Origin of the sequence: Laedolimicola ammoniilytica (assembly GCF_025567165.1) — a bacterium.
GTDB lineage: Bacteria > Bacillota > Clostridia > Lachnospirales > Lachnospiraceae > Laedolimicola > Laedolimicola ammoniilytica.
In genome coordinates, this window is record NZ_JAOQKC010000007.1 from 1 (window position 1) to 169,432 (window position 169,432).

The 169,432-nt window shown below is 53.8% G+C and carries 131 protein-coding genes, 3 tRNA genes, 2 pseudogenes and 2 riboswitches; of the genes and pseudogenes, 10 read left to right on the forward strand and 126 right to left on the reverse strand.

What is annotated here, in order from left to right:
• The 10 genes and pseudogenes from OCV63_RS06510 to OCV63_RS06555 form a co-directional block, all read right to left on the reverse strand.
• Window positions 1–134: pseudogene (locus OCV63_RS06510) on the reverse strand (PcfB family protein); the annotation flags it as partial.
• An 86-nt stretch (window positions 135–220) separates the two neighbouring features.
• Entirely contained in the window at window positions 221–640 is a 420-nt protein-coding gene (locus OCV63_RS06515) for a DUF4313 domain-containing protein (protein WP_002576240.1), read from the reverse strand.
• 12 nt (window positions 641–652) lie between these two features.
• Window positions 653–964 carry a DUF5720 family protein gene (locus OCV63_RS06520; RefSeq protein ID WP_025487374.1) on the reverse strand — a complete coding sequence of 104 codons (312 nt, stop codon included), beginning with the start codon at window positions 962–964 and terminating at the stop codon, window positions 653–655.
• 22 nt (window positions 965–986) lie between these two features.
• Window positions 987–1,733: a BRO family protein gene (locus OCV63_RS06525; RefSeq protein ID WP_009004944.1), complete on the reverse strand. Its 747-nt coding sequence runs from the start codon at window positions 1,731–1,733 to the stop codon at window positions 987–989.
• A 34-nt stretch (window positions 1,734–1,767) separates the two neighbouring features.
• Entirely contained in the window at window positions 1,768–2,646 is an 879-nt protein-coding gene (locus OCV63_RS06530; RefSeq protein WP_002576243.1) for a DUF6017 domain-containing protein, read from the reverse strand.
• 60 nt (window positions 2,647–2,706) lie between these two features.
• Complete coding sequence (locus OCV63_RS06535; protein WP_002576244.1) at window positions 2,707–3,210, reverse strand: hypothetical protein; 504 nt, start codon at window positions 3,208–3,210, stop codon at window positions 2,707–2,709.
• Between the two features lies 1 nt (window position 3,211).
• The gene (locus OCV63_RS06540) at window positions 3,212–3,481 is read right to left on the reverse strand and encodes a DUF5720 family protein (protein WP_055200174.1); all 270 of its coding nucleotides are present in this window, start codon (window positions 3,479–3,481) and stop codon (window positions 3,212–3,214) included.
• Between the two features lie 12 nt (window positions 3,482–3,493).
• Window positions 3,494–4,429 (reverse strand): ParB/RepB/Spo0J family partition protein, encoded by a 936-nt coding sequence (locus OCV63_RS06545; protein ID WP_055200172.1) that lies wholly within the window; start codon window positions 4,427–4,429, stop codon window positions 3,494–3,496.
• A complete protein-coding gene (locus tag OCV63_RS06550; RefSeq protein WP_055200170.1) occupies window positions 4,386–5,207 on the reverse strand; it encodes a ParA family protein in 822 nt (273 codons plus the stop codon). The genes OCV63_RS06545 and OCV63_RS06550 overlap by 44 nt, the downstream gene beginning before the upstream one ends.
• Before the next feature lie 119 nt (window positions 5,208–5,326).
• Window positions 5,327–5,683, reverse strand: a pseudogene (locus OCV63_RS06555) (23S rRNA (uracil(1939)-C(5))-methyltransferase RlmD); the annotation flags it as partial.
• Between OCV63_RS06555 and OCV63_RS06560 the strand changes: the two are divergent.
• Entirely contained in the window at window positions 5,648–7,114 is a 1,467-nt protein-coding gene (locus OCV63_RS06560) for an ABC transporter ATP-binding protein (protein ID WP_262670676.1), read from the forward strand. The pseudogene OCV63_RS06555 and the gene OCV63_RS06560 overlap by 36 nt on opposite strands.
• 4 nt (window positions 7,115–7,118) lie before the next feature.
• On the forward strand, window positions 7,119–8,849 hold the full coding sequence (locus OCV63_RS06565; protein ID WP_158362952.1) for an ABC transporter ATP-binding protein: 1,731 nt from the start codon (window positions 7,119–7,121) through the stop codon (window positions 8,847–8,849).
• A gap of 51 nt (window positions 8,850–8,900) precedes the next feature.
• On the opposite strand, the gene OCV63_RS06570 is transcribed toward OCV63_RS06565, so the two are convergent.
• The 16 genes from OCV63_RS06570 to OCV63_RS06645 all read right to left on the reverse strand — a co-directional run bounded on the left by OCV63_RS06570 (window position 8,901) and on the right by OCV63_RS06645 (window position 20,439).
• Entirely contained in the window at window positions 8,901–9,308 is a 408-nt protein-coding gene (locus OCV63_RS06570; RefSeq protein ID WP_158362954.1) for an HI0074 family nucleotidyltransferase substrate-binding subunit, read from the reverse strand.
• Complete coding sequence (locus OCV63_RS06575) at window positions 9,289–9,570, reverse strand: nucleotidyltransferase family protein (RefSeq protein ID WP_158362956.1); 282 nt, start codon at window positions 9,568–9,570, stop codon at window positions 9,289–9,291. The genes OCV63_RS06570 and OCV63_RS06575 overlap by 20 nt, the downstream gene beginning before the upstream one ends.
• A gap of 83 nt (window positions 9,571–9,653) precedes the next feature.
• Window positions 9,654–10,241, reverse strand: a complete 588-nt coding sequence (locus OCV63_RS06580) for an HD domain-containing protein (protein ID WP_158362958.1) — start codon at window positions 10,239–10,241, stop codon at window positions 9,654–9,656.
• A gap of 386 nt (window positions 10,242–10,627) precedes the next feature.
• Window positions 10,628–11,332, reverse strand: a complete 705-nt coding sequence (locus OCV63_RS06585) for a hypothetical protein (protein ID WP_158362960.1) — start codon at window positions 11,330–11,332, stop codon at window positions 10,628–10,630.
• A gap of 150 nt (window positions 11,333–11,482) precedes the next feature.
• Window positions 11,483–11,953 carry a YbaK/EbsC family protein gene (locus tag OCV63_RS06590; RefSeq protein ID WP_158362962.1) on the reverse strand — a complete coding sequence of 157 codons (471 nt, stop codon included), beginning with the start codon at window positions 11,951–11,953 and terminating at the stop codon, window positions 11,483–11,485.
• Between the two features lie 276 nt (window positions 11,954–12,229).
• A complete protein-coding gene (gene cytX, locus OCV63_RS06595) occupies window positions 12,230–13,399 on the reverse strand; it encodes a putative hydroxymethylpyrimidine transporter CytX (RefSeq protein WP_158362964.1) in 1,170 nt (389 codons plus the stop codon).
• Window position 13,400: 1 nt separating this feature from the next.
• Window positions 13,401–14,207 (reverse strand): bifunctional hydroxymethylpyrimidine kinase/phosphomethylpyrimidine kinase, encoded by an 807-nt coding sequence (gene thiD / locus OCV63_RS06600; protein ID WP_158362966.1) that lies wholly within the window; start codon window positions 14,205–14,207, stop codon window positions 13,401–13,403.
• Window positions 14,208–14,293: 86 nt separating this feature from the next.
• On the reverse strand, window positions 14,294–14,938 hold the full coding sequence (thiE, locus tag OCV63_RS06605; protein ID WP_158362968.1) for a thiamine phosphate synthase: 645 nt from the start codon (window positions 14,936–14,938) through the stop codon (window positions 14,294–14,296).
• Between the two features lies 1 nt (window position 14,939).
• Entirely contained in the window at window positions 14,940–15,563 is a 624-nt protein-coding gene (locus tag OCV63_RS06610; RefSeq protein WP_158362970.1) for a thiamine phosphate synthase, read from the reverse strand.
• Window positions 15,556–16,809, reverse strand: coding sequence for a 2-iminoacetate synthase ThiH (thiH, locus tag OCV63_RS06615; RefSeq protein ID WP_158362972.1), 1,254 nt, complete (start codon window positions 16,807–16,809; stop codon window positions 15,556–15,558). Before thiH ends, OCV63_RS06610 begins: the two co-directional genes overlap by 8 nt.
• A 13-nt stretch (window positions 16,810–16,822) precedes the next feature.
• The gene (locus tag OCV63_RS06620) at window positions 16,823–17,593 is read right to left on the reverse strand and encodes a thiazole synthase (RefSeq protein WP_158362974.1); all 771 of its coding nucleotides are present in this window, start codon (window positions 17,591–17,593) and stop codon (window positions 16,823–16,825) included.
• A 42-nt stretch (window positions 17,594–17,635) separates the two neighbouring features.
• Window positions 17,636–18,271, reverse strand: a complete 636-nt coding sequence (gene thiF, locus OCV63_RS06625) for a thiamine biosynthesis protein ThiF (RefSeq protein WP_158362976.1) — start codon at window positions 18,269–18,271, stop codon at window positions 17,636–17,638.
• Window position 18,272: 1 nt separating this feature from the next.
• Entirely contained in the window at window positions 18,273–18,467 is a 195-nt protein-coding gene (gene thiS / locus OCV63_RS06630; protein ID WP_158362978.1) for a sulfur carrier protein ThiS, read from the reverse strand.
• Window positions 18,468–18,545: 78 nt separating this feature from the next.
• A riboswitch (TPP riboswitch) is annotated at window positions 18,546–18,649 on the reverse strand.
• Window positions 18,650–18,733: 84 nt separating this feature from the next.
• Complete coding sequence (locus tag OCV63_RS06635) at window positions 18,734–20,101, reverse strand: MATE family efflux transporter (RefSeq protein WP_262670677.1); 1,368 nt, start codon at window positions 20,099–20,101, stop codon at window positions 18,734–18,736.
• 166 nt (window positions 20,102–20,267) lie between these two features.
• Window positions 20,268–20,350, reverse strand: a tRNA-Leu gene (locus tag OCV63_RS06640).
• Between the two features lie 4 nt (window positions 20,351–20,354).
• Window positions 20,355–20,439, reverse strand: a tRNA-Leu gene (locus OCV63_RS06645).
• Between the two features lie 183 nt (window positions 20,440–20,622).
• Here OCV63_RS06645 and OCV63_RS06650 point away from each other — a divergent pair.
• Window positions 20,623–20,705 (forward strand) — tRNA-Leu (locus OCV63_RS06650).
• A gap of 295 nt (window positions 20,706–21,000) precedes the next feature.
• On the opposite strand, the gene OCV63_RS06655 is transcribed toward OCV63_RS06650, so the two are convergent.
• From OCV63_RS06655 to OCV63_RS06830, 36 genes are all read right to left on the reverse strand, one after another.
• A complete protein-coding gene (locus OCV63_RS06655; protein WP_158362980.1) occupies window positions 21,001–22,050 on the reverse strand; it encodes an L-threonylcarbamoyladenylate synthase in 1,050 nt (349 codons plus the stop codon).
• A gap of 47 nt (window positions 22,051–22,097) precedes the next feature.
• Window positions 22,098–23,276, reverse strand: coding sequence for an iron-containing alcohol dehydrogenase (locus tag OCV63_RS06660; protein ID WP_158362982.1), 1,179 nt, complete (start codon window positions 23,274–23,276; stop codon window positions 22,098–22,100).
• A 57-nt stretch (window positions 23,277–23,333) separates the two neighbouring features.
• Window positions 23,334–23,903, reverse strand: coding sequence for a Yae1 family protein (locus OCV63_RS06665; protein ID WP_262670678.1), 570 nt, complete (start codon window positions 23,901–23,903; stop codon window positions 23,334–23,336).
• Between the two features lie 282 nt (window positions 23,904–24,185).
• Window positions 24,186–25,472, reverse strand: a complete 1,287-nt coding sequence (locus OCV63_RS06670; RefSeq protein ID WP_158362986.1) for an ABC transporter permease — start codon at window positions 25,470–25,472, stop codon at window positions 24,186–24,188.
• Window positions 25,466–26,179, reverse strand: coding sequence for an ABC transporter ATP-binding protein (locus OCV63_RS06675; RefSeq protein WP_158363173.1), 714 nt, complete (start codon window positions 26,177–26,179; stop codon window positions 25,466–25,468). Before OCV63_RS06675 ends, OCV63_RS06670 begins: the two co-directional genes overlap by 7 nt.
• A 10-nt stretch (window positions 26,180–26,189) precedes the next feature.
• Window positions 26,190–28,007 (reverse strand): efflux RND transporter periplasmic adaptor subunit, encoded by a 1,818-nt coding sequence (locus tag OCV63_RS06680; protein WP_262670679.1) that lies wholly within the window; start codon window positions 28,005–28,007, stop codon window positions 26,190–26,192.
• Window positions 28,008–28,213: 206 nt separating this feature from the next.
• Window positions 28,214–29,059 carry an N-acetylmuramoyl-L-alanine amidase gene (locus tag OCV63_RS06685; RefSeq protein ID WP_158362988.1) on the reverse strand — a complete coding sequence of 282 codons (846 nt, stop codon included), beginning with the start codon at window positions 29,057–29,059 and terminating at the stop codon, window positions 28,214–28,216.
• Between the two features lie 105 nt (window positions 29,060–29,164).
• Window positions 29,165–30,256, reverse strand: coding sequence for a hypothetical protein (locus tag OCV63_RS06690; RefSeq protein WP_262670680.1), 1,092 nt, complete (start codon window positions 30,254–30,256; stop codon window positions 29,165–29,167).
• Window positions 30,257–30,275: 19 nt separating this feature from the next.
• On the reverse strand, window positions 30,276–32,123 hold the full coding sequence (locus OCV63_RS06695; RefSeq protein ID WP_158362992.1) for a baseplate J/gp47 family protein: 1,848 nt from the start codon (window positions 32,121–32,123) through the stop codon (window positions 30,276–30,278).
• Window positions 32,117–34,963 carry a baseplate J/gp47 family protein gene (locus OCV63_RS06700; protein ID WP_158362994.1) on the reverse strand — a complete coding sequence of 949 codons (2,847 nt, stop codon included), beginning with the start codon at window positions 34,961–34,963 and terminating at the stop codon, window positions 32,117–32,119. Before OCV63_RS06700 ends, OCV63_RS06695 begins: the two co-directional genes overlap by 7 nt.
• Before the next feature lie 21 nt (window positions 34,964–34,984).
• Window positions 34,985–35,398 carry a GPW/gp25 family protein gene (locus OCV63_RS06705; protein ID WP_158362996.1) on the reverse strand — a complete coding sequence of 138 codons (414 nt, stop codon included), beginning with the start codon at window positions 35,396–35,398 and terminating at the stop codon, window positions 34,985–34,987.
• A gap of 40 nt (window positions 35,399–35,438) precedes the next feature.
• The gene (locus OCV63_RS06710; RefSeq protein WP_158362998.1) at window positions 35,439–36,218 is read right to left on the reverse strand and encodes a phage baseplate assembly protein V; all 780 of its coding nucleotides are present in this window, start codon (window positions 36,216–36,218) and stop codon (window positions 35,439–35,441) included.
• Entirely contained in the window at window positions 36,215–37,306 is a 1,092-nt protein-coding gene (locus OCV63_RS06715; protein ID WP_158363000.1) for a phage late control D family protein, read from the reverse strand. The genes OCV63_RS06710 and OCV63_RS06715 overlap by 4 nt, the downstream gene beginning before the upstream one ends.
• Window positions 37,307–37,328: 22 nt before the next feature.
• On the reverse strand, window positions 37,329–38,051 hold the full coding sequence (locus tag OCV63_RS06720) for a CIS tube protein (RefSeq protein ID WP_158363002.1): 723 nt from the start codon (window positions 38,049–38,051) through the stop codon (window positions 37,329–37,331).
• Window positions 38,052–40,637, reverse strand: a complete 2,586-nt coding sequence (locus OCV63_RS06725; protein ID WP_158363004.1) for a hypothetical protein — start codon at window positions 40,635–40,637, stop codon at window positions 38,052–38,054.
• A gap of 22 nt (window positions 40,638–40,659) precedes the next feature.
• Entirely contained in the window at window positions 40,660–41,118 is a 459-nt protein-coding gene (locus tag OCV63_RS06730; protein WP_158363006.1) for a phage tail protein, read from the reverse strand.
• Window positions 41,119–41,136: 18 nt separating this feature from the next.
• Window positions 41,137–41,271: a DUF6760 family protein gene (locus OCV63_RS06735; RefSeq protein ID WP_262670681.1), complete on the reverse strand. Its 135-nt coding sequence runs from the start codon at window positions 41,269–41,271 to the stop codon at window positions 41,137–41,139.
• Between the two features lie 41 nt (window positions 41,272–41,312).
• Complete coding sequence (locus tag OCV63_RS06740) at window positions 41,313–41,681, reverse strand: phage tail assembly protein (RefSeq protein ID WP_158363010.1); 369 nt, start codon at window positions 41,679–41,681, stop codon at window positions 41,313–41,315.
• 84 nt (window positions 41,682–41,765) lie between these two features.
• On the reverse strand, window positions 41,766–42,206 hold the full coding sequence (locus tag OCV63_RS06745; RefSeq protein ID WP_158363013.1) for a phage tail protein: 441 nt from the start codon (window positions 42,204–42,206) through the stop codon (window positions 41,766–41,768).
• A gap of 37 nt (window positions 42,207–42,243) precedes the next feature.
• Window positions 42,244–43,962, reverse strand: coding sequence for a phage tail sheath subtilisin-like domain-containing protein (locus OCV63_RS06750; RefSeq protein ID WP_158363015.1), 1,719 nt, complete (start codon window positions 43,960–43,962; stop codon window positions 42,244–42,246).
• A 71-nt stretch (window positions 43,963–44,033) separates the two neighbouring features.
• Window positions 44,034–44,426 (reverse strand): DUF4280 domain-containing protein, encoded by a 393-nt coding sequence (locus tag OCV63_RS06755; protein ID WP_158363017.1) that lies wholly within the window; start codon window positions 44,424–44,426, stop codon window positions 44,034–44,036.
• Window positions 44,427–44,458: 32 nt separating this feature from the next.
• Window positions 44,459–45,136, reverse strand: coding sequence for a hypothetical protein (locus OCV63_RS06760; RefSeq protein WP_158363019.1), 678 nt, complete (start codon window positions 45,134–45,136; stop codon window positions 44,459–44,461).
• Between the two features lie 15 nt (window positions 45,137–45,151).
• The gene (locus OCV63_RS06765; RefSeq protein WP_158363021.1) at window positions 45,152–45,718 is read right to left on the reverse strand and encodes a Pvc16 family protein; all 567 of its coding nucleotides are present in this window, start codon (window positions 45,716–45,718) and stop codon (window positions 45,152–45,154) included.
• A 17-nt stretch (window positions 45,719–45,735) separates the two neighbouring features.
• Window positions 45,736–47,439 (reverse strand): MORN repeat-containing protein, encoded by a 1,704-nt coding sequence (locus tag OCV63_RS06770; protein ID WP_158363023.1) that lies wholly within the window; start codon window positions 47,437–47,439, stop codon window positions 45,736–45,738.
• Window positions 47,440–47,478: 39 nt separating this feature from the next.
• Window positions 47,479–50,154 (reverse strand): HAMP domain-containing protein, encoded by a 2,676-nt coding sequence (locus OCV63_RS06775; RefSeq protein WP_158363025.1) that lies wholly within the window; start codon window positions 50,152–50,154, stop codon window positions 47,479–47,481.
• 12 nt (window positions 50,155–50,166) lie between these two features.
• A complete protein-coding gene (locus OCV63_RS06780) occupies window positions 50,167–51,057 on the reverse strand; it encodes a hypothetical protein (protein ID WP_158363027.1) in 891 nt (296 codons plus the stop codon).
• Between the two features lie 16 nt (window positions 51,058–51,073).
• A complete protein-coding gene (locus tag OCV63_RS06785) occupies window positions 51,074–52,861 on the reverse strand; it encodes a hypothetical protein (RefSeq protein ID WP_158363029.1) in 1,788 nt (595 codons plus the stop codon).
• Window positions 52,851–58,535: a chitobiase/beta-hexosaminidase C-terminal domain-containing protein gene (locus tag OCV63_RS06790; protein WP_158363031.1), complete on the reverse strand. Its 5,685-nt coding sequence runs from the start codon at window positions 58,533–58,535 to the stop codon at window positions 52,851–52,853. The genes OCV63_RS06785 and OCV63_RS06790 overlap by 11 nt, the downstream gene beginning before the upstream one ends.
• Window positions 58,536–58,586: 51 nt before the next feature.
• A complete protein-coding gene (locus OCV63_RS06795) occupies window positions 58,587–66,431 on the reverse strand; it encodes an FN3 associated domain-containing protein (RefSeq protein ID WP_262670682.1) in 7,845 nt (2,614 codons plus the stop codon).
• A 24-nt stretch (window positions 66,432–66,455) separates the two neighbouring features.
• On the reverse strand, window positions 66,456–68,282 hold the full coding sequence (locus tag OCV63_RS06800; protein WP_158363034.1) for an ATP-binding protein: 1,827 nt from the start codon (window positions 68,280–68,282) through the stop codon (window positions 66,456–66,458).
• Window positions 68,279–68,818 carry a hypothetical protein gene (locus OCV63_RS06805; protein ID WP_158363036.1) on the reverse strand — a complete coding sequence of 180 codons (540 nt, stop codon included), beginning with the start codon at window positions 68,816–68,818 and terminating at the stop codon, window positions 68,279–68,281. Before OCV63_RS06805 ends, OCV63_RS06800 begins: the two co-directional genes overlap by 4 nt.
• A 10-nt stretch (window positions 68,819–68,828) precedes the next feature.
• Window positions 68,829–70,808 (reverse strand): hypothetical protein, encoded by a 1,980-nt coding sequence (locus tag OCV63_RS06810; protein WP_158363038.1) that lies wholly within the window; start codon window positions 70,806–70,808, stop codon window positions 68,829–68,831.
• 3 nt (window positions 70,809–70,811) lie between these two features.
• On the reverse strand, window positions 70,812–72,989 hold the full coding sequence (locus OCV63_RS06815; protein WP_158363040.1) for an ATP-binding protein: 2,178 nt from the start codon (window positions 72,987–72,989) through the stop codon (window positions 70,812–70,814).
• Window positions 72,986–73,849: a hypothetical protein gene (locus tag OCV63_RS06820; RefSeq protein ID WP_158363042.1), complete on the reverse strand. Its 864-nt coding sequence runs from the start codon at window positions 73,847–73,849 to the stop codon at window positions 72,986–72,988. The genes OCV63_RS06815 and OCV63_RS06820 overlap by 4 nt, the downstream gene beginning before the upstream one ends.
• Window positions 73,850–74,084: 235 nt before the next feature.
• Entirely contained in the window at window positions 74,085–74,279 is a 195-nt protein-coding gene (locus OCV63_RS06825) for a response regulator transcription factor (RefSeq protein WP_317245706.1), read from the reverse strand.
• Window positions 74,257–76,440 carry a tetratricopeptide repeat protein gene (locus OCV63_RS06830; protein ID WP_158363046.1) on the reverse strand — a complete coding sequence of 728 codons (2,184 nt, stop codon included), beginning with the start codon at window positions 76,438–76,440 and terminating at the stop codon, window positions 74,257–74,259. Before OCV63_RS06830 ends, OCV63_RS06825 begins: the two co-directional genes overlap by 23 nt.
• Window positions 76,441–76,602: 162 nt before the next feature.
• Here OCV63_RS06830 and OCV63_RS06835 point away from each other — a divergent pair, with 162 nt between their 5' ends.
• Entirely contained in the window at window positions 76,603–76,974 is a 372-nt protein-coding gene (locus tag OCV63_RS06835) for a CidA/LrgA family protein (RefSeq protein WP_158363048.1), read from the forward strand.
• Window positions 76,967–77,647, forward strand: a complete 681-nt coding sequence (locus OCV63_RS06840) for an LrgB family protein (protein ID WP_158363050.1) — start codon at window positions 76,967–76,969, stop codon at window positions 77,645–77,647. The genes OCV63_RS06835 and OCV63_RS06840 overlap by 8 nt, the downstream gene beginning before the upstream one ends.
• Before the next feature lie 180 nt (window positions 77,648–77,827).
• Here the strand turns inward: OCV63_RS06840 and rseP are convergent, their stop codons facing one another.
• The 9 genes from rseP to xylB all read right to left on the reverse strand — a co-directional run bounded on the left by rseP (window position 77,828) and on the right by xylB (window position 87,297).
• On the reverse strand, window positions 77,828–78,859 hold the full coding sequence (rseP, locus tag OCV63_RS06845; protein WP_158363052.1) for an RIP metalloprotease RseP: 1,032 nt from the start codon (window positions 78,857–78,859) through the stop codon (window positions 77,828–77,830).
• A 1-nt stretch (window position 78,860) separates the two neighbouring features.
• Complete coding sequence (gene dxr / locus OCV63_RS06850; protein WP_158363054.1) at window positions 78,861–80,003, reverse strand: 1-deoxy-D-xylulose-5-phosphate reductoisomerase; 1,143 nt, start codon at window positions 80,001–80,003, stop codon at window positions 78,861–78,863.
• 28 nt (window positions 80,004–80,031) lie between these two features.
• On the reverse strand, window positions 80,032–80,841 hold the full coding sequence (locus tag OCV63_RS06855; RefSeq protein WP_158363056.1) for a phosphatidate cytidylyltransferase: 810 nt from the start codon (window positions 80,839–80,841) through the stop codon (window positions 80,032–80,034).
• A gap of 1 nt (window position 80,842) precedes the next feature.
• Window positions 80,843–81,550 carry an isoprenyl transferase gene (locus OCV63_RS06860; RefSeq protein WP_416862002.1) on the reverse strand — a complete coding sequence of 236 codons (708 nt, stop codon included), beginning with the start codon at window positions 81,548–81,550 and terminating at the stop codon, window positions 80,843–80,845.
• Between the two features lie 127 nt (window positions 81,551–81,677).
• The gene (gene frr, locus OCV63_RS06865; RefSeq protein ID WP_158363060.1) at window positions 81,678–82,232 is read right to left on the reverse strand and encodes a ribosome recycling factor; all 555 of its coding nucleotides are present in this window, start codon (window positions 82,230–82,232) and stop codon (window positions 81,678–81,680) included.
• A gap of 29 nt (window positions 82,233–82,261) precedes the next feature.
• On the reverse strand, window positions 82,262–82,957 hold the full coding sequence (pyrH, locus tag OCV63_RS06870; protein ID WP_158363062.1) for a UMP kinase: 696 nt from the start codon (window positions 82,955–82,957) through the stop codon (window positions 82,262–82,264).
• Window positions 82,958–83,034: 77 nt separating this feature from the next.
• Window positions 83,035–84,081, reverse strand: coding sequence for an N-acetylmuramoyl-L-alanine amidase (locus OCV63_RS06875; RefSeq protein WP_158363064.1), 1,047 nt, complete (start codon window positions 84,079–84,081; stop codon window positions 83,035–83,037).
• A gap of 181 nt (window positions 84,082–84,262) precedes the next feature.
• Window positions 84,263–85,747 (reverse strand): L-fucose/L-arabinose isomerase family protein, encoded by a 1,485-nt coding sequence (locus tag OCV63_RS06880; protein ID WP_158363174.1) that lies wholly within the window; start codon window positions 85,745–85,747, stop codon window positions 84,263–84,265.
• An 80-nt stretch (window positions 85,748–85,827) separates the two neighbouring features.
• Entirely contained in the window at window positions 85,828–87,297 is a 1,470-nt protein-coding gene (xylB, locus tag OCV63_RS06885) for a xylulokinase (protein ID WP_158363066.1), read from the reverse strand.
• Window positions 87,298–87,595: 298 nt separating this feature from the next.
• Here xylB and OCV63_RS06890 point away from each other — a divergent pair, with 298 nt between their 5' ends.
• Entirely contained in the window at window positions 87,596–88,609 is a 1,014-nt protein-coding gene (locus tag OCV63_RS06890; RefSeq protein ID WP_158363068.1) for a LacI family DNA-binding transcriptional regulator, read from the forward strand.
• Window positions 88,610–88,687: 78 nt separating this feature from the next.
• On the opposite strand, the gene OCV63_RS06895 is transcribed toward OCV63_RS06890, so the two are convergent.
• Both OCV63_RS06895 and OCV63_RS06900 read right to left on the reverse strand, forming a co-directional pair.
• Window positions 88,688–90,040 carry an alanine/glycine:cation symporter family protein gene (locus OCV63_RS06895; RefSeq protein ID WP_158363070.1) on the reverse strand — a complete coding sequence of 451 codons (1,353 nt, stop codon included), beginning with the start codon at window positions 90,038–90,040 and terminating at the stop codon, window positions 88,688–88,690.
• A gap of 116 nt (window positions 90,041–90,156) precedes the next feature.
• Window positions 90,157–90,255, reverse strand: a riboswitch (glycine riboswitch).
• Between the two features lie 104 nt (window positions 90,256–90,359).
• Entirely contained in the window at window positions 90,360–92,714 is a 2,355-nt protein-coding gene (locus OCV63_RS06900) for a LuxR C-terminal-related transcriptional regulator (protein WP_158363072.1), read from the reverse strand.
• A gap of 200 nt (window positions 92,715–92,914) precedes the next feature.
• On the opposite strand from OCV63_RS06900, the gene OCV63_RS06905 reads away from it, so the two are divergent.
• A complete protein-coding gene (locus OCV63_RS06905) occupies window positions 92,915–94,576 on the forward strand; it encodes a diphosphate--fructose-6-phosphate 1-phosphotransferase (RefSeq protein ID WP_158363074.1) in 1,662 nt (553 codons plus the stop codon).
• 189 nt (window positions 94,577–94,765) lie between these two features.
• On the opposite strand, the gene OCV63_RS06910 is transcribed toward OCV63_RS06905, so the two are convergent.
• From OCV63_RS06910 to OCV63_RS07020, 23 genes are all read right to left on the reverse strand, one after another.
• Entirely contained in the window at window positions 94,766–95,476 is a 711-nt protein-coding gene (locus OCV63_RS06910; RefSeq protein WP_158363075.1) for an ABC transporter ATP-binding protein, read from the reverse strand.
• A 13-nt stretch (window positions 95,477–95,489) separates the two neighbouring features.
• A complete protein-coding gene (locus OCV63_RS06915) occupies window positions 95,490–96,248 on the reverse strand; it encodes an ABC transporter ATP-binding protein (protein WP_158363077.1) in 759 nt (252 codons plus the stop codon).
• Window position 96,249: 1 nt separating this feature from the next.
• Window positions 96,250–97,314, reverse strand: coding sequence for a branched-chain amino acid ABC transporter permease (locus OCV63_RS06920; protein ID WP_158363175.1), 1,065 nt, complete (start codon window positions 97,312–97,314; stop codon window positions 96,250–96,252).
• A 9-nt stretch (window positions 97,315–97,323) separates the two neighbouring features.
• On the reverse strand, window positions 97,324–98,205 hold the full coding sequence (locus OCV63_RS06925) for a branched-chain amino acid ABC transporter permease (RefSeq protein ID WP_158363176.1): 882 nt from the start codon (window positions 98,203–98,205) through the stop codon (window positions 97,324–97,326).
• A 264-nt stretch (window positions 98,206–98,469) separates the two neighbouring features.
• On the reverse strand, window positions 98,470–99,663 hold the full coding sequence (locus OCV63_RS06930) for an ABC transporter substrate-binding protein (RefSeq protein ID WP_158363079.1): 1,194 nt from the start codon (window positions 99,661–99,663) through the stop codon (window positions 98,470–98,472).
• A gap of 154 nt (window positions 99,664–99,817) precedes the next feature.
• Entirely contained in the window at window positions 99,818–100,798 is a 981-nt protein-coding gene (locus tag OCV63_RS06935) for an NYN domain-containing protein (RefSeq protein WP_158363081.1), read from the reverse strand.
• 26 nt (window positions 100,799–100,824) lie between these two features.
• Window positions 100,825–101,739, reverse strand: a complete 915-nt coding sequence (locus OCV63_RS06940; RefSeq protein ID WP_158363083.1) for a ComEC/Rec2 family competence protein — start codon at window positions 101,737–101,739, stop codon at window positions 100,825–100,827.
• 145 nt (window positions 101,740–101,884) lie between these two features.
• Window positions 101,885–103,729: an ATP-dependent zinc metalloprotease FtsH gene (gene ftsH, locus OCV63_RS06945; protein ID WP_158363085.1), complete on the reverse strand. Its 1,845-nt coding sequence runs from the start codon at window positions 103,727–103,729 to the stop codon at window positions 101,885–101,887.
• Between the two features lie 204 nt (window positions 103,730–103,933).
• A complete protein-coding gene (locus OCV63_RS06950) occupies window positions 103,934–106,594 on the reverse strand; it encodes an ABC transporter permease (protein WP_158363087.1) in 2,661 nt (886 codons plus the stop codon).
• Window positions 106,591–107,274: an ABC transporter ATP-binding protein gene (locus OCV63_RS06955; RefSeq protein ID WP_158363101.1), complete on the reverse strand. Its 684-nt coding sequence runs from the start codon at window positions 107,272–107,274 to the stop codon at window positions 106,591–106,593. The genes OCV63_RS06950 and OCV63_RS06955 overlap by 4 nt, the downstream gene beginning before the upstream one ends.
• 144 nt (window positions 107,275–107,418) lie before the next feature.
• The gene (locus OCV63_RS06960) at window positions 107,419–108,438 is read right to left on the reverse strand and encodes a sensor histidine kinase (protein WP_158363102.1); all 1,020 of its coding nucleotides are present in this window, start codon (window positions 108,436–108,438) and stop codon (window positions 107,419–107,421) included.
• Window positions 108,439–108,503: 65 nt separating this feature from the next.
• A complete protein-coding gene (locus tag OCV63_RS06965; RefSeq protein ID WP_158363104.1) occupies window positions 108,504–109,172 on the reverse strand; it encodes a response regulator transcription factor in 669 nt (222 codons plus the stop codon).
• Between the two features lie 74 nt (window positions 109,173–109,246).
• Complete coding sequence (locus OCV63_RS06970) at window positions 109,247–109,816, reverse strand: peptidylprolyl isomerase (protein WP_158363106.1); 570 nt, start codon at window positions 109,814–109,816, stop codon at window positions 109,247–109,249.
• 12 nt (window positions 109,817–109,828) lie between these two features.
• A complete protein-coding gene (locus OCV63_RS06975; protein ID WP_158363108.1) occupies window positions 109,829–110,908 on the reverse strand; it encodes a M24 family metallopeptidase in 1,080 nt (359 codons plus the stop codon).
• Window positions 110,909–110,932: 24 nt separating this feature from the next.
• Window positions 110,933–111,769 carry an ABC transporter permease gene (locus tag OCV63_RS06980; protein WP_158363110.1) on the reverse strand — a complete coding sequence of 279 codons (837 nt, stop codon included), beginning with the start codon at window positions 111,767–111,769 and terminating at the stop codon, window positions 110,933–110,935.
• The gene (locus OCV63_RS06985; RefSeq protein WP_158363112.1) at window positions 111,766–112,788 is read right to left on the reverse strand and encodes an ABC transporter permease; all 1,023 of its coding nucleotides are present in this window, start codon (window positions 112,786–112,788) and stop codon (window positions 111,766–111,768) included. Before OCV63_RS06985 ends, OCV63_RS06980 begins: the two co-directional genes overlap by 4 nt.
• Before the next feature lie 309 nt (window positions 112,789–113,097).
• Window positions 113,098–114,717 (reverse strand): ABC transporter substrate-binding protein, encoded by a 1,620-nt coding sequence (locus OCV63_RS06990; RefSeq protein ID WP_158363114.1) that lies wholly within the window; start codon window positions 114,715–114,717, stop codon window positions 113,098–113,100.
• Window positions 114,718–114,770: 53 nt separating this feature from the next.
• Complete coding sequence (locus tag OCV63_RS06995) at window positions 114,771–115,748, reverse strand: ABC transporter ATP-binding protein (protein WP_158363116.1); 978 nt, start codon at window positions 115,746–115,748, stop codon at window positions 114,771–114,773.
• A 6-nt stretch (window positions 115,749–115,754) separates the two neighbouring features.
• Window positions 115,755–116,747: an ABC transporter ATP-binding protein gene (locus OCV63_RS07000; RefSeq protein WP_158363117.1), complete on the reverse strand. Its 993-nt coding sequence runs from the start codon at window positions 116,745–116,747 to the stop codon at window positions 115,755–115,757.
• Window positions 116,748–116,997: 250 nt separating this feature from the next.
• Window positions 116,998–124,134 (reverse strand): discoidin domain-containing protein, encoded by a 7,137-nt coding sequence (locus OCV63_RS07005; RefSeq protein WP_158363119.1) that lies wholly within the window; start codon window positions 124,132–124,134, stop codon window positions 116,998–117,000.
• Window positions 124,135–124,157: 23 nt separating this feature from the next.
• Window positions 124,158–124,715: a thioredoxin domain-containing protein gene (locus tag OCV63_RS07010; protein WP_158363121.1), complete on the reverse strand. Its 558-nt coding sequence runs from the start codon at window positions 124,713–124,715 to the stop codon at window positions 124,158–124,160.
• Between the two features lie 318 nt (window positions 124,716–125,033).
• Window positions 125,034–125,942 (reverse strand): radical SAM protein, encoded by a 909-nt coding sequence (locus OCV63_RS07015; protein WP_158363123.1) that lies wholly within the window; start codon window positions 125,940–125,942, stop codon window positions 125,034–125,036.
• A gap of 56 nt (window positions 125,943–125,998) precedes the next feature.
• Window positions 125,999–127,252 carry a hemolysin family protein gene (locus tag OCV63_RS07020; protein ID WP_158363125.1) on the reverse strand — a complete coding sequence of 418 codons (1,254 nt, stop codon included), beginning with the start codon at window positions 127,250–127,252 and terminating at the stop codon, window positions 125,999–126,001.
• A 249-nt stretch (window positions 127,253–127,501) separates the two neighbouring features.
• On the opposite strand from OCV63_RS07020, the gene OCV63_RS07025 reads away from it, so the two are divergent.
• A complete protein-coding gene (locus tag OCV63_RS07025; RefSeq protein ID WP_158363127.1) occupies window positions 127,502–127,774 on the forward strand; it encodes a DUF1294 domain-containing protein in 273 nt (90 codons plus the stop codon).
• 67 nt (window positions 127,775–127,841) lie between these two features.
• Here OCV63_RS07025 and OCV63_RS17435 read toward each other — a convergent pair whose 3' ends face one another.
• From OCV63_RS17435 to OCV63_RS07040, 4 genes are all read right to left on the reverse strand, one after another.
• Window positions 127,842–128,141 (reverse strand): nucleotidyl transferase AbiEii/AbiGii toxin family protein, encoded by a 300-nt coding sequence (locus tag OCV63_RS17435; RefSeq protein WP_317245721.1) that lies wholly within the window; start codon window positions 128,139–128,141, stop codon window positions 127,842–127,844.
• A gap of 37 nt (window positions 128,142–128,178) precedes the next feature.
• Complete coding sequence (locus OCV63_RS17440) at window positions 128,179–128,487, reverse strand: nucleotidyl transferase AbiEii/AbiGii toxin family protein (protein WP_317245723.1); 309 nt, start codon at window positions 128,485–128,487, stop codon at window positions 128,179–128,181.
• Window positions 128,484–129,077 (reverse strand): type IV toxin-antitoxin system AbiEi family antitoxin domain-containing protein, encoded by a 594-nt coding sequence (locus tag OCV63_RS07035; protein ID WP_158363129.1) that lies wholly within the window; start codon window positions 129,075–129,077, stop codon window positions 128,484–128,486. The genes OCV63_RS17440 and OCV63_RS07035 overlap by 4 nt, the downstream gene beginning before the upstream one ends.
• Window positions 129,078–129,364: 287 nt before the next feature.
• A complete protein-coding gene (locus OCV63_RS07040) occupies window positions 129,365–130,015 on the reverse strand; it encodes a Crp/Fnr family transcriptional regulator (protein ID WP_158363131.1) in 651 nt (216 codons plus the stop codon).
• 260 nt (window positions 130,016–130,275) lie between these two features.
• On the opposite strand from OCV63_RS07040, the gene OCV63_RS07045 reads away from it, so the two are divergent.
• Window positions 130,276–132,066, forward strand: coding sequence for a flavin reductase (locus tag OCV63_RS07045; RefSeq protein ID WP_158363133.1), 1,791 nt, complete (start codon window positions 130,276–130,278; stop codon window positions 132,064–132,066).
• 183 nt (window positions 132,067–132,249) lie between these two features.
• On the opposite strand, the gene OCV63_RS07050 is transcribed toward OCV63_RS07045, so the two are convergent.
• From OCV63_RS07050 to OCV63_RS07095, 10 genes are all read right to left on the reverse strand, one after another.
• Window positions 132,250–134,733: an MSCRAMM family protein gene (locus tag OCV63_RS07050; protein ID WP_470365366.1), complete on the reverse strand. Its 2,484-nt coding sequence runs from the start codon at window positions 134,731–134,733 to the stop codon at window positions 132,250–132,252.
• Between the two features lie 9 nt (window positions 134,734–134,742).
• Window positions 134,743–138,639, reverse strand: coding sequence for an MSCRAMM family protein (locus tag OCV63_RS07055; RefSeq protein WP_158363137.1), 3,897 nt, complete (start codon window positions 138,637–138,639; stop codon window positions 134,743–134,745).
• Window positions 138,640–138,850: 211 nt separating this feature from the next.
• A complete protein-coding gene (gene metA, locus OCV63_RS07060; protein ID WP_158363139.1) occupies window positions 138,851–139,768 on the reverse strand; it encodes a homoserine O-acetyltransferase MetA in 918 nt (305 codons plus the stop codon).
• Window positions 139,769–139,822: 54 nt separating this feature from the next.
• Window positions 139,823–144,634 carry a hypothetical protein gene (locus OCV63_RS07065; protein ID WP_158363141.1) on the reverse strand — a complete coding sequence of 1,604 codons (4,812 nt, stop codon included), beginning with the start codon at window positions 144,632–144,634 and terminating at the stop codon, window positions 139,823–139,825.
• On the reverse strand, window positions 144,631–144,903 hold the full coding sequence (locus OCV63_RS07070) for a hypothetical protein (RefSeq protein ID WP_158363142.1): 273 nt from the start codon (window positions 144,901–144,903) through the stop codon (window positions 144,631–144,633). Before OCV63_RS07070 ends, OCV63_RS07065 begins: the two co-directional genes overlap by 4 nt.
• A 1-nt stretch (window position 144,904) precedes the next feature.
• On the reverse strand, window positions 144,905–146,581 hold the full coding sequence (locus OCV63_RS07075) for a serine/threonine protein kinase (RefSeq protein WP_158363143.1): 1,677 nt from the start codon (window positions 146,579–146,581) through the stop codon (window positions 144,905–144,907).
• Window positions 146,575–147,351: a PP2C family protein-serine/threonine phosphatase gene (locus OCV63_RS07080; RefSeq protein ID WP_262670686.1), complete on the reverse strand. Its 777-nt coding sequence runs from the start codon at window positions 147,349–147,351 to the stop codon at window positions 146,575–146,577. The genes OCV63_RS07075 and OCV63_RS07080 overlap by 7 nt, the downstream gene beginning before the upstream one ends.
• A gap of 249 nt (window positions 147,352–147,600) precedes the next feature.
• Window positions 147,601–148,827 carry an ABC transporter permease gene (locus tag OCV63_RS07085; protein ID WP_158363147.1) on the reverse strand — a complete coding sequence of 409 codons (1,227 nt, stop codon included), beginning with the start codon at window positions 148,825–148,827 and terminating at the stop codon, window positions 147,601–147,603.
• Between the two features lie 2 nt (window positions 148,828–148,829).
• Window positions 148,830–150,542 carry an efflux RND transporter periplasmic adaptor subunit gene (locus OCV63_RS07090; RefSeq protein ID WP_158363149.1) on the reverse strand — a complete coding sequence of 571 codons (1,713 nt, stop codon included), beginning with the start codon at window positions 150,540–150,542 and terminating at the stop codon, window positions 148,830–148,832.
• Between the two features lie 23 nt (window positions 150,543–150,565).
• Entirely contained in the window at window positions 150,566–151,264 is a 699-nt protein-coding gene (locus OCV63_RS07095) for an ABC transporter ATP-binding protein (protein WP_158363151.1), read from the reverse strand.
• 273 nt (window positions 151,265–151,537) lie between these two features.
• Here OCV63_RS07095 and OCV63_RS07100 point away from each other — a divergent pair, with 273 nt between their 5' ends.
• A complete protein-coding gene (locus OCV63_RS07100) occupies window positions 151,538–152,233 on the forward strand; it encodes a gamma-glutamyl-gamma-aminobutyrate hydrolase family protein (protein ID WP_158363153.1) in 696 nt (231 codons plus the stop codon).
• Here the strand turns inward: OCV63_RS07100 and OCV63_RS07105 are convergent.
• The 16 genes from OCV63_RS07105 to OCV63_RS07180 all read right to left on the reverse strand — a co-directional run bounded on the left by OCV63_RS07105 (window position 152,212) and on the right by OCV63_RS07180 (window position 169,320).
• Window positions 152,212–153,279 (reverse strand): dipeptidase, encoded by a 1,068-nt coding sequence (locus OCV63_RS07105; RefSeq protein WP_158363155.1) that lies wholly within the window; start codon window positions 153,277–153,279, stop codon window positions 152,212–152,214. The two genes, OCV63_RS07100 and OCV63_RS07105, sit on opposite strands and share 22 nt — an antisense overlap.
• Window positions 153,280–153,347: 68 nt before the next feature.
• Window positions 153,348–155,537 carry a sensor histidine kinase gene (locus OCV63_RS07110; RefSeq protein WP_262670690.1) on the reverse strand — a complete coding sequence of 730 codons (2,190 nt, stop codon included), beginning with the start codon at window positions 155,535–155,537 and terminating at the stop codon, window positions 153,348–153,350.
• Entirely contained in the window at window positions 155,512–156,210 is a 699-nt protein-coding gene (locus tag OCV63_RS07115) for a response regulator transcription factor (RefSeq protein WP_158363157.1), read from the reverse strand. The genes OCV63_RS07110 and OCV63_RS07115 overlap by 26 nt, the downstream gene beginning before the upstream one ends.
• 79 nt (window positions 156,211–156,289) lie before the next feature.
• Window positions 156,290–156,844, reverse strand: coding sequence for a hypothetical protein (locus OCV63_RS07120; protein ID WP_158363159.1), 555 nt, complete (start codon window positions 156,842–156,844; stop codon window positions 156,290–156,292).
• The gene (locus tag OCV63_RS07125) at window positions 156,828–157,838 is read right to left on the reverse strand and encodes a DUF1700 domain-containing protein (protein WP_262670692.1); all 1,011 of its coding nucleotides are present in this window, start codon (window positions 157,836–157,838) and stop codon (window positions 156,828–156,830) included. The genes OCV63_RS07120 and OCV63_RS07125 overlap by 17 nt, the downstream gene beginning before the upstream one ends.
• Window positions 157,835–158,155 (reverse strand): PadR family transcriptional regulator, encoded by a 321-nt coding sequence (locus tag OCV63_RS07130; protein ID WP_158363161.1) that lies wholly within the window; start codon window positions 158,153–158,155, stop codon window positions 157,835–157,837. Before OCV63_RS07130 ends, OCV63_RS07125 begins: the two co-directional genes overlap by 4 nt.
• A gap of 164 nt (window positions 158,156–158,319) precedes the next feature.
• The gene (locus tag OCV63_RS07135; RefSeq protein WP_158363162.1) at window positions 158,320–158,931 is read right to left on the reverse strand and encodes a hypothetical protein; all 612 of its coding nucleotides are present in this window, start codon (window positions 158,929–158,931) and stop codon (window positions 158,320–158,322) included.
• Between the two features lie 303 nt (window positions 158,932–159,234).
• Window positions 159,235–161,010 (reverse strand): aspartate--tRNA ligase, encoded by a 1,776-nt coding sequence (aspS, locus tag OCV63_RS07140; protein ID WP_158363163.1) that lies wholly within the window; start codon window positions 161,008–161,010, stop codon window positions 159,235–159,237.
• 47 nt (window positions 161,011–161,057) lie between these two features.
• A complete protein-coding gene (gene hisS, locus OCV63_RS07145; protein WP_158363164.1) occupies window positions 161,058–162,299 on the reverse strand; it encodes a histidine--tRNA ligase in 1,242 nt (413 codons plus the stop codon).
• Window positions 162,296–162,904 (reverse strand): HD-GYP domain-containing protein, encoded by a 609-nt coding sequence (locus OCV63_RS07150; RefSeq protein ID WP_158363165.1) that lies wholly within the window; start codon window positions 162,902–162,904, stop codon window positions 162,296–162,298. Before OCV63_RS07150 ends, hisS begins: the two co-directional genes overlap by 4 nt.
• A gap of 18 nt (window positions 162,905–162,922) precedes the next feature.
• On the reverse strand, window positions 162,923–164,380 hold the full coding sequence (gene hemZ, locus OCV63_RS07155; protein WP_158363166.1) for a coproporphyrinogen dehydrogenase HemZ: 1,458 nt from the start codon (window positions 164,378–164,380) through the stop codon (window positions 162,923–162,925).
• A 43-nt stretch (window positions 164,381–164,423) separates the two neighbouring features.
• Complete coding sequence (locus tag OCV63_RS07160; RefSeq protein ID WP_158363167.1) at window positions 164,424–165,053, reverse strand: MBL fold metallo-hydrolase; 630 nt, start codon at window positions 165,051–165,053, stop codon at window positions 164,424–164,426.
• A 19-nt stretch (window positions 165,054–165,072) separates the two neighbouring features.
• Entirely contained in the window at window positions 165,073–167,379 is a 2,307-nt protein-coding gene (locus OCV63_RS07165) for a RelA/SpoT family protein (protein ID WP_158363168.1), read from the reverse strand.
• 35 nt (window positions 167,380–167,414) lie between these two features.
• Window positions 167,415–167,843 (reverse strand): large conductance mechanosensitive channel protein MscL, encoded by a 429-nt coding sequence (mscL, locus tag OCV63_RS07170; protein WP_158363169.1) that lies wholly within the window; start codon window positions 167,841–167,843, stop codon window positions 167,415–167,417.
• Between the two features lie 24 nt (window positions 167,844–167,867).
• Window positions 167,868–168,392 carry an adenine phosphoribosyltransferase gene (locus OCV63_RS07175; RefSeq protein WP_158363170.1) on the reverse strand — a complete coding sequence of 175 codons (525 nt, stop codon included), beginning with the start codon at window positions 168,390–168,392 and terminating at the stop codon, window positions 167,868–167,870.
• A 217-nt stretch (window positions 168,393–168,609) separates the two neighbouring features.
• A complete protein-coding gene (locus OCV63_RS07180; protein ID WP_158363171.1) occupies window positions 168,610–169,320 on the reverse strand; it encodes a hypothetical protein in 711 nt (236 codons plus the stop codon).
• Between the last annotated feature and the right edge of the window lie 112 nt (window positions 169,321–169,432).

Sequence of the window (169,432 nt, forward strand, 5' to 3'; positions counted from 1 at the left end):
CTTCTCTGTTTTTCCAGCTTCTTTTCCTTTCGATGTGCCATGTACTTGCTTATGGCAGCCTTAAACATTCTGCCGGTAAACTTTGTTCCACTGACAACCAGCGTCAAAGTTCTGTTTTCCACTTCTTCCTGCATTTTCATCGCCTCCTTTCCACAAAATGTGCAGGGGTGGTGCACTTCTTTCTAAGGCGGGACCACCAGCCGCCGGAGAAAATATTTCTTCATCGCTCCATCCCGCGGTTCTTTTTCTTTACCGGCTTCTTATCCGGCAGATTCCACTCTTCCCGAAACTCTGCCACACCTTTGGGGTCAAATGCCTTCAACTTCTCCAGATCAAAGGCAACGGCAGAATATTTTCCATAACCGGACTGCACCTGATAGGGAAGCACCTTCCCCAACTTGTTCTCTTTGATGAATCGCAGCAGGTCCTTGCTGATGTCACCGGAAATAAACGCCTCTCCGGGGTCCAGGGAATATCCTGGTAGGTTCACCGTCATATCTGCAAACGCCTCTGCTCCATCTTCTGTATGGGTAATCATGCCGATATAAAGCCGCTGATTATTCGCATACATTCCAAGTTGCAGCGATATGGTTTCTTCCCCATATTCCCACTTAAAGGGTACTTTCTTTTCCTCATTCATATCGGATTCCTCCTATCGTATCTGTTCTTTGTGGTCATAAAACAAATCTCCATTTCTGACCTTTGCATGGCTGAGAATCTTGATCTGCCCATTTGCCTGACTGTCCAGAGCTTTTTCATAGCCTATATCTGACAAAAACAGGCGGGTGCGTTCTCCTTTCCAGCCAACCGGGGAGTCATGCGTCAGTACATCAAAAATAATCATGTGCCGGGTGTTCTCCGCAAATCGCTGGAGATCCATGTAGTCATGACCGTGATAGTTCTGCGCCCCGGCTTTCTGGCGCATTTCCTCCATCAGCTGCCCGATTGTTTTGCCTTCCTGCATAAAATCCACTTCCTTTCCGTTCTTATGAGACCAGCAAGATCATCTCCCGCAGCTGAGCAAAGTAGAGCTTTCCCTTTGGCGTAACCAGCGTGTAGGAGCCGGTATGCCCGTGATTGCAGTAGTCTTTCACACAGAACAGCCCCGTATTTTTCACATTGGCATAGGGCAGCACATTGCCGGATGCTGTGCGGTACACAAACCGTCGTTCTATCAGAAACCGAACAAACCGGCGCTCCGGGACATCCAACTCTTTGGCGGTTGTCCTGAGATTGGTGCTGTGCTTTAAGTCGATGAACAGGTCATAGAAAGCGGCTTTTCCCTCCAGCTGTGCATTTTCCTTACGCAGAGAAATATTTGCTTCACGCTCAGCCAACAAGTCTGAGCAGAGCTTCATCAGAGCCTCCGGGGAAGTAGCTACCTCCCAAAGCTTCTCTCTTGTGAGATAGGCCCCGTGCTTGCGAATGGTAGGCAGAACCTCATCGAATACCCACTGTTCAAACTGTTCTGCCGATGGCAATTTGCTGTGAACAATCAGGCGGTACAAATCTCCTTCGGGGATAAAAGTCATACTGATTTTGCGGTCGGGGCTTTGTGGGTGAGGTGCGTCGCGTTTCACGACATACCTACAATGGCGGATAATTGCATCGCGGGAATTGCTGTACCCCAGCGCAGCGGCCACATCCGTTCCGCAGAACAGGTATTTGCCGTTTTCTTCGATGACCCGGATACTGCCAAACTCCGGGTTTTTGAAAATTTCCATCTGGTTCATGTCGTGCCTCCTTTGGCATGATAAAAGGCGGCCTTTACCAGCCGCCTGCGTGCATATCGTGGTTGACCAATGAAGTGAAGTGATTATTCATGGTGGTAGGCGCATTGAACAGCACCGCAAGCAGGTACTGCTTCATGTTGCGTACCTGGGTGGTGTTCTTTTGCAGACAGTCCATGACAAACTCGATGTGGGAGCTGTCCAGTTTCAAAAAACGGGAACGCACGATCTCGTGAGGAAAGTCTGCCCCAGAGATCCGGGTGGTCTTTCGTCTGGCACAGACCGTTTCTACCAACAGCTCTACGATCTCATTCAGGTCATCCAGGTAGAGAGGATAACGCTGCTTCAGACAGTCATACTCGATATTCTCCAAAATCAATTCCCGATAATTTTCTATCTCTGTGACAGACATCGCATCTCTTCCTTTCCGTTCCGGCGGTCTTGCCGCCGCTGTTTCCCGGAAGGGAATGGAATCGGTACTTGATCCATAAGTAATTGATTTTTCTGTATTTGATTTCTCTATATTTAATTCTGCGGGCTTTTCCGTATCCGGTTTTACCATATCCGGGTTTTCCGTATCTGGTGAAACCACATCTGACGGCAGCATATCCAGCTTCTTTGGCTGTGGCTGCTCATAAATGATGTACTCGGTATCAGTAATACGGCCATTCGCACCGCGAAGCTGCCTGCGGACAATATAGCCAGCTGTTTCCAACTCTTTGAGCGCAGAGCCAATGGCGTCCACACCCTCCTTACAGATGGAAGCAAGCCCTCTTGTAGTGTAATTCCACTCCTCTGGGAGCGACAGGATCATGGAGAGCAGACCCTTAGACTTTAAGGTCAGCCCCTTATCCTTCAGATGATAATTTGACATAACGGTGTAATCGCGTGTCCGTTGTACGCGGTAGACTGCCATTCACTTCACTCCTTCCTGTGGTCAGAAAATAACAAAAGCCGCTGTCAGTAAAGACGCGGCTCAAACTTCATAGAAAACTCCTGGTCTCCCATCAAAGGGATAGCGGCTGATGTCCTCAAAGGCGTCGGCAACCTCCTCCGCTGGATAGTCCTGCCAGTCCCGCTCCCTGACGATATGATGGATAGTACGGTAACAGGTAGAAAACCTTTCATACGCCGAACGGTATTTCGTATTCACGCAGGAGACATCCACAAACCGCCCGTCCTCCAAGAGCCATAGTTCCCGGATGCAAGAAGCATCCACCTGCGTAGAATGACTCTGGATAGTTTTTTGGTAAATGCAAAATCCCCGCTGTGGAAACAACTCTGGCCCATAGTAGTTCAAGGAACACTCATGGTTTCCCGCGGTTTGGTAAGCAAGGACACTTTCCCCACGATAGCGGACAGACTGCGCCACAAGTTCCATGTTCAATCTGGAGAGCGCCCTTTTCCGCTCCTTTTTGTCGGGGAAAAGATAAAGATACGCCGTCCTGATGGCATTGCAAATTTCTTTTTCTCTAAACATCTTATTTTCTCCGTTTTTTCTTTACATCCAAGACATGACCCTCAATTACACGGGCGTACCTTTTGATGTTGATCTCCCGGCGCTGCTGGCTTTGCAAGGCGGCCTGATAACCGTCCTCAGTCAAAAACAGCCGCATTTCATCTCCGGGGCTTCCGTAAGCAGTGCTGGGACGCAGGACGGAAAACTCGATCATCCAGCGGGTGTTATCCCAAAACCTCTCTACGGCGAGAATGTTGTGTCCTTTCAGCTCACGGGCTGAAATATCCCTCATAGGCGGCTCCTTTCATCGTTCCTGGTCTCTCTGACGCTTTTTCTGCCATGCCTCCAGCAGCTTGATGATGGTTTCCTGCATCCGCTGGGGCGTATAGCTTTTAGGGAAATACTTCCGCAAAGTGTCAGAGGTAAATGTCACCCGGTCCAGATCACTTTTCTTTTCCTCACCCATGATGACACGCATCATATCGAGGGTCAGATGCCCCTCCTGGCTATATTTCTTGAGCCGCTGGGCTTGAGAAAGAGAAGGGGTAGCCTGTTCGCTGTCCATCGCGTCCAACAGGTCTACCTGTTCCTCCTTTTTGAGAAAGGACAGCTCATAGGCGGGATTTAAGGCAATTTTCTTTTCATCCACCATGTCCAGCAGTTCGGGAATCAGCTCAGTCAGACGGATAAATCTCTGAATTTGATTCTTACTCTGTCCAACCTGTTCAGCTAAAATATCTCTGGATTTTCTACCATCGGACTTGTGCCCAACTTGGGCACAAGTTAAATCCACTCGCTCTCCCTGGTGCTTCATAGCCTCCAACTTCATTTTATAGGCAAAGGCCCTCTCACTTGGAAGCAGGCTTTCTCGTTGCAGGTTGCTGTCAACCATAATAATTGTGGCAGCGTCATCATCCAGATCACGGACAATTACCGGCATGGTCTCTTTTTCTGCCAGTTCACTTGCTCTGTGCCGTCTGTGTCCGGCTACCAGTTCATAACCACCCTCCGGGTCAGGGCGGGCAATCGCAGGAACCAGCACACCATACTGCTTGATACTGTCCGCAGTTTCCAGCATGGCTTCATCATCCTTGACTTTGAACGGATGGTTCTTAAAAGGGTGCAGCTCAGACAAGGGAATTTCCAGCACCCGTTCCCGCTGTGCATCGGCACGGCTTTCCTCGGTGGAAAACAGGTCATCTACCGATGCCAGCTCTATTTTTTTCGCGCTGCTTTTCAAGTTTCAACACCTCCTTCGTCAGATTTCGATACCCCTCTGCCACCTTGCCGCCAGGGTCATGGGCGAAAATACTTTTTCCCTCTGCGCTAATTTCCTTTGCCCGGACAGAATGGGGGATTTCCGTTCCAAAGACTTTGATTTTACTTCCATAGGTGTCCCGCAGCAAAGCAGCAATCTCTTTGGCAAAGTTGGTGCGGTTATCCACCATCGTCAGCAGGATACCGTCAATCTGGAGCTTTGGATTAATCTGCCGTTTCACCTTACTGACCGTAGATAGAAGCTGTTCCAGCCCTTTGGCGGGCAGATACTCTGCCTGAACGGGAATTATGATCCTGTTCGCAGCCGCCAGCGCATTGACCGTAAGCATTCCCAACGAGGGCTGACAGTCAATCAGGATATGGGAATATTGTCCCTTCAGTGTGTCCAGATATTGCCGTAAAATCGTTTCACGGCTCATGGCGTTTACCAAAGAAACCTCCATACCGGAAAGCTGAATATCCGCAGGCATCAGGTCAACGCCTTCTGCATGATGCAGAATACCTTCTCCGGGGCGTATAGGCTGATCCATCAGAATTTTGCCCATTGCATCCGACAGTGTAAATGGCAGCTTGTCTGGTTGCGGATTTCCCAAGCTGATTGTCAGGCTTCCTTGCGGGTCCCCGTCGATCAGAAGCACTTTCTTTCCGGCCTGTGCCAGACCTATTCCCAAGTTCGCACAGGTTGTTGTTTTGCCAACGCCGCCTTTCTGGTTGGCAATGGCGATGATTTGCGTGTTCAAATAAACCTCCTCCTTCTACAAAAAATATCCCTATTCCGACAAATAGGGATGAAAAAAGCCGCTTACTCAAATAAATGAATAAACGGCTATGTAAGAAATATTCGATTGTAAGTAAAGTTTTATATCACTGCAAAATAACGAAGTGCATCTTTGATTGCTTCTACCTTTTCTGGTGTCGGATGTTTCCTCGGCTGTTTCAATTCTTCTACCGCATTAGGAGCATCATACATCGGCAATCCCAAATTTCGCTTTACCTCTGCGATATATGCGGTATGTACCTTGAAGCCGTATTTCGCTTCTATATACTCCTTAATCATTTTGTAGGTCACTTTTTCTTTGGGCTTGTACGCTTCGGCTCTTTTAGCAATACTATCTACCGGAATCTTGCCCTCGCCCTCTCCAAACTCCACATCAATGTGGATATAACTGTCGGCTTTTTTGTGGGACAAAAGAACTACCGTCTCTACGTGCGCCGTTTCGCTAACAACGTAAACCGGCGGATGAAGCATACCCTCTACGGCAGCCTGGTGCAGAAAAGCCGCCGGACCCTGTCTGAAGAGGGGGCCGGAACTATGATGACCAAGGCCATTCTGGACGTGGACGACTGCGCCGAGGGCATGCGGAAGTTCACCACGGAACTCTTTGATACGGGCGTGGCCCTGCTGGCTTACGCTGGCATGCTGCTCTTCTACGACTGGCGGCTGGCTCTGATCAGTATGATTTTCCCGCCGGTCTCCTATGTGATTGCGGAGAAAATGAAGGTCATCGTGCAGCGGACCGGCGCGGCCTATAAGGAGCAGTCCGGGGCTTTAAGCTCCGCCACCCTCGATCGCGCCGCCAACGCTGTCACCTACCGGGTCTTCGGCTGCGAGCCGGAACGTATGGCCGCTTACGAGGAAAATCTTTCCGCCTACGAGCGCTCCGCCGTCCGGGCCAATATCTGGAGCGCCTCCCTGCCGCCTATTTACCGGATTATCTCCATGGCGGCATTGGTCTTCATCCTGTATTTCGGCGGGCGCAATGTGCTGGGCCAGGGCTGGACGGCCTGGGATATCGCGGCCTTCACTACCTTTATCTCCTGCTTTACCAGGCTTGCGGTGAAATCCTCCAGCGCGGCCAAGCTTTTCAACGCGGTCCATAAAGCGCAGGTGTCCTGGAAGCGCATCCGGCCCCTGATGTACGCGCCGGAGACGCCCGACACACCGGAGACAGGCGTGCCTGCAGTCCTTACGGTACAGGGGCTTGGCTTCGCCTATCCGGGAAATGAAACGCTGTTTTCCGATGTCTCATTTGCCGCAAGGCCCGGTCAGATCATCGGCGTCACCGGCCCGGTGGCCTGCGGAAAATCTTCCCTCGGCAAGGTCTTTCTCTGCGAATATCCCTACCGGGGCAGCATCCGCCTGGGAGATAAAGAGCTTGCGGAAATGGACGAACGCACCCGGCTTGGGGAAATCGGGTATCTGGGGCACGACCCGGAGCTTTTTAACGATACCATCGAACATAATATCCTGATGGGAGATGAAGGCGACGCCTGGGAATACCTGCGGATGGTCTGCCTGGATGAGGAAATCCGGGAGATGCCGGATGGCATAGAGACTCTTGTGGGAAATGGCGGCGTAAGACTCTCCGGCGGCCAGGCACAGCGGCTGGCGCTTGCACGGACGCTCTGCCATAAGAAGCCCGTTCTGATTCTGGACGACCCGTTTTCCGCGCTGGATCGGAATACAGAGCGGCAGATTTTCGAAAATCTGAGAGCTTACACGACGGACGCGGTGGTGATTCTGATTTCCCATCGACGGTATCTGTTTTCAGAGTTGGAACAGGTTATCTGGCTGAATGAAGGGCGCGCGGTTGTAGGAACTTACGAAGAACCACCCATAAAAAATAAGCAAGGACAGGAGGTATAACATCATGCGGCATGCAAAAAAACATAACGAAACAACCTCTGTCCGCCAGATCATTCTCTCCACCCTGGCGCAGCACCGGTTCCTTGCCTCCGGCATCCTGCTCTCGGTCTGCGGGGCCATCCTGACTGCTCTGGTGCCGCCGCTGGTGCTGGGACATATCATCGATACGCTGACTCTTAGAACCATGCCCTCCCTGCTTCTGATTCTGCTCTATTTTGCCATGCTGGCCCTGACCGGGATCCTGGAATCCGTCCGCGAGGGTCTGCTGACGGTCTGCGGACAGCAGATTACCCACGCCCTTCGAAGCCGTCTGATGGCCAAATTCGTACGGCTTTCCGCGGAAGAGCTAAACCTTCAGGAGCCGGGCGCTGTGGTGTCCCGCTTCGTGGGCGATGTGGACACGGTGGAAAATCTCTTCACCTCCGGCATCATCAGTATCTTCGCGGACGCCTGCAAGATCTTAAGTATTCTGGCGGTTATCTGGTTCCGGAACAAGGGCCTGGCGCTGATTTTCCTGCTCCTGCTGCCCCTGCTGTTCGCCTTTACCCGCCATGTGCAGAAAAATATGCTGACCGCCCAGATCGAGAACCGCAAGGCCGTCAGCCGCGCCTCCGCCCACGTGCCGGAGACCCTGCACAATATCCGCACTATCCACGTGCTCGGCAAGGAGCGCTACATGGAGCAGCAATATGACCGCTACATCGGCGACAGCTACCGGGCCATGGAGCGGACCAATTTCTACGACGCCATCTACTCTCCGGTCATCCTGATTCTGAACGCCATCGTGGTAGCGCTGGTCATGCTTTTATCCGCTTCGGGCAATCCCCGGGTGCTGACACTCTTTGGTATGTCCGCCGGTACCGCTGTGGCCGTCATGAACTATATTTCCCAGATCTTCTCCCCGGTGGAGAGTCTGGGAATGGAAATTCAGACTATTCAGTCGGCGGTGGCGGGCCTTCACTGGATTCAGGAGTTTTTCGGGCTACCGGAGAAAGAGCCGGTCGAGGCAAATGCTTCCGTTTCTGCAGCTTCTGCGAAGCCTGAAACGACAAATTCCCACGCTGACATACAGGCTTTCCCGGACGCGCCCTTCATCGAATTTCGCGACGTCACCTTCTCCTACGACGGGAACAAGCCCATCCTGAGCCACCTGAATCTGACTGTGGAGACCGGCGACCAGCTGACGCTTCTCGGCCGCACCGGAGCCGGAAAAAGTACCCTGTTCAAGCTGCTTTTGGGACTCTATCAGCCGGATTCCGGGCAGGTCCGGATCCACGGCGTTCCGGCCGCCTCTATCCCGGAGGCCGCCCGCCGAAAGCTTTTTGGCTACGTGGAACAATCTTTCCATATGGTTCCCGGAACGGTTCGGGATCAGATTACCCTGTTTGACCCGGCTATCTCAGACGAAGCCGTTCAGAAGGCCGCATGCCTCACCGGCCTTGCCGACGCCATTTCGCATCTGGCGCAAGGCTACGATACCCCCTGCACACCGGAGCTCTTCTCTCAGGGCCAGTGGCAGCTTCTCTCCATCGCCCGGGCGGCGGTTTCGGATCCGGAGCTTCTGCTCCTGGACGAAATCACCGCCAATCTGGACGCGGAAACTGAGCAGCATGTGCTTCGCGCCCTGCGCCGCGTCTCCGAGAACCGCACCGTGCTTTCCATCTCACACCGGACCTCGGCAGAGTTTGGCAGAACCTTTACCCTTCACGGTAACGCAGTATTTCCTATAAAGTAAAAAAGTCAGCCATTCTCAGGCTGACTTTTTCTATACATTACCTTCTAAATTTTACACTTCATTATAATATTTCTTTACCTGCTGCTTCATTTTTTCAAACAATGGACAGTAAATTTCTATAATATCGCGAAACTTTTCTTCCGCAAAGGTTCCGTCATAATCATAGGCCAGATAGTTCCGGGTCTTCAGCATCTGCAGCCACCGATCATCATCTATCAGGCCATTGGTAAATGCCTGCTGCAAGGTTTCTCTGGGGGAACCGATGGCAAAATCCAGAATCTCCAGCTTCTTGACCAGAATGTCCTTCAGAACCTTCCATGCGATATCAAAGGTCAGGCTGAAATTCAACACCGTACCCTCCAGAACAAAATCTGCGTGGGGATCTGCCGTCTGGCTCTTCTTTAGATTTTCCAGACTTTTACAAAACGTATGATACCGGTTAATATATTTGTTTTCCATATTTTTTTATATCCTCCAGCAAGTAAGGATTTCGAATGCTGTCATAATCAAACACGTCGATTTTCCGAAGAGTTTCTATCTGCTCCAGATCCGCTTCCAACCGGGAAATATCTTTGCAGCCATATACCACGAAATCAATATCGCTGGTCGGCGTCGCCGTCCCCGTCGCAAAGGAACCGAAAAGATCCAGACGCTGCACGTGATTCTTTTTGCAAATGGCTGATACCTGTTGAATTAACGTATGGATGGACATTACATTCATTTTCTATTTCACCTTGTATCGTTTTTACCAGTTTACCACGCCTACCCGGTTTCCGCAAGTTTCACAACATTTTCTTCTATCTTCTATTCTTTCAGATTGCCCTTCCGGATATGCTCTTTCAGAATCTGATCCGTCACCTGATAGAGCTTCTCCGAGCCCTGTCTGGTCTTTTGCTGTCTGCCATAGACCTGCTTTGCCGACACGCCGTGTTCTCTCCAGTCTCCGCCTCCATTGCTGTTGTTCAGCAGCAATGGCTGCAGGTTGTCCATGGCGTGGGCAAACTTAGATTCCGGTGTCTGGAATTCTTCAAATTCGTCAAACAACTGCGTCAATTTCTGCTTCTGATCCTCCGGAAGCAGGGAGAAGATCCGCTCCTTGGCTGCGTCCTCCCTGGCCTTCTGGGTTTTCAGTCCCTCTGTATCGTAGGCATAGGTATCTCCCGCGTCAATTTCTACAATATCATGAATCAGGCACATGAGCATGACCCGGCCGATGTCCACCGGTTCATTGGCATATTCCTGCAGAAGGTATGCCATAATCGCCATATGCCAGGCGTGCTCCGCGTCATTTTCATTTCTTCCGTGTCCGGACAGATGGGTCTGCCGGAAGATATTTTTTTCTTTGTCGATTTCCAGGGCGAAATCGAGCTGTTGTTTTAAGCGCTCATCCATGAGTTTTTCTCCTTTATTTCCATAAATAGCGATATTTATCCATCTGCAGATATAAGATCGATGCTACACGAGCACGAATCTCCTCTTCATATTCTACCGCATTTTCCAGCAATTCCGCTACCTGTTTTTTTGTAAAATGGAATCTGAGATTTTGGCCATAAAGCTTTTTCGATACATCCAGCTGTTCATCAAAATCTGTACTGATTGTTTTTGCTTTATGTACTTTTGTTTTTATGTACTTTTGTTTTTATGTACTTTTGTTTTTATATACTTTTGTTTTTATGTACTTTTGTTTTTATGTACTTTTATGTACTTTATCACATGTAAAGAAAAGTCGCCAAAATGACGACTTTTCTTTGTGTATCATCGACATTTTGACGACTTTTCTATTTTTCATTCACTTTTTCAATCCGGTATGCCAGTCCGATCTGGGCCGGGCAGGTCTCCTGGATGTAACCACTAAACCAGATCTCCACGGTGTCGCCGGGCTGCACTTCATCCATCAGATTGTCTGCGGAAACCACATAGTCGCCTGCGGACATTTTCTGAAAGCCGTCGGCCACAGCGATGTAGGTCACCAGAAGATTCCCCTCGTTTACTTCCTTTACCTCGGCCATGAAATGCAGTACCTCCGCCGGGATCGACGTGTCCGCAGAATCCACATTCCGGAAGATATGGGGTTCGTCGTCCCAGTACACAAGCAGGGTGTCATCCGCGCCGAACTGGTAGCCATACCCTTTTCCGAAATTGGCTTCATCGTCTTTGGCAGGCAGCTGGGTGCTTTCCACTGAAGTGGTAATCTTTCCGTCCATATTACCGCAGCCAACCATGCTGCTTAAGAACCCGGTATCCTGGTAAATGACGCCGTTCACCCGGACACAGGGCGCATAAGCCACCGGGCGGGATTCCGTGAGATCGGGCAGTGTGACCGCGTCACCGGAACCATCTGTGCTCTCCTCCTCAGACGCTGCGTCGGCGGTCTGTACCTGGGGCTCGGCTCCGACGGTGTCCTGAGTCTGCGCACCTCTGGCGCAGGCTGTCAGAAATGTGGCTGCAGCTGCGATCAGTAACAGGCTAATTGTTTTTTTCATAGGATTGTTCCTCCTTCTGCGCTTTTGTAAATGGAATCTGTGTTATTTTTTTACGTTCACCTATATAAACGGATTCTTTTCGCATTTACTACAGAAAAACCGGATTTTATCCCATAAGTTTACAATTCATGATAGTAGGGACAGATATCGTTACTGAAGTTCCTTGCAGACGTCTACCCACCCAACGGCTCCGGCCACCTCTTCCAGTTCCGGAATGGTAAGCTTCACCGCACTGTGCGCATCTCCTGCTGCCGGATACACGGTCTCGAAGCGGCGCAGGCTCTCATCCAGATAGACCTTCACGCCATCGTTGATCCCGAAGGGGCAAACCCCGCCCGGCGCATGGCCGATCCACTGCTCTACCTCTTCAAAGGGAATCATTTTCGCTTTTATATGAAAAGTATCCTTATATTTTCGATTCTCTACTCTGGCCGTTCCTTCCGTCAGTATCAGTATCGGCTGGTCATCCTGCAGAAAGGACATGGTCTTGGCTATCATGCCCGGCTCCACACCCAATGCGTCCGCTGCCTCCGCCACGGTGGCCGTAGATGCCTCCAGACGGATTACGTGATCTAAGAACCCTTTCTGCTCCAAGTAATTTTCTGCTCTTTTCTGCGACATGGTGTTTCTTCCTCCTGTCTTCTCTTTTGCTTCCTTCGCGCATTTTGTTTTATTCTACCACGCTGACGTTTAAATGCAAGCCCGCGCCGAGGCGCGGTTGCTTCAGCAACCATCTACCACTGCGCCGAGTGCGCATCTTTGCAAGCTCTGCTTGCTTTTATGGAATAGGGAATTCTATCGGAATTTCCGATTCCATAAAAAGCGGAATCGAAGCTTTCTTTCTCCGATCCCGTTTTTATCAGGTGTTACCCATCTTTCCATTCTTTTATGTAAGGCCTACTTCTTCTCTCCCGCCAGCTTCTCTACAACCACGTAGAACACAATGGTAACCACCATATCCGGCAGGGTATTGCCTACGACCATATCCACATTCATCAGCCACCGGTAAAGGATAAAGCCCAGAAGCCACACCACCAGTGTCTTCCACTCAAAGGCTCTTTTGCTCTCTGCCTTTTTCAGGATAAAGAAATCCGCAATCTGAATGGCAATCATCGGCGCAAAAACAGATCCGATGAAATACAGGAAGTCCGTGATATCGTCCATGGGGAACAGGATGGCTCCTGCAATACCGATCACAGTCACCACAACCGCTACCCATTTTCCATGGATCTTCTCTCCTAGGGACTCGCTGGAAATGCCTGCAGAGTACGCGTCCAGGAAGGTGGTGGTCACGGTGGAGAATACAATGATCAGAAGGCCTGCGATCCCCAGCCCGGCCTTTACCATAATCTGCGCGATATCCGACTCTCCGGTAAAAATCGCGGCTCCCATACCAATCACATACATCCAGCAGCTTACCAGGCCATAAACGACTGCGCTGACCGCTGTGGCCTGCACCGGTTTTTCCGCCTCTCTGGTATAATCGCTGATCAGGGGCAGCCAGGACAGCGGCATGGCTACGGAAAGCTCTACGGCTGCGCCAAAGGTCATGCCTTCTCCTCCTGTGACGGCCGCGCCGCCGTGTCCGAAGATTACAAAGCTTAACAGAATGGTCAGAATAAAGAGCGCCGCCATGGCCACCGTATTTACCTTGCCCAGGTTCTCAATACCGATGAGAATCCACACGATAATCAGGCCGCCAATCAGCAGACACCAGACCCAGTTGCCCACGCCCAGGATACCGTCCGCCGCCAGGGCTCCGTCATAAATCATAATAGCCGTCCAGCCCACCAGCTGAATCACATTCAGTGCGGAAAAAAGCAGTCCGCCCTTGCTTCCAAAGCTCATCTTTGCCGTTTCCATGGCGCTTCTTCGCACCTTTCCGCCGATGAGACCGGATAAGAACAGCATGGTACAGCCGATGATGTGGCCTACGATAATAGCCAGCAGACCTTTTCCGAAGCCCAGATCCGCAAGATAAGTTCCTGTCAGAATCTCTGCAATCGAGACTCCGGCTCCGAACCAGATAAGACCGTTTTCAAATACAGAAGTACGCTTTTCTGTCATCTTACCGCACCTCCTTCGCAAATTCACCCGTCAGATCAAAGGCATGCTTCATGGGGCCGGATCCCTTGCCAAGATCCAGCATGGCTCCCAGCGCGCCGGAAATATAATCCTTCGCCCGCTTTACCGCTTCCGGAAGTTCATAGCCCTTGGCCAGATTGGAAGCAATCGCGCTGGAAAGGGTACAGCCGGTTCCATGGGTATTGGGATTGTCGATGCGCTTGCCTTCGAACCAGTGGCCTTCCCCGTTTGCATAGAGATAGTCGTTGGCGTCATTGATACTGTGCCCGCCCTTTAATAAAACGGCGCAGCCATAGGTTTTGCTGATTTTCTCTGCTGCCGCCAGCATATCTTCCTTGGTTTTAATAGTCATGCCGGATAGAATCTCCGCCTCCGGGATATTGGGCGTCACCACCTCTGCCAGAGGCAGCAGCTCCTTTTCCAGTGTCTCCACCGCATCTGTCTTCAGAAGCACCGAGCCGCTGGTAGCTACCATGACCGGATCCACCACGATATGCTTTGCCTCGTAATCACGCAGCTTCTTTGCAATGACACGAATCAGTTCGCTTGCGGATACCATTCCGATTTTGACCGCATCCGGAAAAATATCCTCGAATACCGCGTCAATCTGCTGTCCCAAAAATTCCGGGGTTGCCTCCTGGATTGCTCTTACGCCGGTGGTGTTCTGCGCTGTCAGTGCGGTAACCGCTGTCATCGCGTACACCCCATTCATGGTCATGGTCTTCAGATCTGCCTGAATGCCGGCGCCTCCGCAGGAATCGCTGCCTGCGATTGATAATGCTGTTCTCATTTGTGTTTTCCTCTTTTCCTTTGTTTTCGCATTATTTTTCTATCGCGACAGAGAGTGGTGCCCCCGGTCTGCCGCTTTCACGGGCTTTATGCGCCCGTTACTACCTCTTTTACCTTTTTCTTCAGCTCTCCCGCTGCTTTTTGGATATCCGCCGCTCCGAAGATAGCGGAAACCACAGCCGCTCCGGCCATGCCGCCGCCCCGGATCTCTGTGATATTCTCTGCAGTGATACCGCCGATGGCCACCGCCGGAATCTGTACGGAGGTACAGATTTCACAGAGCTGCTCCCTGGTAATCCGAATAGCCGTTGTCTTGGTCGGCGATGGAAATACGGCTCCTACGCCCATATAGTCCGCGCCTGCCTGCTCTGCCTTCTTCGCCTGCTCTACCGTCTTACAGGTGGCCCCGATGATAAAATCCGCCGGAACCCGGGCGCGAATTTCACTGACCGGAGCGTCCTCGATCCCCACGTGGACGCCGTCTGCGCCGCTTTTCAGCGCCACCTCCACATTATCGTTGATAATCAGCGGGACGCCGTGGCGATGACAGATTTCCTTTACCCGGATAGCTTCCTGCAGAAACTCCTCCTCCGGAAGCTTCTTTTCCCGCAGCTGCAGGATCGTCACGCCTCCCGCCAGAGCTTCCTCAATCTGCTCTTCCAGCGTCTGTCCGCCGGTCCAGTGCCGGTCCGTCACCGCGTAGAGCAGCAGCATCTCTTTCTTAAATTTCATTCTATCTTATCCCTTTCTGTGTGTTCGCCGTCTTTTCTGAAAAGGCTGACAGATAGCGTCCCGGCGCTTCACATACCATAGCGCCGCTCATGACGCACACGCCTGCTGCCCCCGCAGCCATCACCTCTTTGTAATTCTCCGGAGCGATTCCACCGATGGCGTACACAGGTGTCTTCACGCTTTCACACACCTGTTTCAAAAACTCCAGTCCCCGCCCGGGCAGTCCTTTTTTACAATCTGTATCAAATACGTGCCCCGCCGTTATATAGGTACAGCCAAGCGCCTCTGCCTCCCGGGCGTCCTCCGCGGAATGACAGGACGCGCCCAGCACGGTAAAATATGCCCGTTCATCCGGGGATAAGTTCCTCAGGATAGGAAACGGCAGGTGGAGCCGCTTTACACCCAGCTCCAGGGCTGCCCCCGGGAAGCTGTGCAGAACACAGGGCGTCTGATATCTGTCACAAATTTCTGCCGTCTGACGCGCCAGTTCCAGATATTCCGCCTCCGGCAAATCCTTTTCCCGCAGAATGATACCCCCGGGTCCCGCCGCAGCCAGCGCTTCTATACGCCCGAAAAAATCCTCTTTGCAAAGCTTACGGTTTGTAATCACTAACACATTAGACATACACATAATCATTCAGCACCGGCTGAAGTCCTTCCTCCGTGATATCCTCATACATGGTCTCAAAGCTCCGCCCGTCATTGATCTCAAACTGCTCGTCGCCGGTCTCTGTTCCGTCGTCCTTGCCGCTGTATTTACTCTCATGATCCCCGATACCGGTGGATACGCCTGCAGACACCTTCGTCGCCGCAATCTTCACGATCCCGTTCCGGAAGGACGCGCTCTCCCGGGAGGATACGGTGATCCCCACGTAGGGCAGAAAGATCCGGTACGCGCAGATAATCTGGCACAGCTGCTTTTCGTGGACGTCCAGCGGATTGATCTTATCGTTGTTGATAATCGGACGCAGTCTCGGACAGGACAGGGACATTTCCGCATGGGGATATTTCCGCTGCAGATAATAGACATGCAGCGCGCTTGCCAGCGCGTCCTTATGAAAATCCGACAGCCCCAGAAGCGCCGAAAATCCCACACCGCGCATGCCACCCATCAGCGCCCGCTCCTGGGCGTTGAACCGGTAGGGCCATACACGCTTGTGCCCCATCAGATGCAGCGTTTCATACTTATCCGTATCATAGGTCTCCTGAAATACCGTCACATAGTCCGCGCCGCATTCATGAAGATACCGGTATTCATCGGAATTGACCGGATAAATCTCCAGCCCCACCATCCGGAAATACTTCTTTGCCAGCTTACAGGCCTCGCCGATATAATCGACGCCGCTCTTACCACGGCTCTCACCGGTCAGAATCAGGATCTCCTCCATACCGCTGTCGGCGATGACCTTCATTTCTTTCTCGATCTGCTCCATATTGAGCTTCATGCGGTTAATGTGGTTATAGCAGTTGAAGCCACAATATACACAGTAATTTTCACAGTAATTGGCGATATAAAGAGGCGTAAACAGATACACCGTATTGCCAAAGTGCTTACTGGTCTCCCATCTGGCCCGCTCTGCCATCTGCTCCAGGAAGGGTTCCGCCGCCGGAGATAACAAAGCCTTAAAATCCTCCACGGAGCAGGTACGGTGCTCCAGGGCTGCCTTTACATCCTTCTCTGTATACGTTTGATAATCATAGGACGCCACCTGGGACATGACCTTCTCACAGATGTCCGAGTCGATCTGCTCCATGCCCGGCATATATTCCATATGGTTGGTTCTGGAGGAGGGATCCGTCTCCAGCTTATGCTTCTTCGCCAGCGCTTTTTCGGAAAGGTATTCCGAGTCTACAAAGAACTGATTTTCCATATGCTCACACCTCTCAATCCCGCAGAAATCCGGTCAGCGGATCGGAGGCTGCCGCACCCCTGGTCAGCACTCTTCCAAGCCCTGCCAGATACGCGTTTCGTCCGGCCTCTATGGCGTCCTTGAAAGCGGAAGCCATAAGCGGCAGATTGCCTGCTGTGGCCAGCGCCGTATTGGCCATAATCGCCGCAGCTCCCATCTCCATGGCCTCGCAGGCCTGAGAGGGCTTTCCGATACCGGCGTCCACGATAATCGGCAAATCGATTTCATCAATCAGGATCTGGATAAATTCTTTTGTAGCCAGGCCCTTATTGGAGCCAATGGGAGACGCCAACGGCATAACGGAAGCTGCTCCTGCGTTCACCAGATCTCTTGCCACATTCAGGTCCGGATACATATAGGGCATGACCACAAAGCCCTCCTTCGCCAGAATCTCGGTGGCTTTAATGGTCTCCTGATTGTCCGGCAGAAGATACTTGGAATCCCGCATAATCTCCACCTTTACGAAATCGCCGCAGCCAAGCTCTCTGGCCAGCCGCGCGATACGGACTGCTTCTTCCGCAGTTCTCGCGCCGCTGGTATTGGGAAGCAGTGTCACATGATCCGGAATATAATCCAGGATATTCTCATGCTCTCTGGTGTTCGCCCTGCGTACCGCCAGTGTGATGATCTCCGCTCCCGCATCCTTTACCGCAGCCTCGATTAAGTTCAGGGAATATTTTCCGGATCCAAGAATAAAACGGGAATGGAATTCATGTCCCCCCAGTGTCCATGTATCGTTGTTCATATGTATACCTTCTTTCTCTTAAATTTCGCTTTTTATACTCTTCTACGGCTCCGGCTCTCCCGCCAGAATCCGTATCACCATATGGGCCTCGTGGGCTGCGCAGGTCATGACCCGACTGGAAACCAGCGTACCACACTCCTTCACATCGCTGACGCCGTCCCCACAGAGATAAAACCGCTTCGTAACCCGCCGGGTCTGTATCCGGTTCACACTGTCCATACCGGCCATACCGGAGCCGGACAACAGATATTTCTCCGGAAATTTCTCCAGCACTGCATTGACCAGCATTGCTTTGCACTCCGGATTGTCAAAGGCCTCGCAGATGATGTCCGCATCCGTAAGAAGCTCTCCTATATTGTCCTCCGTAATACGGAGCGTATGGGTCTCCAGCTCGATATAGGGCGCGATTTCTTTCAGATTTGCCGCCAGCGCCTCCGTCTTCGGAAGCCCCAGCTGGCTTGCCTTGTACTGCTGCCGGTGAAGATTCGAGATATCCACCCGGTCAAAATCAATCAGTATCAGCTTTCCCACGCCGACTCTTGCCAGGCAGATACTGATATTGGAGCCTAAGCCTCCCAGGCCACAGATGGCCACGGTCGTATGCTCGGCCCTTTTCTGGAAGGCTTCCCCATGCCGGGCTGCCAGAGCCCGGTGCCATTCTTCCTTTGTCGGTATCATCTCAGCCGCCTCCCACAAAGCTGACTACTTCCACGCTGTCGCCGTCCGCCAGCACCGCTGTCTCGTACTGTGCCTTTGGCACAATATCGCCGTTTCGCTCCACCGCGATCCGCTTCAGATCGTAATTGGTTCCGGCCAGATATTCCGCCACGGTTTTTCCGGCGATATTAAGTTCTGTTCCGTTTACTTTTACCATGCTTTCTTCTCCTGTCCCATAATTTTTCGCAATAAACGCAATAAAAAAGAAAGCCACCGATTTGGTAGCTTTCCGTTTTTCCTTTTTGCTCAGGTATCCCTACGTTGGCATTATCCAAATCAGGTTCCCGGTCGAAGGTCACACCTTCCTCTCAGCCTGTATACAAGCTCCCGTCTGTTTTATTGTCTTTTTGCATTATAGATCGATTTTCATAAAAGAACAAGGTCTTTTCAAAATTTTCCTGTACAATTTCTACTACATATCACCTATACAAGTTCAGTCTGGCGCTTTTCCATTTTTCGCATATAGAGAAACCAGACCACAAAGATCGCGCCGCCCGTACATACCCAGGAGGCTACATAGACATTCATCAGCATATCATAGGTGGGGAACCATTTAAATACCGTCAGAAGCCAGATCATACGGAATACAACCGTTCCCAGAATTGTGATAATAGAGGGTTCCAGGGATTTTCCCATACCCCGGAGCGCCGCGCTCTCCACCTCATAAGTGGCTGTCAGCCCCTCCAGCGAGCAGACATGATGCATCCGCACCAGGCCATAGACCGCCACACTGCTGCTGATAGTATAGATTCCTACGAAAAATTCGTCCCAGATCATAAAAATAATGCTCAAAATCTCGGTAAAGCCCATTCCAAACAGCATACAAAGCCAGAAGATCCGCTTACAGCGCTTCAGATTCCCCGCGCCAAAATTCTGGCTGGTAAAGGTTACTGCCGCCTGGGCAAAGGCGTTGGCAATATCATATGTAAAATATTCAAAATTCAGCGCCAGGGAGGATCCCGCAATGGCGTCCTCTCCAAAGGAATTGATCCCGCTCTGGATAAATACATTGGACACGGAAAAAATCGCGCCCTGAATGCCCGCCGGAATTCCAATCAGCAGTACCTTTTTTAAATCCGTGCCGTCGATACACAGTCTGTGGAAGTAGAATTGAAATTCATCTGTTCTTGCATGGAGATAAACCATTACCAGCACCGTACTCAGCACATTGGAAATCACCGTTGCAATCGCCACGCCTGCCACGCCGAGACCAAATACGATGACCAGCAGAAGGTTCAGAACCACATTTAAAATGCCGGACAGAATCAGATAATACATGGGCCGTCTCGTGTCGCCATAGCTTCGAAGAATGGCAGAGCCAAAATTATAAAGCACCATGAAGGGCAGTCCGATAAAATAAATGCGGATATATAATAACGCCTCATTGATGACTGTTTCCGGAGTTCCGGAAGCCTCCAGCACCAGCCGTGCCGTCAGCATACCGACAGCCAGCAAAATTATTCCCAGCATTGCCCCGAAGGTCATAATCGTATGCACCATCCGGCTTATGCTGTCCCGCCTTCCCTGGCCGATCAGATTGGCCAGGGCCGCATTGGGGCCCACCGCCAATCCCACAATCAGATTGACAAAAATTCCCACCAGTGCCACACAGCTTCCCACTGCCGCCAGAGCCTGGGAGCCCGCAAACCGGCCTACCACTGCCACATCCGCTGAGTTAAACAGCTGTTGCAGAATACTGCTGAAAGCCAACGGAACCGCAAACAGAATCAGCTTCCCCGCCAGACCGCCGTTCAGCATATCCATTTCTTTTGTTTTCTTTCGCTCTTCCATCTTTATTTCTCTCCGCTTTGTATGAAATCAGACCTATCGTAACGCATTATTTATACCACTTCAAGTATTTTTGTTAAAAAGCAGGAATCTTTGTTATGTAATAGGGGCTCCCATAGGATCTCCTATTACATAACAAAAAGGTCTCAGAATTCATCTGAGACCTTTATGCAGGAGATGGGACTTGAACCCACACAGCCTTGCGACTACAGGCACCTGAAGCCTGCGCGTCTGCCATTCCGCCACTCCTGCTCACTGCGGAAGATGGGACTTGAACCCACACGATTGCAATAATCACAAGATCCTTAGTCTTGCTCGTCTGCCAGTTCCGACACTTCCGCATTTAGTTGTTTGCTCGTTTCGTCAACGCGCTTGATTATAATAACACCGCTTTTAACAAATGTCAACTGTTTTCCCGAATTTTTTTCAAAAATTTTTATCCGATTTTTAAATTTACAAATTTGAAAATAATTTCAAAAAAGTGTTGACAATAAGAACACTTTCTGATAAGATACTATTTGTTCGCAGGAGTGGCGGAATGGCAGACGCGCAGGCTTCAGGTGCCTGTAGTCGCAAGGCTGTGTGGGTTCAAGTCCCATCTCCTGCATCACGAAAGCTTTTCAGAGGAATCTGGAAAGCTTTTTTGTTTTGTAAGAACGGACGAAAAAAGAAGGGGGCGCGGAATTTGCTTCTGAGGTGTTCGGACGTTTCACGAACGGACGAAACCAGGAGCGGCGGAGGATTTTCTTCTGAAGTGTTCGGACGTTTCACGGACAGGCGTCTGTCTGGCTCGGACTCAAGGTCCACTCCAGTCAGACACTAGTGCGCGAAAAGCCGGACACTATCTTAGAAGAAAGTCCTCCACCGCTCCTGGTTTCTGGTTTTTGATATAAACTAGATGGCTATACCCGTACTACTTTGTGTCCCGCTGCCTTCAGCAGCCGGTTCATAATGGCGGCACCAATGGCCGCATCCTCGAAGGATTCGGAAAAAATACATTCCACATCCGTGTCGTCGAATTTACGGAGTACCTCAAAGAGGTGCTGCGCGATCTCTTCTTCGTTACTGCGGGCTCCCAGGCTCATGACGATGCCGTGGGGATAACGGGACTTTGTCTCATCGGTGGCTATAATACCTACTTTTTTACCGCTCTCTTCGGCCTCTGCAGCCATCCGGTTCATGGTCTCGACTACTTTGTCGCTGGGACCTTCTACGATGGTCAGGTCGGCTCTGGGCGCGTAATGGCGGTATTTCATACCGGGAGCCTTGGGCTTAACGCCTGAGTTCGGAGCGATGATCGCCTTATCAATCTCTACCGGACCAATGACTGCTTCCATCATATCTTTCGTGATGGCGCCCGGACGCAGAATGACCGGAGGCTCTACACTCATGTCTACAATGGTAGATTCCAGGCCAATCACTGCCTGGCCGCCGTCCAGAATCATCTCGATCCGTCCGGACAGATCTTCTATCACATGGGCTGCCGTAGTCGTACTGGGCCGTCCCGATACATTGGCGCTGGGAGCTGCTATAAAACCTCCCGCCGCCCGGATAAAGGCCGCCGCAATCCCGTCACTCGGCATCCGTACTGCTACTGTATCCAGGCCGCCTGTGGTCTCGGAAGGTACCCGATCTGTCTTCGGAAAAATCAGAGTCAATGGTCCCGGCCAGAAGGCATCCATCATTTTTTCTGCCTTTTCCGGCACCTTCGCCGCAATTTTATACAGATCCGCCCGTTCTTCTATGTGTACAATCAGGGGATTGTCCGAGGGACGTCCCTTGGCTGCGTATATTTTCTTGGAAGATTCCGGATTCAGCGCATCGCCGCCGAGACCATATACCGTCTCCGTAGGAAATGCCACCAGGCCGCCGGCCCGGATAATATCACCCGCCTCTTTCATAATCTCCGAATCAATGCTGTCATAATCTAGTTTTCTTACCTGTGTATCCAAAGTTTCACCTGCTTATCGTTATTTTTTACATGCTAGAGCCAATATGGCTATTTCGCCATCCGGTAGATTTCCGCCATATCTGATCTGGTCAGCTTCTGAATGCCGCCGATGGTCCGCTTATCCATATGACTGCATTTGTAGGCCAGTTCCAGAATCTGTCCTTCCGTCAGTTCTACGCCAAGCTCCCTGATGCTGGTGGGCATATGGATAGATCGGAAGAAATCCTCCAGTGCTTCAATGCCTTCCAGGACGGTTTTTTCCGGATCCGCGTAGTTGTAAGAAACACCCATTACATTCACCGCGAACTTGGCAAAGCGCGGAACATCATTGAGATATACGTAGCGTGCCCAGCTTCCCCAGACTGCCGCCAGTCCCGCGCCGTGGGTCACATCGAACATGCCGCCCAGCTCGTGCTCCAGCTGATGGCAGGCCCAGTCACCTACTCTGCCGCAGCCGGTCAATCCGTTGTGGGACAGGCTTCCCGCCCAGAAAATTTCAGAACGGGCGTCATAATCCTGCGGATTTTTCAGCAAAATCTTTGCCTGATGCATCACTGTCTTTAAAAGCCCCTCTGCCAGACTGTCCGTCAGCTCCGTATCCATCTCGTGGGAGAAATACCGCTCCATGGTGTGCATCATAATATCCACACAGCCGCTCATGGTCTGATATTCCGGCAGGGTATAGGTCAGCTCCGGATTCATAATTGCGAATTTGGGCCTGCCCAGATCGCTGCTGTAACCCCGCTTCAGCCAGCCCTCCTCATTAGTAATGACAGAGGAATTGCTCATTTCACTTCCGGTAGCTGCCAGAGTCAGCACCACGCCTACCGGGACGGAGTCCTTCGCCACTGCGATTTTTTCATAAAAATCCCACACCTCACCGTCATATTTGACGCCGTAACCGATGGCCTTGGCAGAGTCAATGGCGCTTCCGCCTCCTACTGCCAGAATGAAGTCTACTCCTTCTTTTTTACAAAGCTCGATCCCCTCATGAACCAGGGACAGATGGGGATTCGGCACTGCGCCGCCCAGCTCTACCCAGGGAATTCCTGCCTCGTCCAGAGACTGAAACACCCGATCCAGAAGACCGCTCCGTTTCACGCTTCCCTTTCCGTAATGCACCAACACCTTCGTTCCGCCAAACTCCCGTACCAGCGCTCCGGCCTGATGTTCTGTATCCTTTCCGAATACTACCTTTGTGGGTGTGTAATACTGAAATCCGTTCATGTAACCTCCTCCTTTGTCTCACTTTCTCTTTTGTATGTTCTCTTTCGATATGGCATCCTACTTTTCCAGCAGTTCCAATAATTCTTCCGCCGTCCTGTCCGGATATTTCACTGCCAGTTCGTACAAAGGCCGGAGCTTTTCCTTTTCTTCTTCCAGCTCCTCTGCCATCTGATCCAGAGACTTTCCTTTGGCGTATTTCTTCTGAATCTGAGCCAGTCTACTCAGATTCACGCCTCTTTCTATCCCTTCCGCCAGACCTAACTCCCGGCCTTCTGCCAGGCCTAACTCCCGACCTTCTGCACGACCTTCTGCTCTCTGATATTCCCGTTCTTCCTGTTCGTCATACTCTGTCAGTATCATCCTGCACACCTCCGTTCCATGTTTTGTCAGGATATCTGCCAGTATTCCCCTGTCAATGCACTGCTTGATGCTAATCTCCGTTGCCTCTTCCAGGGACCAGCCTTCATCCATCTTCCAGCGAATCTGCGCGATGAACTCCGCATAATCTGATAATCTACGGCATTTCCGCATCATGTCATTATTCCGGCCTGCATTGATATTCAATACGGTCGCTTTACACTCCAGACAAGGTTCTCCTTCTTCCCGATCCGGTTCTCTCCTTTTCATTATACGTTTTACTTCTCCTTCCTGCAAGGGCATAGAATAGCTTTTTTCTGTTACATTTTTGCATACTTCGCCCTTCGGGCGTACTTTGGGTGTGTTGATTTCGAACTGAAATCCAGACCTTTATCTTTCGTGAACAGCCGCGGAAGACACCGCACTGCATATCGTGTAAAAAATAACAGTGCCGACAGAATATCCGTCATTCCGACTTTACGTATTCTTTATCGACACTGTTATTTTACCAATTTATACTAAATTATACAAGCCCTTTTCTTTTATTTCTTCCTATTCATACCGCAGTGCCTCGATCGGGTCCATCTTCGCCGCCTTGTTGGCCGGATAATAGCCAAAGAATACGCCAATCAGAATCGAGAAGGTCACGGAAAATACGATACCGCCCACGGAGGGCTTCGCCGCGTAGCCCAGGGCATTGGTCGCCACCGCTGCCAGAATGAGTCCCAGCACAATGCCGATAAAACCGCCCAGTAGACAGATGACGATGGATTCTGTAATAAACTGAAGCCGGATCGAACCGTTGGTAGCCCCCAGGGCCTTTCGGGTACCGATTTCCCGGGTTCGCTCGGTGATGGACACCAGCATAATATTCATAACACCGATACCGCCTACCAGCAGGGAAATGCCTGCGATGACGGAGATAGCAATGGACACCGTAGACAGCATACTGGTCATGGAGGAAACCATACTCTCCATGCTGCTGGCGCTGATTTCAAAGCTGTCGTTGTTCCGGTAATAGCTGTTATTAAACCAATTTTCCAGCTCCGTGCAGAGACTGGTGGAATCCACGCCGGAGGCCGTTACGATAGTTAGCTGCGAATAACCACTTGTGGAATGGTTCTGATTCCGTGCCGCCTCCAGAGGCATATAGAGCGTGGTAGAGATATCCTCATCGGATTCAGTTGTAAAACCGCTGTCCTCATATTCATAGACCCCCACGATGGCGTAGCTGTAGTAACGATTGCTCACGTAGACCTGCAGCTCGCTTCCCACTGCCGCATCATAGTCGCCGTCAAACAGTGTATCCGCCAGCTTATCGGACACCAGCACCACCCGTTTTGCCTTGGTCTGATCTGTATCAGTTAAAGTCCGGCCCGCCAGCAGGGTCAGGGCCTCATTTTCCAGATAGGCGGCGTTGACGCCGGTCAGTGTCACATTTGCGGAAAGATTGCCATCCTCGGCGGCGCCGCTGCCTGCGGACTCACTCAGGAGAATTTCACTGATGGAACCGGCAAATTCCTCCTTCATGGCGTCCAGCATTTCATCGGTAATATAGTCCTCGTCATCCATGGTACTGCCCCGGGAAAAGCCCATAAAGACCCGGCCGTCCGCCGTGGCGGTCTCGCTGGTGCTTTTCTGGGACACGCCCAGGGTAATGTTGTTGACGCCCATATCCTCCATGGAGCTGGTCACCGACGTACTGATGGAATTACCCACGCTCATAATGGCGATGACCGATCCGATCCCGATAATGATACCCAGCATGGTCAGGAGGGCGCGCATTTTGTTGGCTAAAAGACCGTTCAGGGCCAGCAGTATGTTTTCACCGATCAACATCTGTACGCACTCCCCTTTCTCTCTCCGATGATGCTGCCGTCTTTTAGTGTGATGATGCGTTCCGTCTCAGCAGCCAGTTCATTGGAATGAGTGATCAGCACGATGGTCTTTCCCTGCTCCTCATGAAGCTTATGGAAGATATCCATGATTTTCCGCCCGGTTACCGAATCCAGGGCTCCGGTGGGCTCGTCGGCCAGAATAATGGAAGGGTCGTTGGTCATGGCCCTGGCGATGGACACCCGCTGCTTCTGACCGCCGGACAGCTCGTCGGGCCTATGGGTCATACGCTCGCTCATGCCCACCATTTCCAGATAATATCTGGCTCGCTCCTGCCGCTCCTTTTTTCCCACCCCCGCATACATCATGGGCAGCTCCACGTTGCGGAGAGCTGTGGTGCGGCTGATCAAGTTGTAGGTCTGGAACACAAAACCAATCTTCCGGTTACGGATACCGGACAGTTCCTTATCCTTTGCGCCTGCCACATCCACGCCGTCCAGCGTATAAGCTCCGTCTGTGGGACGGTCCAGCACGCCGATGATGTTCATCAGCGTGGTTTTGCCGGAACCGGACGCGCCCACAATGGACACAAACTCGCCTTTCTTCACCTGCAAATCAATGCCGTGCAGGATCTCCAGCTCATTGGGCTGCCCCACATAAAACCGTTTCACGATCTGTCTTAAATCAATGATGTTCTGTTCTTCTGCCATGGCCGCCTCCTTAGAATCCACCCGGAGCGCCACCGCCGCCGGGCGTTCCTCCGCCGCCGGGGCCGCCGCCCTTGTTTCCGCCTCCTGCGCCTCCTCCAAGATCAAAGCTAAGGCCATTCTGGCTGTTTTCCGACTCAGATCCGCTCTGTCCTGTGCTCTGCTGCAGCGGGGTGGAGAGATATACGGTCATACCCTCGCTGATTTCATCACTGATCACTTCGGTATAATAATCGGTCTCAATTCCCGTCGTTACCTGAACTTCTTTCTTCTCTCCATTGTCGTCCACATAAATGACACTGTCACCATTTGCATTGGTCTGCACGCAGTCATAGGGCACGGCCAGGGCGTCCTTGCTCTCTTCCAGCGCGATGCTGACGGAGGCCGTCATGCCGGCCCGCAGCTTCTCCTGAGGCTCGTTCAATGTAATCTGAATTTCATAGGAAGCCGTGCCGCTATTAGAGCCCATGGTCTGGCCGGTAGTTCCGGCGGGCGCCACGTAGGTGACCTCGCCCTCCAGCTCCTCGTTGCCCAGAGAATCGGTCTTCACATAGGCGGTCTGACCCTTTTCCAAATTCACCACATCATACTCGTCCACGGTGGCGTCTACGATGAAGTTGTGTACATCCTGAATTTCGTAGATAGTGCCGCCCTCAAATACATTGTCTTCTTCCACGTTCAGAGCTGTGATAGTACCGGACATGGACGCATAAACCGTGCAGTCACTCAGCTGTTCCTCATAATCCTCAATCTTGCTCAGGGCGTCGTCATCCGACACCAGCTGATCCTGCAATTTTGCTTTCTGGTAAGTCTTCTCCGCTTCCTCCAGGGTGCTGTCATATTGCTCCTGTACCTTATCTTTTTCAGACTGGGCCTGCTCGTAGGTATTGTAGGCCTGAGAGGTGTTGTTCTTTGCCTGCTCATAGGCCGCCTCCGCGTCTGAGATGGCCTTCTCTGCCGTCTCGTAAGCCTTCTTCGCCTCGCTGTAAGTCGTGTAGGCGCTCTTACAGCTGTCCGGAATGGTCGTATTGGCGCTCAGATAGCTGTCCAGATCCAGAATCTGATCCGCGCTTCCCTTAGCCGTCAGTTCCGCTTCCAGGGCGGTCTTCAGCGCGCTGGAAGCACTGTCATAGGCGCTTTTCAGAACCGTCATATCATACTGGCCCTTTACCGTATTCAGGTTTTCCAGGGCTTCCTCTTCAGCCTTCTGTGAATTATGATATACATTTTTATAGGCGTCCCGGGTGTCCCTGGCATCCTGCAGGGTATCCTCCGCATTGGAAATAGTATCCTGATACTGGGTCTCATAATTGTCCAGGGCACTGAGCTGCTGGTTGACCGCATAGTTGTTCTTCGCGTCTGCCAGAGATTTCTCGATATCCGAGGAATCAAAGGTACAGATGATGTCGCCCTCCTGCACCTCGTCTCCCACTTCCACGTAGACCTTGGTGACCTTGATATCCTTCAGCGTCGTGCTGGCAGTCTTGCCGTTAGCTGTGGCCAGGGTTCCGGTGACACTGACGGAGTTGGTCAGATCCATTTTTTCTATCTGGGCGGTCTCTATCGTCAGGGGCTGCATCTGTGGCTTTTTGCTCCTGCCCTGCCAGATGACGCCCGCCGCGATGGCCGCTATCAGAATCACCACCAGAAGCACGGTCAGAACCTTATGCTTCTTCACGAAACCTCTGACCTTCCGACCCGCGCGCTTCAGTTTTCCCGGCTCTTTCTTTCCGAACTTTTCCCCATTTTCTATTTCTTTACCCTGTTTAAACTCTTCCGACTGTTCGAAATTTTCATCAAATTCCTTTAATTTTCTCTTCCACAGCTCCACGCTTCATCCTCCTTCATAAATGCCTGGTTCCCACTCCGCCTGATACCCGGCGCTGACTGGTATTTATTGTAAAGGGGGATTGTGTTTGATTTTTGTTGAGGAAGTGAAGAAAAGGTGTTGAAAATATGATTTTTCTGTGTCTAATCGAAATTCAGAAAACGGGCCGGAGCGTTTCACACACACTCCGGCTGACGTTCTATCACCTGTTAATAGGTCGTAATATAAGTATTATACCCCTTCTCCCGCACTTCCCGCTCCATGGCGATGGCGTTGCTGAGACGTGCGTAAGCGCCGATCTGCACTTTATAAAGCCCGTCATGGTAAATGATATAGGCCGGGAAGCCGTCATTTTCCAGGAGGCTTAGGAGGTTCTCAGCGTTCTCGCGCTCCCGGTAAGCTCCGGCCTGGACCCGGTAGAGCTCTTCGGCAGGGGCGGGCGGCTCCTCCGGCTGGCCCGTCATGGACACATCATCGGAGCCCGTGCCGGTGGTCGGCGGGGCGGGTTCTGCCGCCACAGGCGGCTCCTCCAGAGTCTCCATGATGCCGTCGGCGATGGCCTGGGCCATGGCCTGGAAGCGACTGTCGAACAGCTGATTATCCTTGTCGCTGTCGATGAAGCCCGCCTCCACCAGAAGGGCCGGCATCTGGGTGCTGTTTAAGACCACCAGGTTCGGGCGGATATCCACGCCCGCGTTCCGGAAGCCCAATGCCTCCAGGTTGGCATTGATATTCTCGGCCATCTCCTTTTTAAAGCCGGAATCATCGTAAATCAGGGTCTGCACGCCGTTGTACTGGCCCGGATAATCCGAAGCGTTCCGGTGAATGGAGATAAACAAGTCGGCTCCCTCCTCATTGGCGATGGCTGCCTTCTGCCCCACCGACTGAGTGGCGTCCGTTGTTCTCGTATAGATCACATCATATCCATTTTCTTCCAGAATATTTCCCACTGCCACGGCCAGCCGGAGGGCGTCGTCGCTCTCCCGGCGGCCCTGACAGACCGCGCCGGGATTTTTTCCACCGTGGCCCGGATCAAGTACGATTTTTTCAACCATAAGTGCTCCTGTATGCTGTCTTCTTTCTCTATCCTATGCACCGGAACACCTGCCCGTGAAAAAAACAGGGGAACAGCCGCATTGACTGTTCCTCTGTCCTCTTCTTTATCCCAGCATATATCTGTCGTCCAGCACGAAGCCTGCCGCTCCTGCCTGTTCCGGCCTGGACAGACGGCTGTTCCGATCCAGATAGCAGTGGGTGTCCATATGGCTGCTCCAGTTCAGCAGCACCAGATTGCACTCCAGCCCCAGCGGGGTCAGCTCTTTCATCAGGCGTTCCAGTCTGCTCCGATCCGGCTGCTCCTCCCCGGTGGTATCCAGAATCACCGTAAAGGTATCCTCATTCTTCCCGTAGAGCCGCTGGTAGAGCTGAAGCGGTTCCCGGTTCCGGCTCATCCAGTCGTGCCATTTGAAATACTCCACCAGCACCGCGTCCCGGCCGGTGACGAATTTGAGCATACCCAGGAGCACCCGTCCGGTTCCCCGTCCGGTCTCCAGCTCGCCCATCCGGCCCAGCAGAATCCGCAGCTGCTCCGGCGTATACTCCCGTCCTGCGGCCCGGTTGCCGGTCCAGTCGGCAAAAAGCGGCAGATTTTCCGCAGGCGTACTCTCATAATCCAGGTACTCCGGCAGCCGCTCCACCCGTTCCTCCAGCTCCTCATACAGGCTCTGGAAGCCGCAGAGATACCGCTCAAAGAATGAGCCGCGCCCTTCCTCCTGGTAGATCTCCGGCAGGTATTCCACGAAGCTCCGCCAGGGGAATTCCACCCGGAAGCCCTCGATGGTAAAAGAGCTGTCGCTGCCCGCTCCCAGCACGCGGATCAGAATCCACAGATAGCGTCCCTCCAGATCATGCAGCAGCAAATCCGGCGTATTGACCCGGCGCACACTTTTCCAGTCGCCGAAAGCCTCCTCCGGCGAACGGCCTTCCTCCCAGAGCTGCTCCACCGCCGCCGACAGATCCGTATCCGCGGCCGCCGCGAAAATCTCGTATTTGCAGTTCCGGAAAGTGCCCTCCAATACCAGCCGGTGCCAGGTGCCTTTCAGATCCATGGAATCATAGACTGGAGCCAGGTAAAGGAACGCGCCGCTTCCCTGCCCGGTCAGCCGGTAGCTTTCCGTCAGCTCCATCCGGCGGGTTTTCCCTTCCTTCAGGCCCAGCCGGTAAAAATTCAGTTTTTTTCCAGTCTCCATCATAACCGGCATTCCTCCTCTATCAGCAGAATTCGAAGGCAGTCTCCTTTAAGTAGGCCAGAGCATCTTCATGCAGCAGCAGATCGCCCCGGTTATTCTTGTCCGCGGCGGCGCCCGTCCGTTCCAGGTTCAGCTCCCGCACGCCTTCTACGCCCTCCAGATTCTCCAGGGCCGTATACAGCCTGCCATAGGAAATCACCGCTCCAAAGTTCTTCCCTTTTCCGCCGATCTCCTGCTGCAGGCACTCCCATACCGCCCTGCGGACTGTCGGTGTATCCCGTTTCAGGGCGATTCGGCCATATACCTCCACGCCCACGTACCGGGGCGGCACAATCCGCACCTTGGTATTAATCAATCGGAAGGGCTCCAGATAAGCTTCCAACATTTTCTGGTAAATCGGGCTCAGCTCCGGACATTTTTCCTCACTCCAGGGCTTCACCACAACGACCACCTCATTGGCGCCCGCCTCCTGCCGGTGCAGCTCTCCGTAAACTCTGCCCGGAATCACATGCACCTTCTCCAGCATCAGTCCCGGCGTCCTGCCGATGATCTCTTCGTAATCACGCTCGGCCGCCAGCCGTCTCTGGGTGAAAAGTTCCTGCTCCAGCCGCCCCAGCATCTTCCGCAGGCTCTCCCGGGATCTGCCATTCTCGATAGCCAGCGGATTGTGTATCCTATACGGAAAGCTTTCCTCATTTTCAAAGGTCCGAAGCTCTCCCGCCTGGATATTGCCCGCCCCGCACAGGGAGGTCACCAGCCCGGTGACATAGATCTCCTGCTTCTGACGGGGAACTGCTCCGTGAATGCCGTCTCCAAAGCGAATCATCTGCCTGCTTCGGTCATAGGTAAAGACCTGTTCCTCATAACCTGCCTCTTCCAGGTCTTCCCGATAACGATAGACCGCTGTCTCCCCATCCACTCCGCAGATTAGCAGCGAAAACTTCCAGGCATCCGGATAGTCAAACAGAAGCTCCTGCCCTGCGCAGCCGTCGGTGACGCCGATCCGGAGCCCTTCCAGCCGTTCTCCTTCCCGGCAAATGGTTCTCCGCTGTTCCACCGGAAGCGGATTCACAAAGACCCGGCCGAGCCTTGGCGAACAGTCGTAGGTATTTTCCTTCAACACCGCGCGGATATAATAAGCCTCCGGCAGATCCGGCCCCGGGCGCAGCGGCTGCATATCCCCGGCCAAAGCAGGCCGCACAAAACCGCTTCGCAGGAAGCCGCAGGTGTCGTCCTCCACTTCGATATCCGTCCATTCATTTTCTGTAAAAATCTGCCATTTCAATTCTGCCAGGCAGATCGGCTCAGAAAAGAGATTTCGTTTTTCATTTTGCTCCACGCAGAGATACAGGGCGTCTCCCTGCTGCAGGGGCTTCGCGAATCCGAAATACGCCGCCTGGGATCTCCATGTTCCTGCCCGGAACATCTCGGCGTAATCCCCGTCCACGCCTGCGAAAGCCGTCAGATCTGAAAGCTCCCCGTCCTCCTCCCGGAGAAATGCGCAGAACCGGTTCGTCTCCACCCGGTACTCTCCCTTTGTCTCAAAGGGAATGTCCCCGGCCAGCAGCACGGTTCCGCCGGGAATCACCCCGTCCCCGGCTCCTTCCAGCACCACGTAGCCGCTGGCTGGCCGGGCCGTCTTCGGGCGGATTCCCAGAAGCTTCAGGTATTTTTCCACATGGGCGTCCCCTGTGGCATCCATGTAATAGTCCAGCATATCAGTCAGCCATGCATACAGCTCCAGCACCGTAATACCCGGATCATGGCTGTTGAAATCCGTCCACTCCGCTGTCAGGGCCGGAATCCGGCTGACAGCTCTCTGTTTTATCTGCTCATAAGTCACCTGATCCAACTGGGGTACTTTTAACATGCGCTCACCTCGATATATACCATATGTTCACCACTCACGGCCATTGCGAAGGGATCCTTCCGGTTCTCATAGAAGCTTTCGTCCACGGCTACCTCTCTTCCATCCACCAGAGCGGTCATCACCATTCTGGAGATCCCGGAATGTTCGATGCGGGTTCTTAAGAAAGCCGTCAACTGGGCTGGCGTGGGCAGTTCTCCGATCTCCCAGCCCTTTCCGGCCATACCGCCCTCCAGAGGGTTCAGGAAGGTCCGGATGAGTCCCAGCGTCTCTTGCTGCAGCTCATAGGCCTGTTCCATGGATTCCCGCTCCATCCACACCCGGACGTTCATCCGGATAAAATGAGGCTGAATCAGAGTCAGCATCTTGCCGGAAGCTGTCAGGGCGCTGTCCGCCAGCAGCCGTTCCCGGATCTGCCGTTTCACGCCGGAAAATACATGGGCTCCCTTTTCGTACTCCTCCACCAGAACCGCTATGGTTACGCTGTCGTCCTCCCGGTTTCCCTGGGCGTCTGTATGGTTACAGCAGCGCACCTTGCGGACGCCGTAGGCCGCCTGGGAAATCATGTCGAAAAAGCTGCTCTCCGTCACCGCGCGCCCTCTGGTCCGCAGCATGCCAGCCACCAGATCCATGGTCGTCTCCTCGGTATAACCGTCATAGCCGCCGTAGGTGGGAAACGGATTCGTCACTCCCGCCAGATAGCGGATGGCCGTGCCCGGCACCCGGATGCGATCCGCCGGTACATTGGCTTTGCTGCCCCCGTAATTACTGTGGGACACCCGAATCTGCGGCCCGTCCTCCGGAACCGGATACCCGGCAAACGCGTGCTTCCGGAACTGGAGCTCGCCGGAGGCCATGTCCAGCTGACAGATCCGTCCACTGTCGCAGATGGGATTGCCCAGCTTCCATTCCACATAGATCCGCTCCTCCCCGTGGCTCTCCAGCACCTCCACTCTGGCCTTCAGCAGGTTCTGCTGGGAAAGCTGGATGGAGACTGCGTCCTCCAGGTTATCCAGGTAGAATTCCTCCGTCACCGTATTGACATTGACTACCCGGACCATATTCGGATAGATCCCCCGGATCAGCGGAAGCTCATACTCCGGGTTCTCTTTATTTTCATTGATAAATCGGATAAAATAACCCTCGTATCCGTAGAGCTTCCTGCGCACTGCGTCCTGGGGAATCATCAGCAGCAGATTGCCGGATCCGCAGAAGCCCTCGGTGTAATCCTCTGTCCGCACGGGCAGAAAGCCCTGCTCTGTCAGATATTCTGTCCGGAAGCGGACCGGCCGGTCCCCATAATTCTCGATTTCAAAATACAGGCTGAAGGGCAGTCCCGCCATGGAACGGTCAAAGCCCAGATACATGGTCCGCTGCCGGTTCTCTGTCTCGTAGAAAAGAAGGGTGCCGCCCCCCGCCTTCAGGCTCTCCGTGATATCCTGCTCGTCGAAATTGTTGCAGGTCACCACGCCGTCCGGCTCCTTTGGCGCTTCCTCATAGGAATAGGAAAGGGTCGGAACGGATATCATCGGGCACTTGTAGACGGCGGGCATCTTATAGATATTCTCTGCCTGCAGCAGTCTCACGCGGATTCTTCCTTCTCCGTTTTCCTCATAATCCGCCATATCCTCCGGGCAGATGAATTCTAGGGCAACTGCGCCCTCGGTGGATCCGTTGAACATGGATCTCCTGTGTGGCTCCCGAAACAGCGGCTTCCAGCCCACCAGGCTTCTGTATTCCCAGACTGCGTCCTCCGCCAGCACTTCCGCGGCCCGGACGCTTAGGGGCTTCTTCGGCTTTTTCATGATGGCTTTGTATTCCAGATCCAGCTCCGGTACCTCCGGCCGTTCCTCGTGAAGCCGGTAGTCCAGCCGGAAGGAAAGCTTCAGCTTCGCCCCTCTCCTGCTTAGAACCTCCTCGTCCTCAAAGACGGTCTCATTGTAGAGGCCCAGCGGCTTTCCAAAAGGATAGAAGCTTGTGCCAAACTCCGGATTGCCATTCAGGCGAATCTCCCCGGGTGCCTTGCCCTCCCGGCTGAGAGATACGGAAAGTCCCTGCAGATATAGCTTTTTCATCTCCCCGATACAGGTCAGGGCCAGATAGTAGCCCTCCTTCTGACCCAGCCGGGTCTTCTGCGGGATATAGGGCGACAGCTTCAGATGCACGGCGTCGCCGTCCCGCTCTGCCACCGGAAATACGCGTTCTTCCCCATCCGGTTCCAGAATCGACCAGCAGAAATCCGATGAAGTAAACGCAGACAGCAGTTCTTCCCTGGCCTTTTCCCCGGCTGCCTTCACATGGACGCACAAATCCAGCTCCGGAAGTCCGTCAAAGAGCTGTTCAAAGCACAGGTACAGGCGATGGGTGGTACTGTTCGTTCCCTCGATTCCAAAGGCTGTGAAAGGCTCTTCCTGCCGATATTCTTTTTTTACAATTTTACCCAGTTCCCGATCCGTCACCACGATAAGCTCCGGATGTACGTCTGTGGCCGTGATCCCGTGCTCCGCGGAAAATACCAGCTCCTCGCCCTGATCCCCGGATGCCAGCACCCGGGTTCCCTTAGGCACCGGTACCAGTCCCTCATAGCCCTCCACCGGCTGGAACTGCACATAACCTCTGGACGCGCTGACCGGCTCCCGGATCAGTCCGTCGAACAGATTCAGATACTGAATCCGGTGCTTGTCGATGACGCCCTCATACCGCTCCTCGCAGGAGGCCATCATGTCCCCGCAGAGATCCGTCAGCACGGAACCGGCGTCCTTTCCACCCGGCTCATAGGCGAACTCCGGCACATAGGAACGCATCAGCTTCTGAAGTTTTTCATGTTCGGAATGTCTCTCCATGCTTTTTCTCCTCCTCATGCCTTAAAGCTCGCCGATTCCCTCCTCCAAATAGTAGGGGAATACCAGGTTGTTGGGATTATTTGTCGCCCGCACGTCGTAACTGATATTCAGATAAATCGTTCCGCCCGTCAGGTTTCTTCTGTCTACGGTCACATTCACATGCCGGATCCGCGGCTCATAACGGGTCAGCGCGTCCTCGGCCTCCCGGATCAGCCCGGCCTCGAAGGCCGCGTCCGGCAAATCAAAGATATAATCCTGCAGGTTGCAGCCGAAATCCGGAAGCATGGCCCGCTCCTTCAGTCTGGTCATCAGAATGATATAGATGGCCTGCCGGATATCCTCTTCCCCTTCCGTCATCCGGAATTTTCCTGTCACCGGATCCACCTTGGGCGGGAAAGCAAATCCCCTTCCCAGAAAAGCCCTTGAATCTTCCATGCCTGTTTCTTCCTTTCCCGCTGTGTTCTTTGTCTGTATCCTAGTTAATCTGTACCATGGCTCCCTTTACGGCCACCGGGCCGGAGGCCTGCAGATTCATCTTGGCCTGAGCCTTCACATCCACCTGTGCGCCCTCCGCTTTCCAGGCGGAATTGGCCTTCATGCCGATCTCATTGTCCGCTGTCAGAGCGATCTTTTTCGCCTTCAGGCTGATGCTGCCCCCGTTTCCGTCCAGCGACAGCTCCACGCTTCCGGCCTTGATGGAGATGGTTTTCTCCGCCAGAAGCTCCGCCTTGCCGTTCTTATAATCCAGCTGAATGCCGTTCTTGCCCTCCTTGTCTGAGAGCTTACAGCACTGCTTCTCATCGTCGATAACCAGCGTGCTTCCCTTCGGCGTCGTGACGGTAATGCTCTGCTTTCCATCTTCGTCAGATATGGCGATATCCACGCCGCCTTTGGTCTTCACCCGCTTTTTCACATTCTTCTTATCGAAATTCTCCGACACCAGGGACGCGCCGCTGGGATACAGGCTGCCCAGCAGAAAGGGGCGCTTCAGGCTGCCGCCGATAAAGCCCACCAGCACGGTCTCGTCGATCTCCGGCACCCAGTAGGTTCCGTAATCCTTGCCCGTATACGGAGCCAGCAGCCGCACCCACTCGCACATGTTCTTGCCAGACTCCCAGACCGTGAATTCCACCTTGACCATGCCCTTATACTCCGCGTTGTTGTTCTCCACCACAGTTCCCTGGACGAAGCCCGGCGCGTGCTGCCCGTCGTAATATTCATTTTCTCTCTGAAATAAATCCGTAATCGAATTCATAGACTGCTCACTCCCGCTCTCAGATACGTCCGGTATCCGTCCTCATTCAACACATGGCGCACATAGGTAATATAATACTTTCTGTCCGCCTGGGCTGACAGGTGCTTCACCTCCACGAAGCGTCCCGGCACCAGCTCCGGAATTCCCACACACTCGCATTCCAGGGCGCCGAACTCCTGAACCAGCCTGTTCATCCGTGCCTGGGCCCGGGCCTTGGCTTCCGCCGCATCCTTCACCCCTGCCTCATAGTAAACCTGCCTGGAATTGCCCAGAAGCTTGCCCGACTGCTTCCCGAAACTTCCGGACAGAGATGCTTCTCCTTTGATCTGCTTGCCGCTCTCCGGGTCGATGGAGCGGATCTCAATCTTCTTCACCAGCGGCTGCGCCGACATGGAGAACCGGGCGTTCAGGATTCCCTGGGCCGGTCCCATCGTCATCAGCGCTGAAGTGACCTTCTGCCTTTTTCGGAAATAAGCCTTGCCCTGGATGATAAAGAATTCATAGCCCTGCTTCTCCGCCTGCTCTACGATCACCTCGTAGTCGGTCATCATATGGCTCCGGAGCGGAACCTCCTCCTCCTTACAGGAGTCGATCTCCTTTCCGGCCAGATAGCTGCTGACCGGCGTCTCTCCCAGAATCGCCTTCACCACCGCGTCCGCGCTCTTCTGGGTAAAAAATTCCATTCTCCTGGTCTTCATAAGAAGGCCTTTGATGTCCATGCACTCCACCCGGATCCGGTAATCGTCCTCCTCGGTGCCATGCTGGTATTCCACCTGGGAAATATAACCCCGGAACACTTCTTCCCTGGAAATATATCCCAGTTTTATTTTTACACTTTCCCCTATCTGGAGCTTGTCCGCAATCTTTTTGTCAAAGGCCGTATCCTTCACCCGATAGGCTCCGTCCACGTAAAACACGCAGCCGGAGGCTTCGAAGCCGCTGGTCAGTTCCACCTCTATCTCCTGGATATCCGCCTTTTTCTCCGAAAGCTTTTCCGATCCCACCGTAATCTCCACAGACGGGGCGGAAAAGTCCTTATATTTATCTCTCAGAGCACGGAAGCTTGTGCTTCCCTTCATCATATCCATATCCGCACCCTCCGTCTGTCCTCTACAGCGCCGGAACCTTCAATCTTCTAGTATAATCCACTTTTCTGGGATTTAAGATGCCGTTCTCCTCCGCGATGGCCCGCCAGCTGCCCGGATCACCGTACTCTTCCGCCGCCAGCATCCACAGCTCTTCCTTCTGGTTAATCCGGCGGTACTTGGTCCGATCCGGCGACTCATGGGGATTGGCCCCGATCTCATTCAGGATCTTTTTGTCCTCGCCCTCGATCTCCATATCCAGGCGGGCCCGCACCGGCATACCGTTCCGGTTGAACATCTGATAGCTGATTCCAAGGGAGGTCACGTGTCCATAGAAGGCCATGCTGCCCCACTCGAACAGCACCATGCTGGGTTCATGATTCTCCGCTGTCCGCTTCATAATCATGCCCAAATCCCGGCAGATCTCCGTCAGCTCGTCCTTGCTGTCCAGATATTTGGACAGGCCTTTGGGCATCTGATACTCCTGCAGCTCTGTGGAGGTATCCAGAATCAGGCTGACCCTTAAAGTAGCCAGCTCGCTTCCCGAAGCCTGGGTATTCTTCGGATGAGCTTCCTCTCCCTGCCCGTTGTGGCGCTTGTACTTCACGCTGCGGTTGATCGCATATTCGGTAGGGTTAAACTGTACCGGTATGGTATTCTTCTTTCCCTTCTGAGTATTGTAGGAGAGCCGCGCCCTCTGGAGAGCGCCGTCCCCGTATATCAGTTTCTGTCTCGCCTCTGTGCTCATCTATACCAGTCCTCTCCTTTCCCGCTCAGTCCGGAGCTTCTGCTCCAGCTTCCGGTATACCCGGTTGCTCATATTCTGAAGGCTCTCATCCATCCGGCGTTCCACTTCCTTCTGAACCTGCCGTCCCACATAGGCCGGAAGCGCGCCCTCGTCCAACAGTCCCGGCTCCTTCGTGATCACCTCGCGCACGATCTCCCGCTGCTTTTCCACCTGGAGCTGCTTCTCGGTCCGCACGCTCCGGCGGACCTCCTGAAGCTCTTCGGTTACATTGCGGATATGCTCCTGCATCTGCCGGCGGCTTGCCTCCTGCTCTTTTGCTTCCCGGTCCTCGGGATAAATCATGGGCGCAGTCTCCAAAGCCTGTCCGGGAGACGGCTGTCTTGAGACGGCCCGTCTGCCGGCTGCCTGCCTCTGAAAAGCCTGTATCAGGGTTGTCTGACCGTTCCTGGCGGCCTGCCGTGTCTGCGCCGCCTGTGGAATCACTCCCGGGCTTTGCAGCTGCAGCGGATAGGGCAGCCCCGGCGTTCCCAGTGGCTGCATAGCCTCCAGGGTTTCGCCCTGCAGCATTTCCACCGGCTGAAATCCATTCTCAGTCCGGGGTATGCCCCAGCTGTCGCCCGGTATGCCCGGCTGTGCTGCCTTTTGCAGCATCCGGTAGCCTGCCGTATGCTGAACGGTATCCCGGACCCGATTCTCCACGATGGTCTGCAGAGTTCTCTGCTCCGCCGTCTGCGGAACCTTTTTTTCTGTCTCTTTTTCTATCTTTTTTTCTATAATATGCCCGGTTGTCTTCTCTACGGTATTCTGCAGGACGTTCTCCACTGTTTCCCGTACAATCTTCTGTACCGTGTTCTGTACGGTCTCCTGTACTGCCTGCTCTGCAACGCCCGGAAGCTTTCCCGGTTCCGCGGATCTTCCTGTGTTCTCTCCGGCCTCCTCCGGCCCGGTCATCTCACTGGCTGCGTGAACCATCGGTACCTCCGCCAGCTCCGGCCGCGCCTGGTTGCCGCGCTCCGAATCTCCCGGAATTGGCTGTCCGGAAATCCCATAACCCGGCGTCCGGAATTGTCCCGCCTCCACAGGCATCTGCCCGATAGGCCGTCCGGGCGTCCCGGAAGTAATCTGCGTCTGCCCTGGCGCGTTTTTTGCTTCCGCAGGACTCTGCCACCGGCTTCCCGGTATGGACAGCTGTTCTGCGCGCTGCTCTCTCTGCATCGGCTCCATCTGATTCTGCCGCTGTACCAGCTGCATCGGTTCCACCGTGCTCTGCTGCCGGTTCCGCTGCGTCCCGGGTGTCTCTGTCACGTCTCTTCGTCCGGTCTGGTTCTGCACTGACCCATCTGACTTCCACGCTTCGCTTTCGGCAGCTTTCTGCCCCTGTTTCTCCGCCGCTTCCTGCTCTTCCATATCGTAGAGCAGGGACATGGGAAGATACCCTGTCGATACGTCCAGCATCCGCTCTGTGCGGAGCAGAAGCCGCTCGATTTCGGATGGCGCAGACCCGGCATTACTCCGGATGGCGCTTTCGGACGATCCGGCTGCGGCATTTGTCATCACCGCCGCCCCCGCGTTCCCGATTCTTCTTCCCGGTATCCGGAGTTCTGCCCGATAACTGCTGTTATATATATTCTCGATTTTTCGAAGCAGCACCAGCTGCTTCTCTCGGATTTCTTTCTCTCTGACTTCTTTTTCCTGAATTTCTTTCGTTTGAATCTCTTTTTCCAGAACTTCTCTGTCCCGGATCTCCTTCTCCCGGAGTTTCCAAATCTCCTGCGCGCCCCTGTCTCCGGACGGTGCCGTCTCTCCCGGCTTCTTTTCCTGTCCGGGCTCCGCGCCCCGGCCGCTTCCGCGACCCTGTTCTCTGTATCTGTGCTCCGTATCCGCAGGTACGGTACGAAGCTCCTCTCTCATGGATTCTGTGTGTACAGGCACTGTCTGAAGCTCCGCTTCTGTCCGCACCTGCTCTGTATGAATCTGTTCTCTTTCTGTCTGCTCCGTGTGGAATTGTTCTCGCTGAAGTTCCTCCCGGATCCGTTCCGTATGGATCCGCTCTTTCTGAACCTCAGTCCGCAACTCCTCCCGGATGCGCTCCGTATGGGTCTGCTCCCGCTGAAGCTCCTTCTCCAGACGTTCCGTGTGCGTCCGCTCCCGCCGAAGCTCCTTCTCCAGCGTCTCCCGCTCTGTCTTTTCCAGCCGTTCTTTCAGCACTGTCAGCTGTTTGGTACCACCCTCCCGCACCAGCTCGTGGATCTCCTTTGCCATGCGCGCCGCCAGCTTTTCCTCCGCCTCCGGCAGTTCCCGGCTGATGAGCTTTTCCACCTGTTTCTCTACGGTAGGATAGAGATTCCGGAACACCTGCTTCTCATACAGCTGATTCAGCAGCTGAAAATTCTGCTGATACAGATGGTTCTCTTCTGTGATGCGCTGAATCCGGTACAGGTTGGTCACATAGCTGTTCTGCACTGTTTCCCCGGCGTCCTGCTCTGCCGCTTCCGGGAAAATCATGGCAGCGGAATCGAAGGGTCCGCCCCCCTGGGTATGCTGCGCTATAATTTGATTGGCAAAGCCCAGAAACTGATTCCGCATTCCGGTCACTCCTTACTTTTTTCTACAGCTTGCGCCACGCGCCGCTGTCCCTGCTGCCTTCCTCCTCCAGGGTTTCATATCCCAGCTCAATGCTGGCCACCTGAAGACCGCTGTCCCTGGCGGAAAATTCATTCAGGCTGATCCGTCTGATATAAGCGCCCGCCAGATAATATTCCTTCTTTATCTCACCCTTCTGGTCTGCCACATAGATGGCCACCTCTTCCCGGAACCGATAACCGGGCTGATAAAGCCGGAACTCCATTTCCCGTTCCAGGACTCCCCGTTCCAGCGTCAGGCTTCTCTCCTGCCTGCCTCCCCCGGAGACCAGGGCATAGACGGCTCTGTTCCAACCGCCCTCCCGCAGAACTTCGAAATTTTCTTCCTCGGAAAGACCGGACAGACGCTCAAAGCCGATTCGCTTTCCTTCCAGATACACGATAAAATTATAACTTCTACGCCGGTTTTCTCCGTTCTCTGCCACGGCTTTTGTCCCCCCTGTCTACAGTTCAAAAATATTTTTCGGCTTTCCGCTGATCTTCTTATGGATCTCCGATATCTCCGCGCAGAATCTCCGTCTGGTCATATGATCCATCTGCATGACCGTCTCGTAATCCCAGTGAAAATAGTATGCCACAAAGGCCACTTCCCGGTAAAGCTCGTCCTTGGGATAGACGGTTATTCCGCTCTCGTAAAATTTATAGGTTTCTTAAACTTCTCCCCGCAGGCCGGACACACGCAGGTCTCCGTCAGCTCCTCCATGGAATTGATCTGCTGATACATATTCTGCAGATAAGCCAGATCTGCGGAAAACAGCTTCTCAATGGTATTGGGGCGGATATTGGCCAGCGTTCCCAGAGAGGTCACAACCCTGGACAGAAGAATAATGGTCAGATACGCCGGATTGCTGACTACCCGCGGATCACGTAAAGGCAGGATCTCGTCCGCCGCTGTGGCCATCCGCATCACGCCCTTCTTATGCAGCTCCCCATTTTCATCCAGATAGCCTCTCGGCAGTTCAAATTCAAATTCCGTAATCAGTTCCATAGGTTCTCCTTCCCGTCAGATGATATATCAGAGACAGGGGAAGGCCTTCCGGCCCTTTTCCCCTGTCTCTCTCCTCTGTTCTGCTTAGCTCTCTCTTGTCATGGACTCGTATACCAGTTCCACGCTCTCGAACGCAATCTCACTGGAGCTTGCATTGAAATCCGGTGCGGTGTACTTGCTGGGCCATGCATTGGTCAGCGTCCACACTGCCAGCGCGGTGGATCCGTCGTCGTCAAACAGGGTGATGGTCACATTCTTGTTGTGATCCTCGCCCAGGGAGGTTCCCTGGGATACGGAGGTAATCCAGTCATAGAAGCTTAAGGAGCTTGTCATGCCCCATTTCAGGGTTACGTTGCCGAACTTGGTCAGACCGTTCATTTTCCGGGACCAGTTTACGCCCTCGTCGCCGGTACGGTACTCAATCACATCGATACTTGCGTCAAAACCGCTCACCTCTGAAAAGCTTGCCTCTGTAATACCGTCGATTTCGACCTTATAATTATATTTTTTAAATGGATATGCCACCTCTTTATTCCTCCTTTATCTTATTTTTTGCAGGCTCTTATGATTCTTCCATGAACTGTGTAATACGGAAGATTACGAACTCAGCCGGACGGCTGGGCGCTACGCCGATTTCACAGATCAGACGGCCGTTCAGGATATCGCTCTGGGACATGGTATCTCTGCCGATATTTACATAGAAGGCCTGATCCTCCGTATTGCCCACCAGAGCTCCGCTTCTCCACATGTCACGCAGGAACGCGCGGATGGTACGTCCTACTCTTGCCCACAGCATTTCATCGTTGGGCTCAAATACCGCCCAGTTGGTCTGGGACTTGATACTCTCCTCCAGATAGATGAACAGACGACGAACGTTGACATATTTCCACAGGCTGTTGCTGGAGCAGGTTCTTGCGCCCCATACGCGGATGCCCTGTCCCGGAAGCGCGCGAATCAGGTTCACGCCGGCCGGATTCAGGATATCCTGCTCTGCCTTATTGTACAGGCAGGAGAGACCGATGCAGTTGTATACAACTTCGTTGGCCGGAGCCTTATGTACGCCTCTCTCCACATCGCTTCTCGCATAGATACCGCACACAGCTCCTGAAGGCGGAATGTATGCCGGCTTCTTGTTCAGCGCGTCGTAGATCTGAATCCAGGGATGATACATGGCCGCGTAGTCGGAATCAATCTTCTCTCTGTGTGCCAGCACATCCTGGGGCTTGGTCAGATCCTGCGGAACGTCCAGAACCGCGAAGCTTGCTCCGGTGTTGGTGCAGTGCGCTACCAGCGCCAGCTGAACGGCCGGACTTGTCACGCCCGGAATCGCCATGATGCTCACATTGCTCAGTTCTTTAAAGGCTGCCAGACCGGTTCTCTTGCCCGGGCCGCCGTCCCTGCCCATAAATACGTCGTCTGTGATTCCCTTTTTGCCGCCGTCAGAGCCGCCTGCCAAGAATACCACTGCCTTCTCCGCATCAGCTGCTGCGCCGAAGACTGCCAACGGGCTGCCGATCTCCTTGCCTTCCTCTGCGGTCACGTCTACCAGCTCGGACTTGGAGAGAACCTTTGCGATATAGGATGCCGCCCCGATGTTCAGGGATACACCCTCGTAGATCTCCACCTGATCCCGGTACGCGATCTCGATGTTCATCTCGCATGCGGAAAGTACCTTCTTCGGAACCGGATTCTTGTCTACCAGATCCTCTTTCACCGGATTTACAAGGGTGATGGTGTTGCCCTGTACCATAGCTATCTTATTGTATCCGGTTACTTTGCCGTTGTTGCGGATGGCAATCACGTCGCCCTCAGCGAACACAGAACCATTGGCTACGGTGTATACCTTACCGGTAGCGTCATCGCCAGTTACCTCGGTAACTGCTGTCTTTCCCTTGGAAGCCGCTACTGCGGTGACTTTGATCTCATTTCCCCATTTTCCGGGGTTCTTTGCCTGGATACTGATTCCGTTGGCTGTCACGCCTGCTGTAGCCGCATCTGAGGCTACCGTTCTCATCACGTAGCAGCGGGAACCGCCGTTGGCAAAGAACTGCTCTACCGCGTAAGCCAGGTAACGGTACTCACCGTAGGTGGTCTCCGGCAGATAGCCGCCGAATTTCCGGTTGAAATCCGCGAAGCTGGTCACGAATTCCGGCGTTCCGCTTACCTTTCCTTTTTCTGCCATTCCGATGAATCCGGCTGTGCTGGTTCCCACACCTTCCATCGGTCTTAAGCCTGACTCAAATTCCTCTACGTATACTCCTGGAGATAAATATTCTGCCATTTTCTTTTTTCGGCACGAAGCTTCCTGCTTCGCCCTTCCTCCTTTCAAATGATATATCTTGTTTCACAACCCTATGGAACCATAGTTGTTGTGGCCGGACCGGGATTTACCACCTGGATAACCCCGCCCCAATTACACATGCATTTACATGTGTGATTCACTGCTGGTTTCCCACCGACCAGTACGGTCGGGCTGCCCGGCGCCCAGGGTGCTGACGTCACCGGTATGCAGGGCATCGGTGTAAGCACTCCAAGCGCTGCCGCAGTCGCCGCCGCTACCTGCGGGTTCGCCATGGAGGTACACATGCCAAAGGGCATAATGTTTACCATCGGCTGATTGTCTGTGATACAGGCAGGCGCCATGCTGCTGCATTGAACCTTCGCAGCCGGAAGTACATTCAGTACAGACGGCGCCATGCCGAAGCTGCACATAAGCTGCGCTCCTGCTGTCACAATAACCGGCATTTTCGACCCCCTTTCCTTTCAGGCAGTTCCCGCTAAAGCGGTATGACCTTTCCTGCTTCTTTTCCTTCTCCCGGTCCTACCGGGATGGCGTAGGCTCCGTTTTGGTCTGTTACCGTACGGTATATCCGCACCAGCGCCCCGCCCTTTTCCAGTTGCTCCGGAGGTTTCTCCTCCGGTTCCACGCGATATTCATTGATACCGCGTTTTTCCATAATGACAAAGGGAAAAAACTCACCTCTGTTTTCCAGCATACAGGGTTTCCCGGTTAAATCCTCCCGGGTAAAGCCCTGAAACAAAAACCAGTACTCTTCCCCAATCCTGCGCAATTCCCGGAAGGTAAGCCCTGTGGGCTTTTCCCGTAAGAAGCACACCTTTCTGGGGAAGGGGGCGTCCTCCTTCGGAAGCTGTCCCTCCAGATATTCACAGCCGCCCCGGCCCGGCCTCCGGTACATCCGCACCTCGGCCACCGGTTCCTCCGGGCTCAAATGCTTTTTCTCCACCTGTACGGTACAGGGGTGATAATCGGGACCCTCCAGATGAACCCTGGTCACAGCCTCCTGGGGCTCCAGAAAAATATAAAGCCCGTTCTCCTTTTCTACCGGATGCACGATACGCTCCCCAATAGAAAACAGAAAGCTGTTTTTTCGGATATCCTTTCCCGAATAATCGTCCACCAGCCGCAGCGCAAAGGCTATCTTCATCCGAATCATCGCATTCCTCCCTGTCTATCCCCGGTTCGCCACATCGAATTCTGCTGCCACTACGCGGCGGAAGCTCCGTACTCTTCTGGAAGACAGAAGCACCGGTGCCACGCTGAAATAGATGCCCAGCTGATAGGGAACGGACAGCACCGACCAGATTTTGGTCTTTTCCTCGTAGCTCAAGGGTAAGAGTGTCACCGAAGCCGTCGTATCCTCGTCTTCCTCCGCTGTCTCATACAGAATCGCATGATCCATCAGTACCTGCATGGCCCTGCCCAGAATTCTCTGCTCATTTTCCATATTGGACATAAACTGCGACTTTGTGTTGATAAAAAGCGCAAAGAACAGGTTCAGCGGCTTCGGCGGATACTGGGCTTTATTGCCCCGCAGACGTATCAGATCCTGCTGCTGATATTCCCGCAGCTCCTGAATGTCATACAGATACAAGCCCAACTGAAAATCCGCGTTTTTGTCTGTAGGTACAGCCAGCGCGATGGACTCCGGCGACTGAATCAATTCCGGACAGATGTTTTCCCGCAGCACTTTCAGCACTTCATTGCTCACATCTGATATCACCGAAAAATCTGCCATAAATTCGCCCTCTCCTTCTACTTATTTTCTACGGTAAGGAACATCAGCTGTTCCGGATCGTCCATTTCATAACAGAGCCGGTAACGCACGTTGTTCTCTTCACATACTTCTTCATAGATGGCTTCCGCCATATTGACCCCGCTGACCTCAAGATAAGTCTTATTCCTGGTTGTCAGCTCATAGCTTACGGAGCTGAAGGCCGTCGGAATATCCATTCGGATCCGATCGATGGCCACGCACTCCTGCAGTCCCACGCCGCCGTTCTCCGGCGTCTTCAGGGATTTCTCCAGAAAATCCACATTCAGGCTGTCCCCGTAGGCTGTTACTGCCGTAATATTGACGGCGGATCCGTCCAGGTCTGCTGCCGCCTGCCATTTATCGGTACTCAGATAATAGTAGATATGGTAACCGTTCAGTACCGGAAGGCTGGACATCCGCTGCTGCTCTTCCTCTGCGGCCTTCTCCGCCGCTGACTGTTCTATGGTAATGACAGTCCCGTCGGATGCCGTCGTCGTGTTGTCCGTAGTAGCTGTGGTATCCGGGATCTGGCTGGCCTCCGTCTCATCCAGGGTCTCGCCATTGTCGTTGGGCACGTAGTAGCTGTCGCCCTCCGAGGTGGATGTGCTGTCCAGCTGAAGCTCCACCAGGCAGTCCGCTTTCAGAATCACCTGGGCCCGTTCAAACAAGAAGCTGGTGCTGCCCTCGTTGTAGTAGACCAAGGGCTTCTCCCCCATCATTTCCAGCACCTTATCCAGGGTCTGGCCCACGAGAGCTTCATACTGAATCCCGCCTCTGGCAAACTGGCCCTCGAAAAGCTTCCGGCCCGACGCGTCGTAGGAGATTCCCTTTCCCTGGGGCTGTCCCATATAGAACTCGCCTTCATACTTCTTCACGCCGCTCTCATAGTAGCTGACGCCCGTGCCATGATAGGCGCCGTTCTGGAATTCCCCTTCGTATATCATGGTTCCGGACTCGTTATATAGCGTGCCCTCGCCCTGAAAGGCTCCATTTTCAAAATTACCTGCATATTCCATGTTTTTATTTTCAAAATACAGGACTCCGCTTCCGGAAAACTGATTGTCCTTAAATTCTCCGGTGTACCGCACCGCGCCGTTCACGCCGTACAGGGTGCCGGTCCCGCTGAAGCCGTTGTTCTCAAAACCGCCTTCATAAACCAGGGTGCCATCCTGATTCCACAGCTTGCCGTTGCCCTTGCATACGCCTGCGGCAATATCGCCCGTGTAGACCACGCTGCCGTTGGCTGCCCGGATATTGGCCTTTCCAGTATACTCTCCCAACTTCACGTCATCGTAATCGTAGTAGACGGTGGTGGTCACATTCTCCGACGCCGTGGTGTCCGACATGGGGGCCGCTATCCAGTTGAAATAGATAAACACCGCCGCACAGCCGGCCAGTATCAGGAAATAGACCAGCATTTTCGAGATCCAGAATCTTCCGATGGTGAAGTAATCCTCGGGGGATTTTGCCTCGCCATTCAGGACCTTCCGGACCTTGGCATTGATGGGCGTCACCAGCTTGGATGTGATGATATTGGCATTGAAGAGCTGCTGCACCCGGCGTACTACCCTCTGGAAGGGATTCATGACCGCGGTACGAAGCCTTATAAATGCCTTTCCCAACAATGTGAAAGCATAGGAACCCTGTACTCCCTGAGACATACGGGCTATCCCATTTGCTATAAGCTTAAACAGACTTCCCATTCCTTTCTTTCCTCCAACCGGTTCCTCTTATATTCAGCATTACTGCTCTTCTGCCTGCAGGGCCTCGCAGCGGAAGATATAGTACTTCGCCGCCATATCCCCGGGATTCTCCCGAAGTACCCTTGCGTACAGGTTCTTGGCCTCATAATAGAAGCCCTTTTCGTAAAGCTCCATGGCTTTATCAAAGGCGTGCTGACTCTGCTTCATCACGCGCACCTCATCCGCGCCCTTCTCGTCATACATATCCACAAAGCCGATATCCAGTTCCTCCGTCTTCAGACGGCCCACATAACGGCGCGCGTACCGGGCGGCGCTGCCCAGCTTCTCTCCGGCTTCCTCTGTCATCAGGAAGCGGCTTCCCATGCTCCGCAGGAATTCGGTGTGCTCCAGAATCTTCTCGAACTCCGGAGCCAGCACCACCGGAATGTAGCGCTCCTCGTCGCCACAGATGCCGAAGAATACATCGGTCTGATCCACCACGAAGGCCACATCCAGCTGGCCATCCGCCCCGTAGAGACGGTTCTCCGCATCGATCCGGGCCAGGATCGTCAGGGCTGCCGTAGCGGCCGCTTCCGCCCCCTCCTTGCAAATCAGCATGATGCTCTGGAGGTTGGCGTCGTCTATAATCGACACGATCTCACTCTGCTTCGCAAACCGGTTCACGGTACTGAAGAACCGGTTCATCAGGGACTCCTTCTGCTCGATGGAAAGGGATTCCTCCGGGTAAAGCCGCACGTTCATCACGGCGAAATTGCCCTTCACGCTGCTTCCCAGGGTCAGGGACGCCAGGTTATCCTGTCCCAGAAGCCCTATCATACTGGGCGGCACGAAATGATAATAAGTCTCACTCAGCCGCTCCAGGCTTACAATCTGTACATTGATATCATCCGCCATCTTGTTGAAGACCTGGGTGATACCTGTCAGTTCATCCTCTGAGGTACTGCGGATCCGGATGCTCCGGTCGCCGTCCGCAAAGAGCTGCATTTCCCGCTTGATCTCCCCGATGGGAGCAAGAATCCGGTAAAACAGCACCATCAGCATCACCAGTACAATGACCAGGAAGGCTGCGCAGACCACCGCGAAATCCTTTACGTAATTGGCTGTGTAGGCCGAGACATTCGCCGTATAGACGCCGGTCTCCAGAAGGTACACCGTCTCGCCGGACAGTCCGCCCACCGGGGTGATACACACCAGGCGCCGTCCCTGCTGATCCTCGATGACGCCGTTCACCGACTCTCCGGTGAGGGCTGCCCGCTTATAGAGATCCTCCGCCGGAAGATTCATCAGAATCTCGCCGGGATAGAAGCAGGGGCTGTTCTTGTCCACGCCCACATAAATCTGACCGCTCTCATAATAGAGAACCCGGGTATAGAGCTCGCGGGTGGCCAGCTGCTGGCTTAAGTAGCGGTAAGCCTCTGTGGAATAATCGTAGGGATACTCGATTTCCTGGAAGGATTCCTGTCCGAACAGGGCAGCCAGCATATTGCCCTCGTCCATTACCTGTTTTTCAAAGTTCTCGTCGATGGCGCCGCCATAATACTGGAAGGAAATGTATCCGAACAGAATCATGGTCAGAGCCAGAAGCGGAACGGTCGCGCTCAGCAGACGTTCCATAATCGTATGGCCGCCCCGGATGGCGCTGGAAAATACGCTCATCATCAACACTGCCACCAGTGCGATGGCCGCGTAGACCAGCCACTGTTTCAGAATGAACCAGATAAGCGCCACAGCTCCGTAGCGCAAGCTGTTCAGCACTGTGCCGTTGCCGTCCTCGCTTACAAGGAAATGAAAGCCTGTGTCCTGTCCGTTCTTCACCAGGGCTGTAAAAGTATTGAGCCCCGACATGGACATGGACACGATATCCCGCGGCGTATACACACTGGATCCGCCAAAGGGACTGCTGCCTCCAAGCAGCGTCTCCTCGGAGCCGTCCGTCAAATTCAGACGGCTGATGTCCCCGCTCTCGTGCTCGCCCAGATAGATGTACCCGCTCTCCGCGTAGGCGATAAAGGTGGGATACATGAGCGTCTCCAGGGTTCTGGCCGGATAGACCTCATACACGGTCTCCTCATTGGCGAAGTAGACCTTGCCGGAATCGGAGATATACACCAGATTTGTGCTGTTACCCATGGCCTTATAGACGCCCTCGCCGGTCTTCAGGGGATAGGTTCTTGTATTTTTCAGAGACAGCGTGTCATCCAGCACCGCTCCGAATTCGTAGCTGCTGCGGATGGCCTGAGTCTCGTTTTTGTCCGTGGAAATCAGGGTAATCGTATCGCCCGAGGCGTTGATCCAGCCAAAGGTGTGATTTTCCTCCGGAGTCAGGGTAAATACCTTCTTTTCCTTGCGGAAATGATTGTTAAAGTCCAGTACCACCAGCTCCTGGGATAAGAGCTCGCCGGTATAGGCGTCCTTTTTGTCCCGCAGCATATAGGTGTAGGTATCGCCGGCCGCCATGCCCCGGATGTTGTACATCACAGACTTCTTTACAGTCCGGAACCGGTAGGTTCCGCTGATGGCGCCGCTTTTCTCGATCCGCGCGATGACGGTATCCTTGCCCTCGTACCAGCCGGAGATGGTCCTGCCCTCCGCAGCTGTGCAGAAGCCCAGCAAGGAATCCAGAGAAACCGTATTTTTTTGAATGCCCTGCCAGCCTGCATAGATTCCTGCCACTACCCAGATGACCAGCAATAATCTTCTCAATCCTTTGTTCATAGCTGCGCCCCTTTATTCTTCATTTCCCAGATATACATTTCCGATGTATTCGATGCCGTTATAGCTCACGTTGCTCTCGTAGGCCTTTCGCACCGTGTACCTCCGGTAAAACTGTACCGAACCGTACACCAGCGTCACCAGCACCAGTATCGTCAGAAACGCCGTCATGGAATTGCGGAACAGAAAGCCCCGGATTCTCCGGAAACGGCTTTTGAACCACCAGAGCAGGCCCCGCATCTCCACCGGCTTGTCCGGCATACTCCGGATGGTGGAAATCATATGACCCAGCGACTGGAAACCCGTGGTGTTCATCTTCATATAGAACAGCCGCACGTCTCCCGGATAGCTGTCGGGCGATTCGTACTTTCCCTTGTAATTCAGTTCCAGAATCCCGAATACCCGTTCCGCCACCGCTTTCAGGTAGCGGCTTTCCTCCATGCCCGGCTTCAGCTCGGCGAAATCCAGGAAATAATTGAACTGTACCTCGCCCTCCCGGGTGATATTTATGTTGCGCTCATGGAGCAGCAGGCTTCCCAGATCCGGTCCCGCCCCGCACTCGGCGCAGGCTGCGATGAGCCCCAGCGCCGCGCGCTTGCAGTCCGCGAATTCCACCAGATACACGCTTCCCAGCAAAGACAGCAGATTTTCATGATAATACCGGAATACCAGGTTCAGTCTGTTTTCATAGACGAAGGAACCGATGAAATCACGGTTGGAAAAGAAAATCCGTTCCGTATTCAGTTTTTCCGTTACCATCTTCCGGCAGTCCTTATCGTGAATGGATACCATGGTGTAAAATACGCCGGTGTCCTTCAGGGTATCCGTGCAGACATAAATGTCATTGACGGAATTCTTCAGGACTGTCCTCACGATCTCAAGCTCCATATTCAATGCTGGGAACATGCTTTTTCACCTGTCCTTAGTCCGCGGTATTTTTCTGGGATACAATCACAAATGCATGGGTGAAGATCTCCGGATTGCTTACCGCCTCAATTCTGATTTCGTATACGCCCTCCTGGGCCGGCGCGGTATAGACGCCGTTGTTGTCCACCTTGCCGCCCTCCGGGTCAAGAAGCGTATAGCTTAATGCCTCTTCCGGCATATTGATGAATACCGGCTGGATGTGGGCGCTGCCCTTGGGCGCCAGGACAATCGTATCCGGCTGCAGCATAATGCAGCCCTTCTGCTCCTTCCGGTTGTATACGCGCTGCTCCAGATCCTCCGGCTTGAACGCGTACCACCGGATCCGGATGCCGATCTTGCCAAGCTTCGTCTTCGGGCGGATTCCCACGATAAAGGTACCCCGCTCCGGCAGAATCTTGATGGCCTGATCCACTTCAAAGACACGGTCCTCTGTAATGGTGGTGTCCTCCGCGAAGATGCTGCCGTCTCCCAGGATGATCGCCTCCCGATCTCCCTGTGCTACCGTATCCCGGCTGATATATTCGATCCCCAGCTCCACGCACACCGGGCCATTGCCCAGTCCGTGCATGATTTCATCTGAAAAATAAACCTTTCCGGCTTCTCCGCCGCTGCCCAGGGACAGTTCAAATACGCCGCTGGAATTCATGCGCTTTTCGCGAACCGGAAGCTCCGCACCGACGGTGCGCTCCGGCAGTCTCTCCGTATTTACGCCGACGCCCGCTTCCTGCTCCGGTACCAGATACTCCTTCAGCTTCTCCAGGATGTAGAGCTGCTCTGCCGTACACACGTACTGGTCAAAGGGCGGCTTGTCCACCCGCTCGATGATGGAATGGCTCTGGGAACGAATCAGCCGGATCTCCGCGATCCACAGCTTCTCGTCGTAGGTTCGGTCCAGATCGATATCCAGGGCGCCCGCATGTCCGGTCCGACGCAGATAGGAAAGCACCGTGCCCCGCACCGGAAGCACTTCCAGAACCGCATCGGTTCCTTTCTCCTCCCCGCCTGACTTCGTCACCTTTGTATCTGTAAAGGAGAGCTTCACCGGTTCCTTTCCGAAGATGTAGCTCTCCGGATGGAACTCCTGCTCCAGTACGGCCTCTTCGCCGTATTCCAGGCTGATATTCTCGCCGTGAACCACAAAGTTTCCGGGCAGCATACCCTCCGCTGTTACATTTGCGCTAAAGGAGCATACCCCGGGCGCATGGCTGATTTTCCGGATTCTGGTCCGGGTCTTCAGAACTGTACGCTCCGTCACAAAGGTAGGAACCTCTTCTGTGATATACAAATCCTCATCCTCATAGATCCGGCAGCTCTTCAGGTACTGTTCTTCCTTCTTCTCATCCCGGACACAATCCTGACGATCGCAGAGGAACAGGCGGTAGCCTTCCTTCTTCCGGTTATAGCTTTTTCCGTTGCCCCCGGTCTCCATCACCGCATAGACCGGATCGGTGTCCTCCTCCGCATAGGCGATGCCAAGCGCGGCCCGGTCTGTCTTCAGCTCCTCATATCCGTCGATGGTGGAAAGCTTCAGCACCTGGGTTCTGGGAACCACAATCTCCCGTCCCGCCCGATCCAGAGCCATACCGGACTGCAGAATTACAGAAGAATCATCCGCTGCCACCACATCGAGTCCGTAGACGATGCCGCTGCCCTGAAACAGACGGTTGCCCAGTCTCCGTTTGTCATTCATGTAGGACTGCTCGTTCTGGAAATCTCTGGAAGTCAGCATTTTCCCGTAATAATAATTGTTCCGCTCAAAGGAATAATATTTTCTATTCTCCATGCTTTGCTCTGCCCTCTCTCTTTATTTTCTTCGCTCTGTATAAGAGCCATATTCCGATTCCCAGAAGAAGTACTGCGCCGCTGTAGCCGATGAGCAGCCAGGGCGTCTCCTTCTCCGCTTCCGCGAATTCCACCGGAGCTGTAATCGCATATACGCTCAGATGGTTGGTCTTGATATAGGCTACTCCGCCGGATCTCCGGGTCTCATAGAGCTCCACAGATCCGTCTTCTGTCACATAAGCCACCTGAATCAGAGAGTTCTCGTATGCTGCCGGGATAGGCAGTCCAATCTCAATCTCGCCATCAGGCTGCACCGTCTCTCCGTTCACCAGCAGGGTCACATCGTAGCTGTCCACAATACCATAGCTTTCGCTGACCAGCTGCTTCACCATCCGCTCGGCCGCGTCGGAAGCCTGTACCTGCTTCACGTCCAGCTGTACGCTGTCCGGAAGGCTGCCTTCCTTCGAGGCTACCACCACGCCGTAGACTGCGTTCTTCAGCACCACGTCCGTGTAGCTTGGTCCCGACTGGGTATCTGAAAAGCTTCTGCGGCTCTTCAATCTGCCGGTTTCTGTCAGCTCCTGCTCTGTATCCGTCTCATCCGTGTTCTGGATGATCTCCGGCTCCCGCACGGTGTAACCTACGGTCACCACCTTGCTGTCCTGCAGCTCTTCCTTTACGGCCATGATCTTAAAGGTTGTCGCCCGGTTGACCGTCACAGGGCCTGTATAAAGCTCCAGTCCGTCCTTTTCCTTCAGGTTCGGATCCGCGCCGTCTGTCCGGTAATAGATGCTAGCTCCCTCGGTCCCGCAGGTGAATTCCACCTCCGTGCCCATCTCCAGCTCGCCGCTGGCGTAGCTGGTCTTCGGCGCTTCCACCTGATCGGCAAAGCCGTAGGTGAAGCTGCTGACCTCGGACTGCTCGTAATTCTCCGCCACCGCGATGGCTTTGATGGTTACGGCGCCGGTAATCACCACGCCGTCCTTATAGAGGTTGCTGGCTGTGCTTGGCTGGGTCCCGTCCGTCGTATAATAGATACTTCCGGTCTCTGCCGTCAGCTGAATGGCGCTCTTTTTGGTAAACACAGCCCCCGTGGGAACAGAGGACGTGGGCGCCGCCAGCCGGTTCATAATCGTATAAGTGAAGGTCGCCGCCGATACGGCCCGGTCTGTGCCCGAAGCCACGGCAATGGCCTTGATGGTAATGTTCTCGCCCGGTGTACCCTGGATCGTCACCCGGCTGCCCGAAGCGCTGCTTCTGGTGGGAGTGGATCCGTCTGTGGTATAGAAAATATCCGCGCCGGATACGTCGGAATTCAGCTGAATCACATCGCCGTTCTTCACGGTGCTGCCTGTGGGCCGGTCTGCAAAGATACCGCCCTCGTAGCTGCTGATGCTGTAGCTGTAATATCCGGTCTCACTGTCGCTGTAACCGGTCTTTGTGGCATAAGCCTGAACCGTAATCACATCCCCGGCATTGCCGCTGATGATGACGCTGTTACCGATGAGTACCTTCTGGTTATCCGTTTTTTTCGGGTCGCTTCCGTCTGTGGTATAGTGAATGGTCGCTCCACTGTCCCCGGTGAGGGTTACTACCGTTCCGGCCGCCACCACCGAGCCTGACTCGATGGAGGCCTGCGGTGTGGAAAGCTTCTCAGATACCGTGTAGGCGAAGGTTACGACCTCGCTCTCCATCTTATCCTTGACCGCCAGAGCTTTGATCGTAGTATTCTTACTGATCACGAAGGGGTTCGTGCTGTCATATACATTGCTGGCCGTCGTCGGCGTACTGCCGTCTGTGGTGTAGTAAATCGCCGCGCCTTCCGTCGCCGTCTTCAGGGACACCTGGGTGTTCTCAGCCACTGCCCCGGCCGCCGGGGTGGCATAGGGTGCCGACACAGCGCTGGGGTACTGGAAAATCAGTCTGGATATATTACTGCTGGCCAGTCCCTCGCACCAGGCCACCGCCGTAATCGTAATCACGGAGCTGTCCGTAATGGGCGGTACCGTAATGCCCTGGGTGGCGTCGTATTTCAAGGTACTGGATCCGGTGGGCTTCAGCGTCGTCTCATCAAAGGCCGGCTCGCTGCCGTCCAGCGTGTAGAAAATCACAGCCCCTTCTGTGGCGGAGAACAGACGGATCTTGGAACCGATGGTCACCTCTGTCCGCTTGTCTGAGCTGGCAGCCGGAACCGAAGTAACCGGCTCTACCGCCGCCTGGGCTCCTACGCTGTAGGTAAACCGGGCCAGCTCGCTGTCCCGCTTGGTACGGGCCATTCCTGCCGCATACTCTTTGAATCTGCAGGCTACCGCTGTAATCGTGACGCTGCTTCCGTAGGAAGCAAAATCTGTGGAAATCTGAATGGGCGTCGTGATAAATTCCTTCGTCTCTGCTCCCAGCTCCACCTTTCCGTTTACAATGTTTACCACCGGCGCGCTGCCATTGGTCGTATAGAAAATTCGGCTGTTCGTCTCTCCGCAGATCAGATTCACCGTATCTCCTATCTGAACGGTAGCTCCGTTTGCCACGGACGCCACCGGCGTCGCTACCTGTTCCCGCAGGGAAAATCCGTAGCTGAACCGATCGGTGGTTCCGAATACCTTGCCTTCCACCACAGCCTGCGCATTAATCTCCAGATAATTATCCGTATAAATGGTCTCGTCTACAACAATACGCGTCTGCTTATTATAGAGAAGAGTGTCGGCGCCGCATTCATACCACAGGCCATTCAGCTTCAGATACAGCTTTCCGTTCAGAGACGCGGTTCCGTCGCTCAGCCGCTGCTCCAGCTCTGCAATATTGCTGTCGCCTGCAGCCAGCTTCGTAAAGGAAGGCTGTTTTCCGTCCGTAGTATAGAAAATAATTGCCTGGTTTTCCGCGGACTTCAACTCAATCAGCTCAATCTCATCGCCATAGTCCACACCGCCGGTAATTACCTGGCCCTTTACATAAGCCTTGGCTGTAACGCCTGCAGGCTTGTCCGTCAGATATTTCAGCTCATATCTCCTGGGCGGGCTGCTCAGATGAGTACTGTCCTCCGGGGTCTTTGCGCGGACATAGAGATATTTACTTCCTGCCAGCGCTACCGGACTGCCTGTCCAGCTTCCCCACATGACATCCGAAACCGTATCCAGCTTCCGATCCGTCAGGAGGTACTGGTATTCCAGGCCCGCTGCTGACACCGTACTCTTTATCTCCGTCAGTACTTCGTCCGGAGACACCGTATCCGTGCCTGCCGTTTTGCCGCTTTCCAGGGTCACTGTCGGAGCCTTCATGCTCTGAATCGTCCGTTCCTTTACCGCTGTTCCGCTGTAACCGTCAGCCATAGCCAGCGCATGGACCGTCAGTCCCGCTGCCAGTTCAGAGGCCTTCAGTTTCTCGCCGCCCGTACCCTTTACGGTTCCTTTTTCTCCACAGCGATACCACAGTCCGTTGGCCCGGATATAGCAGTGGTTTCCGTATTCGGTATAAGCGGCCGCCCTTCCGGCTGCCTGGGCATCCAGGGCTTTCCGAAGCGTGGTATCGTCCACGCGCTCCACGGAAATTTCACCGGCCAGGCTGTATACGATCACCGTATTGTTGACGGTAGAGGAAAGCTTCAGGGTTCCGGTGCCGTCCTCGTCTGTATCCTTTACTGTGATGTCCGGTTCTATCTCAAGCTTCAGGAACTCTGACTTCATGGGATTGCCGGTGTAGCTCAGGGCATATTCCCGGACCTCGCTCTCCACATAGACGCCGTCAAACTTCGTTCCCGTATTCCCGGAAGGTACCAGCTTCAGGTAAAGATACCCGTCTCCGGTCGGCAGATCCGCCGGAAGGGACGGAAGCTGCGTCCAGGAGGTAATGCTGTCCGTATCCATGATCTGGGTAGCGCTGAAGGCATATTCTACCTTTACCTTTTTTACTTCTGCTTCGTAATCTTCATAATAATCATGGGTGGAAGGATAGGGATTCGTCACCGTCACCGTCACAATCCGATCTCCCGGAATCAGTGCCGTGCTTCCTGCAGCGCTTCCGCTTTCCAGCAGAATGGCAGGAGGATTCAGCTTCTGATAGCGGTGTACCCGGTTGACGTTATCCACTGCGCAGCCGTCCGCCAGCACACAGGTGCGAAGCTCCGCATACTGCCGGTTGGTGCTGTAATCCAGAGCCACTGCCGTTTTGTCATAATAGCTTACATTTGCTCCGCACTCATACCAGAGGCCGTTGACACGCACATAGCTTTTTCCGGAATAGCTGAGGATTCCCTTGCTGTAACTCTCTTTCTCTACTTCTGCTTTCAGACTGGCAATCAGCGTACTTCCCTGCACCTTCGTAAAGACTGCGTCTGCGCCATCCGTTGTATAAAAAATCTGTCCGTCGCTCTGCGCCGTAGTGAAGCTTACGGAATCGTCCGAAAGCGCTGCCTTTGCCGGCGCTGCTGCCTTGTTCAGGTAGCTAATCCGGTACTCGGCCGCGTCGCTTGGAAGCCTGAGATTCGTATAGGTTCCCGATGTATACTGCGGCGTCATCCGCAGGTACAGATACTTCTTCCCTGCCAACGCCACTGCGCGTCCGTCCCAGGTGTTCCAGGAAATCTTGCTTTTGTCGGTGATCTGCTGATCGCTGACACAGTATTCATAGATTCCCGTAAGCCCCGTCTCCCCGGGCTTCATCTCTGTCAGCCGATCGTCTGCGGAGATCCCTGTGGTCTCTGCGGCGCTTAAGGACGTTCCGCTTTCCAGAACCGCCGTAGGATCCGCCGCCTTCAACGCTGTATTGGTCATACTGTAGCTGTGCTTTTTATAAACGGCCACATCATAATCCGCGCGGAAACTCACTCCTGTTTTATCATCGTAAAGATAGAAGTCCGCTTCCGTTACCGTCAGCATATCGATTCGTACAACCCGCTTTCCGTCCACATACAGGGGCAGCTTCACGCCGTCGTTGTACTGCTTATAGTTCTTTTCTGTCATATAGGCTTCGATATAGGCTCCGAAAGCCCGTCCATAGCCTGTATTCCTTCCTCCGTCCTTGTTGGTCATCAGCATCCTGTCGGATACCGTGTAATCCGGGAATTCCGCCCGGAACTTGCCCCGGACCGTATTCTCAAAATCCGAAAAGCTGTCCTTATTCGATGCTGCCTTATCTTCGGTAACCAGATTGTAATAGGTTCTTACTGCCTTCACGTAGAAGGCGTTCCTGGTACTCTCACCTGTTATCTGAGATCCGTCGCTCCTTTCTGCGCTCCAGGTCCATTTCCCGATATCCCAGGTATTCCCTTTAGAATTTCCCAGATTATACTGAACCCGAAAAGAAAGAGAAGCGTCTTCCAGATAATCGGCGCTGATTGTCTGGTTTTCATTTTCATTTTCTACTTTATAAGTCTTTGTAACGCTGTTTGTATACAGAGTTGCCTCTGTATCCTTTACACTTCCGGCGATCGGCTTTTCCATGCCTGTAATGGTCACCTTCGTAAGATCGCCGGACTGCGTCCCGTTTTTCAGTCCCTCAGACCATAACCCATCTTTGGCGCTGTAAGTGATCTCGCCGGCTGCCCTGGCCTCCAGAAGCTGTCCGCCCCACTGGACGTACAGCAGCACCGCTGCCAGAATCAGGCAGAGTGTCCCCGTGATTCCATACCGGAATCTGGCTGTCTTATGCAGTTTTCCAGAATCTAAATGTATCTTCTTCATCAGGCACACTCCTTCTGTCTGTTATGTTAGCACAGCTTTTTCAAAAGCTCATTACTCGTTCGGGTAGTCTTTTCTTTTTTTTCGCGCCAGATAGATGGTTCCCGCCAGCGCAACCACAAGGGCTGTGCCTCCCAGAAGCTGCAGCCAGGGAATCGTAAAGCTCCTTTTTTCCTCCAGCTTCAGCCCTACCAGCGCGTAATTGCTGAAATGCTTTACTTTTGCATAGGCTATCCCGTTTTCCCGCCAGGTGTCTGTCTTTGTAACCTTATTTTCTTCATTGATATATACAATCGTAACCGCAGCGTTCTGATACTTTGCCGGAATCGGAATTCCAATCTCCACTTCTCCCTCCGGCTGTACGATCTCTTCTCCCTGTACAAGCTTCATATCGTAGGACGCCAGAATCGCGTACTCCCGGCCAAAGATCTGCTGTACATTCTTCTGGGCCTCCGGCGCGTATTCCTGCTTTTCTGTCACCAGCTCCACATGCTTGGGGAAATTTTCTTCCGGACCGGATACCAGCGTCTGACAGTTTTTTTCCTTAAGCACCTTCCTGGAACCGGTATTCTCCGTCTCGTCGGTAATCCGGGCCAGGGCTGACGCATCCGTATCGTGCAGGGCTTCCTCTGCCAGACGCTCTTCCTCCGCTTTTTTCTGCTCCACGGCAGGAATGGTGTCCACCACATACTGGAAGGTCCCCACTTTAGACAGCTGCATGCTTTCCTCGTAGGCCACCGCTTTAATGGTTACGGTTCTTCGGACGGTAATTCCCTCGTCTGTATACCGGATCATACTCTCCAGATTATCCCTGGTGGGATCGGTTCCGTCTGTGGAATAATAGATCGCCGCTGACGGACTTGCGCTGGTCAGATAGACCACGGTTCCCGGCTCCAGCGTCGCTCCGGATTCCTCGGAAGCCTCCGGAGTGCCGGCCCTTCCCGCCGCGCCGTAATAAAAGGAGGCTGTCTCACTGACTTCTCCATCAGCCGCCACCGCAATGGCCTTCAGGGTCGTAGTCTTATTGATCAGAATGGGATCGCTGTACAGGTTCGAGCTCTTGGTGGGCGCGCTGCCATCTGTGGTATAGTAAATCTTCTCCGCGGAAGCCCGCAGCTCAACCCGGACTGCCACAGTCAGCTTGCCGCCTGCAGGAGTTGCCGTAGGCGCTGTGGGGCGCTCCTTAATCCGATAGATAAAGGTGCTGACCGTACCGGTCTGTCCGCCAATGGACGCCACCGCCTTTACGGTTACCGTGCTGCCCGCTTCTCCTGTAATCGTTACAACCGTACCTTTGCTTCCATGCTCCGCCGGGGAGGATCCGTCTGTCGTATAATAGATGTCTGCCCCGGTTACGTCTGTCATCAGGTTTACCTTGGATCCACCGGATACCTCTGTGCCGCTGGCCACATCGGCTGTGACCCCTGCGGCGCTCTTACTGATCTGATAGGTAAAGGTCACGGTCTCGCTGGAGGATTTGTTCTCCATCTTTGCATAGGCCCGCACGGTAACCTGGGATCCCGGTGTTCCGTCCAGTATCACCTCTGTGCCGCTGGCCACTGCCGCATTGCCTGCCGCAGCCGGATCGCTGCCGTCGGTCGTATAGTAAATCGCCGCGCCGCTCTCCGCCGACAGGGTAAGCCTGGTTCCTCTGGAAACCATAGCTCCGCTTTCAATGGACGCCGTCGGCGTTCCCAGCTGGCTGTTGGCTGTATAAGTCAGCGTTACAACCTCGCTCTTTACACTGTTTTTCACCGCAATCGCCTTGACGATAACCTTTCCCTTTACCTCGATGGGCTGGGATTCGTCAAAGACTGAGCTGGACACGGTCGGATCCGCAGGCGTACTTCCGTCTGTACTCATGGTGTAGTGAATCACCGCTCCTTCGGTCCGGTTCTTCAGAAGAATCTTCGTTCCAATCTCCACACTGCCCGACGGGATATTTCCGTAAGGACTCTGCACCGTCTCCGGATATGCGTAGACAAAGACCGCCTCTTTACTGTTTTTATATTCCTCTGCCACGGACACGGCGCGAATGGTAAAATATCCCTCTCCGTCCGTCGGCATGGTAATGCCTTTTCCGGCGTCATACCGGAGCGTGCCTGTACCCACCTCCAGGGTGCCGTCCTCTTTCCAGGACACCTCCGGCGACGAGCCGTCCGCGGTATAATAGATCGACGCGCCTTTGGTGCTAGAGGACAATAGAATCTTATCTCCCGGCGCCACTGTCGTAGGACTGCTCTCTGTGGTAGAAGGCGTCGCCGTAGGAGTAAGCGCCTGCTTCTGATCCGCTACCCGGTATATAAAGCAGACGGTTTCACTGCTCTTCATGCCTTCCTTTACCGCCCGGACGCTCACGTAGAACTGGCTTCCATAATCGCCGTCCACCAGAATTCCCTTACTGCTGTCATACGCCAGGGTTCCGGTCGCCTCGTCCACGCCTTCCGACACCTCTCCATTTTTCAGGACATAATAAAGCTTTGCGTCCGACGTCTGGGAACGGAAGGAGATATAGGTTCCCTTTTCCACCACGGCGGTTTCCACATTCTGGCCATTGGGCAGACTCTGGGTTACCAGAGCCGCCTCCGGCGCTGCCACCTGTTCCGCCTGCTTCACCTTATAGCCATATACCGTCACTGTTCCCGGATCCAGATCCTCGCCCAGAACGGCCACGCCGATATACCGCATGACCGTATTGTCTGTGCTGTTGTGGAAGACCGGTCTGTTATCGCCCTGATACTGGGCTACCTCTGCCTTGTCCACGTGATACCAGCGCTCTCCGGCCTGATAATAGCCGTCTACGCCATCTTTATCTTTCAGCGCCGTGGTATCCCCGGTAATCCGTTCCACCGTAAAGGTGGCGTCATCCAGCCGATCCCCGGTCAGGAACAGAATCTTGGAACCGCTCTGTCCTCCCAGCGTGATGGAGGTGCCCGACGGAATCTCCGTAGCGGAAGCATCGTCTGAGGAGGACGCAATCTCCACCGTCCGCGGCGACGCAGTGGGCGCTCCCTTCTGGGAGGCAAAATCATAATTGTACTCTGACACAGCGCCGTAGGAATGGCCGTTCGCTGACTTCATTCTCACATAGATATAGCAGGCTGCCCAGTTTTCCCCGTTTTCCAGCGTGATTCTGCCGCCATCATAATCCTTCCATTCCTCCGCTCCGATAGCCGCTATGGTCCGCGCCTTATCCGAAAGCAGATACTGAACCTTGGTCAGCGTTCCGGTTCCGGTTGCAGCAAAGGTCAGAAGATCTCCCTTCATCACCTTGCCGGAGGTATTCTCTTTTCCTCCTGCTGTTCCGTAATCATAGTAAATCACCGGCTTTGCAGAACTTCCTTTTTCAAGGCTCAGGGTTCCATAGGCGTACACGGTCGTGGGATAGTTTTCCTTTTCTATCCTGATATAGAGATAGTTTGTACCCTCCGTAGCCGGAAGCGGGATCTGGCTTCCACTGGCCAGGGGCTCCCATTCGCCGTTTACCTTATCCGCATCCTTTGTATATCGCAGTCCTCCTGTAGCCGTATCCTTCCAGGACGCGCTTTCTCCCAGCTCCTTATCGGACAGGAGATAGCTGTAGCTGCCGTCTGCGAGAAGATCCTCCAGCAGCAGGCTGCTGCCGGTCAGATGGCTGCTGCCCGGCTTAAAGTTCTCTGTCTGCGGACTGCCGTCCGCCGTATAATAATCGCTGCTCTTTACCGTCGGATAGGGCAGGACTTCCCTGTCCGCGCTGGTGAAAGGTTTTGTCCTCTCTATTTCCTCGTAAATCGTCTCATTCCCGCCGACAAGCGGAATCGCCTTTACCGTCGCCTTCGCGCCATCAAAATCCAGAATTGCTTTCTGTCCTGCCGCGTCGATGACCGCCCTTTTCCAGTCCTCCGCGTTCGGGTTCCCTGTGGTATTATAAATCAGCTTCAGATCCGATAAATCGATTCCGGCTGGGGACTGAAGCTTCAGCACAATGTGATCCACCAGGCTTCCTCCCGCCTCGCGTTCCACAGACCAGGAAGCCTCGCCCTGATAAAAGACCGGCTTTGTATCCGAGGAAAGATACGGATACCGGGTCGTCAGCGCTGTCCCGTCCGCGGCCGTTTCCACATAATGGTAGTAGCCGTCTGTGGCATAGACAGACTGCCTCTGATAATAGCCGCTTTTTCCCAGCTCAATCGCGCCCTCCACGCCTGTGTTCTTTGCATAATAAGTCTCGTACTGGGCGTCTCCCAGGCTCTTTCTGCCCTTATAGACAATCTGCCAGGTAAGCGCGCGGGAGGGATTCTTCTCTGCCATCACGCTTATCTTTTCATTCTTGGGAGTTCCATAGGTGAAACTGTTTTCCGCATAGACCAGCCAGCCCAGATCAAACAGGCTTTCCTGACTGTTTTTCGCCGTATAACGGGTAAAGCTCTTCCAATTTTGCCACATTGTATCCGGTTTCGCGCTCATTCCCAGCTTTACTTCTTTAACATTTACAGTTGTTCCCAGTTCGCTTTTATCGTTTACCGTTGTTACAATCACCCGATCCAGCCTTACGTTTCCTGCCCCGGATACCAGTCCGGAATGCACGGTTCTCGATCCTGTCGCCTCCGGAACCGTCAGCGAGCTGTTCATATAGAGATCCGTAATGCTTCCGCTGACGCTGCCGCCGACTCCGCCCAGCGTCATCTCCGTCTGATTTCCCGCGCTGTCAAGAATTCCCCGCAGATTCAGAGACAGGCGGCTTTCTGTGATACTTCCTGCGCTCTGTCCGGCCAGTGCCCCTGCAGTCAGATTCTGGGCTGTATAGATCGGATTGCTTTCCGTTACATTTTTGATCACGGAGTTGCCGCTTGCCACCACTTCCTTGTCATAGGCGTAGGTTACGATAGACGTCGTGCGGATCTCTGTCGCTCGGATATCCAGCGCTTCCTCATAGGAACTTGTAAGAGTGCTACTCCAAGTTACTGTTTTTTCCAGTTTAACCTTGCCGCCGGCTGCTATGAGATTACTTGTATAACTCTTATTTTTTAAAGAGCCTGCATTGATGGTATAAGCTCCTGTGGCCCAGTTGCTACCTGCGCTTATCGTCCAGTCTTTTTCTGTTAATGTGGCCGGATCGATATACAGAACGTTGCTTCCCGTATTTTCCAGGGTCAGATGGTAGGTGACGCTTCCCTCTTTCTTTATGTAGGAATTATCCGCAGACAGCGTGGCCTTCAAGGCTCCCTTTGTCTGGCTGCCGGGAGCCGCGCTGCCGCTTCCGATAATTTCGGTACGGACGTCGGCCTGAGCGGCGCATTCCATAGAACCGGAAAGCTCACGATAGGCAGTAAAGGATATTTCCAGCGGATCCAAAGAGCTGTAGGGTGCCGCTCTGTAACAGAAGTACGCTGTCGTTCCTGCAGATAGATCATAGGAAGTCCCTGCCGCCGACGCTACTGCCGACGCTGCTGCCTCCGCCGTCATTCCCCAGCCTCCGGCTTCCGATGACGTCAGTCTAAAGGGCATTCCGGTTCCTGGAGTCAGCTCTACTTTATAAACCACCGCAAGGCTTCCGTCTGCCTGTACAGCCTCCAGACCGGGCGCGCTCACTTTTATCCCGAGCTGCCGTTCCGCTATGGTCGTATTTGTCTTACTCTGTTCCTTTTTTACACTCTGAAACAGAGCTGTGGTCTCCGTGGTCGGCTGGCAGACATATTTTTTTTCTCCGTTGCTTCCCACGGTATACACGCTGAAGATGGCCCCATGGGTGGGAGCCGTACTGCCATTCACCGGATAGGACACGGTAATGGTTTTCTCTCCTGTCCCGGAAACCTGCTGCTTGGTATCTGTTCCAAGTCCTTCCACGATGTGGCCGCCCCAGTCGCTGCTTGGGGTCGCTGTCTCCACCCAGGTTGTTCCGTCCGCGGGCGCCTGTATCGTCAGCTTATATGTCAGTTTTGCAGAAGCAGAAGCAGAATCCGTAAGCTTCGGCACCGAGATGGTGAATTTTAGAGTTCCCGCCGAAACTGCCGGGGAGACTGCCTCTGCCGGGGCTTCTTCGGACAGCTGGGACTCTCCGCCCTCCCCCGGTGCGGGAGTTGGCGTCACGGTCGCATCTGCCAGCGTTACCGAGCCCGTCGCTTTTTCTGTCTCAATCGCCTGTCCGGAAGCTGTCGCCGAGGCCGAGAACTCTGCCGTAACCGTTGTTTTTTTATTTCCTGTTTTTTCCAGTGTCAGTGTCCTGCTTTCCCCCTTTGGAAGCGCTGCAAAGGTGACGGTCTGGGATCCTGTCGTTCCTCCATCTGCATTTGTCACAGTCGTCCTATAAGGAAGCTTCAGACTCACATTGGAAAGTGTCTCTGTATGATGATTTGTTATTATTACTGTAAAAACTGCCGTAGTTTCCGACGCTTCCTTCTGCTCTGCGCTAACCGTTAGCTTCAGCGCCCCTTCTGCCACTGCCGGGTTCTCTACCTCAGCTCCTGTCTTACTCGTTCCATCTGCCAGGACGGTCTTTGCCGTAACCTCTGCCGTAACCTTCTGGGACGGCGTTCCCGTATGCACTGCCGCCTGGAAGGTGAGATCTTTCTGTGTCTCTGCGCTGTGTGTTCCATGATAGGTATAGGTCACTGTCTTCGGATTCGTACTGTCTCCTATGCTGCTTATGGTAACCGTCTGCAGACTGTTTCCGTTTGCGCCGCCTCTCCAGTCTCCGGCCTCTCCGGCCGTCAGGGTTGCTTTATCAATCTCTGCGCCCGCTTCTACTGCCTGCAGGGTAACCGTACAGGTTATGGTATAGCTGCCGTCATCACCGTATACAACCTGATCGGGCGCGGACACTGTCATGGAAAGAAGCTCGCCCACCTTCGTATTATACGCCGTATCTGTGGTCGTTTTCTGTACCGGAAGCGTCACAGCAACCTTCGCTTCTTCCAGTTCTGTGGCCTCTGTTTTCTTGGCTTCTCCTACCTTGTAATAATAATAATGCGGTGTGACATTATTTTCTGATATCTGTTCCGCATGGTCCGCGCCTTTCTGACGGACGGTCATTTCCTCGCCGTCCAGAAGGATCTGGTCCAGCCGGCCCTTATCCGTCAGAGTACCGCAAATCACGCCAAAATAATCTGTGGCGGAGGCAGCCGTAGGGGTATAGGTCGTGACGCTGCTATCCAGGGCGTCGCTCTGGTAACGTTTGTATTCATTGGCGCCCGGGGTTTTCTCCGCTACCTCTTGATCCCCAACAAGCCATACGGTCGTATAATTATCAATGCTGCGATAGGCGTCCAGCTCCTCCGTTTCTTCGCTTATTTCGCTGACGATTTTGTCTTTTTCTATCGTAAGTCCCCGATCCGCACTGGTCTGCTGCTTCTGGGGACTTCCTGCTGTCATTCCCGCATAAGAGGTTCTGGTGTAGGAAGCATCCGTATCCTTCACGTCCACAACCAGCTTCTTTACGGTTCCCGATACCGTTCCGAACAGGGCTCCCTGGGATACGGAATCTGAATTTTTTTTCGTATCGTCTTTCCTTTCATCCGCCGTGCCGGTTCCGGTGCTGTCGCTGATCTGCAGCTTCTCCACCGTCACCACATGCCCGTTGCCGTCAAAAGTACCCTCAAAGGTACCTGTAGCCGCCGCTGTGATTTCTACAGCTAGATCTTTTTCCAGGCGGAAGGTCAACCCTTTTGTCCCCTGCGTGGCATTTCCAAGAGCCCGTAATTCTTCTGCTTTCTTTATCAGATAAATTTTTTCGTTATTCTCGTTTTCATACTCGAAGTCCAGCTTCCCTGCCGCTCCCAGATTGAGCTCTTCCGCCCGGGCTCCGACTCCCAGACTCAGGGCCAGCACCAGGGCTGCCCCCGCCAGGCAGACCGCGCCGCCCGCCAGGTAGCCCTTCCTTCCGTTTTTCCCATGTTGTTTCAACCATTCTTTTATTTTCATCTGCATCCGCCTCCGAAAATCGTTCTATCTGAAAGCATCCAGCAGCTCCCTCTGGGAAGCGCTGAAATTTTTGCCCTGCTTTTCGTATTCATTCCTGATGCTGTCCATCAGGTGCCGCATCTGTACCTCCGTGCCTTCCGCAGCCGCCAGAAGTGCTCCGTGAAGCGCCGCGTTCTTGATGGAAGCGCCGGACAGCTCAAAGGCCCGGGCCAGCAGCGCCGGATCCAGATCCTCGCCAAGCGGCGTCTCCTCCGGGAAGATACTCTCCCAGAGCTCCTGCCGCAGCCCTTCGTCCGGCAGTGGAAAATGCACCATATAAGAAATCCTGCGCCGGAACGCGTCGTCGAAGTTCTGCAGCAGGTTGGTGGCCAGAATGCAGACGCCGCCGTACTGCTCGATCCGCTGGAGCAGGTAGGCTGTCTCCGCGTTGGAATAGCGATCCTGGGCGTCCGACACGTCGCTTCTTCTGGTGAAAATAGCGTCCGCCTCGTCGAACAGCAGGATACACTCGCTCCGCTCCGCTTCGTCGAAGATCTGACCGATATTTTTCTGGGTTTCCCCGATATATTTGCTGATCAGCTGAGACAGATCCACCCGGTACAGAGGAAGTCCCAGCTCTGCGGCCAGTACCTGGGCCGCCATGGTTTTGCCGGTTCCCGGCGCGCCGTAAAACAGCACCGAGATCCCATTGCCGTAAGAAAATTTCTGTCCAAAGCCCCACTGCTCCAGAACGCGCCCCCGGGCGCTGATCATTCTGCAGATCTCCCTAAGCTTCCCATACTGGGCAGCCGGAAGCTTCAGCTCCGAAAAGCTCCGGTTGGCCGGAAGGAGCTGAAGCCGTCCGCCCTCCACAGGCGGCAGAAGCTTCCGGGCGTCCGTCGGGCCAAGCAGAAGCTCCGCCCGGAGACTGTAAAGATACTTAAGATACGCGCCGGTGGGCAGCTGCCGTCCGGTCAGTGTTTCCTCCGTCATACCCTCCGGGAGCCGGCCAAGGCAGCCCCCCAGCACCTCCCGGGCCATCTGAAGCTTCCCGCTCCGGTCGGGCTTTTCCAGGAACCGCGTGATCACTCCGGCTCTTCCGTCTTCCCGAAGCGTCCGGCTGCTCTCCCGAATCAGTCCATAAAAGGAAAATTTTTCCTCCGTCCAGGTGAGAAGCCGTCCACGCTCCTCTTTTCCCAGACGGATGCAGAAAAACGCATTGTACAGGCGGGCGCAGAGCACGCAGGCGTTCTGTTCCTCCGCCGTGGCCCGGAAGCAGTCTCCCTCGGCCAGGAGTAAGGTCAGCCCCTGCCGGAGCGCAATCCGCTCCATGGCAAATTCCCGGCCGCTGCCAGACTCGCCCGCCAGACAGAGGCAGAAAGGCTCCTGCAGGTCGGCCAGCCGGAAGATGGCGTCGCTCTCCTGAAGAAGGGCATCCAGCCCGTAAGCGGTCTCCTCCTCCGGGAGCCGCAGGCTCAAGCCCTCGGGAAGCTCCGGGATCTCGCCCTCCAGCCACCCGGTCAGCACCGGCGACAGACGTATCCCCTCCTCCCGCTGCACATACCAGATGGAAAGTCCGTTCTCCATCCCAACCGCAAGCTCCTCCTGGAGCTGCAGAAATTCCTTTTCCGACAGGGTCTCCTTCCGGCTTCCCAGACCCCAGAGCACCGCGATCAGCTGTTCCTCTTCTCCGCTCCAGTTAAGGCGCGCCGCCGCCTCTGCCCAGGGGAAAAAGCTGTCCGTATCCTCCGCTTCCCTGCGTGCCGTCCGGATCGCCTTCGAAAGATCCTCTGCCTTTTCCGCCCCCCGGCTCCTTGCATATTCTCTGCCTGCGTTTTTCAGGCGCTGATTCAGCATCTGTGTATATCTCATCCGTTCTCCCGTCTGCTCTTCATCTCATCGTTGGCTTTTCTCAGGGCTCCAAGGGCTATATCGTAGCCGGTGCCCATCTCCAGAATGGCGTCGGCCACCAGCCCCTCGTCAAAAGGCTCCTCCGGCATGCCGGACACCATGATGCGGTACTGGACGCCCTCGGTCTCCTGGCCGTCCACCGGCCCCAGGAAGAAGCAGCCCAGCCGTACCCTGCGGTTCAGCTCATTGAGCATGCTTAAGATCTCTACCCTGTTAAGCTCCGATACATCCTCCTCTATCTGGCTGTAAAACATCAGATAATGGGACAGGCGCTCTTCCTCCTCGTCCAGCTCCACCAGATAACCCACCGCCAGATGAAGCTCTTCCTCTGTCAGCTCATGATCCTCCGGAAATTCTTCCGCTGTGGGCAGGGATACCAGAAGTACCGTATCGTCAAAGAGCTTTCCCTTGTCGGCTACCTCTGCCGCAATCTCTGCCTGCGCAAGAAATTCCCTGATCCGTTCAAATTCTGTCCTTTTTTTCTCCTGTGTCAGCATACTGCCCCTCCTAATCCGGCTGTCCGAACGCGGACGCGATATTTTGCTTCAGCTCTGTCCGATCCTTGCTTCCAATCAGCTCTGTCATCGTGGCGTCCAGGCCGCTCCGCAGGATTCCATGCAGATGATCCACATTTTTTCCCTGTCTGGCCAGCTGATGGGCCTCCACCTGATCGAGACCTCTGTCGTCCTTGAAGCCTCCGGCTGTGGCGTCCCATACGGCCGAGGTTCCCACCTCATGCATCCGCTCAATCAGGGAGATTGCCATATCCTCCCGGGTGGTCGCCTTGTTGTCCGACGTTCCGGCCATATACCGGATACTTTTATAGATGAGAGAACCGCCGCCCCGGGCCAGCTCATAGCTTCCCTCCGCGATTCCGGTGGCCATGCCCGCCGTATAGAGCCCGGCTCCCGCCATAACTCCTACGCCGGTGGCTGAGGCGATCTCTCCTGCCAGCTTCAGGCCGTTGGCTACCACATTGGTGCCGCCTGTAATAACGCTTTCCACATTGTGGAGCAGCGCCTTTCTCATCTTCTTTTCTGCCTTATCCGCTTCCCGGTACTGCTCCATGGTCTCCATGGCCTCCAGCTCCCGCTTCTGGGTCTTCAGACGGATCCGCTCCTCTGGGGAAATGCTTCCCTGACCGTGGATCTTCTCGTCCAGTGCCTGAATTCTCGCGCCTACGCCATACTGGGCCTCCCGGTAAATGGTATCGTTGCGGGAACGTAAGGAAGCCGCCTTTACGATGCGGATCTTACCGCCCACGCTGTCGTCGCCCTGATTTTCTTTGGCAATTTTTCCCAACAGATTCCGGCGCTGCTTATCGATGGCGCTGGACTTATTTCTTACGGTGTAAGCCTGGGCTGCGGTCGTATCCCCGCTCTTCTCGTATTTCGTTTTCTTATCCACCATGTTCTGGTAAAGCATTTTACAGCGCTTTCGCATATTGTGGTGGAAGATGGAATTGGCCACCACATCGGTCACGTCCGCCAGCACAGCGGCTGAGTTGCTTACGATACCCAGAATGGAATTGTAGAAAGGAATCATTTTCGTGGCGGGACCAAAGACCGTTCCAAAGCCGTTGATGATCTCTACGATGTCATGTAACAGCCCCCGGACCACCTGGAAGCGTTCCTGCTTGTCCAGCGTAATCTCCGTTTTATTATCTTTTTCATTTTTGATCGCGCCTACGATGGTAATTCCCGTTTTTACACACTTGAGTATCGTAGATACGCCGCTGAATACGGCTCCGGTGATCCCGGCTCCTCCGGTATCCGCATCCGTCATGTCCTTCATGACCTTCTCCATCTCCTGGATATCGCTGGAATCACCGCCGACGCCGCTGGAACCGGCTCCCACATCCATCGTTCCCGTCAGCTTGTCGTATACGGTATTCAGACCGGTCTTCCAGTCGGAAAAAGCGTCCTTCACGGCTTCCCAGACTGCCCCCGGCAGATTCTTAAATTTATTTTTCGCAATCTTCCCTCTGGACTCCTTCAGCTTCTCTTCCTGATTCAGATCCGTCCCGGCGGCAGCCGCTTCTCCCTCCGGTTTGAATTTCCGACCGTCGGTCATAGTCTGCTCCTTACGGATCAGGGTCTCCAGAGGCGTCTTCCTCTCCTTGCGAATGGTTTCTTTATGGCCCTCCTGCTTCTCCGCCCTGCTGATCCGCTCGTCCGCCGCCTTCAGGGAAGCGTTCAGGGCGTCCGTCAGAATCTGGGCGTGGGGACTGTTGCCCATGCCCTGCACCAGCTGTTCCCGCATAGCCGCCAAATTCTGATATCCCTTTCGGTCTCCCGCGCCCTGCATCCGCTCCAGCATCTGGATATAATTTCTCGTATATCCCATAGACTGCTGCGCCTGGGCCTCCTGCTGCCGCTTTTTCTCTTCCTCCGCCGCCTGTCTGGCCTGACCTGCCGCCAGCCGGGCCGCTTCCTTTTTCGCCGTCTTTTTCGCTTTCCGTTCCTGATACCAGTCGCCTAATCCCATACTCTATACCTCCTCCATCAGATAATAATAGCCTCCGAAATCACTGGCCAGCAGCGTCTTTCCTGTCTTGGCCATCTCCCTTTTTACGCCGGTCAGCACATGGCGCATTCCCACCGGCACGCCCTCGCCGGCTGCCAGGAAAGCCGCGGCCACCGCCACATTTTTAATCTGGCTGCCGGAAAATTTGAATTCCTCCGCCAGATATCCGTAGTCCAGATCCTCCCGGGGCGTATCCGCCGGAAATACCCGTTCCCAGATTTCCCTTCTTCTCGGTACGTCCGTAAAGGGAAATTCAATAATAAACTTAAATCTCCGCAGGAATGCATTGTCGAAATTCTGCAGGAAGTTCGTGGCCAGAATGATAATGCCCTCGTACTCCTCTATTTTCTGCAGCAGGTAGGCGGTTCCTGCATTGGCGTATTTGTCGTTGGAGTCCTTCTGATCCGTCCGCTTGCCAAACAGTACGTCTGCCTCGTCGAAAAACAGAATGCTCTGGCTCTTTTTTGCCTGCTCGAAAACATTGCCCAGCTTTTTCTCCGATTCACCCACATATTTGGACATGACCCCGGCCATATCCACCTTGTAAAGCTCCATGGCCAGCTCCCCGGCGATGACCTGGGCTCCCATGGTCTTGCCGGTTCCAGGCGGCCCGTAGAAAATCATAGACACGCCTCTTCCATAGGCCAGCTTCTGTTCAAAGCCCCAGCGATGATACACCTGATGATGAAGCCGCACCTGATCGCAGGCGTCCCGAAGCAGCTTTTTCTGGGGATCCGGCAGCACCAGATCCTCCCAGCGGTAATGCACCGGAATCCGCACCGCGTCCTTCCCCAGCTTATGCTCCAGCTGAGCCCGGCAGGCCTCCAGCAGATACCGCTCATCTGGCCCGCTCTGCTCCAGCAGCAGCCGATCCTCGTATTCCTGCACGCTCTGCCGGATATGTCCGGCCGGAAGCCGGTACTTATCCGCCAGATACTCCAGATTGAGACCCTCCGGGAAAAGTTCTTCCCCCAGGAACCGCTTCCAGAGCAGGATCCGCTCCTCCGTGGTATTTTCCGGAATCCGGACCTTTCGAATCAACCGTTCACAGCGAATCTTCCGATCCCACTCGCTTCCTCCGGTCAGGAACAGCACGCCCTGCCAGGTGCGAAGTCCCCAGAGGATCTGTTCCACCCGCTCCCAGGATACCCGCCCGGTCTCCGGATCTCCCTCCAGATCGCAGACGCACAGGGCGCTGCCGCCCTGGAGAATGGCTTCCCGCATAATCCGCCGGAGCATTTTCTGAAGGCTCTCTCCCTCCTCCGGCAGCTTTCCGCTGTCCACATAGAGAATGGGCAAGCCCTTCCGCCTGCAGAGAGCTCCGGCCTGAAGCTTCTTGCCGGAACCATTTTCCCCTTCCAGGTAAAAGCTGCGGGCCCCGCTGTCGTAGAGAGCCTCCAGCCCGTCCGTCAGCTTCTTCTGAATCAGCGGCTCCCGCATGTCCTCCTCCCCGCCGGTTCTTACGATACCGCCCAGGGCCGGATCCTCCTGCTCAAAATTCTGAAGGTAGCTCAGAATCCGGAAATCCAGCTTCAAGCGGAATTCCTGAAAGCCCTCCGGGACAGGAATTCCCCCTCCCAGGCTCGTGTCCTCCATTCCCTCAAAGAGAAGTCCCAGTTTTTCCCAGTCCTGCAGACATTCCTGGTACAGGAACCGCTGCTCCTCCTCCTTCTCCGTATACAGCCGGAGACACAGGCTTAAGCTCGGTACCCGGACGCCGTTCTGCTCGTTCAGGTATCCGATTGCCAGTCCCAGTCCGTGATCCAGCTCGCAGGCCAGGGAGAGGGCCGTCAGAAAGCCTTCGAACTCTGTCAGCTTCAGCGCATGGAACAGATATTCCATCACAATCATGCCGCCGCTGCGCATAGTCTCCCGGCCCCGCTCCCGGATGTCCGCAAGCGCTGCGCGCAAAAGCTCCGGGTCGTAGTTTTCCTCCCCGGCAGACGCCGGAAGCTCTGGCTTCAGCTCCTGCAGGAGCTCTGCCCGGGTAATCAGCACGCCGCCGTTCTTCCGGAGCATTCCGTTCTCTGAAGCTTTCACATGGGTCAGCGCATAGGAAGCCAATAGCTCTCTGGCCCACCCGGTCAGCGCCTGATAGTATTCCTGCTCATTTTGGAATATCCCTGTCCTTATCCCGCTCATTCGTCCTCATCCTCCGGGCGTTCTGCGTCGCCCTCAGTCTCTGCCTGTACTTCGCCAAGCGTCTTTTTCCGCTCCCGGTAATAGCTTTCGATATCCTTTTTCTGGAAATCATACGCGTAATTCATTTTCCGGAGAAAGGTCCGGGCAGACGCATCCTTCTTTATCAGAATGGCCTCCAGAAGATTTTTCTCGTACATACCCCGGGTATCTTCCCTCCGAAGCTCTCTGATCTCCTGTTCCCGTTCCTGAAGTTTTTCCCTGTCTTCCTCTGCCGCCTGACGCCCGGATTCCAGACGAAGCTGCCGTATCTGCTTTTCCAGCTCTTTTTTCCTGCTTTTTCTCTTTTCCAGCGCCTTCTTTTCTTCCTCTTTCACGAAGAAGGGCAGGGTCTTCTGTAAGCTTTCCATATTCTCCCGTCCCAGGTAGGAAGCGACGGAGCGCCTGGTCCAAGGCTTATTCTCGCGCTTTTCGATAAGAACGGAAGCACCCTCCCAGTAACGGGACACGTAGGCCCGGTTTTCATTATTTCCCTTTAAAAGGGTCTTCTGCTGATATTCCTTCAGTTCCTTCTGATAGCGGCTCGCCACCGTATCATAGCGGGATGTCTTCAAATTGGCAAACAGGAATACCCTCTCCCGGTTGGGATTGTAGCCCAGCTGCAGTCTGCCGAAGAGATTCTCCTGCTTCATCAGCCGGTCGCAGCCCAGCATCTGCCCTTGCATCCGGCTCTGATAGTAGCCCTCAATTTTTTTATGCTCACCAAAATACTCCGTCTGCACATGGCTGGCCGCCGTCAGCCGATCCATGGTCTCACGGAAATGCTCCAGCTGCTTTTCCGCCCGTTCCGCCTCTTGCTTCATTCTCTCACCTCCGGACAAACTATGACTACTCTATCATAAATTTTCCCATAAAAAAGCAGGAAGCGCACTGCCCAAACGGGTAGTCCTTCCTGCTTTTCTATTTATGTAATAGGAAATTCCTCTGGAATCCCCTATTACATAAAAAACCTCCGGGGGATCGCACTGCGGCGGAGAGGTAGTATGTCGTTTACGCGACCCGCCGCAGGCGGAGAATCCTGCTTCGCAGGATTCTTTCCTATATCAGATGATACTCCGTAATCAGATTCAGCGCCTGACTCCGGTTTTTTGCCCCCAGCTTCTGATAGATATTTTTCAGGTGATACTTGACTGTATTTTCCGACACGCACAGGGTCCTTGCAATCTCCGCATTCTTCTCGCCCCGGGCCAGAAGCTTCAGCACGTCGTTCTCATAGCTGGTGAAATTTTCCACCTTCAGGCTCTTCTTCTGTCTCAGATAGCCGGGATAAATCAGCATCTGGGCTCGGGCCGCCTTCAAAATCTCCTGGATATACGGATCCTTTCGCTCCTTCTCCCCGTACAGGGCGTTCAGAAGCTCGTAGACCGCCTCCCCTTCGTCCGCGAATACCCGGATGGTAGCTCCGACCGGTCTCCACCGCCTCTGTAAGGCTCTCCTGCCAGCCCTCTCTCTGCTGCCGGAATGCCTGTACCGCTTCCAGAATCCGTACCTGGATTCCCAGATAGGTCATCTGGTAACTGTCCGCAAAATCCCGCAGGGTCAGTAAAATCAACTCTGCCGGAACATACTGCTCCAGCCACAGATACACTCTGGCCTTCATCAGATACTGATAATACTCTACGCTTAGAAAACGTCCCCGTTCGTCCGGCGCTTCCTTTTTCAGCCAGCCCAGAATCCGTTTCTCATCATTTTTCAGCAGATGATACCAGATCCGGTGAGCCAACAGATTGCCATTCCAGTAGCAATCCGTCTCCTCTTCCTCCTCCAGCCGGTGAAGCAGAAAGGCTTCCGCACCGTCGGCTTGATTCCGGACTACCATCAGATCTGCCACCTTCAGGTTGCACAGCTTCTGCATCCGGAGATTTTTTTCCTGCACAGCCATACGGAAGGTCCTGGTAAAACGGTTCAGGGCTTCGTCCAGCTGGTTTCGCTCATAGAAGACCTCCCCCAGAAGAAATTCCGCCATAGACGCGTACTCTTCTCCTGCCAGCCGTCGAATCTCTTCCTCGTAGGGATTCTTCTCCCGCTTCCCAGCCCAGCGGAAAAACGCGCTGTAATCCTTATCACCGTGAAGCAGGGAAATGTTGCCCGGAATCTGCAACATCCGCCAGATCTCTCCGGTAGACGTATCTGCTTCCTCCACATGCTGCCAGATCTCCGAAAGCAGCTCCGGCGTCATGCTGCCTGTTCCTATCATCTTCAGGATCAGAAGCAGTGAGCCGGTATCCTTTTTCTCTCTCCGCTCCAGAAGCTTCCGGTATCTCTCATAGCCCTCCAGATTGCCGCCGATACATTCCAGCATGGCTCCTGCCATAATCAGACGCGGGTATTCCAACATATCCGGCAAAGGCTCGCTCAGACAGTAGTCCTCCAGAGAAAGGAAGGTCTCATAGCTGATGGGCCGGGACAAAATCCGATCCAGGAGCTCCGCCATCTTATCATGAAGCTTCAGAAGATCGGCGAAGCACAGGGCCGCCGTATAATCCTGCTTTTCCTCATAAAAATACATTGCCCTCTGATACAGTCTCTCCAGCTGCTCCGGAGTCGCGTATTTATGCATCATGCGGGCCAGGAACTGACGGAACAGCCTTACAAATCTCCATCGACCTCCTCCTAAGTCCTCCAGAATACTTCCTTTCTTCCGGAACCGCTGTACCAGAGCTCTGGCCTCATTTACCGATATATCCAGAATCGTCCACACCAGCTCCTCTGTCAGTTCTTCAAAGCAGGCCAGGCTTAAAAGGGCGTTCTGTTCCTCCACCTTCAGCGTCCGGAAAAACTTGATATCAATCCACCGGAATACGTCCTCCAGACACTGCTCTCTTTCCTGCCGTCCATAGCCGTGGACGCTGCCCCGCAGCGGTTCCTCCAGCATATAGATACACAGGGGCATATTGTCAAAATCCTTTTCTATATGAAGGTAGTCTTCCCGGTAAAGGCGGAAGCCCTTTTTCTCCAGATAAGCGCTTACCTCCCGGTTCTCCGGCCGGATATCGGGAACTCCGTATATCCGGAGACGTCCGGCCACCCGGAAGGGCATCAGTTCCTCCGGAAGCGGCGCTGTGGAGGTGAAAATCCATCGTTCCTCCCGGCCTCTTTCCCCAACCTTTGTCCAGAGCCGTTCCAGTCCGGGCTGTTCCAGCAGACGTTCCAGTCCCGGAACAATCCGCACTCCGCCCCTCGTGTCCGGTATCTGATCCAGATCAGTCACAATACAGGCGTCAAATTCCGGGTGGTGGGCCGCAAAATCCAGAACCAGCCTGTCCTTTTCCCAGCCTATAGGCGCATGAAAATAAAGAATGCCGTAATTTTTTAAATCCTCGCACATTCTCTGTTCCAGCTCCGGGTGTTCGATATGCAGTTCGTCTATTTCTGTTGTCTGCGTCTTTTTCATAGCTATATTATAACACAGGATTTTCATTTTAGGGTGTGCCGCGCATATTTCACTTTTTTTTATGAAAAAATAACTTGCTTCTTGTAGAATTTTGGGCTTTGGTGTATGATAAGAAGCGATTTTATATCCGACTTTGGTATGAGACAAGAGAGGAGTTCTATTATGAAGATTATCAAACAAGTTGGAATTATTTTCTCCATCTGCGCCCTCAGCGTATTGATCGAGCAATTTCTGCCCTTTGCCCTTCCGGCCAGCGTCATCGGTATGATTTTACTCTTTCTGCTTCTGCTGAGCGGCCTTCTGAAAATTGACCATATCCGGGAGAAATCAGACTTTCTGCTGGCCAATATGGCATTTTTCTTTATTCCGGCAGGCGTGAACGTCATCAATTATCTGGACATTCTGAGAGCCAACTGGCTTCCCCTGCTGCTGATTTGTGTACTGACTACCATCATTACTTTTGCGGCCACAGCCTACAGCGTGCGTTTCACCATGTATCTGCTTTCCCGCAGGAAGGGAGGCTGCCATGCGTGAATTATGGACTTCCCCTTACTTCGGCATTGCCGTAAGCGTCCTGGCCTTCTGGGCCGGGGAAAAGCTGCAGAAGAAGCTGAAATCGCCCTTCTGCAATCCGCTGCTCTTCGCTATCCTGGCTATCGTGCTTGTCCTGCTGGCCTTCGATATTCCTTATGAGAGCTACAACAACGGCGGCGCGGTCATCAATATGTTTCTGGCTCCGGCTACCGCCTGCCTGGCTGTATCCATCTACACCCGGATTCAGATTCTGAAGGAGAACGCCATTCCGATTCTGGTGGGCTGCACCGTAGGCTCCCTGTCCTCCATGGGCAGCGTCTATGTGCTCTGCCGGCTCTTTGGTCTGGACGAGGCCATGACTGCCTCCCTTCTGCCCAAATCCATCACCACGCCCATTGCGGTGGAGGTCTGCCAGAGCCACGGCGGTATCGTACCGGTGACCGTCATCGCTGTCATCTTCACCGGAATCCTGGGCAGCATCCTGGCTCCCTACCTGATCCGCATTTTCCGGGTGAAGAATCCCATTACCGCAGGTCTGGCCATCGGAGCCTGCAGCCATGCCGTCGGTACCTCCAAGGCCCTGGAGCTTGGAGAAACAGAGGGCGCCATGAGCGGACTGGCCATCGGCGTCTGCGGAATCATGACCGTTGTCTTTTCTATGGTGCTGTTATAATGTTGGACTAAAAAAAGAATCCCGCCTGGGATTCTTTTTTTATGGAATAGGAAATTCCGATAGAATTCCCTATTCCATAAAAGCAAGCAAAGCTTGCAAAGATGCACACTCGGCGCAGTAGTAGGTGGTTGCCAGGGCAACCGCGCCTCGGCGCAAGAATGTGCCGAGGGCACATTCTTTTTACAGAATATTCCGGAAATCATTGAACATCACCGCCAGCATCAAAGCCATCAGAAGCATCAGTCCCACAAAATGGACCATGCCCTCCTTCTCCGGATCGATCCGCTTGCCCCGGCGCAGTACTTCCAGCAGGAGAAATACCAGCCGTCCGCCGTCCAGAGCCGGAATCGGCAGCAGATTCATCACACCCAGGTTGGCTGACAGGAGAATCGAAATATTCAGCATATTCAGCCATACGTAAAAGCCGCCGTCCTCCCGGCTGGCCTCATAAGTATTTCCAATGGCATTCACGATACCCACCGGGCCTGAGATATCGTCGGCGCTGACCTGGCCGTGGAACATCATCGCCAGACTCTTCAGCGTGGTACTGATCCAGTATTTCACCTCATAAGCGCTGTAATATACCGTCTGGAAAACATTTCCTTTTGTCCGCACGCCGGAGCCCTGAAAGCCCAGGAGATACGTGCCATACTCGCTCATTTTCGGCTCCAGCGTCACCGCATGGCGCTCGCCATCCCGCTCATAAGTCACCGTAACCGTCTCACCCTGGTGCATCTGCACGTAGAGACTGACCTCCCGGTACACGTGGATATGGGTCTTATTCATCTGCACGATCCGGTCGCCGGGCTGCATACCGGCTTCCGCCGCCGGATAGCCTTCCATGACCTTCACCACGTCCGGCGCGTCGTAGCCGATACTCCCCACGATAAACAGCGCCATAAAAAAGGCCAGTATAAAGTTGAAAATGGGGCCTGCCGCCACCACGGAAATCCGGGTCCAAACGGATTTGCTACCAAAGGAATTCTCCTCGTCGCTCTCCCCGTCCTCTCCCACCATCATGCAGGAGCCTCCAAAGGGCAGGAGCTTCACGGAATAGCGGGTCTCTCCAATCTGCTTACTGAAGAGTCTGGGGCCCATTCCCAGAGAAAATTCCGTCACGCCGATGCCGCCCCGCTTGGCCAGCAGAAAATGGCCGAACTCATGGAACAGCACAATCAGGCTAAATATCAGAAGCGCAAGTATGATTTTCAACTTACCACCTGCTTTCGATAAATTCGTATACCGCCTGCTCCGTGTCCAGAATCTCCTCCACAGACGGATTTTCTTTTACCTTATGATGCTCCATACAGGTCTCGATAATCTCCGGGATCTGCAGGTACGCAATCTTCCGGTCCAGGAATTTGGCTACCGCCCGCTCGTTGGCCGCATTGTATACCGTGGGCATGGAGCCGCCCGCAGCCGCCGCGTCAAAGGCCAGTTTCAGACCCCTGAAGGTCTCCATATCCGGCTTTTCAAAAGTGATTTCCGTAAGCTTCCAGAAATCCAGCCGCTCGCCCGGCAGGAAGCGCCGCTCCGGATAATACAGGGCGTACTGAATCGGCAGCTTCATATCCGGTGTGCCCAGCTGCGCAATCACCGCGCCGTCCACGAATTCCACCATGGAATGAATGATACTCTTGGGCTGCACCACAATCTGGATATTCTCCGGTTCCACGCCGAACAGCCATTTTGCCTCCATCATCTCCAGTCCCTTGTTGACCAGGGTAGAGGAATCGATGGTGATTTTCCGGCCCATGGCCCAGTTCGGATGCTTCAGGGCATCCTCCACCTGGATATTCTTCAGATCCTCCAGCTTCTTTCCGCGGAAGGGTCCGCCGGAAGCAGTCAGCAGAATCTTCTTAAGCTGGCTGCGGTTTTCTCCGTGCAGGCACTGGAAAATAGCGCTGTGCTCGCTGTCCACCGGCAGAATCTGTACGCCGGTCTCCTTCGCCAGGGGGATGATGATGTGGCCTGCGGTCACCAGAGTCTCCTTGTTGGCCAGGGCGATGTCTTTTCCTGCTTTCATGGCCGCAATTGTAGGAACGATTCCTATCATTCCCACGATGGCCGTCACCACGATCTCCGCCTCCGGCAGTGTGCAGATCTCGATGAGTCCATCCATACCGGATACGACCTTCACGTCCAGATCCTTCACTGCATCCCGCAGTTCTTTTGCTTTTTCCTCGGTCCAGACTGCCACCAGACGGGGATGAAATTCCCGGATCTGTTCCTCCAGCTTCTTTACATTGCTTCCGGCTGCTAGAGATACGATCTCCAGATCGCCGTTATTTCTCGCTACTTCCAGGGTCTGGGTTCCTATGGATCCCGTAGAGCCCAAGATTGCTATCTTTTTCATTCTTTTCTCCTCATTGCCTTATGAACCTTTATCGTCTGAACATCAGAAGCGTCAGTACATAGATAATCGGCGCGGTAAAAATCACACTGTCGAACCGATCCAGAATACCGCCGTGTCCCGGAATCAGATGTCCGTAATCCTTGATATTGTGGTTACGCTTGATGGCAGACGCCGCCAGATCACCAATCTGGGACACTGCTCCGCCTGCCGCGCACAGAATCACGCAGCCCTGGATATCCAGGTCAAAAATCATGCCGTAGATGGCGCCCAGAAGCGCAGCGCCCACGATACCGCCGATACCGCCCTCCACGGACTTCTTCGGGCTTAACACCGGAGCCATCTTATGCTTTCCAAACAGAATCCCCACCGCGTAGGCGCAGGTATCGCAGCCCCAGGAGCAGATAAAAATCAGGAAATACACAATCGGCGTATCTCTTCCCTCAATGGAAATCATGCGGGTCTGATACAGGAAAGAAAGCATTACCGCCACATATACCAGCCCGAAAAAGGGCGCGGTAATCTCATCGGTCCTGAATTTGGGAAATGTAAACACATAGATGCCCATCAGCACCATCAGAAAGCCCACCAGAAGCAGCGGCCCCGCCATGTTGAAGGCATCTCCCAGATAGACGGTTCCGTAATAAAGCACCGCGAAAACCAGACCGAATACGCCCGGAAGCTTCTTCTCCAGTCCGAACACCTTCAGGAATTCCCAGTATCCAATCAGGGAAATCAAAAAGGTAAAGCCAAACAGCACCGGACCGCCCACGATACCTGTGGATATGATAATTGCCAGCAGCACAATGCCACTTATCAGTCTCGTCAGAAATGACTTCATCTTATTCCTCCCTCACGCCGCCGTAGCGTCTGTCACGCTTATTATATGCCAGAATCGCTTTTTCAAGCTCCTCTTTGGAAAAATCCGGCCAGTGAATATCTGTAAAATAAAACTCCGAATAAGCAAGCTGCCAGAGAAGATAATTGGACAGGCGCTGCTCGCCGCTGGTGCGGATCAGCAGATCCGGATCCGGAATGCCTGCGGTATCCAGATACTGTGCAAAGGTCTCCTCGCTGATATCCGCCGCGCTTAATTTTCCGGCGTCCCGGTCAGCCGCCATCTTCTTCATGGCCCGCACCATCTCGTCCCGGCTGCCGTAGTTGATGGCGATCTGGAAATTCAGACCGTCATTGTCCTTTGAGGCCTCTTCCAGCTCCGCCACGCTTTTCCGGATATCCTCTGCCAACGCGGTCTTGTCGCCGATGACCCGGACCCGCATATGATTTTTCTCCGCCGTTTTCAGGCAGTTCTTCATATAATTTCGCAGAAGCTTCATCAGAGCGTCCACCTCCTCCTGGGGCCGCTTCCAGTTCTCTGTGGAAAAGGCGTAAACTGTCAGGTATTTAATGCCCATATTCCAGGCCTCCCGGCAGATGGTTTCCACTGTTTTGGCGCCCTGGGCGTGTCCGTAATTCCGGGGCATTCCCTTTGCCTTTGCCCAGCGTCCGTTGCCATCCAGAATGATGGCCACATGCTGTGGGATCTTGATGTCTTTTTCCATATTTTTACTTCCTCCATGGTTCTCTCCAGACACTTACGCTTATCTGTCTGAATCGCACAATGGGACGGGCAGCACAAAGATACCACCCGTCCCCTCGTATTTTTTCCTCCAGACCTTATACGGTCATAATCTCCTTGGACTTCTCGTCCACAGCCTTGTCGATGTCCGCAATGTACTTATCGGTTATCTTCTGGGTCTTGGTTTCCAGATCCTTCATATCGTCCTCGGAAATCTCATTGGCCTTGTTCTGCTTCTTGAAGACCTCGTTGGCGTCACGGCGGATATTGCGGATGGCTACCTTGGCAGCCTCGCCCTTCTTCTTGATATCCTTTACCAGATCCTTTCTGCGCTCCTCGGTCAGCTCCGGGAATACCAGACGGATCACGGTACCGTCGTTGGACGGGGTAATACCCAGATCCGAAGTCAGAATCGCCTTCTCGATGGCCTTAATCAGGCTCTTCTCCCAGGGCTGAATCTGCAGCATTCTGGGCTCCGGTACGGAAATGTTGCCCACCTGCTGAATCGGTGTGGGAGTTCCGTAGTAATCTACCTTCAGCTTGTCCAGCACGTGCGGATTGGCGCGGCCTGCGCGGATCGCTGTAAACTCGCGAATCATCGCGTCATAAGACTTGGTCATTTTTTCCTCATATACTTTCAATCTCTCATCCATATTCAAATCCTCCGATTCATTTATTCCGACTATACGGTAATTCTGGTTCCGTTGAATTTCCCTCTTACGGTATCCACGATGCTGTTCTCGCCCTCCAGGCCAAATACCAGCATGGGCATCTTATTCTCCATGCACATGATGGAAGCGGTCAGATCCATGACAGCCAGACGCTTGTCTACCACCTCGGCAATGGAAATCTCATCGTACTTCTTCGCCTCCGGGTTCACCTTGGGATCGCTGTCATATACGCCGTCGATGGCCTTGGCCAGCAGGATCACGTCCGCCTCAATCTCAATGGCGCGAAGAGTGGTACCCGTATCTGTGGAGAAATAGGGGTGTCCGGTTCCGCCTGCGAAGAACGCCACGCCGCCTTCCTCCAGGAAAGCTACTGCCTCGTCCTTGGTAAACAGCTTTGCGAAGCCGCCGCATACGAAGGGTGTAAATACCTGCGTCTTCATTCCGATGGAACGGAAAATCTCTGAGGTATAGATACAGTTCATAACCGTAGCCAGCATACCGATCTGGTCTGCCTTGGTACGCTCCATATTTTCACTGGTACGGCCTCTCCAGAAGTTGCCGCCGCCGATGACGATACCCACCTGAATGCCGTCGTCCACCAGGGTCTTCACCTGCTTTGCCACGCCCAGAACGGTAGCCTCATCAAAGCCTGTGTGCTTCTCGCCCGCGAGAGCCTCACCGCTTAATTTCAATAATACTCGTTTCATGTTCGGATCTCCTTTTGGTCTGCAGTGCGCCCACTGCTCAATACTAGATTCAGTATAGCACACCTGTCCCCTCTATTTCAATCAAAATATCCATTTACCCCTTCGATCAGTCCGTCTGCCAGCCTGGATAAGGCCTCGTCGCTGTGATCCGAGCAGGCATTGCCAAGCTCCATATCCACGGAGGGAATGGTGCTGTAGGAGGTCTGGGTCAGATCAATGCTCATCTGTCCATTCTTGTAAATGGCTGCGCCCTGATTCTGAAGGCCTGCAATCAGAGCCGCCCCCAGCGCGTCGTGCTGCTGCCAGTGGGACGCCACCGGCTCCATACTTTTCAATGCGTCCGGCACGGAGATATAAAAGCAGCCCTTATCATAACTAAGGCCGTCCCCGTCCCAGTGGAGGGCGATATGGCAGTCAGCCACGTTATTGCAGATGACCGTCCGGGCCACATTGTCCAGCTGCACATCGTCGCCGTCTCGCAGCATCAGCACATCGTACCCCGCCGCCAGCAGCCTGTCCCGGAAAATCTGCGCCATTCTGAGGGTCACGCTCTTCTCCGGCGTGCCGTCCTGAAAGGTCATGCCGCCGGATACTGCTGCCGCCCTGGTGGCTCCCGCCCCTGTGCTGCCTCCCGTGGTCTTGGCTGAGCCGTCCGGATGGCAGAGGGTTTTGACACTGCTGCCTCCCGAGGTTCCATGGCCTGCGTTGACGCCAATGATGATATCCTTCCGGTTCTCTGCCGCCCGGTACAGAACCGCCGCGCCACTGTGAATGGCGGAGTGGTCGGCGTACTGCCAGGTATCGTCCAGGGAAATGAGCTGACCGTCCTCGTAATTTATCACAGAGGCATCGTCAGCTGGTTCACTGTTGTCTGCCGCATCTGTCGCTTCTGTATCTTCTTCCATAGAAGCTGTATCTGCCTTCTGAACGTCTCTTTCATCAGCCCCATCGACAGTCTCTCCTTCGGCCCCTGAATCGTCCGCCACATCCGCCTCCGACTCTTCTTCCTCCGCTACAGTCACACTCTCCTGCTGCGCCGCCTCGTCCGTCTTATCTTTGCCGCAGCCCCACAGGCTTACTGCCAGCAGACCCGCCAGAAGTCCCCGTACTATTTTCCGCTTCATCCCCGTCCTCCTATCGCTATACGCAAAAACACCGTTTATATCTGACGGCTTCTATTCTATCAGATACAAACGATGTTTTCTACTTTTTCAATATTTAAAATCGGAATTCGAAATCCGACCCGCCTTACTTTCCGCGCAGGACAAACGCCCTGCTGCATCCCTTCAACCGTACTTTTATGACTTATGCAAATGGATTTTCCGTCGGATAACGTACTCCTGCCGGCTGGTTATAACCGATTTCTTTTACATCTACGCCAATATATTTAAATACTTCATACAGCGCTTTTCCATAGTGACCGAACACTACCGCTCCGTGATGGGGGAAATTGCCCTCAATCAGTACATGGCGGTAGAAGCGCTTCATCTCCGGAATCGCGAAGATGCCGATTGCGCCAAAGGATCGGGTTGCCACCGGAAGGACCTCGCCGTTGGCCACATAAGCCCGGAGAATGTTGTCTGCGGTACTCTGCAGACGGAAGAAGGTAATATCGCCCGGAGCGATATCTCCCTCCAGGGTTCCCTGGGTAACCTCCTCCGGCAGACTTCTCGCCATAATCAGCTGATATTTCATCTGGCAGAAGGACAGCTTCTTGCTGCTGGTATTGCCGCAGTGGAAACCCATAAATACATCCGTGCTGCTGTAATCGTATTTGTCTTTGATATCTTCGTTATATAAATCATACGGCACTGTATTATTGATATCAAGTAATGTTACGATATCATCGCTTACACAAGTTCCGATGAACTCGCTTAAGCAGCCGTAGATATCCACCTCACAGGATACCGGGATTCCCCGTCCGGTCAGACGGCTGTTGACATAGCACGGAACGAATCCGAACTGGGTCTGGAACGCAGGCCAGCATTTTCCGGCAATGGCCACGTATTTGCGATATCCTCTGTGCTCCTCAATCCAGTCGAGCAGCGTCAGCTCATACTGGGCCAGCTTCGGCAGAATCTCCGGCTTCTTATTGCCGTCGCCCAGCTCCTTCGCCATATCTGCAGCCACTTCCGCGATACGCGGGTCTCCCTCATGCTTCTTAAACGCTTCAAAAAGATCCAGCTCTGAATTTTCTTCAATCTCCACGCCCAGATTATACAGTTGCTTAATCGGCGCGTTGCAGGCCAGAAAGTTCAGGGGGCGGGGTCCGAAGCTGATAATCTTCAAATCCGAAAGTCCGACGATGGCTCTCGCAATCGGAACAAACTCATGGATCATGTCCGCGCATTCCTCCGCAGTTCCCACCGGATATTCCGGAATATAGGCTTTGATATTTCTCAGCGCCAGATTATAGCTTGCGTTCAGCATACCACAGTACGCGTCTCCGCGTCCCTGAATCAGATTATCGCCGCTCTCTTCGGCTGCCGCCACGAACATTTTAGGACCATCAAAATGCTTCGCAAGCAGAGTCTCTGAAATCTCCGGTCCGAAGTTTCCAAGATATACCACCAACGCGTTACAGCCTGCAGCCTTTACATCCTCCAGCGCCTGCACCATGTGAATTTCACTCTCTACGATACAGACCGGACATTCATAGATATCCGCCTCGTCGTATTTTGCCTTATAAGCGTCCACCAGCGCCTTTCTCCGGTTTACGGAAAGAGACTCCGGGAAACAGTCGCGGCTGACCGCCACGATACCGATTTTTACCTTTGGAATGTTGTTCATCATTTACTACCTCCTGATATGTTTTATTTAACAGAAATATTTTTTCCTGTGAGTCCGATGTAAGCTTCTTCCTCCTGCTTTTATCTGATAAGTTCAAACAGCGGCTTGCACGCCGGATAGATCTGACGGAACTGCTGATATTTTGCCTCATACTTTTCCACAAGCTCCGGCTCCGGTTCTACGGTGCCGATTACCTTCACCAGCTTTTCCGCCGCTTCTTCCACATTTTTATATTCGCCGCAGGCCACGGCCGCCAGCATGGCTCCGCCAAGGGCCGGTCCTTCTTCGCTCTCAATCATATCCACCTTCAGGTTCAGGACGTTGGCCATAATTTTTCTCCAGAGCGGGCTCTTTGCTCCGCCGCCGCAAATCTTCGTTCTCTCAATATGGAGTCCCAGGGATCTGGCCACCTCCAGGGAGTCCCTCAGCGCAAACGCCACACCTTCCAGAACCGCCTGAGTCATATCAGTCCTGCTGGTGTCCATGGTCATGCCGATAAAGGTTCCCCTGGCGTTCGGATTATTATGCGGAGAACGCTCCCCCATCAGATAGGGCAGGAAAAACACATGATTCTCGCCAAGCTTTTCTATGTCCTTTTGCTCTGCCGCATAATCCCCGGTTCCGACAATCTCTTCCATCCACCATTTGTTGCAGGAGGCCGCGCTGAGCATGCAGCCCATCAGATGATAATGACCGTCCGCATGGGCGAACGCATGAAGGGCATTGTTGCGATCTACGCCGAATTTTTCAGAAGAAATGAAGATGGTTCCACTGGTTCCCAGGGAAATATTACATCTTCCATCCCCCACCGTCCCGGTTCCTACTGCCGCTGCCGCATTATCGCCTGCGCCCGCCACAATTCTCACTGTCTCCGGAATATCCAGCTCCTTCGCAATCTCCGGAAGCACATTGCCGACTGTCTCATAGGACTCATAGACCTTTGCCATCTGCTCTTCTGTTACCCCACAGATTTCCAACATTTCGGACGACCATTTTCTGTGCTTTACATCAAAAAGCAGCATTCCGGAAGCGTCGGATACATCGGTACAGTGTACTCCGGAAAGTCGGTAGGCAATGTAATCCTTCGGCAGCATGATTTTTCGGATCCGTGCGAAATTCTCCGGTTCTTTGTTTTTCACCCACAAAATTTTCGGAGCAGTAAAGCCGGTAAACGCGATATTCGCTGTATACCCGGAAAGCTTTTCCTTCCCAATTATCTGATTCAGGTAATCGCATTCTTCATAGGTCCGCCCGTCATTCCAGAGCAACGCAGGACGAATTACCTGATCCTGGTCATCCAGAATCACCAGTCCATGCATCTGTCCGCCAAAACTGATACCCGCCACCTGACTCCTGTCACATTCTGAAAGCAACTCCTTTAATCCATTCATCGTCTGCGCGAACCAATCCTCCGGCTTCTGCTCCGACCAGCCCGGGTTCGGAAAATAAATTGGGTATTCTCTGGACACGATTTTTTCAATCCGTCCTTTTCCATCCATCAGAAGCAGTTTTACTGCGGATGTACCGAGATCCACTCCCACATACAGCATCCCATGTCCTCCTTTTCTCTTTGCACGTTGCGTGCCCGTGCACGCTTTTTGTTTTTATATTACAATATCCGGAAGAGTTTTTCAACACTTTGCCGTCATTTTCCTCCCATCCCCTTATTTTTATTAATTTTGTATAGTTTCCAACCTGTATTCACCAATTTCAAGCACTTTTTTTGTGTATTTTTCTCTGATTTACACGTAGCACGCCGCGCAAAAAGTACACGTGCACGCAAATCAGCATTGACAGAAACGCTGCTTTCCTGTATTGTCAGTATAAAGTATTTTTTGGAGGCATTTCATGACTACTATCAAAGAGATTGCCGACTTGGCGGGCGTATCCCGCGGCACCGTCGATCGGGTATTGAATAACAGAGGCGCTGTCAATCCAAAGACAGCAGAGAAAGTTATGAAGATAGCCCAGGCGATGAATTACCGACCAAACCGGGTCGGACTTGCGCTGGCTACCCAGAAAAAGAAATATAAAATCGGCGTAATTCTGTTCAGCGAACATAACCCTTTTTTCGATGAGGTTATGGCCGGGGTGCAAAGCAAAACGGAAGAGCTGCAGGATTTTGGCTTTACCATCCTCACAAGGCGTGTGGAATTCGACCTGCACGCTCAGCTTGCCGCTATCGACAGCCTCATGGAAGCCGGCATCCACGGGCTGATGCTGGCACCCTACAATCACCCGCTCATCCAGCAGAAAATTGATGAACTGGCCGGGCAGCAGATCCCCGTTGTAACGGTCAATACCGATATCGAGGGTTCCCGTCGGATAGCTTATGTCGGCAGTGATTATTTCCGCGGCGGCTGCATAGCAGCCGGCCTCTTTCATCTGATGACAGCCGGAAATATCGAGCTTGGCATCATCACCGGCTCCTCAAACGTACTTTGCCACAGTGAACGAATCCGCGGGCTGTGCCATACGCTGGAGGCATCTTATCCGCGGATTCAGATAACCGATATTGCAGAAATTCATGACGATGAATTCGAAAGCTATGCACTCACAAGGGAGCTGCTTGATACGCATCCCAAAATTGATGCTCTCTTCTTTGCTGCTGCAGGCGTCTATGGCGGCTGCAAAGCAGTCATGGAATCCGGTCGGCATCCGAAAATCATCACCTTTGACGAAGTACCCACCACTCTGGAGATGCTGCACAAAGGCGTCATCTCTGCTACTATCAGCCAACAGCCCCATCGCCAGGGCTCCCGCTCCCTTGATCTGCTCTTTGAGTACATTACTTCCGGCACTCTCCCAGAACAGGAACTACATTATGTGGAGCATTCCATAAGGATTAAAGAAAATTTGTGAACCATTCTTATAATTTCAAAAGGCCACCGCAAAATCAGGAACTCTGACTTGCAGTGGCCTTTTTATTTCCACAGGCTTTTATTTCTTCCCATATTTTTTGCTGATTCCCACGACCACGCCGCTTAAGGCAAGGAGCGCCATGGCGTTCGGGATGACCATCAGTCCGTTGAAGAAATCGGCCAGCTCCCATACCAGGTCTACCTTCAAAGTGGAGCCCACGATAATGAAGGCCACGACGATGATGGAGTAGACCTTCATGGCCTTTTTACCGAACAGATACTGCACATTGATCTGTCCGAAGAAATGCCAGCTTAAGACCGTGGAGAAGGCGAAGAACAGAAGACAGATGGCTACGAAGATGTCGCCGAAGCTTCCGAAGCCTCTCATGAACGCTTCCTGGGTCAGGGCGATGCCGCCCTTGCCGGAATCCATGGCTCCTGTGGTCAGCACGGAGAATACCGTCAGGTTCAGTACGATAAAGGTATCGATGAATACGCTGATCATGGCGGTCAGTCCCTGCTCGTGGGGATTCTTCGCCGCTGCCCGCGCGTGGGCGTGGGGTGTGGAACCCATACCGGCCTCATTGGAGAAAAGTCCCCGGGCTACGCCATAACGGATGGCTTCCCGCACCGTGATACCTGCTGCGCCGCCGACCACTGCGGTCGGATTGAAGGCTCCTACGAAAATCATTTTGAACGCGTCCGGAAGAGCGGTGATGTTCATGCCAATCAGAATCAGGCTTCCCACGATATAGATTCCTGCCATAAACGGCACGATTCTCTCTACCACAGCCGCCAGTCTGGTGGTGCCGCCTACGAAGATGAACGCCGCAATTACAGCCAGAATGATGCCGATGGCTACCGGCGGGATATTGATATTCCGGGATTCAAAGACGCCGGAAAAGGCCGCGCCGATGGAATTGGACTGTACCATATTGCCCATAAAGCCCAGGGCCAGGATGATGAAAATGGCGAAAATCACAGCCAGCACCCGTCCGAAGGTTCCTTTAAATGCCTGGTGGATATAGTAAACCGGACCTCCGGTCACTTCTCCGTCTTTCTTGGTCTTATATTCCTGGGCCAGGGTTGCCTCGCCGTAGATGGTAGCCATTCCGAAGAATGCGCTGACCCACATCCAGAAAATAGCCCCCGGGCCTCCGGCGATCAGCGCCGTGGCCGCGCCGGTCAGGTTGCCGGTACCTACCTGGGCCGCTATGGCCGTAGCCAGAGACTGGAACGGGGTCATCTCGCCCTCCTTCCGCTCTCCGCCGGATGACTTAAAGTGTCCAAATACAAGGCGGCAGCCCTCTCCAAACTTCCGTACCTGAATAAACTTCAGACGGATCGTAAAGAAGATTCCCGTACCGCACAGGATGATGAGCAAAATCAGTCCCCACATCCATTCATTCACTGCTTTCACAAATTCCAACATCGCTTTTTCCCTCTCTTTTTCAACATTTTACCGCGCGCCCGGGCGTTTTCCCGATTTTTGCGCAAAAATAAGAGCTGATTTTTCAATCAGCCCTCCAAAGAGTAGAACAATCTGCTTATGTAAGCCCTGTCCTTTTGCCTGAGAGATAGACAGACGCATCGCATCTGTGTTACACCTTCGGCGCTCATAACCTGAGACTCTCCAGAGTTCATCGATTCGTGTTTTTTCGATTGTATCGACTATAGCACACTTTTGTCCGCCTGGCAAGGACTATTTGCAAATTTTTTCTCTTTTATCGTTTTTCGCCTTATTTTTTTCTTTATACCAGCCACAGCTTTTTAGCGGCAGTCACTGCCTCTGCCCGGCGTCTGACACCCAGTTTTCCCAGAATGTGGCTCACATGGGTTTTCACGGTACTAATCTTGATGTTCATCATTTCCCCGATTTCCGCATTGCTCTTGTCCGCGCAGATCAGGCGCAGAATCTGAAGCTCCGTGGCCGTCAGGGCTGTCGTGAGGGAAAGGGAAGGCTGCAGGAACAGCGGATAAAAGGCAGCCTGGGCCAGGACGTCCCGCAGAAGCTTCTGCCGCCACTCCTCGCCGCCTCCGGTGTAGGACAGCTCCTCCAGAAGCGGCAGCACCGCCGCGCCGTATGCACTGACCGTGCGGACAAAGCTGTATTCCGCCGCCGTGTCGAGGGCCTGTCGTAGTTTCTCCCGCCAGCCTGCGTCCCGCTGCCGATACATAGCCAGTGCCTGCAGGATATGCAGATGAATGCTGTCGATATGCCGCCTGCAGGTCTCACAGTAGGGTTCCATCGGCGCAAGGGTCAGAAGCGCCGCGTCCGGCCGATTCTGGGCCAGCTCCACCATGGCCTGGGTCAGATAACGGTATCGCTTCATCACATTAAAATTCAGCGGAGAGCGGGGCGCGCTGCTCCGATACCATTCGTCCGCCTCCTCCGTCGCGCCCCGGTACAGGGCAATCCGGCAGAGCAGCGCGTTGATATTGGCTCGGAAGCGTGTCTGACCGCTATCCGCAAAACGCCGTTTCAGTTCTTCCACGGTCCGTCTGGCCTCCTCGGCCTGGCCTGCCGTCACCTGGCTGCGGGCCAGAAGCCCGGTCACCGCGAACTCCATATCCGGCGTACCGTTCCGCTGAATCTCCCCCATATGGGAAATCAGGAACAGCAGACGACGGCTGATATCCTCCCCCTTTTCAAATTTGCTCTCGGCAATGGCGCAGTCCGCCAGGCCCACGCCGTCCCGGCCCAGCACCGTTTCCACCGGCAGTCTCATGGTCCGGTACAGCAGATCGTCCTTCCTGCTCCAATCCGAGAAATCCTTTCCGCCGTTCATGACGCTCGGCAGGGTGCTGGTCACAGAAAAAGAAGACAGGGTCAGCTCTTTTTCTGTCAGCAGGCGGAAGACCGCCGGAATGGTCTCCAGCATTCCCTCCACCGGCCGCTGAGGCAGGGAGATATCCAGCCAGGCCAGGCGACTTCGCGCCTGACGGCCTGCGCCGTCCCGGCGGTCGCAATTCTCCGCGAACTGCTGAATCTCCCGGTACCACCGTTCGGATTCTTCATAATCCCCGCTCAGCGCGCAGAGCATGCTCATCCCCTGCATCAGGGAGGGGGAGGATTTCAGCTCCTGCTCCGAAAGACTTTTGTAATATTTTTCCATTTTTCTGTAATGGCCCATGCCAGGATGTAGCTCCGCACCACGGATCAGAAGGTTCGACACCCGGGAATGCTCTCCACTGCGGGTGTAGCACTCCAGCGCGTGGGAATAATCATCCCGCAGTTCATAGTACATGCCGCCGCGGCTATAGATGGAACGGCACTGCTCCGGCGTGTATTCCCGCTCCATCTCCCACAGCAGGAATTTCCGGAACTGCGGCCAGAAATGAAACCGGGCGATGCCGTCATAGCGCAGCATGGTCGTATGACTCTGCAGCCACTCCAGCAGCTCCCCCACGTGAGGATTGCCGCTGACCATGCGGGCCATCTCCATATCGAAACGATCAAAGGGCGCCATTTCCAAAAGGAGGCGGCGGATCGGCAAATCAAAGCGCCGGTACACGGCTGCTTCAAAATAGCGGAAAACCTCCCGGTAGGCCTGCGCCACCAGCCCCGGCGTGAAGGAGCGGCCTCCGGCCATGAGCTGCGCCGTCAGTTCTACGCCCATGGGGTATCCGATGGATTTCTTCAGGATCGCGCTGATCTCCGAATCCGTCACCTCCACCTGCCGGTTCCGGAACAGCGCCCGGATATCCTCCCGGTCAAAGAGCAGCCCGTCCGCGTCCACCACAGTCATCAGGCCGGTATAGCCGAAGGCCAGCAGGCATCCGGGCGGCACGCCCCGGGATAACAGCACAAAACGCCGTTCCGTTTTTTTTCGGATCAGTTCGCACAGCCTCTGCTGCTCTTCCTCCTGCATCAGCTGCAGATCATCCACCAGCAGAATCTTCCAGTCCGGGTCTGTCTCTGCCCGTTCAAAGTCCGGCTTCTCCGCCTGCATCCGGCGGACCTTCCGTCCCCGGAGCAGCTCTTCTGCCACCACCGTCTTTCCGAAGCCGCAGGGCGCGCTCAGGAAAAAGATTCTTCCATGCTTCATGCTGTGCTCAAACTGCTGTGCCACTACCGGCTTTATGATAATCCGGCTTTCTTCCATTCCGGTTTCCTCACTTTCCGCATCTGTTCTGTTACCATCTTACCAAGTTCTCCGGCTTCTGTAAATCATTCCGAAGTATGATTTTTTAGTTCCGGGCGGTTTTCTCCCGAATTTCTCCTATTTTTTGCATCGTACTTGTTTACTTTTTCCGCAAAATATATTAGAATCGGATTAAATATATTGAAAAGGAGATTTTTGTTATGGAAATTTCAGCTTTACAGAAAGCCAGATATGAGTACGCTCCGAAGCTTCCGGGCATGCTCAGAAACGGCATCGCAGATATTTGCGTAAAAGAAGGCGAAGCAACCGCAAGCGTAGCAGATCAGGACAAGATCAAAGCGCTGTTCCCGAACACCTACGGTGAGAAGGAAATCACCTTCGAGAAGGGTCAGAACACCTCTGCTCCCAAGAAGCAGGTGGTAGGCGTTATCCTTTCCGGCGGACAGGCTCCGGGCGGACACAACGTTATCTGCGGTCTCTACGACGCACTGAAGGCTACCAACAAGGAGAACGTTCTTTACGGCTTCAAGGGCGGCCCCAGCGGACTGATCAACGACGATTACGTAGAGTTCGATGACGAGTTCATCAACGCATACCGGAATACCGGCGGCTTTGATATCATCGGTTCCGGCCGTACCAAGCTGGAGACTGAGGAGCAGTTCGCTATCGTTTCCGAGGTTTGCAAAAAGCATGGCGTAACCGCAGTGGTTATCATCGGCGGCGACGACTCCAACACCAACGCTGCTGTACTGGCTGAGTACTTCGCAGCTCACAACACCGGCGTTCAGGTTATCGGCTGCCCGAAGACCATCGACGGTGACCTGAAGAACGAGGACATCGAGTGCTCCTTCGGTTTCGATACCGCTACCAAGACCTACAGCGAGATCATCGGCAACATCGAGCGTGACGCAAACTCCGCTAAGAAGTACTGGCATTTCGTAAAGGTTATGGGAAGAAGCGCTTCTCACGTAGCTCTGGAGTGCGCGCTGCAGACCCAGCCGAACATCTGCCTGATTTCTGAGGAAGTCGCAGAGAAGAAGATGTCCCTGTCCCAGATCGCTGATTACATCGCTGATTCCGTAGCAAATAGAGCTGCTAAGGGCATGAACTTTGGTGTGGCTATTATCCCGGAGGGCGTGGTTGAGTTCGTTCCGGAGTTCTCCGTACTGATTCAGGAGATCAACGAGCTTCTGGCTGGCAGCAAGGCTGACGAGTTCAACGCTCTGGCTACCTGGGCTGACAAGTATGCCTTCATTGAGAAGGGTCTGACCAAGGAGTCCATGGAAGTATTTGCTATCCTTCCGCAGGCTATCCAGCAGCAGCTGTTCATGGAGCGTGACCCGCATGGTAACGTTCAGGTTTCCCTGATCGAGTCTGAGAAGCTGTTCTCCTCTCTGGTAGCTGCAAAGCTTGCTGAGAGAAAGGCTGCAGGCACCTACAACGGCAAGTTCAGCGCCCTGCATCATTTTCTGGGATACGAAGGAAGATGCGCATTCCCGTCCAACTTCGATTCCGACTACTGCTACTCTCTGGGTTACAACGCATTCATGCTGATCCAGTACGGCTACAACGGATACCTGTCCAAGGTTTCCAACCTGTCCAAGCCGGCAAATGAGTGGGTTGCAGGCGGTATGCCCATCACCAAGATGATGAACATCGAGAGAAGACACGGCGAGGATAAGCCGGTTATCAAGAAGGCTCTGGTTGAGCTTGACGGAGCTCCCTTCAAGTTCTTCGAGGCTCATCGCGCACAGTGGGCAGAGGAAACCTGCTTCGTATATCCGGGCGCTATCCAGTACTACGGACCGACCGAGGTTTGCGACGCTACTACCAAGACACTGGCTCTTGAGCATGCAAAATAAATTTAAAATGATGAAGGCCCCGCAAAGAATTGTGGGGTCTTTTTATAACGGACGAAGGCAGGAGAAAAAATTTTCCACGCTCGGGCGCAAATAGGCCCTCCTTAGGAAAGTTTTTTCTCCTGCCTTCTGTTTTTCGAATTTACTATTATGCGGGCTTGCCTGGGGCAAGGCCCGCTTATTTACTTTGTATTACTCGCCCAGGTATGCCTTCTTCACCTGGTCATTGTCCAGGAGCATCTTGGCGTCGCCTTCCAGGACGATGTTGCCGGTTTCGAGGACGTAGCCGCGGTCTGCGATGGACAACGCCTTCTTTGCGTTCTGCTCTACCAGCAGGACGGTGGTGCCACTTTCGCTTACTTCACGGATGATGTCGAAGATTTCGTTTACGAAGATGGGGGAGAGACCCATGGAGGGCTCATCCATCAGGATGATCTTCGGGTGGGACATGAGGGCGCGGCCCATGGCAAGCATCTGCTGCTCGCCGCCGGATAATGTACCGGCCATCTGGTTTTTACGCTCTTCCAGTCTCGGGAAACGCTTGTATACACGAAGCAGGGTTTCCTCGATTTCTTCTTTGTCTTTTCTGGTAAATGCGCCCAGCTTCAGGTTGTCTAAAACGCTTAACTGCGCGAAGACGCGGCGGCCTTCGGGGACGTGGGCCATTCCCATGGATACGATTTTGTGAGCCGGGACTTTGGTGATATCCTGTCCCTCAAAGAGGATCTCGCCGTGTTTCGGGGCGATCAGGCCGGTAATGGTCTGCAGGGTGGTGGTTTTTCCTGCGCCGTTGGCTCCGATCAGGGCAATGACTTCACCCTCGTTTACCTCGAAGGAGATTCCCTTGATGGCCTGTATCATGCCATAATATACCTGTATATCTTTTACTTCCAGCATTGCCATTGTTCGATTCCTCCTATTCTCCCAGGTATGCAGTGATAACCTTCGGGTCTTTGAGTACTTCCGCAGTGGGGCCCTCTGTCAGAACCTGGCCAAAGTTCAGGACGGTCAGCTTCTCGCAGATGCCGGATACCAGCTTCATGTCGTGCTCGATCAGAAGAATCGTCATATGGAATTCATCCCGGACGAAACGGATGGTTTTCATCAGTTCCAATGTCTCGTTGGGGTTCATGCCGGCTGCCGGCTCATCCAGGAGCAGCAGCTTCGGATCGGTGGCCAATGCTCTTGCGATCTCCAGCTTCCGCTGTTTCCCGTAGGGCAGGTTGGACGCCTTATAGTCGGCCTCTTTGTCCAGGTCGAAGACTTTCAGAAGCTCCATGGCGCGCTCGTTCATCTCTTTCTCTACCTTGTAGTACCTGGGCAGACGAAGGATGCCGGTCAGGGTCGAATATTTGTGATGGTTGTGCAGGCCTACTTTTACATTGTCCAGTACCGTCAGATCGTTAAACAGACGGATGTTCTGGAACGTACGGGCGATACCGTGCTTGTTGATTTCGATGGTCTTCTTACCTGTGATGTTCTCACCGTCCAGCATGATGTAGCCGTCGGTGGGCTCATATACGCCAGTCAGCAGATTGAAGACCGTGGTTTTGCCTGCGCCGTTGGGGCCGATGAGGCCGTACAGCTGTCCCTGTTCTATCTCCAGGTGGAAATCATCCACGGCGCGAAGTCCGCCAAAGGAGATTCCAAGATTTTTTACTTCCAGTAATGCCATCTTATTTTCCCTCCTCTGCTTTTTTGCCGCGCTTGAAAAATGCTTTAACGCGCTCCTGAATCTCCTGGCCACCCTGGCTGGATGTGAAGATCATGGTCGCGATCAGGACAACTGCGTAAATCAGCATACGGTAGTCGTTCAGGGAACGGAGGAACTCCGGAAGCAGGGTCAGTACCACGGCCGCGATGATAGAGCCGCGGATATTGCCGATGCCGCCCAGTACCACGAATACCAGGATCATGATAGACATGTTGTAGCCGAAGTTCTTCGGCAGCGCGATCAGCGTAGACAGGTTGTGGGCGTAGAGCACGCCTGCGGTTCCTGCCAGTGCCGCAGATACACTGAAGGCCAGAAGCTTGTATTTCGTAATGTCGATTCCCACAGACTCGGCTGCGATGCGGTTATCACGGATGGCCATGATGGCGCGGCCGGTACGGGAATTGATAAGGTTGATGACGATAAATAAGGTCACCAGGATCAGGATGATTCCGATGAGGAAGGTGGAATCGTTGGGGGTTCCGGTGATTCCCTGGGGTCCCTTGATGAGCACCTGTCCGCCCGGCTCCAGGCCTAAGGACATGCTGTCCTTGGTGGATACGTGGAAGCCTGCGCTGTCGCGACCCAGGAATACGACGTTGACCACATTTTTAATGATCTCGCCGAAGGCCAGGGTTACGATGGCCAGGTAGTCGCCCTTCAGACGAAGTACCGGAATACCGATCAGGAAGCCGAACAGGGCAGCCACTGCAGTTCCCACCAGAAGTGCCAGGAAGAATCGAAGTCCCGCCGGCTGAATTATGTCAGCTGTGATCTTGGAAAACAGCGCTCCGGAAAAGGCTCCGGCGCACATGAAGCCCGCGTGTCCCAGACTCAGCTCTCCCAGGATACCTACGGTCAGGTTCAGGGAGATGGCCAGAATCACGTATACGCACAGGGGAACCAGAAGTCCCTGTAAAAGGCTGGAAATCATTCCTGCCTGCATACAGAGGGTAACGATAATATATGCTGCAACGACGATGCCATATGTAATCAGATTGCTGCGGAGCTGTTTGTTTATTTTCTTCATCTTCTTCACCTACACTTTCTCCTGAATCTGCTTACCCAGAAGTCCGGTAGGCTTCACAAGCAGTACGACAATCAATACCGCGAACACAATGGCGTCTGCCAGCTGGGAAGAAATATAAGCCTTGCTTAAGATCTCGATGACGCCCAACAGAATGCCTCCGATGAAGGCTCCCGGAATGGATCCGATACCGCCGAATACCGCTGCCACGAAGGCCTTGATGCCAGGCATGGAGCCGGTGTACGGGGTCAGGGCCGGATAGGAGGAGCACATCAGTACGCCTGCGATGGCCGCCAGGGCGGAACCGATGGCAAAGGTCAGGGCGATGGTTGCGTTGACATTGACGCCCATGAGCTGGGCTGCGCCGCTGTCCTCAGATACGGCCAGCATGGCGCGGCCGGATTTGGAATATTTCATAAACGTCATCAGTCCGGCCATGATGATCAGGCAGGCCACTACGGTCACGATGGTTTCGCCGGAGATCACCAGCTTGTCGTCCATCAGCTTCAGAGCCGGGATGGTCACGACAGAAGTGAAGGACTTGGTATTTGCTCCGTAAATCAGAAGTGCTACGTTCTGCAGGAAGTAACTGACACCGATGGCGGTAATCAGCACAGCCAGCTTGGAAGCCTTTCTAAGCGGCTTATAGGCAATCCGTTCAATCAGGACGCCCAGGACTGTACATGCCACAACGGAAAGCAGGACGCCCACTACCGGCGGCATTCCCATACCGCTGACTGCAGTAAACGCCACGTAAGCGCCGATCATAATTACATCTCCATGCGCAAAGTTCAACATCTTCGCAATTCCATATACCATAGTGTAGCCCAGCGCGATCAGCGCATATACGCTTCCCAGACTGATTCCATTCACCAGGTAGGATATGAATCCTATCATACATAACACCTCTTCTTTTTGTCTGTTGACGAGTTTTGCGTTCTATTATAGCATAGAAGCTCTGCTCATACAACACTTTATTGTGCTAACACGGCGTATTTCCAAAAACTTTTGCGTGTCGGCTGCCTTTTCTGACCTCAGACAGAAAAAGCGAAAACGAGAGGATCCCTGTGAAGAATCCCCTCGTTGGGTTGTTTTCCTGTTCACTGCGTTCACAGTAAAACGCCCTGCGGAACAGCGTCTGTGAATCTTTGCCTGAGCTTACAGCTCTGTGTACTCTCCGTCTACAACCTTAACTACCAGCGGAGCCTTGTTCGGCTCGCCATCCTCGCCCCAGGTGATATCCTTGCCGGTGATACCGCTGTAGGATACGGAAGTCATAGCCTCTTTCATCGCGTCGCACAGATCGGATACGCTCATATCCGGTGTAGCGCCTGCTGCCTCGATAGCAGCCTTTACTACGTATACGCAGTCATAAGCGTCTGCCGCGAACTGATTCGGAGTCTCGCCGTAATCTGCCTCGTACTTGGATACGAAGTTCTGTACCTGCTCATCCTCAGACTTTGCTACGAACGGAGCCAGGAAGGTCAGACCCTCTGCCAGAGCGGTGTCGAAGTTCTCCACGCCCAGGATTCCGTCCATACCGTCGCAGCCGAAGAAGGTCGGCTCATAACCCTGCTTGTTGCACTCAGCCAGTACCAGGGAAGCCTCTGTGTAGTAGAACGGCATGAAGAGCAGGTCTGCACCGGCGTCCTTGGACTTCTGAACCTGTACGGAGAAGTCTGTCTTCGCGTCAGCTGTGAAAGCCTCTACAGATACGATCTCGAAGGGCTGATTTGCTGCCTCTGCCGCGAACGCCTCGTAGATACCGGTTGAATATACGTCGGAGCTGTCATAGATAACAGCTACCTTCTGTGCCATTCCGTTCTCGCCGATGTACTTTGCAGACTCGGTACCCTGTGTCGGGTCGGAGAAGCACATACGATATGCATTGTCATACTGTACGCACTCTACTGCTGTTCCGGACGGTGTGATCTGGAACATATTGTCTGCATGGGTCTTCTCAACAACTGCGATACAGGGAGCGCTGGTGGTAGTTCCGATGAGAACCTGCATGCCCCAGTCTTTCAGGTTGTTATAAGCGTTGACAGCCTTCTCAGCGTCATGCTCGTCATCCTGGAAGTTGTAGTCGATCTGATATCCGCCTATACCGCCTGCCTCGTTGATCTCGTCAACGGCAATCTGAATACCGTTCTTTACTGCGTTGCCGTAGATAGCAGCGCCGCCGGTAATCGGGCCGGTAGCGCCGATCTTGAATGTGTCGCTTCCTGCTGCGTCAGAAGAAGCGGCTGTACTGTCTGTGGTTGTGCCTGCGGTGTCCTTGGATCCGCCGCATGCCGCGAGGGAAAAAACCATGGAACCAGCCAGAAGTAAGCTTAATGCCTTTTTCATAATAGTATCCTCCTTTTGAAAATCGATATGTCACTCATATCCCCGTAATCATCCGGTACTCCGATAATTACTTGCCATCTATCTTACCCCCGGCAAATTCGTTTTGTCAAGCGCTTTTTCTAATCCTTCCTGTTTCCGGTTATTCACAATTGCACGATCATTTTTTCTCCCGGATTCGGACGGTGTTGCCATTGACAGAAAGAGAACGGATGCTCTTCAGGAAGCTGGACAGGCGGCTGTAGCCGTAATCCTTAATGTCAAAAGTACTGTGCTTCTTGTGGATCTCCTCATAAATCAGGGACAGATTATCCACCTGGCCGCCGCTCTTCCGGATAAATTCACGAATCTCCTGCTCCAGCTTTTCCCTGTCTAGCTGATCATTCAGACCCACAGCCCAGGCGGAATCCAACTGATAAAGGAAGAGCCTCTGACAGGTATCTTTCAGAAATACCATCAGCTTCGTGTAACCGTAATTCCGCACGTCGAAATCGGTGAAGCGATCGTTCAGGCGGCTGCCCAGCTCGCCCAGGTAAGTAATTTTGCCCTTGTTCTCATTGTCGTTGATGATGGAAATGATGGCGTCCTCAATCTGGGAAAGGGGCGTCACAGCGGTTCCGTGCTCCTCCTCGGCCGCGGCTTTTCCACTCTTCTTTTGTCCGCTCTCCACGGACATTGTCTCTGCGTCACCGACCTGCTTATTGATGAGATTCAGATGGATAAATTTATTGCAGGCCTTGGTCAGGGCCATAGGTGTCTTGGACTCGCCCATGCCGATGACGTACATATTCTCCTCCCGAAGCCGCATGGCCAATCTGGTGAAATCACTGTCGCTGGTCACCAGGCAGAAGCCGTCCACCTTCCCCGAATACAGGATGTCCATGGCGTCGATGACCATAGCCATATCGGTGGAGTTTTTGCCTGTAGTATAGGCAAACTGCTGGACCGGCGTGATGGAATTTTCCAAAAGCACCTGCTCCTTCCAGCCGTTGGACTTACCGGACCAGTTGCCATAGATCCGTCGGAAGGACGCGTATCCGTAGTTCTCAATCTCATTAAAAATGCTTGCCGCGTATCTGGCGCTGATGTTGTCCGAATCAATCAACACCGCAAATTGTTTCTTATCTTCTATCTGTTCCATTGCTTTTTCCTCTACTTTCCTTTGGGTTATCCGGGCGTCCAGTTGTCCGACGGGGATGCGTTGAACGCGATCGTTTGTCCGTCTGACACGGCCACTATGGTTCCCTGATCATCGGTCCGGAAGATCTGAATTCCCATTTCCCGAAGCCGGTTCAACACCTCCGCGTGGGGGTGTCCGTAGGTGTTCCCCTCGCCGCAGCTGATGACCACATACTGGGGATCGACGGCCTTCAGAAAGTCCTCCGTGTTGGCGGTACGGCTGCCGTGGTGGGCTGCCTTATAGACGTCGGCTTTCAGGTTCTCTCCGCTGGATACCATATCCTCTTCGGAATGCTCCTCGGCATCCCCGGTAAATAAAAAGCTGTTCTTACCAAACTGTACCCGCACGCCGATGGAGTAATCGTTGGCGTTGCTGCCGTAGCTGTCTTTTACCGGACACACCACCGTGACTTCCGCCTCACCCAGCATATATTCTTCCCCTGCCTTCGGATGGGTGATCTGATAATCCTTCGACTTCGCCGCCTGTATCACATCGTCATAAGTCCGGGTATCCTTGCTGTAATCAGGCATCATAACCTTACTGCAGTCAAATTTGTAGATAATCACGTCCAGGCCGCCGATGTGATCTGCGTCCGGATGGGTGCCGATGACGTAATCCAGATGGTCGATGCCCTGATTCTCCAGATAGGCCTGTACCGTCGTACCCTTGCTGTTGTTGCCTGCGTCAATAAGCATAGCGTGATCGCCCTGCCGTATCAGGGTGCAGTCGCCCTGTCCGATATCCAGATAATGGACCTCCAGGGTAGATCCGTCGGATACGGCTGTGCCGCCCGTCTCTTTTGTAAGCTGTTCCTGCACCGGGTAGACCGCCGCCAGTACCAGCGCAATCACCGCCAGCAGGAAACGCTTTGCCTGATTTTTTCCTCTTCTGCCTCGTGCCATAATGTCCTGTTTTGCTCCCTGTTTTCATACTCTTTTTCATATACTTTTCCATTATAGCATAAAACAGGCGTTCGGACAGTAATTATTTTTCTGTCCGGACGCCTGTTTCGGATTTCTTCCTATTATATAAGTTTCGAATAAAATTTTACTCAGTTTCTGCCGGCGCTGCTTCCTTCCGGTTCAGGATTTCCATGAATTCTTCGCCGGTAATGGTCTCCTTCTCATACAGGAATTTGGCGATCTCATGGAGCTTCGGCATATTCTCACTCAGGAGCTTTTTGGCCTTCTCATGCTCGGCCTTCACGACCTCTACCACCTTTTTATCTATCAATGTCGCAGTCTCCGGTGAGCACGCCAGAGAGGTGTCGCCGCCCAGATATTGATTGCTGACGGTCTCCATGGCCACCATATCAAACTCGTCATTCATACCGAACCGGGTAATCATGGCTCTCGCCAGCTTCGTAGCCTGCTCGATATCGTTGGACGCGCCGGTGGTGATGGAGTGGAATACCAGCTCCTCGGCCACCCGGCCGCCGGTAAAGGTGGCAATCTTATTCTCGATTTCTTCTTTCGTCATCAGGTTATGCTCGCCGGATTCCACCTGCATGGTGTAACCGAGCGCGCCCGAAGTACGGGGGATAATGGTAATCTTGTGAACCGGGGCGGAATGGGTCTGAAGTGCCGCCACCAGGGCGTGTCCCACCTCATGATAGGAGACAATCAGCTTCTCCTTATCGGAGAGTACCTTGTTCTTCTTCTGGTAGCCTGCGATGACCACCTCCACACTCTCCTCCAGATCACTCTGGGTCACAAATTTCCGGTTCTGGCGTACCGCGCGCAGAGCCGCCTCGTTGATGATATTGGCCAATTCCGCGCCGGAAGCGCCTGCTGCCGCCCGGGCAATGGCATTGAAATCCACGCTTTCGCTCATATGAACCTTTTTGGCGTGAACCTTCAGGATATCCTCGCGGCCCTTTAGATCAGGCAGTTCCACCGGAACCCGTCGGTCGAATCGGCCCGGACGAAGCAGGGCCGGATCCAGGGAATCCGGACGGTTCGTCGCCGCCAGAATCATAACGCCTTTCCGGCCATCAAAGCCGTCCATCTCGGTCAGCAGCTGGTTCAGGGTCTGCTCCCGCTCGTCGTTGCCGCCCATACCGCCGCCGTCACGCTTCTTACCGATGGTATCAATCTCGTCGATGAAAACGATACAGGGAGCCTTCTCATTGGCCTGCTGGAACAGATCCCGGACCTTGGCCGCGCCCATACCCACGAACATCTCGACGAATTCTGAACCGGAAATAGAGAAGAAGGGAACGTTAGCCTCGCCTGCTACCGCCTTTGCAAGCAGCGTTTTACCGGTTCCCGGAGGGCCTACAAGCAGCGCGCCCTTCGGCATGGTCGCGCCGATCTCCGTATACTTGGCCGGGTTGTGCAGAAAATCTACAATCTCGGTCAGAATCTCCTTGGCCTCATCCTCGCCCGCCACATCGGAGAATTTAATGCCGGTGGTGGACTCCACATAAATCTTGGCGTTGCTCTTGCCGAAGGTCATGGCGTTGCCGCCCATCATGCCGCCCATTTTCTTGTTCAGATTCTTCATCAGCATCTGACCGATGACAATCATGATGATAAAAGGTACCATGGAGAGCAGGAGGGACATCCAGGGGGAGGCCTCCTCCACGATCTCCGTACCAAATTCTACGCCCGCGTCCTGGAGACGGTTCACCAGATCCGGGTCATTGAAGACGCCGGTCTTATAGTAGTTTACCGGATCCGCATTGTCGGAAAAGATGATCTGATTATCCTCCACCTGAACCTGCTTGATTTCTTTCTTATCCAACATGGTCAGGAAGGTGTCGTAGCCTACTTCTTTCACCGTAGGGCTCAAAACCCTCGGGAAGACAAACATATTTAACAGAATCATGATCACTATCACGATGGTGTAATAAAAAATAAATGGTTTCTTGTTGTTCTTGACTTCTTTCATCGCTATCTCCTGTCATAATAAAATGCGGCGGAAGCATGTCCTTCTTCAGGACCTGCCACCGGCAGCTCCTTACGCATGCTTCGCAGCCGCAGAGCCAAACTCTCTCATTCGGCGTTTCCATGTTAAGAAGAATAGCATTTTACGCCGGAAGAATCAATGAAGATTCCATAAACTTTTCTAAAAAACTTATGATCTGACATTTCCTTACAGGCTTTCCTGCCGGATACTGTCGATGATATTGGCTTTCCGGAGCTTGCTTTTCGCATACAGCATGGTGGAAAATACCACCAGAAATACGCTGGCTATCACAACCACGATACTTGCCGCCGGTACATAGAATTCCGTATCCATACCGGATCCCACCACCCGGTAGATGACCCAGGTCACCAGAATGGACACCGGCAGGCCGTAAAGCAGCGCTTTCAGTCCGTAAAGGACACATTCGTAGCTGAGCATCCGGTTCATTTCCTTTGGCGTCATGCCTACGGAGGACAGCACCGCGAACTCCCTCCGGCGCAGCAGAAAGCCCGTGGAAATGGTGTTGAACACATTGGCCGCCGCAATCAGGGAGATGAGAGCGATGAAGCCATAGGCAAAGATATCGACAGTCATCAGCATGCTCTTCATGCCGCGAAGCTCCTGGGCCGCGTCATTTACATAGAGATACTCTTCCGTATCTACCGTTTCTATCAGTTTATTCAGCTCCTCCGCCACCTTCTGATGGTTCGCAGCCTTCAGATACACACAGCCCCGGGGTAGACAGCTTTCCAGTTTTTCTCCGAGTAGCGATGCAAGCTGGCTTTTTGACACTACCATGCCCAGTCCCATATCACCGGCAAAGAGATTCATGGGGCCGCTTTCTACCAGTTTTGCCGCATAGCCTGTGACAGAAATCTGATAAGGCTCCTGATCCACCTGACCTCCGTCCGCTTCTTCCTGGGCCTCCTGCCATGCGGTATAATCGGTAAGCATAATCGTTATAGGCTCCCCGGCAGATTTCAGGGTTTTCACAGTCTGGTATCGGCCTGTGGCAGAATGGTAGGCCCGGACCTCATTTCCTATCATAAGCGGGATCTGTCCGTCTTTTTCCTCCGGCTCCGGAATCCCCGAGGAAAGCAGCCATTTTTCATATTCTTCATCGGAAAGCACAAGCAGTTTTCCATCCAGGTGAAGATAGCCGTTCTCATCTTTCTCCATCTCCCAGAGCTCTTTCCTGGCGCTTTCATCCATCTGATCCGGCTTCAAGAGAATATCCGGATAACATTCCTGCACATACAGAGCCTGCTCCACGCCGTCCACAGACGCGATTTCCTGCCGAAGCTTTGGATCATGCACGCCGTAGACCGATACGTCATATTCCGGCACCGCCTTCGCATCGAACAGACTCTTTTTCAGATAGGTGGAATAGGAACTGGCCGACACAAAGAGCACGATGCTGATAAACAGGGACAGCACCGTCGCCCGGTACTGCTTCTTCGCCCTGGAAAAATACCGGTTCGCCAGCCCTGCGGGCAGCCCGAACAGCTTCTGACTGAGGCGGCCTGTTTTGCGGGTTCTTTTTTGTTCCCGTCCGGAAATCCGGATATCCCGGGAAAGCCGGATGGCTTCCATGGGCGGAATCTTCGCTGCCCGTCTGGCCGGAATCCAGGCGGAAATCAATACGGTCATAAGGGCCGTCAACGCCGCAGTCAGAAGGGCCGGCCAGGACGCGTAAACCCGCATGGGAATCTCTCCCTCATAAATATATCGAAAGGATCCGGAGGTAAGGGAAAGGGCCACGCCAATTCCCGCAATGCCGGACAGGATGCCGAAAGGAATTCCGATGCTGCTTAAAATCAGCGCTTCCCGGTATACCATGCTCCGCAGCTGCCGGGGCGTCGCGCCGATGGACGCCAGCAGACCAAACTGCTTCGTCCGGTCGCTGACCGAGATGGCGAAGGAATTATACACCAGGGATACGCCTCCCGTCATAATCAGAAGAATCAGGATCACGGACATGCCGTAAAGCAGACGCATAAACGCGCGATTCGCAGAGATTCCCTGTGTCCGAAGAAGCTCGCTGTTATAGGTAACGCTGTAATCGTTCAGATACGTAGCGGTAAACTCATAGATGTCCCCACCCTTTTTCAGCTTAAAAAAGCTGGTATAGAGGCAATCTGATGCCGGAGACGTATCTTTCCTGGTAAAGCACAGGAAACCGGCGCTGTGCCATCCGTAATACGGCTCCTCCATGTAGCCCACTACGGTGTACTCCCTGGGTTCCCGGATCTGAAGCTCTTCTTTTCTCGCGTCCACATCCGGATTTTCCTCATCCCTGTATATAACCGGGTTCTCAGCTCCCAACCGTTCGCCGTTTAACAGACGCTCTCCCAGATCCAGAGACAGGGTATCGCCTACCGCCACCGGTGTTCCATTCTGTTCCAGCGCCCATCTTGCCTGGTCTGACAGAATCAGCTCCCGGTCATTTTCCGGCAGTCGTCCTTCCGTCACCCGGATAGGCATCTGTTTTTCAAAATCCGCGTCGATTCCGACCACATAGTAATAGGGCAACGCCGAACTATTATGATATGACGGCTTTACCCCGTCCAGAGCGTAGCCCAGTTCCTGCCAGGTGACCTGCATGGTGACTTCTTTCATTCCGGCCAGCTCTTCCACCTTTTTCTCCGGAATCTGCATGGCTTCCCCGTGCCAGTCTCCGTTTTCCGCAATCACATTTTCCAGCATATAGTGCTGCAGGCTGGAAATAAAGGTAGTGACAGCCGTCAACATGGCGGTAGCCAGCAGGATTCCGATGATCGTAACCATGGTCCGGGTCCGGTTAGCCTTCAGGGTTTTCGCCGTCAATCTGGTAAATACGTTCTTCATCGACGGATCACCTCGTCTCTGGCAATACGGCCATCCTCGATGGCGATGATGCGATCTGCCTGGAGGGCCAGATTTTCGTCGTGGGTGATCATAACCAGGGTCTGGCTGTATTTTTTGTTGGAGAGCTTTAAGAGCTCCATGATTTCCTGACTGTTCCTGGAATCCAGGTTGCCGGTGGGCTCGTCGGCCAGCACGATGGCCGGGGCGTTCATCAGGGCTCTTCCGATGGACACCCGCTGTTGCTGGCCGCCGGAGAGCTGGTTGGGCAGATGATTCTTCCGATCTTCCAGGCTTAAAAGTTTCAGGAGTTCCTGCAGGCGCTCCTCTCCCACCTTTCGGCCATCCATCTGCACAGGCAGGGTCATATTTTCCACCACGTTCAGGACCGGAATCAGGTTATAGAACTGGTAAATCAGGCCTACCTCCCGCCGCCGGAAAATGGCCAGCTGCTCCTCGTTCTGACCGTAGACGTCAATGCCGTCCAGGTAGACTCTGCCCGAGGTGGGCCGGTCCACGCCGCCCAGGATGTGGAGCAGGGTGGATTTGCCGGATCCGGAAGGGCCGATGATGGCCACGAATTCGCCACGCTGGATATAGAAGGATACGTCGTCCAGAGCCCGCACTTCGTTTTCGCCGGAGCCGTATACTTTGGTGAGATGTTCTGCTTTTAAGACTTCCATGTCTGCCTCCTCTTGAGAAATGGGCGCGGCGGGGTTTTCCGTGGTTCGTGAAGCACTCCCGGACGGCCGGTTTCCCGTTTTATGGGTTCAGTATACAGGGCGCGGATGACGGGAGCGTGACTTTCCGGTGACAGATTTGTCACTTTATACAATACCTTTATAGAAGCGAATCGTAAACCGGGCTCCGCCCTCCGCCCGGTTCTCGCCCCTGATGGAGCCGTTCTGCTGTTTGATGATCATGCGCGACAGGGCCAGTCCGATGCCGATGCCGGAGCCGAAGGAACACTTTCCTTTATAAAACCGCTCAAAGAGATGCGGCAAATCCTCCGGATCGATGCCCGGACCGTTATCCTCAATGACCAGTTCGGTGTAGAGGCTATTTTCCTGAGCGCGCAGCGTCAGGACGCCGCCCTCACCCGCATGCTCCATACAGTTTTTTACAATATTGCTGACCGCCTCACAGCTCCAGGAGAAGTCCCCGGTAAATGCGGTCTCTGCCGGAATGTCCAGCTTCACCTGCTGCTCCCGCAGCTCCATGGGGATGGCGAAGGGCTCCAGCACGCTATCTATGAGTTTCTGTACTTCTACCTGTTCCTGTACAAAGACCGCGGTACCCGCGTCAATCCGGGAGATTTTAAGCAAAGCCTCCACCAGCCAGCTGATGCGGCCCTGGAGCTGTCCGGCCTCGTAGAGGAGCTTGCGACACTCCTGCGGTTCTGTCTCCTGGCCCAGCCGGGCCAGCACCAGGTTCAGGGAGGTCAGGGGCGTCCTCAGCTGATGGGAGATATCGGCCAGGGAATCGCTTAAGTATCCCTTTTCCGCCTGTAAATGATCGGCCTGCTCGCTAAGACGATTCAGAAGCTTCGACAGCTCATTGGCCAGAATCTCAAGCTCTCCCTCCCGATACTGGGTAAAATTCAGATCCCGCTCTCCGTGAAGCATCCGATCCGTGTCTGCCGCCAGCTTTTCCAGACGGCGGTAACGGCGAAGGGTGAAGGCCAGCCACAGGGCAATGACCAGTACACAGCCAAGAACCGCCAGCAGGAATCCGGCCATAGCCGCCTGCTGTCGTATAAGGAAAAAGCCTGCCGCTGCCGTGATGGCAGCGACGCAGGCCGATATAAGTACGCTCATTCTAAATTCTTTGTCTCGTAGATATCGCATGGATTCCTCCCACACTTTCTGCTTTCAATCTCTTTTGCTCTAAGCTCAACAGCCAAATTCGTTTTTTATTCCAGCTTGTACCCGAGGCCCCGCACCGTCCGGATAATCGTCGGATTCTGCGGATCCGTCTCTATCTTTTCCCGCAATCTTTTGATATATACGGTCAGCGTATTGTCATTCACAAACTCCCCGGCGGCGTCCCAGATTTCCTCCAGAAGCTGTCCCCTGGTCAATACCATGCCCTTGTGGTTCAGGAAGAATAACAGCAACCGGTACTCCAGCGCCGACAGGCAGCAGTCCGCGCCGCCCTTCGTCACAGACGCCCGCACCGTATCCACCCGCAGTTCCCCGATTTCCACAATCGACTGGGTTTTCCCGCAGCGGCGCAGCACGCTCCGAATCCGGGAAATCAGCTCTCTTGGCCGGAAGGGCTTCCTGATATAATCCTCCGCTCCCAGGTCAAGCCCGGTCACCACACTGAACTCGTCTCCTGAAGCCGTCAGAAAGATCACCGGCGTATCCAACTCCGCCTTCACCGCCGAGCACACTGCGAATCCATTGCCATTCTGCAGGGACACGTCCAGCAGCAGCAAATCAAAGCTTTCCTTCTGAAGCGCTTCCAGCGCCTCTTTCTGCCCCGCCTCCGCCCGCACCCAAAAGCCCTCCGCTTTCAGCACCGCACTCAAATTCTCGATAATCGCTGAGTCGTCCTCGACCAGAAGTATTTTTGTCAAATCTTGCCTCCCTGATAGATGTCTGTTTCTGTAAATCATGTTTATTCTAACATAGTTTTCTTCTGTATTCTTTTTTATTTCCAGCAGGGTGGCAGCTTCTGCTCCTTCATGCGGACCGGCTCCGGGTAGATCTGACCGTGGAGGTCCAGTTCTACACGGTCGATGATTTCGGGTTCTACGGGCTCGTTGACTTCCACGCCGGGGATGGGAAAGTCTACGGGGACGGTTTTTACCTTTTCCAGGCGGTAGATTTCGTCCATGCCTTCCAGGACGCGGCCAAAGACCGGATAGACGCCCTTATGGTCGGGGCAGTCCCGCAGGGGGAAGAAGAACTCACAGGAGGCCAGGCCGTCCGCGCCGTAACCGCCCATACAGACTACGCCCGGATGGGAATCCAGGGGTGTGATCTCCGGGTGAAGCTCAAATTCATTGGGAATCAGATACTGGGCTTCCTTTTTGCCGAAGGCGGTATAGCTTACGTCGATCCAGCTGCCCGGGACGATGCGCTGGATGGCGTGGTGATCCATGAGACCGCGGGAGGCCACGTAAATAAAGCTGTTCACTGTGTTGGGCGCTGCCTCGGGCAGCAGCTCAATCACAATTTTTTTCCCGTTTTTCATATATAAAGTAGCAATCGGATTCATTTTAATTTCTCCTTAACCGATGATCTCCAGTTCCTTCGGATAATGGTTCAGCACCTCGCAGCCGTCCTCGGTCACCAGCACCAGATCCTCTACCCGGACGCCGGTGTCACCGGTCAGGTAGATCCCCGGCTCGATGGAGAAAATCATGCCCGGAACGGCCTTGTCCGTATTCACGGACGATACATCGCCGAACTCATGCTCACCAAGGCCGATGAAATGACCCAGACGATGGGTGAAATAGGGTCCGTAGCCCGCTTCGGTGATCAGATCCCGGGCTGTTTTGTCCAGCTCGCAGAGCGGAATACCCGGCTTGATTTTCGCGATAGCGGCCTCATTGGCCCGGCGCACCGTATTGTATACAAGCTGATGCTGCTCGCTGGCCTCCTTGTAATAGAAGGTACGGGTCATGTCAGAGCAATAGCCATCCTTGATGCAGCCTACGTCGAAGAGCACGCAGTCTCCCGGCTTCACCACAGTGTCGTCCGGTGCGTGATGGGGATCCGCCGCATTTGCTCCAAAAGCCACCAGGGGCTCAAAGGAAAAGCCGTCGGCTCCCAGATCCTGATAGATTTTCAGGGTCTGCTCAGCCACCTCTTTCTCGGTGACGCCCTCATGAATCAGGGTCTTAAACTTCGCAATGGCTTTATCATTGATATCAGAAGAGACGCGCATCAGCTCCTGCTCCTCGGCATCCTTGACGCCGCGGGTCTTGTCCACCGCCAGAGACGCATTGACAAAACCTGTGGCCGCTTTCCTTTCCATCAAAGGAAGCAGAAAACGAGCGGTCAGATCCTTATCCACGCCCAGTGTCTGTTCGTGATCCAGATACTTCGCCACAATCTCGGCTGCCGGATCCGTATCGTCATACCAGACCTTCTCCACACCCACCTCTTCCGGTACGGTGAACAGCTTGTTCAGGAAATACACATGCTTTCCGTCTGCCCTCAGGTACAGGGCGTAGAAACGCTCGAAGGGCGCGATGTATACGCCGGTCAGATAGTAGATGGACATGGGATCCACGATCAGCATCTGACTTAAGCCCATTTCCTTTAACGCATCCAGCACACGTTTTACTCTGTTCTCTTTTAACATAACTTCCGTCTCCTCTCTTGCCATTTAAAACTGCTTTCTCAGCTTCGGATCCAGCAGATCCCGCAGACCGTCGCCGATGAAGTTCGCGCCCACGGCCATGGTAAAGATCGCCAGTCCCGGGAAGCCTGCCACCCAGAATTTATTGAAGTAGCCCACACCGTCGGACACCATCATGCCCCACTCGGGCGTAGGCGGCGCGGATCCAAGGCCTAAGAAGCTTAAGGTCGAGAACATCAGGATCTGATTTCCGATATCGGTGGTCGCCATAATCAATACGGAGCTGATACTGTTCGGGATAACTTCTTTCAACAGAATCCGGAGCCGGGACGCGCCCAGCGCCTCGGAAGCGGTCACATATTCATTTTCCTTGACGCTTAAGACAACGCTCCGCATGAGTCTGGCGTAGGTGGGCCAGGCCACGATGACCAGAGCGAACATGGTGTTGAACAGGTTGGAACCCATCACAGCGTTGATGATCATGGCCAGAATCAGGGACGGGAAAGACAGAATCATCTCCGAGAGACGCATCATTACATTGTCCACCCAGCCGCCCACGTAGCCTGCGATGGCTCCGTAAAAGGTACCGATGACGCCCGCGATCACCACCGTCAGGCAGCCTGCCAGCAGGGAATACCGGCCGCCGTAAATCACGCGGCTGAAGATATCCCGGCCAAAGTTGTCCGTACCGAAGAGATGCTCCGCCGACGGCGCCTGCAGACGCAGGGTCAGATCCTGGGCAATGGGGTCATGGGGCGCAATAACCGGCGCCAGAATTGCCAGCAGGATCCAGGCCAGACAGATGATAACGCCCAGAGTAAATAAATAGTTGGATTTGAACATTTTTTTGATTGAACGAATCATCCGTTGCACCTCACTCTCGGGTCAATGACGCCATAGAGAATATCCACGACCGTATTGATCACCATGTAATTCAAAGCTATCAGAAGTGCCACTCCGATGATGGACGGATAATCCACGGAAAGCACCGACTCATAGGCAAACTGTCCCACGCCGGGCCAGTTAAAGATGGTCTCCACCAGTACCATGCCGCCTAAGAGATTTCCCAGACCCAGGCCGATGACGGTCAGCACCGGAATCAGCGCATTGCCCAGGGCATGGCGTACAATCAGTCCCACACGGCTTAAGCCCTTGGCTCTGGCCGTACGGATATAATCAGTGGACATGACATCCAGCAGGTTCGACCGGGTCGTTCTGGTAATCAGGCCCATGGTAAAGGCCGCCAGCACCAGTCCCGGCAGAATCAGATGCTGCAGGGCGTCCAGCGCCTTGGCCGGATTGCCCTCGATGAGGCTGTCGATGACATACATACCCGTCACTGTGGCCGGAGCAGAAAAGCTGTTGCTTAAACGGCCCGGTCCCGGGAAAATATGTAATTTATAATAGAAGAAATACAGCACTAACAGGGCGAACCAGAAGCTGGGGATGCTGACGCCGGTCACGGACAGGGCGCGCACCACCTGGTCAAGGATGCTGTTTCTCTTAATAGCGGAAATGACGCCGAACAGGATACCTAAGACCGCCGCCAGAATAATCGCAAATAAAGCCAGCTCAATGGTCGCCGGATAGCATCTGGCCAGTTCATCTAATACCGGCTTATTGGTACGGATGGACGTACCCAGATCCAGATGCAGCAGATTTTTGATGTACAGGATATACTGTACAAAGACCGACTGATCCAGTCCGTATTTGGCCCGATAGGCTGCTACAACCTCGGGATCATTTAAGGCTCTCTGGCTTAAGTTCGCCACGGTCGGGTCGCCCGGTATCATTTTCGTCAGAATAAATACCAGGGTGGCCACACCGAAGAGCATAACGACCAGATAAATCAGTCTCTTTCCTATAAATTTCAGACGTTCCATATTCCACCTCGTTTTTCTTATTTCCGCCGTGCTCCGCTCACGGCCCCGTTTCCATTTCCCACGGAGAACAGGTACTTTCGTCAGCGCTGCCGTTCCACTCTGTCCAGAGTGCGTCAGCCGTTCACGACAATATCTGCTTTCGGGAGCTCCATTTCTAAGAAAGAATCCCCCGGAGGGTCTTTTTGTTCTATAGGAATCATAGCTTTCACACTTTCATGTAACACGGTATTTCCTATAGAGCAAAAGAACGGCTTTCGGACGGAAGAGAAATCCCCTCCGTCCGCAAGAGCTGTCCTGTATTTCTGAAGCTTACTGAATGTTAATCAGTGTCAGATCAAGCGCGTAAGGATCGGAGATACCTACGCCGCTCAGTCTGGTGTTGTAAGCGATATGTGCCGGTGCCTGTGCGATCATAACGAACGGACCGTCCTCGTACATGGCGTCCTGAATCTTCTCCAGAACCGCGATACGTGCGTCGTTGTCGGTGGCCGCCATGGTCTCCTGATACATGTCTGCCAGCTCCTGATTCATATCAGCCGTCCATCCTGCACGAAGTCCTACCACTCCGCCCGGCAGGAACTCCAGCTGTACGTTCGGGTCGTTGTAATCGGTTCCCCAATACATTACAGTAAAGCCCAGGGTTCCGTCACGGTAAGCGTCGCCGTAGCCTGCTGCCCAGGGCTGCGCTACGATATTTACATTGATACCGATCTGTGCCAGATCGTCCTTTACCTTCTGGGCCAGGTCAGACAGGAGTACGCCCTCCATATCCAGATCGCATACGGTCAGGTCTACATCGAAGCCGTCTGCGTAACCAGCCTCAGCCAGCAGAGCCTTTGCCTCTTCCACGTTGGTGTAATCAGCCGCTCTCTCACCCTTGCTTCCCATGAAGCCCACCTGAATGATGTCATAGGGCGTCAGCGTACCCTCGCCGCAGATGGTCTGGATTCCGGTGTAGTCCAGAGCCTTGCGGACTGCCTGCTGTACCTTCGGATTTGCCATGGGACCGCTATAGGTCTCATTCATGTTCATCATCACAAAGCCTGCGGTCTTGGTAGCGCCATTGATGATCTCGATACCGTCAGCGCCCTGCAGCTCTTCCATGGTATCGTCAGTCATGTTCATGGCCACATCGATATCACCGCTGGACAGAGTCATCATCTGGGTGTTGGAATCCGGTTGGATCTTGATGATGTATTTATCTACGTTGGTTGCCTTGCCCCAGTAGTTTGGGTTCTTCTCCAGAACCACTTCCTCGTCCGGAGTATAGCTGGTCATCACATACATACCGGAGCCTGCGCTGGTGGTATCCAGGTAGGACTGTGCGGTATCGGTAGTAGCCGCGTCCTCAGCGTCAGTTCCGCCATTCTCCTTTACAACGGCACTGTCCAGTACAGCCAGAGAGCTGTAGGTCAGCTTGGAAAGGATGGCGCTGTCCTGCTGATTCAGATGGAAAACGATGGTCTTCTCATCGGGAGTCTCGATGCTGTCGATGGTATCCGCGATGAAGGCCGGGTTGCCCTGCAGGTTCTTGCAGCGGTTGATGCTGAAGGCCACATCCGCAGAGGTCATGGGGTTGCCGCTTGCGAAGGTAATGCCGTCCTTCAGGGTCACAGTCAGGGTCAGGCCGTCCTCAGAGAACTCGTAGGTGTCAGCCAGACAGGGCTCGGGAGCGCCGTCGTTGCTGTAGAATTTGAACAGGGTCTCGTAGCATGCGTTTACGATCATGGGCGGATATTTCTCATAGACATAGCCCGGATCCAGGGTAGAAAAACCGGAACCCATGGCTACCACTACGGTACTGGAGCCGGAATCTCCTGACGCCGCGCTGCTTCCGTCAGAAGACGCGTTGTCGCTTCCACCGCCGCAGGCTGCCAGGCCGAGAACCATGGTCAGGCTCAGTGCCAAAGCTAAAAACTTCTTCTTCATAATATTGCCTCCTTTTAAACTCTATTGAGACGCCCGGATGGGCGTTGTCTCCATTATTTTTTCTCCAGACCATCATACAGGTGACAGGCTACATAGTGTCCTGCCTCCACCTCCCGAAGCTCGGGAACCTCTGTCTTACACCGGTCACACGCCTTAGGACACCGGGTATGGAACCGGCAGCCTGTCGGCGGATTGGAAGGACTTGGGACCTCTCCCTCCAGATGGATGCGCTTAACGCTCCCCTCCCCCACCTGGGGAATGGCCGACAGCAGAGCCTCCGTGTAGGGATGATAACGCTTCTCATATAACTGATCGTAATTCGCGATCTCCACCATTTTCCCCAGATACATGACGCCTACCCGGTCGCTGACCTGATAGACCACATTCAGGTTATGGGAAATGAAGAAGTAAGTCAGTCCTAACTTTTCTTTTAATTCCTGTAGCAGATTCAACACCTGAGCCTGTACGGACACATCCAGAGCGGACACCGCCTCGTCGCAGATAATAATATCCGGCTCCAGAGCCAGGGCTCTCGCAATTCCGATTCGCTGTTTCTGGCCTCCGGAAAGCTCATGGGGGTAACGGCTCAGATGATAGGTATCCAGGCCTACCAGATGCATCAGTTCCTCGATGCGGGCATCCACATCCATCTGTCCCTTCAGGCCGTGAATTTCAAAAGGCTCCATGAGTATCTGCTTTACGGTTCTTCGGGGATTCAGGCAGGCCGACGGATCCTGGAAAATGATCTGGGCCTTTTTCCGCATATTTTTAAGCTCTTTTCCCTTTAAGCCCGCGATATCCGTGCCATCCAGGTAAATGTGACCGTCCGTGGGCTTCAAAAGCCGCACCAGGGAACGTCCCAGAGTACTCTTGCCGCAGCCACTCTCGCCTACCACGCCGAAGGTCTCGCCCCGCATGATCTGAAAGCTCACATCGTCCACAGCCTTGACCGTACCTGATTTTTTGTCTTTTCCTTTAAAATATACCTTCACATGGTCGGCTTCCATCAATACGTTATTCTGATTTTCCATCCTGATTTAGGCCTCCTCGTTCTCTTTCGCGTACTGCCAGCAGCGCACCAGGCGTCCATCGGATAGCTCCGCCATGGGCGGCTCCTCTTTCCGGCACTGGTCGGTGGCATAGGGACATCTGGGAGAAAAGCTGCATCCCTCAATACGCTCGGTGGGGTTCGGCACCATGCCCTCGATGGTCTCCAGGGGATTCCGTTCTCTGGTAATCTTCGGGATGGCGTTCAGAAGTCCCTTGGTATACGGATGCTTCGGACTTTCAAAGAGCTCCTTCACCGGCGCCTGCTCTACGATGTGGCCGGTATACATGACAATCACCGTATCGCACAGCTCGCTGACTACGCCCAGGTCATGGGTAATGAAGACGACGGAGGTTCCCATGCTCTCGTTCAGCTCCCGGATCAGGTCGAGAATCTGGGCCTGAATGGTCACATCCAGTGCTGTCGTGGGCTCATCCGCAATCAAAATCTGAGGCTGACAGGCCAGAGCCATGGCAATCATGACACGCTGACGCATACCGCCGGACATCTGATGGGGATATTCATGGACCCGGACCTCTGGGTTCGCAATGCCCACCGCCCGCATCATCCGCACTGCCTCTTCCATGGCCTCTTTTTTCTTCATGCCACGGTGAAGCCGCAGGGATTCCGCGATCTGCTTTCCGCATTTGATAATCGGATTTAAGGAAGTCATAGGTTCCTGGAAAATCATGGAAATCTCATTTCCACGGATCTTCTGCATTTCTTTCTCCGATGCTTTCACCAGATCCTTTCCATGATAAAGAATCTCTCCTCCGGTAATCCGTCCGGGCGGGTTCGGGATCAGCTGCATCATACCGAGAGAGGATACGCTCTTGCCGCTTCCGCTCTCCCCTACGATGCCAAGTTTTTCGCCTTTATGTAAGGTATAATTCAGATGGTCGACCGCATGTACGACACCCTCAACAGTCTGGAATTCCACGCATAAATCTTTGATTTCTAATATCGTCTCTGCCTGACTCATGTTTTCCTCGCTTTTTCGCTTTACACTCTTAAAGTATTGACGCGTCAATACTTACGTATGATAACATATGTTTAATAAGATACCACATTTTCCAAAAATTTTCAAGCTGTGATTTCACAAAGACGGCAACACTGTGGCCTGATGGGAACAACCTGGAATAGGGAAGACCGGCCTACGTGCCAGAGGCACGAAAGCCGGTCTTCCTGAATAAGGTGGAAAAACTTAACTTGTTACTTTAGATTGTTGCTTTTTATTTCATTCTTTTTCTGCGAATCAGCGCCAGTACAGCTGCTGCGGCTGCAATCAGTACCACGTACAGCAGCGGCTGTGCAGTATCACCGGTCTGTGCAGAAGTGGTGCTCGTGGTGTTGGACTTGGAGCTGCCGGAGCTTCCGGAGGAGTTCTGTTTCTTATTGTCCTCATCCTTCTTCTCGGCCACAGTCTTCAGATCTGCTACTGCAGTCTTCAGAGCGTTCAGCGCATCGCTGATTTCCTGAGAAGTAGCGTTCGGGTTCTTCAGAATCTTCTCAGCATTGCTCAGAGCAGTAGAGAATGCCTTCCAGCTGTCTGCTGTGTAGTCCTTCTTCTCTCTGTCCTTATTGCCGTTATATACAGCCTGCAGTTCATCCTTTGCTGCCGGGGACTGACCTGTGGTCAGTGCTGCGGCTGCCTCTTCCAGACCCTTCAGTGCTGCGCTTACCTGATCTGCGGTTGCGTTCTGGTCGTTCAGTACAGCCTGTGCATGTGCAAGAGCTGCGGAGAACTTCGCCCAGCTGTCTGCTGTGTAGTCGCCCTGCTTCTTGTCTGCATTCTTGTCAACTGCTGCCTTCAGTGCATCCTTCACAACCGGCTGATCCGGATTCGGTAATTCTTTCTTCACCAGACCCTTGTATGCGTCGTTCAGTGTCTTTACAGCTGCGTCTACAGTCTCCTGTGTCGCGTTCTCGTCTGCCAGTACATTCTGTGCTGTCTTCAAAGCCTCTGCAAATGCAGCCCAGGTCTCGTCGGTGTAGTTCTCCTGCTTCAGATCCTTGTACTTGTCTACAGCCTCGGTCAGTACTGCCTTGTCAGCCGGCTCTGCTACCTTCTTACCATAGAAGTTGATCTCGGACAGACGTGCATAAGCTACATCCCCGCCGCCGGTCTTTGCTCCGTGGATGATAACCTTTACGTGCGTGATGTTTGCCTGCTCCATACGGATGCCGGATCTCATCTCATTCTCATCAATGGTCTTTCTTCCTACGGATGTGAAGTTCTCGCCATCGGTGCTTACCAGTACCTCATAATCGGTTACCTTACCGTTGCCGGTATTTTTCACGATTTCTACCTTCTCCAGGTCGTATGCGTCGCCCAGAGCCAGGGTAATCTCCTTCGGCAGTCCTGCGTTGCTTCCGTAGTACGGGGACTCCCAGTAGTTGGTCTCATCGCCGTCTACCAGTGCGCTCGGTACGTTCTCCTCGCTGTACGGCGCGTCTGCGGTCATACCGCTCTTGTCGGTGATAGCCTCTGCGGTCAGCTCAGATTCTTCCAGCGCGTCAGCCGCCTTCTTCATGGCCGCGATAGCCTTCTTCACATCGTCCTTGGTGGCCTCTGCGTTATCCTTTACAGCGTTTGCCGCGTTGATGGCGTCAGTCAGTGCCTTGAAGCTCTCCTCGGTGTAGAACTTCGGGTTGGTCTTGCTGTACTCGGTAATCAGCTCAACCAGTTCGGTCTTGTCTGCGCCTGCCAGTACGGTGATTTCGTAGGATGCGGTGATCGGTGCTGCCGGATCCTCGCCCTCTGCCTGTGTAGCGGTATCCTGCATGGACTCACGTGCAGTCAGAGTAATCTTGGCCTTGCCCTCGCCTACTGCGTATGCCTTGTAAATCGGCAGACCGTTCTCGTCAGCCAGGGTGATGATTCTTACCACATTCTCATTGGAGGAGGCTGCTACGAAGTACGGGTTGGTTGCGTTCTCCGGCTCGATGGTTGCGTTGATGTCTGCCATGCTTCCTGCATACAGCTCTTTTACGTTGTCCTCAGCCGGGGTAATCTTGGTTACCGGAACCATATCAACCTTTGCCTTTACCTCAAGCTCGCTTAAGGTCAGCATGTTGGTTCCGCTTGCCTGGTTTGCAGTTACAGATACCTTGGTTACCTTTGCGTCTTTATTCGGATTTGCAAACTCAAACTTAGCTCCCTGATCCTTCAGGTTCACATCGGCGGTTGTGCCATCTTCATAAGTGAAGGTTGCGGTAGCGTCTGTCATGTATCCGTTACCGTAAGACGGTGCGTTGTATACAGAAACTGTGCTTACGGTATCTGCCTTCTTCATATTCATATGAAGAGTTACAGGCATTTCTACATATTTTACTTCTTTGTCTACATAGTTGCTTGGGATATCCCACAGGAACTCGAAGTTACGTCCCTGACCGCCGAACAGACCGGAGAAGCTGCCCTGCTGGATCATCTTCTTCACATTGTCTCCGTCGTCAGATGTGAGAACAGCGTTAGTCATGGTCATATCGAAGTCGCTGCCATAGCTTAACTTGCCATCTGCTGTAGCTACAGTCAGAGTAGACAGGGTCAGCATGTTCTCTACAGACGCGCCCTTTGCGTTTGCTACGGAATTTACAGTTACATCTACCTTGGTTACAGTCTTGTCTGCTTCTGCGTTAAATGTAAACTCAGAGTAATCTGCTGCGGTCGCCCAGTCCAGAGACTTGCTGTCGCTGCTTGTGCTGCCATCGCTGTAAGTAAACTCAGCGGATGCGCTGGTTACATAACCGTTTGCCTTATTGGCATTCTGCAGGGTTACGGAGGTCACCTTCCTGGTGTTGTCAGCCTGAACAGCTACCTCTTCCTCTGCTGTCTGTACTTCTACATCTTCTGCTTCGTCTGCCACATCCTCTGTTGTATCTTCTACAACCTCGTCTGCTGCATCCTGCTTCACATCAATATGGAAGGTAACCGGAACCTTTACGTGCTCCGGCAGACCCTTTACAGTGGTGGTCCAGTCGTTCGGATACCATTTCAGCTCGAACTCACGACCCTGAGAACCGTTGAACAGTCCGTCATAGCTGTTGCTCTCGATGAACTTCTCTACGTTCTTTCCATCATCCTCTTTCAGGATGTTGTTGGTCATGGTCATATCGAAGTCCTCACCGTAGGTGTAGGTCTTCTCGCCGCCTGTTACGATGTCCGGAAGCTCCGGTGTGGAGGAGCTCTCGCAGTTAATCAGATCGAACTCCGGTCCAATCAGCATTACCTGACTCAGATCCATTGCCTTTGCGTCCAGCGTAAAGTCATTCTTCGCCTTCATGGTGATGGTGGCAATGACGCCGGTTCCGCTGTAGGTTGCCTGGTTTCCTCTGTTGGCGAATGCCAGGTTCACATAAGCTGTTCCGTCCTCATATACCTTGTTTACTGTCAGGTTCTCCATCTGGGAGATGTCGAAGTCTGCAGTGGTGTCCACATACTGGAGTACAGCCGGATTGTAATCCAGAACCTCTCCAAATGCGTTCAGGTTCTTTACATTATCTGCGTATACATCTACGGTAAAGGTCTCGCCTGCCTTCACGTCTGTTGCGCTGGGCAGCAGAACGATGTTGCCGGATACCTTACCAGTCTTCTGAGTACCGCCATCCAGGTTGAACATGGTGAATGCGTAATCCCATACATCGTAGTAGCCATTGCCGTTAATATCGCCGAATCTCTCCTCAATCTGCTTCACGAAGGTCTCTCCGTCCTTCTTGGAGAAGCCGAGGTAGTTCTTCATGTTGGTGTAGTCGCCGTCTGCGACGGTTCCCAGGTTATTGGTACTTCCTACCGCAAAGCCGTTGGTGCCGTCCTTCTTATAGATGGCCAGCTCGTCGCCGGAGAAGAAGTTGCCCTTGGACTTTGTGATAACAATCTTTACATAACGAGCCGCGCCTGTCAGCGGGATCTCTTTCATGTTATCTGCAATGCTTGCCTTTGCATCATAGGTCCAATCCGAGTGTTCAGAACCGATCCACTGGGTGGTCCAGTTCACACCATCCAAGCTGGTCTCTACGTTCATCTGCTGTACTGCGCCGTTGCCGTAGTTGTCATGTCTTGCATAATACTCCAGCTTATCCAGCGCGTAGGCCTGACCGTAATCGAAGATCATCGGGATGGCGTCTGTTACAACGTCGCCGGTGGAGTGGAACATGCCTGCTGCATCGCTGATATCATGGTCGGTCAGGTTAGCCAGCTTGCCCCAGGAATCTCCGCCTGTCCAGGTGATTTTTTCCGGCGTCGGTACGTTTCTCCAGGGATCCAGAGAAGTGGTTGCGGTTACTTCCTCAGACCATTCAGAGTAGCCGTCCTTATTTCTGGAACGTACCTGATAAGTATGTGTAGAGTTGTACTTCAGATCGGTGTGCGCGAACTCGGTTGCGTCGCCTGCAGTGTTGATGATGCCGTCTACCAGAAGCTCATAGCTGGTTGCGCCATCTACAGCATCCCAGGTCAGGGTGTTGCTGGTCGGGGTCTTTCTGGTCACGTCATCGGTCAGCTTAGCCGGAGCAGCCAGAGCCGGGTTCAGCTGATTCTTGCTCATGTCGCCGTTGTTCTCAAAGCCTTCCAGAACCAGGGTCTGTGCATTTGCCTGAGAATCGGTGTTGGCGAACTTCACATACAGCTTCGGAGAAGACGTCTGAGCCTCCATCATTGCCGCGAACTCATCCTCTGCCTCTACGCCGTAGTACTCGATAGCCGGGGACTCGTCATAGTAATAAGCGAAGGTGCCTGCTGCCACATCCGCGTTCAGAACCTCATCCTTGCTCTTCATCGCTACCTTAGTCAGCTCTGTGGAACCGTTCTGTGCTGTGATAGCAGTCGGCTCTTTGGAAACATTGACTACGAAGGTAGTGTTCTTATTTTTATCATACCCTGCATAGCTTCCGCTTGCCTTCTCAGCAGTCAGGGTTGCCACGTTGCCTTCTACCTTGGAAGTAAACTTCTGAGATACATGTTCGCCATAGGATACGTCAGCTACAGTTCCGTAACCATCCACCTCGGTGGTCTCGTTCTCTGCGGTGATTCCGTCATCCTCATACATGGTGTACTCGGTGGATCCTGCCGGCCAGAACTCTACGCTGCGGTTTGCCTTGTTGATCTTGGACGGGCTGTTGTTCTCCTCCCACATGGGGATGATGGAACCATTCTTTACAAAGATCGGAAGCTTCCAGATGGGAGCGTCGAAGTTGTTCAGGGTCTGTCCGCCGTAGTACTGCTCGCCGGTGAAGTAGTCGATCCAGATCTGATCTGCGTCCGGAAGGTAGATGCCGTTTCTCACATCATTTCCCTGTGTGTCGCTGGATGTGTTCTGGTAAATCGGAGCTACCAACACGTTGGAACCGAACATGTACTGATACTGCATATCCTTGGTGCTTGCGTAAGCGTCACCCGGATACTCCAGGAACATAGCACGGATCATCGGAAGTCCGGTGTCGCCGTTGCCTGTATCCAGGTTTGCCGCAGCTGCCGCGCTGGTGTAGATGTACGGCATCAGCTGAGCTTTCAGCTTCAGGTACATTCTGTTGATACCGGTGTACGGATCGCCGAAGGTCTGCGGAGTCTTCGCGTAGCTTCCCCAGCCGTCCATGTTCAGCATCAGCGGCGTGAATACCTTCCACTGGGTATCACGGGTGGATACAATCTTGTCTCCGCCGAAGATACCGTCCATATCACTACCGATATTCGGGTTACCGCTTAAGGACTGTCCGATGTAGGTCGGTACGTGGAAGCGGATGTACTCCCAGTTTCCGCCGTACTGGTCGCCGGTCCAGATAGCGCCGAAACGCTGTGTGGAAGCCCAGCCGTCCAGGGTGATAATGTTCGGACGCTTGCTTACGCCTGTGGTTACGATATCGTAAGCAGTCTTGGTACCGTTCAGAGCGAAGTTGTAGCCGTAGCCTACCCATGCAACATCAGTCTTCAGGGTAGTGATTCCGCCAACTTTTACCTCTTTCTCGAAATCACGAAGCAGGTGCCAGGAGGTGTTACTGTTGGAATCCGGGCTCAGATTGCTCTGTGTCCAAAGACCTGTCTGCAGACCCTTGCTCTGTGCATACTTGGTGAACTCTTTCAGATTGTTTACATTGGCGTCTACTGCTGCAGTACGCTCTGCACTGCTGCTGCCGTCCGCGTTCACGCCGCCGGTCTGATAGTAGCCGTTCTGACCATAGCCGCAGCCATATCCGTCGTTGGGAAGGAAGTAGCCGATGGGCATGTCATATTTGTCGTACTGATCGATGACAGCTCTTGCGGAATACTTGGAATCGGTATTCACGGACGGATACTTGTCCAGCGCAGTAGTCGGCTTGGTTCCGTTCAGCGTCTCGGAGCTCATACCGTCCTTCAGCACATAGCCTGTGCTCATACCGGACTCATAATAGGAAGATGCAATCGGCACCTCGTCTGCAGTGGTTGCGGACGCGCTTCCCTTGATCTCCCATTTCTTGCTTCCGCTATTGTCGGACCAGGAGTCACGGTTGTAGCAGTTTAAATGTCCCTCATAGAACGCGTACTCCGGAAGGAGAACCGGAGCACCGGTTACATGGTAGTACTCGCCCAGAAGATCCTGTACTCTCTCAGCTGCGTTTGCGCCGTCGGACAGGAAGATGTATGCGTCGTACTCATTCTCGTTGTGAGCGGTTGCTACGGTATCTGCAGAGTTATTTCCGAAGTCGTAGGAACCAGCCAGAAAGGTATTACGCAGTACGCCGTAACCGTTACTGGAGTAGTAGAACGGGTTCGGAGAAGCGACGCCGCCGTCTACCCAGTTACTCTCATTTGCGATATGGATGGTCTCGCCTGTATGTACGAAACGGCCGTTCTGTGTACCGCCGCCGTAGAAGTTCTCGCCGCTGTTCTTAACCAGGCTCTGTGTGGTCTTGGTTCCGAGAGAAAGCGGTGCGCTCTCCTGCATTACAACATTGTCGTTGTAAGCTACGGTCATTTTTGCGGTATCTTTATCAAATGTAATCTTTGTCTTACCAGCTGCGATTACAATATTTCCATTCTCATCGGATACTTTCGCCTTCGGGTGGCTGTACTTATCGGAAGAATCCGGATACTGTGGAATCTTCGCTGTGTCTGCTGCGTTGTTTACGGTCGCATATTCTGAGAACTTTCCGCTCGGATCTACATTGTAACGGAAGATCCCGTCCTCGAGAAACGTGATTTTTCCCTTTACATCACCATTGTTGAAGCTTACTTCTACCACATTGTCGTTTGCTCTCGCTGACTTTACAGAAGACAACGGGCCGTTAAAGGCTGCTTCTACAGTCGATGCGGGAAACTGGGGCGCGATGCCTGCCACCATTGCTGCTGCAAGTACGATAGATAAGAACTTGCTGCTCATTTTTTTCTTCTTAATCATAATTTCCCTCATAAATTTTTTGTTTACTTTGCTTCGATTTCATTTTCCTGAACCCAATCGTCAAAAGCCGTCTCGCCGACGCCCAGATGATAGGTGTCCAGGTAGCTTCCGTCCTCGCCGTCTACCACATAGAAGACTCCGGGAACCGTATTGAATTCCGGGAACAGCTCCGCAATCCGCGCTCTGTTCTCTTCCTCAGACGTTTCCTCGTAGTCCAGGATAACCTGATACATGGTTACCGCATGGGTTTCGACGTAGTCCACAAGCATGCTGTGGAATTCCTGACAGTATGGGCACTCGATTGTCACAAAGGATACCAGAAAGGTCTCCCCTGCGTTCAGCTTCTCTTCCATTTCTGCCATAGAAATGCTGATAATCTGTCCTGATTGCGTGCTTTCCTCTGTCCCGATCTCTTCCCTTTCGGTACCGTTCTCACTATCCTCCCCTGTTTCCGTCTCAGAAACTGCTGTTTCGGCAGCCGTTTCTTCGCCGGTCTCCTGCTTTGCAGAACCGCAGGATGTCACGCCGCACATGGTCAGTATGACGCTTCCCAGTATCAGCACTTTTTTCATTCCACTCACTCTTTTTTCGCCCTCCCTTCTCGGTTTTATCGTTGTTACCAATGCCGGAAAATCCTTTATCAATAACAATATATACATTCTATAAAAGAAAAAAAAAAAAAACAATTCCTCCGTCGAATTGTACAAAAGATTGAGCGTATAAGCCAACTCGAATCGTCGATTCAAAACATAAAAAGGGGAACGGCCAGCAAAATTTGCAAACCGCTCCCTTTTTGTTACATTTATGTGCCCAAATTAACACTTTTTAGTGAATCTTTGTCACTTTTCGTTTATTTCTTTTGTTAAAAATCACATTCTGCCGGATTCTTTTGTTACATTTTATACGGGCTTCTCCGGCAGGACGCCCTCGCAATCGAAAGCTGGAATGAAGCTTTCCTTCGCAGTTTCCCCCTCCTGGATGAAGGCATTTCCCACGCCCAGGGACAGGGTGTAATCGAGCAGCCGCCCGTATTCCCGCTTCGTCACGCGGCGGTTGATTTCCGGCCATCGCTCCAGACCGGGCAAGGGAGTATACTGGTTCATCAGGCTTAAGTACACTGTATCCCCATAGGCCTCGTAGACATATTGTACTACCCCTTTCGCGTTTTTCAAATGATTCGGCAAAAGAAGGTGACGAACGATGACTCCCTTTTTCATCATGCCAGCTTCGTCGAATACCGGTTCTCCGATCTGGCGCACCATTTCCTGAAGAGCCGCCTTCGCCACCTCCGGGTAATCGGGCGCATGGGAATAGATTGCCGCTGCTTCCCTGTCCATGTATTTGAAGTCGGTCAGATAAATATCCACAATACCGTCCAGCATTTTCAGCGTACTGACTTTTTCGTAACCGCTGCAATTATATACAATTGGAAGCTTCAGGCCATTTTCCCGCGCCCGCTGCACGGAGCGGATGATCTGCGGCGTGTAATGGGTGGGCGTCACCAGATTGATATTGGCCGCGCCCTTGCCCGCAAGCTCCAGGAAAATCTCGGCCAGCCGCTCTTCGGTGATGTCGATTCCCCGCTCAGCCCCGGCAATATCCCGGTTCTGGCAGTAGATGCAGCGCAAAGGGCAGCCGCTGAAGAAGACCGCGCCGGATCCGGTGTCGCCGGAGATACAGGGCTCCTCCCACATATGCAGCGCCGCCCGGGCGCATTTGATGGTTTTTCCGGTCACGCCGCAAAAACCGCGCCGACCGTTTTCACGATCGGCGCGGCAGTCGCGGGGACATATTGTGCAGTTAGACATATTTACTCACTTTGTTCGCAGCGTGGCTGTGAACATTTTCCTTCCCCGTACTTATTTTATTTCTCCTCGGAAGTCTCTTCGTCTTCCACTACTGTCTGTTTCACCCGTATCTCATCCACATGATGGTTTCCGACCTTCGTCACTTCGATTTCCAGGCCCTTATAGGTGAGCTGGTCACCCTGCTCCGGTACCCGGCCAAACTGCTCCATAACCCAGCCGCTGACAGATACCATCTCAGACTCGTCATTCAGCTTAAAATACTCCGCGAATTCCTCAAAATCCATGGAAGCGTCGACCAGATAGGTATCCGGCGCAATCCGGCGCAGCAGCACCTCCGCCTCCTCATGCTCGTCCCAGATCTCGCCTACCAGCTCCTCCAGGATATCCTCCATGGTGACAATGCCACAGGTTCCGCCGTATTCGTCCACGACCACCGCCACATGGGTCTTGGCCTTCTGCTGCTTCTTCAGAATCATCCGGATAGGCTCGCTCTCCAGAACATAGATAGCCGGGGAAATGATATCCTTCACTTCCTTTTCCGTAATTCCACGCCCCACATAGAAATCCTTCCGGTGGATGGTTCCCAGAATATCGTCGATGGTATCCCGGTAAATCAGCAGACGGGAGAACTTGGTCTCGGTGAACATCTCCGCAATTTCGTCCTTGGTGGCTGTGATCGGCAGAGCCGCCAGATCCGTCCGATGAATCAGAATATCCCGGGCTTCCTGATCGGAGAACTCGATGGCGTTCCGAAGAAGACCGCCCTCGTCCTCGTCAATGGTACCGTCCTCCTGAACCTCATTTACCAGGGTCAGAAGCTCCTCCTGGGACATCTTGGAGCTGGACTCCAGATGAAAGATCTTGGTCAGCAGCTTCTGCCAGCCCACAAACAGAATGTTCAGCGGCAGGAAAATCCAGATCAGGAACTGCACGACAGGTGCCGATAACATGGCCAGCTGCTCCGGACAGTTATTGGCGATACTCTTCGGGGATATCTCGCCGAAAATCAGTACTACAATGGTCACCACAATGGTAGAAAGCGTCGCGCCCATATCGCCGAACTTCAGGGTGAACAGCACGGTTCCCACAGAGGCCATGGCAATATTTACGATGTTATTGCCTATCAGGATTGTGGAAATCAATCTGCTATACTGCTCGTCCAGCTTGCAAACCAGCGCCGCGTTTTTATTGCCCTTCTCTGCCAGCGTCTTCAGCTTCGTGGTGTTCATGGCCGAGAAGGCCGTCTCCGTAGCGGAAAAAAAGCTCGACAGTATCAGACAGACTACCATAATGGTAAGGTATGTACCCATAATAAAATATAATTCTCCTTTTTTGTATACACTTCTAAAATACGCACGAGTGCTTAATGATAATATTATATGAAACCCTTTTGTTCTTGTCAACCGGAACCAGCGGAAATGGAGGATTCTTTACAGATTCTTTATAATTGTATCTACTTTCTCTTCCTTCAGGCTGTGTTGTCTTCCGTCCATGACTTGACGAAACTCTGGAAATCCCGTATTCTAAAATCATCAAAATGTACTTTTCAGGAGGCTCTTATGCAATTATCCACACCTGTTATCCTTTACCTGATCCTTGTCAACCTCATCGCCTTCGCCCTGATGGGCGTCGACAAATCACGGGCCCGCCGTCACAAATGGCGCATCCCCGAGAAAACCCTGTTCCTCTCCGCCCTCCTTGGCGGAAGCATCGGCTCCATCGTCGGCATGCAGATGTTCCGGCATAAGACGAAGCACTGGTATTTTGTGGTGGGGATGCCGTGCATCCTGATCGCGGAGGGGCTGCTTGGGTACTTTATTCTGAATCGCTAAGGTGCCTTTTGACATTGATATCAATATGGCGTTTCCTTTTGATATCAATGTCAAAAACTTTCTGTTTTTACATAATATCTGTCACTAATTTTTGCAAAGTATCGCAGGTATCCTCAAAAGAATTTTCTTTTGCATATTCGTATTGCCATCGATATCTTTCCCACTGATTTAAAAGTTGCGGACTTTTTCTTATCTCCTCTAAAATTTCTTTGTACTGTATCAAAATCATCTGACTTCCACGTTTATATGCCGTCCGTTCCAACGCCTGCCGTAAAATATCTTTTTTACATTCTGCTCCCCGTAAAGTATATAAAATATGTATATCGTAATAATCTCGTGGACGAGTATTGGCTACATTTCTTGACAAGACGGTTTCCAGCTTTTCCGCGAGTACTGTCTCCAGATTATAAGCCAGAATACTTAACGTTCGCTGCGCAAATCTCCTCGAATACCGAATAAATTTTTTCATGTGTCAGTGTAAAGCCTTTTATCGTTGTATCCAAGTCCATCGTCGCACGCGTATCAAGCCCTACAATTGCGGAAATCAGAAAACCTCCTTTTAAAATGAAATTATGCTTATAGGATGACAATGATATCCGTTCCAGTAAACGTTCCATCATATAATTTTGCATAACAAGCTGCGCGGAAATATTTTTCTCTGCTGCCTTCTTTTTTATAAATGCCTTCAACTGCATCGGATTCGTCGTTATCATAACAGCACCTCCAGATATCGTAATACCCTGGGTTTTACCCGGAGCTGTTCCGCATATTGTAAAAGGCGATGAATATCTTTGGTTTTTGACGCTGCATAGCGTTTCATTGCCTCGCCTGCTGTCTGAATGTCTATGCCACTTCCGCGCATAATATCGCACAGTGTGCGTTCCAGATTATACACCCGGATCGGATTGCCCGATGGGGATTCGATTTCTGTCACTCCGAAGCCATAATTATCCACCACCACACGCTTTACTGTCAGATTTTCTTCCTTTAAAGATGGTGCGTTATAACCTTTTGGAAATGTCATCGTGTATCTTGCAGGTGTTCGATCTGAATACCCTAACAGGTAAAGTGCCGTCCCATGAGAATAAATTCCACGTCCATACTTTCGCTGAAGCATATAAAAATCATCTTCCCATGCATCGTTTCGCATATACAAGCCCTTACCAAAACGATAGATCTCTCCACTCTCTACCAACGCCTGCAGTACGCTTCGATGCATTCCTGCCTCTGTTACTTGTGCCGCAGTAATAATGCCATTTGTAGACTTTTTCAACAGCTTCTCCATTTTTTCCCTGTCACTCATGTTTCACCTCATTTCCGACAATCACACATTATATTTTATCTATATAATGTGTGATTGTCAATCATTGGCGTGACGTTAACACGTTATATTAATAATAAATAATGTGTTTTTGTCACTCTGTACTACAGTTACACTTCTTCGGAATCTCATCTCGATCTGAGATGCATCTGAACTTTCTCTTTCGTAAGAATATAAAATAGACCTGCACTGCTCAAAAAGCAATGCTGACAGGCACTGTCTCTCTTCGACACCTGTCAGCATTATTTTACCAATTTATGGTTGATGCGTCAACCACTCCTGCCGATTTTCAGGCAGATATTCCGCCCGTCTTTTTTTAATACGCCCTCTTTCTCCAGGCTTTTCAGTTCCCGGGTCATGGCGCTCCGATCCACGCTCAGGTATCCGGCCAGATCCGTGTAGGACAGAGGGAGCCGGACGCTTGGGCTCTGCTGCTCCTCAGCGAGACTTTCCAGATAGGCCAGAAGCTTCTTCCGGGTAGTGGTTCTGGAGAGGACGTAGATCCGCTGCACCTGCTGCCGGGACTGCAGGGCAATCATCTGGAGCAGGTTGCTGACCAGCTGGCTGTGGTGCCAGCAGGCGTTCTCGCAGCGCTTGATCACATGGGCGTAGTCGATGAACATGACCCGCGTCTCTTCCTCAGCCTGCACGTAATAATTCCGGGAATCTGCAGGAAGCAGAAAGGGCTCGCCGAACACCGCGTCCTTTTTCAGTTCGTCAATCATATACTGATTTCCCTCTTCATCGCAGTAATACAGGACGGCTCGGCCGGAAAGAATCAGGCCAATTTTATTCATGGTATTGGAATATGCAAATATGATTTCATGGTTATGGAAGCTTATCTCCCTGGCCTGGAAACAGACGCGCATTCTTTCCTGCTCTTCGGGTAAAATATCTGTAAATAATGTAACTTGTGACATACTGTCCTCTCCTTCTATCTATGCCCTTTGGATACACTTGTTTCACTTTGTATGACATCTGGGAGTGTCTCGTAGCCTTCAGGATTGCCTTGGTCGTTCATCACTCCTACAGATATATTTCTTTCCACACATTATATCATATTTTTTCTTAACAAATTCACTTTATGTGACTTTTGCAACAGATTTATTTTCCAGGCTCTGTTATTATTTTAACAAGCAAAGAACAGAAACACATCTACCGGAAACAGGAGGAACGAACTATGAAAGTGACCGATACCATCAAATATGTAGGCGTAAACGACCACCAGGTGGATCTTTTCGAAGGCCAGTACAAGGTGCCAAACGGCATGTCCTATAATTCTTACGTAATCCTGGACGAGAAAATCGCGGTGATGGACACCGTGGACGCTAATTTCACCCATCAGTGGCTCGACAATATCCAGCAGGTACTGGAGAACCGGAAGCCGGATTATCTGATCGTCCAGCACATGGAGCCGGACCACGCAGCCAATATTGCCAACTTTCTGAAGGTCTATCCCGACACCACCGTGGTGGCTACCGCGAAAGCATTTAACATGATCGACAACTTCTTCGAGCTGAAGTTAGAGGGACAGAAAATCGAGATGGGCAATGGCGGCACCCTTTCCCTGGGCTATCATCAGCTGACCTTCGTGTTCGCGCCCATGGTACACTGGCCGGAGGTTATGGTGACCTATGACAGCACCGAAAAAGTACTCTTCTCCGCTGACGGCTTCGGCAAATTCGGCGCTCTGGACGTGGATGAGCCCTGGGACGATGAGGCCAGAAGATACTTCATCGGCATCGTCGGCAAATACGGCGTACAGGTGCAGAACCTTCTGAAGGTGGCAGCCACCCTGGATATCCAGACCATCTGTCCCTTACATGGCCCGGTTCTGAATGAAAATCTGGGACATTACATCGGCCTCTACGACACCTGGTCCTCCTACACCCCGGAGGAAGACGGCATCGTCATCGCCTACACTTCCGTGTACGGCCATACGAAAGCAGCCGTTTCTCTGCTCGCTGATGAGCTTCGCAGCAAGGGCTGCCCGAAGGTCGTGGTCTACGATCTGGCCAGAGACGACATGTCCCAGGCCCTCAGCGACGCTTTCCGCTACTCCAAGCTGATCCTGGCCACCACCACCTATAACGCCAGCATCTATCCGTTCATGCACGATTATATTACACGCCTGGTGGAGCACAATTTCCAGAACCGTACCGTAGGTCTCATCGAAAATGGTACCTGGGCTCCGCTGGCTGCCAAAATCATGAAGGAAATGCTGGGCAAATGCAAGAAAATCAACTGGCTGAAGAACTCCGTCCATATCTGGTCCGCAGTCAAGGCGGAAAACCGCAGGCAGATTGAGGCCATGACCGACGAGCTCTGCAGGGAATACATTGCCAAGGATAATTCCCTCGCCAATAAGAACGATATGTCCGCCCTCTTCCGCATCGGCTACGGCCTCTATGTGGTCACCTCCAACGACGGCAAGAAGGATAACGGCCTCATCGTCAATACGGTCACCCAGCTGACGGACAATCCCTTCCGCGTGGCTGTCAATATCAACAAAGCCAACTATTCACACCATGTGATTCAGCAGACCGGCGTTCTGAACGTCAACTGCCTGTCCGTGGACGCGCCCTTCTCCGTCTTCCAGCAATTCGGCTTCCAGTCCGGAAGAACCGCAGACAAATTCGCAGGCACCAAGGTCAACCGTTCCGGCAACGGCCTGGTGTTCCTGGATAACTATATCAACGCGTTCATGTCTCTAAAGGTGGAGCAGTATGTGGATCTGGGTACCCACGGCATGTTCATCTGCAGAGTGACCGAAGCTCGCGTCATCAATGACCGGGAGACCATGTCCTACACCTACTACCAGCAGAATGTCAAACCGAAGCCCGAGACCGAGGGCAAAAAAGGCTTCGTCTGCAAGATTTGCGGCTACATCTACGAGGGCGACGAGCTCCCCGAGGATATCATCTGCCCGCTGTGCAAGCATGGTGCTGTAGACTTTGAGCCGATACAGTAAGCAAAAATCAGCAACCCTCTACCGCTGCGCCGAGTGCGCATCTTTGCAAACTCTGCTTGCTTTTATGGAATAGGGAATTCTATCGGAATTTCCTATTCCATAAGAAAACAGGGCTGCCGCTCCATCATCCGGATATCCGGATTGGGCGGCAGCCCTGTTCCAGCTTAAATGCAGGCCATCTGTTTAACGCCTTCTTTTTCTTCTCCGGATCACCTCACATCCGGAAAGTGCCAGCAGGATTCCCCCGATAGCCGGTAATGCTGTCATTCTATCGGAAGTGTCCGCTCCCGTAAGTCCCGTCAGGACTCCGCCCGGGATTCCCGAACCGGAAGAAGCCTGCTGCTCCGGCAGCTTTCGATCCTGAATCTGCAACGCTATTTTGACCGTCTCCACGCTATCGCCCGCATAGGCAAACGCAAAGCTCTGCCGCTCCTCATTTCGCTCATATCCCTCCGGCGCCTGCTCCTCCCGCACGTAATACATTCCAAGGGGTAAATCTGCCTCAAAAACCGCCTGTCCGTTTTCTCCGGTCGTCTCAGTCTCAAGAAGTGTATCGGCCGGTAGCAGCACCTTGCCGCCTTCCTCCCGGATCGCCTCCGCGGTATACAATCCTATCACTGCGCCTGCCAGCGGCTTTCCGGTATCCCGATCCGTCTTCTGCACGGAGATTTCCGCTCTCTGTCGTCTGTTTCTCATCTGCAGTGCCTCCTCACCGGAGACCGGGAGCACCGTTCCATCCCGGTATACCAGACGGAATGCCGTCGGTTCCCCGCTTCGCACATAGCCCTGTGCCGTCTTCGTCTCCACCAGCTCATAGCTGCCGGGATACATGTCCGCAAAAGCCACACTGCCGTCCTCATCAGTCACAGCTGCTGCCGGTTCCGGTATGCCGCGCACATCGGTACAAACCTGTTCCCCTTTCCGAAATACCACGCCGGTCACTCCATCCGGATGCAGAATATCCTCGGCTGCCCGCACTTCAAAGGCCACACCGGCCAGTCCTTTCTCCTGATAATGGAAGCATGTTTTCAGCAATCCCTTCACTTTCTCCACCAGAGTCCGGTTTCCCAGAATTTCGCCGGTCTTATGGATCCGAACCTGACCCACTGCAAAGGGATTTTCCAACAGAATCTCCGTCTCCGCCGGGATCGTATCTCGGTTAAGCAAACCCTCCGCGCCATTCTCCCCGGGTACATCCCGCAGACGGAAGCGCACCTGGGATCCTTCGGTTTTTTCCATGGAGGCATTTTCGGATTTCATGGAAGCCCCCGTAAATTCGCTCCGATAGCCGTCTCTCGGCAGCACTTCCGTGATCTGATAATCCACCTCCGGCTGAAGCCCTTTTATCAGGTATCCTCCCTCCGTCTCCGTGATCCAGGCCTCCACCGGCTGACCCACGGAATCGGTAATCTGTAAGGCTGCCCCGGCCAGCTCCTGTTTCGTCTGATCATCCACCAGCTTCACCCGGACCGACGTAATGGCATTTTCCACATAGTCCTCCAGGGACAGGTCCCGGATGCTGTCATCGTCCTTCTGCGCAGTAAGATCCACATGAATCTCTTTCTTACTGCTGTAGTGTCCGGCAGGCGCCTTGGTCTCCCGCACCACATACGCGCCCAGAGGGAAATCCGTCTGGAACCGCGCCACGCCGTCCGGCCCGGAGAGCGCCGTCTCGATTGCCGTCCCTTCTGTATACACCGTCTGTCCCAGAATATTTTCCACGGTCTCCGCCGCGTAAATCGTAAAAGCCGCTCCGGATACCGGTCTTCGTTCGTCTCCGTCTACACTGTACTTGATGATGCGGACTCCGCCGTTCTCTCCTTTGGTTCCCTGTCTTTCGTTCTCGAAGGTCACGGTCGCGGCCGTATCCTCGATCGCAAAGGATTTCCGACAGGCTGCCGTATCCCGGTAATAACCTGTGGGCGCTTTCACCTCCACCGCCTCGTATGCTCCTGCCGGTAGCCCGGTTACCCGAATCCGCCCCGTCTCATCGGTTCGGAGCACATAGCTTACCGCCGTCCCTTCCCGGACTTCCGCCAGCTCTCCGGCCTCCACTTTCAGGCTGTAATACTTCCATCCGCCGTCCTTCTCATTCTCATATCGTTCCAGTACCTTCTCCCCGGCCTCCGCCAGATTACCTGTGAATCCGTCCGGATAAGGAATGGTCTTTTGGGCAAGCAGTACATATTCTGCGCCGGGAAGCCCGCGCACCTCATAGACCGGGCTCAGGAGCGGGTTGCCATTTTCATCGGTTCCTTTTTTCGTCCCCACCGGCACCTCACCGGTCTTCTCCAGAACCAGCTCCCCATTCAGCGGCCTGTCGAATACACTGACCACCTGAAGCCGTTCCTCTTTCTGTACCGTAAAGCGGACAGTCTCTCCGTCCGGACTGGTCTTCGGAAGCTCCACTGCTCCCTTCTTCTCCGTCACATAATCTTCTTTCAGCGTCAACGCTTTTTCATAGCCCTCCGGTCCCGACAGCTTCTCCACCAGGTAGGTTCTGCCCGGCTCCAATCCCCGGATCACCGGATTCTGATCGTGGATCGTCTCCACTTCCGCCACCCTCTGTCCGGTCTCGTCCGTAATCCGCAGCACTGCTCCCGTAAGCTCCTGTTCCGTATGGTAATCCATCAGATTAATCTGTACCAGGACCGGCTGATTGCGGATGGTTCTGGCTCATTGCACGACCTCCCGCTGATCTGCCCGCCAGGCAGCGTCCACAGAGAGTCTGATTTCGCTTTTCAGATACCCCTTCGGCGCCTGCAGCTCTTCCACATAGTAACTTCCCAACGGTAAATCCATCCCGAACACTGCCTTTTGCACCTGGCCCTCCGAATTCTCTGTCGTTTCAGCCGTTCCAAGCAGGGTGCCCGCCTTCAGAAGTTCCCGGCCTCTCCAGTCGGTGATGGTTTCCGCCGTATACAGTCCGAACACCGCCCCTGCAAGCGCCGTCTCCTTTTCCGCATCCAGCTTCTCCACTTCCACCTGCACCTTCTGCCGCGGTACCTGGTACACGCTGTCCCGGTATACCACCGGCACCTCCTGACCCGCATAGGTAAGTTCAACAGCTCTCGGCTTCTGATTTTCCGCGCTCAGGGCAAATCCGGCTCCGGCTGCCGTCTGCACGATCTCATAGCGCCCCAGGGGCAAACCCTTCGCTACTTCCGTTCCTTCCCAGTCTTCCTGTCCGGTCCAGGCCTGGCCCTTCTCATCCGTCACCAAGGTGGCCGCCACTTCCCCGGAATGAAAAATCAGAGTCCGGTTCTCCCCACCCTCCGGGCTGTAAATATCCTCTGTCGCGCGAATCTCAAACTGCGCGCCCTCCACAGGCTTTTCCTCATATACAAAGCGGTAGTCTTCTGTTCCGACCTGCTTTTTCGCTCCGGTCAGCTTCTCTCCCTCCGCGTAAACCGCGATTTTGCCCACTGCAGGCTCGTTCTGCTGCCGGACCTCCGTCACAAACGCGCCGATTTCCCGGTCGTACCGCGCTTCGTCCGAGGACACCTGAAAACGGGTGCGCCCCTGGGGCGTGTCAGTCCATTTTCCTGTCTCCTCCGTCTCGTAAAAGGTTCCGTTCCCGGAAGCTCCGTCCTTTTTGGCAATCACGCCCTCGTGTCCCTGAAGCACATAGCCCTCCGGCGCTGCCAGCTCCTCCAGCTCATACAAGCCCGCCGGAAGGACGCCGGGCGTCTCGACATAGACCTGATCCGCCGTTCCCATCTGTCTGGTCACATAGGGCTTCTCCTTCGTCCCGGTATACACGCCCTGGCTGTACTGAACCACCAGATCCCCATACTGCTTCCGATAGGCCTTCTTCTGGGCCGTCGTCATTTCTGCCGTATAGTAATCAAACCAGGCCCCCTCCACATCATGAATCACATAGGAGGCCCCTTCCTTCAGAACCGGATTTTTACTCTTCTGATCCATCTTGCGAATCCGAATCAGTGACTGGATCTGCCGATCCATCAGAATCACCAGATCGGACAGGCTTTCTCCCTTCCCGTCCCCGTCCGTCGTTCCGTCCTGCTCATCCCCGGAGACCCGGAATACAAAGGGTCTGGCCGCCGTCTTATCCGCCGGGACTCCGGTCTCCACCACCACATAGCGGCCCCAGGGAAGCTTCGGCGTCGTAACCACGCCCCGGCTGTCGCTGGTCAGCTCCGCCACCGCCGGGATCTCCTTCATCGCCCCGTAATCCAGAGCTGTCGGATCCCGGTAATCATCAATGACCGCCTGCACCACCTGAGCGTCCTCCAGCTCCGCATAGCGGCCCTTTGCCAGTTCCGACACCAGATAAACGGAAAACGTTGCCCCGGTCAGTGGATCCAGTCGATCGTTCCGATCGGTTCCCGTCACCTTATAAAAGGAAAGGGACTGCTTTTTCACCCGCTCCGGCAGCCCCGTTTTGCCTGCTGCCGCGTCTTTGAACTCCACATGGAAAACCGTTTCTGCCCCGGCCCCCTGCTCTGCAGCGCAGGCCTTCACCTCATAGCGCGCCGGATTCAGAAGATAACCCTCGGAAGCGCTGATTTCCTGTACATACCACAAATCGCCCGCCACATAGGGGCCTCCGAAATCAAACTGCCCCTGCTCATCTGTAGTGGCTGTGGCCACCAGCTTGCCGCCATCGTACAGGCCGTAGACCGCTCCGGCCAGCGTCGCGTCGCCCTGGCTGACGCCATCCTTCAAAAGCTCCTGATCTGTTTTCTTCCGTTTTCCGGAAAACTTCCATTTCTTCAGCCTGTTCTGAAACTCTGCCCGGACCGTATTGCCTTTCTGTCCCGCTGTGTCATATGTCACCTTTACGGTCTGCGCCCCGGGAATCACATACTGGAATAGCTCCTGGGTGGCATTCTTTTTGCAGGCTTCCGCCGCCGGGACCTCCGAGGCTTTCACTTCCTGCACCCGGTAGGTTCCCACCGGCACATCTGAAAACACCAGCCTCCCCGCTGTGTCCGTGGCACCGTACCGCAGAACCTTCACGCCCGAATCCGCAGTTCCGCTGAGTCTGTAAGCAAAACCGGAAAGAGCTGTGTTATAATGCCGCTTTTCTTCTGCCTCCGCATTGTAGGCTGCATCCGGCGCTGTCTCGATCTTTTTCTGAATCTCCACATTTCCGGTCTTGTAGATATTGCTTACTGTGCAGCTGGTGGTCTGTCCCGGCTCGATATTGACGGTCTGTCCCGCCGGTACCGCCCACCAGGAAGCCGCCCCCTGTTCTGTCACCGTATAGGTTCCCATGGGGATTCCGGAAAAGGACGCCTGTCCCGAAGCGTCCGTGACCACTGTCTTATCCACCGCGTCGCCGTAGGCCGAGGTTCCCCGCAGGCGAATGGAAAAGCCTGCCGGGGATGTGGCATAACTGCCCCCATTTACCAGACGCTTCGTCACCTGCAGATTGCCGTAATTCTTCGGAAGCTGACCGTCCACGCCCACACTGGACAACTCTATGGTGTAATACTCGCAGCCGTGATAGCTCACATGGAACGGAGCCGACGGATCCGAATGGAAGGCCACGCCCACGCTCATGGAATAGTCCAAGCGGTCGTCATCCACAGTTCCGGTCACATACTGTCCCTTCCACTTCATGGTGGTGTTCTCCGAAGTATAGTAGCCTCTTGCTCCGGTTTTTCCGCAGATTCCCTCGCCCATATCCAAATCATGGGCAAAGAGATAGCCGTTCACCGCCAGCTCCTCGTCCGTCCCGGCCCGGAAGAAATGATATTCCATCTCAATGGTAAAATCCTGGGGCTTGTAGCCGCACCAGGCCGGAGAACCGATGGACACCTGATCCTCGCCGAAGCGGTCCGCCACAAAGGCCTCTCCCTCCGTCAGCCAGTAGTAGACTACCACGTCCACCTGAGTATGTCTTCCGTCCACATAGCAGCTGCCGGATTCCGGATAGCGGATATAGATATCCGGATCCTTCGCGTAATTCTGCGCATACCTGCCATCCAGCCAGCCGGGGCCGTAGATGGCCGTACTTCGTTTTCCCCGATAAATCAGACCCGCGCCGTATTCCGAGGGAATGCTGCCGATATCGCCGGTATTGACCAGGGACACTGGATCCGTCCAGGCCGCGAAAAACTGTCCGGCAGCCTCCAGTTTTCCCATATCCACCTGTTTTTGCTGTTCCTCGCTCAGCTCTTCGTAAAAGTCACATAGGTCCATAAATATCTCATAAGTTTCTGCCAGTTCTGCCGCATCCTGCCACCAGAGCGCAGATTCCTCCGGGAATTCTTCGATCCGTTTTTCCAGCTCTTCCGCTAACAGCTTCTCTGCTTCTCCGCCTGCCACTTCTGTTTTTTCCATATCTTCTGATTTTGCCTCTTCCGCTGTCTTTTCCTTTGCTTCTGTCTTTTCCTTTGCTTCTGTCTTTTCCTTTGCTTCTCCCTTTTCCTCTTCCGTCTTATCCACATCTGTTTCCGGTATCTCCTCCAGCTGCTGCGGCTCCGCTTCCATTTCCATGGCATACGCCTTCTGGCTGATTCCAATATTTTCCATCAAAATAGAAGCCGTCAGCAAACACAGCAGGAGCTTCTTTCCGGGACTCCATCGCCCATTCTTTTTCACAAACTTTCCTCCCTGTTTCTCTATTCACTTTTCTCTCGCTTATCGATGGTAATTTATCAGAATCTGTCAGATCGTATGAAAATCAGAATTTTGGATCCGTTCTTCAGAATTTATCTTTTGTTCCCGGGAAGATTCCATGCCGGCCCAAATGAACCGCGCATGGAACTTTCCCGGATAAACCTGCCCGCAGGCCGGCTTCTCTGCTGGCTTTCTACTCCTCGTCCTCCCACACATAGGGCGTGTTTTGATAGACGTAGTAATTGATCCAGTTCGTATACAGTGTATTGGCGTGGGCTCTCCACATGAGCAGCGGCCTGTTGTCGCTGTTGTCATCCGGGAAATAATTCTTCGGAATCTGGATGTCCAGCCCCTTATTCTTGTCCCTCAGATATTCTTTCTCCAGGGTCACACGGTCGTACTCAGGATGACCGAACACGAAGATCTTGCGGCCTTCTTCTGCCATGGCGATGAATACTCCCGCCTCGTCGGACTCGGCCAATATGGTCAGATCCTTGCAGGCGCGGATTTCCTCCGCGTCCACCGTAGTATGTCTGGAATGGGGCGCGTAAAACTCATCGTCAAAGCCTCTCACCAGCGGCTCCTTGCGGTTCTCCACCTTATGCGGGTAGAGTCCGAAGAGCTTCTGGGGAAGCAGGCGCTTCTTCAGGCCATAAAAATGATACATGGCCGCCTGGGCCCCCCAGCAGATAAAGAAAGTGGATGTAACATGGGCATCGGCCCAGTCCATGATTTCTACCAGCTCGTCCCAGTAATCGACCTCCTCGAAAGCCATCTGTTCCACCGGCGCGCCTGTAATAATCAGGCCGTCAAACCGGCGCTTTTTCACCTCGCAGAAGGGCTCATAGAACTTATTGATATGGCTCTGCGCCGTATTCTTGGACTCATGGCTGCTGACTGTAATAAAGGTAATATCCAGCTGCAGCGGCGTATTGGACAGGGAGCGTAAGATCTGCAGCTCCGTATCTTCCTTCAGCGGCATCAGGTTCAGTATTCCTATCTTCAGCGGGCGGATATTCTGACTCAAGGCCCGGTTTTCATCCATGACAAAAATATTTTCCTGTTCGAGAATTGCCCGAACCGGCAAATCACTCTGTACTTTAATCGGCATCTTTCTTCTCTCCTTTGCATGCGGCCATTGCTATTCGCATAACAGCACTGTCTGTTATTGTAGCATAGTTTCCTCTTCTTTAAAAGTGAGAATCTGCTTCCTGCCCCGAAAAAATTTCCGTAAAAGCAGTCCTGCTGCCAGAAGTCCCGCCAGAGACAGCGACACCGCAGTCATCATAAGCCTCCGGTTCCGGAAAATCTGCATCCAGATGCTGGGCGTCACCAGAAAACGGATGGGCTCTGTCCCGGCCCGGTTGCCGGCCTGATCGACGGCCTCCACCGTGAGCTCCTGCCAGTCCCCCGCGCTCTCCGCATAAAAGGATGCTCTTCCATCCGTCTCCAGAAGCTCCTGACCACTGTAGCTTAAAGTCTGATCCCCCAGATGAACCTGTACCTCCCGAAGACCCAGGTTGTCCTGCACATCCAGCAGAATCTGACGTCGTTTTTCCCGGTAGCTGCCCTGCTCCTCCACGCCGGACAGTACGATACTGGGAGCCGTCTTATCTACGGCGAAATTCAGGCTCTTTCCCCGGCTGTTATTATCAGAGGCATTTTCCGCCCGATCCTCCGAATAAATGGTGACTGCGTAGATCCCTTCCCTCTGAAAATTTTTCCTGCCGATGCGATAGGTATACTGCTTCCAGCCGTCTGGCCGGGTCTGTTCCGTTACCTGAAAATCCTGATTTTCCGTAAGGATCCTGGTGATCCCGTTCTGTTTGCAGGTAATGGAGTGGAAGCTTAAGGTGTCCACATTGGTCTCTGTCACCACCAGCTCCGGTTCCCGGTCCGTAAAATACAGACCGTTCTTTCCCGCCAGTTTCTCCGTGTCCGCATCCATGGTATAGACCGACCCGAAGCGGTTCACCGAAAATGTTATGGACGCCCGGCTCAGATTTCCCGCCAGATCAGCGACCTCCGTCTCCAGCCGGTACAGGTCATCCAGCTCCTGCTCTTCCGGAATATTGTCCATCTGCCACTCCAGGCCCTGCTGCGTCCACAACGTCTGCCCTGTCAGCTCCACCGTTCCATTGTGGCAGCCCTTTAAGGTGATTCTTTCACTTTCCCTGTCCGGATGTGCGTCACTGTATCGGACTCCCGGGCGAACCTCCCCGCGGTTGGCCGACTGATCCCCGACGCCGAACAGCTCCAGCTCCGGCGGCGTCCCATCAATCACGAACTCCGCCTCTTCGTAGGGTTCCATCTCATTTCCGGCCAGATCTGCGCCCGACACGGCTAATGCATACCGTCCGTCCTTTCCGAAGCTTACGAAGGCAGTATGGAGCTCGCCGTTACTCTGCCATACGGAAGGGATCGGCGTCTCGCCCTCCGCTGCCGCAGCTTCAATTCGGACACGTCCCGGATCGAAGTTCAGCTCCCGCACCTGAATCCGCGCCCTGCGCTCCGCCGGGTAGTAGCTGCCGTTCCTGGCCTCCGGCCCCTCCCAGGATACCTGAAGCTCCGGCCGCGTCCGATCGATGGTAAAGGTGTCCGTTCCTTCGGACACCGCCTGATTGCCCGCCAGATCCATAACCGCCATCCGGAAGGTATAGGTTCCGTCCTCCTGAAAAGCCACCTTACAGCTGTGCAGGCTTTCCTCCCCGCTTCCGCTGTGGCTCCAGCCACTGATCTCCGGCAGGCTGCCTTCCGTGTTGGTGATGAAAAATTCCACGTCCCCCGGATCAAAATTCCGCTCCTTTACGGTCACCGTGGCCGTCCGGGGTTCCCGGTACAGGCCGTCCCCCTCCGGCTGATTCCGATCATAGGTCACCCGGATCTCCGGCTTCGTCATATCGATGGAGAGTGTCCTCCGGGCTTCCCCCGTATGCCCCGCGTTATCCGTATAGGACGCTGTCACCTGTATATCGTTACGATTATATTGGGTCGCCTCCAGCCGGAGCGTCTCCGAGGCTTCCCGCACCGGCCCACTTTGTCCGTCTGCCTCCTCCCGGTAATTCCGGGCTTTTTTCCGCTCTCCGTCCGCGGTGATCGCATAGCTTCCAAGCCCCGTATAGCTGTCCTGGAAGTCTGCCCGAATCTCCACATCCCCGTTGTACCAGGGATGGCCGCCCACGACTCTGCCCGGCTCTGTAAGGATGGTGAGCGCCGCCGTTCCCGCTTCCTGGTGCTTCTCCCCGCTCTCGATTCCATAATGCTTCTGTACCTTTGCGTTCCGGCCACTACTGTCAAATACTTCCAGTTCCACCCGGCCTTTAAAATTCGTCTGTTCCATGGGGAGCAGGATACGAAAAGTCCCTGTCACAGCCGGTTCCAGCTCCTGCTCCCGCAGGGTTTCCTTTCCCTCTTCATCCAGAATCCGGAAACGCAGCTTTCGGATTCCGGCTGTCTGATCCCTGGAACTGCCGGTCAGCACAAGGGTCTGCTTCGCAAAGATCCAGCCGAAGGGACCGTAGCCTCCCCGGAGGCCTCCACTCTCCGTCAATGTCGGCGCCTCCGGATCTGTCTTGTCCACGGTCATCTCAAGGCAGCCGTCGGAATTGCTTTCCGACTCCTCCTGCCAGACAGCCGGATTGCCCGCCAGATCTGTAAATATGACGGGAATCCGGTAATTGGCCTCGGTGCTCAGAGGCAGCTCCACCTTTCCGCTTCCCCGCAGGATCCGGTTCCCATTCAGGCCCTCGATGGCCGCTGCCAGCGTAGTCTCCTCCACCGCCTTTCCTTCGCTGTCCACCGCCGTCATACGCCGGAGACTTTCCTTCAGCTCACCCAACCTGAAATTCTCATCCTGAACCGTAAGCCGCAGCACCGTATTTTCTGTAAAATAACGTCTTTCCTGATACACTGCGTCCGGCTCCCGGTCCGTGTCCACACTCAGGAGCGGCGGCGTCCGATCCAATACCAGAAGCGGACTTTCACAGATCCCATCCTCCGTCTGTCCCTCGCACTCCACCAAATTTCCCGCCGCGTCCTCATAGGCGAGCCGCAGCCGATAATCCCCTTCCCGGGTAAATGTGAAGCGCGCTGTATATTGATCCTCGCTGTCCTTCTCCCACCCGGGTTTCTCCTCTGTGCCATTTACCAGGAAGTGAAAATCCAAAAGTCCTGTCAGCTCACCCTCCTGCTCCAATGGCACGGCATTTTGCTCCTTTATCTCCACTTCCACCTGTATCTCTGTCCGGTAATAGGATGTGTACTCCCGCCGGGGTCCTGCGTTCTCCGGCAGATCCGTTCCCTCTGCCGTCACCATGCGAACGGCTTTTGCATAGCGGATCTCCGCCACCGGCGCACAGTGATCCAGGATAAAGCCGTCACTCTCGTATGTTCCGGTTCCATTCAGGGGATTGCCCGCCTGATCCGGACAGGCAAGCTCCACCCGATAGCAGCCCTCCTGCCCCGGCTCGCCGTCAAATTCCAGCTGTCCCGTATGCAGATCGCCCGCATCCTCCCAGCGCAGCTTCGGGTTGTCTCCCTGCAGGCGTTCCACTTCCCGCTCCGTCGCCGCCTCCAGAACCCGTATCACAAGCTGTTCTCTGCGCCAGTATTTTTCCGCGTCCTCCACTGTAAAAATCAGTGTGGTATCCGCGCCCTCCCGATTCCGGTAGACCGGCAGCTTCTCCCCCTGCCGTTCCACCTGATAATCCGTCTCACCCTCCACGGCAAACCGGGTAAGCCGCGGCGGTCTGGCATCCAGAACCAGGGTGTCACTGACAAACCGGCCTTCCGCTGTCACATGGCCCCCGCTTCCGTTCTCTGCCGCTTCCAGGACATGGCCGGAGCCGTCCTGATACGTGGCCTCTATCCGGTACTCCGTCTCCTGATCTTCCTCATAAGGCAGGGAAAGCGTCGCCTCCAGCTGTCCCTGCTGAAAAGCTCCCCATGCGATCTCCACATCTTCCAGGCTTTCTCCATTTTTCCGGACTGTAATCTCCGGCCTCACCGGTTTTCCCTGTTCGTCCGTCTGCCACGCGTACTGTGCTTCCCGGAAGGTCAGAGTCACCTGCTCCTTCTCTCCCGCCGCTCCGGCATAATAGCGGATTCCCGCCTCCCGGGCCTGCTCCCCGGGCAGCTTGATTGCCACGGTCGGCGCGGTGCGGTCAAGAATCAGAATCCTGCTTCCTTCCACTGGCTGCACTGCTTCTATCCCCTCCGCCGCATTCCCGGCCCGGTCGAGGATCTGCTCAATCTTCAGGCTCTCCGCCGCCTCTTTCGTAAGAAGCAGTGGAAGCACCTCGTAAGTCTCGCCCTCGATCACCGCATACCTGCCCGTTTCCGGTTCCACCCTGTACTCTGCTCCGCCAAAACTCACCGTGGCTTCCCTGATTCCGGAGCCCTCGTCCCGCAGATACAACATCGCTTCGATCTGATCGCCCGCAAAGAGCTTTTTCAGTCCAGCCGCCAGCCTGTCCAGAAACCGTTCCGGTTTCTCCGGCTTACCTCCGTCCACCCGATACTGCACCCAGATGGGCTCTGCGTCTGGCGGGAGCTTATCGAGCTCTATATTCAGAAGCGCCGGATACTCCGCCCGGTTCCCGGCGGCATCCTCGGCCATGAGCCGGTACGCAGCCTTCTTCCAGGAATCCGTGTCCACTTCACAGCTGTAGACCGCTTCCTCCCCCGTCTCTTCCAGCCTGCAGCGCTCCTCCGGTTCCTCCACATTTTCCATCCAGACCTCCGCCACCGTTCCCCCGTCTGTCACCCGGGCCAGCACCTGTACCGGTTCCGCCGAAGGACCGTCAGCCGACAGCCGGACTTCCCCGAACTCCGGCGCTTCCTCATCATCTTCTTTCGCTCCTGTCACCTCCTGCTTTGTTTCCCCCTCCTGCTCGGCCTGTACCGTCCGCTCCACGCAGAACCAGCCACAGACTGTCACAAGGCCTATCAGCAGCCATGTCATCCCTTTCTGTCTCACACTTCTCCTCCATTGATCCTCTCTCCCGTATGCACCCGGATGATTTCCCGCCCGATCCGGAACCTGCTTTTCAGCAGCTCCGTCTTTTCCTCCCGGCTCTCCTTTTTAAGCTCCCGCCTCTTTCGGAAGCCGGTCAGAAAGCCTATGGTAAATCCCAGTCTTTCCCGGAAAAAGAAGCCCACTGTCACGGCCAGAAGCGCCGCACCGCCCGCGCCCAGATAACGGGACAGGCTGTGATAGAACGCAGTCCGCATTCCCAGCTGTTCCATCTCATTCCTCCTGTCTGCGGACAGTTTCCAAAGTCCGCTCTGCCTGATCTATTACATTTCCAAGTTCTTCCATTTCATTTTGTAAAAGAAGCCGCCTGGACTCCGGAAGCTCCGCGAAATCCCTCTTCAGATGCTGCCGCAGCTCTGTCAGGCAGGCCCGCAGCTCCTGTTCGGTGACTCCCGCTCTCTGAAATTCTGTTCCCCGGGCCAGAATCTGCCCCGCCAGCTCCTCGTAGAGCACCAGGGCCGTACGGGCATTGTCTTCCTCCACCAGATTGCCCTCTGTCAGCTCCCGCAGATCGCTCCAGTAGTCCCCGTAGTCCACATAGTCGTCCCCCGCCTCATCCGCCACGCCGATCTTGCCGTAATACTCTGCGATAGCCAGAAGCCGCTTTGCCCTCCGCCTCTGCTGCTCCGAAAGGCCGCCCGATTCCGCCGCTGCCTTCAGATAGGCCTTCGCGCTCTTCTTATTCTCTGTCTCCTCGAACTTGTAGAAATAGGCAATTCCGGCTTCATAGGCAAAGAGCCCGTAGCCCTTTTTATTTTCCCGAAATAAGAGCTCCCGGGTACGCCCATCCCTGTCCGTCCCCAGCAGGAAGCTCCGCAGTTCCCTGCTCTCGGCCCCGGTCAGCAGACCGTCGTCCAGATAGCCCTCCTCCAGAAGTCCCAGCCAGGCCTCCGGACGCGCCGGACTTATGGAGACTGCCTTCTGGTAAGACGCGATTTCCTCGGCTTTGGTGCCCGCGTTCCGGGCGTTCCGAAGCCAGGCTTCGTATGTATCGTTCCGTTCCCGTGTTTCCAGCCCGGCGCAGACGCCCGCCAGAACGAAACATAACAGTGTCAGCGCCGCCAATGCCCCGAAGCGTCTCAGCTTTCTTCGCTGTTCCCGTCGAAACTGCTCGTCCTGCTCCCGGTAATGCTCCAATGCGTAGCCAAGCTCTCTGCAGTTCTGATAGCGCTCTTCCTTCCGGACTCCGGTACAGCGGTTTATCACCGCTTCCAATCCGGTCGGTATCTCCGGGCGCAGCTTCCGGACCGGCTGCAGAAGATGGGGGCCTTCCCCGGTCAGCAGTCGGAACATCAATACCCCCATGCTGTAGATATCGGTCCGCGCGTCGCTCTGTCCCCGCTCCTCGTACTGCTCCGGAGCCGCGTAGCCCCTGGTTCCCAGCGCCACCGTATCCGTCTGGTTCCCGGGCTTATACTCCCGGGCCGCGCCCAGATCAATCAGCACAATCGTGCCGTCCGGCTTCAGCATCACATTGGACGGCTTCAGATCCCGGTAAATCACCGGCGGCGACTGGCTGTGGAGGTAAGTCAGCACCTGACAGAGCTGAATGGCCCAGGCCAGCACGGACTCCACCGGCTGCGCGCCTGATTCCTGTAACAAAGCCTCCAGAGAGCGGCCCTCCACGTAATCCATGACAATCAACAGGCTGTCCCCCTGCTCGATGACATCCGCGATTCCCGGCAGATGGGGATTCCGAAGGCGCTTCATCATCTCAATCTCCCGCCGGTCCGCCTCCCGCTCCCAGGCTTCTTTTTTCAGCAGTTCCTTCACCGCCCAGGGCTTATTGGCCGCCTCGTTCAGCGCCAGATACACGACGCTCATGCCGCCCCGGCCGATGACGCTTAAGATCTTGTACTTTCCTCCGATGACCGAACCGATTTTCAGCATAGAGCCGCCCCGTTTCCTGTCCGCACCATCACCACGGAGCAGTTGTCTGTCTCTCCCCGCCTGCGGTTTTCACGGATGATGCTCCGGCAGGCCTCCCGCATCGCGCGCTCCCCGGTCAGCCGCTCCGGGCGGCACCGCTCATATAACTCCTGCTCCCCGGCCTCATGCCAGAAGCCGTCGCTGCACACAAGATACAGGGCTTCCCGCTCCAATTTTCCGCGCAGGTACACCGGACGGACGCTTTCCGCCACACCCACGCACTGGAGCAGCACGCTGCGTCTGGGATCCCGACGGGCCTGCTCTGCCGTCAGGATCCCTTTTTCAGCCGCCTCCGCCGCCCAGGACTGATCCCGGGTCAGCTGCCGGATTCCCGTCCCGGTAATCTCATAGATCCGGCAGTCGCCCACATGGAGGATGTAATAACAGCCATCCGCCAGGAGCATCGCCGACACCGTGGTCCCCAGCTGCAATCCATTTTGAATTCCATAATTTACCAGCTCCTGATTTTTTTCCACAAGAAGCCTGTCCCAGGACTTCAAAATCTCCGCCTCGCCGCCTGCCTGCTCCCTGAGGCGCGGCCATTCTGTCCGAAACCACCCGGCCAGCCCCCGGATGACCTCGGCGCTGGCCAGCTCTCCCTTCTGTAAGCCGCCCAGTCCGTCGCAGACTGCGGCCAGCACACATTCCCATCCCCCTTCAGAGGCCTGCTGCAAAAGGATCCCATCCTGATTGATGCGTCTGGTATGCCCCTTGTCCGTCCAGGCAGCCAAAGCGGTCCGCGTTTGCCTGTTCTTTCCTATCTTCTTGCCCTTCCCCGTCTTTTATCGTTCTTCCTTGGTGAAAACCGGCGATCTGCCGGAATGAATGCTCCGCTTGAATGCGGAGGAATCCGTGCCTTCATACTATAACAAAATCCGGCAGAATGCAAGCAAAAAGCTGCATTTCTGCCGGATAAAATTTCGACATTTTTCGACATTTTGTCACGGATTGTCGATGAAATTCCAGATTTCTCTTCCTGTTTAATTGCGCCGCAGGGCCTCGATGGGACTCAAACGCGCCGCCTTCTTCGCCGGATAGATTCCAAAGAAGATACCCACGGCGGAGGAAAATACGGTGGCCAGCACGATGGTCATGACACTGATGGCCGGCTTGAAACCCAGCACGGGCAGGGAGCAGACGCCGTAGGCTCCTAAGAGACCCAGCACGATGCCGATGAGGCCGCCCATGCAGGTGATAATCGCAGATTCAGCCAGAAATTGCATCATAATCGAGCCGGTGCGGGCTCCCAGAGCTTTGCGGATACCGATTTCCCGGGTGCGCTCAGTGACAGATACCAGCATGATATTCATGACGCCGATGCCGCCGACCAGGAGGGCGATGGCTGCCACCAGGGCGATGAACGCTGTAATCATATCCAGTATACTGGTGATCTGCGCAATCTCGCTGTCGCCGTCCTGGAGCATGAAGGCGTCTTCCCCCTGGGTCTGATGTCGACTTGCCAGCAGATTCAAAGCCTCCTGGCCTGCTTCCCTGGAATACTGGCTTCCCTCTGAAATGATATTCAGGCCGTAAAAGGAATCCAGTTCATAGCCAAAGGCATAATTGGCTGTGTAGGGCATATAAAAATTCACATAACTTTCCTGTCCCATCATCGCCCCCATCATGCCGCCCTCGTCCTCAGATTTCATAACGCCGCAGATCGTGATTTCCTGGGTCACATTGTAAATGGTCGCCTCCACGGTCATGCCGAGCACGTCATCGGTTCCGAACATTTTAATGGCGTCGTTCTGACTGACCACAGCCACCAGATTCATAGCCTCCACATCGGAATCCGTGAAATAATGACCTGCCACCATTTCCGGATTATGGGTATATTCCAGATCTGCCGTACCTGTGGTTGCGTATACATCAAAGGTGCCTTTCGGCGTCAGGATACTGCCATACATACTGTCTGAAGGCGTTACGCCCTTCACATGGGGAATTTTCTCTTTGATGGCTGCCATATCCTCTACCGTAATCTGTTGCTCATCCGATCCGCCGTCTGTATTGGAATAGATGTAAATCTGGCCTCCGGCAATGGCGTTCAGTGCGTCGCTCATCTCCGCCTTCGCGCCTCCGCCGATGGACATAATCATGATGACCGAAGAGATGCCGATGATGATGCCCAGCATAGTCAGGAAGGAACGCCCCTTGTTGGCCCGGATATTATCCAGGGCCATTTTCATATATTCATATAGCTGCGCCATTTTTACTCCTCCACTGCGGTGACATGGATACCTTCTTCGATACCGGTGGTCAGGCCGCCGGAAATGACCTTGTCGCCTGCTGCCAGGCCGGATTTCACTTCCACAGAATCGTCGGAGCTCAGGCCCTTTTCAATCATTTTCTTTTCTACGACGCCATCCGCATTTACCACATAGCAGAAATCGCCGTCCTGACCGGAATTCACACACTCAGCCGGTACCACCAGCACATCCTTCACGGAGCGGCCCTGTACGTTCACCTTCGCTTCCAGTCCCAGATAAATGTTCTCGTCCGGGTTGTCAATCTTCACCTGGGCAGAAACCACCGGGGTACCCTTTTCGTTCTTCTCGGCAATTCGGCTGAGCTTCTGCACGGTGCCCTCGTAGGTATGGCCTGCCAGAGTCACGGTGGCCTTCTGACCCTCTTCCATTTTCTCCAGATCGTACTTGGTGATGCTCATTTCCACCACCACATCCTCGCTGCTGGCCACAGTAAAAAGCTCGCCGCCCTTGGCTGCCGGGCCGCCTGCCACCGCCGCCACCTTCGTCACCACGCCGGAGAAATCAGCCTTTATACCATCCTTACCCTGCTGAATGTCATCCTTTGTCATCTGCGCTTCCAGCGTACTCAGATTATTTTGAGCTGCCAGCTGGCTTTTTGCCGAACCGGACAGCTTTGCCGCGTCGCTGGAATCCTTGATGCCCTCCTCCTTGGACTTGCTGGTCTCCAGCTTACTCTTATTTTCCTGGGCGTCCTTCAGACGTTCCTGATAACTGTCCAGCTTTTTCACGATGTCATTGTAATGCTCCTGCTCCTCCTGGATGCTTTTCTCGATATTCGGAAGGCTGGCCTGGGCGTCGGCTGCCGGCTTCGTGGCCTGGGTCACCGCGTTCCGGGCTACGGTCACCGCGTCCTGCAGCTTTTTGTAATCCTCGCCTGTTTTATCCAGGGTGGAATTGTCCAGGGCAAACTGGGCGTCCTTCAGCTCCCGGTTCGCCGCATCCAGGGCTGCGATGGCCGCTTTGGACGCATCCTGCTGACTTCTCAGATCGGCCAGCTTATTGGAAGAATCTCCCTGATAGCCGGTGTACTCATTGACCCGCTTGTTCAGGTGATCCACATTGTCGTCCTCCTCGTCCAGCTGGCGGTTGATAATATCCAGGGCCTCGGAAGAGCGCTTGTATTCGGACGCGTTTTTATTGTCCTTCTCAATGGAATCCCTGTAGCCATAATTAGCTGCGCTTCCGGTGAGCTCGGCCTGCCTGTAGAGGTCGTCAAGCTCGGCGCCGTCATAGGTAAGCAAAGTATCGCCTGCCTCCACGGTGTCCCCCACCTGCAGGTCAAAATCAGATACTGTCGCCGATACCGGGGAGAAATAGGTCTTGACCTCCTGGGATTCCACGGTGCCGCTGCCGTCCACGGCCTGGGTCACGCTGCCAAGTGTCACCTCCCGGACGCTGACCACCGGATAGCTGGGGCCTGAAAAAGCTCTCGGCAGAATCGTCACTGCCAATACCACAACTACCACGCCTCCGATGATGATGCGCTTCCGGCGCTTTTTCTTCTGCTCCGGGGTCAGCGGGGTTTTCTCTTTCTTCGCTTTCTTTTCCTTCGGGGCGCGCTTTTTGAACAGGCCCTTCTTTGCTTTCTGATCTTCCTGTTCTGCGGTCAGCTCGTCGTCTTCCCATTCTTCCATCAGGCTCTTTTTCTCTTCCATTTTCCGCTCCTCATTCTTTCTCTTTAAAATGTGACATCTTCATTGATGTAATCGTCTACGATGTGCCCGTCCATGATACGGATGACCCGCCTGGCCTGGGCTGCGATGCCGTTGTCATGGGTAATCAGGATGACTGTACGGCCGCCTCGGTACAGCTCCTTCAAAATCTGCAGGATCTCCCTGCTGGAACCGGAATCCAGATTTCCCGTGGGCTCGTCGGCCAATATCACCGGCGGCTTCGCCGCAATAGCCCGGGCGATGGCCACGCGCTGCTGCTGGCCTCCGGACATCTCGTTGGGCTTGTGATCCATACGGTGGGCCAGGCCGACGATTTTCAGGGATTCCTCTGAGAGACGTTCCCGCTCCTTCTTCGGCACACCCCGGTATATCAGGGGCAGCTCCACATTTTCCCGGGCGGTCAGGTTGCTGATCAGGTTGAAGCCCTGGAAAATGAAGCCGATTTCTTTGTTGCGGATATCCGACTGCTCGTCGTCGGTCAGGGTGGACACGTCCTTACCGTTCAGAAAATAAGTTCCCGAAGTGGGCGTGTCCAGGCAGCCCAGCATATTCATCAGGGTGGATTTACCCGAGCCGGACTGACCGATGATGGCCACGAATTCTCCTGTTTCTATGGAAAGACTTACATGATCCAGCGCCCGGACTTCATTTTCGCCTGGGTTGTAGATCTTGCAGATGTCTTTTACCTCCACCAGTGCGCTCATGTTGTTCTCCTTCTTTTGCACAGAAATGGTATTTTGTCCCACATCTGTATTAGTCTTGTAATACAATATCATATATTTTTTGAACTTCAAGGACATTCATAAATTCTTAAAGAAACCTTAAACGCCATCATCACTTATTGACCCTCGGTTGCTTCTTATTTCCCAGATTTTCCCTGTTTTCAGTCGAAACGAGACAGCAGAAATGGGACTTCTTTTCCTCCGCACTGACGCATATATTAGGAGGAATTCTTTTGATACAGGCAGGTTCTTAGGATGATACATAAAAAAATTCTGATTGCGGGGTTTCTGGAGCAGACCCGGAATTACTGCGCGGCTTTTTCGCTGTTGGGTGCGGATACCTCTGTGTTATGCGGAACCGGCCGGGAGCTGTCCCTGCTGCTGGCAGACGGGCGGCTTCCGGATCCGGCGGATTTTGACGGCCTTGTGCTGCCCGGCGGCGGAGATATCAGTCCCTTTTTCTATCACATGGAAAATGCGGGATCGCGGAATATCGACTCGCTTCTGGATTCCGTGCAGTTTTCTCTCTTTCAGGCCTTCATGGCCGCCGGGAAGCCGGTACTCGGCATCTGCAAAGGGCTTCAGCTTATCAATGTGGCCTTTGGCGGCACGCTGATTCAGGAGCTTGGCCCGGAATCCCTGGCTATCCATGCCTGGGAGGATGCGGACAAAATTCACATAACAAAAGCTGCGCACGGCACCTTTCCGGCGCAGCTTTATGGCAGCTTTCCGCGGGTCAACAGCGCCCATCACCAGGCGGTCGGAGTCTTCGGGGAGGGTCTTCAGGCAGCCCAGTACGGGCCGGATTTCGTGGTCGAGGCCCTGTATCACGAGAGGCTTCCGGTTCTCGGGGTGCAGTGGCATCCGGAGCGGATGTGCTTTTCTCATGCACGGGAGGATGTGGAAGACGGAAGTAAGCTTTTAAAATACTACCTGAGAATGCTTCGATAATAGCGCAGGAAATTGCCGCCTGCTATGCCTTTCGCCGCCTCTTCATCCATGCCCCGCTGCAACAAAGCGGCAGTCAGCTTCACCATCTCGCCGTGGTGGGCCAGCACGTCATAGTTCTCTGTCTCAAACTGAATGCGCGGGGTGGTCTCTTCCAGACCCTTACAGAGGTCGAAGCCATAGCCTATGTGAGCAGGGCCTGCGATGCGCGCCAGATGCTCAGCGTGCTCGCAGAGACGGAGCAGGGCTGCATCGGCCTCCTGTTCCGCCGGAGTCGTGGTCTCCGGCATAATGCCCGTGAGATACCCGCAGGCATTCAGTCCGATGACGCCGCCGCGCCCCGCGATTTCACGAATCTGGGCATCCGTCAGGTTCCGGTAATTTTCATGCACAGCCCAAGCGTCCGAGTGGCTGGCGATAAAGGGCTGTTCCGCTGCCTCGCAGACGTCCCGGAAGCCATCGTTGCTTAAGTGGCTCACGTCCAGCCACATGCCCAGCCCTTCCATTTTCCGGATGGCTTCTTTGCCAAGCTCTGTCAGGCCGCCCGGGATCTCCTGGAATTGACCCGCCGTGCAGCAGCCCGTGGCAAAGGCGTTACGGCGGCTCCAGGTGAGGCCCGCGCCTCGCACGCCCAGGTCATAGAAGGTGCGGAGCAGGGACAGGTCATTTCCCAGGGGATCGAGGCCCTCCAGGGACAGCAGGATCGAGATGCGGCCTGCGGCCAGGTTCTCTTCCAGTTCCGCGCGGCTTCCCGTCACGCGGATGCGGTTGTTCACCGACTCCACATCTTCCTTCAGTGCTGTGATCTGCCCCAGGGCCTTTCGAAGCCCCAGCTCCGGCAAATCCCGGTTGTTAATGAAAATGGATGATACGACAATGTTCAGCCCCGCCTCTTCAAAACGCGGCAGATACCGCTGTTCCACCACGCCCTGTTCTCCGGCCAGGCGGCGTTCACAGACCTCCGCCGCCAGATCAAAGTGTGCGTCCACTACAGGGCATTCCCGGTGAATTTTTCTGGCCTGTTCCAAATACTCTTCCTGTATAAACATATTGATCCCTCTGTCTTTTTGTTGCGGTTTCCTAATATACCGGAAACCGCACTCTTTCTTACTTATTCTTACGCTTCTTTCTTGTTATCCGTCACCGCGAAACTCACCGCCGCCGTAAACAGATCCGCGTCCGTCTCCACCCGGAAGCTGCCGCCGCAGGCCTCGGTGAAGCTTTTGGCGATAGACAGCCCCAGTCCGCTGCCGCCGTCCGTCCGGCTCTTATCGCCCCGGACGAATCGCTCAGTGAAATCGATGCCGTCGCCCAGTTCGGTAGCGGATGTATTTTTCATGACCGCCGTTGCATTTCCATCTTTTTCCACAAGCGTCAGGTACACGCGGGAACCGGGCAGGGAATACTTCAATGCGTTCTGCAACAGATTCTGGAATACCCGATACATACGCTGGCCGTCCGCCGTGATCATCACCGGTTCTTCCGGGATAGACACCCGCATGGAGAGACCACTCTGCTCGATGGGTTCTGCCATATCCGCCAGGGTCTGGCGCAAAAGCTTCGCGAAATCCAGCTCCTCCGGCTTCACCTGCAGCTCTCCGGAAGCCGCCTTGCTCACCTCAAAGACGTCCTGAACCATGGCACTCAGGCGCTCGGATTTCTCACCCAGGACACGGATGTAGTCCTTCACATCTTCGGGCAGATTTTCCTCCTGCTTCAGAATGTCCACGTAGCTGACAATGGAAGTCAAGGGTGTCTTGATGTCGTGGGACACATTGGCCACCAGCTCCACCTTCATGCGTTCGCTTTTCGTGCGCTCCCGGATGGCCGCCTCCATGCCCTCCTGGATGCTATTCAGGTCCTCCGCCGCCGCTTTCAGATCACTGTCCTCCGGCAAAGACAGCGCATTTCCCATATCGCCGCCCCGGACGGCTCCGATCTGCTCCGTCAGTGCGCCCAGATCTTCGGCCAGTCTGCGCACACGGTTCATATAAAAGAAGCCCACAAAAGGAATCAGGGAGCGCCGCTGCCATTTCACCAGCTTTTTCTGCACGGGCTGCTTCAGATCCCGGGTTCGAATACTGCGCCGCAGACGGCCGATCACACTCTTCTGCTGTCCTTTATTCCGGCGCAGATCGGTGACGCCCAGATACAGCGGCCAGAAGATTAGGAACCAGTAGGTGAACATCCCGTCCAGATTGGACGCCAGGTAATCCCGCGCTGATGCCGCATAATCCTGGATTCCATAAGAAACGACCCATCCCAGGCTGAAACCGCTCCAGGCTAAAAATTCATCTATGAAGCGCAAAATCAAATAAATCGGAAGGACGAAGAAGAACAGCAGCTTGATTTCCAACCAGATTTTCCCAGTCCATCCGATGATGATTTCCCTACCTGCCCTTCGCGGCTTCCGTAGCGCCCACGCCAGAAGTAACAAAAGGAGAGCCGCCGCCAGACCGGCTTCGCTGCGTACCAGCTGCCGTCTATCTACCGCCAGACTCTCCTTCAGACGGTAGAGGACGCCGCCATATCGGTTGGTTCCGTTTGTGCCGCTGACCACATAGAGCTTTGGCTCCTTCGCCGCTGCCAGATAGACTGCGATTGCTTTCGCCTCATCCCCGGCTGTGAAATTCTGATAACCCGGCACGGCCCAGCGGCTGTTTTCCCGGTAGATCCCGTCGCCGTAGACGTCCACCATCTGGCCGTCCTTTTCCATGGCTACCTTGCCGTCACCGTCTTTATTGTAGATCAGCTGAAAATTATACTCCTCCGCCGGGATCCAAGACGCGAAATCCATGCCGATGCTGGCATTTTCCGCGTCCAGTCCGTCGATGTTCGTATAGGTCAGTTTTCCGTCTTTAAACACCGCGTAACGCAGGTTCTGGTCGGCTTTCATTTCCTCCAGATAGGCATTAAAATCCGCCGTGCTGTATCCGCCTGCTTCTGTGGCTGCCTCTTCATAGCTCATGGATCCTGAGTAACCAGACGTCCACCATTCGGATATGACCGTACCGCTATCCTCTGTGACCGTATCTGCCGCATAAGAATCATACCGATAGCCGGAATCGCTGTAGCTGTACTGATAGCCCATCCAGTCCTTTCCCTTGAGTCCGATGCCGATCAGATCCTCCAGCCGATTCGACATGGTCGTGGCAAATTCCTGCGTTTTCTGATAATCGGACTGCCGCAGATCCGTGTTCGAAATCAGTGTCAGCATGGAAATGAAGTTGTAAATCAACAGCGTCATTCCCAGAAAGAAGGCAAGCATGCCTATCCAGATTTTAGATTTTTTCCATTTTGTATCCAATTCCCCACACCACCTTTAAATATTCCGGTTCTTTCGGATTGAGTTCGATCTTTTCGCGAATGCGGCGGATATGTACCATGACCGTATTCTCCGGCGCGTAGGCTTCCTCCTCCCAGACCCGACGGTAAATCTCCTCCGCCGGGAAGACGCGGCCCCGATTCATCATCAGAAGCTCCACAATCTTCGTCTCGGTGGCGGTCAGCCGCACCGGCTCTCCGTCCGCGTACAGGGTCCGTTCGGACTGGCGATAGGTGAGACGGCCATTTCGGATCTCGTCCCCGGACACGCCTGCGTGGATGTCACCCAGCATGGTATACCTGCGCAGCTGGCTTTTTACCCGGGCTGCCAGCTCCTGGGGATGAAAGGGCTTCGCCACGTAATCGTCGGCGCCCATGGACAGGCCTAAGATTTTGTCGTTCTCCTCGCTTTTGGCGCTGAGGACGATGATCGGGATATTTTTCCGCTCCCGGATTTTCATGACAGCGGACAATCCGTCCAGGCGCGGCATCATCACATCCATGAGGATGAGCTGCACCGGCTTTTCCACCGCCAGTTCCAGGGCCTGTAGGCCGTCGTAGGCCTTCAGCACCTGATAACCCTCTTTTTCCAGAAGCACTGCAATGGCTCTCACAATCTCCCGGTCGTCGTCTACTACCAGTACGCATTCGTTCATATTTGCTCTCTCCTTTTCCGGTGGTTTCAGGATACCCTTTCTTTCTTACGGGACACCGGAGGATTTTCTTACAGCTTTCTTACAATCTCAAATCTTTTTCATTGACCGGATTGTAGAAAATCTGTACCTGCTCGATATGGGGCGCGCCCACCACGGAAATCAATTCGCCACGCTTCAGACCCGCCAGGACTTTGTCCTTGGCCTCCATTAGATTCTGAAAATCACTCTCGTCCGTATTCTCCCAGTAGCAGTGAAGCTCCAAGGCCGGGGTGCGGGTCTGCCGCCAGGTGTCGGCGTCGTTGTCGTAATATTCGTCTTCCTGGACGGTCTCTTCGATCCGCGGCTCCACCATAGCCTGATTGTAGGTAATGCGGAACAGTACGGTATTTTCCGGAATGCTCTCGTCGGCTTCCACCTCGGGAGCTGTATCCCAGTAGCCGTCAATATTCCAGACGCCCTGCTCCGGGGCGATTTCCCTGCTGATCTCTTTGGTAGCCGTATCTATCTTGCCAACCACCTCCGTACCGCCGTAGGACAGGCTTGAAAATTCTCCGAAGGCCACGCCCGCGCCGATGCCGGACAGCAGGATGCCGCCGCAAAAGATGGCAATGGTTATTTTATGAAATCTGGTCATGTTCATCCTCCTCTGTTTCCATGTCCTCGTCTGTGAAATCGTCCTCGTCGGGTTCTTTTTCTTCGATATCTCCCGCTTCCGGCTCTCCGTACGTATCGTCCTCATTTTCCGGGACGGCGGTTTTTTCTTCGGTCTTTTTCCGGCGAATCAGACCCCAGGCCGCGCAGGTCAGCGCGCCGCCGCAGAGCAGGCCGCCAAGACTTATCCATGTCACGCCGATGAGCGGATATCCCTGGAAGCAAAGAATCAGGAGCGCGCCAAAACAGAAGATGGCTGCGATGGTTCCCAGGCCTAAGCAAACCGCCGCGCAGAACCAGAATACGTTCCAGCAGAGGCGTACACCCCAGCGGAGCAGGTCCCAGCAAATGTGCCGGAGCCAGATAATCAGTTTTCTTAAAACGCGGGCGGCGCTGCCGATGAGGCTGCCGCAGCCTTTCAGAATGTCGCGGCAGAAGCCGATGAATTTTCCAAGTATGCCCTGTTCGGATCTGGCATCTGCTTTTTGAGAAACTGCCGGACCATATCCGACTTTGCTTTTTTCCGAATCTCCACCGTCTGCGGCTGTCCACTGTCTGGCCGCGCTTCCGGCTCCCTCCGGCTGCTCCACAGGCTCTCCCGCAGGCTTCTTATGGATCGGCTTCCCAATCCAGGCGCAGGCCTCGCTTATCCACTGTCCCAGCTTCTTTCCCGCCCTTTTCAGGAAACTGCCTGCGCTTCGGATCCCCTGCTCCGCAGACTGGGCTGCGCTCTCAAAATCCATCTTTACCCGACGGCTGCTGTCGCCATATTCCGGATTCACATGGTAGGCCTCCAGAATCTCCGCCGCCAGCTCCTTCACCGGCCCGAAATCTCGGATGGCTTCCTCCTCGGACATACCGTTCTGTATCTTCATATCGATATGCTGGGCATATTCATCCAGAATGTCCTGCTGCTCCCGTTCCTCCAGCACCTTCAGATGTCCCGCAAGCTCTGTCAGAAATGCTTCCTTACTCATTGTTCTTCTCCCTCCTTCAGGTATCTGCCTACCTGCTGTTGAAATTCTATCCATTCCTTTGCCAGGGAATCCCGATAGAGGATCCCCGCCGCCGTCAAATGGTAATACTTCCGGGGCGGCCCCTCCGTGGACTCCCGAAGGTACGTCTCAAAATAATGTTCATTGGTCAGCCGCTTCAGCAATGGATAAATGGTTCCCTCATTCACATCGATGACCCGGGAAACCTCCTCCACCAGCTCATAGCCGTACCGATCCTTCCGGCGCACCGCCTCCAGCACAATCAGCTCCAGCACGCCCTTCTTAAACTGTGGATTCATCCTATCCCTCCCAACATTTCCTGTGTCTGTTATTAGGTTACACCTACTACTATGTAATGTCAAGTACTAAAGTTTTAAAAATAGCTTAAGATAAAAAAGGCGGTAAAATCCTGCAATATTTACACAGGACTTACCGCCTTTCTCTGAGCTTTGTTTAGATTTCTTTACTTCTTTTCCTTTTGCCAAAGCTCCAGCAATTCTTCTGACGTGTTGTCTGGATGCTCTGTCACAAGCTCATACAATGGCCGAAGAACTTCCTCGCTCTCTTCCAATTCTTCCGCTATCGTGGAAAGTGGCTTTGCTTTAGCGCGTTTTTTCTGAATCTGGGATATCAGTCTTAAACTGTCGCCTTCTGCTCGACCTTCTGCTCGGCCTTCTGCTCTCTGATATTCCCGTTCTTCCTGCTCATCATACTCTGTCAGTATCATCCTGCACACCTCCGTTCCGTATTTTGTCAGGATATCTGCCAGTATTCCTCTGTCAATGCATCGCCTGATACTAATCTCTGTTGCTTCCTCCAGTGACCAGCCTTCATCCATTTTCCAGCGAATTTGCCCGATGAAATACGCATAATCCGATAATCTCCGGCATTTCCGCATCATGTCATTGTTTCGGCCTGCATTGATGTTCAATACTGTTGCCTTGCATTCCAGACAGGGTTCTCCTTCCTCCCGATCCGGTTTTAAAAAACAATCCGAAAGCTTCATCTCCACCCGATCCGGCATATCTCTTGTGCCATTATAAAATACCACATACTTGGGAAATGGAACCATCACACGCTTCTTTTCATCTGTCAGCTTTATGTTCTTCCCGTTCAGATACTGCTGATACAGTTCTGAGAAATTTGCATACTTCGCCCTTGGGCGTACTTTGGGTGTGTTGATTTCGAACTGAAATCCAGACCTTTATCTTTCGTGAACAGCTACGGAAGACACCGCGCTGCATATCGTGTAAAATGAATCCTGTTTCATAAGAAAACAGTGCCGACCGGATATGCGCCTTTTTCACACGACATACCCTTTATCGACACTGTTATTTTACCAATTTATACTAATTTTGACAAGAGCTTTTTCCGCAAACTAGTCTTCTTTTCCCTCTTTCTCATCCTTCACAATGGCAATATGCACATCCGCCAGCTGCTTCGGATCTACCGTCGCCGGAGCGCCCATCATAACATCCTGTGCCGTCTTGTTCATGGGGAACGGAATAATCTCGCGGATGCTCTCCTCGCCTGCCAGCAGCATCACCATACGGTCTACGCCGGGAGCGATGCCTGCGTGGGGCGGCGCTCCGTAGCAGAATGCGTTGTACATGGCCGGGAACTTGGCCTTCACATCGTCCTCGCCCAGTCCTACCAGCTCGAAGGCCTTGACCATGATCTCCGGGTCGTGGTTACGCACCGCGCCGGAGGACAGTTCTACGCCGTTGCAGACCAGGTCGTACTGGTATGCGTAGATGTCCAGGGGATCCTTTTCCTCCAGATCCTTCATGCCGCCCTGGGGCATGGAGAACGGGTTATGGCAGAATTCCAGTTCGCCGGACTCCTCGCCGATCTCGTACATGGGGAAATCCACGATCCAGCAGAACTCGTAGCACTCTTTGGTCATGTGACCCTCTACGGTATTGCCGAGGATCTTGCGCAGCGCGCCTGCGGTCTTCTGGGCTGCCAGCTTCTTTCCGGCAGTCAGGCCTACGAAATCGCCCGGCTTCAGGCCCAGTGCCTGAACCACCTGATCCTTGCGCTCGGTGACAAACTTGGAGATACCGCCTACCAGCTCGCCATTCTCGTCGAGACGGAACCAGTATGCCTTATTGCCGGTCTGTACCTCAGTGTCGGCACAGATCTTGTCGATAACCTTACGGGTAGCCTTGAAATCGCTGAATACGACTGCTTTTACGGTCTGGCCTTCGAAGGGGCCGAAGCCGCAGTCTGCCAGGCACTCGGTAGCATCCTGTACCACCAGATCGATCCGCAGATCCGGCTTGTCAGATCCGTATACCTCCATGGCGTCATGATAAGAGATCCGGCGGAACGGAGCCTTGGATGCGGTATTGTAGGTACCGTATTTCTCAAATACCGGCGGAAGTACATCCTCCAGCACTGCGAACACGTCCTCCTGGCTGGCAAACGCCATCTCCATATCCAGCTGATAGAATTCTCCCGGAGAGCGGTCTGCTCTGGCGTCCTCGTCGCGGAAGCAGGGAGCGATCTGGAAATACCGGTCGAAGCCGGAGGTCATCAAAAGCTGCTTAAACTGCTGGGGAGCCTGGGGCAGGGCGTAAAACTTACCCGGATGATTTCTGGACGGTACCAGATAGTCTCTTGCGCCCTCGGGGGAGGAGCAGGTCAGAATCGGCGTGGTAATCTCCAGAAAGCCGTGATCGGTCATGCTTCTCCGAAGCTCTGCTACCACATTGCTGCGGAGTACGATGCGCTCTTTGACAGCCGGGTTCCGGAGATCCAGGTAACGGTATTTCAGACGGGTATTCTCATCCGCTTCCTTGGAATGGTTGATCTCGAAAGGCAGCTCGTTGTAACGGCAGCGTCCCAGCACCTGAATGTCGGTGGGAACCACTTCGATTTCACCGGTGGGCAGCGCCGCGTTCTTGCTGGAACGCTCCCGTACCACGCCTGTGATGGACAGGGTGGACTCGGTGTTCACGCCTGCTAATCTTGCCATCATTTCTTCGGTCTCGATGACAGCCTGGGTGGTTCCATAGAAGTCTCTCAGGATCAGGAAGCCGAGATTTTTGCTGACTTTCCGCAGGTTCTCATACCAGCCTACCAAAGTCACGGTTTCACCTGCGTTTGCGAGACGCAGCTCGTTACAGGTGTGTGTTCTTGACTGAAACATAGTTTTTTCCTCTCTTATCTATCGCTATTCTTGTAACAGTGTCTCTCTTAAAACAGGCTCGGAAGCTCCGCAAGGGAAACCTCGGTCTGCTCGCCGGTAGCCATATCTTTTACATTGGCCGCGCCCTTTTCCAGTTCGTCCGCGCCGATGATCACGACCTTTTTCGCGCCGATTTTGTTTGCGTACTTCATCTGCGCCTTGACGCTCCGGTCCATGTAATCGGTCTCCACGATCAGGCCGTGGCTGCGGATCTCATTAACCAGCTTATAGGCCTTTGCCTTGGCTTCCGCGCCCAGGATTCCCACATAGAGATCGGGAGTCTCCATGGCCGGAAGCTCCACGCCCTCTTTCTCCAGGAAATACAGGATACGTTCAATTCCCATGCCAAAGCCTACAGACGGAATATCCTGCTTCTCGTCGATCTCGTGAATCAGGCCGTCGTAACGTCCGCCTCCGCAGAGCGTGAAGCCGTCGGAGTTCACGAACTCGAATACGGTCTTGGTATAGTAGTCCAGACCGCGGACGATGCCGGTATCTACCTCAAAGGGAATCTCCAGCTCTGTCAAAAGAGCCTTCAGCTCCTCAAAATGATTCCTGCACTCCTCGTCCAGATAATCGATGGTGCGGGGCGCGTCCTTTACAATCTCCTTGCACTCCGGAACCTTGCAGTCGATAACACGCATGGGATTCTTCTGCATACGCTCCCGGCAGGTGGGACACAGGGCGTCCTCATGCTTTCTCAGATACGCAAGCAGCGCGTCATTGTAATCCTTCTTACAGTTGGGACAGCCGATGCTGTTGATATGAAGCTTCACATCCTTCAGGCCCAGCTTCTTAATCAGGGTCGCAGCCAGAGAAATAACCTCCACCTCTGCCAGCGGGCTTTTAGATCCTACGAACTCCACGCCGAACTGATGATGCTGGCGGAGACGGCCGCTCTGGGGCTTCTCATAACGGAAGGCCTGGGTCACATAGTAGAGCTTGGTGGGCGCCGGATTCGCGTACATATTGCGCTCCAGGTAAGCGCGCATGGCTCCTGCGGTTCCCTCTGGCTTCAGGGTGATGCTTCTGCCGCCCTTATCCTCGAAGGTGTACATCTCCTTCTGAACCACGTCCGTGGTCTCGCCCACGCCGCGCTGGAACAGTACGGTATGTTCAAAAATCGGGGTAATAATCTCGGTCATATTGTAGGTGCGGGCAAGCTCTCTGGCCTGCTTTTCTACCCAGGCGCGCTTATGCATCCGCTCGCCGTACCAGTCTTCCACTCCTCTTGGTGCCTGTGTTATCATATGGTCTCCTCCTCTGTAATCCGAACCTTCAGCCCGGGCAATGCCCATTTTTCCTGCCATTCCTCTTCGTGAATGGCCCGCTGAAAGGCCAGAAATACTTTCATATCAAAATTTTTCACTTCGTCAATCATCAGCTCCACTGCCGTATCGGAATCGAAGGCGCTGCGGTAGGGCCGGTCGGAAGTCAGGGCCGCGTATACATCGCAGACCCGCAGGATTTTCGCGCCCAGCGGGATTTGATCCCCCGCCAGATTCTCCGGATAGCCGGAACCGTCGTAATTCTCATGGTGATAGAGAACGCTCTCCACCACAAAATCTGAAAAATCCAGCCGCATCAGCTCATCGTAGCCAAGCCGCGGGTGCAGCCGGACATACTTCATTTCCTCGATTTTCAGGGTGTCCTTATCCCGGCCATAGAGATAACCGGACACATAGAGCTTTCCGATGTCGTGCATCATACCGGCCAGAGCCAGCTCGCGGCAGCGCGCCTCGCCAAGGACCAGCTCCTTCGCCACGCAGTAAGCCAGATTGCTCACCCGGATGCCGTGATTGATCTCCTCGGTGACGTCCTCCTCGAAAAAGGAAAGGGGGGTCGTTTCACTCATGTTTCTACCTCTGTCTGCCTAAAGCAAACCATTTTTCTCCATAAAGCTTCTCTTCCGCTCAATCATCTCGTCGATGCGCTCGATGTACTGCTTCACGTCTTTCACGTTCTCCACACGTTCGATGTGGTCCGCCGCAAAAACAAATTTGGTGGAAGCGCCCGCGCCTGCCGCCAGAATGGTCTGTTTTTCTTCCATAATCAGTATATTGTAAATTCCGGCTTTGTCAACCTTTGCATAGCCCACATTTTCAAAATTTCCCGCCATATTCTTCTGACGGTACAGATAATAGGGATATATGCCCTGTTCCACACAATACCGATAGGTTAAATCCATAATCTCCTGACTGTTTCGAAGGCCCATCTCCTCATAGGTATCTCGGAACAGTTTGAGCCTGGCTGCCCGCTTGACCGCCAGGGAATGGACCGTGATGCTGTCCGGATCGAGCTTCCGAAGCTCTTCCATGGTATGGCGCACGTCCTCAATGTCCTCGCCGGGGAGTCCCACGATGAGATCCATATTAATATTGTCGTGGCCCGCCTCCCGGGCCATGTAAAAGGCCTGCTTCGTCTCCTCCACCGTATGCCTGCGGCCGATGAGATCCAGGGTCTTCTGGTTCATAGTCTGGGGATTGACGGAGATACGGGTAACCTTATGATCTTTCAGAACCTTCAGCTTCTCCGGCGTCACGCTGTCGGGACGTCCGGCTTCCACTGTCAATTCCTGTAAATAAGTAAAGTCGAAATTCTGCTCGATACAGGTCATGAGCCTGTCAAGCTGCTCTGCCGTCAGGGTCGTGGGTGTGCCGCCGCCCACATAAACCGTGTTCAGCTTCCGGCCTGCATAAGCCTTTCCGAGGAACGCAATCTCTTTAAATAAAGCTGTCAGATAGTCCTCCACTTTTTTCTCCCAGACCTTAATCGGGGACGAAGAAAAAGAGCAATACAGACAGATGCTCGGGCAGAACGGAATACCCACATAAAGGCTGTAGCCGTTCTCATAATCCAGATTTTTCAGAACCTCTTTTTCCCGGTTGGCAATGGAGATGGCCAAAGCCGCTTTCTCCTTGCTGCAATCATAGGTCTCCCACATATACTGGGCGATTTCCAGATTACTCCTGCCCTCCTCCAGCATGGCCATGGGAATCTTCGTGGGCCGAATGCCCGTCAACGTACCCCAGGGAAGTGTCTCGCCGGTGAAAGCGCAGAGCTTGTCATACATCAGCCGCTTCAGCTGATTCTTTACCGCTTTCCGGTCCGGATTTTCCACATAAACATGGCCTTTCTCCTGAAAGGCCCCAATCTGAATGATAGAAAAGCTGATGTCCTGGTCGGTGACTTGCACAGCCATCTGAACCGGAACCTCTTCCGTAAAGGCGTCCCCCACACGAACCTGCACCTCCTCGCCGCCATAAAAGGCCTGAATCAGCGAATGAATATCATATGCAAAGCTTTCATCATTTATCTTAACTTCAACCATTTATCTTATCCTTCAATTCATGTATACACGCAGCGGAGGCCGCTCAGCCGCCCAGATACGGGTTGTAACGCCGCTCCGCGCCGATGGTGCTTTCTTCCATATGGCCCGGGTACACTTTTGTCTCGTCCGGCAGCGGCGTAAGCTTCTCTTTGATGCCCCGTACCAGTGCGCTCATGCTTCCGCCCGGGAAATCAGTACGTCCCACGGATCCTGCGAACAGGGTATCGCCAGAGAACAGTACGCCCGCTTCCGCGCTGTAATAACAGCAGCCACCCGGCGTATGGCCCGGAGTTGCGAAGACGCGGAACTTCATACCCGCCACTTCGATCTTCTCTTCATCCTTTACCCACACATCCGCGGCGAAAGACACACTTTTCCGAAAAAGCGCCGGGGACAGGTTCTGTGCCGGATCTGCCAGAAGCGCTTTTTCCGCCTCGCAGGCATAGACCGGAATTCCAAGCTTCGCCTTCAGCTCCGGTACCCCCAGCATATGATCCGCATGTCCGTGGGTCAGGAAAATGGCTTTCAGCGTGAGTCCCTCATCCACAGCTTTTCGCAGCACTGAATCCGGCCGGTCCGCCGGATCGATGACGATGGTCTCCTTCGTGGCTTCATTTATGGCAAAATAGCAGTTGGTCTGAATCTGACCTAACACCATGCGTTCTACTTTCATCTTATCCTCCTGGGACTCATCAGCCGGTGGCGCGCTCCACATCCAAAATGCTCTCCACCTGATACAGCTTCTCCGCGATTTTCTGCAGCTCCTCTTTGCTGCTGATTTCAAAGGTAATGGAAATCGTCGCCGTTCCCTGCTTACTGGTCCGCACATTCATCTGGGTCATGTCGATATTCCGTTCGGTAAAGATTTTGGAAATATCTACCAGTAATCCAGTGCGGTTGTTGGCGTAAATCTTGATCTCCGTCGCGTATTTCTCGCCGGAGGAAGCGGAACCCATATCCTGCCACTCGGCGTCAATGAGACGGGCGCGCTCAGATTCCTGCAGGCACATGATATTGACACAGTCGGTCCGGTGAATGGACACGCCGCGGCCACGGGTCACGTAACCCACGATCTCGTCGCCCGGCACCGGGCTGCAGCACTTGGAGAAACGGACTGACACGTCGGTCAGACCCTTGACGATGATGCCGCTCTTGGACTTGGCCAGCTTCAGCTTCTTGTCACTGTTCTCGGTGACCGCCTCCATAACCTTCTCGTCGGTGATCTCCTTCTTGTGGATCTTCTCATATTCCTCCACCATCTTGTTGACCACCTGGCCCTCTTTCAGGCCGCCGTGGCCGATGGCCGCCAGTACGGAATCCCAGTCCTTGAAACCGTATTTCCGCATGACCAGATTCTGGAATTCCGGCTTCATAATATCGGTCATGTTGATGCTCTTGGCCTTGCAGTACTGGGTCAGCATCTCCTTGCCCTTCAAGATATTATCTTCTTTAAACTGGTTTTTAAACCACTGATTAATCTTATTTTTTGCCTGGGTGCTCTTGACCACATTGAGCCAGTCCCGGCTGGGTCCGCGGGAATTCTGCGAGGTAATGATCTCGATGCGGTCGCCGTTCTGAATCTTGTAGTCGATGGTCACCAGCTTGCCATTGACCCGGGCGCCAATCATCTTATTGCCCACGGCACTGTGGACGCTGTAGGCGAAGTCGATGGGTGTGGAACCGCTGGGCAGGGTCTTCACGTCTCCGCTGGGCGTAAAGCAATACACGCTCTCGGAGAACAGATCCAGATCACTCTTCAGAAGGTTCATAAATTCCCGGTTATCAGACATATCCCGCTGCCACTCCAGAATCTGGCGCAGCCAGGTCATCTTCTCAGCCTCCTGCTGATCCACCGGCTTCTTGCCGTCGCTGCTCTCCTTGTATTTCCAGTGGGCAGCGATACCGTATTCTGCAGTCTTGTGCATCTCGTAGGTACGGATCTGAATCTCGAAGGGCTGGCCGTTGGGGCCAATCAGTGTCGTATGGAGCGACTGGTACATATTGGCCTTGGGCATGGCAATATAGTCCTTGAAACGGCCCGGAATGGGCTTGTACATCTCATGAATGATACCCAGGGCCGCATAGCAGTCCTTGACCGTCTCCACAATGATCCGGACCGCAAATAAATCGTATATCTGATCCAGCGTCTTGTGCTGGTTCACCATTTTCTTATAGATACTGAAAAAATGCTTTACACGGCCATCCACATGGGCTTCTATCCCTGCGTTGTCCATATGATTCTTTACTTCCGCCACGATACGCTGGACGAAGGCTTCCCGGACGCTCCGCTTCTCAGCGATCTGCTCCTTCAGGTCATAATAAGCCTCCGGCTCCAGATATTTCAGCGATAAATCATCCAGCTCGTTCTTTACCTTAGAAATACCGAGACGCTGGGCGATGGGCGCATAGATGTCCATGGTCTCCCGGGCCTTTTCCTTCTGCTTCTCGGGCTTCATGTACTGAAGCGTACGCATATTGTGCAGACGGTCGGCCAGCTTAATCAGGATGACACGGATATCCTTGGCCATGGCCAGGAACATTTTCCGCAGGTTCTCAGCCTGAATCTCGATCTTGTCCGCGGAATAGGACAGCTGTCCCAGCTTGGTAACGCCGTCTACCAGCAGGGCCACATCGTCGCCGAATTCCGCCGCGATCTCCTCGGTGGTCATGACCGTATCCTCCACCGCGTCGTGCAGAAGGCCCGCCACGATAGTCTCTTTGTCCAGCTCCAGATCCGCCAGGATGATCGCCACGCATAAGGGGTGAATGATATACGGCTCTCCCGATTTTCTCATCTGGCCTTTGTGCGCCTCGTAAGCAATCTTGTAGGCCTTTTCAATCATGGAGATATCGGTGGACGGATGATACCTGTGGACGCTGTCGATAAGTTCCTTGTAAAGCACCTCAGGACTGGTAAAATCCTGCATGGCCTTCACATTCTCGTCATCGCGATTCACTTCCTGATCTCTGTTTTTTACACCGATTTTCGTCTCTGCCATAAATCAACACCTGCCTTTATTTATCCCCGGTAATTTTATTGTAACTCAGATGTGCAATGGGGACATCTGGTCGCCTGAATATCTATCTCAGACATGCAATACGGACACTTCTTGGTGGTCGGAGCGGGCGCTTCCTCCTCCTGCTTCTTCAGCATCTTGTCCTTAGCGGTATTCATGGCCTTGATGATGCAGAAGATCACCAGCGCGATCAGCAGGAAATTAATTACTGCGGAAAGGAACGCGCCATAGTTCAATGTCGCCGCATTGTCGCCCACGCCGAAGGACACGGACATGCCGGCGATATCAAAGCCGCCGGTAATCAGGGAGAGCAGCGGCATAAAAATATCATTTACAAGAGAATTCACAATCGCGGTGAACGCGCCGCCGATGATGACACCGACTGCCATGTCCATGACGTTGCCCCTGGAAATAAACTTCTTAAATTCCTCGAAAAACTTTTTCATCTCACTCGTCTCCCTGTACTTTATTTATTTTCCATCGTAACGGATGACAGACGCCACATCATAATCCTTCAGGCGTTCTCTGCCCTTTAAGCCTGCCAGCTCCATCAGGAAAATGATCTTTACAACCTTGCCGCCCAGCTCCTCTACCAGCTTCGCAGCCGCCTCGATGGTGCCGCCGGTGGCAATCAGGTCGTCCACCAGAACCACTCTCTGGCCCGGCTTGATAGAATCCTTATGCATCTCAATCTCCGCGGTACCGTACTCCAGAGCATAGGAGCGGGAAACGGTCTCGCAGGGAAGCTTGCCCTTCTTGCGAACCAGTACGAAGGGCTTATGAAGATTATAGGCGATTGGAGTACCGAACACGAAGCCTCTGGATTCTGCTCCTACAACCACGTCGAAATCCACGCCGTCCAGCAGGGCCTGCATGGAGTCAATGGCCAGATGAAGGCCGTCCGCATCCTGCAGTACGGATGTGATATCGCGGAAAATAATTCCCTCCTCCGGGAAATCCGGTATGCTTCTGACGTATTCTTCAATCTTCTTCATGTTTCTTCCTCTTCTTTCCTTTTTTTATTAAATTCTACGAACAAAAAACTACCGTCCATAAAGCACGGTATTTACATACCCGCCTATTATAGCATGATTCATGGGGTTTGACAAGACGGGAGGGGCGAGGATGGCGGGGTTTCCGGACATTAACTCCGGCTGTTGCAAAACGGCCCGGCTGCATGGTTCGCAGCCCGGGCCGTTCTTGTCTTTCTTTTTACAGTTTACAGATGGTTCCTGCCACCTTGTCTTTGCGCATGGCGTTCCGGATAGTCGGGATAGCTCCCACCAGCAGAAAGGCATATACCAGTACCAGATTCAGCACATAGTTGGTCATGTCGATGATCTCCTCGGAAAGCAGGAGCGGTACCAGGCGATAGCCGTAGAAGATGTCGGTCTCCAGTTCTCTGGCAATCATGATGGCCCAGTCCACACGGTCGCCCACGTAGGTCATGACGATCATCAACACGGCGCTGATGATGACGCCCTTTTTCGTCAGCTTGCCGCCCAGCAGCTCATAGCCCTTCAGGGCGCAGACTGCCATGATGACGCCGGAAATAGCCGCCACATAGCCCAGCTGGCTCAGCAATACAATGCTGGCTACGCCGAGCAGGGAGCCTATGAGAGCGCCTACGACACCGCCCACCAGGTTTTCCTTCTTATTCTTCTCGTTGGCAGTGTAAGCCGCCGCGTTCTGGGTTACCTTGTCGTAACACTCGCCACAGAGACAGATCGCATTGCCTGCCACGTAAGCTACGCCGGTCTCCTTCATTTCGCCGCAGAGCTCGCATCCATTGGTGAAGCCTTCCATTCTCAGCATATCCAGAAATGCCGGAAGGGACTCCTGCAGGATGCCTTTGATCTTCTCTACCCTGGCACACTGCTTCAGGGTCATCCGGACCGTATGCTTCTCCTGCACCACGCCCATGATACCCTTATGTTCCTTGCGGAACTGCAGACTGTAGACAAAGCTCCTTCCTGTGAGGGAGCTTTTCTTGTGTCATGACTGCAAAAATTATGTACTTACAAGCATATAAGAA

Coding starts and splice junctions, on each gene's coding strand:
- OCV63_RS06515 (WP_002576240.1), bottom strand. CDS start 640: ATGAATGAGGAAAAGAAAGTACCCTTTAAGTGGGAATATGGGGAAGAA.
- OCV63_RS06520 (WP_025487374.1), bottom strand. CDS start 964: ATGCAGGAAGGCAAAACAATCGGGCAGCTGATGGAGGAAATGCGCCAG.
- OCV63_RS06525 (WP_009004944.1), bottom strand. CDS start 1,733: ATGAACCAGATGGAAATTTTCAAAAACCCGGAGTTTGGCAGTATCCGG.
- OCV63_RS06530 (WP_002576243.1), bottom strand. CDS start 2,646: ATGGCAGTCTACCGCGTACAACGGACACGCGATTACACCGTTATGTCA.
- OCV63_RS06535 (WP_002576244.1), bottom strand. CDS start 3,210: ATGTTTAGAGAAAAAGAAATTTGCAATGCCATCAGGACGGCGTATCTT.
- OCV63_RS06540 (WP_055200174.1), bottom strand. CDS start 3,481: ATGAGGGATATTTCAGCCCGTGAGCTGAAAGGACACAACATTCTCGCC.
- OCV63_RS06565 (WP_158362952.1), top strand. CDS start 7,119: ATGCGGCATGCAAAAAAACATAACGAAACAACCTCTGTCCGCCAGATC.
- OCV63_RS06570 (WP_158362954.1), bottom strand. CDS start 9,308: ATGGAAAACAAATATATTAACCGGTATCATACGTTTTGTAAAAGTCTG.
- OCV63_RS06575 (WP_158362956.1), bottom strand. CDS start 9,570: ATGAATGTAATGTCCATCCATACGTTAATTCAACAGGTATCAGCCATT.
- OCV63_RS06580 (WP_158362958.1), bottom strand. CDS start 10,241: ATGGATGAGCGCTTAAAACAACAGCTCGATTTCGCCCTGGAAATCGAC.
- OCV63_RS06585 (WP_158362960.1), bottom strand. CDS start 11,332: ATGAAAAAAACAATTAGCCTGTTACTGATCGCAGCTGCAGCCACATTT.
- OCV63_RS06590 (WP_158362962.1), bottom strand. CDS start 11,953: ATGTCGCAGAAAAGAGCAGAAAATTACTTGGAGCAGAAAGGGTTCTTA.
- cytX (WP_158362964.1), bottom strand. CDS start 13,399: ATGACAGAAAAGCGTACTTCTGTATTTGAAAACGGTCTTATCTGGTTC.
- thiD (WP_158362966.1), bottom strand. CDS start 14,207: ATGAGAACAGCATTATCAATCGCAGGCAGCGATTCCTGCGGAGGCGCC.
- thiE (WP_158362968.1), bottom strand. CDS start 14,938: ATGAAATTTAAGAAAGAGATGCTGCTGCTCTACGCGGTGACGGACCGG.
- OCV63_RS06610 (WP_158362970.1), bottom strand. CDS start 15,563: ATGTCTAATGTGTTAGTGATTACAAACCGTAAGCTTTGCAAAGAGGAT.
- thiH (WP_158362972.1), bottom strand. CDS start 16,809: ATGGAAAATCAGTTCTTTGTAGACTCGGAATACCTTTCCGAAAAAGCG.
- OCV63_RS06620 (WP_158362974.1), bottom strand. CDS start 17,593: ATGAACAACGATACATGGACACTGGGGGGACATGAATTCCATTCCCGT.
- thiF (WP_158362976.1), bottom strand. CDS start 18,271: ATGATACCGACAAAGGAAGAATGGCACCGGGCTCTGGCAGCCCGGCAT.
- thiS (WP_158362978.1), bottom strand. CDS start 18,467: ATGGTAAAAGTAAACGGAACAGAACTTAATATCGCCGGAAAAACCGTG.
- OCV63_RS06635 (WP_262670677.1), bottom strand. CDS start 20,101: ATGGAAGAGCGAAAGAAAACAAAAGAAATGGATATGCTGAACGGCGGT.
- OCV63_RS06660 (WP_158362982.1), bottom strand. CDS start 23,276: ATGAACGGATTTCAGTATTACACACCCACAAAGGTAGTATTCGGAAAG.
- OCV63_RS06665 (WP_262670678.1), bottom strand. CDS start 23,903: ATGAAAAGGAGAGAACCGGATCGGGAAGAAGGAGAACCTTGTCTGGAG.
- OCV63_RS06670 (WP_158362986.1), bottom strand. CDS start 25,472: ATGTTGATCGGTGAAAACATACTGCTGGCCCTGAACGGTCTTTTAGCC.
- OCV63_RS06675 (WP_158363173.1), bottom strand. CDS start 26,179: ATGGCAGAAGAACAGAACATCATTGATTTAAGACAGATCGTGAAACGG.
- OCV63_RS06685 (WP_158362988.1), bottom strand. CDS start 29,059: ATGGTTGAAAAAATCGTACTTGATCCGGGCCACGGTGGAAAAAATCCC.
- OCV63_RS06690 (WP_262670680.1), bottom strand. CDS start 30,256: ATGATGGAGACTGGAAAAAAACTGAATTTTTACCGGCTGGGCCTGAAG.
- OCV63_RS06695 (WP_158362992.1), bottom strand. CDS start 32,123: ATGTTAAAAGTACCCCAGTTGGATCAGGTGACTTATGAGCAGATAAAA.
- OCV63_RS06700 (WP_158362994.1), bottom strand. CDS start 34,963: ATGGAGAGACATTCCGAACATGAAAAACTTCAGAAGCTGATGCGTTCC.
- OCV63_RS06705 (WP_158362996.1), bottom strand. CDS start 35,398: ATGGAAGATTCAAGGGCTTTTCTGGGAAGGGGATTTGCTTTCCCGCCC.
- OCV63_RS06710 (WP_158362998.1), bottom strand. CDS start 36,218: ATGAATTCGATTACGGATTTATTTCAGAGAGAAAATGAATATTACGAC.
- OCV63_RS06715 (WP_158363000.1), bottom strand. CDS start 37,306: ATGGATATGATGAAGGGAAGCACAAGCTTCCGTGCTCTGAGAGATAAA.
- OCV63_RS06720 (WP_158363002.1), bottom strand. CDS start 38,051: ATGAGCACAGAGGCGAGACAGAAACTGATATACGGGGACGGCGCTCTC.
- OCV63_RS06725 (WP_158363004.1), bottom strand. CDS start 40,637: ATGCGGAATCAGTTTCTGGGCTTTGCCAATCAAATTATAGCGCAGCAT.
- OCV63_RS06740 (WP_158363010.1), bottom strand. CDS start 41,681: ATGGAACTGATTACGGAATTTGAATTTGAACTGCCGAGAGGCTATCTG.
- OCV63_RS06750 (WP_158363015.1), bottom strand. CDS start 43,962: ATGGCAGAATATTTATCTCCAGGAGTATACGTAGAGGAATTTGAGTCA.
- OCV63_RS06755 (WP_158363017.1), bottom strand. CDS start 44,426: ATGCCGGTTATTGTGACAGCAGGAGCGCAGCTTATGTGCAGCTTCGGC.
- OCV63_RS06760 (WP_158363019.1), bottom strand. CDS start 45,136: ATGATTCGGATGAAGATAGCCTTTGCGCTGCGGCTGGTGGACGATTAT.
- OCV63_RS06765 (WP_158363021.1), bottom strand. CDS start 45,718: ATGGCAGATTTTTCGGTGATATCAGATGTGAGCAATGAAGTGCTGAAA.
- OCV63_RS06770 (WP_158363023.1), bottom strand. CDS start 47,439: ATGGGAAGTCTGTTTAAGCTTATAGCAAATGGGATAGCCCGTATGTCT.
- OCV63_RS06775 (WP_158363025.1), bottom strand. CDS start 50,154: ATGAACAAAGGATTGAGAAGATTATTGCTGGTCATCTGGGTAGTGGCA.
- OCV63_RS06780 (WP_158363027.1), bottom strand. CDS start 51,057: ATGTTCCCAGCATTGAATATGGAGCTTGAGATCGTGAGGACAGTCCTG.
- OCV63_RS06785 (WP_158363029.1), bottom strand. CDS start 52,861: ATGGAGAATAGAAAATATTATTCCTTTGAGCGGAACAATTATTATTAC.
- OCV63_RS06790 (WP_158363031.1), bottom strand. CDS start 58,535: ATGAAGAAGATACATTTAGATTCTGGAAAACTGCATAAGACAGCCAGA.
- OCV63_RS06795 (WP_262670682.1), bottom strand. CDS start 66,431: ATGAAAATAAAAGAATGGTTGAAACAACATGGGAAAAACGGAAGGAAG.
- OCV63_RS06800 (WP_158363034.1), bottom strand. CDS start 68,282: ATGAGATATACACAGATGCTGAATCAGCGCCTGAAAAACGCAGGCAGA.
- OCV63_RS06805 (WP_158363036.1), bottom strand. CDS start 68,818: ATGCTGACACAGGAGAAAAAAAGGACAGAATTTGAACGGATCAGGGAA.
- OCV63_RS06810 (WP_158363038.1), bottom strand. CDS start 70,808: ATGGGATTAGGCGACTGGTATCAGGAACGGAAAGCGAAAAAGACGGCG.
- OCV63_RS06815 (WP_158363040.1), bottom strand. CDS start 72,989: ATGAGCGGGATAAGGACAGGGATATTCCAAAATGAGCAGGAATACTAT.
- OCV63_RS06820 (WP_158363042.1), bottom strand. CDS start 73,849: ATGAAGCAAGAGGCGGAACGGGCGGAAAAGCAGCTGGAGCATTTCCGT.
- OCV63_RS06830 (WP_158363046.1), bottom strand. CDS start 76,440: ATGAAAAAGACGCAGACAACAGAAATAGACGAACTGCATATCGAACAC.
- OCV63_RS06835 (WP_158363048.1), top strand. CDS start 76,603: ATGAAGATTATCAAACAAGTTGGAATTATTTTCTCCATCTGCGCCCTC.
- OCV63_RS06840 (WP_158363050.1), top strand. CDS start 76,967: ATGCGTGAATTATGGACTTCCCCTTACTTCGGCATTGCCGTAAGCGTC.
- dxr (WP_158363054.1), bottom strand. CDS start 80,003: ATGAAAAAGATAGCAATCTTGGGCTCTACGGGATCCATAGGAACCCAG.
- OCV63_RS06855 (WP_158363056.1), bottom strand. CDS start 80,841: ATGAAGTCATTTCTGACGAGACTGATAAGTGGCATTGTGCTGCTGGCA.
- frr (WP_158363060.1), bottom strand. CDS start 82,232: ATGGATGAGAGATTGAAAGTATATGAGGAAAAAATGACCAAGTCTTAT.
- pyrH (WP_158363062.1), bottom strand. CDS start 82,957: ATGAAACGAGTATTATTGAAATTAAGCGGTGAGGCTCTCGCGGGCGAG.
- OCV63_RS06875 (WP_158363064.1), bottom strand. CDS start 84,081: ATGAAGCGGAAAATAGTACGGGGACTTCTGGCGGGTCTGCTGGCAGTA.
- OCV63_RS06880 (WP_158363174.1), bottom strand. CDS start 85,747: ATGAACAACATTCCAAAGGTAAAAATCGGTATCGTGGCGGTCAGCCGC.
- xylB (WP_158363066.1), bottom strand. CDS start 87,297: ATGCTGTATGTGGGAGTGGATCTCGGTACATCCGCAGTAAAACTGCTT.
- OCV63_RS06890 (WP_158363068.1), top strand. CDS start 87,596: ATGACTACTATCAAAGAGATTGCCGACTTGGCGGGCGTATCCCGCGGC.
- OCV63_RS06895 (WP_158363070.1), bottom strand. CDS start 90,040: ATGTTGGAATTTGTGAAAGCAGTGAATGAATGGATGTGGGGACTGATT.
- OCV63_RS06900 (WP_158363072.1), bottom strand. CDS start 92,714: ATGGAAGAAAGCCGGATTATCATAAAGCCGGTAGTGGCACAGCAGTTT.
- OCV63_RS06905 (WP_158363074.1), top strand. CDS start 92,915: ATGGAAATTTCAGCTTTACAGAAAGCCAGATATGAGTACGCTCCGAAG.
- OCV63_RS06910 (WP_158363075.1), bottom strand. CDS start 95,476: ATGGCAATGCTGGAAGTAAAAGATATACAGGTATATTATGGCATGATA.
- OCV63_RS06915 (WP_158363077.1), bottom strand. CDS start 96,248: ATGGCATTACTGGAAGTAAAAAATCTTGGAATCTCCTTTGGCGGACTT.
- OCV63_RS06920 (WP_158363175.1), bottom strand. CDS start 97,314: ATGAAGAAAATAAACAAACAGCTCCGCAGCAATCTGATTACATATGGC.
- OCV63_RS06935 (WP_158363081.1), bottom strand. CDS start 100,798: ATGGAACAGATAGAAGATAAGAAACAATTTGCGGTGTTGATTGATTCG.
- OCV63_RS06940 (WP_158363083.1), bottom strand. CDS start 101,739: ATGGCACGAGGCAGAAGAGGAAAAAATCAGGCAAAGCGTTTCCTGCTG.
- ftsH (WP_158363085.1), bottom strand. CDS start 103,729: ATGAAAGAAGTCAAGAACAACAAGAAACCATTTATTTTTTATTACACC.
- OCV63_RS06950 (WP_158363087.1), bottom strand. CDS start 106,594: ATGAAGAACGTATTTACCAGATTGACGGCGAAAACCCTGAAGGCTAAC.
- OCV63_RS06955 (WP_158363101.1), bottom strand. CDS start 107,274: ATGGAAGTCTTAAAAGCAGAACATCTCACCAAAGTATACGGCTCCGGC.
- OCV63_RS06960 (WP_158363102.1), bottom strand. CDS start 108,438: ATGCGATATCTACGAGACAAAGAATTTAGAATGAGCGTACTTATATCG.
- OCV63_RS06970 (WP_158363106.1), bottom strand. CDS start 109,816: ATGAATCCGATTGCTACTTTATATATGAAAAACGGGAAAAAAATTGTG.
- OCV63_RS06975 (WP_158363108.1), bottom strand. CDS start 110,908: ATGTTAAAAGAGAACAGAGTAAAACGTGTGCTGGATGCGTTAAAGGAA.
- OCV63_RS06980 (WP_158363110.1), bottom strand. CDS start 111,769: ATGATTCGTTCAATCAAAAAAATGTTCAAATCCAACTATTTATTTACT.
- OCV63_RS06985 (WP_158363112.1), bottom strand. CDS start 112,788: ATGGAACGTCTGAAATTTATAGGAAAGAGACTGATTTATCTGGTCGTT.
- OCV63_RS06990 (WP_158363114.1), bottom strand. CDS start 114,717: ATGAAGAAGAAGTTTTTAGCTTTGGCACTGAGCCTGACCATGGTTCTC.
- OCV63_RS06995 (WP_158363116.1), bottom strand. CDS start 115,748: ATGGAAAATCAGAATAACGTATTGATGGAAGCCGACCATGTGAAGGTA.
- OCV63_RS07000 (WP_158363117.1), bottom strand. CDS start 116,747: ATGAGTCAGGCAGAGACGATATTAGAAATCAAAGATTTATGCGTGGAA.
- OCV63_RS07005 (WP_158363119.1), bottom strand. CDS start 124,134: ATGATTAAGAAGAAAAAAATGAGCAGCAAGTTCTTATCTATCGTACTT.
- OCV63_RS07015 (WP_158363123.1), bottom strand. CDS start 125,942: ATGTCTAACTGCACAATATGTCCCCGCGACTGCCGCGCCGATCGTGAA.
- OCV63_RS07020 (WP_158363125.1), bottom strand. CDS start 127,252: ATGGGTACATACCTTACCATTATGGTAGTCTGTCTGATACTGTCGAGC.
- OCV63_RS07025 (WP_158363127.1), top strand. CDS start 127,502: ATGCAATTATCCACACCTGTTATCCTTTACCTGATCCTTGTCAACCTC.
- OCV63_RS17440 (WP_317245723.1), bottom strand. CDS start 128,487: ATGATAACGACGAATCCGATGCAGTTGAAGGCATTTATAAAAAAGAAG.
- OCV63_RS07035 (WP_158363129.1), bottom strand. CDS start 129,077: ATGAGTGACAGGGAAAAAATGGAGAAGCTGTTGAAAAAGTCTACAAAT.
- OCV63_RS07040 (WP_158363131.1), bottom strand. CDS start 130,015: ATGTCACAAGTTACATTATTTACAGATATTTTACCCGAAGAGCAGGAA.
- OCV63_RS07045 (WP_158363133.1), top strand. CDS start 130,276: ATGAAAGTGACCGATACCATCAAATATGTAGGCGTAAACGACCACCAG.
- metA (WP_158363139.1), bottom strand. CDS start 139,768: ATGCCGATTAAAGTACAGAGTGATTTGCCGGTTCGGGCAATTCTCGAA.
- OCV63_RS07070 (WP_158363142.1), bottom strand. CDS start 144,903: ATGGAACAGCTGGGAATGCGGACTGCGTTCTATCACAGCCTGTCCCGT.
- OCV63_RS07075 (WP_158363143.1), bottom strand. CDS start 146,581: ATGCTGAAAATCGGTTCGGTCATCGGAGGAAAGTACAAGATCTTAAGC.
- OCV63_RS07085 (WP_158363147.1), bottom strand. CDS start 148,827: ATGGCGCAGCTATATGAATATATGAAAATGGCCCTGGATAATATCCGG.
- OCV63_RS07090 (WP_158363149.1), bottom strand. CDS start 150,542: ATGGAAGAGAAAAAGAGCCTGATGGAAGAATGGGAAGACGACGAGCTG.
- OCV63_RS07095 (WP_158363151.1), bottom strand. CDS start 151,264: ATGAGCGCACTGGTGGAGGTAAAAGACATCTGCAAGATCTACAACCCA.
- OCV63_RS07100 (WP_158363153.1), top strand. CDS start 151,538: ATGATACATAAAAAAATTCTGATTGCGGGGTTTCTGGAGCAGACCCGG.
- OCV63_RS07105 (WP_158363155.1), bottom strand. CDS start 153,279: ATGTTTATACAGGAAGAGTATTTGGAACAGGCCAGAAAAATTCACCGG.
- OCV63_RS07115 (WP_158363157.1), bottom strand. CDS start 156,210: ATGAACGAATGCGTACTGGTAGTAGACGACGACCGGGAGATTGTGAGA.
- OCV63_RS07120 (WP_158363159.1), bottom strand. CDS start 156,844: ATGACCAGATTTCATAAAATAACCATTGCCATCTTTTGCGGCGGCATC.
- OCV63_RS07125 (WP_262670692.1), bottom strand. CDS start 157,838: ATGAGTAAGGAAGCATTTCTGACAGAGCTTGCGGGACATCTGAAGGTG.
- OCV63_RS07130 (WP_158363161.1), bottom strand. CDS start 158,155: ATGAATCCACAGTTTAAGAAGGGCGTGCTGGAGCTGATTGTGCTGGAG.
- aspS (WP_158363163.1), bottom strand. CDS start 161,010: ATGTTTCAGTCAAGAACACACACCTGTAACGAGCTGCGTCTCGCAAAC.
- hisS (WP_158363164.1), bottom strand. CDS start 162,299: ATGATAACACAGGCACCAAGAGGAGTGGAAGACTGGTACGGCGAGCGG.
- OCV63_RS07150 (WP_158363165.1), bottom strand. CDS start 162,904: ATGAGTGAAACGACCCCCCTTTCCTTTTTCGAGGAGGACGTCACCGAG.
- hemZ (WP_158363166.1), bottom strand. CDS start 164,380: ATGGTTGAAGTTAAGATAAATGATGAAAGCTTTGCATATGATATTCAT.
- OCV63_RS07160 (WP_158363167.1), bottom strand. CDS start 165,053: ATGAAAGTAGAACGCATGGTGTTAGGTCAGATTCAGACCAACTGCTAT.
- OCV63_RS07165 (WP_158363168.1), bottom strand. CDS start 167,379: ATGGCAGAGACGAAAATCGGTGTAAAAAACAGAGATCAGGAAGTGAAT.
- mscL (WP_158363169.1), bottom strand. CDS start 167,843: ATGAAAAAGTTTTTCGAGGAATTTAAGAAGTTTATTTCCAGGGGCAAC.
- OCV63_RS07175 (WP_158363170.1), bottom strand. CDS start 168,392: ATGAAGAAGATTGAAGAATACGTCAGAAGCATACCGGATTTCCCGGAG.
- OCV63_RS07180 (WP_158363171.1), bottom strand. CDS start 169,320: ATGGGCGTGGTGCAGGAGAAGCATACGGTCCGGATGACCCTGAAGCAG.